General features: G+C 67.4%; 194 protein-coding genes and 6 pseudogenes (2 of these 200 cut by a window edge). 109 read left to right on the top strand and 91 right to left on the bottom strand.

Annotated elements, in window-relative coordinates; all coding sequences use genetic code 11:
• The 12 genes from fusA to C1925_RS10645 all read right to left on the bottom strand — a co-directional run.
• Nucleotides 1-1,786, bottom strand: partial view of an elongation factor G gene (gene fusA, locus C1925_RS10700; protein ID WP_108768848.1) — the 5' portion only. 251 nt of this gene lie to the left of the window's left edge; 1,786 of the gene's 2,037 nt are visible here — the first part of the coding sequence; it begins with the start codon at nt 1,784-1,786; the stop codon falls past the left edge of the window.
• Nucleotides 1,787-2,261: 475 nt separating this feature from the next.
• Nucleotides 2,262-3,011, bottom strand: coding sequence for a hypothetical protein (locus C1925_RS10695; protein WP_108768847.1), 750 nt, complete (start codon nt 3,009-3,011; stop codon nt 2,262-2,264).
• 69 nt (nt 3,012-3,080) lie between these two features.
• Entirely contained in the window at nt 3,081-3,842 is a 762-nt protein-coding gene (locus tag C1925_RS10690) for a heme ABC transporter ATP-binding protein (protein WP_108768846.1), read from the bottom strand.
• Nucleotides 3,839-4,882 (bottom strand): iron ABC transporter permease, encoded by a 1,044-nt coding sequence (locus C1925_RS10685; protein ID WP_108768845.1) that lies wholly within the window; start codon nt 4,880-4,882, stop codon nt 3,839-3,841. Before C1925_RS10685 ends, C1925_RS10690 begins: the two co-directional genes overlap by 4 nt.
• Nucleotides 4,879-5,925, bottom strand: a complete 1,047-nt coding sequence (locus C1925_RS10680) for an ABC transporter substrate-binding protein (protein WP_108768844.1) — start codon at nt 5,923-5,925, stop codon at nt 4,879-4,881. Before C1925_RS10680 ends, C1925_RS10685 begins: the two co-directional genes overlap by 4 nt.
• A 53-nt stretch (nt 5,926-5,978) precedes the next feature.
• On the bottom strand, nt 5,979-7,358 hold the full coding sequence (locus C1925_RS10675) for a YncE family protein (protein WP_108768843.1): 1,380 nt from the start codon (nt 7,356-7,358) through the stop codon (nt 5,979-5,981).
• A gap of 121 nt (nt 7,359-7,479) precedes the next feature.
• The gene (locus tag C1925_RS10670; protein ID WP_325167174.1) at nt 7,480-8,487 is read right to left on the bottom strand and encodes an alpha/beta hydrolase-fold protein; all 1,008 of its coding nucleotides are present in this window, start codon (nt 8,485-8,487) and stop codon (nt 7,480-7,482) included.
• A 177-nt stretch (nt 8,488-8,664) separates the two neighbouring features.
• Nucleotides 8,665-9,039: a DUF805 domain-containing protein gene (locus tag C1925_RS10665; protein ID WP_108768841.1), complete on the bottom strand. Its 375-nt coding sequence runs from the start codon at nt 9,037-9,039 to the stop codon at nt 8,665-8,667.
• Between the two features lie 69 nt (nt 9,040-9,108).
• Nucleotides 9,109-10,386, bottom strand: a complete 1,278-nt coding sequence (locus C1925_RS10660; RefSeq protein WP_254051421.1) for a replication-associated recombination protein A — start codon at nt 10,384-10,386, stop codon at nt 9,109-9,111.
• A 248-nt stretch (nt 10,387-10,634) separates the two neighbouring features.
• A complete protein-coding gene (gene lolA, locus C1925_RS10655; protein ID WP_079221872.1) occupies nt 10,635-11,273 on the bottom strand; it encodes an outer membrane lipoprotein chaperone LolA in 639 nt (212 codons plus the stop codon).
• A gap of 111 nt (nt 11,274-11,384) precedes the next feature.
• Complete coding sequence (locus tag C1925_RS10650; RefSeq protein WP_108768840.1) at nt 11,385-13,322, bottom strand: DUF3857 domain-containing protein; 1,938 nt, start codon at nt 13,320-13,322, stop codon at nt 11,385-11,387.
• 36 nt (nt 13,323-13,358) lie between these two features.
• Entirely contained in the window at nt 13,359-15,719 is a 2,361-nt protein-coding gene (locus C1925_RS10645) for a DNA translocase FtsK (RefSeq protein ID WP_108768839.1), read from the bottom strand.
• Nucleotides 15,720-15,952: 233 nt separating this feature from the next.
• Here C1925_RS10645 and trxB point away from each other — a divergent pair, with 233 nt between their 5' ends.
• Complete coding sequence (trxB, locus tag C1925_RS10640; RefSeq protein ID WP_108768838.1) at nt 15,953-16,924, top strand: thioredoxin-disulfide reductase; 972 nt, start codon at nt 15,953-15,955, stop codon at nt 16,922-16,924.
• 71 nt (nt 16,925-16,995) lie between these two features.
• Here trxB and C1925_RS10635 read toward each other — a convergent pair whose 3' ends face one another.
• The gene (locus C1925_RS10635; RefSeq protein WP_108768837.1) at nt 16,996-17,559 is read right to left on the bottom strand and encodes a hypothetical protein; all 564 of its coding nucleotides are present in this window, start codon (nt 17,557-17,559) and stop codon (nt 16,996-16,998) included.
• A 123-nt stretch (nt 17,560-17,682) separates the two neighbouring features.
• The gene (locus tag C1925_RS10630) at nt 17,683-18,228 is read right to left on the bottom strand and encodes a hypothetical protein (RefSeq protein ID WP_108768836.1); all 546 of its coding nucleotides are present in this window, start codon (nt 18,226-18,228) and stop codon (nt 17,683-17,685) included.
• A 189-nt stretch (nt 18,229-18,417) separates the two neighbouring features.
• Between C1925_RS10630 and C1925_RS10625 the strand changes: the two are divergent.
• Nucleotides 18,418-18,678 (top strand): annotated as a pseudogene (locus tag C1925_RS10625) (peptidogalycan biosysnthesis protein); the annotation flags it as partial.
• A pseudogene (locus C1925_RS10620) lies at nt 18,675-18,806 on the top strand (thioredoxin-disulfide reductase); the annotation flags it as partial. The pseudogenes C1925_RS10625 and C1925_RS10620, both read left to right, overlap by 4 nt.
• A gap of 477 nt (nt 18,807-19,283) precedes the next feature.
• Here C1925_RS10620 and C1925_RS21315 read toward each other — a convergent pair.
• Nucleotides 19,284-19,625: pseudogene (locus C1925_RS21315) on the bottom strand (N-acetylmuramoyl-L-alanine amidase); the annotation flags it as partial.
• Between the two features lie 925 nt (nt 19,626-20,550).
• Between C1925_RS21315 and C1925_RS10610 the strand changes: the two are divergent.
• The 4 genes from C1925_RS10610 to C1925_RS10595 all read left to right on the top strand — a co-directional run bounded on the left by C1925_RS10610 (nt 20,551) and on the right by C1925_RS10595 (nt 23,365).
• The gene (locus C1925_RS10610) at nt 20,551-21,675 is read left to right on the top strand and encodes a GNAT family N-acetyltransferase (RefSeq protein WP_108768835.1); all 1,125 of its coding nucleotides are present in this window, start codon (nt 20,551-20,553) and stop codon (nt 21,673-21,675) included.
• A gap of 49 nt (nt 21,676-21,724) precedes the next feature.
• Nucleotides 21,725-22,465, top strand: a complete 741-nt coding sequence (aat, locus tag C1925_RS10605; RefSeq protein WP_108768834.1) for a leucyl/phenylalanyl-tRNA--protein transferase — start codon at nt 21,725-21,727, stop codon at nt 22,463-22,465.
• 86 nt (nt 22,466-22,551) lie between these two features.
• Nucleotides 22,552-22,770: a translation initiation factor IF-1 gene (gene infA, locus C1925_RS10600; protein WP_005409596.1), complete on the top strand. Its 219-nt coding sequence runs from the start codon at nt 22,552-22,554 to the stop codon at nt 22,768-22,770.
• A 202-nt stretch (nt 22,771-22,972) separates the two neighbouring features.
• The gene (locus C1925_RS10595; protein ID WP_108768833.1) at nt 22,973-23,365 is read left to right on the top strand and encodes a hypothetical protein; all 393 of its coding nucleotides are present in this window, start codon (nt 22,973-22,975) and stop codon (nt 23,363-23,365) included.
• 57 nt (nt 23,366-23,422) lie between these two features.
• Here the strand turns inward: C1925_RS10595 and C1925_RS10590 are convergent, their stop codons facing one another.
• From C1925_RS10590 to clpS, 3 genes are all read right to left on the bottom strand, one after another.
• Nucleotides 23,423-23,713, bottom strand: a complete 291-nt coding sequence (locus C1925_RS10590) for a HigA family addiction module antitoxin (RefSeq protein WP_108770679.1) — start codon at nt 23,711-23,713, stop codon at nt 23,423-23,425.
• 189 nt (nt 23,714-23,902) lie between these two features.
• On the bottom strand, nt 23,903-26,185 hold the full coding sequence (clpA, locus tag C1925_RS10585; RefSeq protein WP_108768832.1) for an ATP-dependent Clp protease ATP-binding subunit ClpA: 2,283 nt from the start codon (nt 26,183-26,185) through the stop codon (nt 23,903-23,905).
• A gap of 305 nt (nt 26,186-26,490) precedes the next feature.
• Entirely contained in the window at nt 26,491-26,817 is a 327-nt protein-coding gene (gene clpS / locus C1925_RS10580) for an ATP-dependent Clp protease adapter ClpS (protein WP_079221861.1), read from the bottom strand.
• Between the two features lie 110 nt (nt 26,818-26,927).
• Here clpS and C1925_RS10575 point away from each other — a divergent pair, with 110 nt between their 5' ends.
• The 8 genes from C1925_RS10575 (at nt 26,928) to C1925_RS10540 (ending at nt 32,507) form a co-directional block, all read left to right on the top strand.
• Complete coding sequence (locus tag C1925_RS10575) at nt 26,928-27,416, top strand: hypothetical protein (RefSeq protein ID WP_108768831.1); 489 nt, start codon at nt 26,928-26,930, stop codon at nt 27,414-27,416.
• A gap of 1 nt (nt 27,417) precedes the next feature.
• Complete coding sequence (locus tag C1925_RS10570; protein ID WP_108768830.1) at nt 27,418-27,879, top strand: NUDIX hydrolase; 462 nt, start codon at nt 27,418-27,420, stop codon at nt 27,877-27,879.
• On the top strand, nt 27,876-29,018 hold the full coding sequence (mnmA, locus tag C1925_RS10565; protein ID WP_108768829.1) for a tRNA 2-thiouridine(34) synthase MnmA: 1,143 nt from the start codon (nt 27,876-27,878) through the stop codon (nt 29,016-29,018). Before C1925_RS10570 ends, mnmA begins: the two co-directional genes overlap by 4 nt.
• The gene (gene hflD / locus C1925_RS10560) at nt 29,015-29,629 is read left to right on the top strand and encodes a high frequency lysogenization protein HflD (RefSeq protein WP_108768828.1); all 615 of its coding nucleotides are present in this window, start codon (nt 29,015-29,017) and stop codon (nt 29,627-29,629) included. Before mnmA ends, hflD begins: the two co-directional genes overlap by 4 nt.
• Nucleotides 29,630-29,795: 166 nt before the next feature.
• Nucleotides 29,796-30,986 (top strand): methyl-accepting chemotaxis protein, encoded by a 1,191-nt coding sequence (locus C1925_RS10555; protein WP_108768827.1) that lies wholly within the window; start codon nt 29,796-29,798, stop codon nt 30,984-30,986.
• Nucleotides 30,987-31,084: 98 nt separating this feature from the next.
• Entirely contained in the window at nt 31,085-31,306 is a 222-nt protein-coding gene (locus tag C1925_RS10550) for a hypothetical protein (RefSeq protein WP_108770678.1), read from the top strand.
• Between the two features lie 104 nt (nt 31,307-31,410).
• Nucleotides 31,411-31,803, top strand: a complete 393-nt coding sequence (locus C1925_RS10545) for a hypothetical protein (RefSeq protein WP_254051420.1) — start codon at nt 31,411-31,413, stop codon at nt 31,801-31,803.
• 182 nt (nt 31,804-31,985) lie between these two features.
• Nucleotides 31,986-32,507, top strand: coding sequence for a hypothetical protein (locus tag C1925_RS10540; protein WP_108768826.1), 522 nt, complete (start codon nt 31,986-31,988; stop codon nt 32,505-32,507).
• 238 nt (nt 32,508-32,745) lie between these two features.
• Here C1925_RS10540 and C1925_RS10535 read toward each other — a convergent pair whose 3' ends face one another.
• Nucleotides 32,746-35,484, bottom strand: a complete 2,739-nt coding sequence (locus tag C1925_RS10535; RefSeq protein WP_108768825.1) for a GGDEF domain-containing phosphodiesterase — start codon at nt 35,482-35,484, stop codon at nt 32,746-32,748.
• Between the two features lie 131 nt (nt 35,485-35,615).
• Here C1925_RS10535 and C1925_RS10530 point away from each other — a divergent pair, with 131 nt between their 5' ends.
• Both C1925_RS10530 and C1925_RS10525 read left to right on the top strand, forming a co-directional pair.
• The gene (locus C1925_RS10530) at nt 35,616-37,718 is read left to right on the top strand and encodes a PAS domain-containing sensor histidine kinase (protein ID WP_108768824.1); all 2,103 of its coding nucleotides are present in this window, start codon (nt 35,616-35,618) and stop codon (nt 37,716-37,718) included.
• Nucleotides 37,719-37,721: 3 nt separating this feature from the next.
• Nucleotides 37,722-39,497 carry an EAL domain-containing protein gene (locus C1925_RS10525; RefSeq protein ID WP_108768823.1) on the top strand — a complete coding sequence of 592 codons (1,776 nt, stop codon included), beginning with the start codon at nt 37,722-37,724 and terminating at the stop codon, nt 39,495-39,497.
• Between the two features lie 198 nt (nt 39,498-39,695).
• On the opposite strand, the gene C1925_RS20960 is transcribed toward C1925_RS10525, so the two are convergent.
• The 5 genes from C1925_RS20960 to flgA all read right to left on the bottom strand — a co-directional run bounded on the left by C1925_RS20960 (nt 39,696) and on the right by flgA (nt 43,316).
• Nucleotides 39,696-40,502, bottom strand: a complete 807-nt coding sequence (locus C1925_RS20960; RefSeq protein ID WP_159097511.1) for a hypothetical protein — start codon at nt 40,500-40,502, stop codon at nt 39,696-39,698.
• A 130-nt stretch (nt 40,503-40,632) separates the two neighbouring features.
• Nucleotides 40,633-41,850 (bottom strand): ATP-binding protein, encoded by a 1,218-nt coding sequence (locus C1925_RS10520; RefSeq protein WP_108768822.1) that lies wholly within the window; start codon nt 41,848-41,850, stop codon nt 40,633-40,635.
• Between the two features lie 93 nt (nt 41,851-41,943).
• Nucleotides 41,944-42,282 carry a flagellar protein FlgN gene (locus tag C1925_RS10515; RefSeq protein WP_108768821.1) on the bottom strand — a complete coding sequence of 113 codons (339 nt, stop codon included), beginning with the start codon at nt 42,280-42,282 and terminating at the stop codon, nt 41,944-41,946.
• A complete protein-coding gene (flgM, locus tag C1925_RS10510; RefSeq protein ID WP_079221847.1) occupies nt 42,279-42,584 on the bottom strand; it encodes a flagellar biosynthesis anti-sigma factor FlgM in 306 nt (101 codons plus the stop codon). Before flgM ends, C1925_RS10515 begins: the two co-directional genes overlap by 4 nt.
• Nucleotides 42,585-42,659: 75 nt before the next feature.
• A complete protein-coding gene (flgA, locus tag C1925_RS10505; protein ID WP_108768820.1) occupies nt 42,660-43,316 on the bottom strand; it encodes a flagellar basal body P-ring formation chaperone FlgA in 657 nt (218 codons plus the stop codon).
• Between the two features lie 109 nt (nt 43,317-43,425).
• Between flgA and C1925_RS10500 the strand changes: the two genes are divergently transcribed.
• The 23 genes and pseudogenes from C1925_RS10500 (at nt 43,426) to C1925_RS10395 (ending at nt 65,810) form a co-directional block, all read left to right on the top strand.
• Nucleotides 43,426-44,370, top strand: a complete 945-nt coding sequence (locus tag C1925_RS10500) for a chemotaxis protein (protein WP_079221845.1) — start codon at nt 43,426-43,428, stop codon at nt 44,368-44,370.
• A gap of 168 nt (nt 44,371-44,538) precedes the next feature.
• The gene (gene flgB / locus C1925_RS10495; protein WP_108765130.1) at nt 44,539-44,934 is read left to right on the top strand and encodes a flagellar basal body rod protein FlgB; all 396 of its coding nucleotides are present in this window, start codon (nt 44,539-44,541) and stop codon (nt 44,932-44,934) included.
• A 3-nt stretch (nt 44,935-44,937) separates the two neighbouring features.
• Nucleotides 44,938-45,345 (top strand): flagellar basal body rod protein FlgC, encoded by a 408-nt coding sequence (gene flgC / locus C1925_RS10490; protein WP_079221843.1) that lies wholly within the window; start codon nt 44,938-44,940, stop codon nt 45,343-45,345.
• Between the two features lie 23 nt (nt 45,346-45,368).
• Complete coding sequence (locus C1925_RS10485; protein WP_108768819.1) at nt 45,369-46,049, top strand: flagellar hook capping FlgD N-terminal domain-containing protein; 681 nt, start codon at nt 45,369-45,371, stop codon at nt 46,047-46,049.
• Between the two features lie 32 nt (nt 46,050-46,081).
• Nucleotides 46,082-47,305, top strand: a complete 1,224-nt coding sequence (gene flgE / locus C1925_RS10480; protein WP_108768818.1) for a flagellar hook protein FlgE — start codon at nt 46,082-46,084, stop codon at nt 47,303-47,305.
• Nucleotides 47,306-47,337: 32 nt separating this feature from the next.
• Nucleotides 47,338-48,087 carry a flagellar basal body rod protein FlgF gene (locus C1925_RS10475; protein ID WP_108768817.1) on the top strand — a complete coding sequence of 250 codons (750 nt, stop codon included), beginning with the start codon at nt 47,338-47,340 and terminating at the stop codon, nt 48,085-48,087.
• A 103-nt stretch (nt 48,088-48,190) separates the two neighbouring features.
• Nucleotides 48,191-48,976: a flagellar basal-body rod protein FlgG gene (gene flgG / locus C1925_RS10470; RefSeq protein ID WP_108768816.1), complete on the top strand. Its 786-nt coding sequence runs from the start codon at nt 48,191-48,193 to the stop codon at nt 48,974-48,976.
• 22 nt (nt 48,977-48,998) lie between these two features.
• The gene (gene flgH, locus C1925_RS10465; protein ID WP_108770677.1) at nt 48,999-49,691 is read left to right on the top strand and encodes a flagellar basal body L-ring protein FlgH; all 693 of its coding nucleotides are present in this window, start codon (nt 48,999-49,001) and stop codon (nt 49,689-49,691) included.
• 2 nt (nt 49,692-49,693) lie between these two features.
• Nucleotides 49,694-50,836 (top strand): flagellar basal body P-ring protein FlgI, encoded by a 1,143-nt coding sequence (locus C1925_RS10460; RefSeq protein ID WP_108768815.1) that lies wholly within the window; start codon nt 49,694-49,696, stop codon nt 50,834-50,836.
• A gap of 1 nt (nt 50,837) precedes the next feature.
• Entirely contained in the window at nt 50,838-52,049 is a 1,212-nt protein-coding gene (gene flgJ / locus C1925_RS10455) for a flagellar assembly peptidoglycan hydrolase FlgJ (RefSeq protein WP_108768814.1), read from the top strand.
• 8 nt (nt 52,050-52,057) lie between these two features.
• Nucleotides 52,058-53,938 (top strand): flagellar hook-associated protein FlgK, encoded by a 1,881-nt coding sequence (flgK, locus tag C1925_RS10450; RefSeq protein WP_108768813.1) that lies wholly within the window; start codon nt 52,058-52,060, stop codon nt 53,936-53,938.
• Nucleotides 53,935-55,143, top strand: coding sequence for a flagellar hook-associated protein FlgL (flgL, locus tag C1925_RS10445; RefSeq protein WP_108768812.1), 1,209 nt, complete (start codon nt 53,935-53,937; stop codon nt 55,141-55,143). Before flgK ends, flgL begins: the two co-directional genes overlap by 4 nt.
• An 86-nt stretch (nt 55,144-55,229) precedes the next feature.
• Nucleotides 55,230-55,844: pseudogene (locus C1925_RS21310) on the top strand (flagellin); the annotation flags it as partial.
• A gap of 153 nt (nt 55,845-55,997) precedes the next feature.
• Nucleotides 55,998-56,780, top strand: a complete 783-nt coding sequence (locus C1925_RS21505) for a flagellin (protein WP_343125663.1) — start codon at nt 55,998-56,000, stop codon at nt 56,778-56,780.
• A 222-nt stretch (nt 56,781-57,002) separates the two neighbouring features.
• Nucleotides 57,003-58,529 (top strand): flagellin, encoded by a 1,527-nt coding sequence (locus C1925_RS10435; protein WP_108768810.1) that lies wholly within the window; start codon nt 57,003-57,005, stop codon nt 58,527-58,529.
• 183 nt (nt 58,530-58,712) lie between these two features.
• Entirely contained in the window at nt 58,713-60,050 is a 1,338-nt protein-coding gene (gene fliD / locus C1925_RS10430; RefSeq protein WP_108768809.1) for a flagellar filament capping protein FliD, read from the top strand.
• 128 nt (nt 60,051-60,178) lie between these two features.
• Nucleotides 60,179-60,595: a flagellar export chaperone FliS gene (gene fliS / locus C1925_RS10425; protein ID WP_079221831.1), complete on the top strand. Its 417-nt coding sequence runs from the start codon at nt 60,179-60,181 to the stop codon at nt 60,593-60,595.
• Nucleotides 60,592-60,882 carry a hypothetical protein gene (locus tag C1925_RS10420; RefSeq protein WP_108768808.1) on the top strand — a complete coding sequence of 97 codons (291 nt, stop codon included), beginning with the start codon at nt 60,592-60,594 and terminating at the stop codon, nt 60,880-60,882. The genes fliS and C1925_RS10420 overlap by 4 nt, the downstream gene beginning before the upstream one ends.
• The gene (locus C1925_RS10415) at nt 60,879-61,457 is read left to right on the top strand and encodes a PilZ domain-containing protein (protein ID WP_108768807.1); all 579 of its coding nucleotides are present in this window, start codon (nt 60,879-60,881) and stop codon (nt 61,455-61,457) included. The genes C1925_RS10420 and C1925_RS10415 overlap by 4 nt, the downstream gene beginning before the upstream one ends.
• Before the next feature lie 91 nt (nt 61,458-61,548).
• On the top strand, nt 61,549-62,181 hold the full coding sequence (locus C1925_RS10410; RefSeq protein ID WP_108768806.1) for a response regulator transcription factor: 633 nt from the start codon (nt 61,549-61,551) through the stop codon (nt 62,179-62,181).
• A gap of 343 nt (nt 62,182-62,524) precedes the next feature.
• A complete protein-coding gene (gene rpoN / locus C1925_RS10405; protein ID WP_108768805.1) occupies nt 62,525-63,934 on the top strand; it encodes an RNA polymerase factor sigma-54 in 1,410 nt (469 codons plus the stop codon).
• A 14-nt stretch (nt 63,935-63,948) separates the two neighbouring features.
• Nucleotides 63,949-64,326 carry a response regulator transcription factor gene (locus C1925_RS10400; RefSeq protein WP_049460600.1) on the top strand — a complete coding sequence of 126 codons (378 nt, stop codon included), beginning with the start codon at nt 63,949-63,951 and terminating at the stop codon, nt 64,324-64,326.
• The gene (locus C1925_RS10395) at nt 64,323-65,810 is read left to right on the top strand and encodes a sigma-54 dependent transcriptional regulator (RefSeq protein ID WP_108768804.1); all 1,488 of its coding nucleotides are present in this window, start codon (nt 64,323-64,325) and stop codon (nt 65,808-65,810) included. The genes C1925_RS10400 and C1925_RS10395 overlap by 4 nt, the downstream gene beginning before the upstream one ends.
• A 16-nt stretch (nt 65,811-65,826) precedes the next feature.
• Here the strand turns inward: C1925_RS10395 and C1925_RS10390 are convergent, their stop codons facing one another.
• Nucleotides 65,827-66,168 (bottom strand): hypothetical protein, encoded by a 342-nt coding sequence (locus tag C1925_RS10390; protein ID WP_159097510.1) that lies wholly within the window; start codon nt 66,166-66,168, stop codon nt 65,827-65,829.
• Nucleotides 66,169-66,506: 338 nt separating this feature from the next.
• Here C1925_RS10390 and fliE point away from each other — a divergent pair, with 338 nt between their 5' ends.
• The 40 genes and pseudogenes from fliE to C1925_RS10190 all read left to right on the top strand — a co-directional run bounded on the left by fliE (nt 66,507) and on the right by C1925_RS10190 (nt 111,659).
• On the top strand, nt 66,507-66,875 hold the full coding sequence (fliE, locus tag C1925_RS10385) for a flagellar hook-basal body complex protein FliE (protein ID WP_108768802.1): 369 nt from the start codon (nt 66,507-66,509) through the stop codon (nt 66,873-66,875).
• Nucleotides 66,876-66,888: 13 nt separating this feature from the next.
• Nucleotides 66,889-68,535: a flagellar basal-body MS-ring/collar protein FliF gene (fliF, locus tag C1925_RS10380; protein ID WP_108768801.1), complete on the top strand. Its 1,647-nt coding sequence runs from the start codon at nt 66,889-66,891 to the stop codon at nt 68,533-68,535.
• 7 nt (nt 68,536-68,542) lie between these two features.
• A complete protein-coding gene (gene fliG, locus C1925_RS10375; RefSeq protein WP_108770676.1) occupies nt 68,543-69,529 on the top strand; it encodes a flagellar motor switch protein FliG in 987 nt (328 codons plus the stop codon).
• Between the two features lie 29 nt (nt 69,530-69,558).
• On the top strand, nt 69,559-70,167 hold the full coding sequence (locus tag C1925_RS10370) for a FliH/SctL family protein (protein ID WP_174213542.1): 609 nt from the start codon (nt 69,559-69,561) through the stop codon (nt 70,165-70,167).
• Nucleotides 70,164-71,540: a FliI/YscN family ATPase gene (locus C1925_RS10365; RefSeq protein WP_108768799.1), complete on the top strand. Its 1,377-nt coding sequence runs from the start codon at nt 70,164-70,166 to the stop codon at nt 71,538-71,540. Before C1925_RS10370 ends, C1925_RS10365 begins: the two co-directional genes overlap by 4 nt.
• A gap of 12 nt (nt 71,541-71,552) precedes the next feature.
• On the top strand, nt 71,553-72,020 hold the full coding sequence (gene fliJ / locus C1925_RS10360; protein WP_108768798.1) for a flagellar export protein FliJ: 468 nt from the start codon (nt 71,553-71,555) through the stop codon (nt 72,018-72,020).
• The gene (locus tag C1925_RS10355; RefSeq protein WP_108768797.1) at nt 72,020-73,168 is read left to right on the top strand and encodes a flagellar hook-length control protein FliK; all 1,149 of its coding nucleotides are present in this window, start codon (nt 72,020-72,022) and stop codon (nt 73,166-73,168) included. Before fliJ ends, C1925_RS10355 begins: the two co-directional genes overlap by 1 nt.
• A gap of 123 nt (nt 73,169-73,291) precedes the next feature.
• Entirely contained in the window at nt 73,292-73,807 is a 516-nt protein-coding gene (locus tag C1925_RS10350; RefSeq protein WP_108768796.1) for a flagellar basal body-associated FliL family protein, read from the top strand.
• 12 nt (nt 73,808-73,819) lie between these two features.
• Nucleotides 73,820-74,824: a flagellar motor switch protein FliM gene (fliM, locus tag C1925_RS10345; RefSeq protein ID WP_108759997.1), complete on the top strand. Its 1,005-nt coding sequence runs from the start codon at nt 73,820-73,822 to the stop codon at nt 74,822-74,824.
• Nucleotides 74,821-75,156 (top strand): flagellar motor switch protein FliN, encoded by a 336-nt coding sequence (fliN, locus tag C1925_RS10340; protein ID WP_108768795.1) that lies wholly within the window; start codon nt 74,821-74,823, stop codon nt 75,154-75,156. The genes fliM and fliN overlap by 4 nt, the downstream gene beginning before the upstream one ends.
• Nucleotides 75,153-75,560 carry a flagellar biosynthetic protein FliO gene (gene fliO, locus C1925_RS10335; RefSeq protein ID WP_108768794.1) on the top strand — a complete coding sequence of 136 codons (408 nt, stop codon included), beginning with the start codon at nt 75,153-75,155 and terminating at the stop codon, nt 75,558-75,560. The genes fliN and fliO overlap by 4 nt, the downstream gene beginning before the upstream one ends.
• Nucleotide 75,561: 1 nt before the next feature.
• Nucleotides 75,562-76,338: a flagellar type III secretion system pore protein FliP gene (fliP, locus tag C1925_RS10330; RefSeq protein WP_108768793.1), complete on the top strand. Its 777-nt coding sequence runs from the start codon at nt 75,562-75,564 to the stop codon at nt 76,336-76,338.
• A gap of 79 nt (nt 76,339-76,417) precedes the next feature.
• Entirely contained in the window at nt 76,418-76,687 is a 270-nt protein-coding gene (locus C1925_RS10325) for a flagellar biosynthetic protein FliQ (RefSeq protein ID WP_005413254.1), read from the top strand.
• 13 nt (nt 76,688-76,700) lie between these two features.
• The gene (fliR, locus tag C1925_RS10320; protein WP_108768792.1) at nt 76,701-77,492 is read left to right on the top strand and encodes a flagellar biosynthetic protein FliR; all 792 of its coding nucleotides are present in this window, start codon (nt 76,701-76,703) and stop codon (nt 77,490-77,492) included.
• Between the two features lie 178 nt (nt 77,493-77,670).
• Complete coding sequence (locus tag C1925_RS10315; RefSeq protein ID WP_108768791.1) at nt 77,671-79,800, top strand: bifunctional diguanylate cyclase/phosphodiesterase; 2,130 nt, start codon at nt 77,671-77,673, stop codon at nt 79,798-79,800.
• A gap of 78 nt (nt 79,801-79,878) precedes the next feature.
• The gene (locus C1925_RS10310) at nt 79,879-82,125 is read left to right on the top strand and encodes a CocE/NonD family hydrolase (protein WP_108768790.1); all 2,247 of its coding nucleotides are present in this window, start codon (nt 79,879-79,881) and stop codon (nt 82,123-82,125) included.
• 90 nt (nt 82,126-82,215) lie between these two features.
• Nucleotides 82,216-83,346, top strand: a complete 1,131-nt coding sequence (gene flhB, locus C1925_RS10305) for a flagellar biosynthesis protein FlhB (protein ID WP_108768789.1) — start codon at nt 82,216-82,218, stop codon at nt 83,344-83,346.
• 41 nt (nt 83,347-83,387) lie between these two features.
• On the top strand, nt 83,388-85,445 hold the full coding sequence (gene flhA / locus C1925_RS10300; RefSeq protein ID WP_174213541.1) for a flagellar biosynthesis protein FlhA: 2,058 nt from the start codon (nt 83,388-83,390) through the stop codon (nt 85,443-85,445).
• A gap of 145 nt (nt 85,446-85,590) precedes the next feature.
• The gene (gene flhF, locus C1925_RS10295; RefSeq protein ID WP_108768787.1) at nt 85,591-87,273 is read left to right on the top strand and encodes a flagellar biosynthesis protein FlhF; all 1,683 of its coding nucleotides are present in this window, start codon (nt 85,591-85,593) and stop codon (nt 87,271-87,273) included.
• Nucleotides 87,260-88,147: a MinD/ParA family protein gene (locus C1925_RS10290; RefSeq protein WP_108768786.1), complete on the top strand. Its 888-nt coding sequence runs from the start codon at nt 87,260-87,262 to the stop codon at nt 88,145-88,147. The genes flhF and C1925_RS10290 overlap by 14 nt, the downstream gene beginning before the upstream one ends.
• Nucleotides 88,144-88,887 (top strand): RNA polymerase sigma factor FliA, encoded by a 744-nt coding sequence (locus C1925_RS10285; protein ID WP_108768785.1) that lies wholly within the window; start codon nt 88,144-88,146, stop codon nt 88,885-88,887. The genes C1925_RS10290 and C1925_RS10285 overlap by 4 nt, the downstream gene beginning before the upstream one ends.
• 57 nt (nt 88,888-88,944) lie before the next feature.
• The gene (gene cheY, locus C1925_RS10280; protein ID WP_006365466.1) at nt 88,945-89,337 is read left to right on the top strand and encodes a chemotaxis response regulator CheY; all 393 of its coding nucleotides are present in this window, start codon (nt 88,945-88,947) and stop codon (nt 89,335-89,337) included.
• Nucleotides 89,337-89,942: a protein phosphatase CheZ gene (locus C1925_RS10275; RefSeq protein WP_108768784.1), complete on the top strand. Its 606-nt coding sequence runs from the start codon at nt 89,337-89,339 to the stop codon at nt 89,940-89,942. Before cheY ends, C1925_RS10275 begins: the two co-directional genes overlap by 1 nt.
• Before the next feature lie 2 nt (nt 89,943-89,944).
• Nucleotides 89,945-91,780: a chemotaxis protein CheA gene (locus tag C1925_RS10270; RefSeq protein WP_108768783.1), complete on the top strand. Its 1,836-nt coding sequence runs from the start codon at nt 89,945-89,947 to the stop codon at nt 91,778-91,780.
• Between the two features lie 147 nt (nt 91,781-91,927).
• Complete coding sequence (locus tag C1925_RS10265; RefSeq protein WP_108768782.1) at nt 91,928-92,668, top strand: flagellar motor protein; 741 nt, start codon at nt 91,928-91,930, stop codon at nt 92,666-92,668.
• Between the two features lies 1 nt (nt 92,669).
• Nucleotides 92,670-93,548, top strand: a pseudogene (motD, locus tag C1925_RS10260) (flagellar motor protein MotD); the annotation flags it as partial.
• Between the two features lie 148 nt (nt 93,549-93,696).
• Nucleotides 93,697-94,479 (top strand): ParA family protein, encoded by a 783-nt coding sequence (locus C1925_RS10255; protein WP_108768780.1) that lies wholly within the window; start codon nt 93,697-93,699, stop codon nt 94,477-94,479.
• Nucleotides 94,476-95,726 (top strand): chemotaxis protein CheW, encoded by a 1,251-nt coding sequence (locus C1925_RS10250; protein ID WP_108768779.1) that lies wholly within the window; start codon nt 94,476-94,478, stop codon nt 95,724-95,726. The genes C1925_RS10255 and C1925_RS10250 overlap by 4 nt, the downstream gene beginning before the upstream one ends.
• Nucleotides 95,727-95,852: 126 nt before the next feature.
• Nucleotides 95,853-96,161 carry an STAS domain-containing protein gene (locus C1925_RS10245; RefSeq protein ID WP_079221799.1) on the top strand — a complete coding sequence of 103 codons (309 nt, stop codon included), beginning with the start codon at nt 95,853-95,855 and terminating at the stop codon, nt 96,159-96,161.
• Nucleotides 96,158-96,523, top strand: a complete 366-nt coding sequence (locus C1925_RS10240; RefSeq protein WP_070207889.1) for a response regulator — start codon at nt 96,158-96,160, stop codon at nt 96,521-96,523. The genes C1925_RS10245 and C1925_RS10240 overlap by 4 nt, the downstream gene beginning before the upstream one ends.
• A 53-nt stretch (nt 96,524-96,576) precedes the next feature.
• Entirely contained in the window at nt 96,577-98,577 is a 2,001-nt protein-coding gene (locus C1925_RS10235) for a chemotaxis protein CheA (protein WP_108768778.1), read from the top strand.
• 379 nt (nt 98,578-98,956) lie between these two features.
• Nucleotides 98,957-101,197, top strand: coding sequence for a methyl-accepting chemotaxis protein (locus tag C1925_RS10230; RefSeq protein WP_108768777.1), 2,241 nt, complete (start codon nt 98,957-98,959; stop codon nt 101,195-101,197).
• Between the two features lie 163 nt (nt 101,198-101,360).
• On the top strand, nt 101,361-102,134 hold the full coding sequence (locus C1925_RS10225; protein ID WP_108768776.1) for a flagellar brake protein: 774 nt from the start codon (nt 101,361-101,363) through the stop codon (nt 102,132-102,134).
• 174 nt (nt 102,135-102,308) lie between these two features.
• Nucleotides 102,309-102,800: a chemotaxis protein CheW gene (locus C1925_RS10220; protein ID WP_108768775.1), complete on the top strand. Its 492-nt coding sequence runs from the start codon at nt 102,309-102,311 to the stop codon at nt 102,798-102,800.
• A gap of 137 nt (nt 102,801-102,937) precedes the next feature.
• Nucleotides 102,938-103,321 (top strand): hypothetical protein, encoded by a 384-nt coding sequence (locus C1925_RS10215; RefSeq protein ID WP_108768774.1) that lies wholly within the window; start codon nt 102,938-102,940, stop codon nt 103,319-103,321.
• A 95-nt stretch (nt 103,322-103,416) separates the two neighbouring features.
• Nucleotides 103,417-105,792: a methyl-accepting chemotaxis protein gene (locus C1925_RS10210; protein ID WP_108768773.1), complete on the top strand. Its 2,376-nt coding sequence runs from the start codon at nt 103,417-103,419 to the stop codon at nt 105,790-105,792.
• Nucleotides 105,793-106,807: 1,015 nt separating this feature from the next.
• Nucleotides 106,808-109,093 carry a methyl-accepting chemotaxis protein gene (locus C1925_RS10205; RefSeq protein ID WP_108768772.1) on the top strand — a complete coding sequence of 762 codons (2,286 nt, stop codon included), beginning with the start codon at nt 106,808-106,810 and terminating at the stop codon, nt 109,091-109,093.
• A 33-nt stretch (nt 109,094-109,126) separates the two neighbouring features.
• Nucleotides 109,127-109,996 carry a CheR family methyltransferase gene (locus tag C1925_RS10200; protein WP_108768771.1) on the top strand — a complete coding sequence of 290 codons (870 nt, stop codon included), beginning with the start codon at nt 109,127-109,129 and terminating at the stop codon, nt 109,994-109,996.
• A complete protein-coding gene (gene cheD / locus C1925_RS10195; protein WP_079221788.1) occupies nt 109,993-110,589 on the top strand; it encodes a chemoreceptor glutamine deamidase CheD in 597 nt (198 codons plus the stop codon). Before C1925_RS10200 ends, cheD begins: the two co-directional genes overlap by 4 nt.
• Entirely contained in the window at nt 110,586-111,659 is a 1,074-nt protein-coding gene (locus C1925_RS10190; RefSeq protein WP_108768770.1) for a chemotaxis response regulator protein-glutamate methylesterase, read from the top strand. Before cheD ends, C1925_RS10190 begins: the two co-directional genes overlap by 4 nt.
• A gap of 91 nt (nt 111,660-111,750) precedes the next feature.
• On the opposite strand, the gene C1925_RS10185 is transcribed toward C1925_RS10190, so the two are convergent.
• The 6 genes from C1925_RS10185 to C1925_RS10160 all read right to left on the bottom strand — a co-directional run bounded on the left by C1925_RS10185 (nt 111,751) and on the right by C1925_RS10160 (nt 118,134).
• The gene (locus C1925_RS10185; protein WP_108768769.1) at nt 111,751-112,641 is read right to left on the bottom strand and encodes an amidohydrolase family protein; all 891 of its coding nucleotides are present in this window, start codon (nt 112,639-112,641) and stop codon (nt 111,751-111,753) included.
• A complete protein-coding gene (locus C1925_RS10180) occupies nt 112,641-113,663 on the bottom strand; it encodes an amidohydrolase family protein (protein ID WP_108768768.1) in 1,023 nt (340 codons plus the stop codon). Before C1925_RS10180 ends, C1925_RS10185 begins: the two co-directional genes overlap by 1 nt.
• A gap of 23 nt (nt 113,664-113,686) precedes the next feature.
• Entirely contained in the window at nt 113,687-114,970 is a 1,284-nt protein-coding gene (locus C1925_RS10175; protein ID WP_159097509.1) for a carbohydrate porin, read from the bottom strand.
• Nucleotides 114,971-115,057: 87 nt separating this feature from the next.
• Nucleotides 115,058-116,371, bottom strand: coding sequence for a C4-dicarboxylate transporter DctA (gene dctA, locus C1925_RS10170; protein WP_108746629.1), 1,314 nt, complete (start codon nt 116,369-116,371; stop codon nt 115,058-115,060).
• 43 nt (nt 116,372-116,414) lie between these two features.
• Nucleotides 116,415-117,470 carry a 4-oxalomesaconate tautomerase gene (locus C1925_RS10165; RefSeq protein WP_108768766.1) on the bottom strand — a complete coding sequence of 352 codons (1,056 nt, stop codon included), beginning with the start codon at nt 117,468-117,470 and terminating at the stop codon, nt 116,415-116,417.
• On the bottom strand, nt 117,463-118,134 hold the full coding sequence (locus C1925_RS10160; RefSeq protein WP_108768765.1) for a 4-carboxy-4-hydroxy-2-oxoadipate aldolase/oxaloacetate decarboxylase: 672 nt from the start codon (nt 118,132-118,134) through the stop codon (nt 117,463-117,465). The genes C1925_RS10165 and C1925_RS10160 overlap by 8 nt, the downstream gene beginning before the upstream one ends.
• Before the next feature lie 101 nt (nt 118,135-118,235).
• Between C1925_RS10160 and C1925_RS10155 the strand changes: the two genes are divergently transcribed.
• A complete protein-coding gene (locus tag C1925_RS10155) occupies nt 118,236-119,483 on the top strand; it encodes a LysR family transcriptional regulator (RefSeq protein ID WP_108768764.1) in 1,248 nt (415 codons plus the stop codon).
• A gap of 162 nt (nt 119,484-119,645) precedes the next feature.
• Here C1925_RS10155 and acnB read toward each other — a convergent pair whose 3' ends face one another.
• Genes acnB through C1925_RS10140 form a run of 3 tightly spaced genes read right to left on the bottom strand, consistent with a single transcriptional unit; the run spans nt 119,646 to nt 122,908 of the window.
• Nucleotides 119,646-122,237 (bottom strand): bifunctional aconitate hydratase 2/2-methylisocitrate dehydratase, encoded by a 2,592-nt coding sequence (gene acnB / locus C1925_RS10150; protein ID WP_108768763.1) that lies wholly within the window; start codon nt 122,235-122,237, stop codon nt 119,646-119,648.
• A 41-nt stretch (nt 122,238-122,278) separates the two neighbouring features.
• Nucleotides 122,279-122,677 carry a type II toxin-antitoxin system VapC family toxin gene (locus C1925_RS10145; protein WP_049458027.1) on the bottom strand — a complete coding sequence of 133 codons (399 nt, stop codon included), beginning with the start codon at nt 122,675-122,677 and terminating at the stop codon, nt 122,279-122,281.
• 6 nt (nt 122,678-122,683) lie between these two features.
• Entirely contained in the window at nt 122,684-122,908 is a 225-nt protein-coding gene (locus tag C1925_RS10140) for an AbrB/MazE/SpoVT family DNA-binding domain-containing protein (protein ID WP_108768762.1), read from the bottom strand.
• 288 nt (nt 122,909-123,196) lie between these two features.
• On the opposite strand from C1925_RS10140, the gene acnA reads away from it, so the two are divergent.
• Entirely contained in the window at nt 123,197-125,950 is a 2,754-nt protein-coding gene (gene acnA / locus C1925_RS10135) for an aconitate hydratase AcnA (RefSeq protein WP_108768761.1), read from the top strand.
• A gap of 194 nt (nt 125,951-126,144) precedes the next feature.
• On the opposite strand, the gene C1925_RS20955 is transcribed toward acnA, so the two are convergent.
• The gene (locus C1925_RS20955; protein WP_159097508.1) at nt 126,145-126,597 is read right to left on the bottom strand and encodes a hypothetical protein; all 453 of its coding nucleotides are present in this window, start codon (nt 126,595-126,597) and stop codon (nt 126,145-126,147) included.
• A gap of 178 nt (nt 126,598-126,775) precedes the next feature.
• Between C1925_RS20955 and C1925_RS10125 the strand changes: the two genes are divergently transcribed.
• From C1925_RS10125 to C1925_RS10095, 7 genes are all read left to right on the top strand, one after another.
• Nucleotides 126,776-127,150, top strand: coding sequence for a type II toxin-antitoxin system Phd/YefM family antitoxin (locus tag C1925_RS10125; protein WP_108752998.1), 375 nt, complete (start codon nt 126,776-126,778; stop codon nt 127,148-127,150).
• The gene (locus tag C1925_RS10120; RefSeq protein WP_108768760.1) at nt 127,150-127,782 is read left to right on the top strand and encodes an AAA family ATPase; all 633 of its coding nucleotides are present in this window, start codon (nt 127,150-127,152) and stop codon (nt 127,780-127,782) included. The genes C1925_RS10125 and C1925_RS10120 overlap by 1 nt, the downstream gene beginning before the upstream one ends.
• Before the next feature lie 161 nt (nt 127,783-127,943).
• Nucleotides 127,944-128,534: a transcriptional regulator BetI gene (betI, locus tag C1925_RS10115; protein WP_108768759.1), complete on the top strand. Its 591-nt coding sequence runs from the start codon at nt 127,944-127,946 to the stop codon at nt 128,532-128,534.
• 42 nt (nt 128,535-128,576) lie between these two features.
• Nucleotides 128,577-130,049 (top strand): betaine-aldehyde dehydrogenase, encoded by a 1,473-nt coding sequence (gene betB / locus C1925_RS10110; protein ID WP_108768758.1) that lies wholly within the window; start codon nt 128,577-128,579, stop codon nt 130,047-130,049.
• A 111-nt stretch (nt 130,050-130,160) separates the two neighbouring features.
• The gene (betA, locus tag C1925_RS10105) at nt 130,161-131,843 is read left to right on the top strand and encodes a choline dehydrogenase (protein WP_108768757.1); all 1,683 of its coding nucleotides are present in this window, start codon (nt 130,161-130,163) and stop codon (nt 131,841-131,843) included.
• Between the two features lie 190 nt (nt 131,844-132,033).
• Entirely contained in the window at nt 132,034-133,710 is a 1,677-nt protein-coding gene (locus C1925_RS10100) for a long-chain fatty acid--CoA ligase (protein ID WP_108768756.1), read from the top strand.
• A 161-nt stretch (nt 133,711-133,871) separates the two neighbouring features.
• A complete protein-coding gene (locus C1925_RS10095) occupies nt 133,872-134,744 on the top strand; it encodes a crotonase/enoyl-CoA hydratase family protein (protein WP_108768755.1) in 873 nt (290 codons plus the stop codon).
• Between the two features lie 365 nt (nt 134,745-135,109).
• Here the strand turns inward: C1925_RS10095 and C1925_RS10090 are convergent, their stop codons facing one another.
• The 7 genes from C1925_RS10090 to prfB form a co-directional block, all read right to left on the bottom strand.
• Nucleotides 135,110-137,281 (bottom strand): response regulator, encoded by a 2,172-nt coding sequence (locus tag C1925_RS10090; RefSeq protein ID WP_108768754.1) that lies wholly within the window; start codon nt 137,279-137,281, stop codon nt 135,110-135,112.
• Nucleotides 137,278-138,423 carry a two-component system response regulator gene (locus C1925_RS10085; protein ID WP_108768753.1) on the bottom strand — a complete coding sequence of 382 codons (1,146 nt, stop codon included), beginning with the start codon at nt 138,421-138,423 and terminating at the stop codon, nt 137,278-137,280. Before C1925_RS10085 ends, C1925_RS10090 begins: the two co-directional genes overlap by 4 nt.
• Before the next feature lie 215 nt (nt 138,424-138,638).
• Nucleotides 138,639-140,150, bottom strand: a complete 1,512-nt coding sequence (gene lysS, locus C1925_RS10080; protein WP_108768752.1) for a lysine--tRNA ligase — start codon at nt 140,148-140,150, stop codon at nt 138,639-138,641.
• A 164-nt stretch (nt 140,151-140,314) separates the two neighbouring features.
• Nucleotides 140,315-141,955 (bottom strand): acetolactate synthase large subunit, encoded by a 1,641-nt coding sequence (locus C1925_RS10075; RefSeq protein ID WP_108768751.1) that lies wholly within the window; start codon nt 141,953-141,955, stop codon nt 140,315-140,317.
• A 63-nt stretch (nt 141,956-142,018) separates the two neighbouring features.
• Nucleotides 142,019-143,404, bottom strand: a complete 1,386-nt coding sequence (locus C1925_RS10070) for an NAD-dependent succinate-semialdehyde dehydrogenase (protein WP_108768750.1) — start codon at nt 143,402-143,404, stop codon at nt 142,019-142,021.
• A gap of 923 nt (nt 143,405-144,327) precedes the next feature.
• Complete coding sequence (locus C1925_RS10060; protein WP_108768748.1) at nt 144,328-145,110, bottom strand: helix-turn-helix transcriptional regulator; 783 nt, start codon at nt 145,108-145,110, stop codon at nt 144,328-144,330.
• Nucleotides 145,111-145,154: 44 nt separating this feature from the next.
• Nucleotides 145,155-146,280 (bottom strand): peptide chain release factor 2 gene (gene prfB, locus C1925_RS10055; RefSeq protein ID WP_108768747.1). Its coding sequence is split into 2 segments (ribosomal slippage): nt 145,155-146,204 and nt 146,206-146,280, totalling 1,125 coding nucleotides; the frame shifts between segments, so codons are not numbered across the junction.
• Between the two features lie 185 nt (nt 146,281-146,465).
• On the opposite strand from prfB, the gene C1925_RS10050 reads away from it, so the two are divergent.
• The gene (locus tag C1925_RS10050) at nt 146,466-147,206 is read left to right on the top strand and encodes a M48 family metallopeptidase (protein ID WP_108768746.1); all 741 of its coding nucleotides are present in this window, start codon (nt 146,466-146,468) and stop codon (nt 147,204-147,206) included.
• A 33-nt stretch (nt 147,207-147,239) separates the two neighbouring features.
• On the opposite strand, the gene C1925_RS10045 is transcribed toward C1925_RS10050, so the two are convergent.
• A complete protein-coding gene (locus C1925_RS10045; RefSeq protein WP_254051419.1) occupies nt 147,240-148,061 on the bottom strand; it encodes a LytTR family DNA-binding domain-containing protein in 822 nt (273 codons plus the stop codon).
• 216 nt (nt 148,062-148,277) lie between these two features.
• Between C1925_RS10045 and C1925_RS10040 the strand changes: the two genes are divergently transcribed.
• From C1925_RS10040 to imm45, 3 genes are all read left to right on the top strand, one after another.
• Nucleotides 148,278-149,483 carry an acyltransferase family protein gene (locus C1925_RS10040; RefSeq protein ID WP_108768744.1) on the top strand — a complete coding sequence of 402 codons (1,206 nt, stop codon included), beginning with the start codon at nt 148,278-148,280 and terminating at the stop codon, nt 149,481-149,483.
• A gap of 133 nt (nt 149,484-149,616) precedes the next feature.
• On the top strand, nt 149,617-150,588 hold the full coding sequence (locus C1925_RS10035; RefSeq protein ID WP_108768743.1) for a phosphatase PAP2 family protein: 972 nt from the start codon (nt 149,617-149,619) through the stop codon (nt 150,586-150,588).
• A 141-nt stretch (nt 150,589-150,729) separates the two neighbouring features.
• The gene (gene imm45 / locus C1925_RS10030) at nt 150,730-151,071 is read left to right on the top strand and encodes an Imm45 family immunity protein (RefSeq protein WP_108768742.1); all 342 of its coding nucleotides are present in this window, start codon (nt 150,730-150,732) and stop codon (nt 151,069-151,071) included.
• Nucleotides 151,072-151,248: 177 nt separating this feature from the next.
• Here imm45 and C1925_RS10025 read toward each other — a convergent pair whose 3' ends face one another.
• Together C1925_RS10025 and recJ are read right to left on the bottom strand one after the other, a co-directional pair.
• Nucleotides 151,249-154,062 (bottom strand): VIT domain-containing protein, encoded by a 2,814-nt coding sequence (locus C1925_RS10025; protein ID WP_108768741.1) that lies wholly within the window; start codon nt 154,060-154,062, stop codon nt 151,249-151,251.
• Between the two features lie 170 nt (nt 154,063-154,232).
• Nucleotides 154,233-155,990: a single-stranded-DNA-specific exonuclease RecJ gene (gene recJ / locus C1925_RS10020; RefSeq protein ID WP_108770675.1), complete on the bottom strand. Its 1,758-nt coding sequence runs from the start codon at nt 155,988-155,990 to the stop codon at nt 154,233-154,235.
• Between the two features lie 215 nt (nt 155,991-156,205).
• On the opposite strand from recJ, the gene C1925_RS10015 reads away from it, so the two are divergent.
• Nucleotides 156,206-157,237: a DUF1176 domain-containing protein gene (locus C1925_RS10015; protein WP_108768740.1), complete on the top strand. Its 1,032-nt coding sequence runs from the start codon at nt 156,206-156,208 to the stop codon at nt 157,235-157,237.
• Nucleotides 157,238-157,551: 314 nt separating this feature from the next.
• Here the strand turns inward: C1925_RS10015 and C1925_RS10010 are convergent, their stop codons facing one another.
• From C1925_RS10010 to dapB, 5 genes are all read right to left on the bottom strand, one after another.
• On the bottom strand, nt 157,552-158,469 hold the full coding sequence (locus C1925_RS10010; protein ID WP_108768739.1) for a phosphoglycerate mutase: 918 nt from the start codon (nt 158,467-158,469) through the stop codon (nt 157,552-157,554).
• Between the two features lie 4 nt (nt 158,470-158,473).
• A complete protein-coding gene (greA, locus tag C1925_RS10005) occupies nt 158,474-158,950 on the bottom strand; it encodes a transcription elongation factor GreA (RefSeq protein ID WP_079221743.1) in 477 nt (158 codons plus the stop codon).
• Nucleotides 158,947-162,189 carry a carbamoyl-phosphate synthase large subunit gene (gene carB / locus C1925_RS10000; protein ID WP_108768738.1) on the bottom strand — a complete coding sequence of 1,081 codons (3,243 nt, stop codon included), beginning with the start codon at nt 162,187-162,189 and terminating at the stop codon, nt 158,947-158,949. Before carB ends, greA begins: the two co-directional genes overlap by 4 nt.
• Before the next feature lie 149 nt (nt 162,190-162,338).
• Complete coding sequence (gene carA, locus C1925_RS09995; RefSeq protein ID WP_108768737.1) at nt 162,339-163,466, bottom strand: glutamine-hydrolyzing carbamoyl-phosphate synthase small subunit; 1,128 nt, start codon at nt 163,464-163,466, stop codon at nt 162,339-162,341.
• Between the two features lie 326 nt (nt 163,467-163,792).
• Nucleotides 163,793-164,524: a 4-hydroxy-tetrahydrodipicolinate reductase gene (gene dapB, locus C1925_RS09990; protein WP_108768736.1), complete on the bottom strand. Its 732-nt coding sequence runs from the start codon at nt 164,522-164,524 to the stop codon at nt 163,793-163,795.
• A gap of 72 nt (nt 164,525-164,596) precedes the next feature.
• Here dapB and C1925_RS09985 point away from each other — a divergent pair, with 72 nt between their 5' ends.
• The gene (locus C1925_RS09985; protein ID WP_174213540.1) at nt 164,597-165,376 is read left to right on the top strand and encodes a 3-oxoacyl-ACP reductase; all 780 of its coding nucleotides are present in this window, start codon (nt 164,597-164,599) and stop codon (nt 165,374-165,376) included.
• 56 nt (nt 165,377-165,432) lie between these two features.
• Here the strand turns inward: C1925_RS09985 and C1925_RS09980 are convergent, their stop codons facing one another.
• Genes C1925_RS09980 through C1925_RS09970 form a run of 3 tightly spaced genes read right to left on the bottom strand, consistent with a single transcriptional unit; the run spans nt 165,433 to nt 167,791 of the window.
• Nucleotides 165,433-165,678 carry a DUF6587 family protein gene (locus tag C1925_RS09980; protein WP_108768735.1) on the bottom strand — a complete coding sequence of 82 codons (246 nt, stop codon included), beginning with the start codon at nt 165,676-165,678 and terminating at the stop codon, nt 165,433-165,435.
• Nucleotides 165,678-167,540 carry a ferrous iron transport protein B gene (gene feoB / locus C1925_RS09975; protein WP_108768734.1) on the bottom strand — a complete coding sequence of 621 codons (1,863 nt, stop codon included), beginning with the start codon at nt 167,538-167,540 and terminating at the stop codon, nt 165,678-165,680. Before feoB ends, C1925_RS09980 begins: the two co-directional genes overlap by 1 nt.
• Nucleotides 167,537-167,791, bottom strand: a complete 255-nt coding sequence (locus C1925_RS09970; protein ID WP_108768733.1) for a FeoA family protein — start codon at nt 167,789-167,791, stop codon at nt 167,537-167,539. The genes feoB and C1925_RS09970 overlap by 4 nt, the downstream gene beginning before the upstream one ends.
• Before the next feature lie 119 nt (nt 167,792-167,910).
• Here C1925_RS09970 and C1925_RS09965 point away from each other — a divergent pair, with 119 nt between their 5' ends.
• The 5 genes from C1925_RS09965 (at nt 167,911) to yeiP (ending at nt 173,898) form a co-directional block, all read left to right on the top strand.
• Nucleotides 167,911-168,699 (top strand): enoyl-CoA hydratase/isomerase family protein, encoded by a 789-nt coding sequence (locus tag C1925_RS09965; RefSeq protein WP_108768732.1) that lies wholly within the window; start codon nt 167,911-167,913, stop codon nt 168,697-168,699.
• 210 nt (nt 168,700-168,909) lie between these two features.
• The gene (locus C1925_RS09960; protein WP_108768731.1) at nt 168,910-169,803 is read left to right on the top strand and encodes a hydroxymethylglutaryl-CoA lyase; all 894 of its coding nucleotides are present in this window, start codon (nt 168,910-168,912) and stop codon (nt 169,801-169,803) included.
• Nucleotides 169,800-172,394, top strand: coding sequence for an EAL domain-containing protein (locus tag C1925_RS09955; RefSeq protein ID WP_108768730.1), 2,595 nt, complete (start codon nt 169,800-169,802; stop codon nt 172,392-172,394). The genes C1925_RS09960 and C1925_RS09955 overlap by 4 nt, the downstream gene beginning before the upstream one ends.
• A 118-nt stretch (nt 172,395-172,512) precedes the next feature.
• A complete protein-coding gene (locus tag C1925_RS09950; RefSeq protein ID WP_108768729.1) occupies nt 172,513-173,283 on the top strand; it encodes an SDR family NAD(P)-dependent oxidoreductase in 771 nt (256 codons plus the stop codon).
• A 48-nt stretch (nt 173,284-173,331) separates the two neighbouring features.
• Nucleotides 173,332-173,898 carry an elongation factor P-like protein YeiP gene (gene yeiP, locus C1925_RS09945; RefSeq protein ID WP_079221730.1) on the top strand — a complete coding sequence of 189 codons (567 nt, stop codon included), beginning with the start codon at nt 173,332-173,334 and terminating at the stop codon, nt 173,896-173,898.
• A gap of 61 nt (nt 173,899-173,959) precedes the next feature.
• Here the strand turns inward: yeiP and C1925_RS09940 are convergent.
• The 5 genes and pseudogenes from C1925_RS09940 to C1925_RS09920 form a co-directional block, all read right to left on the bottom strand.
• A pseudogene (locus C1925_RS09940) lies at nt 173,960-174,067 on the bottom strand (IS110 family transposase); the annotation flags it as partial.
• A 182-nt stretch (nt 174,068-174,249) separates the two neighbouring features.
• Nucleotides 174,250-174,714, bottom strand: a complete 465-nt coding sequence (locus C1925_RS09935) for a hypothetical protein (protein ID WP_108768728.1) — start codon at nt 174,712-174,714, stop codon at nt 174,250-174,252.
• 101 nt (nt 174,715-174,815) lie between these two features.
• Entirely contained in the window at nt 174,816-176,612 is a 1,797-nt protein-coding gene (locus C1925_RS09930; RefSeq protein WP_108768727.1) for a DUF4105 domain-containing protein, read from the bottom strand.
• A 40-nt stretch (nt 176,613-176,652) separates the two neighbouring features.
• Nucleotides 176,653-176,964 (bottom strand): DUF2388 domain-containing protein, encoded by a 312-nt coding sequence (locus tag C1925_RS09925; protein ID WP_108768726.1) that lies wholly within the window; start codon nt 176,962-176,964, stop codon nt 176,653-176,655.
• A gap of 62 nt (nt 176,965-177,026) precedes the next feature.
• Nucleotides 177,027-178,415: an FAD-binding oxidoreductase gene (locus C1925_RS09920; protein WP_108768725.1), complete on the bottom strand. Its 1,389-nt coding sequence runs from the start codon at nt 178,413-178,415 to the stop codon at nt 177,027-177,029.
• A 172-nt stretch (nt 178,416-178,587) separates the two neighbouring features.
• Between C1925_RS09920 and serA the strand changes: the two genes are divergently transcribed.
• A complete protein-coding gene (serA, locus tag C1925_RS09915; RefSeq protein ID WP_108768724.1) occupies nt 178,588-179,829 on the top strand; it encodes a phosphoglycerate dehydrogenase in 1,242 nt (413 codons plus the stop codon).
• Between the two features lie 210 nt (nt 179,830-180,039).
• Here the strand turns inward: serA and C1925_RS09910 are convergent, their stop codons facing one another.
• Entirely contained in the window at nt 180,040-180,654 is a 615-nt protein-coding gene (locus C1925_RS09910) for an NUDIX hydrolase (RefSeq protein ID WP_108768723.1), read from the bottom strand.
• A 130-nt stretch (nt 180,655-180,784) separates the two neighbouring features.
• Here C1925_RS09910 and C1925_RS09905 point away from each other — a divergent pair, with 130 nt between their 5' ends.
• From C1925_RS09905 to mtnC, 5 genes are all read left to right on the top strand, one after another.
• A complete protein-coding gene (locus C1925_RS09905; RefSeq protein ID WP_108768722.1) occupies nt 180,785-182,257 on the top strand; it encodes an amino acid permease in 1,473 nt (490 codons plus the stop codon).
• A gap of 84 nt (nt 182,258-182,341) precedes the next feature.
• Complete coding sequence (locus C1925_RS09900; RefSeq protein ID WP_108768721.1) at nt 182,342-183,769, top strand: amino acid permease; 1,428 nt, start codon at nt 182,342-182,344, stop codon at nt 183,767-183,769.
• Between the two features lie 546 nt (nt 183,770-184,315).
• Nucleotides 184,316-184,957 carry a methylthioribulose 1-phosphate dehydratase gene (locus tag C1925_RS09895; RefSeq protein ID WP_108770673.1) on the top strand — a complete coding sequence of 214 codons (642 nt, stop codon included), beginning with the start codon at nt 184,316-184,318 and terminating at the stop codon, nt 184,955-184,957.
• A gap of 92 nt (nt 184,958-185,049) precedes the next feature.
• On the top strand, nt 185,050-185,607 hold the full coding sequence (locus C1925_RS09890) for an acireductone dioxygenase (protein WP_108768720.1): 558 nt from the start codon (nt 185,050-185,052) through the stop codon (nt 185,605-185,607).
• Nucleotides 185,608-185,610: 3 nt separating this feature from the next.
• The gene (gene mtnC / locus C1925_RS09885) at nt 185,611-186,306 is read left to right on the top strand and encodes an acireductone synthase (RefSeq protein ID WP_108768719.1); all 696 of its coding nucleotides are present in this window, start codon (nt 185,611-185,613) and stop codon (nt 186,304-186,306) included.
• Between the two features lie 70 nt (nt 186,307-186,376).
• Here mtnC and C1925_RS09880 read toward each other — a convergent pair whose 3' ends face one another.
• The 6 genes from C1925_RS09880 to C1925_RS09855 form a co-directional block, all read right to left on the bottom strand.
• Nucleotides 186,377-188,995, bottom strand: coding sequence for a glycoside hydrolase family 2 protein (locus C1925_RS09880; protein WP_108768718.1), 2,619 nt, complete (start codon nt 188,993-188,995; stop codon nt 186,377-186,379).
• A gap of 77 nt (nt 188,996-189,072) precedes the next feature.
• Nucleotides 189,073-190,299, bottom strand: coding sequence for an AGE family epimerase/isomerase (locus C1925_RS09875; RefSeq protein ID WP_108768717.1), 1,227 nt, complete (start codon nt 190,297-190,299; stop codon nt 189,073-189,075).
• The gene (locus C1925_RS09870) at nt 190,296-191,291 is read right to left on the bottom strand and encodes a carbohydrate kinase (RefSeq protein WP_108768716.1); all 996 of its coding nucleotides are present in this window, start codon (nt 191,289-191,291) and stop codon (nt 190,296-190,298) included. Before C1925_RS09870 ends, C1925_RS09875 begins: the two co-directional genes overlap by 4 nt.
• A gap of 7 nt (nt 191,292-191,298) precedes the next feature.
• Nucleotides 191,299-192,612, bottom strand: coding sequence for an L-fucose:H+ symporter permease (gene fucP, locus C1925_RS09865; protein ID WP_108768715.1), 1,314 nt, complete (start codon nt 192,610-192,612; stop codon nt 191,299-191,301).
• A gap of 63 nt (nt 192,613-192,675) precedes the next feature.
• Nucleotides 192,676-193,725 carry a LacI family DNA-binding transcriptional regulator gene (locus tag C1925_RS09860; RefSeq protein WP_108768714.1) on the bottom strand — a complete coding sequence of 350 codons (1,050 nt, stop codon included), beginning with the start codon at nt 193,723-193,725 and terminating at the stop codon, nt 192,676-192,678.
• Nucleotides 193,726-193,821: 96 nt separating this feature from the next.
• Nucleotides 193,822-196,275 (bottom strand): GH92 family glycosyl hydrolase, encoded by a 2,454-nt coding sequence (locus tag C1925_RS09855; RefSeq protein WP_108770672.1) that lies wholly within the window; start codon nt 196,273-196,275, stop codon nt 193,822-193,824.
• 1,103 nt (nt 196,276-197,378) lie between these two features.
• On the opposite strand from C1925_RS09855, the gene C1925_RS09845 reads away from it, so the two are divergent.
• Nucleotides 197,379-200,465 (top strand): TonB-dependent receptor, encoded by a 3,087-nt coding sequence (locus C1925_RS09845; protein ID WP_108768712.1) that lies wholly within the window; start codon nt 197,379-197,381, stop codon nt 200,463-200,465.
• A gap of 119 nt (nt 200,466-200,584) precedes the next feature.
• On the opposite strand, the gene C1925_RS09840 is transcribed toward C1925_RS09845, so the two are convergent.
• The 15 genes from C1925_RS09840 to hisS all read right to left on the bottom strand — a co-directional run bounded on the left by C1925_RS09840 (nt 200,585) and on the right by hisS (nt 217,887).
• Complete coding sequence (locus C1925_RS09840; protein ID WP_108768711.1) at nt 200,585-203,545, bottom strand: TonB-dependent receptor; 2,961 nt, start codon at nt 203,543-203,545, stop codon at nt 200,585-200,587.
• A 367-nt stretch (nt 203,546-203,912) separates the two neighbouring features.
• Nucleotides 203,913-204,644, bottom strand: coding sequence for a copper homeostasis protein CutC (locus tag C1925_RS09835; protein ID WP_108768710.1), 732 nt, complete (start codon nt 204,642-204,644; stop codon nt 203,913-203,915).
• The gene (locus C1925_RS09830) at nt 204,641-205,639 is read right to left on the bottom strand and encodes a N(4)-(beta-N-acetylglucosaminyl)-L-asparaginase (protein ID WP_108768709.1); all 999 of its coding nucleotides are present in this window, start codon (nt 205,637-205,639) and stop codon (nt 204,641-204,643) included. Before C1925_RS09830 ends, C1925_RS09835 begins: the two co-directional genes overlap by 4 nt.
• Nucleotides 205,640-205,697: 58 nt before the next feature.
• Nucleotides 205,698-206,741, bottom strand: coding sequence for a glucokinase (locus C1925_RS09825; RefSeq protein ID WP_108768708.1), 1,044 nt, complete (start codon nt 206,739-206,741; stop codon nt 205,698-205,700).
• Between the two features lie 108 nt (nt 206,742-206,849).
• A complete protein-coding gene (locus C1925_RS09820) occupies nt 206,850-208,439 on the bottom strand; it encodes a calcineurin-like phosphoesterase family protein (RefSeq protein WP_108768707.1) in 1,590 nt (529 codons plus the stop codon).
• A 173-nt stretch (nt 208,440-208,612) separates the two neighbouring features.
• Nucleotides 208,613-209,233: a bifunctional phosphoribosyl-AMP cyclohydrolase/phosphoribosyl-ATP diphosphatase HisIE gene (gene hisIE / locus C1925_RS09815; protein WP_108768706.1), complete on the bottom strand. Its 621-nt coding sequence runs from the start codon at nt 209,231-209,233 to the stop codon at nt 208,613-208,615.
• Nucleotides 209,223-209,999, bottom strand: coding sequence for an imidazole glycerol phosphate synthase subunit HisF (gene hisF, locus C1925_RS09810; RefSeq protein ID WP_108768705.1), 777 nt, complete (start codon nt 209,997-209,999; stop codon nt 209,223-209,225). Before hisF ends, hisIE begins: the two co-directional genes overlap by 11 nt.
• Nucleotides 209,993-210,727 (bottom strand): 1-(5-phosphoribosyl)-5-[(5-phosphoribosylamino)methylideneamino]imidazole-4-carboxamide isomerase, encoded by a 735-nt coding sequence (gene hisA / locus C1925_RS09805; protein ID WP_108768704.1) that lies wholly within the window; start codon nt 210,725-210,727, stop codon nt 209,993-209,995. Before hisA ends, hisF begins: the two co-directional genes overlap by 7 nt.
• Nucleotides 210,724-211,326 carry an imidazole glycerol phosphate synthase subunit HisH gene (gene hisH, locus C1925_RS09800; RefSeq protein WP_108768703.1) on the bottom strand — a complete coding sequence of 201 codons (603 nt, stop codon included), beginning with the start codon at nt 211,324-211,326 and terminating at the stop codon, nt 210,724-210,726. Before hisH ends, hisA begins: the two co-directional genes overlap by 4 nt.
• Nucleotides 211,323-212,396: a bifunctional histidinol-phosphatase/imidazoleglycerol-phosphate dehydratase HisB gene (gene hisB / locus C1925_RS09795; protein WP_108768702.1), complete on the bottom strand. Its 1,074-nt coding sequence runs from the start codon at nt 212,394-212,396 to the stop codon at nt 211,323-211,325. The genes hisH and hisB overlap by 4 nt, the downstream gene beginning before the upstream one ends.
• Nucleotides 212,393-213,487 carry a histidinol-phosphate transaminase gene (hisC, locus tag C1925_RS09790; protein ID WP_108768701.1) on the bottom strand — a complete coding sequence of 365 codons (1,095 nt, stop codon included), beginning with the start codon at nt 213,485-213,487 and terminating at the stop codon, nt 212,393-212,395. The genes hisB and hisC overlap by 4 nt, the downstream gene beginning before the upstream one ends.
• On the bottom strand, nt 213,484-214,779 hold the full coding sequence (gene hisD / locus C1925_RS09785; protein WP_108768700.1) for a histidinol dehydrogenase: 1,296 nt from the start codon (nt 214,777-214,779) through the stop codon (nt 213,484-213,486). The genes hisC and hisD overlap by 4 nt, the downstream gene beginning before the upstream one ends.
• On the bottom strand, nt 214,776-215,687 hold the full coding sequence (gene hisG / locus C1925_RS09780) for an ATP phosphoribosyltransferase (RefSeq protein WP_079221702.1): 912 nt from the start codon (nt 215,685-215,687) through the stop codon (nt 214,776-214,778). The genes hisD and hisG overlap by 4 nt, the downstream gene beginning before the upstream one ends.
• Nucleotides 215,688-215,721: 34 nt before the next feature.
• Nucleotides 215,722-216,030, bottom strand: coding sequence for a YerC/YecD family TrpR-related protein (locus tag C1925_RS09775; RefSeq protein WP_108768699.1), 309 nt, complete (start codon nt 216,028-216,030; stop codon nt 215,722-215,724).
• Between the two features lie 462 nt (nt 216,031-216,492).
• A complete protein-coding gene (gene hisS, locus C1925_RS09770; RefSeq protein ID WP_108768698.1) occupies nt 216,493-217,887 on the bottom strand; it encodes a histidine--tRNA ligase in 1,395 nt (464 codons plus the stop codon).
• 139 nt (nt 217,888-218,026) lie between these two features.
• Here hisS and C1925_RS09765 point away from each other — a divergent pair, with 139 nt between their 5' ends.
• Nucleotides 218,027-218,779 carry a helix-turn-helix domain-containing protein gene (locus C1925_RS09765; RefSeq protein WP_108770671.1) on the top strand — a complete coding sequence of 251 codons (753 nt, stop codon included), beginning with the start codon at nt 218,027-218,029 and terminating at the stop codon, nt 218,777-218,779.
• A 64-nt stretch (nt 218,780-218,843) separates the two neighbouring features.
• Here the strand turns inward: C1925_RS09765 and thrC are convergent, their stop codons facing one another.
• The 6 genes from thrC to C1925_RS09740 all read right to left on the bottom strand — a co-directional run bounded on the left by thrC (nt 218,844) and on the right by C1925_RS09740 (nt 225,734).
• Nucleotides 218,844-220,136: a threonine synthase gene (gene thrC, locus C1925_RS09760; protein ID WP_108770670.1), complete on the bottom strand. Its 1,293-nt coding sequence runs from the start codon at nt 220,134-220,136 to the stop codon at nt 218,844-218,846.
• A gap of 29 nt (nt 220,137-220,165) precedes the next feature.
• Nucleotides 220,166-221,080, bottom strand: a complete 915-nt coding sequence (locus C1925_RS09755; RefSeq protein WP_108768697.1) for a homoserine kinase — start codon at nt 221,078-221,080, stop codon at nt 220,166-220,168.
• Nucleotides 221,077-223,581, bottom strand: a complete 2,505-nt coding sequence (gene thrA, locus C1925_RS09750) for a bifunctional aspartate kinase/homoserine dehydrogenase I (RefSeq protein WP_108768696.1) — start codon at nt 223,579-223,581, stop codon at nt 221,077-221,079. The genes C1925_RS09755 and thrA overlap by 4 nt, the downstream gene beginning before the upstream one ends.
• 84 nt (nt 223,582-223,665) lie before the next feature.
• Complete coding sequence (locus tag C1925_RS21450) at nt 223,666-223,800, bottom strand: hypothetical protein (RefSeq protein ID WP_301553963.1); 135 nt, start codon at nt 223,798-223,800, stop codon at nt 223,666-223,668.
• Between the two features lie 138 nt (nt 223,801-223,938).
• The gene (locus C1925_RS09745; protein ID WP_108768695.1) at nt 223,939-224,889 is read right to left on the bottom strand and encodes a DMT family transporter; all 951 of its coding nucleotides are present in this window, start codon (nt 224,887-224,889) and stop codon (nt 223,939-223,941) included.
• Nucleotides 224,890-225,032: 143 nt separating this feature from the next.
• The gene (locus C1925_RS09740) at nt 225,033-225,734 is read right to left on the bottom strand and encodes an AraC family transcriptional regulator (protein ID WP_108768694.1); all 702 of its coding nucleotides are present in this window, start codon (nt 225,732-225,734) and stop codon (nt 225,033-225,035) included.
• Between the two features lie 103 nt (nt 225,735-225,837).
• On the opposite strand from C1925_RS09740, the gene C1925_RS09735 reads away from it, so the two are divergent.
• The gene (locus tag C1925_RS09735) at nt 225,838-226,623 is read left to right on the top strand and encodes a DUF6491 family protein (RefSeq protein WP_108768693.1); all 786 of its coding nucleotides are present in this window, start codon (nt 225,838-225,840) and stop codon (nt 226,621-226,623) included.
• Here C1925_RS09735 and C1925_RS09730 read toward each other — a convergent pair.
• From C1925_RS09730 to C1925_RS09710, 5 genes are all read right to left on the bottom strand, one after another.
• The gene (locus tag C1925_RS09730; RefSeq protein WP_108768692.1) at nt 226,620-227,672 is read right to left on the bottom strand and encodes a linear amide C-N hydrolase; all 1,053 of its coding nucleotides are present in this window, start codon (nt 227,670-227,672) and stop codon (nt 226,620-226,622) included. The two genes, C1925_RS09735 and C1925_RS09730, sit on opposite strands and share 4 nt — an antisense overlap.
• Nucleotides 227,673-227,740: 68 nt before the next feature.
• Entirely contained in the window at nt 227,741-228,169 is a 429-nt protein-coding gene (locus C1925_RS09725) for a BLUF domain-containing protein (protein WP_108768691.1), read from the bottom strand.
• An 87-nt stretch (nt 228,170-228,256) separates the two neighbouring features.
• Entirely contained in the window at nt 228,257-229,390 is a 1,134-nt protein-coding gene (locus C1925_RS09720; RefSeq protein ID WP_108768690.1) for a hybrid sensor histidine kinase/response regulator, read from the bottom strand.
• Nucleotides 229,387-229,959: a chemotaxis protein CheB gene (locus C1925_RS09715; RefSeq protein ID WP_108768689.1), complete on the bottom strand. Its 573-nt coding sequence runs from the start codon at nt 229,957-229,959 to the stop codon at nt 229,387-229,389. Before C1925_RS09715 ends, C1925_RS09720 begins: the two co-directional genes overlap by 4 nt.
• Nucleotides 229,959-230,686, bottom strand: partial view of a CheR family methyltransferase gene (locus C1925_RS09710; RefSeq protein WP_108759365.1) — the 3' portion only. 97 nt of this gene lie beyond the right edge of the window; 728 of the gene's 825 nt are visible here — the last part of the coding sequence; its start codon lies beyond the right edge, outside the window — the gene reads right to left on this strand; its stop codon occupies nt 229,959-229,961. Before C1925_RS09710 ends, C1925_RS09715 begins: the two co-directional genes overlap by 1 nt.

Below are 230,686 nucleotides of genomic sequence, written 5' to 3'. Positions count from 1 at the left end.
GCGTACCACCTGCGGCCAGCGCGGCCTTGATCGCCTCGCCGCCGGCGCGGTGGAAGGCCATCTCCGAGGAGTCCTTGGCATGGGTTTCCCCATCGACCAGGCTGATCTCGATGCCCACCACCGGATGCCCCTGCGGCCCGGACGTCAGCGCCGCACGCACACCCTTTTCCACCGCAGCGATGAAGCCGCGCGGGACCACGCCACCGACGATGCGGTCGTTGAACACGACCTGGTCGTCCTCGCGCGGCACCACGTCAAGCACCACATGGGCGAACTGGCCCTGGCCGCCGTTCTGCTTGGAGACCCGGCCAACCACGCCGGACACCGCGCGCAACGGCGTTTCCTGGTAGGCCACGCGCGGCGCGCCAACGCCGACATCGACCTTCCACTCGCTGCGCAGGCGCTCGACCATCACCTCCAGGTGCAGCTCACCCATGCCCCAGACCAGGGTTTCACCACTGTCGCGCTCGGTTTCCACCTTGAACGACGGGTCTTCCTGGGCCAGGCTGGCCAAGCCCTGCGCCATGCGGATGAGGTCGGCCGCGCGTGCCGGCTCCAGCCGCCAGGCCAGCACCGGCGCCTGCGACTGGATGCTCTCCAGGCGCAACGGCTGCCCTCGCCCGCTCAGCGTTTCACCGCTGACGGCATCCTTCCAACCCAGCACCGCGACGATGTCGCCGGCCACGGCCTGCTCGATGTCGTGGGTCTGGTCGGCCTGCACGCGCACCAGCCGGCTGACGCGGCGCCCTTGCGGGTGCTGCGAACTGGCAATGGCATCGCCCACCTTCAAGGTGCCCGAGTACAACCGCACGAAGCTCAGCGCGCCGTGCTGCTGGTGGGTGATCTTGAACAGCAGGCCCGCCAGCGGACCGTCCGGATCCGGCGGCAGCGACACTTCGCCGTGTTCCGCTTCGGCAGTAACGGCCGGGCGATCCAGTGGCGACGGCAGGTAATCGACCACCGCATCCAGCAGCGTTTCGATGCCCTTGTCCTTGAAGGCCGCGCCCGCCAGTACCGGCACGCCCGCACCGGCCAGCGTGGCCCGGCGGATCGCTGCGCGCAGCATCGCCGCATCGATCGCCGCACCTTCCAGCCACGCCGTGGCCAGCACGTCGTCATGGTCGGCCACGGCCTCGATCAGCGCCTGCCGCTGCGCCTGCCACTGCACGCGCTCGTCCTCGCCCCAGGGGGTGATGGACGCCGCAGCGCCGTCCTGCCAACGCAGCACGCGCTCGTCGACCAGGTCGACCCAGCCATGGAAGTCGCTCTCGCTGCCCAGCGGCACACCCAGCGCCCAAGGCCGCGCCTGCAGCTTGTCCTGCAGCTGCTCCAGCACGCGCTCGAACGATGCGCCGACGCGGTCCATCTTGTTGACGAAGGCAATGAGCGGCACGCGATGCCGGCGCGCCTGGCGCCACACGGTTTCCGACTGCGGCTGCACGCCATCGACGGCCGAGAAGACGGCCACGGCACCGTCGAGCACGCGCAGCGAGCGCTCGACTTCAATGGCGAAGTCGATGTGGCCGGGGGTGTCGATCAGGGTCAGCCGATGCGGCGGCAGGTCGCGCGGCGCCCACTGCGCCTGCACGGCGGCCGCGCCGATGGTGATGCCGCGTTCGCGCTCGATCGCCGAGAAATCGGTGGTCGCATTGCCGTCGTGCACTTCGCCGACGCGATGGATCTCACCGCTTTTCCACAGCAGGCGTTCGGTCAGCGTGGTTTTGCCGGCGTCGATGTGGGCAATGATGCCGAGGTTGCGACGACGGGAAAGGACGTGGGTGTTCATGAGATAGGTTCCTGCAAAGCCAACTTCAGGGGCCGCGCACCCCGGTTGGCGACAGGGCGCGCGGCTAGCGTTCGGTCTCGGCGATCTGGTGCATGGCACGTTCTCCTTGCGGTACTGAAAAAGGCGACCGGGTAGAGTCGACCGTTGGTCGACTGCTGGAACAATCAGTCGACCAACGGTCGACTCTACAAAATCTCAAACAAAAAGAGCGCCCCGAAGGGCGCTCTGTGGATGGTCCATCGATGGCCGGATCAACGGCCCCGTGGCACTCCAGGCAGACACGCCCGTTCCGCGCTTGCGCGGGTCAGGGTGAAAAACTTCAGGAGCGGCATCCGGTTCATGGGGCGCATTCTAGACCTGTGATTCCCGCGCGCAAGTGGCTATTGCACGCATGGGTGGAACGATGAGGCTTGATGGGCAAGGACGGGGTCGGATCCCTTGGCAAAGCCAAGGGCTCTGACCCCTCCAACGAGCCTCACTCGCAGCCGTTGATCCGGCGCGCCTCAGCCACGGTCGCGGCATGGTCACCGGTCACCGACACCCAGTCCTTCAACGGGTACTGAGGATCGACCTCGCCACGCTTGGGCGAGTCGTACAGGGTGATCTCGGTCCAGCTACCTACCGCACCCAGCTCAGCCAAACGTGCAGCCTGGTCCTCATCGCTGCTGAAGGTAGCGCCTGGCTTGGACGGCTTCGCAGTGTTCACCGTTGCGGTCTTCAGAGCGCGTACCCGCAGCGCGCCACCCGGCATGCGCTGGCTGATCACATCGTAGCGTTCAGTGCCGTAGGCCCACGAGCGCTCGGCATGGCGACGCACTTCACTGCCATCGTCAGCCACTTCAACCGAACCATCTGCCAGCCCGACAATGGCAGCGATGCCGCCGTAGCCGGCCATCATGGCCTCGTAGCCGACCATCTGGCGCTTCTCCAGCGGCAACTCGCTGGCCGCAGGCTTCATGCCCGGCAGCTTGAGATACGCCGACTTCTTGCAGAGCAGCAGTACGCGCTGATCGCCCCAGGCCATCATCATCGCGCCACCGCTGAAGTAGTGCGTGGTGAACAGATCAGGCGCGGCGCCTGCGCGGCTTGCATGCCGCGTTTCGATCGACGTGGCCTGGTCGGCCGTCTTCTCGATCGACACCGTTTGGGTGGAGGCGGCATGCGCGGCGCACGCTGTTGCAGCCAACGAAACCAGCAGTGCGGCGCGGGGGAAATGATGCTTCATGAGGGTCAGTCCGTTGAGAAAAACGAACCGCCAATAATACGTCGCGATGCAACACGACGCTTTACCGCATCAGGTCACCACCACCAGCGGCACCCCGCGCCGAGGATGCTGCAGCACCACCACATCCTGCTGGTACACGCGCTGCAGGTTCGCTTCGGTCAGCACCTGTGCAGGCGTGCCGTCGGCCGCCACCCTGCCCTGTTCCAGCAGCACGATGCGATCGGCATAACCGGCTGCAAGATTCAGATCATGCAGCACCACGATCACACAGGCGCCCGCTTCGGCACACGCGCGCACGCTGCGCAGCGTGCGTTCCTGGTGGCGAAGATCCAGCGCGGCGGTCGGCTCATCCAACAGCAGCAGCGGCGTGTCCTGCGCCAGCACGCGCGCAAACGTGGTGCGTGCCGATTCACCGCCGGACAACTGTTGTACTTCGCGCAGGCGCAGCGCCTGCAGCTCGGCGGCGTCGATGGCAGCTTCCACCCGCGCATCATCCACCGCGGGATCCGGCGGATGCGGCAGCCGCCCCATCGCCACCACTTCTTCAACGCTGAAGGCGAAGCGCACGCCATGTTCCTGCGGCATCACTGCGCGTTCGCGTGCCAACGGGCCGGACTTGTAGCTGCGCAGCGGCGCGCCATGCAGCTGCACTTCGCCAACGTCAGGCCGCAGATCGCCGGCCGCCACCGCCAGCAGGGTCGATTTGCCGGCACCGTTCGGGCCCACCAGCGCGGTCACCGTGCCCGGCGCGAACGCCAGGTTGATGCCATGCAGGATCTCGCGTTGCTGGCGGCGCACCACCACATCGCGCAACTGCAGGAAGTCGCTCATGGCGTGTCCTTGCGGCGCTGCTGCAGCACCAGCCACAGGAAGAACGGCGCGCCCAGCGCGGCCGAGAACAGGCCCAGCGGGATCTCTGCCGGTGGATCCAGCGTACGCGCGGCGGTATCGGCAATGACGATCAACAGCGCACCCAGCACGCCCGACACCGGCAGCAGCCAGCGATGGCCCGGGCCGACCAGCAGCCGCGCCACGTGCGGCACCACCAGGCCGACGAAACTGATCGAGCCGGCAAACGCCACCGCCGCACCCACCAGCAATGCACTGAAGGCCACCAGCATCCGCCGCGTCCGCGCGACATCCAGGCCCAGGTGCTGTGCCTGGCGCTCACCCAGCGCCAGCATGTCCAGCGGCGTGGCCAAACGCAGCAACGCGAACACGCCAATGGCGAACAGCGGCACCACGGCAGCGACGTCCGCCCAGTTGGCCTGCGCCAACGAGCCCATCTGCCAGAACACCAGCGACTGAAGCTGGCTCTCGCTGGCGATGTAGGTGAGGAAGCCGATCAGCGCCGAGCAGAACGCCGCCATCGCTATGCCCACCAGCAGCAAGGTCGCATTGCCGCTGCCCTTCCCCGGGCGCGCCAATGCGTAGGTCAGGCCGATGGCCAGTGCGCCACCGCCAAATGCAGCCACCGGCACCAGCCAGCCCGCTGCGCCTGCCGCCCCCAGGACGATCGCCGCCACGGCGCCCAGCGCCGCGCCCTGGCTGACGCCGACGATGCCGGGGTCGGCCAGCGGATTGCCGAACAATCCCTGCAGGCTCGCACCGGCCATCGCCAACGCCGCCCCCACCATGGCCCCCAGCAGGGCGCGCGGAATGCGCAGCTGCCACACCACGGCGAGGTCGCGGCGGCTGACCGCCTGCGGATCGACCAGGCCCAGCTTCACCCCCAGGGCCTGCAGAACGTCCAATGGCGGCAGGCGCAGCGGCCCCATCGCGAATGACGCCAGCACCGCGCCCACCAGGGCCAGCAGTGCCACCAACAGCATCACCCGCCCGCGACGGCGGCGCCGATCAGCCGGACTCATGCCGGCGGCAGCGCCGCCAGAGCCTTGGCCAAGGCCAGAGCGCCCGCGCCGGTGCCGACGCTGGTGTACTTCAGCTGCACATCGGGCATCACCCAGACCCGGTTGGCCGCGCCAGCCGGCGTCTGCTTCAGGGTCGGGTAGGCCTTCCACAGGCCGTCGGCGCCCCCGAACTGCTGCAGGTCGTGCTCGGTCACCAGGATGACCTCCGGCGCTGCGGCGATCACGCCTTCATTGCTCAGCTGCGAGTAGTTCTTGACCCCTGCCTCGCTGCCGATGTTGACGCCGCCCGCCAGGGCGATCATCTCGGCCGACGCACTGTCTGCGCCGGCCACGGTCGGGGCGCCACCGCCACCGGTGGCCGACACGTGGATCACGCGCGGCGCATGCGCCAGGCCCTTGCCCAGTGCCGCCGCCTCATCCAGCTGACGCTGCACCTGCGTGGCCAGCGTCTGCCCGGCATCTGCCAGGCCGACGGCGGCCGCCACCTTGCGCACCTTGTCCGGCGCCGGCTGCAGGTCATCGATCACCACGGCCGATTCGCCCACCTCGCGCAGCTTGCCAGCCAGCACGGTGTGGCGGCGCAGGCTGTTGCCGAGGAACAGCGAGCCATGCAGGCTCACTACACCCTCGACGCCGGTGGTGCGGTTGAACAGGAACTGGTGCGGCGCGGCCTGGCCGGCCTGCGTGGTGGTGTTGGTCGGCGCGGCAAACACCTGCTTGCCCAGGCCGAGCGCCTCCAGCACGGCAATCACATCGTCACCGCCGGCGATGATGCGACTGGTGTCGGTCACTTCGGCGTCGGCGCCGTCGTCAGAACGCACCTTGGCCGGCAGCACCGGCACCTGGCCGGTCAGGGCCGGCAGATCGGTGCCCGCCACGCGCTGCCAACCGGCCGGCAGTTCGGTGGCCGCCGTGGCGCCTTCTGCGGCAGGCGCAGCGGCGTCGTTGGCCGCAGGCGGCGCAGACGTGCCGCCACAGGCGGCCAGTGCCAGCGAAACGGCCAGCGGAAGCGCACACAGGCGCAGGCGGGAAGCGATGTTCATGCGGAATCTCCTTGCTGGCCGGGCGAAGGCACTACCCTCGCCCGGCACGTGGGTTACGGCTGACGCAGGGTGATGCGGGTGATGCGGTCGCCCTTGGCGTCTTCGGCGCCGCGCGACTTGTTCACCGCGAACACGCTGCCCTTGCCATCGGCGCGCACATGGTTGGGGAAGGTGCCACCATCGAGGTTGCCGACCACCTTGCCATCGCGATCAACGACGGTGACGGTACCGGCGCCGCGGTTGGTGACATAGGCCAGCCCGCTCTTGTCATCGAAGGCGACGTTCAGCGCACCAGCACCGACCGGCACATCGTGCACGACCTTGCCGCTGGCGACGTCGACGATCAGCAGGTTGTCGGTGCCCTGCGAGGCCACGTACAGGCGGTTCTGCTGCGCATCGAAGGCCACGCCCGAGGCGCTGATCGAGTTGCCCAGGTCGATGACCTTGTCGACTTCACCGGTGGCGACGTCGATCACCGCAGCTTCGGGCGTGCCGATGCTGACGGTGAACAGCTTGCCGGCCTTTTCGTCCAGCACCAGGCTCATCGGGGTGAACTTGCCTTCGTCGACGCCCGACTCCAGGGTGATCGACGGCAGTTCCTTCAGCGTCTTCGCATCGAACACCGACAGGTGGTCTTCGCCGGTGGCCGAGGCAAACACCTTGCCGTGCGTTCCATCCACCACGACGTCGCGCGCATGCGGCACGGTGTCGACCGGGAACTGGTGGACCAGCGACAGATCCTTCTGGCGATAGACCGCGATCGAGTTCTGGCGGGTGTTGGTCACCCAGACATTGCCGTTGGTGTCATCGACGCCCACGCCATAGACCGCGTACACCGCGCCATTGGTGGTGCCGGCGACCTGCGCCGGGGTGATCGCCTTGGTCACCTTCAGGGTCTTCGGGTCCAGCTTCAGCAGCTGCGACTGGGTGACCGGCGGACGGCCGACCGACGAGGTGACGAACACCGCGTTGCTGGCAGCGCTGTAGGCCGACTGGTACAGACCCGGCACCAGCTTGTTGGACTGGGTGGCGAACTGCTGCTGGCCCGACAGCGGCAGCTGCGGCGAGACGCGCAGCTTCAGCACGGTGGCCGCCGAAGGCTGGCTGGCGCGGACGACCACCGGATGCGTGCCCGGCACGGCATCGGCGGGGATCGCCAGCTGGGTCTTGAAGTTGCCATCGGCGTCGACTACCAGCGGCTGCGCGTTGAGCACGCTGTCACCGCGCACCAGGCTGACCTGCTGGCCCGGCACGAAGCCGCGGCCGAAGACCTCGGCCGTGCTGCCGGGGACGACGTTCTCGCCGCGCGAGATCACGGTGCCCTTGAACGTGGCGCTGGCGGGCTGGTCGAACACCGGCTGCGCGGTGGCGGTGACTGCCAGCAGCAGGCCGGCGGCCAGGGAGGTCAGGCGGAGGGACGGACGAAACGACATGAAAGGCTCCTTGCACACGTAGGCCGCGCCTCGTGGCGCGGGATTCATCGGTTGCCTGGGCCGCTGCACATCGGCAGTCACGCTTGGGTAGTGGGGTCGCACGGCCACGCCGTGCGGGGATTCATTCGGCAGCGTTGGCGGACGGCGGCGCCTTGCCGTCATCCACGCTGCGGTCAGTCACACCGTAAAGCTCATGCAGGGCCGCGTGGAACGACGCGGGCAGCATCGGGCCGTGGCCGAGGCCGGGGAATTCGCGGTACTGCACGCTCAGGCCGGGCACCTTGGCCAGGCGCGTGGACAGCTGCATGGCGGCATCCGGGGTGGCACCCCCAATGCGGCGCAGATGCGCGACCACGCGCGGGTTGCTCATGTCACGCTTGCCGCGGTCGCCAACACGCTCGGCACCGCCCAGCATCAACCAGACCTTGGCAGGCTGGCCATGCACGTTCTGCAGGAACTGCTGTTCCGGGTCGCCCAGCGCGGCGCCCTGGCTCCACCACAGCGACGGGCTGGCCGACAGATAGGCCTGGAACGCGGCGGGTCGGGTGTACAGCGCATTGAGCACGAACAGGCCGCCCAGCGAGTGACCCCACAGCGACTGCTGGTGGGTGTCGATGTTGGCGCGGCGCTCCACTTCGGGCTTGATGCGGCGCTCGATCAGGTCGAGAAAGACGTCGGCACCACCGCCGACGGCCTGGGTGGTACCGCCCTCGTCATCGGCGCGGTCGATCCAGGCGGTGTAATCCAGGGTGCGGGCCGGCGAGTCGATGCGCAGCTCGTTGTCGTAGCCGATCAGCACCAGCACCGGCGGCGCCTTGGTGGCGGCCAGTTCGGCCAGCAGCGGCTGGTCCAGCACCATGGCGACGGCGTTGCCATCCAGTGCGTACAGCACCGGCGACGGGGTCTTGGAGGCCTTCGCCGGGATCGCCACGTTCACCCGCCAGCGGCGCTGCTGATCAGGGCTGTCGATCACGAAACGTTCGAAGCGATAGCTGGACGCCGGCTCGTCGAGCACGGTGCGGCCCATCAGCTGCTGCGGATTGCGCTGTTGCGCATGGGCGTAGGGCGTGGCCATCAGGACCCCCATCATCAGGGCGGCCAGGCAGCCGAAGGAGCGTGCGGAAAACATCATGGGTGACGGATGCGGCGGGCACTGCCGCCTCTTCATCAAGGGACCGCAGTCTACCTTAAACGCGAATGATTATCACATCGATCACACGTCACGCTGTGTATCGCGCGCGCGACCCTGGGGCCGCGCGCCGGTGGCGGCGCCGGGCATTGCCCGGCAACCACGCCACGCAGGAACTCAGCCGAATTCCGGCGGCACCGGGCCGTACTGGTTTGCTTCCGGTGTGCCCGGCAGCAGGGTGAACACGAAGATCACCAGGCCGCCAAACGGGATGAGGGCCAGCAGGTACAGCCAGCCCGATTGGTTGCAGTCATGCAGGCGGCGCACGGTGACGGCGATGACCGGCAGCAGGGTGGCCAGCCAGAACAGGACAAACAGGATGATCGACGCGATGCCCAGGCCATCGGACTGCATCACCAGCGCGGTGATCATCGGCACCATCAGCACCACCGAGACGATCAGCATGAACAGCTGGAACATCCAGTATTCGCGACGATTGGCACGGCCCTCAAACTGGGCGTAACGCTTCAACGGCAGGATGAGCTGGTCCATGGCAGGAAAGTCCTTGGGAAAAGAAGGCGCGCAGTGTGCCAAAAGCCGGCAGGCGCGACAAACCCCCGATCAACGCCCCTTCGCCGCCCTCGCCGCCTCGCGCTCTGCGCGCAGCCGGTCCAGCTTTTCCTTCAACTTGATCTCCAGCCCGCGCGGCACCGGGTTGTAGTAGACCCGCTCGCCCATTGCGTCCGGGAAACCCGTCTGGTCCAGCGCGATACCGCCTTCGGCATCATGGTCGTACTGGTACTCGGCACCGTAGCCGAGCTCCTTCATCAGCTTGGTCGGGGCGTTGCGCAGGTGCAGCGGCACTTCTGCGGTACCGCTTTCGCGCACGTCGGCCTTGGCCTGGTTGAAGGCCGCGTAGCCGGCGTTCGACTTGGCGGTACTGGCCAGATACAGCACCAGCTGCGCGAAGGCGAGCTCGCCCTCCGGGCTGCCCAGGCGCTCGTAGATATCCCACGCTTCCAGCGCCATGCTCTGCGCGCGCGGGTCGGCCAGGCCGATGTCCTCGATGGCCATGCGGGTCAGCCGGCGCGCCAGATAGGACGGATCGCAGCCACCATCGAGCATGCGGGTCAGCCAGTACAGCGCGGCATCCGGATTGGAACTGCGCACGGATTTGTGCAGCGCCGAGATCTGGTCGTAGAACTGCTCGCCGCCCTTGTCGAAGCGGCGGGTGCGGTCAGCCAGCACCTGGGTCAGGGTCTGCGGAGTGATGCGACCACCCTCCCCGCCCGCCAGCTCGGCGGCGATTTCCAGCAGGGTGAGCGCTCGGCGCACGTCGCCGTCGGCAGCCGTGGCGATTTCCAGCAGCAGCTCGGGCGCCACTTCGATGCGCTCTTCGCCAAGGCCGCGCTCGCGATCACCCAGCGCACGCTCCAGCGCCTCGACGATGTCGGTGGGCGAGACGCCTTCCAGCACGTGCACGCGGCAGCGCGACAGCAGCGCCGAGTTCAGCTCGAACGACGGGTTCTCCGTGGTGGCACCGACGAACAGGATGGTGCCGCGCTCGATATGCGGCAGGAACGCATCCTGCTGCGCCTTGTTGAAGCGATGCACTTCGTCCACGAACAACACGGTGCGTCGGCCTTCAGCGAATCGCTGCGCCGCCTCGGCCAGCACCTGGCGCACTTCCGGCAGGCCGGACAGCACGGCGGAGATGGCGCGGAATTCGGCGTCGGAGTATTCGGCCAGCAGCAGCGCCAGCGTGGTCTTGCCGCAGCCCGGCGGACCCCACAGGATCATCGAGTGCACGCGGCCGGATTCGACCGCACGGCGCAGCGCGCTCTCAGGCGCCAGCAGGCGCTTCTGCCCGACCATTTCGTCGAGGGTGCGCGGGCGCATGCGCTCGGCCAGCGGGCGCAGATGATCCCGATCGACGCTCAGCAGATCGGGGCCGGGGAATGAAGTGGAACGATGTCTTGGCACCGGATCATTGTACCGCGCCACCCGTTGGTAGCGCCGGGCCATGCCCGGCGGATCAACGGCGTGTCAACCAAGGTTGACACCTACCAAAGCAGAGCAAAAGCGTGCCAACCAACGGTTGGCACCCACCAAAGCGGGTAGCGCCGGGCCATGCCCGGCGACCCTTATCAATTGCCGATGACGTCGGTGCCCTTCGGCGGGGTGAAGCTGAAGGTGCCGGCGGCGAAGCCCGGGTTGCGCTTCCAGCCACTGAAGGTGATGACGGTGCGCTGGCCGACGGCGTCGGTGATTTCCATCTTGGCCAGGCCCTGTGCGTTGAAGCCCAGCGCGGCGTACTGGAAGCTGGCTTCGGTGTCGCGCTTCGGCGACAGCGACAGCCACTGCAGGCCGTCACGCTTGGCGGCCTCTTCGCTCAGGTCGTACTGCTGCTCCAGCAGTGCCGGGTTGATCAGCGCGGTCAGCGGGCTGTTCTGCTCTTCCTTGCCCTGCTCGCGCACGGTGGCCTGCTCCAGGTCCGGCTCGTACATCCAGACTTTCTTGCCGTCGGCCACGATCAGCTGTTCATGCGGGCGCACGTATTCCCAGCGGAACAGGCGCGGCGCCGACAGGGCCACGCGGCCGCTGGTCGATTCCTTCACCTTGCCGCGGCTGTCGAAGACCTGCTGGCTGAACTGACCATCCAGGCCCTTCAGGCCACTGGTAAAGGTTTTCAGGTCATCGCGGGCGCCAGCCCAGGCGCTGCCGGCAGCAGCGCAGGCCACGGCCAGGGTGGTGGTGGCAAGGAAACGACGGAAGCGGATGTTCATGCAGGAATCCTGTGGGCGCATGCGCCAGGAAAGTTGGGAGCCAGTGTGCGCGGGCAAAGATGAATGGGCGATCAGGGCGACATTATGCCGCCCCGCACGTGCATCGGCGATTCAGCCAGCCGCACCTGGCAATCTGCCGTAGAGCACCTGCCCGCGGAAGCCACGCCGCACTTCGCGGTACAGCGCCCGGAAGGCCGGGTAATCCTGCGGCTGGCACAGTGCATCGGCACCGCGCACGGCGTTCTGCTGCAGGCGGTGGTGGACGATCACCTCCTGCCCTTCCCGCGCCCAGTCCACCCGGTAGTCACCAGCGGCATTGCTGAAATGCTGGCTCTGCGGGATGGCGATGATCGGCACGCTGCCCGGGAACTGCAGTCGGTAGGTCTCTTCGCGCAGGCTGGCATTGCAGTAGAACGGCGCTTCATTGGCAGGCGCCGACGCCGTGGCGTACAGGCCACGCACCGACTCGCCGCCCGGCGGGTCGGGCACAGCCATGCCGCCGGCCACGCTGAAGTCCACGTAGTCCTCGGCCTGGAAGGTCATGCGGTAGCCGAACGGATGGGTCAAATCGACCGGCACGCCCTGCAGCTGCAGCTGGCCGCGCCCGTCGAAGCCGGAGGCGGCCATGATCGACTCCTCGGCACGCGCGCGGTTCTGCGCGTTGAGCTGGGCGAACTGCGCACGCATGCCGATCTCGGTGTTGTCGCTCAGCTGCGGCACGGTCTCGCCGCTCAGGTTGCCCTGCGCATCGAAGGTGAAGCGCACGTCCATCGCCGCGGCGTTGCGCTGAGGATCGTTGGCCGGCGTACGCGCCAACGACGCGTCACGGGTGCGCAGTACCGGCGCGCCGAGGTCGCCGTCGGGCAGCTGGCCGAAGCGCGCCCAGGCGCTGGTCGAATCCAGGTAGAGATCGAACTCGGGCACGTAGGTGATGGCGTGGTTGAAGCGACCCAGCACCGGAATCTTCGGCAGCGTCGGGCCACCACCCGCGCCGATCAGCACCGGGGAGCTGGCAATGCCCTTCGCCGCCAGCAGCGCCTCCAGGATCACCACGTGGTCCTTGCAGTCGCCATAGTGGTTGTCGAGGATGCTCTGCGCGCTGTTCGGCTCCAGCCCGCCATTGCCCAGGTACACCGCCACGTAGCGGATGTTCTGCGCCACCCAGCGGTACAGCGCATCGGCCTGCGCCTTGCGGTCGCTGATGCCGGCAGTCACCTCATCGGCCAGCGCCTGGATCTGCGGTGTCACCTGGGCCGCCTCGCTGGCCTTGACCTGGTACGCGTGCCCGACCTGGGCCCAGTCACGGAACGTGCTGGCCATGATGTTCGGGCCGAACTCCCAGACGGCCGCCGCCCAGTTCTGCGCCTGCATCGGATCGCGGCGCTGGTAGCGCCAGCGCCACTGCGCCTGGCCGTTCTTCACCGTCGGCGTGTCACTGCCCTGCACGCCACGACTGTCCACATACATGGGCAGGCTGGCCGGCGCACTCAGGGTCACCTCGGCATCGTCGTACTGGGTGAACACATTGAAGGTCTCCCACAGGCCGAAATAACCGGGGAAATACGGGGTCTGCTGGGTGCGGCGCACCTGGTAGACCAGGCGCGTGCCCGGCGCCAGGTTCGGGAACACGATCACCCGCACCTTGCGGTCGGCGTACATCGCCGCCGCCGCGCTGGAATAGCTTTCCTGGGTGTAGATGCGGTCGGCCGGCACATCACGGCGCTGGCCATCGGCGGTCAGGGTGTAGGCGCTGACCACGTCCAGGGTTTCCATCTTCTCGCTATAGCTCAGCCGCACCTGGCTGAACTGCTCCACCGCCGCCTTGGTCTTGAGCAGGATCTCGTAGGTCTCGGTCTGCACGTTGCCGGCATCCGGCCGCACCACGTAATCGGCGCGGTAACGGACGAAGCTGAAGTTGTTGCTGGCCTCGGCATCGCTGCTGACCGAGGGCGGCGCCGGGTTCGGCGCCGAGGCGGACGCCCCGGCCAGGGCCGGGCTGGCGGCAAGCAGACAGGCCAGCACCAGCGCGCAGGGAGCGGGTCGGAACATGCGTCGGATCCTTGGACGTCGTAGGCGTGGCGGGACTTACTTCGGCGGCGGCGGTGCCAGCACCGTACGGTCGCCGTTGTGTTCGGGAGCACTGACCACGCCAGCCGCTTCCATGGCCTCGATCAGTCGTGCCGCACGGTTGTAGCCGATCTTCAGGCGGCGCTGCACGCCGGAAATGGACGCGCGACGGGTCTCGGTGACCACGCGCAGCGCCTCGTCGTACAGCGGGTCGGACTCGTCGCCTGCCGCACTGGTTTCCGGCAGGCCGGTCGCACCGACCACCACGCCATCGCCCATCGTCTGCACTTCGTCCAGCACGCCGTCGACATAGTCGGCCGGGCCCATCGCCTTCAGGTGCTCGACCACGCGATGCACTTCATCGTCGGAGACGAAGGCGCCGTGCACGCGCTCGGGCATGGCGGTGCCGGGCGGCAGGTACAGCATGTCGCCGTGGCCCAGCAGGGTTTCCGCGCCGGACTGGTCGAGGATGGTGCGCGAATCGATCTTCGAGCTGACCTGGAAGGCGATGCGGGTCGGGATGTTGGCCTTGATCAGGCCGGTGATGACGTCCACCGACGGGCGCTGGGTCGCTAGGATCAGGTGGATGCCGGCCGCACGTGCCTTCTGTGCCAGGCGCGCGATCAGCTCTTCCACCTTCTTGCCGACGATCATCATCATGTCGGCGAATTCGTCGATGAAGATGACGATGAACGGCAGCGTCTCCAGCGGGCGCGGGGCTTCGCCCAGCTCCGGGTTCGGCTTGAACAGCGGGTCCATCAGCGGCTGGCCGGCGTCCTGGGCGTCCTTCACCTTCTTGTTGAAGCCGGCCAGGTTGCGCACGCCCACCGCGCTCATCAGCTTGTAGCGGCGCTCCATCTCGGCCACGCACCAGCGCAGGCCGTTGGCGGCCTCCTTCATGTCGGTGACCACCGGCGCCAGCAGGTGCGGGATGCCCTGGTAGACGCTCAGTTCGAGCATCTTCGGGTCGATCATCAGCATGCGCAGGTCTTTCGGCGAGGCCTTGAACAGCAGGCTGAGCACCATGGCGTTGACCGCCACCGACTTGCCCGAACCGGTGGTACCGGCCACCAGCAGGTGCGGCATGCGCGCCAGGTCGGCCACGGTGGACCGGCCGGCGATGTCCTTGCCCAGCGCCAGGGTCAGCACGCTGGCCGACTTGTCGTACTCCTTCGAACGCAGCAGTTCGGAGAGGTAGATCATCTCGCGGGTGACGTTGGGGATTTCCAGGCCGATCACCGACTTGCCCGGAATGACGTCGACCACACGCACCGACTTCACCGACAGGCCGCGGGCGATGTCCTTGTCCAGCGAGCTGATCTGGCTGACCTTGATGCCTGGTGCCGGCTCGATCTCGAAGCGGGTGATGACCGGGCCGGGATTGGCGCCGACCACCTGCGCGTCAATGCGGAAATCCTTGAGCTTGAACTCGATCTGCCGAGACAGCGCATCCAGGGTGTCCTTGTCGTAGCCAACAGGCTGCGGCTTCGGATCATCCAGCAGGGCCAGCGGCGGCAGGTCCGAGCCATCGCCGTTGACGCCACGGAACATCGGAATCTGCGTGTCGCGCTTGGCCCGGTCGCTCTTCTCGATCACCGGCTCCGGGCGCGGCTCGATCTTCACCGGCTCGCGCTTGGCGCGCACCTCGGCATCGGCCTTGCGCACTTCCTGGCGCTCCTCGCGCATGGCGCGGGTCTGCTGCCACTCGGTGGCCTGCTCCTTCTTGCGTTCCAGCAACGGCGCCAGCGACATCACGCCACGGCCGATCTTCTCCATCACCGCGAACCACGACAGGCCGGTGGCCAGGGTGATCGAGGCCAGCAGCAGCACCAGCACGAACAGGTTCGCACCCAGCGCACCGAAGCCGACAGTGAGCGAGCTGCCGACCAGTTTGCCGAGGATGCCGCCCGCGCTGGACACGTCGCCACTGAACAGTCGAACGTGCAGGAAGCCGGTACCGGCGATCAGGAAGCCGACCAGACCGACCAGGCGCAGGGCCGGATCGAGATCGTTCTCGCCCTTGCTCTCACGCTTCAGGCCGAACATGGCGATCCACGCCAGCGCGCCGAGCACGACCGGCAGCAGGAAGGCGATGTAGCCGAACAGCTGCAGCAGCACGTCGGCGATCCACGCACCGGCGCGGCCGCCCATGTTGTGCACGGGCGCGACCACGCTGCCGGTGTGAGACCAGCCCGGATCACTGGCTGAATAGGTGAACAGGCTGGCGGCCAGATACAGCAGCGCCGGCGCGATGGCGATCAGGCCCAGGTCGCGCCAGAGGCGCTGACGGCGGGGATTGTCGGTCGTGGCCGCTGCCGCCGAGCGACGCGACGCCTTTTTGTCGTCGGACTTGGAGCGTTCGGGCACCTGCTTCGCCACCTTAGACCATACCTTTGGAATGCGCTGTTAGTGTTTGATAATAAACGACACGGCGTCAGTTTTCAGTCACGGGGGCCATCCAGGGTGCCGACAGGCGCCAAAACCACCCGTGGGTGACGGCGTTCTGTTCATCGGCTTGAATCACCCCGCCCCAGCCGCCACTCTATGACCTGCCGAGGATGCTGCGCAAACATCGCCAGCGCCTTGTCCCATCTACCTTTTCGCGAGTTTACATGAGCACCAGCCTGCCCTCCCGCCACCAGCGCCTCGTCATCCTCGGTTCCGGCCCGGCCGGTTGGACCGCCGCCGTCTACGCCGCCCGCGCCAACCTGAAGCCGGTTGTCATCACCGGCCTGCAGCAGGGTGGCCAGCTGATGACCACCACCGAGGTGGACAACTGGCCGGGTGACGCCCACGGCCTGATGGGCCCGGACCTGATGGCGCGCATGCAGGCCCACGCCGAGCGCTTCGAGACCGAGGTCATCTTCGACCACATCCATACGGCCGACCTGTCCCAGCGTCCGTTCAAGCTGATCGGCGACAGCCACGAGTACACCTGCGATGCGCTGATCGTCTCCACCGGCGCCACCGCCAAGTACCTTGGCATCCCGACCGAAGAGACCTTCAAGGGCCGTGGCGTCTCCGCCTGCGCCACCTGCGACGGCTTCTTCTACCGTGACCAGGATGTGGTCGTGGTCGGCGGCGGCAACACCGCTGTCGAAGAAGCCCTGTACCTGTCCAACATCGCCCGCAAGGTCTACCTGGTCCACCGCCGCGACACCCTGAAGGCGGAAAAGATCATGCAGGACAAGCTGTTCGCCAAGGTGGCGGCCGGCAAGATCGAGACCGTCTGGCACCACCAGGTGGAAGAAGTGCTGGGCAACGACGCCGGCGTGACCGGTGTGCGCGTGAAGTCGACCCTGGACGGCAGCACCCGCGACATCGAGGCCCACGGCTTCTTCGTGGCGATCGGCCACCACCCGAATACCCAGCTGTTCGACGGCCAGCTGGCCATGAACAACGGCTACCTGGAAATCCGCTCGGGCCTGGGCGGCAACGCCACCCAGACTTCGGTCGAAGGCGTGTTCGCCGCCGGCGACGTAGCCGACCAGCACTACCGCCAGGCGATCACCTCGGCCGGCTTCGGCTGCATGGCCGCGCTGGACGCAGAGCGTTACCTGGATGCGCAGGGCAAGGCCAGCTGAGGCTTTGACCCAACGGTTGTAGCGTCGACCATGCTCGACTGAGGAAAACGGGCGCGCAAGCGCCCGTTTTTTCATCCTGCTGTCGCAGCCTCGACTCCGGCGGGGACATCGGGTGTGGCGACCGCGCCTCCTGGCCCGCGGATGCGCTCCGCATCGGGAGTGCCCAAGCCCCGCGACCTCCTTTCGCGCGCCCTCTGAGCATCCTCCGCCTCCTGCCTGACTTCCGGGAAGTACGCTTCGATCTCGCGACCGTCATAGCGGAATGTAATTTTCTTTACTGGCGCAGCCTTTTGCGCAATGCGCGTCAAGCTATGACGAAATTCGTCATGCTGATCTTCAAAGCTGGCGCCGTAGTCATTCGGCAGGATCCCAGGACCAAAATGAACTTGAATCGCCGCCTCATTGAAGTCGAATGAGGCCTGCACACGGATATCGGTCGACTGCCCCTCAAGCCGCTCCATTCGATCCAGGATTTCCTGCGCCTTGAGGGTCAGCATCGCGTCAAGCTGTGTGTCGCTGTGCGGGGCGCTCGTCGCTAGCGATCCAGGATCCGCCATTGATGGCGGAGAGGCGAGAAGCAACGCAATTGCAAGGAGAGTGTATGGCGTGCAGCGAAACAGCCAGGACAGTGTCATGTGCCTGTCCTTCAATTTGGGTCCTCGCAGCCCATGCGCTGCCCCCTCAACGTCACACCTGCCCGAGATGAAGAACGAAACGAAGTTCACGCACTCACGAAATTGCAAGAATCCTTAAGGCGTTCACGACGCTCGGGGACTTGCACGTTGAGGAATGTCGGTCCTATTCCTCACGCTCTCCGCCCCCTCCTCAAATCTCTGCAGGCCGCCCCCGCCGTCGCTCCTCCCCTGCTTCTCTTGCCGCATCGTCTGGGCCTTGATCTCAGGAAAGTAGTACTCAGCGGGCTTCCCGTCGTAAAGGTGGATGACACTACTAAAGGGCGCCACCTGCTCGGCCCAGTGCAGTAGCCCGAAGTTGATTTCGCTGGTCTGGTCCTCATACGACGGCCCATGGTTGTCAGGAAGGAATGATCGATCCAGCGAGATCGTTACGACGCCCTTGTCGATATCAGCAACGACATCGACCCGACGGCTTCGCGCCTGACCATCCACCAGCTTGACACGCTCAAAGATATCGCGCGCCTTCTGGGTCAGCAGGTTGTCAAGCTCGGCATCGCGCTGGGCGATGCCAGGGGAATCGGCAGCTTGAACAAGGAAGGGGACGACTGCGCTTCCAAGAACTGCCAACAGAAGAGGAAGGGCGATTCGCTGAGAATTCCGGGTCATCATGACTACTCCTCGCATGAAGTGGATGCGCCGCTTCTGCGGCACCCCACACCCTGCGCAGAACCACACTTTAATTCCTCTACCGGGCACGCACAAACGAAGATTTACAAGTTTGCTTACGGCAGCCTCCCAAACAGACCAGCCGATTCCGCCAGCCCCGTTCGCATCCAACCTACCCCATCCTTTCCCCCCATGCCTTCCGCCCGCTTCCTCGATCCCTGCAGGCCATTCCCGCCACCGACTGGAATGCGCTGCACGACGGCCGCAACCCTTTCGTCAGCCACGCCTACCTGTCCGGACTGGCAGCCGGGGCACCTCACCTTGTGGGATGACAACACCCTGGTCGGCGCCATCCCCGGCTACCTGAAGACCAACTCCCATGGCGAGTTCGTGTTCGACCATGCCTGGGCCAACGCGTACGCGCGGCGTGGTCGCGACTACTACCCGAAGTGGAAGTCGTGTTCGCTGCTGGCGACGTGATCCACCAGTACTACCGCCAGGCCATCGTCTCGGTCGGCCTCGGCTGCATGACCGCACTGGACGCCGAGCGCTACCTGGACGCACAGGACAAAGCCAGTTGACGCCTGCACCGGTCTTTGTTGAGTCGAGCCATGTTCGACTGCGGAGAACGGGCGCCCACGCGCCCGATCTTCTTCTCGGCCCGGCACGCAACGCACCGAGAACGGCACCGGCTTCGAAGCCACCCCGTCAGCGTCCAGCACATGCGTTTCCCACCCGAGCGTGCCAGAACTTCCCACACCACAACTGACACCAATTCTGGTTGGCTCATCGGGGGAATTGATAACCTGCTTGCCTTTGCCGCAGGTCCAGTTCGGCGGACACTGTGTATTGGTCGTGATGATCTGTATCGGATACTGCGGATTCCCGACGAGCGGAATGTCCACTTCCACCCGCTTGCCAGAGTGCACTTCGACGTCGGAGATGGCTTTTCCCGCAAGAGGTACACAGGCTTTTTCAGACGCCCACAGGCGGTAGCCTTTCTCAACCCCCTTCATCGCAGCGGAGCGGAATACAGGATCTTGCAATGCGGCCACATCGTCAGGGTTTGAGTGATAGGCGGTTTCGACGATGACAGACGGCATTTTGCCAATACGGTTCTCGCCATGCCCGTCAGCGACCGACCCAGTTCTCACGGGAAATTCCTCATACCCCGGCTGGGCTCGAATTACTTCTTTCATTCCGCACAGAATGCTGTCACCCAGCGCCTTGTCCTCTGGCTTGTCGCGATGGTGATAAACCTCTGTGCCGCGGACACCCGTGTTCACACTACCGTTCGTATGTAGGCTGAACATCACATCGACACCAAGGTGATTGGCGTAGTTGGGACGGGCGCGAATATCCTCGCTCACCTCACGATCCCTGTCAGGACTATTTGGCATCTCATTCCAGATGTCCTTACGGTCAGGAAGTAGCGCCTTGAGGTGATAGCGCGCTGACATTTCCTCCCAGGGATGGGCAGACTCCGGATGAGGATCCGTCGAGCGGCTTCGAGCACGAGACACGGTCAAGCCACTGCGCTGCTCCAGCAGACTCTCCAGCTCATCGCCATACAGTGGGCTCAGCACATCCTCCTGCAGCCCGAGCGGGGCCGGCCGCTGAAATTCCCATTGCCCGCCGGGATGCAAGGCAACGTATCCATGACTCGATGAAACCAGGGCTTTGCTGTGGACCGCTTGGCGTTTCACCAGTGCAGGTTGAGGGTGGTCGTCAGGGAAGTGCTCTTTCATCGGCCTGCCTTGGAAAAAGAACTCCACGTCCAGGAGTTCCAGTCCAGACTTCTCTGCGTAGCGCCGAAGATCAGCGGCCAAAGGTATAAGAAAGAGCTCGCCGTAACTTTGCTCCTTTCCCGGCAGGTAGCCGGGACCAAAGTCGACGACCATCCTGCGCTTTCGCGGCTCAATCACGATTCCGACCGTCACCTGCCTCAGAATTCCTCGTTGCTTCAGATAACTCGTCAACCGGGTACCAACCTCCTTTTCAAGCATTGCCACGAGTTCGGCATAGATGCCTGGATCTTCCATGCCACGCGAGATCGGAGCCTCAGACGCCAACACCTGCTGTGGGGAAGCCAGGCCACAAGCAATTGCCAGCACAGCCAGACGTATTCCTTTCATCTTTGATTTCTCCTTAGGAGTGGATGCGCCGCTCCTGCAACGCCCCCACACCCTGCGCGGCACCGCTCTTCCGAACCTCCACCAGCTGCGCACAACCAGAGATTTCCAACTTTCCTCACGGCAGCCCCGAAACAGACCAACCCGAATCCGCCAGCCCCGTTCGCACCCGACCTGCCCTATCCTTTCCCCCATGCCTTCCGCCCGCTTCCTCGACTCCCTGCAGGTCATTCCCGCCACCGACTGGGATGCGCTGCACGACGGCCGCAACCCTTTCGTCAGCCACGCCTTCCTGTCCGGACTGGAAGCCCACGGCTGCCTGCGCGACGACTGGGGCTGGCAGCCGCAGCACTTCACCCTGTGGGACGGCGACACCCTGGTCGGCGCCATCCCCGGCTACCTGAAGACCAACTCCCATGGCGAGTTCGTGTTCGACCATGCCTGGGCCAATGCCTACGCGCGGCATGGTCGCGACTACTACCCGAAGTGGCTGGGCGCAGTGCCGTATTCGCCGGTGACCGGACCTCGCCTGCTCACCCGTCACGATTCAGATCGACCCGCCCTGCTTTCAGCGCTCCGGGAGCAGCTACCAGGGCTCGATGTGTCGTCGGCGCACATCAATTTCCACACCTCCGACGACGATCAGGCCTTCAGCGATGATTGGCTGTTGCGCGAGGACGTGCAGTTCCAATGGCAGAACCCGGGCGACTGGACCACGTTCGAGCAGTTCCTCGGCGCGATGGATCACAAGCGCCGCAAGAACATCCGCCAGGAGCGGGCAAAGGTCGTCCGCCAGGGCATCAGCTTCCGGGTGGTGCATGGCGATGAGGCCAGCCGCGCCGACCTGCAGGCGATGTACCGCTTCTACCTGCAGACCTTCCTCGAGTACGGCAACGCACCGGCGCTGACCGAGGCGTTCCTGCGCCACCTTGCGATTTCGCTGGGGCGCGGGCTGGTGCTGTTCCTGGCCGAGTACGAGGGCGAACCCATTGCCGGTGCGCTGTGCCTGCGCGGTGGCGACACGCTGTACGGCCGCTACTGGGGCGGCGCCACCCTGCCTGGCCTGCACTTCGAGGCCTGCTACTACCAGGGCATCGAGTACTGCCTGCGCGAGGGACTGGCGCGTTTCGAGCCGGGCGCACAAGGCGAACACAAACTGGCGCGGGGATTCCTGCCTACGCTGGTGCGCAGCCGGCATTGGGTGGCCGACGCGGATTTTGCCGAGGCACTGCTGGAGTGGTGCCGGCAGGAACGGCGCGACGTGCGTCGGTACCGGCAGGAATTGATGGGGCACAGCCCGTTTCGCGCGGACGGATGACGCGCCAACCCAGGCATTCGCGCGGGGCCGCGACGAATACAATGCCCGCATGACCCGCCCGCTGCCCTGGCGCCTGGCCGATGCGCCGGATTCGCCCTTCCCGCCAGCCGAAACCGCGCTGCGCAAACCCGACGGGCTGCTGGCGGTGGGGGGCGACCTGCATCCGTTGCGGCTGCTCAACGCCTATGCCGGCGGCATCTTTCCGTGGTTCAGCGAGGGCGAGCCGATCCTGTGGTGGTCGCCCGATCCGCGCATGGTCTTCCGCACCGATGGCGTGCACCTGTCCAGCCGCTTCCGCCGCCAGTTGCGCGCCAGCACCTGGGAAGTGACCGCCGATACCGCTTTCAATCGGGTGATGCGGGCCTGCGCCGCCGCACCTCGCCCGGGCCAGGACGGCACCTGGATCAGTCCGGAGATGGTGGACGCGTACAGCCACCTGCACGATCTCGGCTTCGCCCACTCGTTCGAGGTCTGGGACCAGCAGACCTTGGTCGGCGGCATCTACGGGGTGGCCATCGGCCGGATGTTCTTCGGCGAAAGCATGTTCAGCGGCGCCAGCGGCGGTTCCAAGATCGCCCTGGCGGCGCTGGCCGCGACCCTGCACCGCTGGGGCTGGCCGCTGGTCGATGCCCAGGTGGAGAACCCGCACCTGCTGCGGATGGGGGCGGTTCACCTGCCGCGCGAGGAATTCCTGCAGCATGTCCGCCAGGCGGTGCGCGAAGAGGGCCGTGAAGGCCCCTGGACCCAGGCCGTCGGACGCCTGCCTGCCCGGGATCTTGCGGGCAATTAACCAGATCTTTGCAAGCTGAGCGAAGGGCGCGTAAAATACCGCGCCTTAGGCCCAGCGTGGCCGTTTTCTGAACCGCACAGGACTACATGTCGAAAGACGATTCCATCGAGTTCGAGGGCACCGTCAGCGAGACGCTGCCGAACACCACTTTCCGCGTTCGTCTGGAAAATGGGCACGAAATCATCGCCCACATCTCCGGCCGCATGCGCAAGAACTACATCCGCATCCTCACCGGTGACCGGGTCAAGGTTGAAATGACCCCGTACGACCTGACCAAGGGTCGTATCACCTACCGCATGAAGTAAGCGGTCGGCGCTCTGCGCCATCCTGACAAGGCCAGCGTCGCTTGCTGGCCTTTTGTCATGCCTGCAATCCGACCCTGCCGGAGGTCACCCTGACCGAACACACCGTGGCATCGGTCAGGCCGCCTTGAGGCAGATTCGCATTCGCATCGGTGGCGGCAAAGTGGTACCCGATCCAGTCCGGATCGCCATCCCCTGCCCCGCCATGAACATGCACTCCCTGCCCGCCCTGTTCGCCGCGCTGGCGCTGTCTGCCAGCACCCTCCTGGCGACGCCCGCCCATGCCGCGGATACTCCGCCGGCCGGAACCGATGCCTGCATCCAGCTGGACAGCGACCTGCAGCTGGTGCGCGCCGGCGCATCGCGCAACATCCTGCTGCGCAATGGCCAGGACCATTATGTGGTGCACTTCAAGGATGACTGCAGCAAGGCCGGCTACTCGCGCAAGCTGACGTTCGTGACTGATGGCGAGCAGGGCCAGGTCTGCGGCGCCGGGCGCACCGAACTGCGCACCGACGGCGGTTACTGCGCCGTTGCCAGCGTCGAGCCGATCGATGCGACGGCCTTCAAGCAGAAGGCACGCCAACGCAGCCGTTGATGGCAGATATAACAAGGGCGGCCGAAGCCGCCCTTGTTGAAACCGGTGGTGCAGATGTCAGCCTTCGCGCGCGGCGAGAAGCGACTGCACTGTCGGCTGCCCGCGCTGCCGCGCAAGCCAGAGATCGTAATTCGACTGCAACCCCATCCAGAACACAGCCGTACTCACGCCCGCCATTTCCAGGCGGATGGCGAGGTCCGGACTTATGCCCGCCTTACCGTTGATGACGCGGGAAAGCGCCACGCGCGACATCGCCAAGCGGTCGGCAGCCTCAGTGACGGATAGCGAGGCCGGGTCAAACACCATGGCCTTCAGCGTTTCGCCGGGATGGGGATGGTGATGGATCATGCGGCTCTCAGTGATAGTCCTGATCACGACTGTATTCCGTATCGTTGCGCGATACACTGCGGTTCCCGTATCGCTGTACGGCAGACGTCTGCCTTGATTCCCTGCACATGCAAGGCCGTGCGCGACAAGCAGATACAACAAGGGCGGCCGAAGCCGCCCTTGTCCTGCAACATCCATCAAACCCAGCCCTTACTCCACCGTTGCCGGCAGCAAACGCTCCGGTTCGGCGTGGCTCTCGACCACCAGCTCGTCGTCGCGCACGTCGATGCTGACGCGACCGCCATCGACCAGCTTGCCGAACAGCAGTTCGTCGGCCAGCGGACGCTTGATCTTGTCCTGGATCATGCGCGCCATCGGGCGGGCACCCATCAGCGGGTCGAAGCCGTGGTGGGCGAGCCAGTCGCGCGCGGTCGGGGTGGCCGACAGGCTGACGTGCTTTTCCTGCAGCAGCATTTCCAGCTCGATCAGGAACTTGTCGACCACGCGCAGGATGTGCTCGAAGCCCAGCGGCTGGAACTGCACCACCGCGTCGAGGCGGTTGCGGAACTCGGGCGTGAAGCTGCGGCGGATGGTTTCCATCGCGTCGGTGGCATGGTCCTGCTTGGTGAAGCCGATCGAGCGCCGCGAGGCCTGGGCCGCGCCGGCATTGGTGGTCATCACCAGCACCACGTTCTTGAAGTTGGCTTCGCGGCCGTTGGTATCGGTCAGCACGCCGCGGTCCATTACCTGCAACAGGATGTTGAAGATGTCCGGGTGGGCCTTCTCGATTTCATCCAGCAGCAGCACGCAGTGCGGCGTCTTGACGATCTTCTCGGTCAGCAGGCCGCCCTGGTCGAAGCCGACGTAGCCCGGGGGCGCACCGATCAGGCGGCTGATCGAATGCGCTTCCATGTACTCGGACATGTCGAAGCGGACCAGCTCGATGCCCAGCTGCAGCGCCAGCTGCTTGGTCACCTCGGTCTTGCCCACGCCGGTGGGGCCGGCGAACAGGAAGTTGCCGATCGGCTTCTCCGGATTGCCCAGGCCCGAGCGGGCCAGCTTGATGGCCGAGGCCAGGGTGCCGATGGCCGGATCCTGCCCGAAGATCACCATCTTCAGGTTGCGCTCCAGGTGCTGCAGCACGTCCTTGTCGGTGGCGCTGACCTGCTTGGCCGGGATGCGGGCCATCTTGGCGATGATCGCCTCGACTTCCTCGACGTCGATCAGCTCCTTGCGCTGGCCTTCCGGCAGCAGGCGCTGGCGGGCGCCGGCCTCGTCGATGACGTCAATGGCCTTGTCGGGCAGCAGGCGGTCGGCGATGTGCTTCACCGACAGGTCCACTGCGGCCTGCAGCGCCTCGTCCGAATAGGTCACGCCGTGGTGGGCCTCGTACTTGCTCTTCAGGCCCTGCAGGATCTCGTAGGTTTCACCCACGGTCGGCTCGACGATGTCGATCTTCTGGAAGCGCCGCGCCAGGGCACGGTCCTTCTCGAAGATGCCCCGGTATTCCTGGAAGGTGGTCGAGCCGATGCAGCGCAGCTCGCCCGAGGCCAGGGCCGGCTTGATCAGGTTGGAGGCGTCCATGGTGCCGCCCGACGCCGAACCGGCACCGATGATGGTGTGGATCTCGTCGATGAACAGCACCGCGTTGGGCACCTTCTTCAGCGCGGTCAGCACGCCCTTCAGGCGCTTCTCGAAATCGCCGCGGTACTTGGTGCCCGCCACCAGCGCGCCCAGGTCGAGCGAATAGATGACGGCATCGGCCAGCACGTCCGGCACGGAGCCTTCGACGATACGACGGGCCAGACCCTCGGCAATGGCGGTCTTGCCCACGCCGGCCTCACCCACGTACAGCGGGTTGTTCTTGCGGCGGCGGCACAGGACCTGGATGGTGCGCTCGATCTCGTCGGCGCGACCGACCAGCGGGTCGATGCGACCGGCCCGGGCCTGTTCGTTGAGGTTGCTGGCGAATTCGGTCAGGGCATCGCCCTTGGGCTCACCGTCCCCACCGTCCATGCGGCCCTCGCCCTCGGGGGAAGACGGCTGCTCGCCCTCCTCGCCCAGCTTGGCGATGCCATGGGACAGGTAATTGACCACGTCCAGCCGGGTGACGTCCTGCTGGTTGAGGTAATAGACGGCGTGGGAGTCCTTTTCGCCGAAGATGGCGACCAGCACGTTGGCGCCGGTGACCTCCTTCTTGCCCGAGGACTGCACGTGGTACACGGCCCGCTGCAGCACGCGCTGGAAGCCCAGGGTCGGCTGGGTATCGCGGCCGTCGTCTTCGGCCAGGCGGGACACGGAGGCCTCGATGGCCTGCTCCAGCTCCTGGCGCAGGCGTTCGGCGTCGGCACCGCAGGCCTTGAGCACGGCCTGGGCAGACGGGTTGTCGAGCAGTGCCAGCAGCAGGTGTTCGACCGTCATGAATTCATGCCGGGCCTCACGGGCACGCTTGTAGCACTGGCCGATGGTGTGTTCGAGGTCTTTGCTGAACATGGATTACTCCGGCGGCAGATGGGGACAATATGCGGCCTGACTACGCGATTTCCATCACCCTAGCGGATTGCTGCGTTCAGATGGCGTTAGCAGTGCGGATTGCTTGATCATCGTTCACGCCCGGGGCGCCCGCCGGAGCTTCGGCGAACCCTACCCGAGCCACCAGCGATTGCCACGTGATGACCCGCAACGCGCCCCGCCCGGGTTCTTTGCGGGCAAGGCAGGCGGATTGAACGTGAGCACGCAGACGGGGCCAGAGAACGGCCATGGCTGGAACAGTGCGGATTACCGGCGATGCGCCGGGGTCAGGCCTTTTCCATCGTGCACAGCAGCGGATGCTGGTTCATGCGCGAGTACTCGTTGACCTGGGCGACCTTGGTCTCGGCCACTTCGCGGGTGAACACCCCGCAGACACCGCGGCCGCGGGTATGGACGTGCAGCATCACCTGCGTGGCCTTGTCCAGGTCCATGCTGAAGAACTGCTGCAGGACGTCCACCACGAAATCCATCGGGGTGTAGTCGTCGTTGAGGATCATGACCTGGTAGAACGGCGGCGGCGCCACTTCCGGGCGCGCGGGCTCCACGGCAATACCGTGATCGTGATGGGATTCGGGGGAAGACTCGCGGGGCATCTGGACATTATAGAGGGTGCGACGGTCCTGCGTCGGCCCGCCGCGGAATGGACGGCACGCACGGCCGCCGTCACAATCAACGCCTGTCCCCCACGTTTCACAGGATTTTCATGAAAAGGACCCTTCTGCCTGCTCTGCTGTTCGCCCTGGCCGCCGCCGGCAGTGCCGGTGCCGCGACCGCCGCAGAGAGCAGCAAGGCCGACGCCGCCATCGCACGCCACCTGGAAAAGCTGGGCTACACCTTCGAGGTGGACGAGGACGGCGATTACCAGATGGTGTTCGACGTGGAAGGCGATCGCACCCAGATCGTCTACGTGCGTTCGGCCGTGGAGGACTTCGGCAGCCACAACATCCGTGAGATCTGGTCGCCGGGCTATGTGTCCAAGACCGCGCAGTTCCCCGAAGCCGTGGCCAACCGCATGCTGGAAGACTCCCAGGACGCCAAGATGGGCGGCTGGGTGAAGCAGGACAAGACCGCCATGTTCGTGGTGAAAATCGACGCCGATGCCACCACCGACCAGCTCAGCGACGCCATCGATGCGGCCATCCGTACCGCCGATGCGATGGAGCTGGAGCTGACCAAGAAGGACGACCTCTGAGTTGAACGCTGTGCAGGACCCGCGCTGGGCACCGCATGCCACCGTGGCCACCTTGGTGGTCGACGGCGGCCGCGTGCTGCTGGTGGAAGAAACCATCGAGGGGCGGCAGGTGCTGAACCAGCCCGCCGGCCACCTGGAACCGGGCGAGAGCCTGGCCGCCGCCGCCCTGCGCGAGACGCGCGAGGAAACCGGCTGGACGGTGGAACTGACCGCCTTCATCGGCTGCTACCAGTGGACCGCGCCTGACGGCACGGCGTTCCTGCGCTTCTGCTACGCCGCCCGCCCGCTCTCGCACGACCCCGAGCAGCCGCTGGATACCGGCATCGACCGCGCCCTGTGGCTGGACCCGGCCGAGCTGCAGGCCGCCGGGTCGCGCCTGCGCAGCCCGCTGGTCTGGCAGGTGGTGGCCGACTACCTGGCCGGCCAGCGCCATCCGCTTTCCCTGGTCCAGGAGGTCGCATGAGCAGCCCACGGGTGATGGTCGGCGTGTCCGGCGGCGTGGATTCGTCCGTGGCCGCCTGGCGCCTGGTGCAGCAGGGCGAGGCCGTGGCCGGCCTGTTCATGCAGAACTGGGCCGACGATGGCAGCGGCGACTGCCGTGCCGAGGATGACCGCCGCGACGCGGTGGCCGTCTGCGGTCTGCTCGGCATCCCGTTCCACTTCCGCGATTTTTCCAGCGAGTACTGGCAGGGCGTATTCGAGCACTTCCTGGCCGAGTACGCCGCCGGCCGCACGCCCAACCCGGACGTGCTGTGCAACCGCGAAGTGAAGTTCAAGCATTTCCTGGACGCCGCCCGCGAGCTGGGGGCCGAGCGCATCGCGACCGGCCACTACGCGCGGGTCGCCCAGCGCGGCCAGCAGTGGCTGCTGCTGCGCGGCGCCGACCGTTCCAAGGACCAGAGCTACTTCCTGCACCAGCTGGGGCAGGAACAGCTGGCCGCCACCCTGTTCCCGATTGGTGACCTGGAAAAGAGCGACCTGCGCCGGATCGCCCGCGACGTCAGCCTGCCGACCCATGCCAAGAAGGATTCCACCGGCATCTGCTTCATCGGCGAGCGTGACTTCCGCGAGTTCCTCGGCCGCTACCTGCCGGCGAAGACCGGCCAGATACTCGACCCGGCCGACGGCAGCGTCATCGCCGAGCACCCGGGCGTGTTCTATTTCACCCTGGGCCAGCGCGAGGGCCTGAACATCGGCGGCGTGCGCGGCCGCCCCGCGGCGCCGTGGTACGTGGTCGGCAAGGACGTGGCCAGTAACGTGCTGTACGTGGACCAGGACCGGGACAGCAAGTGGATGCTGTCCGACCGCCTGCGCTCGGAAACCGCGCACTGGATTGCCGGGGCCCCGCCGGCCCGCCGCTTCGAGTGCACGGCACAGACCCGCTACCGGCAGCCGGACGAGCCGTGTACGGTCGAGGTGCTGGACGATGGCAGCGTGCAGGTGACCTTCGCCCGCCCGCAGCGGGCCGTGACCCCGGGGCAGTCGCTGGTGCTGTATGACGGCGACGTCTGCCTGGGCGGCGCGGTCATCGCCGCCACCGATGCGCCGCTGGAACAGCGCCTGCGCACCACCCCTTCTCCTTTTGAGGTAATCGCTGCATGAGTTTCACTGTCGACGACCGCGTCCTGGCCCTGGCCGGCATTGCCCAGGCCCTGCAGCAGGTACGCCGTATCGCCGATACCGGCCATTCCGACGCCGCGGCGGTACGTACCGCGGTGGACAGCGTGTTCCGCATCGATGCCGCCTCCCCGCAGGAGGTCTTCGGTGACCGCGACGCGCTGAAATCCGGCCTGCGCCTGCTGCACAACTACTTCCGCAACCAGGGCCAGGACCCGATCCTGCCCAAGCTGGCCCTGTCGGTGCTGCAGCTGGAGCGGCGGTTCGTGCAGGACGGCGCCACCGTGAACAAGGTCGCCTCGGGCATCGAGCGTGCCCAGCGCCAGGCCGCCGAGCTGGGCGACAGCGGCCACCCGGACGTGCTGGCCAGCCTGGGCGGCCTCTACGCCGACACCATCAGCCACCTCAAGCCGCGCGTCATGGTGCAGGGCAACCCGCACTACCTGGGCCAGGCCGGGGTGGTGGCCGAGATCCGCGCGCTGCTGCTGGCCGCCGTGCGTGCGGCCGTGCTCTGGCGGCAGCTGGGCGGCAGCTACTGGGACTTCCTGCTCAGCCGCAAGGCGATGACCGAAGCCGTGGACCGGCAGCTGGCCTGAGGGGCCTTGGGGTCAGAGCCCTTTTCCGTGGAAAAGGGATCCGACCCCGCGGCTGACCCCTGACGCACCGGGGCGTCGGAAATCCGGCGCATCCAGAAGCCACATCGACGTTAAAGAGAAAGGGGGTACGGCCGATACATCCTCCGTGCACCTCCCGAGAACGTCCATGTACTCACGCATTTTCATCCGTCTGGCCGCCCCCCTGGCCTTGACCCTGCTGCTCCCCTTCGCCATCGGTTTCGAATGGCCGGCCGCCCTGCGTTGGGCGATCCTGACCACGATGACGCTGAGCTGGCTGGGCTTTGCGTGGTGGACCACCCGCGCCCAGGCGCAGCGTTCCCCGGAACATGCCCGTGTCCTGCGTGAGCAGGACCAGCTGCTGACCGAACTGCGCAGCTTCGTCGGCAACGAGATCGACGGCTCGCGTGGCGAAGTCGAACGCGCCCGTGACCTGATCCGCCAGGCCGTCTCCAGCCTGGGTGGCAGCTTCGATGCGATGAACCGCAAGTCGCGCCAGCAGAGCCAGGCCCTGTCGCGCATCGTCGACCGCGCCGGTGACGAAGGCAATGCCGGCCTCGACGTCGCCCGCTTCGCCCAGCACGCCAACCACCGCATGGAACAGCTGGTGGAAGCGCTGGAACAGGTGAGCGGCCAGAGCAGCACCACCGTGCAGCACATCGACCAGATGGCCCAGCACCTGGACGGCATCTTCGCCCTGCTTGAAGACGTCAAGTCGATTGCCGACCAGACCAACCTGCTGGCGCTGAACGCGGCCATCGAAGCGGCCCGTGCCGGTGAAGCCGGTCGTGGCTTCGCGGTGGTGGCCGACGAAGTGCGCAACCTGTCCGAGCGCTCGACCACCTTCAACGAACAGATCCGCAAGCTGGCCCACAGCTCCAAGGACGCCATCGCCAAGGTGCGCGAGACCGTCTCGCACATGGCCTCGCGTGACATGGACCGTTCCCGCGAAGCACGCCAGGAAGCGGCGGCGATGCTGGACAACGTGGCGCAGATCAATGCCTCGCTGGGCGATGGCATGCGCGAAGTGTCCGAGTGCGCCCGTTCGATCGACGGCAGCGTGGCCGAAGCCGTGCGCGCCCTGCAGTTCGAAGACATCGCCACCCAGGCCCTGGGCGGCGTGCACACCCATCTGGACCGCCTGACCGCGATCAACCGCGAAGCCGTGGCCCTGCAGGAACTGCTGCACCGTAACGGCGGCGTGTTCGACGAAGAGATCGCCACCGCCCTGCAGCGCACCGGCAGCCGCCTGCGCGAACTGCGCAGCGAGTGGGAGCGCCCGCCGCACAAGCCGGTGGCCCAGCAGAACATGGGCGCCGGCACGGTCGAGCTGTTCTGATCCTGATGTCCGCTGCCTGCTCCGGCAGCCCGCAAGGCCCCGGTCATTCCGGGGCCTTTGCCTGTAACCTGCCGTTGGATGCCCCCGACCCGCGCACCATGACCCTGATCCGCGCCCTGCCCCCGATCGACCCCACCGAACCCCCGCGCAACCCGAGCGTGCGCGAACAGCTGCAGCAGCTGGAGGCGGTCGCACGCGAGGAGATCGAGGAGCTGAGGCAGCTGGCCGATGCCCGCCCTGCCCCACACGCACCCGCGGGTGAACTGCTGGGGATGGCCTGGGATCTTGGGCTGGATGGGGATTCATTGAAACATCCCTGACGGGTGCCCCGATCCTGCACCACTGATGCAAATTTAGGATCTATTGCATGGCGTGCGCTTCATGGACGGGACACACTGCCCGCTTCATCTGACACGACATCAGCATGACGCTTGACCTGGATGAGGCCCGCGAAGCCTTTGATCAATTCCTGATGCTGATGGACGGCCAGATCGAATGGCTGGTCGCGCAGGCACGAATCCATGGCATTGCGCTCGATGGAAGCCCCGAAAGCCTCGACAGGCTGGAACGCCTGCATGACTTGATGGCAGCTACGCTCTCCGACGATGAGCGGGACTCCCTGAGGGTCGTACTTGCCCGATACCTGGGAGAGACCGTCAGGCTGTTACACGGTGGGAAGTGGGTGCTGCCACTGGATGATCCCAGGGAGGTCAACTTCAACAGGCCCGTGATCGTGGGCACTCTCGCTACCACCTGTGTGAATTCAGCCCCATCCATGCGATACGCGCCTACTCGCTTCGACGCCGACCGGGGCTGATCAGAAGCATCGTTGCAAGCAGCGTCAATCCGCAGATCCTGGACCTGAGCGACCTCGTTGAAGATGACTGAGCTGTAGGAGCAGGGCCATCCTGACACCATCCACGCATGGCGTGGATCTACTGGTTTCGGGCAGCCGAAGCCGCTGTGGCATGATGCGCCGGTCCCGTTCATGGAAGACCGATGGCCATCGCCCTGATCGCTTTGTTGCTGATCGAAGTCCTGCTGCTGTTGTTCTGGGCGCCGTTTTTCTTTCGCACCGGCATCATCCTGTTCAACCAGCGGGTCGCGGCTTCGCCGGCTGAACTCAGCCAGTTGTCGCTGGCCGGACTGGACCACGATCTTCCCATCGAAAAATGGCTGCGCCTGGCGTTCCATGCCCTGCCCGACGGCAGCGTGGCCTTCCGCGAGAGCTTCGAGCCGTCCTTCCAGGGACGCTATTTCGGGTTGATGCGGGGCCTGATCGTGGTCGACATGCGGCGGCGCGAGGTGCGCGTGATCGGTCGATGCAGCTGGTTCGCGCTGATCCTGACCCTGCTGGTGGTACCTATCATGCTGGTGCGCCCGATGGCATGGCCGATGCTGGTGTGCCCGCTGATTTTCTACATGGGCTATCGCATCCAGCGACGGCGCTATGCCAACGTGGTTGAGGCCGTAAGGGCACGGCTGCGCTCGGAATTCCCACGGCGGTTCGCTGGCCAGTAGATCCGCGCCATGCGTGGATGAGCATCCGCGCCGACCAACGGTCGGCACCCACCAGTACTGAGGCAGTAGATCCACGCCATGCGTGGATGGTCGCGAGTGCAGGCATCAGTGCCGACCAACGGTCGGCACCCACCAGGGCACAGACCAGTGCCGCCGGGCATGGCCCGGCGCTACCGTTACAAGGTCGGCACTCACCCATGCAAAGATCCGTGCCGCCGGGTATTGCCCGGCGCGACCGCTACCGGGCCAGGGCGACTTCCGGGGTGGCGTGCTGCTGGCGAAGCCACAGCGCGAGGTCGCGCGGGCTGAGCGGACGCGAGTACAGGTAGCCCTGGATCTCGTCGCAGCCCTGCCGGCGCAGCATGTCTTCTTCCTGGTGCGTTTCCACGCCTTCGGCCACCACCTTCATGCCCAGCGCGTGACCGAGGTGGACGATGGCCTGGGTGACTTCGGCCGTGCCGGTGTCGTGCAGCATGCCCTGCACGAAACTGCGGTCGATCTTCAGGCGCCCCACCGGGAAGCGGTTGAGGTAATGCAGGTTGGAGAAGCCGGTGCCGAAGTCGTCCACCGCCAGCGGCACGCCGTGCCGTTCCAGCACGTCGAAACAGTGGCGCAGGATGTCGGTGTCACGGATCAGCGCCGATTCGGTCAGTTCCAGCTCCAGCCGCTGCGGCGGCCAGCCATGGGCGTGGCAGATTTCGATCACACGCTCGGCGAACCCGCGGTCACGCAGCTGCACGGCCGAGACGTTCACCGCGATGCGCTCGAAACGCAGACCGGCACGATCCCACGCCGCCGCCTGGCGGCAGGCTTCGGACAGCACCCAGTCGCCGATGCGGACGATCTCGCCGCACTTCTCGGCAATGGGAATGAACTCGGCCGGGCTGCAGTAGCCCACGCCGGGACGATGCCAGCGCAGCAGCGCTTCGATGGCCGGCGGTTCACCGTGATGGGCATGCAGCAGCGGCTGGTAGGCCAGGCTGAACTCCTCGCGCTCGATGGCACCGTGCAGGCCATGCTCGATCTCCAGCCGGCGCTGGATGCGCGCCAGGGCGTCCTGGCTGTAGTACTGATACGTGTTGCGCCCGGCTTCCTTGGCCGCGTACATCGCCGCGTCGGCGGCACGCAGCAGGGAGTCGAAATCGGTCTGGCTGTCGCCGAGCATGGCGATGCCCACGCTGGCGCCGACCTTCAGGGTGGTATCGCCACGGCGCAGCGGCTCGGCCAGCGAGCCGATCAGCTTGCGCGCCACGTGGCCGGCATCCTCCGGCTCGGCCAGGTCGCGCAGCACCACGATGAATTCGTCGCCGCTGAAGCGGCCGAACAGATCGTTGTTGCGCAGGTTCTGGTGCAGGCGGGTGGCTGCGGCCTTCAGCAGCGCATCGCCGGTGGCGTGGCCGAAGCTGTCGTTGATGTTCTTGAAGCCATCGAGATCGATGAACAGCATCGCCAGCGAGGTGCCACGGTCGCGGGCCTCCTCGATGGCCTCGGCGGTCTGCTCGCCCAGCAGCACGCGGTTGGGCAGGCCGGTCAGCAGGTCGTAGTGGGCCAGCAGCTCGATGCGCTCATTGGCTTCGCGCTCGCGGGTGATGTCACGGAACAGGACCACGAAGCGCGGCGGCAGGCCGTCGCGGCGATCCAGTTCAATCAACACCTGCACCCACACGCGCAGGCCGGACTGGCGGTAGAAGCACAGGTCCAGCTGTTCGGGCAGGCCACCACCGGCAATACGCAGCAGCGCCGCCTCGAAGTGCGCGCGCGAATCCTCGGTGTACAGCGCCAGTGCCTGGTCCAGGGTGATCGGCTCCTTGCGCAGGCCGTGGATGCGGTAGCACTCCTCGGTCCACTGCATGTGCCTGGTGCTGACTTCGATCTCGCAGCCACCGATGCGACCCAGCGCGGAGACGCGGTTCAGCAGCTCGGTGCGCCAACGGATGAGCGCATCGGTCTGGTGCTGTTCGGTGATGTTCTGCACCTGGCCCAGCAGGCGCTTGGGATGGCCATCCATGTCCAGCAGCGGCTGCATCCACAGGCGCAGGTGCTGGGACGGCTCGCTGCCGCGGGTCAGTTCCAGTTCCAGGTTGGCGGCACGGCCGTCGCGCCACAGCCGGCGCCAGGCCGCACGCAGCGCGCCGCGCGAACGCGGGTGCAGCTGCTTGAGCCAGCGCCGCTGGCCGGGCACTTCGCCAGGTGCCAGGGCCAGCAGCGAGCGCAGCTCGGGCGACCACCAGAACCGGTGGTTGGTGGGGTCGAACGACCAGCTGCCCATGCTGGCGATGCGCTGGGCCTCGCTCAGGTGCAGCTGCTGTTCCTGCAGCAGCGCTTCCAGCTGTTTCTGCTGCTCGATGTCGGTATGGGTGCCGACCATGCGCAGCGGCTGCCCATCGGCGGTACGCGCAACCACGCGACCGCGGTCGAGCACCCAGCGCCACTGGCCATCCTCCTGGCGGAAGCGGAACTGGGCGCTGTACTGCTCGCTGTGGCCGCGCAGGTGCTCGTCCAGCGCCGCACGCATGTCGGCCAGGTCATCGCCGTGGACGCGGGACATGATGTTGTTGGCGGTCTCCTCCACCAGCGAAGGCGTCCGTACCACCCGGTCGCTGGGAATGTCCCAGTCCCACAGGCTGTGGCCGGCGCTTTCCAGCGCCAGCTCCCAACGGCCACCGGCATCGACCGGCACCGGCTCCGGCACGCTGAGGGTGAAGGCCAGCAGGTTGCCGCTGCCATCATGCACGGCGCGCAGGTAGCCGTCGTAGTGGCCGCGCGGGCCGCCCGGCAGGGTGCAGGCGACGATGCCACCGTCGGCCGCCAGCAGGCGCAGGTCCTCCAGCATCGGCGCGTAGGCGGCCACCGTCGCCGGCAGGCCGTGTTCGCGCGCGGCCGGGTTGGCTGCAAGCGGACGGCCGCCACGGTCGACGATGACCAGCGCCGAGGCAAGCGGGTGCTGCAGCAGGCTGGCGATGATCCCTTGGTCCACGCGATGTTGCTCCGGAATGGCGCGCCCGACAGCGGGGCACGCAGTGGTTAACGGCGCCTGCGGCGGATAATTGAGTGCCTGGACGCGGTCGCGCGTTAATATGGCTGGCGCCCCCTCCCCTTGCCCTGTCCATGCCCGCAGAACCGACCGGCACCGCCCCCGCTCCCGACCCGCAGATGGCGAAGGCGCTGGGTCGTGACCGCCGTCGGGTGGTGCTGACCTATCTGATGCTGGCGCTGGCCTGGATGATCGCCACCGATGGCGCCATAGCGGCACTGATATCGGACCCGCGGCAGCTGGCGTTCTGGCAGACCGTGAAGGACGCCTTCTTCGCCTTTGCCAGCGCCGGCCTGCTGTACCTGCTGCTGCGCCCGTTGGCCGAGCATGTGCTGCGCACCCATGCGCGCCTGCAGGGCTCGGAGCTGCGCCTGCGGCAGATGTTCGAGGGCAACCCCGGACCGATCCTGGTCTACGACCTGGACAGCCTGGCCATCCTCGACGCCAACCCGGCCGCCTGCCTGGCCTTCGGCTGGGAGCGCGACGCGCTGCTGGAGCAGACCATCGACGTGCTGTGGCCGCCCGGCGACAGGCTGATCCTGCAGAACAAGCTGGAGGCGATCCGCGAGGCGCCCGAGCAGATCTGCGTGCTGCGCACCCCGCTGCAGCTGCGCGATGGCAGCCGCCGGCAGATGGAACTGCGCTCGAACGCGATCGGCTACGACGGCCACAACGCCCGCCTGCTGATCGCCATCGACCGCACCGCCGAGGACCTGGCCCAGCTGCGCCGCGACCAGGCCCTGGCCCGCGTGGAAGAGGCACACGAACTGGCCCGCATCGGCGCCTGGGAGCTGGACCCAGCCAGTGGCCTCGGCCGCTACTCCAACCAGGTTTACCGCCTGCTGGGCCGCCGCCCGCCCGAGGCGCGGCGCTGGCATCGCTTCGATGAACTGCTGGTGCCGGCCGACCCGACCACGGCCGCGCAGACCGAGCAGCTGTTGGCCGAACTGTGCACCGACCCCAAGCTGCAGGTGGATGTGCTGCTGCCCGTGCTGTCGATGGATGGCCGTACCCTGATGGTGCACCTGCGCGCGGCCTGTGGCACGGACGAGGCCGGCCGCGAGCGGGTGCTGGGCACCCTGCAGGACGTGACCGAGCGCGAGCAGTCGCGACGCCTGCTGCGTGAGCGCGAGGAGCAGTTCCGCGAGCTGGTGCGGGTGCTCCCCGACGGCGTGGTGATCCTGTCCGACGAGCACGTGCTGTACGCCAACGCCTGGGCCGCGGCCCTGTTCGGCTATGGCAGCCAGACCCTGCTGGGCGAGCCGCTGGATGCACTGGTGGACCCGGCGGAACTGGACCGGGTGCGCCTGCAGCTGCGTGCCGGCCAGCCGCAGCACAGCCCCGGGCATAACAGCGTGGTGGTGATGCAGCGCGCCGATGGCCGCCGCTTCCACGCCGGCCTGGCGGTGGGCGAAGTGCGCTACGGCGGCCGCGACTGCAAGCTGCTGATCGTGCGTGACCTGAGCGAATCCGAACGCACGCGCACCGCGCTGGAAACCAGCAACCGCGAACTGCAGGCCATGGCCGGCCGCCTGTTCTCGCTTCAGGAGGACGAGCGCCGCGCCATCTCGCGCGACCTGCACGATGACATCGGCCAGGCCATCACCGCCATCAAGCTTTCCGCCTACGCCGCGCAGGATGAAGCAGACGCACGACGCCGCAGCGAGGACCTGGCGCAGATCGTCAGCCTGGCCGATACCACCGTGGCCAAGCTGCGCGACATCTCCACCCTGCTGCGCCCGCCGCAGCTGGACGCCCTGGGCCTGGAGGCGGCACTGAGCTGGCAGGCACGGGTGCTGTTCCGATCCTCGCCGGTGGAGCTGCTGGCCGAGATCGACACCCTGCCCTCGCGCCCGGACAACAGCATCGAACAGGCCTGTTTCCGCATCGCCCAGGAAAGCCTGACCAATGTGCTGCGCCACGCCCGTGCCAGCCAGGTGCAGCTGCAGCTGCGCGATGTCGACCAGCGTGGCCTGCACCTGCTGATCCGCGATGACGGCGAGGGTTTCGACCCGGACGGCCCGCGCGGCCTGGGCCTGATCGTGATGCGCGAACGTGCGCAGAGCGTCGGCGGCAACGTCCGCATCGAGTCGGCGCATGGCGCCGGTACGCTCGTCGACGTCCATCTTCCTTACCAGGTGGTCACTGCGACCGCCGCCGATTCCCCGGAACACTGAGCCATGTGGAACCCCAACATGCCCCCTGTCAGCATCGACGACGCCCCCGATCGGTTGGGCGCCGGCAACCCCGAGCTGCAGGCCATGGTCACCGAAGCCGCCTCCGGCGGCACCCCGCTGATGCTGATGCACGTGGATATCGACCACTTCGCATCGGTCAACGAAAACATGAGTGCCGAGGTCGGCGACCAGGCGCTGGTGCTGGTCGCGCAGCGCCTGCAGTCCTACCTGCGCGGCCGCGGCAAGCTGTGGCGCCACGGCAGCGATGAATTCCTGCTGGCCGTGCCGCGCACCGCCGACCTGCCGCTGCCGGAAGACTTCGCCGAAGAAATCCGCCAGCAGATGGAGCTGCCGCTGTCGGTGCTGCCGTACACGCTGTTCATGACCGGCAAGCTGGGCGTGAGCCTGTGCCCGGAGCACGCCAGCAACGCCTCGCGCCTGCTCGACCATGCCGAGGATGCGCTGTACCAGGCGGCCCGCGAAGGCGGCAATGCGGTGCGCATCCACGCGGTGGACACCCCGCCGAGCGCGCACAGCGAGAGCATCATCGCCCGCCAGATCGTCGATGCGATCCCCAATGGCGAACTGAAGCTGCGCTACCAGCCGCTGGTCAGCGCCCGCGATGGCCACGTGGTGGGCATGGAAGCGCTGCTGCGCTGGCAGTCGCCGACCCTGGGCATGCTGGTGCCGGAGCGCTTCATGCGCACCGCCGAACGCCTGGGCATCATCGTGCAGATCGGCACCTGGGTGCTGGAAGGCGCGTTGAAGCAGGCGCGGCTGTGGCGCGACCAGGGCTTCGATGACTTCACCATCGCGGTGAACGTGTCGACCCTGCAGCTGCTGCGCCCGAACTTCTTCGCCGAGGTGATGGGGCTGATCCAGGCGGCGGGCGTGCCGGCACAGATGCTGACGCTGGAGATCAACGAAAGCGCGCTGACCAACAACGTCAACTTCGTCCACGAGACCCTGGCCAACCTGCGCAACGAAGGCATCAGCCTGAGCCTGGACAACTTCGGTACCGGCGATTCCAGCCTCAGCGCGCTGGTGCGCTACCCGGTGGACAAGCTGAAGATCGACCGCAGCTTCATCAAGAGCGCGCCGGCCGGCAATCGCGAGGCCGCCATCGCCCGCGCGATCATCGCCATGGGCCACCAGCTGGGCATGACGGTGATTGCCAACGGGGTGGAATCGCAGGCACAGCTGGGCTTCCTGCGTCGCAACGACTGCGACGTGTTCCAAGGCTACCTGTTCGGCGAGCCGATGTCGGCCGATGCCGCCGGCATGACCCTGCGCCGCCGCTACCTGCGCCCGGAAGCGTTCGCCGAGACCCGTCCGGACCGCACCCTGCTGCTGCTGGACGACGAGGAGAACGTGCTGCGTTCGCTGGTGCGCCTGTTCCGTCGCGATGGCTACCGCATCCTGGCTGCAGGCAACGTGCGCGATGCCTTCGACCTGCTGGCGATCAACGACGTGCAGGTGATCCTGTCCGACCAGCGCATGAGCGACATGAGCGGCACCGAGTTCCTGGGCCGGGTGAAGATGCTGTACCCGGATACGATCCGCCTGGTGCTGTCCGGCTACACCGATCTGAACACGGTGACCGATGCAATCAACCGCGGCGCGATCTACCGCTTCCTGACCAAGCCCTGGAACGACGACGAGCTGCGCAAGCACATCCACCAGGCGTTCCGCACGTACGAGGAACAGCGGCGCAGCAATGCCGGGCCGACGGCGGTGGAAGCGGCGGATGCAGGCGAGGATCGCTCGCCGCTGCGGTGACCCACCTGTAGAATCGAGCCATGCTCGACTCTGCTCCAACTAAATTTCAACCCAAAGAACCGCCTCCCAGTGAGCTGGCAGCAGAATCAGATCGACCCAGTGTCATTATGATTTACCAACTCGTCAGAATAAACGCCATCTCTTGATAGCAAGCAATATTTTGGCTGCCCGCATATAAATCTTCACAGGCCAGTAGAGTCAGAACCCATCCGGCGTCCAGAACCGACGCACACTGAACTCTCCTCCACGCGCGGTGGAAATATCAAAACTGTAGAGCGGCATTCTCGGGTCGTCGTGAGCGGCAAACTCAATAAAGCGACCACTGCCGCCAAGTTGTCCCACCTTAACTGGATTCCCATGAGAATCCAGGCCTTCATCATAAAGCGCATTCAATATCCTATCTCGCTCTCTTGGGACCCTGCGATCAATCGCCACCAGCTTGTCATAAACAGGTCGAGAGACCATCAATCCTACGCGAACGAAAAACACCTTTGCCTCACCGGGTGCAAGAACTATGGGGAGCGCGACAACGCTGCCATCCTTCCCCCTTAGCCCCCCATTGAGCCCGACGAAAAATCCGTAAGCCTTGCCCACGGACTTACTCGCCGCCACATTACCGAGATCGCGGAGATCATTTCCCAGATCACTACTGTCAACGCTATCAGAGGGCAAAGTCTTGATATCAAATCCAGTAATCGCAACTGCTATGCCACCATTATTAGCTACAGTAAGCGCCCCTTCGGTTTCTAAAAGCCCTCCGCCAGCACCAAAATCAGATAACCTAATAAACTGACTTTCGGATCTTGGCTTCACCCAAAGATTAACCACCTCGCGCCGTTGAGCAACGTCCGCACGCCACTGGAGAAAGACGCCGGCGAGCGAAACAAGCAATGCGAAGCTAGACAAGAGAAGCGGCGCAATAGAAGATTTCCTCTCCGAAACTTGATTGGCGCCTCCAGTGGAGCGTGCCACCACGCCAGAATTTCTTACTCGCTTCTTCTTCATGACCGCAACCTGATACTGAAACGCCAAACGAACACATCACTGTCTATCGGCAGGCCACTTGCGCAGTGACCACGCCCCAATACACTAAATTAATATCCGGCGGATCATTCGCAGCGCGTAGCGCAATACCCTATCTGGGCTGCTTGATCGGCAGCACCACGCGGAAGCGCGAGCCGACGCCGGGCGTGCTGTCCAGGTCGATGCGGCCGTGGTGCTTGTTGATGATGCTGTAGGAGATCGACAGGCCCAGGCCGGTGCCGCTGCCCACCGGCTTGGTGGTGAAGAACGGATCGAAGATGCGCTGGCGCAGTTCCGGCGAAATACCGCCACCGGTGTCCTCGAACTCCACCCAGACCGTGTCGCCGTCCACCCCGGTGCGCACGGTGATGGTGCCGCGCTCGGCAATGGCATGGCCTGCGTTGAGCAGCAGGTTCATGTAGACCTGGTTGAGTTCCGAAGGCAGGCATTCCACCAGCGGCAGCTGGCCGAACTCGCGGTGCAGGGTCACCTTGTACTTGAGCTCGTTCCAGATGATGTTGATGGTCGATTCCAGGCCGGAATGCAGGTCCACCAGCTTCCACGACTCGTCGCGGCCGGAATACGAGAAGTCCTTCAGGTCGCGCACGATGCGTGTCACCCGCTCGATGCCCTCACGCGATTCGGCCATCAGCTGCGGCAGGTCGCGGCTGATGAAATCGATGTCCAGGCGGTCACGGATATCGTCGATTTCCGGGATCAGCGCCTTCGGATCCGGCGCGCGCAGGGCCCGCTCGTACGCTTCGATGACGGTGAACAGGCTGCGCAGGTATTCCTGCAGGCTGCCCAGGTTGGAGTGCACGTAGCCGATCGGGTTGTTGATCTCGTGCGCCACGCCGGCGGCGAGCTGGCCGATGGAGGCCATCTTTTCCGACTGCAGCAGCTTTTCCTGGGTGCCGTTCAGGCGGAGGTAGGCCTGGCGAAGCTCGGCGTGGCGCTGCTGCAGCTCGCGCTCGTAGTCTTCCTGCCCCTCGATGGGGCGGAACAGGGCCAGGTAGTGGCCGCTGCCCGGCTGGCCGTGGTGGTAGAGGTGGGCGATGACCACGCCCTCGCCTACCGGCAGGCTGCCGTTCCACTGACCGTGCAGGCGGGCCTGCTCCAGCGCATCCGGCGGCAGCAGCTCACGCAGGCGCTGCGGCGCGGGGCCGGTGGTCTCGTTGCTGCCCAGCAGGTTCTGTGCGGCCGGATTGGCCAGGGCGACCTGCCCGTCTTCGGTGAACAGCAGCATGCCTTCGCGCACGCGCTCCAGCAGGGCCTGCAGCACCGGCTGCGGCGGAAGGGGGGCGGTAACCAGGGCGTTGGCGGCGGACACGGCGACTCGGGGGCTTGCGAACAGGCGCCCAATATACGCGCTGCCGCGCCATCGCAGCAGCCCACCGGCTGCTGCCGGCGGCCGGTGGGTCGATCAGGCGACGGCCAGCGGCCGGCGTGCGTTGACCGTGTGGGCCTGGCCCTTGGCGTCGTACGACGAGGATGCCTCGGTGCGGCCGAGCTGGCGCAGCGCCCAGTCCACCTCGCGGCGGCGGCGCGACAGCAGCACGCCGTTGGCGCGGTTGCGCTCGGCCAGCGCCTGCAGCTGCTCGCCCTCACCCACCGGCGGGGTGGAATCCAGGGCGCGCAGTGCTTCCAGCTTGGCGCCGGTCGCGCGGATCAGCGCGTGCACATCGTGCTCGACCAGGGCCTGATGCTCGACATCCAGGGCCTGGGCAAGTCGCTGAAGATGTTCACTCATCGCCGCGGTCATCCCTGCAGCTGCTGGTCCAGTTCGAGCATGCGCGATGCGATCGCGTCCGGATTGATCTTGTAGCTGCCGTTCTGCAGCGACTCGCGCACGGCGGCGACACGCTGGGTGTCGATGGCCGGGGCGGTGCTCAGCTCACGCTCGAGCGCCTGCAGGTTGGTGGCCTCGCCGGTCAGGCGCAGGCTGTCGGCAGCCTCCACCGGGCGCGCCGGCGCATCGCCGCTGACGCCGGGCTTGGTGGCCGGGGTCGTCACGCTGCGCAGTGCCTGGGGGACCTGCAGGTTGCCGTCGATTTTCTGGCTCATGGGGTGTCCTGGAGTTGCCGTTCACAAGGGATAACGACCGCTGGGCCGTGATCTTTAGGGAAATTTCTTACTTTTTCAACGCGCCACGATTACGTCACCATGGGCGTCCACGGTCCCCTGCACGATGCGGCGGGAGGACAGGTTCTCTACCGAAACTCGGTCGTTCTCGCCCGCATCGCCCATCGCCCGGCCGGCAATGCGCACTTCGACCGAACCGCGCCGCGACACCAGGGCCACGTTGTCTCCTCGCTTGATGAGACGCTCGGTGACCAGGTCGTTGGCCGACAGCAGGCTTCCGGCCTGCAGGGGCCGACGGGCAATGCGACCGACCGCCGCTGCGGGATCGGACAGCACGGCACCGGCGATCCGTGCGGCGTCACGCTGGACAGTGCTGATATCGGCCGCGGCCAGGGTTTCTCCAGTGGCAATGCCACGGGTGAGCACCAGCGCGGCCTGGTTGTGGCGCACCTTCACCGGCACGAACAGGCGCCAACCGCCTGGATCGGGGCAGCTGACCTCCACCGTGGTGTTGGCGGTGGGCTGCACCTGCAGGGCCGACCCGCAGCGCGGCAGGCGCATTGCATCGGCCACCACGGCCTCGCCCTCGGCGCCGGCTGGCAGGGTCGACAGCGCCGCTGTACGGATGCTGGCGACCGGCTGCCAGTCGGTGGCGGCCGCCCATGGCGAGACAAACGCCAGGGCGATGGCCAATAGAGATGTGATCCGGCGCATGGCGCCTCCTGTTCGGTAAGACCTGGCCGGGTGCGTGCAAGTGGCGTGCCAGAGGCTCGACTCTACAAAAGCGCTCAAGTTCGGCCGCCCCCACGCCGATACAGCAGCCATGTCCCATGACCTGCTCAACCGGATCGACCAGCGGACCCGACTGGCCGGCCACAATCGCCTGGCGCTGCTGCTGTTCCGTCTCGGCGGACGTCAGCTTTTTGGCGTCAACGTCTTCAAGGTGCAGGAAGTCCTGCGCCGCCCGGAGCTGTTCCAGGTGCCCGGCCTGCCCGGCCAGTTCGCCGGCGTGGCCGACGTGCGGGGCCGCTCGGTGCCGGTGCTGGACCTGGGCCTGGCCATCGGCCACCCCGAGCGTGAGCCGGACGCGGACACTGCCCCCGGCTACCTGGTGGTGACCGAGTTCAACCGCTCCATCCAGGGCTTCCTGGTGAGCGGGGTCGAGCGCATCGTCAACATCGCGGTGGAGGACATCCACCCGCCGCCGGAACTGGGCGCCGAATCGAGCTACCTGACCGCGGTGACCCGCTTCCAGGGCGAGCTGATCCAGGTGATCGACGTCGAAAGCGTGCTGGCCGACATCGCCCAGATACGCGGCGAGGCGGTGCTGGACCCGACCATGGCCATGCCCGCCGACGCCCCCCAGCTGCAGGTGCTGGTGGTGGACGACTCGCGCGTGGCCCGCCAGCAGATCCGCAGCGTGCTGGACCAGCTGGGGGTGGGCGCCACCCTGCTGTCCGATGGCAAGCAGGCGCTGGACCACCTGCTGCAGATCCACGCCTCGGGCGAAAACCCGGCCGACCGCTACGCCATGGTGATCTCGGACATCGAGATGCCCGCCATGGACGGGTATACGTTGACGACGGAAATCCGGCGCCACGCCGGCCTGTCCGGGCTGTATGTGCTGCTGCACACCTCCCTGTCCGGCGTATTCAACAATGCGATGGTGGAACGCGTAGGCGCCAACGCCTTCGTGGCCAAGTACTCGCCGCACGAGCTGGCCGACTTCGTGCTGGACCGCCTGCGCAAGGTGGCGATGGCGGCGTAAGGCCGCCTGATCCGGCCATGGCGGCCTGACGCCGCCTGATCCGGTAGTGCCGGCCGCTGGCCGGCTGTCGTGGATCCAACGGGGAGCCGGCCAGCGGCCGGCACTACCCTCCTCTGCTTTGGCACACCCCTTGCAGCTTCCCGGGCATCGTTCCCGTGGGAGTGCACCGTGCGCAACCTGATTACCGATTACCTGGGCGTGCATGCCCAGGCCATGCCGTTGCGCGAACAGCGGATGAAGCTGATCGCCAGCAACCTCGGCAATGCCGACACTCCCGGCTACAAGGCCCAGGACCTGGACTTCGACGCCGCCCTGCGCAATGCCCAGGGGCTGGACGCCAACGGCCTGATGACCACCACGAACGAGCAGCACTACGAGATCAGTAGTGGCCTGAACCCGTTCCAGGTGGCCCGCGAGGGCGTGCAGCCCAGCCTGGACGGCAACACCGTCGACCCCGATGCCGAGCGTGCCGCCTATGGCCGCGCCGCGCTGGAATACCGTGCCTCGCTCAGCTTCGTCGAGAGCAAGGTCCGTTCCATGCTCACCGCGATCACGGGGCAGTAAGCCATGAGCAACCTGCCGATCTTCGATATCGCCGGCTCCGCACTGCAGGCGCAGTCGGTGCGCATGAGCACCATCGCCTCCAACCTTTCCAACGCCGACAGCATCGCCGGCTCGGCCGATGCGGTCTACAAGCCGCTGGAGCCGATTTTCCAGGCCGTGACCAGCAAGACCGATCCGAACATCACCTCGGTGAAGGTCAAGGAAATCACCCAGAGCGATGCGGCGCCGATCAAGCGCTACGAGCCCGGCCATCCGCTGGCCGATGCCGATGGCTACATCTACCAGCCCGACGTCGATCCGGTGGCGCAGATGGTCAACCTGATCTCGACCTCGCGCAATTACCAGGCGGGCGTGGAGATGTTGACCACCGCCAAGGAACTGGCCCTGGCCACCCTGACCATGGGCCGCTGAGGCGCGCCCGCGAGGACCACCGCATGACCACCGTCACCACCCAGACCAACCAGGACGTCTACGCCGCACTCGGCCTGAACGCCCCCAACAGCAACAGCACCAAGAAGAAGAACACACTCGACCAGGCCGACTTCCTGCGCCTGATGACCGAGCAGCTGCAGCACCAGGATCCGCTGAAGCCGATGGACAACACGCAGATGGTCGCGCAGATGGCGCAGATGTCCACCGTGCAGGGTATCACCGACCTCAACACCTCGGTGAAGGGCTTCCAGGAATCGATGGCCAGCGACCAGGTACTGCGTGGCGCGGCGCTGGTCGGCCATGAAGTGCTGGTGCCGTCCGAGAAGCTGGTACTCGAAGCCGAAGGCGATGTCAGTGGCACCGTCGCTGCACCGGCCGCCGGCATCGTCACCGTCGATGTCACCGATGCCAACGGCAGCAAGGTCACCTCGATCAGTGTCGAGGCCATCGCCGCCGGTGAGGTCGCATTCAAGTGGGATGGCAAGGACGCCAATGGCAAGCGCATGGAACCGGGCAAGTACTCCATCGTCGCCAACCACGTCGACACCGCGGGCACCAGCACCAAGCTCTCCACGTACGTGCAGGCACCGGTGGAAAGCGTGACCGTTGGTTCCGATGGCCTGTACCTGAACCTCAAGGGCCTGGGCACGGCCCCGATCGATTACGTGCTCCGCGTCAGCTGAGCCGCACCCCCGCATCTACCAGGAGCAATCCCATGGGCTTCAATGTCTCGCTGTCCGGCATCAACGCCGCCAATACCGACCTGAGCGTCACTGCCAACAACGTCGCCAACGTCAACACGGTCGGCTTCAAGCAGTCGCGTGCCGAGTTCGCCGATCTGTTTGCCGCCACCAGCTACGGCCTGTCCAACAACCAGACCGGCTCCGGCGCGCGGGTCACCAACGTGGCCCAGCAGTTCATCCAGGGCAACAACGACCAGACGGGCCGCAGCCTGGACATGGCCATTTCCGGTGAGGGCTTCTTCACCATGAACATGAACGGCGCACGCGTCTATTCGCGCGCCGGCAACTTCCAGACCGACTCCGCCGGCTACGTGGTCAACCCGCAGGGTGCACGCCTGCAGGTGTTCGCGCCCAACGCCGATGGCACCAGCTTCGACGCCGGCCGCCTGGTCGACCTGCAGCTGCTGACCACCGACAGCCCGCCGAAGCAGACCAGCGAAGTAAAGGTGGGCTTCACCCTGCCCGCCAACGCCAAGGAGCCGACGGTCGCCGATTTCGACCCGACCGATTCCAACAGCTACAACCAGTCCAGCGGCGGCATCACCGTCTATGACTCGCTGGGCGTCAGCCACATCCAGGTGTCGTACTTCGTCAAGGAAGCCGCGACCAACGCCTGGACCGTGCACAACTACGTCGATGGCGAGCCGGCCGGCACGCCGACCGCGATCACGTTCGACAACAGCGGCAAGCTCACCAACCCGACCAATGGCAAGGTCAGCCTTGGAACGTTCACGCCGACCACGGGCGCGGGCGAACTGAACATGACCCTGGACATCAGCGGTTCGACCCAGTACGGCGAGAAGTTCGCCCTGCGCAACACGCAGCAGGACGGCTATGCGGCCGGCAAGCTCAACGAGATCACCGTCTCCGACAGCGGCGTGGTGTATGCACGCTATTCCAACGGTGATGACAAGCCGCTGGGCCAGGTCGCCCTGACCAGCTTCAACAACACCCAGGGCCTGGCACAGAAGGGCAACAACCTGTGGGTGGAGACCTTCGAATCGGGCACCCCGCGCACCGCGGCGCCGGACAGCTCCAACCTCGGCAAGATCCAGGCTGGCGCGCTGGAAGCATCGACCGTGGACCTGACCGAGCAGCTGGTGAACATGATCACCGCGCAGCGCAACTTCCAGGCCAACGCGCAGATGATCACCACGCAGGACCAGATCACCCAGACCGTCATCAACATCCGTTGATGACCTGCTGACCCTGTCACGGAACGCCCCCCATGGATAAAGCCCTTTACGTTGCGATGACCGGCGCCCGCGCCTCCCTGCAGGCGCAGGGAACGCTCAGCCACAACCTCGCCAACTCGGACACCCCCGGCTTCAAGGAAGCGCTGGCCAATACCGAAGCCTTCCCGATCCGTGGCCAGGGCTTTGCCTCGCGGGTGGATGCGCTGCACGTCGACGCCGGCTTCAACCGCACCGCCGGCGCGCAGCACATCACCGGCAAGCCGCTGGACCTGTCGCTGCAGACCGGTACCTGGCTGGCCGTGCAGGCTACCGACGGCAGCGAAGCGTACACCCGTGGCGCCGCGCTGTCGGTCACGCCGAACGGCCAGCTGGTGACCTCCAGCGGCCGTCCGGTGCTGGACGACAACAACAACCCGATTGCCATCCCGCCGTACCAGGCAATGGAGGTGGGCAACGACGGCACGATCTCGATCATCCCGCAGGGCGAAGGCCCGCAGACGATGGCGATGATCGGCCGCATCAAGATCGTGCAGGCCGCCGACGATCGCCTTGAGCGCCGTCTCGATGGCCTGTTCGCCAACACCGATCCGCAGCAGCCGTTCGCCCAGGCACAGGGCCCGACGGTGCACAGCGGCCAGCTGGAAGGCAGCAACGTCGATGCCGCCGGTGCGCTGGTGCAGATGATCCAGCTGCAGCGCCAGTACGAAATGCAGGTGCAGGTGATCAAGCACGGCGACGAGAACGCGCGCAGCGCCAACAGTCTGCTGCGACTGGGCGGCTGACGGAATTCCGGCACCGGCACGCGCCATTGCTGGCACACCGCTTGCACTGCTTTACACAAGGGCCGCACCGCGCGGCCGGCTTCACCCAGACAGGACTTCGAAGATGAACCAGGCACTGTGGATCGCGAAAACCGGACTGGATGCGCAGCAGATGCGCATGTCGGTGGTTTCCAACAACCTCGCCAACACCAACACCACCGGCTTCAAGCAGGACCGCGCCAGTTTCGAGGACCTGTTGTACCAGCAGGTGCGCCAGCCCGGCGGTTCGTCCTCGGCGCAGACCCAGCTGCCGACCGGCCTGCAGATCGGTACCGGCGTGCGCGTGGTGGCCACCGCCAAGAACTTCGAACAGGGCAGCCAGCAGCAGACCGGCCGCGCACTGGACGTGATGGTCAACGGCCGCGGCTTCTTCGAAGTGCAGATGGCCGATGGCAGCTCGGCCTACACCCGTGATGGTTCGTTCAAGATCAACCAAGACGGCGAGCTGGTCACCAACAGCGGTTACCCGGTGCAGCCGGGCATCCAGATTCCGGAAGGCGCGCAGTCGCTGACCATCGGCAGCGACGGCACCATCAGCGTGAAGATGGCTGACAACGCCGCCTCGGTCGAAGTCGGTGCGTTGACGCTGACCGACTTCGTCAATCCGGCAGGCCTGCAGGCCCGCGGCGAAAACCTGTACCTGGAAACCACGGCCTCCGGCCCGGCCCAGAACGGCAACCCCGGCCTCAACGGACTGGGCAACGTGGTCCAGGGCGCACTGGAAGGCAGCAACGTCAACGTGGTGGAAGAGCTGGTCTCGATGATCGAAACCCAGCGCGCCTACGAAATGAACGCCAAGGCCATTTCGACGACCGACTCGATGCTCGGTTACCTGAACCAGAACGTCTGACCGTCGCAAACGGATGATCGCCATGTCGCCCCTTTCCAAAATTGCCCGCATCGCCCTGCCCTGCGCCGTGGCTGCCCTGCTTGGCGGCTGCGTGATCGCCGGCGACGTGCGGCCGTATCCGGCCATGGCGCCGATCCAGCCGATCATGCCGCCGCAGGCCGCACCGACCGCCGGTGCGATCTACGCCGCCGGCCCCACGCTGCAGCTGTATTCGGACCGTCGCGCCCGCGATGTCGGCGACCTGCTGACCATCACCCTGCTGGAAAACACCACCGCCACGACCAGCGCGAACACCGCCACCGCCAAGGAATCGGACCTGAGCATCGGCACGCCGTCGATCTTCGGCGCACCGGTCACCCTGGGCGGCAAGGACATTCTCAGCGCGACCGCCAATGGCAAGCGTGACTTCACCGGCAAGGGCAACAGCGCGCAGAGCAACCGCCTGCAGGGCAGCGTGACGGTAACCGTGGTGCAGCGCCTGCCCAACGGCAACCTGGTGGTACAGGGGCAGAAGAACCTGCGTCTGAACCAGGGCGATGAGCTGGTGCAGGTGCAGGGCATCGTGCGCCCGGCCGACATCGCGCAGGACAACAGCATTCCCTCCAGCCGCGTGGCCGAAGCCCGCATCGTCTACGGCGGCCGCGGCCCGGTCGCGCAGTCCAACGCGATGGGCTGGCTGAGCCGCTTCTTCAACTCCGCGCTGGCGCCGTTCTGAGCATGGCCATGAACTCTCTCTTCTCTCCCGCCTGGCAGCGTCGCATCGCCGCATGCGTCGGCGTGCTTGTCCTGTCAGTCGCCGTGGCAGCCCCGGCCAGCGCCGAGCGCATCAAGGATCTGGCACAGGTCGGCGGCGTGCGTGGCAATGCCCTGGTGGGCTACGGCCTGGTGGTCGGCCTGGATGGCAGCGGTGACCGCACCAGCCAGGCGCCCTTCACCGTGCAGAGCCTGAAGAACCTGCTGGGCGAGCTGGGCGTGAACGTGCCGGCCAACGTCAATCCGCAGCTGAAGAACGTGGCCGCCGTGGCGATCCACGCCGAGCTGCCGGCGTTCGCCAAGCCGGGCCAGCCGATCGACATCACCGTGTCCTCCATCGGCAACGCCGTGTCGCTGCGCGGCGGCTCGCTGCTGATGGCCCCGCTGCGCGGCGCCGACGGGCAGATCTACGCGATCGCCCAGGGCAACCTGATCGTCGGTGGCTTCGGCGCACAGGGCAAGGATGGTTCGCGCGTCTCGGTGAACGTGCCCAGCGTTGGCCGCATCCCCAACGGCGCGACCGTTGAACGTGCCCTGCCCGATCCGCTGGCCAACGGCGGCGACATCACCCTGAACCTGCACAACGGCGACTTCACCACCGTCTCGCGCATGGTGGCCGCACTCAACAATGCGTTCGGCGAAGGCGCTGCACGTGCCGTCGATGGCGTGACCGTGGCCGTGGCCGCACCGACCGATCCCGGCGCGCGCATCGGCCTGCTGGCCCGCATCGAGAACCTGGAACTGACCCCCGGCAGCGCACCGGCCAAGGTGGTGGTGAACTCGCGTACCGGCACCGTGGTCATCGGCCAGCAGGTGCGTGTCGGCCCGGCCGCCATCTCGCACGGCTCGCTGACGGTCACCATCCAGGAGAACGCCAACGTCAGCCAGCCCAACGCCTTCGGCGGCGGGCAGACCGTGGTCACCCCGCAGTCGACCGTCACCGCCACCAACGATGGCAGCCGCATGTTCAAGTTCAACGGCGGCACCACGCTGGATGAAATCGTGCATGCCGTGAACGCCGTGGGCGCTGCCCCGGGCGACCTGATCGCGATCCTGGAAGCACTGAAGCAGGCCGGCGCCCTGAGTGCCGAGCTCGAGGTGATCTGACATGCGCATCAATCCCGCCTTTGACCTCAATCCTGTACAGCAGAACGACCCGGCCAAGATCGACAAGGTCGCTCGCCAGCTGGAAGGCCAGTTCGCACAGATGCTGGTCAAGAGCATGCGTGATGCCAGCTTTGGTGATTCGCTGTTCCCCGGTGAAAACAAGATGTTCCGGGAGATGTACGACCAGAAGATCGCCGAGGCGATGACCCGCGGCAAGGGCCTGGGCCTGTCGTCGATGATCAGCCGCCAGCTGTCCGGCCAGCAGGCCGATGGCCCGGCGCTGGACACCCGCGTGGACCCGGCCAAGGCCAGCCGCGCGTACCAGTTGAATGCACCGGCCACGACAGCCCCGTCGATGTCGCTGGACGATGCCAGCCAGGCCGTGCGCATGCTGCAGCAGATGGCCGCCGGCACCCAGGACGGCGCACAGGCTGCGGTCAACCCGGCACTGGCCCCGATGGAACAGGCGCTGGACCTGATCGCCGGCCGCGACAGCAGCAGCATGCACCGTTCGCTGGGCACCCACGACCCGTACGCCAGCAGCATCGACGGCGACGACTGGGCCGCCAGCAACGACCAGTGGGCGGCCACCGCCAGCAACCGCGGCAGCGTCGGCACCCAGGCCGATGCGCTGGCAACGCGCACCGCCGTGGCCCAGTTGGGCGCGAACACCCCTGAGGGCTTCGTGGCCAGCATCTGGGAACACGCACAGAGCGCGGCCAAGGAACTGGGCGTGGACGCCCGCGCCCTGGTCGCCCAGGCCGCGCTGGAAACCGGCTGGGGCAAGCGCCAGATCAAGCACGCCGACGGCAGCACCTCGCACAACCTGTTCGGCATCAAGGCCACCGGCTGGAAGGGCCAGAGCGCCGTTGCCGGTACCCACGAGTATGTCGATGGCGTGCGCCGTAACGAAACCGCCAGCTTCCGCGCCTACAGCACCCCGGCCGAGAGCTTTGCCGACTACGTGCGCCTGCTGAAGAGCAGCCCGCGCTACCAGCAGGCCCTGCAGGCAGGTACCGACGTGCAGGGCTTCGCCCGCGGCCTGCAGCGCGCCGGCTACGCCACTGATCCGCGCTACGCGGCCAAGATCGCCGCGATCGCCGGCGGCCCGACCATCGAGCGCGCCGTGGCCGCCGTGGCCGACGCCGGCACGCGCCTTGGCCAGACCTTCGCCAGCACCGCGACTGCGGCGCTGGGTATCACCCGTCGTTGAGGAACCCCATGTCCAGCGTCCTTTCCACCGGTACCAGTGCCCTGCTCGCCTTCCAGCGTGCGTTGGCGACCACCAGCCATAACGTCGCCAACATCAATACGCCCGGCTACAGCCGGCAGAAGGTCGACTTCGCTACCGCCGATCCGCAGAACTATGGTTTTGGCGAGGTGGGCAGCGGCACCCGGATCACCGACATCCGCCGGGCTGCAGACCAGCTGGCGATCTCGCGCCTGCTCGACAGCAGCGGCGAACTCGCGCGCCTGAAGCAGCTGTCGACCATGGCCGACCGGGTCAACGCCCTGTTCTCCGACTCGGCTACGAACGTTGCCGGCTCCTGGTCGAACTTCTTCGATGCGGTCAGCGGCCTGTCGTCCAATGCCGCAGGCACGGCTGACCGGCAGAGCCTGCTGGATGGTGGCAAGGCGCTTGCCAGCCGCTTCGGGCAGCTCAACACGCAGATGAACAACCTCAACAGCGAGGTCAACAACGGGCTCATCGCTGGCGCCACCGAGATCAATCGGCTGGCCCAGGAAATCGCACAGATCAACGGTGCCATCGGCAGCAACGTGACCGACGCCGCGCCTGACCTGCTGGACCGCCGCGACCAGCTGATTTCGCAGCTGGTCGGCTACACCGGCGGCACCGCGGTCGTGCAGGATGGCGGCGTGATGAACGTCTATACCGCCGGCGGCAATGCGCTGGTGGTGGGCACGACGGCCTCCAAGGTCACCACGGTGACCGACCCCTACCAGCCCGAGCGCCTGCAGCTCGCCCTGCAGACCCAGGGCGGCACGATCACCCTGGACCCGAAGGCCGTGGGCGGGAAGATCGGCGGCATGCTCGAGTTCCGCGACACCGTGCTGACCCCGGCCCAGGCCGAACTGGGCAAGCTGGCGGTCGGCCTGGCCGAGAGCTTCAACCAGGCCCATCGCCAGGGCGTGGACCTGTATGGCCAGATGGGCGGTGACTTTTTCAACATCGGCAACCCGCGCGTCACCCCCAATACCAGCAATGCCGGCACCGGCAGCATCACGGCGACCTATGGCGACCTGTCCAAGCTGGATGCACAGAACATCGTGCTCAAGTTCGACGGCACGCAGTGGCAGGCCAGCCGCGCCGACACCGGCGCAAGCGTTGCGCTGACCGGCACCGGCAGCGCCACCGATCCGCTGGTGATCAACGGCGTCGAGCTGGTGGTGAGCGGCACGCCGGCCACCAACGACCGGTTCCTGCTGCAGCCGACCGCCGGCGTGGCCGGCAGCCTGGAAACGGCCATCACCGATCCCTCGCGCATCGCGGCCGCCGCCGCCGTGAAGGGCACGGCAGCACTGGCCAACACCGGTACCGGCAAGCTGACCGGCGTTGCGGTGACCGACGTCGGCAACGCCAACCTCCGCGACCCCGCCGCGATCGTGTTCACCTCCGCCACGACCTACACCATCAATGGTGGCGCACCCCATACCTATACGCCTGGCCAGACCATCAGCGCCAACGGCTGGAGCTTCGTGCTGGATGGTGCGCCCAAGACCGGCGACACGTTCAACATCACCCCCACCCCGGCAGGCTCGTCGGACAACAGCAATGCCGCGCTGCTGGCCAAGGTCGAGGATGCCAAGGCCTTCAATGCCGGCACGGTCACCCTCAACGGCGCGCTCGGCGGCCTGACCACCCAGGTCGGTGCCGCCGCACGCTCGGCCGAGTATTCACTCGATGCGCAGCAGGTCATCTCGGACAAGGCGCAGGCCTCGCGCGATGAGATCTCCGGCGTGAACCTGGACGAAGAAGCCGCCGACATGTTGCGCCTGCAACAGGCCTATCAGGCCGCCTCGCAGCTGATCTCCACCGCCGACAACATGTTCCAGACCATCCTGGGAGCAATCCGCCGATGAGCAGCCGCATTTCCACCGGGATGATGTTCAACCAGTCGGTATCGCTGATGCTGGCCAAGCAGTCCAAGATCAGCCATCTGGAGCAGCAGATCGCCACGGGCAGCAAGATCAGCTCGGCCAAGGACGATCCGGTCGGTGCCGGCACCGCCGTTGGACTGGACCGCGTCGTGGCCGGTCTCGAACAGCTGGGCAAGAACGCCAACAGCGTGCAGAACCGTCTTGGCCTGCAGGAAAACGCGCTGGCCCAGGTCAATGAACTGATGTCGCGCGCCGTGGAACTGAGCATCCAGGCCAACAGCCCGGTGCCCAAGTCCAGTGACCTCAAGGCCATCGTCAGCGAACTGAAGACCATCCAGGACAGCCTGCTTTCGCTGGCCAATTCCCGCGATGGCAGCGGCCGCTACCTGTTTGGTGGCAGCAACGACGCTGATGCGCCGTTCAAGCTGTCCGGCGGCACGGTCACCTACAACGGCGACCAGAACCAGCGCCAGGTCGAGGTTGCGCCCGGCCAGCTGGTGTCCGATGCCCTGCCCGGCAGCGAGATCTTCATGCGCATCCCTACCGGCGATGGCCGCGTGGATGCCAGTGCCGCCGCCGGCAACAGTGGCAGCGGCCTGCTCACCTCCATCAGCCGCGATGGCAGCGGCAGCTGGGCCGGCGGAACGCTCAACGTGCGCTTCACCGGCACTGCCGAGGGCGCCTACGAGGTCGTGGACGGCAGCGGTGCGATCGTCGGCAGCGGCACACACAAGCCGGGCGAAGACATCGTCGTGGCCGGCGTCAGCATGCGCATCGAGGGTGCGCCGGCGGCCGGGGACCAATTCAACATCAGCGACGCGGGTACCCGCGACATCTTCTCCACCCTGGACAGCCTGGTCGCGGCATTGGAAACCGACCCGTCCACTGAAAGCCAGCGCACGGCATTGCAGAACACCCTGCAGTCGAGTATCCGCGACCTCAACCGGGCCTCGGAAACGATGATCGACGCCCGCGCCAAGGGCGGTGCGCAGCTGGCCGCCATCGATACCGCGGCCAGCGCCCGCGAAGCCACTGCCGTCACCGTCAAGAGCACGCTCTCGACGATGCGCGATCTCGATTACGCCGATGCGATCGGCCAATACAAGTTGGAGAACGCTGCCCTTCAAGCCGCCCAGACCATCTTCAGCCAGATGCAGGCGATGTCCCTGTTCAACAGGATCGGCTGACCCCTTCCCGTTCCACCTGACTTCCAGCACGGCGCGCCCCGCGCCTTTCCACACCGAAACGAACCGAGCAACCACGGAGAAGCACCATGGCACAGATCATCAACACCAACACCATGTCGCTGAATGCTCAGCGCAACCTGACCACCAGCAGCAGCTCGCTGGCCACCTCGATCCAGCGCCTGTCTTCGGGCCTGCGCATCAACAGCGCCAAGGACGATGCCGCCGGCCTGGCCATTTCCGAGCGCTTCACCACGCAGATCCGTGGCATCAACCAGGCCGCGCGCAACGCCAACGACGGCATCTCGCTGGCCCAGACCGCCGAAGGCGCGCTGGGTGAAGTGGGCAACAACCTGCAGCGCATCCGCGAACTGGCCGTGCAGGCCCGCAGCGCCACCAACTCCGCGTCCGACCGCCAGGCGCTGAACGCCGAAGTGCAGCTGCTGAAGCAGGAAATCCAGCGCGTCGCCGAGCAGACCAACTTCAACGGCACCAGCCTGCTGGATGGCAGCTTCACCAACCAGGCCTTCCAGATCGGCGCCGACCAGGGCCAGACCATCAACATTTCGCAGATCGCCAATGCGAATGTGCACAAGCTGGGCGACTGGACCAGCGCCTCGACGCCGGCCAGCGTGACTGGTCAGGCCGCGACGGGTGGTGCGGCGGCGGCTACGCCGACGACCTCGGGTACTTCGGGCACCTTCACTCCGGTTGCCTCTGCCACCGCAGGCGGGTTCGCCTTCTCGGTGGGCGGCGTTGAAATCCATACCGCTGCTGCGGGTGCTGCGGTCACCGTGGCCGACCTCACCACGGCCCTGGCCAACAAGTCCGACGCACTTGCCGCCGCCGGCATCACCATGACCGGCACCGTGGGTGCAGGCACGCTGGCGTTCTCGCGTGCCGATGGCAATGACATGGCGATCACCGTTACCGGTACCGGTACCGGCGAAGGCTTCGCAACTGGAACTTTCGTCGCAAACCATCAGGACGGCACGCCTGCCGTGGCCGCTGACTTCCCGGCCGTCACCGCCGGCCAGCTGACGCTGACCAAGGCCGACGGCAGCGGCGTGGTCGACATCACCGTCGGCGCAGCCAAGACCGCCTCGGAGCGCAACACCCTGCTGGTGAACGCGATCAACGCCAAGACCCACGAAACCGGCGTGACCGCATCGCTGATCGATGGCAAGGTGCAGCTGGAGAACAAGGAAGGCAACTTCACCATCGGCGGCAGCCTGAGCGCGACCGAGCTGGCCAACGCAACCGGCCTGACCTCCGGCAGCAGCGCCACCACTGGTACCTCGTTCGCCGCAGGCACCACGCAGACCGGCTTTGCCGAGCTGGACATCTCCAACCAGGCCAACGCTGACAACGCCATCCTGGCCATGGATGCCGCGCTGCAGTCGATCAACTCGGCGCGTGCCGACCTGGGCGCGATCCAGAACCGCTTCACCTCGACCATCGCCAACCTGAACACCAACTCGGAAAACCTGTCCGCCGCCCGCAGCCGCATCCGCGATGTGGATTACGCGCAGGAAACCGCCGAGCTGACCCGTGGCCAGATCCTGCAGCAGGCCGGCACGGCCATGCTGGCCCAGGCCAACCAGGTGCCGCAGAACGTGCTGCGCCTGCTGCAGTCGTAACAGCCGCCGCAACCTGAGCTTCAGGAGGGCCCCGCCATGCAGATGGCGGGGCCTTTTCATTTGCCCCGGAAAAAAGCACCGAAACTTTCCTAAAGGCCGGAGGGGTAGTGCCGTTATTGATTTCAGCAGCGGTAGCACACCCCTTGGGGGGAAGCCAGCCACTGCCCCCCGAAACCGGTCAGGCTGCTCTGCCGGACACACTGCCAACAAGGAAACCGCACCATGGCACAAGTCATCAACACCAACACCATGTCGCTGAACGCCCAGCGCAACCTGAGCACCAGCGGCACCAACCTGGCCACCACCATTCAGCGCCTGTCCTCGGGCCTGCGCATCAACAGCGCCAAGGACGATGCCGCCGGCCTGGCCATCTCCGAGCGTTTCAGCACCCAGATCCGCGGCGCCAACCAGGCTGCCCGTAACGCCAACGACGGTATCTCGCTGGCCCAGACCGCTGAAGGCGCCCTGGGTGAAATCGGCAACAACCTGCAGCGCGTCCGTGAACTGGCCGTGCAGTCGCGCAGCGCCACCAACTCGGATTCGGACCGCCAGGCGCTGAACGCCGAAGTCCAGCTGCTGAAGCAGGAAATCCAGCGCGTCGCCGAGCAGACCAACTTCAACGGCACCAACCTGCTGGACGGCACCTTCACCAACCAGGCCTTCCAGATCGGCGCCAACCAGGGCCAGACGATCAACATCTCGCAGGTCGCCAACGCCAACATCAGCAAGCTGGGCAACTGGACGAGCGCCTCTCACGACGCATCCGTCACCGGCACCGTCCCGAATGGCGATGCAGCCCCGGCTGTTGCCACCACGACCGGCTCGTTCGGCGCCTTCACCCCCCTGGCTGTTGCCGATAATACGGGCGGCTTCTCCATCAGCGTCGCAGGCGTCGAAGTAGTCAATATCGCTGCGGGTACGGCCGTTACGGCACAGAACATCACCGACGGCCTGGCCGCCAAGAGCAGTGAACTGGCAGCAGCAGGTGTGAGTTTCACTGGCACCGTAGCCACCAACCTGACCTTCACCAAGGCAGATGGCAGCGCGCTTGAAGTGGACATGTCTGCTGATGCTGAGGACGCCTTCGCCAACGGTGCTGCTGTCAACGACACCGCCAACGGTACTCCGGCTGTCGCCGCATCTTTCGGCGCCGTGAGCTTCACCGTCGCAGGCAGCAAGGGCTCCGCCCAGATCGACCTGACCGCCGTCAGCAGTGCTGGCGACCGTGCCACCCAGATGGTCAACGCTGTCAACGCCAAAACCCACGAGACCGGCGTCAGCGCCGCTCTGGTTGAAGGCAAGCTGCAGCTGACCGGCAAGGAAGGCAACTTCACCATCGGCGTGGTAGCCGGCGGTGACGATGCGGCAACCGTGAAGGAGCAGACCGGCCTGACCGCTGCAGCCACCAACAACTACGCCGCTGGCGGTGCCAAGTCGGGCTTTGCCGACCTCGACATCTCCTCGGTCGACGGTGCCGACAACGCCATCCTGGCCATGGACGCTGCCCTGAACTCGATCAACTCCTCGCGAGCTGACCTGGGCGCCATCCAGAACCGCTTCACCTCGGTGGTTGCCAACCTGAACACCTCGTCGGAGAACATGTCCGCAGCCCGCAGCCGCATCCGCGACGTGGACTACGCTTCGGAAACCGCCGAGCTGACCCGCAACCAGATCCTGCAGCAGGCCGGTACCGCCATGCTGGCCCAGGCCAACCAGTCCAGCCAGAACGTGCTGAGCCTGCTGCGCTGATCCAGCGGTAGTACCTTGCAGTAACGGGAAGGGGGCGAAAGCCCCCTTCTTCGTGCCCGGCGGCCGGTTGGCACGCGGCTTGCACTGGGTGGGGAAGCGTTTCAACGCTCAAGCTCGCCCATCCCCGGCCGATAGCAGGTGCAGGACACCTGAACGGCCCGTCCAAGAACAAGGATTCCCCGCATGGCCATCGGCACGATTGGTACAGGTCTCGACATTCCCTCGCTGGTTGCCCAGCTGACCGCCAAGGAACGCGAGCCCCGCGAAAACCAGATCAACTCGGCCGGTGTTGCGGCCAGCGCCAAACTGTCGGCGCTGGGCACCATCAAGAGCGGCATGACCACCCTGCAGACGGCGCTGAAGACGCTGGTGACAGGCATGGCCAAGCCTGGTGTGAAGCTGACCACGCCCACCGAGTCGAACTTCACCGCCGCGCTGGATACCAGCACCACGGCCGGCAAGGCCGCGGCGGGTACCCACCAGGTGGAAGTCAAATCGCTGGCGCAGAACCAGAAGCTGAGCTCGCAGGCCTACACCAAGGATGCCGTCGTGGGTGACGGTACGCTGTCGATTGCCTACGGCGACAAGACCCTCAACGTGGAGATCGAAGCCGGCGCGACGCTGGAGAAGATCGCTGCGGAAATCAACTCGGCCGCGCAGAGCAAGGGCGTCACCGCTGCGGTGGTCACCGCCGACGATGGCCAGCACCTGGTGCTCACCGCCGTCGATTCGGGCACCAAGGGCGCGCTGAAGGTCAGCGCCAGCGGCGGCAATGGCGGGCTCTCCAGCCTGGTCTACGACGGCACCGATGCCTCGAAGATGAGCGAGATGGTGCCGGCCAAGGATGCCGTGGTCGTGGTTGATGGCTTCACCCGTACCAGCAGCTCCAACACCATCACCGACCTGGTGCCCGGTGTCAGCCTGACCTTGACCAAGGCCAAGGAAGGCGAGCCGCAGACGCTGACCATCGCCCCCGACAACAGCACGCTGAAAACCAACCTCAACGCGTTCATCACCGCCTACAACTCGATCCAGTCGACGCTGAAGAGCTCCAGCGCCTACAACGCCGAAACCAACACCGCCTCGACGATGACCGGCGATGCCATGGTGCGCGGCCTGCAGCAGCAGCTGCGCACGCAGCTGAGCAGCAACGTCAACGATCTGAAGGACCTGGGCCTGACCATCGCCGCCGATGGCACCCTGAGCCTGGATGCGGCCAAGCTGGACACCGCGCTGTCGAAGAACCCGGAAGCGGCCAACAAGCTGTTCGGTGCCGAAGGTGCGCTGGCCAAGCCGATGACCGAGCTGATGAAGAGCACCCTGGATACCACCAGCGGCACGATCACCCAGCGCCAAGCCACCTTGAACAAGCAGATCAAGGCGCTGGAAAAGCAGCTGGACGATCTCGACAAGAGCATGGAAAAAGTGTCCGACCGCTACACCAAGCAGTTCACCGCGATGGAGAAGATGGTCTCGCAGATGCAGTCCGCCAGCGGCTCCCTCATCGACCAGCTCGGCTGATCCACGCGCTTTTCCCGTGCAGGTGGCACTCAAGTAGCACGCCATCTGCGCCGATAACACGATAGACCCCGTGCCGAACCCATGCCCCTACCCGCGCGGATGGGCAGGCATTCCAGGAGATTCCATATATGTACGGTTCCAATCGGCAGTTCGCCGAGCAGTACCGCAAGGTCGGTGTGACCACCTCGGTCGTGGACGCAGATCCGCACAAGCTGGTGGCCCTGCTGCTGGCCGGTGCATGCGAGCGCATCCGCACCGCTGAAGCCTCGCTGCAACAGAATGACCAGGCGCGCAAGGGCAAGGCCATCGGCGAAGCCTGTGCGATCGTCGGCCACCTGCATGGCTCGCTCGACCATGAAGCCGGTGGCGAGATCGCCGGCAACCTGTCGGCGCTGTACGACTTCGTCATCATGCGCCTGACCGAAGGCAACCTGCACAACGATTCCACCGCGCTGCAGGAAGCCCTGGGCCTGATGGTCGAAATCGATTCGGCCTGGAACGCCATTCCGGCCGACCAGCGCCACGTCAAGGCGGTGGCACCGTGAACCTGCAGTCGCTGCACGATTCGCTGGACACGCTCGACGCCAGCCTGCCCAACGACGACTACGACACCAGCGAACGTCTGATGGCCGAGCACCTGCAGGCCGTGGCTGCGCTGTCGATGGTTGTCGAGCGCCCCAGCAACGAGGCGATCCTTGCACTGCGCGACCACCAGCAGCGTGTGCTGGCCCGCATGATCGGCCTGCGCGACGAAGCCGCCGCGCACCTCAAGCACACGGGCCGGTCCCTTCGCGCCGCCCATGCGTACCTGAAGGCAGAATCTCTGGCATGACCCTGCTGCCGACCACGTCGCTGCACCACCCTGCCGAGAGCGAGCTGTTCGATGAAACGCTCAGCTGCGAGCTGGCCCTGCCGGCCGAGTTCCAGGCGGGCAGCGCGGCTGGTCGCACCAGCAGTGCCGAAGGCCTGCTGCGCAGCCTGGCGCTGGTCGAAGACAGCCGCGGGGACGAGCACGACGAACGCAGCGAAACCAGCCTGCAGATCCAGCGGCTGGAAGCCAAGCTGGACCTGACCATGGTGCTGCTGGGCCGCCTGGTGCGCCAGCAGGGCCAGGACCTGCCGCTGCGCCCGGTGCGCTGGTCGCGCCGCGGCATCCGCCTGCAGCTGGGCCCGCGCAGTGGCGCCCTGCCCGGCCAGTCCGGCGTGGTACGCCTGCAGCCCAGCGACTGGCTGCCCGACAACATCGACCTGCCGGTCGACGTCATCGCCGAAGCGGCCGATGGCAGCGGCGGCCACTTCCTGTGGCTGCGCTTCAATCGCCTCGGCGATGGCCTGGAGATGGCCATGGAACGGCACTTGTTCCGTTTGCATCGGCGTCAGGTTGCCGAAGCGCGGCGAGCGCGCTGAAACCTGCCACCCGGAAGCGGGACGGAGTGCTCTTGGCGCGCCCGTTCAGCTAAGTTAAGGTGGTCTCCCCTCACGGACCTGCAACGTGCCTGTGCGAGTTCTCATCGTCGACGATCACACCCTGGTTCGCGCCGGCCTGGCGCGACTGCTGCAGGGGTTTGCCGACGTGCAACTGGTAGCCGAGGCGAGCAACGCCGAGCAGGCGCTGCAGATGGCCCTGCTGCATGCCCCCGACGTGGTCCTGATGGACCTGTCCCTGCCTGGCCGGACCGGCCTGGAAGCCCTCAGCGACATCCGCCTGCGCTCGCCCGGCACCCGCATCGTGATGATGACCATGCACGACGACGCCGCCCATGTGCGTGATGCACTGGACCGTGGCGCCGTGGGTTTCGTGGTGAAGGATGCCGCCCCGCAGGAGCTGGAACTGGCACTGCGCGCCGCGCACGCCGGCCAGGTGTTCCTGAGCCCGCAGATCTCGGCCAAGATGCTGGCGCCGATGCTGGGCCGCGAGAAGCCCACCGGCATCGCCGCCCTGTCGCCGCGCCAGCGCGAGATCCTGCGCCGCATCGGCAAGGGCGAGAGCAACAAGGAAATCGCCGCAGACCTCGGCATCAGCGTGAAGACGGTGGAGACCCACCGCGCCCGCATGATGGAATCGCTGGGCTGCCGCCGCGCCAATGATCTGCTGCTGCTGGCGGCCCGCCACCAGCACGAGCTGGAATAGCGTCGACCGTTGGTCGACTGCTGTTGCGTTGGATCCCGCGCTTCGCGCAATAGTCGACTGACAGTCGACTCTACCCCCCCCGCCACAGGCGACGGAATGCCGTCACCCTGACACGAACTGTCGGGTTTCCGTACACCGGCACCCCGGACGACTGCCCGGCGCCCACGAAAAATCAACAACTTGCCACGGGGCACCGTCAACTTCCCGCGACGTTGTAGGGAATACCCCTACACCCTGTCGGGAACATCACCAGTGCATTCAGGAACCCCCCGATTCCGCCTGCCCGGGATCAAAAGCAAGATGTGTTCCACAAGGCGTCGGGGAGCGGCGCCGGGGAACTGAAATGAAGGCTGCACTTTCGACCCAGCTGGGCCAGACGCTTCACCTCACGCCGCAATTGCTGCAGTCCATCCGACTGCTGCAGCTGGACGGGCTGCACCTGGAACAGGAAATCCAGCGCCTGCTGGATTCCAACCCGCTGCTGGAAATCGAGGACGCCGAAGCACCGGCGGCCGACGCCACCGACGCCAGCGCCACCACCCTGGAAACGGCTGCCTTCGATGAGCTGCCCGAGTCCTCGATGTGGGACGTAGCCGGCAGCAGCTGGCAGGACGGCGACGACGACCGCATGGCGCGCATCGCCGCCGGCGAGTCCACCGACCCTCAGCTGCGTGTGCTGCAGCGCCTGGCGCTGGATCTGGATGAGCGCGAACTGGCCGTGGCCGCCTTCTGGCTGGAACACTGCGACGAGGCAGGCTACCTGCAGGCGCCGCTGGACCAGCTGCAGCTGCTGGCCAGCGCCCAGTTCGACATCGACGCCGCGGGCGTGGAAGCCATCCGCCAGCAGCTGCTGCACGGCGAACCGGCCGGCATGGCCGCACAGGACCTGCGCGAAGGCCTGCTGGCCCAGCTCTACAGCCTGCACGGCGTGGTGCCGGCCCGGCACCTGGCCGCGCGCATCCTGGAAGGCGCGCTGGACGCCCTGGCCGCACATGACTACCCCGCGCTGGCCCGCCAGCACGATGCCGAAGTGGATGACGTGCGCGAGGCCGTGCGCCTGATCCTGTCGCTGCAGCCGCGCCCGGGCGACAGCCTGCTGCCCGAGCGCAACGCCGTTGTGGTGCCGGACGTGGTCGCCTGGCACGCCGACAAGCAGTGGAAGGTGGCGCTGAATCCGGCCACCAGCCGCCGCGTCTCGATCAACAGCCAGTACGAGCAGGCCCTGGCCGAAACCAGCGACGCCGCCCCGGCACTGCGCGAGATGCTGCAGGAAGCGCGCTGGTTCAGCCGCGGCCTGTCCATGCGCTACGACACCCTGCTGCGCACCGCACGGGTGATCGTCGAGCGCCAGGCCGCGTTCCTGGTGCGTGGCGAGGAAGCCATGGCGCCGCTGACCCTGAAGGAAGTGGCCGAAGAGATCGGCATGCACGAATCCACGGTGTCACGCATCACCACCGGCAAGTTCCTGCAGACCCCGCGCGGCACCTTCGAACTGAAGCATTTCTTCGCGGTGCGCCTGGAAGGTGCCAGCGTGTCCGGCCAGGCCGTCAAGGCCATGGTCCGCCGCCTGATCGACGCCGAACCGGCCGGTCGCCCGCTGGCCGACGAGGCCATTGCGGGACTTCTGTCACGCCAGGGGGTGAACATTGCCCGCCGAACCGTCGCAAAATACCGCGAACAACTGGATATCGCCCCGGCCCGTGAACGGCGCCGGCTCAGCGCCAGGCAACCACAGCTGGCCCGAGTGGGCTGAAAAGGATGTTGCACATGAACAAGCTCACAGTGCTGCTGGTCGACGACCATGAGGGTTTCATCAACGCAGCGATGCGCCACTTCCGCAAGATCGACTGGCTGCAGATCGTCGGCAGCGCCGGCAACGGCCTGGAAGCCATCGAGCGCTCCGAGTCGCTGCGTCCGCAGGTGGTGCTGATGGACCTGGCCATGCCGGAAATGGGCGGCCTGCAGGCCACCCGCCTGATCAAGTCGCAGGATGATGCCCCGTACATCGTGATCGCCAGCCACTTCGACGACGTCGAGCACCGCGAGCATGCGCTGCGCGCCGGCGCCGACAATTTCGTCAGCAAGTTGTCGTACATCCAGGAAGTCATGCCGATCCTGGAAGGCCTCAGGGAGGATCGATCGTGAGTGAATCGCGCATCCTTGTACTGGACAACGACGCCGTGCGTGCCGAGCGCACCGTTGCCCTGCTGGAATTCATGGACTTCAACCCGCGCTGGGTGTCCGACGCGGCCGATTTCGACCTGGGCCGCCAGCGCCAGAACGACTGGATGGCCGTGATCGTCGGCAGCCTGGACGACAGCGCCGCCAGCACCGCGCTGTACGCCTGGCTGGGCGGCAGCAGCCTGCCGCCGCCGGTGCTGCTGGCCGACGGTGAAGCTGCAGCGTTTGCCCAGCAGCACGGCCTGCACGAGGCCAACATCTGGCCGCTGGAAGCCCCGCTGCGCCACACCCAGATGGAAGCGCTGCTGCGCCGCGCCAGCCTCAAGCGCCTGGACGCCGAGCACCAGGCCGGCGCCGCACAGGACCACGGCCCGACCGGCAACGGCCCGGCGGTGACCGGGCTGCGCACGATGATCGAGCAGGTGGCGGCCTTCGACACCACCGTACTGGTGCTGGGCGAATCGGGCACCGGCAAGGAAGTGGTCTCGCGTTCGATCCACCAGCGCTCGCCGCGCCGTGATGGCCCGTTCGTTGCGATCAACTGCGGCGCCATCCCCGCCGACCTGCTGGAAAGCGAGCTGTTCGGCCACGAAAAGGGCGCCTTCACCGGTGCACTGACCGCGCGCAAGGGCCGTTTCGAAATGGCCGAGGGCGGCACCCTGCTGCTGGATGAAATCGGCGACATGAGCCTGCCGATGCAGGTGAAGCTGCTGCGCGTGCTGCAGGAGCGCAGCTTCGAACGCGTCGGTGGCAACCAGACCATCCGCTGCAACGTGCGCGTGGTCGCAGCTACCCACCGCGACCTGGAAACCCGCATCGCCGAAGGCAAGTTCCGCGAGGATCTGTTCTACCGCCTCAACGTCTTCCCGATCGAAGTGCCGGCCCTGCGCGAACGTCGCGAAGACCTGCCCGCCCTGGTCGAAACCATCGCCATGCAGCTCGGCCGCACCGGCCGTGGCGAAGTGCGCTTCACCCCGGAAGCCCTGCAGGCACTGGCCAGCTACGAGTGGCCCGGCAACGTGCGCGAGCTGACCAACCTGGTCGAGCGTCTGGCCGTGCTGCACCCGGGTGGTTCGGTGCGCGTACAGGACCTGCCGGCCCGCTATCGTGGCGACGCCGCGCTGGCCGTGGTGGCACCGCCCGCCGCGGCGCCGGTGGCCGCCAGCGAGGAACGCCTGGACCTGCGCAGCTTCTCCTTCCACACCCCGGGCAGCGGCAGCCAGGCCGCGGCGGAGAACGCGGGCGCCCAGGCGGCCCTGCCCAATGACGGCCTGGACCTGCGCAACCACATGGCCACGATCGAACTGGGCCTGATCAACGAAGCACTGGAACGCACCCAGGGCGTCGTCGCCCATGCCGCCCAGCTGCTCGGCCTGCGCCGCACCACCCTGGTGGAAAAGCTGCGCAAGTACGGCATCGAGCGCGAGCAGGCCGAACTGGCCAGCTGAGCCGATGACGCCGGGGTCAGATCCCTCCCGCAGGGAGGGCTCTGACCCCACGCGATCCCAAAGGGGTCGGAGCCCTTTCCGCTGGAAAGGGATCCGACCCCTTTGCATTTGCACGTAGCTGCTGACCTGTCTCAGCGACCACCAGGGCCGCTTCATCTACACACAGCACGATGGCCCACTGCTGCCGCGCCAGCGCCAGAATTCCGGTCACTGGACCCTGCAGCCATTGGCCGGAAAACCGACGCCGGTTAAATGACGCCTTCACTGGGGTCAGAGCCAGTGCCGACCAACGGTCGGCACCCACCATCAGCAGCAGCACCATCAGCAGCAGCATCAGCATCAGCAGCAGCATCAGCATCAGCAGCAGCAGCAGCTTCCAACAGGTCGCGGTCAACTGTCGAAGGCGGGGTGGGTCCGGTTGAGGGGGTGTGAGCGGCATGGATGCCGCGACCAAGCCCCCATGGACGGGTTTACGGCGTCCCCCTCAACCGGACCCACCCCGCCATCCCACGGAATGCAGGCTTTTGCTTCTGAAGGTGCCGGCCAGCGGCCGGCACTACCGCTTCTGCGGGTGCAGGGCGCAGCCCTGCCAGCACCCCCACAATCCTCACGACACTGAATCGAAAACCGGTTTCGGCACGCCACTTGCACCTGTTCCAGCGAACACCCCCATCCCTGTTTCTGGAACCGTTGCAGATGTCCCACTCCGTCACTTCGATCCTTTCCCAGATCCGCTCCTATCAGACCCAGATGGGACAGCCGGCGACGCTCAACCCGCTGGCCGAAGCGCCGCGCAGCAATGCCCTGCCCGGCGCGGTCCTGGATGCATCGCAGGTCCAGCCCGCCAGCTTCACCGACACCCTGCGCGGCGCCATCGCCGGCGTCAACGACGCCCAGCAGAAGTCCGGCGCCCTGGCCAAGGCTTTCGAACTGGGCGAACCCGGCGCCGACCTGGCCAAGGTGATGGTCGCCTCGCAGCAGTCCCAGATCGCCTTCCGCGCCACCGTGGAAGTCCGCAACCGTCTCGTCCAGGCTTACCAGGACGTGATGAACATGCCGCTGTAAGGAACATTGACGCATGGCACTGACGCTCTCCAAGGAAACCCTGAACGCCGAAAAGGCCGGGCAGTGGTTCGACCGCCTGCAGAGTCTGCAGATCACCCGCCGCCTCGGCCTGATGGCGATGATCTCGGTGGCGGTGGCGGCAGGCCTGTTCGTGTTCTTCTGGTCGCAGAAGCCCGGCATGGTCCCGCTGTACACCGGCCTGGACCAGAAGGCGACCGCCGAAGCCACCGACCTGCTGCGCGCGGCACAGATTCCGTTCGAGCTGGACCCGGCCACCGGTGGCATCACCGTGCCGGAAAAGAACCTGCACGATGCGCGCCTGAAGCTGGCCGGCTCCGGCCTGACCGACAGCGGCAAGCTCGGCTTCGAGCTGATGGAACGTGACCCCGGCTTCGGCGTCAGCCAGTTCGTCGAAAGCGCGCGCTACCAGCACGCGCTGGAAACCGAACTGTCGCGCACCATCAACACCCTGCGCCCGGTGCGCGATTCGCGCGTACACCTGGCCATTCCCAAGCCCAGCGCCTTCACCCGCCAGCGTGACGTGGCCAGCGCCTCGGTCACCCTGGAACTGCGTGGTGGCCAGCAGCTGGAACGCAGCCAGGTCGATGCCATCGTGCACATGGTGGCTGCCGCCATTCCTGATCTTGCGCCGGAACGGGTGACCATCGTCGACCAGAGCGGGCGCATGCTCAGCGTCAGCGATCCGAACAGCGAAGCCGCGGTCAACGCCGCCCAGTTCGAGCAGGTGCGCCGCCAGGAAACCTCGTTCAACCAGCGCATCCGCGAGTTGCTGGAACCGATGACCGGCCCCGGCCGCGTCAACCCGGAAGTGAGCGTGGACATGGACTTCTCGGTGACCGAGGAAGCCCGCGAACTCTACAACGGTGAACCGCAGAAGCTGCGCAGCGAGCAGATGAGCGAGAACACCAGCAGCACCCCGGGCCCGCAGGGCGTGCCGGGCGCGACCAGCAACAGCCCGCCGGGCCAGCAGGCCGCACCACCGATCGCGCAGACCCCGACCGAAAGCAGCAAGAACGCGACCCGCAACTACGAGCTGGACCGCACCCTGCAGCACACCCGCCAGCCGGCCGGCCGCATCAAGCGCGTCTCGGTGGCGGTGCTGGTGGACAACGTGCCGCGCGCCGGCGCCAACGGCAAGCTCACCCCGCAGCCGCTGGCGGCCGCTGAACTGACCCGCGTCGAGGCGCTGGTGAAGCAGGCGGTGGGCTTCAACGCCGAGCGTGGCGACACCGTGTCGGTGATGAACGCGCCGTTCGTGCGCGACACCACCCCGGTGGAAGGCCCGGCCTGGTGGGAGCTGCCGTGGGTGTTCGACGCCGGCCGCATGGTGCTGGGCGCGGTGGTCGTGCTGGCGCTGCTGTTCGGCGTGCTGCGCCCTGCCCTGCGCGGCATCACCGGGCAGAACAAGAAGGACGAGAACACCGAGCTGGAACCGCACACCGCGGACGTACAGCTGGTGGATGACGATGGCACGCCGCTGCCGGCGCTGGGCGCTGACCGCGTCAGCCTGGCCGGCGCGGACCCCCTGGCCCTGCCGGTGGATTCTTATGAGGAACGACTGCGGATGGCCCGTGAAGCCGTGAAGACCGATTCCAAGCGCGTGGCCCAGGTGGTCAAGGGCTGGGTGGCCAATGACTGACGTGCAACTGACCGGCGTGCAGCGCGCTGCCGTGCTGCTGCTGTCGCTGGGTGAACTGGACGCAGCCGAAGTGCTGCGCCACATGGAACCCAAGGAAGTGCAGAAGATCGGCATCGCCATGGCAACCATGACCGACATCACCCGCGAGCAGGTGGGCCGGGTCATGGACCAGTTCAACCAGGAACTGGGTTCGAAGACCTCGCTGGGCGTGGGCTCGGACGACTACATCCGCAACATGCTGATCCAGGCGCTGGGCACCGAGAAGGCCAGCGGCCTGATCGACCGCATCCTGCTGGGTCGCAACACCACCGGCCTGGACGCGCTGAAGTGGATGGACCCGCGCGCCGTGGCCGACCTGGTGCGCAACGAGCACCCGCAGATCATCGCCATCGTGATGGCCCATCTGGAAACCGACCAGGCCGCCGACGCGCTGAAGCTGCTACCCGACCGCACCCGCGTCGACGTGCTGCTGCGCATCGCCACCCTGGACGGCATTCCGCCGAACGCGCTGAATGAACTGAACGAGATCATGGAGCGCCAGTTCGCTGGCAACCAGAACCTGAAGTCGTCCAACATCGGCGGCGTGCAGTGCGCGGCCAACATCCTCAACTTCATGGAGAGCGGCCAGGACCAGGCGATCCTGGGCGAGATCGCGCGCATCGACGCGCCGCTCAGCGGCCGCATCCAGGACCTGATGTTCGTGTTCGACGACCTGGTGGACCTGGACGACCGCGAGATGCAGCTGGTGCTGCGCGAAGTCAGCGGCGAACGCCTGGGCCTGGCCCTGCGCGGCGCCGACATCAAGGTGCGCGACAAGATCACCCGCAACATGTCGCAGCGTGCGGCCGAGATCCTGCTGGAAGACATGGAAGCCCGCGGCCCGGTGCGCCTGTCCGACGTGGAAGGCGCGCAGCGCGAGATCCTGGCCATCGTCAAGCGCATGGCCGATGAGGGCACCGTCACCATCGGTGGCAGCGCGGAGGCCATGCTGTGAGCAACGTCGTGCGCTGGCTTGCCCCCGACCTGCTGGCCCAGCCGCAAGCGCAGCTGGAGCAGGAGGATGTCTTCGAACTCACCGAGCCGGACCCCGAGCACGAGCCGGAACCGGTGCTGCAGCTGCCGACCCTGGAGGAAATCCAGGCGATCCAGGACAGCGCCGAGAAGGAAGGCTTCCAGCACGGCCACGCCGATGGCTACGGCCAGGGCCAGGCCGAGGTACGCCGCCTGGTCGCGCAGATGGAAGGCATCCTCGACAACTTCAGCCGGCCGCTGGCACGGCTGGAGAACGAAGTGGTCGGCGCGCTGGGCGAACTGGCGGTGCGCATCGCTGGCGCACTGGTCGGCCGCGCCTACGAGGCCGACCCGGCCCTGCTGGCGCAGCTGGTGGGCGAAGCGGTGGATGCGGTCGGCGGCAGCACGCGTGAAGTGGAAGTGCGCCTGCACCCGGACGACATCGCCGCGCTCGCGCCGTTGATGACCCTCACCCCGACCCAGCGCCTGGTGCCCGATACCAGCCTGAGCCGCGGCGATCTGCGCGTGCACGCCGAAGCGGTGCGCATCGACGGCACCCTGGAAGCGCGCCTGCGTGGTGCACTCGATGCGGTGATCCGCCAGACCGGAGCCACGCCATGACCCCTGAGCCGAACCTGCCCCCGCCGTCGACCGACTGGGCCGTGGCCCGCAACCTGCGCCTGGCCCGCCGCCTGGATGGCCTGCGCGTGGATACCGCGCACGGCCGCGGGCTGATCCGTGAGGGCGTGCTGCGCCGCGCGGTCGGCCTGACCCTGGAAGCGGTGGGCTGCGAGGCGCCGCTGGGTGCCAGCTGCAAGGTCGAAGTGGTCGATGGCGGCTGGGTCGACGCCGAAGTGGTCGGCTTCGCCGGCGAGCGCACCTACCTGATGCCCAGCGCCGAACTGCATGGCCTGCTGCCCAACGCACGCGTGGTGCCGTCTGCGCGCCGTGGCGGCGTGGAAGTGGGCGAAGGCCTGCTCGGCCGCGTGATCGACAGCGATGGCGTGCCGCTGGATGGCAAGGGCCCGATCCGTGCGGAAGGCCACGTCGGCATGGCTGGCATTTCGATCAATCCACTCGCGCGCGAGCCGATCACCCAGCCCCTGGACGTGGGCGTGCGCGCCATCAACGCCCTGCTGCCGATCGGCCGAGGGCAGCGCGTGGGCCTGTTCGCAGGTTCCGGTGTCGGTAAATCGACGCTGCTGGGCATGATGACCCGCTACACCGCCGCCGACGTGATCGTCGTCGGCCTGATCGGTGAACGTGGCCGCGAAGTCCGCGACTTCGTCGAGACCACGCTTGGCGAGGAAGGCCTGCGCCGCGCGGTGGTGGTGGCCAGCCCGGCCGACCGCCCGCCGCTGGCGCGCCTGCATGGCGCCTACCGGGCCACGGCCATTGCCGAATGGTTCCGCGACCAGGGCCTGAATGTACTGCTGCTGATGGATTCGCTGACCCGCTTCGCCCAAGCGCAGCGCGAGATCGGTCTGTCGGTGGGCGAACCGCCGACCACCCGTGGCTATCCGCCGTCGGTGTTCGCCAAGCTGCCGGCGCTGGTCGAACGCGCCGGCAACGGCGCCAAGGGCCGTGGCTCGATCACCGCCTTCTACACCGTGCTGACCGAGGGTGATGACCCGCAGGATCCGATCGCCGACGCGGCGCGCGCCATCCTCGACGGCCACATCCTGCTCTCGCGCCGGGTGGCCGACAGTGGCCTGTACCCGGCCATCGACGTTGAATCGTCGGTCAGCCGCGTGGTCACGGAAATCGCCGACGAGCCGTGGCGCCTGCGCATCCGCAAGCTCAAGCGCCTGGTCTCGGCCTATTCCTCCAACCGCGACCTCATCGCGATCGGTGCGTACCAGCGCGGCAACGATGCCGCCACCGACGAAGCCCTGGAACGCTGGCCGGAAATCATGGAGTTTCTCGGCCAGGACGTGGCCAAGGCCGCTGATCTTCCGCACAGCCAGGCGGCGCTGCAGCGCCTGGTGGATTAAGAGAGCCTAACCATGACACAGTCCAAGCGCATCGATCCCCTGCTGAAGCGCGCCCAGGAGCACGAAGACGCCGTAGCCCGCGACCTGGCCGAGCGCCAGCGCGTGCTCGACACCCACCTGTCACGCCTGGATGAGCTCCGCCGCTACGCCGAGGAGTACGCCAACGCGCAGATGGCCGCCACCAGCCCGGCGCAGCTGCTGAACCGCCGCGCCTTCCTCGACCGCCTCGACAGCGCGGTGGAACAGCAGCAGGCCACGGTGAACGGCAACCGCGAGAAGGTGGAAGCCGAACGCGCGCGCCTGATCCTGGCCAGCCGTGACAAGGCCGTGCTGGAACAGCTGGCCGCCAGCTACCGCGCCCAGGAAAAGGTGGTGACCGACCGCCGCGACCAGCGCGAGATGGATGACATCGGCGCCCGCCGTGCACGCCTGGCGCAGACGGCGGAGCCGGACGGCGGCGAGCAGGGAGGCCGCACGTGATGCCCTCCGCACTGTCCAGCAGCATCGGCACCGGCGGCACCGCCAGCAGCACTTCCAGCAGCACCGCCAGCCCGACGCGCAGCACCGGCAGTGGCAAGGATTTCGGGCAGATGCTGCAGGGCTCGCCCGCGGCCGACACCCAGGTGAAGCCTGCCAGCAAGGCCCCGCCGTCCAACAGCGCGCCAGCCAACCCGGACGGCGGCGCGGACACGCCGACCGGCAGCGCCGCTGACAGCGACGGCACGACGACCGAAACGACGACTGCCGCCCCGCCGCCCACCCAGGCCACGACGGACGACCAGGACACGGCGACGGAGGGCGATGATGCGCCGTGGCCGCCGCTCGGCCTGGCCAGCCTGGTGCTGGCGGTGCCGGTGCCCGCCGACGCCGTCGCCGCGACACCGGTGGCAACGGCCGAGGGCGGCGATGCGGGCCTGGCTGCCGCGGCACCGGCACTGCCGGCCACCGGCCTGCCCGCGGCAACGCCACTGGCTGCCGGCGCAGCGGCTGCCACTGCAGCGACCGACAGCGACGGCGACATTGCCACCCAGCCGCTGCCGGACATGGTCCTCGGCCAGCAGGCGCTGGATGGCGTCGATGACAGCGACGGCCTGCTGATCGGCGATCGCAGCCCGACAGTCCCGTTGCAGGGCGCATTTCCCGCCGCGCTGCAGGACCTGAAGGCGGCGCTGGCCAGCACGCCGGTCTTCGACGGCGAACCGACACCCACCCCGACCCTCGGTGACGACGGCTTCGACCAGGCGATCGGCGCACGCCTCAGCTGGCTGGCCGACCAGAAGATCGGCCACGCCCACATCCGCCTGAACCCGGAAGACCTGGGCCCGGTGGACGTGCGCCTGCAGATGAATGGCGACAAGGTCCACGCCAGCTTCAGCAGCCCGCACGTGGACGTGCGCCATGCACTGGAAAGCAGCCTGCCGCGCCTGCGTGAACTGCTGGGCGAACAAGGCTTCCAGCTCGCCCATGCCGATGTCGGCCACCAGAACGGCAGCGACGGCAGTCCGTCGGCGCAGCCCGGCGGCACGGGCGACCTGGCCGGCGGCGACGGAGAACCGTCGCGGGGCGACACCACGGTGTCGGCCGCACAGCTGATGCGCCAGCGCGGGCTGTTGGACGCCTACGCGTAAGCGGTAGCGCCGGGCCCTGCCCGGCGGTTTTACGCACCGACGGAATTCCGTCGCACCCCTCCCCTCGCGCTGCGGCACGCCCCTTGCATATCCCGGTGAAGCAACCCTCAGGAGCTTCACCTCGTGGCCGCAGCCGCTGACAAAACCAAGAAGACCGCCGACAAGGACAAGGCCGCCAAGCCGCGCAGTCCGCTGTTGATCACAGCCCTGGTGGCCGTGCTGGCCGCAGCTGCCGCCGGTGGCGGCGTCTGGTTCTTCAACCAGTCCAAGCACGAAGACAAGACCGCCGAAGCCCCGAAGAAGGGAGCCGTGCCGGCCCCGGCGCAGTACTTCGCGCTGGACCCGGCCTTCGTGGTCAACCTCAGCGGTTCGATGGATGGCCCGCGCTACCTGCAGGTGGAAGTGCAGCTGATGACCCGCGATCCGGCCGCACTGGAAGCGATCAAGACCCACGCCCCGGCCATCCGCGCACGCCTGCTGATGCTGTTCTCGCAGGTTACCCCCGACCAGATCGCCGACATCGCCGGCAAGCAGAAGCTGCAGGCCGACTCGCTGGCCGAAGTGCAGAAGGTGCTCAAGGCCGAGACCGGCAGCAACGGTGCCGACGATCTGCTGTTCACCAGCTTCGTGACCCAGTAAGGGCTGCCCGCGATGAATGACCTGCTGTCCCAGGATGAGATCGATGCCCTGCTCCATGGCGTGGACAGTGGTGCGGTCGAAACCGAACCGGAGGCGCCCAGTGGCGAGGCCCGTTCGTACGATTTCGCCAGCCAGGACCGGATCATCCGCGGTCGCATGCCGACCCTGGAAATGGTCCACGAGCGTTTCGCGCGCCTGTGGCGGATCGGCCTGTTCAACCTGATCCGCCGCTCGGCCGAACTCTCGGTGCGCGGCATCGAGCTGATCAAGTTCAACGATTACATGCACTCGCTGTATGTGCCGACCAACCTGAACCTGATCCGCTTCAAGCCGCTGCGTGGCACCGGCCTGATCGTGTTCGAGCCGACCCTGGTGTTCGCCATCGTCGACAACTTCTTCGGCGGTGACGGGCGCTACCCGACCCGCATCGAAGGCCGCGAGTTCACCGCTACCGAAATGCGGGTGATCCAGCTGCTGCTGAAGCAGACCTTCGCCGACCTGCGCGAGGCCTGGGCACCGGTGATGGAAGTGGATTTCGAATACATCAATTCGGAAATCAACCCGCACTTCGCCAACATCGTGACGCCGCGCGAGTACGTGGTGGTGTGCCGCCTGCATGTCGAACTCGACGGCGGTGGCGGCGACATCCACGTCACCCTGCCTTACTCGATGCTCGAGCCGATCCGCGAACTGCTCGACGCCGGCATCCAGAGCGACCGCAATGATCGCGATGCCAGCTGGGGCGTGATGCTGCGCGAGCAGCTCAACATCGCCGAAGTGACCCTGTCCAGCGTGCTGGCCAGCAAGCGCATGACCCTGCGCGACCTGACCCGGCTGAAGGTCGGCGACATCCTGCCGATCGAGCTGAATCCGCAGGTGCCGCTGTGCGTGGAGAACATCCCCGTGTTCACCGGCGAATTCGGCGTCGCCAACGGCATGAACGCCGTGAAGATCACCGCTACCCATCCGCCGGGCACCCGCCCGCGCGTACCCGTCATCCAGGAAGACCCGCAATGAACGATATCGACGCCCTCGAACCGACCCCGGCCCAGTTCGGCAACCTGCAGGCCGACGAGTCGATCGGCCCGGACCTGAACCTGGACGTGATCCTCGACGTGCCGGTGACCCTGTCGCTGGAAGTCGGCCGTGCCCGCCTGCCGATCCGCAACCTGCTGCAGCTCAACCAGGGCTCGGTGGTGGAGCTGGAACGCGGCGCCGGCGAATCGCTGGATGTGTTCGTCAACGGCACCCTGATCGCCCATGGCGAAGTGGTGGTCATCAACGATCGCTTCGGCGTGCGCCTGACCGACGTGGTCAGCCCGAGCGAGCGGATCCGGAGACTGCGTTGAGCCTGCTGCTCGCCACCGCCCAGGCTGCTGCGAAGACCGCCCCGCAGATCGGCCAGCATGCGGCCAGTGCACCGAGCCTGTTCGGCGCGGTGCTGGCGCTGCTGGCGGTGCTGGCGCTGGTGGTCGGCCTCGGCTGGCTGCTCAAGCGCATGCCGGGCAGCGGCTTCCGCCCGCCGGAGGGCATGAAGCTGGTGGCCAGCCTGAATGTTGGCGCCAAGGAGCGCGTGGTGGTGGTCGAGGTCAATGGCCAGCAGCTGCTGCTGGGCGTGACCGCCGGCAGCATCAACACGCTGCACACCCTCTCCGAACCGCTGCCGCCGCCCGCGCCGGCGCGCGTGCCGGACTTCAAGAACCTGCCGAATTTCGCCCAGCTGCTGCAACAGCGGCTGCGCAAGGACCCCTGACATGCGTGTCGCCCGTACCCGCCCCGCCACCGTTCTGTCGTGGCTGCTGTTGATCGCCCTGTGCCTGCTGCCCGTGCTGGCGTTTGCCGCGCCCGGTGCGCCGGCCGCGCTGCCGGACGTCAACGTCGGCAAGATCGGCGGCCAGCCGGTCAGCCTGCCGTTGCAGACCCTGCTGCTGATGACGGCGATCACCCTGATCCCGTCGATGCTGCTGGTGCTGACCTCGTTCACCCGCATCATCATCGTGCTGGGCCTGCTGCGGCAGGCGCTGGGCACCGGGCAGACGCCGTCCAACCAGGTGCTGCTGGGCCTGGCCCTGTTCCTGACCGCGATGATCATGATGCCGACCTGGGACAAGGCGTGGAGCACGGGCATGGCGCCCTACCTCAACGGCGACATCGACTTCCAGACCGCGTGGACCCTGACCACGCAGCCGCTGCGCGGTTTCATGCTGGCGCAGATCCGCGAGACCGACCTGATGACCTTCGCCGGCATCGCCGGGCACGGCACCTACGCCAGCCCCGACGCGATCCCGTTCCCGGTGCTGGTGGCCTCGTTCGTCACCAGTGAACTGAAGACCGCCTTCGAGATCGGCTTCCTGATCTTCATCCCGTTCGTGATCATCGATCTGGTCGTGGCCAGCGTGCTGATGTCGATGGGCATGATGATGCTGTCGCCGATGCTGGTGTCGGCCCCGTTCAAGATTCTGCTGTTCGTGCTGGTCGATGGCTGGGTGCTGACGGTGGGTACGTTGGCGGCCAGCTTCAACCCAGCGTGAATCAATCCGGCTTGAATCAATCCGGCGTGAATGAAACACGCTCCGCCGGGCATGGCCCGGCGCTACCGATGGAACAACGATGTCTCCCGAACTTGCCTTGACCGAACTGCGTGGCGGCCTGATCACCGTGTTGTGGGTGGCCGGCCCGCTGCTGCTCACCGTGCTGGTGGTGGGCGTGGTGGTGGGCGTGGTGCAGGCTGCGACCCAGCTCAACGAGCCGACCATCGCCTTCGTCGCCAAAGCCGCCGCATTGACGGCCGTGCTGTTTGCCCTGGGCAGCCTGCTGATCGGCCACCTGGTCGAATTCACCACGCTGCTGTTCCAGCGCATTCCACACCTGATCGGCTAGGAAACACGCGCTGATGGATGCCGCCACCCAGATGGCTGCCGACGGCCTGCAGGCCTTCAGCATGATCGCCACGGTGCTGTGGACGATGCTGCGCATCGGCGCGGTTGCGATGGCCATGCCCATGATCGGCACCCGCGCGGTGCCGCAGCGGATCCGCGTGATCCTGGCCGGCACCCTGTCCATCGCCCTCGCCCCGCTGCTGCCGCCGGTACCGGAATGGACCGGCTTCGACGCCGCCACCGTGCTGACCATCGCCCGTGAACTCGCCATCGGCGTGTCCATCGGCTTCATGCTGCGGCTGATCTTCGAGGCCGGCGCCATGGCCGGCGAACTGGTCGCGCAGGGCACCGGCCTGGCCTTCGCGCAGATGAGCGATCCGCTGCGCGGCGGCACCTCCGGCGTCATCGGCCAGTGGTTCTACCTGCTGTTCGGCCTGCTGTTCTTCACCGCCAACGGCCACCTGGCGTTGATCTCGCTGGTGGTGGACAGCTACCGCGCGCTGCCGATCGGTGCGCCCCTGCCCGACCCGAACGCCTTCTTCAGCATCGCCCCGACCCTGTTGCTGACTGCCCTGCGCGGCGCCCTCACCCTGGCCATCCCGTTGACGGTGGCGATGCTGGCGGTGAACCTCGCCTTCGGCGTGCTGGCGCGTGCAGCGCCCGCAATGAACCCGATCCAGCTGGGCCTGCCGGTCTCGCTGCTGCTGGGCCTGTTCCTGCTGGCCCTGCTGGTGGGTGAGATGGGCCCGCCGGTGCAGCGCCTGTTCGACGCGGCCTTCGAAGCGGCGGGTGCCGTTACCCGGTGACGCGCACTTGTAGAGCCGAGCCCATTCTCGGCTCTACCCCTCCGCCCCTGCTTCGCGCTAGAGTGAATGGGCGGTGCCCAGGGGGACGCCGCACCTGGCAGCCGCCGTGCGGGCTGCCTGCCTCATCCATGCCCCAACGTAGTTTTTCCGTCGACAGGATGGTCCGGGAGAAAGACGAATGCTGGTAGGCACGTACAACCCGTGGCTGGTAGCCGTTTCGCTGCTGGTCGCCGTGATGGCGTCGTACACCGCGCTGGCCATGGCCGGCCGCACGGTCACCGCGCCCGGCAAAGGCGCCACCTGGTGGTGGCGGCTCGGCGGCGGTTTTGCCATGGGCCTGGGCATCTGGTCCATGCACTTCATCGGCATGCTCGCCTTCGACCTGCCCATCCCGCTGGGCTACGACCTGCCGATCACCCTGCTCTCGCTGGGCATGGCCATCGCCGCCTCGGTGTTCGCGCTGTGGCTGGTTTCGCTGCGCACTCTGCCGCACCCGCGCCTGGCCGGTGGCGCGGTGCTGATGGGCACGGGCATCGCCGGCATGCACTACGTCGGCATGGCCGCGATGCGCATGAGCCCGCGCATCGATTACGACCCGGTCTGGCTGGCGCTGTCGCTGCTGGTCGCCGTGGCCGCCTCATGGGTGGCGCTGTACATCGCCTTCCGGCTGCGCGCGCAGCACACCCGCAGCGTCGATCGACTGGCGGCCGCCGGCCTGCTCGGCCTGGCCATCGTCGGCATGCACTACACCGGCATGGCCGCCGCCCGCTTTCCGGAAGGCAGCGTCTGCGGTGCTGCCGTGGGCGATGGCCTGCAGAGCACCTGGCTGGCGATGCTGGTGGTGGTGCTTACCGTGGCGATCCTGGCGGTGGTGCTGGTGGTGTCCTGGATGGACCAGCGGGTGGAGGCGCAGTTGCTGCGCCTGCGCAACTCGATGCTGAGCACCTCGCTGACCGATGCCCAGCAGGAACTCACCCAGGCGGCGCTCCACGATCCGCTCACCCGCCTGCCGAACCGGCTGCTGCTGCAGCGGGGCATCGTGCAGGCGCTGGCCGAGGCCGAACAGGGCGGCAGCCGCTTCGCGGTCATGTTCATGGACCTGGATGGCTTCAAGCAGGTCAATGATGCCTATGGCCACCAGGCCGGTGATGCGCTGCTGGTGGCGGTGGCCGAACGCACGCGCCAGCTGCTGCGGCCCAACGACCTGCTGGCCCGGCTGGGCGGCGATGAGTTCGTGCTCGTGGTGCGCATCGAACACGACGAGGATCTGCCGACCCTGGCCCGGCGCATCCTGCAGGCGGTGGGCAGCGCGCCGCTGCTGCCCGACAGCGAACTGCAGGTGACCGCCAGCATCGGCGTGGCGATCTGCCCCGACCACGCCGCCAGCGAACGGCAGCTGATGGCCTTCGCCGATGCGGCGATGTATCAGGCCAAGGAATCGGGCCGCAACGCCTTCGTGATGTTCGCCGACTGGATGAACGACAGCGCCGAGCAGCAGTTCCGCCTGCTGGCCGACCTGCGCAAAGCGATCAGCAGCGACCAGCTGTTCCTGCATTTCCAGCCGAAGATCCAGGTGGCCACGCAGAAGGTGGCCGGTGCCGAGGCGCTGATCCGCTGGCGCCATCCCGAGCACGGGTTGATCCCGCCGGACCGCTTCATCCGCCTGGCCGAGCGCAGTGGCGCCATCAACGAGATCGGCCGCTGGGCGCTGGACCAGGCCTGCGCGCAGCTGCGCCGCTGGCACGACGCCGGCCATGAGGGCTGGTCGATGTCGGTCAACCTGTCGCCGGTGCAGTTCGGCTCGCCGCACCTGCTGCAGGACGTGACCGAGGTGCTCGAGCGGCACCGCATCACCCCACGCCAGCTGGTGCTGGAAATCACCGAAAGCACGGTGATGCGCGATACCGACACCAGCCTGCGCCTGCTGCAGGCGCTGTCGGCGCTGGGCGTGGGCATTTCCATCGATGATTTCGGCACCGGCTATTCCAGCCTGCTGTACCTGAAGCGTCTGCCGGCCACCGAGATCAAGATCGACCACGCCTTCGTGCGCGACCTGGAACACAGTGCCGAGGACGTGGTGATCGTCTCGGCCATCGTGGCCCTGGGCCACGCGCTGGACATGGACATCGTGGCCGAGGGCGTGGAGACGGCTGCCCAGCGGGCGTACCTGGAGCGCCTGGGCTGCGATTACCTGCAGGGCTTCCTGCTGGGTCGGCCGGTGGATGCCGCCCGCTTCATGCAGCTGCACGACCTGCCGCGGCCACGGGTGGAACTGGCGCAGAGCCCGCCGCCACCGGACCCGACCTGACGCCGGGGCCAGCCCGGCGCTACCGCCCATCACTTGTCCGTATGATGGGCCGCGCGCCCGTCACCCAAGGAAGAATCCGTGGCCCTACGCACCACCCTCGCCGGCCTGCTGCTGGCTTTGGTCTGTTGTACCCACGCCGGCGCCAACGAACTTCCGTGGTCCCTGCAGGCCGACGCGCCCCCGGAACAGGTCGACGCCGCACTGCAGCGCCTGGGCAGCGAACTTCTGCAATCCTCCACGCTGACCGATGCACAGCGCAGCCACGCGCTGCTGGCCAGTGGCCGCTTTGCCCAGGCGCAGGCATCCATCCAGCAGGTGCGCGCCGGGCTGATCACTGCCGGCGACCCCGCGGCGGCGCAGCGCTGGACCTCGATGCTGCTGATGGCCACGACCGCGGGCACCGAGGGGCCGGCTTACGCGGGCGCGTTCCATGCACTGTTCAACGGACTGGATGATGTCGCCGCGGTACAGGCTGACGCCACACTGCGCGTGGACCCGACCGTCGCGCGCGCGCAGCTGGCGCGGATGCTGGCCGCGCAGGCGGGCGGCTCCCTGCCCGAGGCGACAGCGCTGGAACTGGTGCGCCTGCACGCCGTACTGCGTGCGCAGACCCTGGCGGCTGCCGCGGCACTGCCATTGCTGGCCGACGAGGAACGGCGCCGCTTCGTCATCGACGATGGGGTGCGCATCCCTGCTGGCGGCGGCGTGGTGCTGTCGGCCCAGTTGGCCCTGCCTCGCGCCGCAACGGCACCTTTGCCGGCGGCCATGCTGTTCACCATCTACACCGACCCGCCAAAGAACCGGCTGAAGATGCTGCTGGCCGCCGCCCATGGCTACGCCGGCATCATCGTCGACGCACGCGGCAAGGGCCAGGGCACCGGCACCATCGCCCCGTACGAACATGACGGCGAGGACGCCAACGCTGCCATCGACTGGGTAAGCCACCAATCCTGGAACGATGGCCGGGTGGCGATGTACGGCGGCAGCTACGAGGGCTTCACCGCCTGGGCGGCAGCGCGCCACCACCATCCCGCACTGAAGACCATCGTACCCTACGTTGCCGCCATCCCCGGCCAGGGCCTGCCGATGGAGAACAACGTATTCCTCAGCGCCAACTACGGCTGGGCGTTCTACGTGGCCAACGGGCCGATGCTGGACGACGCCACCTATGACCAGAACGCACGCTGGCAGCAGCTGGGCCCGCGCTGGTATGCCTCCGGCCGCCCATACCGGCAGATCGACCAGGTGGACGGCACACCCAACCCGTGGCTGCAGCGCTGGCTCGAGCATCCCAGCTATGACGCGTATTGGCAGGCGATGGTCCCCTATGGCGACCAGTTCGATGACATCCGCATCCCGGTGCTGACCATCACCGGCTATTACGACGATGGCCAGATTTCGGCGCTGCAGTACTTCAAGGAGCATCTGCGGCACCGCCCCGATGCCGACCACGCCCTGTTGATCGGGCCCTACGACCATGGCGGCGCGCAGTCGGCACTCAAGCCCATGCAGCTGCGCGACTACACGCTGGACCCGGTCGCCCAGTTCGACACCCCGGCGGTCACGTTCCAGTGGCTAGACCATGTACTGCGCGGCGCCCCGCGCCCAGCGCTGGTGCCCGACCGGGTCAACTACCAGCTGATGGGGGCGAACCGCTGGGGCCATGCCCCGAGCCTGCAGGCTGCGGCCGGCGGCCAGCGCCGCTACCACCTGTCCACCGCGCCCGCCTCGGCCGAGGGGTACCACCGCCTGCAGGAACAGGTGCCTGCGCCCGGCCAGCTGCGGCAGACCGTCGACATGGCCGACCGCAACGAAATGCGCCACGGCTACTACCCGTTCCCGATCGTCGAAGCGCAGGACTCGGCAGACACCGCGTTGTCCTTCGTCTCCGCCCCCTTCAGCGCACCGATGGACCTGGTGGGCAGCTTCTCCGGCGACCTGAAGGTGCGCATCAACAAGCGCGACCTGGATTTCACGGTCACCCTGTACGAGCTGCTTGCCGATGGCCGCCGCATGCAGCTGTCCTACTACATGGGCCGGGCCAGCCATGTGCGCGACCCGACCACGCGCCAGCTGCTGCAGCCCGGGCAATGGACTCATCTGCCCTTCGACCGCACCCGCATGGTTGCGCGCCGCCTGGCCCCCGGCAGCCGCCTGCTGGTGAAGGTGGACGTATTGAAGGACGCGATGCACCAGGTGAACCACGGCACCGGCGGCGATGTCAGCGATGAGTCGGCCGCCGATGCGGGCGCCCCGCTGCAGGTGGACTGGCACAGCGACAGCGTGCTGACGATCCCCCTGCAGGCGGTGACGCCGGCCGGGTGACACCGCCGGGCATGGCCCGGCGCTACCGCCCCCCGCCGTCACGGAACGGATCTTGCACGCACCCCGGCAACCCCAGCCGCAGTGCCCGTGATGTCCGAGAACGAAGACGCAGGCGAAAAAACCGAACAGCCAACAGAAAAACGCCTGCGTGAAGCCCGTGAACAGGGCAACATTCCGCGTTCGAAGGAGCTGGCGACCGTGGCCGTGTTCGGCGCCGGCATCATCGCTATCATGGCCAGCAGCGCCTCGCTGGGCGCTGGTGGCCGGGCGTGGATGCGCGCCGCACTCAGCCCCGAGCCAGCCCTGTGGCAGAACCCGCAGCTGCTGTTCGGGCATTTCGGCATGTTGTTCCTGCGCCTGATGATGGCCTGTTGGCCGTTGTTGCTGGTCTGCATCCTCGCCAGCTTCCTGGCGCCCGTGGTGATGGGCGGCCTGCGCTGGTCGAACAAGTCGCTGATGCCCGACCCCAGTCGCCTCAGTCCGCTGTCCGGGCTGAAGCGCATGTGGGGCGCCGAAGCCGTGGCCGAGCTCATCAAATCACTGCTGCGCATGGGGTTTGTCGGGGCCTCGGCCACCCTGGTGTTCGCCGCCAGCTTCGACAGCCTGCGCGGCCTGCTGAACCAGCCACTGGAATCGGCCGTCGCCCATGGCCTGGGCTTCACCCTGAAGCTGCTGCTGGCTGCCGCCGGGGCGATGCTGGTGCTGGCCGCCATCGATGCCCCGTACCAGCGCTGGAACTGGACGCGCAAGCTGAAGATGACCCGCGAGGAACTGCGCCGGGAAATGAAGGAAAGCGAGGGTAGCCCGGAAGTGAAGGGCCGCATCCGCCACATGCAGCAGCAGCTGGCCAACCGCCGGATGATGGAAGCGGTGCCCACCGCCGACGTGGTGGTGGTCAACCCGACCCACTACGCGGTCGCCCTGAAGTACGAGGGCAGCAGCATGGGAGCCCCCACGGTGGTCGCCCTGGGCGTGGACGAAACCGCCCTGCGCATCCGAGAAGTGGCCGACGGCAACAAGGTCGCGATCGTCTCTGCCCCGCCTTTGGCACGCGCCTTGTATCGGGAGGGGCAACTCGGAAAGGAAATTCCCGTGAGACTGTACTCCGCCGTCGCCCAGGTGCTGTCCTACGTCTACCAGCTGCGCAGCTGGCGGACCGGCCCGATGCCGTCCGTCCCGCAGGTGGACGTGGATGAATTCGGCAAGGGAGGCCGCCCGTGAACGCCCAGGCTTCCGGCTTCAATACCCGCCGCGCCCTCGAGATGATCCGCCAGGGTCTTGGCGCACCCCTGATCGTGCTGGCCCTGCTGGCCATGGTCGTGGTGCCGCTGGCCGCGCCGGTGCTCGATGCACTGTTCACCTTCAACATCGCCATCTCGCTGATGGTGCTGCTGGCGGTCGTCTACGTGAAGCGCCCGCTGGATTTCACGATCTTCCCGATCGTGCTGCTGGTCACCACCATGCTGCGGCTGGCGCTGAACGTGGCCTCCACCCGCGTCATCCTGCTGCACGGCCAGAACGGCCACGAGGCGGCCGGCAAGGTCATCGCCGCCTTCGGTGAATTCGTCATTGGCGGCAACTACGCCGTCGGCATCGTGGTCTTCGCGATCCTGACCATCATCAACTTCGTGGTCATCACCAAGGGCGCCGGGCGCGTCTCGGAAGTGACCGCGCGTTTCATCCTCGACGCCATGCCCGGCAAGCAGATGGCCATCGACGCCGATCTGAACGCCGGTTTGCTGACGCGTGAAGAAGCCAAGGCCCGTCGTGAAGAAGTCCGCGAGGAAGCCGACTTCTACGGTGCGATGGACGGTGCCAGCAAGTTCATCCGCGGCGACGCCATCGCCGGCATCCTGATCCTGTTCATCAACATGCTCGGCGGCCTGGCCGTGGGCGTGCTGCAGCATGGCATGCCGTTCGGCGATGCCGCCGCCACCTACACCCTGCTGTCCATCGGTGACGGCCTGGTGGCGCAGCTGCCGGCGCTGCTGATCTCCAGCGCCGTGGCGATGCTGGTCACCCGCGCCTCGCGCTCGCAGGACATGGCCCAGGCCATGACCGGCCAGGTGTTCGGCCAGTACCGCGCCCTGGCCATCACCGCCGGCATCATCGGCCTGGTCGGCCTGGTGCCGGGCATGCCCAACGTCGCTTTCCTGACGCTGGCCGCGATCCTCGGCTTCATCGCCTGGAAGCTGTACCGCAAGAGCCAGGCGCCGGCTGTCGATCCGGCCGCGGCCGCCGCTGAAGCCGGCCCGTTGAATGCCCTCGGCCGCCCGGCCGCCGCCCCCACCGCCGAACTGAGCTGGGACGAACTGCGCCCGGTCGATCCGCTGGGCCTGGAAGTGGGCTACCGGCTGATCCCGCTGGTGGATGCCAACCAGGGCGGCGAGCTGATGGCGCGCATCAAGGGCGTGCGCCGCAAGCTGACCCAGGACGTGGGCTTCCTGATCCCGTCCGTGCACATCCGCGACAACCTGGAACTGCCGGCCAACGGCTACCGCGTGCTGGTGCATGGCGTGCCGGTGGCCACCGCCGACATCCACCCCGACCGCGAACTGGCGCTGGACCCGGGCAGCGCGCTGGGCCCGCTGGAAGGCATCGCCGGCAAGGACCCCGCGTTCGGCCTGGATGCCACCTGGATCCAGCCGCACCAGCGTGCCCAGGCCGAGACCATGGGCTACACCGTGGTCGACCCGGCCACCGTGGTCGCCACCCATCTTTCGCACCTGATCCGCGAGCACGCGCCGGAACTGCTGGGCCACGAAGAAGTGCAGCACCTGCTGGCCAACCTGGGCAAGAGCGCGCCCAAGCTCGTCGAAGATCTGACGCCGAAGGCGCTGCCGCTGTCGGCAGTGGTGCGCGTGCTGCAGAACCTGCTGGTCGAGCGCATTCCGATCCGCCAGCTGCGCAAGATCGCCGAAGCGCTGGTCGAGCACGCCCCCATGAGCCAGGACCCGGCCACGCTGACCGCTGCCGTGCGCACCGCGCTGGGCCGCTTCATCGTGCAGGAGATCGCCGGAATGTCGGCGGAGCTGCCGGTGTTCACCCTCAACCCGCAATTGGAACGTGTCTTGCAGGAGTCCACGCAGGGCAACGGCGCCGCGCTGGAACCCGGACTCGCAGAGCGACTGCACCAGAGCCTGGCCGAATGTGTCAGCAAGCAGGAAGCGCGAAACGAGCCGGCGGTCGTGCTGGTACCGGGCCCGGTGCGTGCCGCGCTGGCCCGCCTGGTCCGCCACAGCGTTCCGTCGCTGTCGGTCCTGGCCTACAGCGAGGTGCCGGAAGACAAGCGCCTGAAACTGGTCGGAACGATCAGCTGACGCCCGCCTTCCACGCGCCAGAAAACAGACACCACTTTCAAACCGCAATACACGACAGATTCCAAGGGGAACCCGAACCGTGCAGACCACCGACCACCCGCGTTCCTCGACCGCCACTCCGCCGACTTCGTCCCGTGACCACAGCATGAAAATCAAACGATTCGTCGCCGCCGACATGCGCTCGGCCATGAACCTGGTGCGCAAGGAACATGGCCCCGACGCCGTGATCCTGTCCAACCGCCGGATCGAGGAAGGCGTGGAGATCGTCGCCGCCGCCCATTACGACGAGAGCGCCGTGCAGCGAGCACTGGAAGCCTCGCGCCGCGAGATCGCCCCGCCGCCGCCGAAGCCGCGCACCGCCGCCGATGCAGTGATCGCCGCGGTGACCCGCCGCCGCACCGCGACCCCGGCCGCCGAGCCGGTGGCCGCCACCACCTCGGCCGTCGCCGCCCTCGCCCGCGCCGCCGTCGGCGCCACCGGCCGCACCCTGGACAGCGCCGACGAGATCGTGCCGACCCGCGGCAGCACCGGCTTCGCCGCCACCCTGGCCCGCGCCAGCGTCAACGAATCGGCACTGCCGGAGCAGATCTTCGCCCCGTACGCCGACGCCATCGTGGCACCGCCGGCCAGCGCCGCCGTGGTCGCCGCCGCGCCGATCAACCGCGCCCGCTTCCTGATCGACCCGCCGCTGGAAGACGACGCCGCAGTCCTGCCGCCGCCGCTGCCGCTGCCGGCCCCGGCCGTCGCCGCCCTCCCGGTCGAAGCCGCAGTCGCATCGGCCACCGCCGTGGTCGCCGCCATCGAAGCGCCGGCCGCCGAAATGCCCGCCAACGATATGGCACCGCTGGCCGACGCCCTGCCGACCCCGGCACCCGCGCCGCAGCTGGCTCCGGCCCCGGCGCTGACCATGGTCGCCGCCGATGACGGCGAGATCCGCCAGCTGCGCCACGAAGTGGCGGGCATGCGCCAGGTCATCGAGCGCGAGATGAACCGATTCACCGATGAGCGCCTGCGCGGCAGCGCGGTGCGTGCCACCGCCCTGGACCTGATGGACGAGTACGGCTTCGATGCCGGCCTGTCGCGCGACGTGGCCATGCAGATCCCGCTGGAGACCGAGGCCCACCGCGGCCGTGGCCTGATGCTGGGGCTGATCTCGCGCAAGCTGCCGATCGCCCCGGTCGACCCGCTGGAAGAAGGCGGCGTGATCGCCCTGGTCGGCCCGACCGGTGCCGGCAAGACCACCACCATCGCCAAGTTGGCCTCGCGCTTCGCTGAAAAGCATGCCCCGCGTGACGTCGCCCTGGTGACCACCGACACGATGCGCGTCGGCGCCCGCGAGCAGCTGTACGGCTACGGCCGCCAGCTCGGCATCGCCGTCCACGAGGCCAACAGCGGCACCGACCTCGACCAGCTGCTGGAGCGCCTGCAGGACTACAAGCTGGTGCTGATCGACACCGCCGGCCTCGGCCCGCGCGATCGTGCCCTGGCCGCCCAGCTGCAGTGGCTGCGCGCCGCACGCCAGGTGCGCACCCTGCTGGTGCTGCCGGCCAACACCAGCTTCGGCGACATGGACGAGGTCGTCCGCCGCTTCGGCGCGGCGAACCTGCAGGGCCTGGTGCTGAGCAAGCTGGACGAGACCGGCCGCTTCGGCAACGCCCTGTCGGTGGCCGTCGACCACGCCCTGCCGATCACCTGGGTGACCGATGGCCAGGACGTCCCGGAGGACCTGCACCGGGCCAGTGCAGCCAATCTCGTACTTCGCCTTGAAGATTTGCGCCGAGCGGCCGATATGCCCTGCAACCCGGAGTTGAACCATGCCGTCGCGTGAGTACGCCAAGCTGACCAATACCTTCCCGCTGTCGGCCACCCGCAGCGAGCCGCTTGGCCCTGTCCGCACCATCGCGGTGACCGGCGGGAAGGGCGGCGTGGGCAAGACCAACGTGTCGGCCAACCTGGCCGTGGCGCTGGCGGGCATGGGCAAACGCACCCTGCTGCTGGACGCCGACCTGGGCCTGGCCAACATCGACGTCATCCTCGGCCTGAACCCGAAGTTCACCCTGGCCGACCTGGTGGCCGGCCGCTGCAGCCTGGAGGACGTGATCATCGAGGGCCCCAACGGGGTGCTGGTGGTCCCGGCCGCCTCGGGCCGCCGGCACATGGCCGAACTGGCCCCGGCCGAGCATGTCGGCCTGGTCAACGTGTTCTCCGAGCTGGAACGCGAGCTGGACATCATGGTGGTGGACACCGCCGCCGGCATCACCGATGGCGTGCTGACCTTCTGCCAAGCCGCGCAGGACACCGTGGTGGTGGTCTGCGATGAGCCCGCCTCGATCACCGACGCCTACGCGCTGATCAAGGTGCTCTCGCGCGAACGTGGCGTGGACCGCATCCAGGTGGTGGCCAACATGGTGCGCGACCCCAACGAGGGCCGCGTGCTGTACGAAAAGCTGACCCGCGTCTGCGAAAAGTTCCTCGCCGATGTCTCGCTGAACTACCTGGGCTGCGTGCCGCAGGATGACTGGCTGCGCCTGTCGGTGCAGCGCCAGCAGCCGGTGGTCAAGGCCTACCCGTCCAGCCCGGCCGCGCTGGCGATCACCGAGATCGCCCGCCGCACCGCCCGCTGGCAGGCGCCGACCGAACCGCGTGGCGGCGTCGAGTTCTTCCTCGAACGCATCCTCAAGCAGCGTGGGGTGACCGTATGAAAGGTGCAGCCCAGTACAAGGAAGTCCAGCGCGCCAGCGCGACCGATGTCATCGCCCAGCATTCCGATCTGGTGCGGCGCATCGCCCACCACCTGGCGGCGCGCCTGCCGGCCAGCGTCGAGGTGGACGACCTGATCCAGGCCGGCATGATGGGCCTGATCGAAGCCTCGCGCAGCTATGACGCCGACCAGGGAGCCTCGTTCGAGACCTATGCCTCGATCCGCATCCGTGGCTCGATGATCGACGAGATCCGCCGTGGCGACTGGGTGCCGCGCTCGGTGCACCGCCGTGCCCGCGACGCCGCCGCCACCATCCGCCGGCTGGAGCAGAGCAGCGGCCGCGCCGCCAGCGCCACCGAGGTGGCCGCGGCGATGGACATGCCCCTGCCCGAATATCTGCGCCTGATGGAAGACGCCTCGCGTGGCCAGGTGCTGAGCCTGGAATCGCGCATCGAGGACCAGGGCGAGCTGGACACCGTCGCCCAAGGCGGACCGACCCCGCAGCAGGTACTGGAACGCGGTGAATTCGGCCGCGAACTGGGCAAGGCGATCGGCCACCTGCCCGAACGCGAGCAGCTGGTGCTCTCGCTCTACTACGAGCAGGAGCTGAACCTGAAGGAGATCGGCGCGGTGCTCGGCGTGAGCGAATCGCGGGTCTGCCAGATCCACGGCCAGGCCGTGCTGCGCCTGCGCGGCCGGTTGAAGGTTTTCGAGGCGGCCGACGCCGGCCTCGAGCAATGAACATGCGCGAGGCGGCTGCCCCCGGCCGCCCGCAGTGAACAACAAAGGAACTCTGCTTTGAACAAGAACATGCGCATCCTGATCGTTGACGACTTCTCGACCATGCGTCGTATCGTCAAGAACCTGCTGGGCGACCTGGGCTTCACCAACACCGCCGAAGCCGAGGACGGGCATGCCGCGCTGTCGTTGCTGCAGAGCCAGCCGTTCGATTTCGTGGTCACCGACTGGAACATGCCGGTGATGACCGGCATCGAGCTGCTCAAGGCGATCCGCGCCGATGCAAAGCTGAAGACCTTGCCGGTGCTGATGGTGACCGCCGAAGCCAAGCGCGAGCAGATCATCGAAGCGGCCCAGAGCGGCGTCAACGGCTACATCATCAAGCCGTTCACCGCGCAGACCCTGGAAGAGAAGCTCGGCAAGATCTTCGAACGCCTGGCAGCGAGCGCCTGATGGACGCCCAGGTCGACAGAAGCGCCCTCGCCCTGCGCCTGCAGGAGGCCCTGGATGCACTGGAGTCGGGTGACGAGACCGCCTGGCGCCAGCGCATCGACAGCCTGGTGGCCGCGCGCACCCAGCCGATGATGAGCGGCCTTTCGCGGCTGGCCCGCGAGCTGGGCCAGGCCCTGGGCGAACTGCCGACCGTGCCGGACGAGGCCGGCGAGCTGGACGATGCCTGCGCACGCCTGGACCACGTGGTGGCGATGACCGAACAGGCCACCCACCGCACCCTGGACCTGGCCGAGGAATGCCGCGCCCTGACCGAACAGCTGCGTGCCGATGGCCTGCAGCCGGGCCAGGGCGAACAGCTTGAGCGCATCCGCCACAACCTGACCGAGATCGCCCTGACCCAGAGCTACCAGGACCTGACCGGGCAGATCATCCGTCGCGTGGTCGGCATCGTCCGCCGCGTGCACGAAGGCTTCGGCGCGCTCGGCCTGCCGCCGGAACAGCATCGCACCGACCCGGAACTTGCCGGGCCGGCACTGAAGGGACTGGACCGCCACGCGGTCTCGCAGAACGACGCCGACGACCTGCTGTCGGACCTGGGGCTGTAAGCATGAGCGCGGTTGCCGACGACATCACTGCCGATTTCATCATCGAGGCCCAGGAAATCCTGGATCGCCTGGGCGAACAGCTGGTGTCGCTGGAACAGGCACCGCAGGACAACGACCAGCTCAACGCGGTCTTCCGTGGTTACCACACGCTGAAGGGTGGCGCCGGCTTCCTCGGCATCACCGCCATGGTCGAGCTGTGCCATGCGGCGGAAGAAGCGCTGGGCGCCGCGCGTGCCGGCCAGGCCGTGCTGCAGGCCCATCACTTCGATGCCGCCCAGCAGTCGCTGGACTACCTGCAGTCGATGCTCGACGCGGTGTCGTCCGGCACTGAGCCCGGCTATGCGCCGCCGGAGCTGATCGCCCAGTTCGACGTGCACGGTGGCGCCAGCCCCGCCGTGGGCGCCGCCACGGCGGCCGCACCGGCTGCTGCCGGCGGCGACCTGATCACCGACGACGAGTTCGAGGCGCTGCTCGACCAGCTGCACGGCGGCAATGCCCCGACCGCGGTCGCACCGCCGAAGAAGGCCGACGACGGCCTGATCAGCGAAGACGAATTCGAAGCCCTGCTCGACCAGCTGCATGGCGGTGCCGTGCCCGGCGCCAAGCCGGTGGCTGCGGTACCGGTCGCGGCCCCGCCGGCACCGGCACCTGCGCCGCGCGCGGCGGCCAAGCCGGCGGCGAACAAGCCGGTGGCCGAAGCCGAACACACCGTGCGCGTGGATACCAAGCGCCTGGACGCCATCGTCAACCTGATCGGCGAACTGGTGCTGTCACGGAACCGGCTCAAGACCCTGCGCACCCGCCTGCGCGACGAAGAGCTGGACCGCGCCGTGTCGACGCTGGACATCGCCACCGCGCGCCTGCAGTCGGCGGTCATGCGCACCCGCATGCAGCCGGTCGGCAAGGTGTTCTCGCGCTTCCCGAAGGTGGCCCGCGACGTCGCCCGTTCGCTGCAGAAGGAAGTGGACCTGGAGCTGATCGGCGCCGAGACCGAACTGGACCGCAACCTGGTCGAAGCGCTGGCCGACCCGCTGGTGCACCTGGTGCGCAACGCCATCGACCACGGCGTGGAAATGCCTGACCTGCGTGAAGCCCAGGGCAAGCCGCGGATGGGCCATGTGCGCCTGTCGGCGCAGCAGGAAGGCGACTACGTCAGCATCGAAGTGCAGGATGACGGTGCCGGCATCGATCCGGAAAAGCTGCGCGCCAAGGCACGCGAGAAGGGCCTGATCGATCCGGAAGCCGCCGCCCGCCTGAGCAGCGAGGAATGCCTGCACCTGGTGTTCCTTCCCGGCTTCTCGACCAAGCAGCAGGTCACCGATATTTCCGGCCGCGGCGTCGGCATGGACGTGGTGCAGTCGCGCATCCGCGAACTGAGCGGGCAGATCCAGATCCAGTCCGAACTGGGCCGTGGCAGCCGCTTCCTGATCCGCGTGCCGCTCACCCTGGCCATCCTGCCGACCCTGCTGGTGCAGGCCGGCGAGGATGTCTACGCCCTGCCGCTGGCCCGCGTGATGGAAGTGCTGCACGCGCCGCGCACCTCGCTGGGCTGGTTCGATGGCCGTGCGGTGCTGGACCGCCGCTCGCACACCCTGCCGCTGGTCGACCTGCGCCAGTGGCTGGATGTGACGCCGGCCGCCTCCACCCTGCTGACCATCGTGGTGCTGCAGGCCGGCGAAGCCCGCTTCGGCCTGGTCGTGGACCAGGTCCGCGGCCGCGAGGAAGTGGTGATCAAGCCGCTACCCAAGGCCCTGCGCGGCCTGCGCGGTTACGCCGGTGCAACCTTGATCGGCGATGGTCGCATGGCCCTGATCCTGGACGTGGACGGCCTGCGCTGAAACCCCGCCGGGCATGGCCCGGCGCTACCGGATCTGGCCCCGCGCGGTAGCGCCGGGCCATGCCCGGCGACCCGAAAACTGTGACTACCGTCTGTACACGATCTACCGGTGTCTCAAGTCCCATTCACACAAGCCGATACCGGACCCATGGATAGACTCAGCCTCATTGGACTCTTTCTCGCCCTGGCCTCGCTCGTCGGCGGCAGCATCCTGAAAGGCGCCGGCCTGGCTTCGCTGTGGTCGCCTGCCGCCTTCGTGATCGTGATCGTCGGCACCGTGGCGTCGATCCTGCTGCACACCGCCCCGGCGGTGTTCAAGCACGCCTTCAAGATCGTGCGCTGGGTCGTGCGCCCGCCGCACAGTGACCGCCACGAACTGATCAAGCAGATCGTCGAGTGGAGCAACATCGCCCGCCGCCAGGGCCTGCTGGGCCTGGAATCGCAGGTGGAAGCACAGCGCGACCCGTTCCTGCGCAAGGGCCTGCAGCTGCTGGTCGATGGCGTGGAGCCCGAATCGATCCGGCACATGCTGGAAATCGAACTGAGCGGCCAGGAACACCAGGACCAGGCCGCGGCCAAGGTCTTCGAGGCCATGGGCATCTATGCACCGACCCTGGGCATCATCGGCGCCGTGCTGGGCCTGATCGCGGTGATGAAGAACCTGGCCGACCCCAGCAAGCTGGGCCACGGCATCGCCGCCGCGTTCACCGCCACCATCTATGGCATCGCCTCGGCGAACCTGCTGTTCCTGCCCATCGCCGCCAAGCTGAAGGGCGTGATCGCGCACAACACCCGCGACCGCGAAATGGTCATCGAAGGCCTGATCTCGATCGCCCAGGGCGAGAACCCGCGCAACATCGAAACCAACCTCACCGGCTTCCTGCACTGACATGGCCCGCCGCAAGCAGCACGAAGAGCACGCCAACCACGAGGCATGGGCCATCCCCTATGCCGACCTGATGACGTTGCTGCTCGCCTTCTTCGTGGTCATGTACGCCATTTCCTCGGTCAACGAGGGCAAGTACCGGATCATGGCCGATGCCCTGACCGATGCCTTCGGTGGTGCGCCGCGCACCATCAACCCGGTGCAGTTGGGCAACAAGCAGGTGCAGGGCGGCGGCTGGGACAGCCCCTCTGTGATCAAGTCGGGCACGAAGATCGGTCCGTCGGCGCCCGCGCCCACCCACGATCCCACCCTGCTGCCGGCGATGGCCTCGCAGATGCGCATGCCGGTCTCGGTGCACAACCAGGAACAGATCGCGCGCGCCGAGCGCCAGCTCAACAGCATCGCCGACCGCCTGACCGCCGCGCTGTCGCCGCTGATCGACCGCGGCATGATCAGCGTGCGCCGCACCGAGCTGTGGATCGAAGTCGAGATCAACAGCGACATCCTGTTCCCGACCGGCTCGGCCGCGCTGGACGTGCACGCACGACAGACCCTGGCCAGCCTGGCCGAGGTGCTGCGGGACGTGCCCAACAGCGTGCGCGTGGAAGGCCACACCGACGACGTGCCGATCGCCACCGCGACCTTCCCGTCCAACTGGGAATTGTCGGCCGGTCGCGCCGCCAGCGTGGTGCACCTGTTCGCCGACCAGGGCGTGCAGCCCTCGCGGCTGGCCATGGTCGGCTACGGCCAGTTCCGCCCGCGCGACGCCAATGACAGCGCACAGGGCCGCAACCGCAACCGGCGGGTGATGGTCATCATCCTGGCCGACACCAGCCATGCCGTCGATCCGCTGGGCGATCGCCTGAATGCCGCTGCAGGTGGCGGCAATGCCGCCGCCGGCACGACCACCGAAGCCGCTGCCGCACCGCGCAGCGCCCCCGTTTCCCCCATCGCACCGGTGCAGTTGCCGCCGGTGCCGGCTGGCAGCCGCGTCGGCGCCGCCGTTCCCCCGGCAATGAAGGAGTAACCCGATGCGCATCTGGGCAGTCGCCAACCAGAAGGGTGGAGTCGGCAAGACCACCACCACCCTCGCCCTCGGTCGCGGCCTGGCCGCACAGGGCCACCGCGTGCTGTTGATCGACCTGGACCCGCACGCCTCGCTCACCCGCGCCTTCGGCGTGCCGCTCGAGCCGGCGCCGGCCGGCGTGCTGGAACTGTTCGGCGCGCCGCCGGCCGAGCTGTCCACGCTGAGCCACCCCAGCAGCATCGGCGGCCTGGACTACGTCTGCGCGCAGGCCTCGCTGGCCACCCTGGAACGGCGCAGCGCCAACCAGCCCGGGCTTGGCCTCGCGCTGCAGAACGCGCTGGCCCGCCACCAGGGCCAGCACGACTACATCCTGCTGGACTGCGCGCCGACCCTCGGCCTGCTGATGATCAACGCGCTGGCCGCAGCCGACCGCCTGATCATTCCGACCCAGGCCGAGCCGCTGGCCCTGCACGGACTGGACGGCATGGTGCGCACTGGCGAGATGGTCGAGCGCTCGCGCCGCCGTCCGCTGCCGATCTCGATCCTGCCGACCCTGTTCGACCGCCGCACCCGCGCCGGCAACGAATCGCTGCGCACCATGCAGGACCGCCACGGCACCCGTGTGTGGGAAGACGCGATCCCGATCGACACCCGCATCAGCAATGCCGCCGGCCTGACCCTGCCCAGCGTGGGCGAGGACTACCCGGGCCGCGGCCTGGCGGCCTATCGCCGTGCGCTGAACTGGATCCTCGGCGAAGACGCGCGTGCCCTGGAGCAGGCAGCATGAACACCCCCGGCGTGCTGGACGACTATCTGGACGAGCTGCTGGGCGAGGCCATCGCCGTCGCCGCGCCGCCGGCGCCGGTCGCCGCCGCGCCTGCGCCCGAGCGCGAACCGACCTGGGACGACCTGCCAGCCGAAGTCATCTACGAAACCGGCGACACGGCCGTTGCAACCGCCGTGGACGACGCCCTGCTGGAAGCCGCCTTCGAAGCCGCCGTGGTCGCGGCGCCCGAACGCGAACCCACCTGGGACGACCTGCCGGCCGAGGTCATCTACGAGACCGGCGACACCCCCGGTAGCGCCGGGCCACGCCCGGCGAGCGCAGCGGCACCCGAAACCGCCGCCGTCGTTGCGGCGCCCGAACGCGAACCGACCTGGGATGACCTGCCCGCCGAAGTGGTCTACGAGACCGGCGACACCACCGGTAGCGCCGGGGCACTTCCGGCGAGCGCAGCGGCACCCGAACCCACCACCGAGCCGGACGCCCCCAAGCCGACCTGGGACGACCTGCCGGACGAAGTAATCTACGAAACCGACAGCGCCGACAGCCATCGCCTGGCGCACACCGACAGCCCTGCCCTGCAGGCCGCCTTCGAGGCCGCCGCCGTAGGCGAGGCTGTGCCGCCGCCTGCGCCGGTCGCGCCCGCAGCGCCCATCCCGGTAGCGCCGCGCCCGGCCCCTGCGCCGGTCGCACGCGCCGCCGTCGCACCGCCGCCGCGCGTTGCCCTCGATGCGCCGCCCGGCATCCGCCCCGGCAGCTGGCAGGAACTGCAGGCGCAGGCCCACCAGCCGCCGCATGGCGCCAACCCGCACAACCGCCGCGCCGCCGAACGCACCTCGCGCTGGCTGCGCCTGCGCTGTGGCACCCAGGCCTATGCACTGGAACTGCTGAAGGTGCAGGAAGTGGTGCTGCCCGTACCGCTGCTGCCGCTGCGCGGCACGGCCCCGGCCATGCTCGGCATCATGAACCTGCGTGGCCAGGTGGTGCCGGTGATGGACCTGGGCATCCACCTGGGCGCGGCCACCGCCGAAGACGATGCGCAGACCCGCATCGTGGTGCTGGAAGAGAACGGTGAAACCCTCGGCCTGCGCGTGTCGGCGGTCGAGGACGTGGCCAGCCTCACCGATTCGCAGATCGAGCCGCCCGATACCGCCCGCATCTGCCAGATCTCCAACGAGCTGTTCCGTGGCGTGGCCCGCATCAGCCAGCGGCCGATGATCCTGCTCGATGCGACCCGGTTGTTGGCCTGAGTCCCATCCACGCATGGCGTGGACCTACTGGACGCGCCCGCGTGGATATGCGGCCAATCGATTCAACCCTAAAGAACCCCTGCCGGGTGCCGTTATGGATCTCGGAACCGTTTGTCCGGAGCAACGATGAGCACTGTCGAACTGGGTGACGATCTCGGCATCGAGAACAGCACCGAGCTCAAGAACCGCCTTTCGCCCCTTGTGGCGGAAGCAGGCGAACTGACCCTGGACGCAAGCCAGGTCGGTCGCATCCACACGGCCAGCGTGCAGGTGCTGTGTGCGTTCGTGCAGGCGCGCCGCGAGGCGGGCCTGGGCACCGGCTTCCACGGTTGCACTGCAACCTTCCGTGACGCCGCCCGCCTGTTGGGCGTCACCCAGGCCCTGGGCCTGGACGTACCCCATGACAACCTGAAATCTGTGGAGAACGCTGCATGAGCGCACGTATCTTGGTGGTGGACGATTCGGCGTCGATGCGCCAGATGGTTTCCTTCGCCCTCACCTCGGCCGGTTTTGCCGTCGAAGAAGCCGAAGACGGCGCGGTCGCGCTCGGTCGCGCCAAGGGCCAGCGTTTCAACGCGGTGGTCACCGACGTCAACATGCCGAACATGGATGGCATCAGCCTGATCCGCGAGCTGCGCCAGCTGCCGGACTACAAGTTCACCCCGATGCTGATGCTGACCACCGAGTCGGCTGCGGACAAGAAGTCCGAAGGCAAGGCCGCCGGTGCCACCGGCTGGCTGGTCAAGCCGTTCAACCCCGAACAGCTGGTCGCCACCGTGCAGAAGGTGCTGGGCTGATCGCCCGGCACCCCTGAACCGCCCCTACCCCACGTTTCCGGATTGCCTCTGCCATGAGCATGGACCTGCAACGCTTCCACGCCACCTTCTTCGAGGAGAGCCGCGAAGGCCTCGACGCGATGGAGGCCGGCCTGCTGGCCCTGGAATCGGGGCAACAGGACGCGGAGATCATCAATTCGGTGTTCCGCGCCGCCCACTCCATCAAGGGTGGTGCCGGCACCTTCGGCTTCGATGCGATCGCCGGCCTGACCCACGTGCTGGAAACGCTGCTGGATGAGCTGCGTGCCGGCAAGCGTGCGCTGGAACCGGCCGCAGTGGACGCAATGCTGTCCTCGGTGGACGTGCTGCGCGCCCTGCTGCGCGAAGCCGAGCACGGCCAGGCCGCTGACCCGGCCGCCGTCGCCGCAGTGAAGGCGCGCCTGGAAGCGGTGCTGTCCGGCCAGGTCGCCGCCAGCGCTCCGGCCGCTGCCGAAGCCAAGGTCGACGATACGCCCGAAGCCTGGCAGATCGGCTTCACCCCGGCGCCGTCGCTGTTCATGAGCGGCAACGACCCGCTGCGCATCATCCGCGAACTGGAACACCTGGGTTCGCTGCAGGTCGCCGCGCGCATGGAGCGCCTGCCCGGCTTCGCCCAGCTCGACCCGCTCGAGGCCCACCTGGCGTGGGACCTGGGCCTGGTCGGCAAGGTGCCGCGCAGCAAGATCGAAGACACCTTTGCCTGGGTGCTGGACGACTGCGAACTGGACATCCGTCCGGCCGCGCCGCCGAGCCTGGCCACCCAGGCCCCCGCTGCACCCGTTGTTGCCCCTTCCACCCCCGTTGCACCGGTGGCTGCAGCCGCCCCCGCCGCGCCGGCCGCCAGTGGTGGTGGCGCACAGGAAGCCGAAACCTCGATCCGCGTCAGCGTGGACAAGGTCGACGCACTGATCAACCTGGTCGGCGAACTGGTCATCACCCAGGCCATGCTCAAGCAGGTCTCGCACGCACTGGACCCGGTGCATGCCGAAAGCCTGTTCGCCGGCCTGGACCAGCTTGAACGTAACACCCGCGACCTGCAGGAAGCGGTGATCGGCGTGCGCATGCTGCCGGTCGATGCGGTGTTCCGCCGCTTCCCGCGCCTGGTCCGCGACCTCTCGACCCGCCTCGGCAAGCAGGTGCGCCTGCGCACCGTGGGCGAAGGCACCGAACTGGACAAGGGCCTCATCGAGAAGATCGCCGACCCGCTGGTCCACCTGGTCCGCAACTCGATCGACCATGGCCTGGAAATGCCGGACGTGCGTCGTGACGCAGGCAAGGACGAGACCGGTACGATCACCCTGGCCGCTTCGCATCAGGGCGGCCACATCGTCATCGAAGTCAGCGACGACGGCCGCGGCCTGAACCGCGACAAGATCCTGGCCAAGGCACACGAACGCGGCCTGGCCGTACCGGACAACCCGACCGATTCGCAGGTCTGGGACCTGATCTTCCAGCCCGGCTTCTCCACCGCCGATGCAGTGACCGATCTGTCCGGGCGTGGCGTGGGCATGGACGTGGTCCGCCGCAACATCCAGGCACTGGGTGGCGAAGTGCAGATCGAAAGCAGCCTGGGCAGCGGTACGCGCACGCTGATCCGCCTGCCGCTGACCCTCGCCATCCTCGACGGCATGACCGTGGCGGTGGCCGGTGAAACCCTGATCCTGCCGCTGGCGTATGTGCTGGAAGCCCTGCAGCCGCAGCCCGACGACATCCGCAGCATGGCCGGCGAAGGCCGCGTGCTGCGCGTGCGTGGCGAGTACCTGCCGATCCTGTCGCTGAGCGAGTACTACGGCTATGGCGCCCGCAGCGCCAACAGCGAATCGCTGGTGGTGGTGGTCGAGGGCGATGGGCAGAAGATCGCCCTGGAAGTGGACGAACTGGTCGGCCAGCAGCAGGTGGTGGTGAAGAACATCGAGAACAACTACCGCCGCATCGGCGGGGTGTCCGGTGCCACCATCCTTGGCGACGGCCGTGTCGCCCTGATCGTCGACATCGGTGGCCTGGTGCGTTCGCTGCGCGTGCCGCAGGCCGCCTGAGCCACTGCACCGCGCTGTACCCGAACCGCCGCCCGCAGGGGCGGCGGTTTTTGTTTGCGCGCAGCCGAGTCCAGCAGGGGTCAGATCCCTTTGCGCAGCAAAGGGCTCTGACCCCACACGAGCATCACGCACTGTGATCTCCGTCATGAAGGCAGTTTCCACTGCAACCATGCAAGCAAGCGAACGCGCCCGCCCCACAAGGCTTTCGTGCCAATGCACCCTACGCACACGAATGTGACATCCGTCCATAAAGTCCGCGCGGAGCACGCCGCTATCTGGCTTTGACGGCAATCACCGAACCCCACCGGCGCCACCGTTTCCCTCTGCACCCCCGGCCCGCGCCCGTGCGCCGGCCACCTGCCCACCCGGAGCACCCTGCATGAAGTGGTTCCATGATCTGCCCATCGCCCGCAAGCTGGCCGTGGGGTTCACCCTGACGACGCTGATGACCCTGGTCCTGGGCCTGTTCGCCCTGGTCCGCCTCAGCGAGGCCAACGCCCAGCTGGGCTCGATGGCCTCCAATGACATCCCGTCGGTGCAGCATCTGGGCGAGGCACGCTCGCTGCTGGGCGAGTTCCGCACGTATGAAATGGCCCTGCTGACCATGCTGGACCAGCCGGACAAGGTGGCCGAATACAACAAGCGCATGGATGACACCGCCAGAACGGTCCGTGAGCAGCTCGACGCGTATGCCGTCATCCCGGCAGGCGACAAGGAACGCGCACTGTTCGCGCCGGTCAAGGCCAACGTCGATGCCTACTTCGCAGCGAATGCGAAGTTGCGTGCAGCGGTCGATGCCGGCGATGGCGCACTGGCCCAGCAGATTTCCGACGAGCAGTCGCGCACCGCGCGCCGCAAGGCATTCGATGACCTCAAAGCGCTGAGCGCCTTCCTCGGCACGCAGATGCAGGCCAAGATCGACGCCGCCAACGCCACCCACCGCAACAGCATGATCGCCATCGTCGGCACCATCGTGCTGCTGTCGCTGGTCGCCGCTGCACTGGCCGTGGTCATCTCGCGCGCCGTCACCGTTCCGCTCGGCAAGGCACTGACCGCCATCCAGGCCGTCGCCCGCGGCGACCTCAGCGTCACCACCCAGGCCACCAGCAAGGACGAAGCCGGCCGCATGCTGACCGCCACCAGCGACATGACCGCCATGCTGCGCCGCTTCTCCGAGCAGACGCAGCTGATGGCGGAGATGCATGCCGGCCCGGACATCAGCCATCGCATCCCAGAGGATTTCCCCGGCGTGTACGGCCAGCTGGCCGGCGGCATCAACACCGTCATCTTCGAGCACCTCGATTCGATCCGCGCCGCCTTCGACGTGCTGAACCAGTACGCCGCCGGCAACCTGACCCAGGATGCGCAGCGCCTGCCTGGCACCCGCGCGTTCCTGCACGAAGCCATGGATGCGGCGAAAGCCAGCCTGCTGGCCATCAACACCCAGATCCAGCAGCTGGCCAACGCGGCGGCCGCCGGTGACTTCAGCCAGCGCGGCGATGCCGATCGCTTCGACCATGACTTCAAGGTGATGATCGAGCAGCTGAACTCGATGATGCAGGTGGCCGACGGCAACCTCGGCCAGCTCTCGCAGCTGCTGCAGGCCATCGCCGAAGGCGACCTGACCGCACGCATGGACGGCCAGTTCCATGGCGTGTTCGCCCGCATGCGTGACGACGCCAACACCACCGTCGCCCAGCTGACCCAGATCGTTGGCCAGATCCAGGCCAGCGCCGGCAGCATCACCCTGGCCGCCGGCGAGATCGCCTCGGGCAACAGCGACCTGTCGCGCCGTACCGAACAGCAGGCCGCCAACCTGGAAGAGACCGCGGCATCGATGGAGGAACTCACCTCCACCGTGAAGCAGAACGCCGAGCACGCGCGCCAGGCCAACCAGCTGGCCATCGGTGCACACGGCGTCGCCTCGCAGGGCGGCGAAGTGGTCGGCCAGGTGGTCGTCACCATGTCGGCTATCGAGGCCTCGTCGAAGAAGATCGCCGAGATCATCTCGGTCATCGACGGCATCGCCTTCCAGACCAACATCCTGGCGCTGAATGCCGCGGTGGAAGCGGCGCGTGCCGGTGAACAGGGTCGCGGCTTCGCCGTGGTCGCCAGCGAAGTGCGTACCCTCGCCCAGCGCTCGGCCGCCGCCGCCAAGGAGATCAAGGGCCTGATCGATGATTCGGTCGGCAAGGTTGCCGAAGGCTCCAGCCTGGTCCACCAGGCCGGCAGCACGATGGGCGAGATCGTCGCCTCGGTGCAGCGCGTCACCGACATCATGGCCGAGATCTCCGCTGCCTCGCAGGAGCAGTCGGCCGGCATCGAGCAGGTCAACCAGACCGTGGTGCAGATGGACGAAACCACCCAGCAGAATGCCGCGCTGGTGGAAGAAGCAACCGCCGCTGCACGCGCGATGGAAGACCAGGCCGCGCAGCTGGGTGAAGCCGTGGCCCGCTTCCGCCTCGCCACTCCCGGCCTGAGCGCGCCCGCACCGCGCGCCATTGCCGCAGCCCCGGTGGCGCGCAAGCCCACTTCGGTTGCCACACCGGCCCCGTCGCGGGCCCGCAAGCCGGTGGCGCAGCCTGCGCTGGCCGGTGACGGCGACTGGCAGGAGTTCTGAGCCACAGCGGGTCCGGTCGCGGCATGACCGGACCCGCATCAAGGCGGCGGCACCGTCTATGGAAAGTGATGCATTTCACACTTCATAATTGCCGACCCCGGCCGATACCTCTTTCAAGCCACGCGCCAGCGCGTGTCGGCCCCCGCCCCAGAACCAAGATTCCATGTCCGACGGCCACGACAACGACCAGCACGATGCCCACGCGGCCGACGCCGCCGACGAACGCTTCCTGGTGCGCAATCCCCGCCAGCTGCGCCAGCTGCTGCGTTCGCTGATCGACCAGCGTTCGCTGATCAACGCCCACATCGACGGTCGTGATCGTTCCTTCCCGACCGCCCTGCTCGACCTGGACGAGGACGACGATTTCCTGCTGCTCGATGGCAGCCCGCAGGAAGCCTCCAACCGCGCCGCCGAAGAGGCCGATCACCTGCTCTGCTTCGCCCAGCTGGAACGGGTACTGGTGCGCTTCCGCCTGCAGGACCTGCAGCGGGTGGACAACGAAGGCCACGTCGCCTTCCGCGCGCCCCTGCCGGAAGAACTGGTGCACCTGCAGCGGCGCGAGCTGTACCGCCTGGAGACCCCCATCACCGACTCGCCGCAGCTGACCCTGCCCGCCGGTGAAGTCGGCAGCGAAGCGCTGTCGATGCGCGTGGTCGACATCAGCGGCGGCGGCCTGGCCGTCACCGTGCCCAGCGACTGCGCGGTGTTCAGTCTGCAGAAGCGCTACAACGCCGTGCTGTCGATGCCCGATGGGCCGGATCTGCAGATTCCCCTGGTGGTCTGCAACATGCTGCCGCAGCGGCAGCCCAACGGCATCGAGGTCAAGCGCATCGGCATGCGCTTCGACGACCTGCCGCGCGGTGGCGACAGCGCCATCCAACGCTACATCTTCCGCATCGACCGCCAGCGCAAGGCGCGCCAGAACGGCGAGATGTAAGGCCGTCCGGTAGTGCCGGCCGCTGGCCGGCAACGGGCCGCCATTGCCGGCCAGCCGCCGGCGCTACCAAGCCGTGCACGCCATGCGTGGATGACGCACCTGCCCACCTAAAGTCCCCACCCACGGGGCCGATATCGAGCCTGACACCGGAATTCCGGCAGACCAGGACCCTCGATGAACGACAAGACCAGCTCCACCGCCAGCGCCGGTGGCGAATTCCTCAGCTTCACCCTCGGCGCCGAGCACTACGGCGTGGACATCCTCAAGGTGCAGGAAATCCGTGGCTACGACGCGGTCACCCGCGTGCCGGACGCACCGGACTACATCAAGGGCGTCATCAACCTGCGCGGCACCATCGTTCCGGTCATCGACCTGCGCCTGAAGCTGCGCCTGGAAAACGCGACCTACGACGCCTTCACCGTGATGATCGTGCTGAACGTGGATGACCGCGTGGTCGGCATCGTCGTCGACAGCGTTTCCGACGTGATCCCGCTGTCGGGCGATCAGATCCGCCCCACCCCGGAATTCGGCGCCGCCGTCGATACCCGCTTCATTTCCGGCATCGGCACGCAGGACGACCGCATGCTGATCCTGCTGGACATCGAAACCCTGCTGGACAGCGCCGACATGGGCCAGGCCAGCCTGGTCGAAGACGCCGCGGCCTGAGCAGGCGGACTTCCCTCACGTTTCTGTAACCGAGCCCTTCAGTTCCCCGCGGCAGTGCCGATAGGGGGACAGGAACCCGGTCGCGCAGGAGCGCGCAGAACCGGATCGACCATCACAATCCCCGGAGAATCACCCCGATGAAGTCCCTGCTTGCGTTCGTTTCGGCTGCCGTCCTGGCCACCACTGCTTCTTCCGCTTTCGCACAGTCGGCCGACATGATCCCGCCGGAAATGGCCCCGCGCTCGGTCGGCAAGGACGGCATGGTCTGCGGCAAGGTCGAGAAGGCACGCTTCGCGGAAGGTTCCGAAGGCCAGCCGACCTTCCTGTACATGGGCGGCGCCTTCCCGCGCCACACCTTCTCGGCCCGCATCGCCGGCGAGAACCGCGGCAAGTTCAACTTCCCGCTGGAAAGCCTGGAAGGCAAGACCGTCTGCGTGCTGGGCAAGATCCAGCGCGATGCCTCGCGCGCTGAAATCGAAGTCAGCTCGCCGGCAAGCCTGAAGCTGGCCAACATCAAGTAATCCGCTGTCCATCACCACGCCGGCCCCTCGCCGGCGTGGTCTGCTGCAACCGGGCAGACGCCCGGACGCGTCTGCCTTAGGAGATCGCAACGCCCATGCCGTGGATCAACAACCTCAAACTGATGCCGAAGCTGCTGTTGACGTTCGGCGTCATCCTGCTGGTGATGCTGCTGCAGGGCATCGTCGCCTATCGTGGCCTGCATTCGCTGAACAACGTCACCACCGAGCTGGCGGGCTCGCGGATGGAAAGCATCCGCATGGCCGGCGAAATGCGCGGCATGATCGGTGAGATCCGCAACTCCGAGTACCAGCAGCTGGTCCGCGCCAGCGCCGAGGTCAAGGCCGACGCCCACGCACGCGTGGCTGAGCTGCGCACCAACCTGGACAAGGCGATCAAGGAATACCCGACCCTGATCGACAACCCGCAGCAGAAGAAGCTGTTCGACGCCTTCGCCAAGGACTGGAAGGATGCCGTCGCCTCCTACGACAGCGTCAACGAGATGCTGGAGCTGGAGCTGCCCGACGACGCCATCGATACCTTCGTCGGCGAGACCCGCACCAAGCACCGCAAGGCCACTGCCTCGCTCGAATCGCTGATCGCCGAAGACAACCGCCTGTCCCGCGCCGCGCGCGAGGAGGCCTCCTCCACCTATTCCGCATCGGCCACGCTGATGGTGATCGCCCTGTTCGGCGGCGCCGCGCTGGGCCTGGTGCTGGTGTGGCTGTTCGCCCGTGCCCTGGTCGGCAGCGTGCGTGGCGCCGTTTCGGTCGCCAACGACGTCGCCGGCGGCAAGCTCGACGGCCATATCGATGTCAGCCGCCAGGACGAAGTGGGCGAACTGATGCAGGCCATGCAGCGCATGCAGCGCGACCTGCGCGAGCGCATCGAGACCGATGCCGCCGTCGCCCGCGAGAACCTGCGCATCCGTACCGCCCTGGATTACAGCTCCACCGGCGTGTACCTGACCGACCCGAACAACACCATCGTCTACAGCAACCGCGCCCTGCAGCAGACCCTGGTCCAGTACCAGGACGACGTGCGCCGCGACCTGCCGGACTTCGACGCGCAGGCGTCGCTGGTCGGCAAGCCGGTGACCGTGCTGGAACACCGTGGCGAGATGGACACCACCCTGGTGGCCAACCTGAAGGCCCACGGCGTCGCCCGCCGCCCGATGCAGTATGGCGATGCGCAGTTCGCCCAGGTCGCCTCGACCATCCGCAACGAAGCCGGTGACACCGTCGGCTACGTGGTGGAATGGCGCGACCGCACCCAGGAAGCGCAGGTCGAAGCCGAAGTGGCCCGCGTCATCGCCCAGGCTGCCGCCGGCGACCTGTCCGGCCGCATCGATGCCAACGGCAAGGAAGGCTTCTTCCTGCAGCTGGCCCAGCAGATCAACGGCCTGCTGGACGCCAACGCCGGCAGCATCGAGCAGATCTCCGGCCTGCTGGCTGCGCTGTCGCAGGGTGACCTGACCGTGCGCATGCACGGCGATTACCAGGGCGTGTTCGCCCGCATGCGTGACGATGCCAATGCCACCGCCGCGCAGCTGAGCGAGATCGTCACCCGCATCAAGCAGTCCAGCCGCGCGATCAACTCGGCCGCCGGTGAGATCGCCTCGGGCAACAGCGATCTGTCGCGCCGCACCGAGCAGCAGGCTGCCAACCTGGAAGAAACCGCCGCCTCGATGGAAGAGCTGACCTCGACCGTTCGCCAGAACGCCGAGCACGCCCGCCAGGCCAACCAGCTGGCCATCGGTGCACACGGTGTCGCATCGCAGGGCGGCGACGTGGTCGGCCAGGTGGTCACCACCATGTCGGCCATCCAGGCGTCCTCGAAGAAGATCGCCGAGATCATCTCGGTCATCGACGGCATCGCCTTCCAGACCAACATCCTGGCGCTGAACGCCGCGGTGGAAGCCGCGCGTGCCGGTGAGCAGGGCCGCGGTTTCGCCGTGGTCGCCAGCGAAGTGCGCACCCTGGCACAGCGCTCGGCCGCTGCAGCGAAGGAGATCAAGGGTCTGATCGACGATTCGGTCGGCAAGGTCAACGATGGCTCGGCACTGGTGCACAAGGCCGGCGCGACCATGGGCGAGATCGTCGCCTCGGTGCAGCGCGTGACCGACATCATGGCCGAGATCTCCGCCGCCTCGCAGGAACAGTCGGCCGGCATCGAGCAGGTCAACCAGACCGTGGTGCAGATGGACGAAACCACCCAGCAGAATGCTGCGCTGGTGGAAGAAGCCACCGCTGCCGCCCGTGCGATGGAAGAGCAGGCCGGCCACCTGAGCGAGGCCGTGTCGATCTTCGTGGTGGACGAAGCCGAGATCGTGGTCGCCCCGCGCGCCCCGGCCCCGCGCGCCTCCGCCCCGGCGCCGGCACCGGCTGCACCGGCTGCACCGCCGGCACGTCGCAGCACCGGCGGTCGCCCGATGGCTGCCGAGCTGGCGGACGGAGACTGGCAGGAGTTCTGATTCCTGCTGCCGCAGGCTTCGAAGACGCCCTGGCCCCGTGCCGGGGCGTTTTCGTTTCCGGGGTTCCTGGGTTCCCGGGTCAACAGCCAACGGCGAAGCCCCTCGGGGTGGGCGCTCTTTGTACTGGGATTTTGTGGGTTGGCCGGGCGGGTGGATTGCGCGGGGGACGCTGCAAGTACGTCCATGTAAGCTCGGTCGCCGCCTGCTCGTGTGCGCTGTCCTGCGCACACGGCAAGACCGGGGTTGGGCGTCCTGCCCAACCCGCCCGAGGCATGCCTCGGGCCCATGCGGCTCACGCCCCCGCGCAACCCGCCCGCCCGGCCACGGACAGTTTCCCGCGCGTCCACCCCGGATTGAAGAAAGAAGAGCAAGAGCAAGAGCAACAGCTGCAGCTCGTCCGGGGTCAGAGCCGTTTTCCCTTGGAAAACGGATCCGACCCTCTTTCTCCCTCTCCTTGGGGTCAGATCCGTTTTCCGCAGGAAAACGGATCTGACCCCCAATTCCGTCCCGATGACAACACCGCTCTTGCCGTCCGCCGACGCGATGCACGAAGAGGCGGGCCGGGGTGGGCAGGCGGGACCGTAGGCGCCAAGGACGGCGCCTACGATCTACATGGACGTATTCACCGCGTTGCCCAGAACGGAAGGGCGGCGGGTAGGTAAAGAGTGTGAACGTCGGTGGCTGCCGGACGCTGAAAAAGGGTGGGAAGCCGGACCCTTAGGCGCCAGGGACCGCCCCTACAATTTACTTGACCGTAGTCACCGCGTGCCCCGCCTGCCCCCCCCGGCCCGCCTCCCTCGACATAACGAAACGCCGACAGACCGCTGTTGCCGTTGCCCTGGCTTCAAAGATGCCTGCCGCAGGCAGCGCCGCAGCCGCCGCTGCAAGGAACCCTGAATACGCAAAGTGCGTAACCCTCAAATCTCCCCGCCCCCGGCCGATAACCGTTCTGTCACGGCCTGTCGCGCCCTGACCGGTACTGGCGCCGCCCGCCCGTCTCGACCTGGTCTGCTTCATGAACCTCCTGCATCGCTGGCAACACTACTTCAGCAACCTCTCCGTCCGGCGCAAGCTCAACCTGCTGACGCTGCTCATCGCGATCGGCGTGATCGCGCTGTCGGTGATCGCCGCCCGCATGCAGTACCTGGATCTCAACGAAACCCGCAAGGCATCCCTCAAGACCCAGGTCGAACTTACCTACGGCATCCTCGACCACTACCACGGCCTGGCCGTCAGCGGCGAGCTGACCGACGAAGCCGCACGCCAGGCCGCGCTCGATGCGCTGGCGCGCATGCGCGCCGACCATGACACCTACTACTACAGCGTCTACGACACGCATTACCGTGTCCTGATGCATCCGTTCCGCAAGGATCTCATCGGCAAGGACATGGAAGCCTTCCGGTCCGAAGACGGTGTGCAGCTCTTCCACGACCTCGTCCAGGTCGCGCGCGCCGGCGGTGGCGTGGTTACCTACAAGTGGGCCAAGGCCAATGCGGAAGGTCTTTATGACAAGGCGTCCTACGCCGGCCTGTACAAGCCCTGGCAATGGGTCATCAGCAGCGGCGTCTATATGGAAGACGTCCAGCGCCAGGCGCTGGTGTTCACCGCCATCATGGCCGCCAGCGGCGGCGTGCTGGTGCTGATCGTGCTCGCCCTCAGCTGGATCATCGGCAACCGCATCGCCGGCCCGCTGAAGCAGGCCACCGCCGTTGCCGAAGGCATCGCCCGCGGCAGGCTCGACAGCCACATCGGCCCGCAGCCGCACGACGAAACCGGTCGCCTGCTGGAGGCCATGTCCGGCATGCAGCAGCAGCTGCACGCGGTCATCAGCGGCCAGCGCGAGATGGCGCGCCGCCACGACGCCGGTGAACTGAGCTACCGCATGGACGCCAGCGCCTTCCCCGGCGAGTACGGCCTGATGGTGCAGGAAACCAACACCCTGGTGGGCAGCCACGTGCAGACCCTGCACGACGTGCTGGACGTGGTGAAGCAGTACGCCGTCGGCGACCTCAGCCGCGACGTCGCCCGCTACCCGGGCGAGAAGGCCGCCATGACTACCACCGTGGACACGGTCAAGGCCAACCTCGGCCGCATCAACGCCGAGATCAAGCAGCTGGCTGCCGCGGCCGCCGCCGGTGATTTCAGCCGCCGTGGCGATGCGCAGCGCTTCGATCACGATTTCCGCCTGATGCTGGAAAACCTCAACGCGATGATGGCGGTCAGCGATGACAACCTCGGCAAGCTCTCGCAGCTGCTGTCGGCCATCGCCGAAGGCGACCTGACCACGCGCATGCAGGGTGACTACCAGGGCGTGTTCGCCCGCATGCGTGACGATGCCAACAGCACCGTCAGCCAGCTGACCCAGATCGTCGGCCAGATCCAGGCCAGCGCCTCCAGCATCACCCTCGCCGCCGGCGAGATCGCCTCGGGCAACAGCGACCTGTCGCGCCGCACCGAGCAGCAGGCGGCCAACCTGGAAGAAACCGCAGCGTCGATGGAGGAACTGACCTCCACCGTTCGCCAGAACGCCGAGCACGCCCGCCAGGCCAACCAGCTCGCCATCGGCGCGCAGGGCGTGGCGTCGCAGGGCGGCAGCGTGGTCAACCAGGTGGTCACCACCATGTCGGCCATCGAAGCCTCCTCGAAGAAGATCGCTGAAATCATCAGCGTCATCGACGGCATCGCGTTCCAGACCAACATCCTGGCACTGAATGCCGCGGTGGAAGCGGCGCGTGCCGGTGAACAGGGCCGCGGTTTCGCCGTGGTCGCCAGCGAAGTGCGTACCCTCGCCCAGCGCTCGGCCGCAGCGGCCAAGGAGATCAAGGGCCTGATCGACGACTCGGTCGGCAAGGTCGCCGAAGGCTCGACCCTGGTCCACCAGGCGGGCAGCACCATGGGCGAGATCGTCGCCTCGGTGCAGCGCGTGACCGACATCATGGCCGAGATCTCCGCGGCTTCGCAGGAACAGTCCGCCGGCATCGAGCAGGTCAACCAGACCGTGGTGCAGATGGACGAAACCACCCAGCAGAACGCCGCACTTGTCGAAGAAGCCACCGCCGCCGCACGCGCGATGGAAGACCAGGCCGCGCAGCTGGCCGACGCCGTGGCGATCTTCCGCCTCGACAACCAGGTAGCGGCTGCCGTGAAGGCGGTCACCGCCCGCGTCGCGCCGGCACCTGCCGCGGTGGCACGTCGCCCGCAGCCGGCCGCCGCGCCGACGCCGGCCCGACGTTCCAGCGCCAGCCCGTCCTCCAGCTCCAGCTTCGTCGCCCCCAGCGACGGCGACTGGCAGGAATTCTGATCCCGGTGGCGGCTTCGGCCGCCGCCCCCGCCGATGGACACGTCCCCCGTGAACAGTCCCACTCCCATCGTCACCGGCCCCCGCGAATTCGAATTCGCCGACCGTGATTTCCGCCGTGTCTGCGACCTGATCTACCAGCGCGTGGGCATCGCCCTGGCGCCGGCAAAGCGCGATATGGTGTACGGCCGCCTGTCGCGCCGCCTGCGTACCCTGGGCATGCGCAGCTTCCAGCAGTACCTGGACCATCTGGAACAGGACGACGGCGATGAGTGGCAGGCGTTCACCAACGCCCTGACCACCAACCTCACCTCGTTCTTCCGCGAGCCGCACCACTTCGAGAAGCTGCGCGAGGAACTGCAGCAGCGCTCCAGCCGCAGCCCGCTGCTGCTGTGGTCGTGCGCCGCCTCCACCGGTGAGGAGCCCTACTCCATGGCGATCACCGCCTGCGAGGCCTTCGGTACGTTGAAGCCGCCGGTGCGGATCGTCGCCACCGACGTCGACACCCAGGTACTGGCCACCGCCAGCCGCGGTGTCTACAACATCGACCGCGTCACCAATCTCGACCCGGACCTGCGCCGTCGCTACTTCCAGCGCGGCAGCGGCCCCAACGAGGGCCAATGCCGGGTGCTGCCCGCCCTGCGCGAGCTGATCGACTTCCGCCCGCTGAACCTGCTGGCCCCGCGCTACGACGTCGGTGGTCCGTTCGACGCGCTGTTCTGCCGCAACGTCATGATCTACTTCGACAAGCCGACCCAGCGCGCCATCCTCGGCCGCCTGGTGCATCACCTCAACGATGACGGCCTGCTCTACACCGGCCATTCGGAGAACTATCTGCACGCCGCCGACCTGATCCAGCCCTGCGGCCGCACGCTGTACCGCCGCGCACAGGGGGCCGGTGCATGAATGCCTCGCTGCGCACCGACGACGTGATGCGATACCAGGACGCGCGGTTCAAGACCGTCGCGGCCAAACTGCTGCCGACCCAGTACCTGGTGGTCGATGACACCACCGCGCTGACCACCACGCTGGGCTCCTGCGTGGCCGCCTGCCTGCGCGACCCGGTGCTGAAGATCGGCGGCATGAACCACTTCCTGCTGCCCGAAGGCAACGCCGGCGACGGCGCGCCCGCGCGCTACGGCAGCTACGCGATGGAACTGCTCATCAACGACATGCTCAAGCGCGGCGCGCACCGCAAGCGCATCGAGGCCAAGGTGTTCGGCGGCGCCAACGTGCTGAAGGGCTTCACCAGTAATCCGGTCGGCACGCGCAACGCAGAGTTCGTGCGCCAGTACCTGCAGGCCGAGCACATCCCGATCATCGCCGAGGACCTGTGCGGCATCCATCCGCGCAAGATCTGGTTCTTCGCCGATACCGGCCGCGTGGTGGTGCAGCGCCTGCCGCACGCCCATGAAGCCGAAGTGGCCGCGACCGAATCGGCCGTGCGTGCGCGCCTGTCCAAGGCCCCGGTCACCGGCGGCGTGGAGCTGTTCGAATGAGCCTGCCCGGCAACGCCCCCTGCCGGGTCCTGATCGTCGACGACTCCGCCGTCGTACGGCAGATGCTCACCGAGATCCTCTCCAGCGATCCGGGCATCGACGTGGTCGGCACCGCCGCCGATCCGCTGCTCGCACGCGAGAAGATCAAGCGCCTGGCACCGGACGTGATCACCCTGGACGTGGAAATGCCGCGCATGGACGGCCTGGCGTTCCTGGAAAATCTGATGCGCCTGCATCCGCTGCCGGTGGTGATGATCTCCTCGCTGACCGAGCGCGGCGCCGACACCACGCTGCAGGCGCTGGCCCTGGGTGCGGTCGATTTCGTTTCCAAGCCCAAGCTCGATGTGTCGCGCGGCCTGCAGGCCTACGCCGATGAGATCATCGCCAAGGTCAAGATGGCCGCCCGCTCACGCGTGCGCCCACTGGTGCGCACCGCCGCACCCAAGCTCATCCTGGATGCCGCGCCGTCCGTGCGTCCGGCCGCGCCGCAGTTCCGCACGACCGACCGGCTGATTGCGATCGGCTCGTCGGCCGGCGGCACCGAAGCACTGCGTGTGGTGCTGGAAGGCCTGCCGGCGGATGCCCCGGCCGTGGTGATGACCCAGCACCTGCCGGCCAGCTTCAGCACCGCCTTCGCCGAACGCCTGGACCGCCACTCGGCGATGGCCGTGCGCGAGGCCACCGACGGCGAAGCCGTGCTGCCCGGCCATGCCTACCTGCCGCCCGGCGGCAAGCACCTGCGTATCATCCGTGACGGTGCGCGCTGGCGTTGCCGCGTGGATGACGGCCCTGCGGTGAACCGGCACAAGCCGGCGGTAGACGTGCTGTTCCGCTCGGTGGCGCAGGCCGCCGCTGGCAATGCCATCGGCGCCATCCTCACCGGCATGGGCGACGACGGCGCACGCGGCCTGCTGGAAATGCGCCAGGCCGGCGCCCCGACCCTGGTGCAGGACGAAGCCACCAGCGTGGTCTGGGGCATGCCCGGTTCCGCGTTCAAGCTGGGTGCGGCCGAAGAGCAGGTGCCACTGGAGCGGATCGCCGAGCGGCTGCTGGCGCTCGCCCGCGGCTGATTGCATCGTGGTTTGCCGGCCAGCGGCCGGCACTACCACTTGGTCTGGAACAATGGGTAGTGCCGGCCGCTGGCCGGCACCCACAGCGCCTCTACGCGCCCCAATACAACCGCATCGGGTTGTCCACCAGCAGCTTCTTCTGCAGCTCCAGCGTCGGCGCGATGTGGGGAATCACATCCACCAGATGCCCATCATCAGGCATGTGGTCCTTCATGTTCGGGTGCGGCCAGTCCGTGCCCCACAGCACGCGATCCGGGAAGCGCTCCACCAGGTGCCGCGCGAACGGCACCACGTCGGCGTACCCCGCCGGCCCCACCCGCGACAGCCGCTCCGGGCAGCTGACCTTGCTCCACACATTTCCGTGCTCGGCCATCAGCTGCACGAAACGCTGGAATTCCGGCCCGTCCACCGGCTGGCTCACGTCCGGCCGGCCCATATGGTCGACCACCACCGTGGTCGGCAGCGAGGTGAAGAAGTTCCAGCGCTCGGCCAGGTCGGCCGCTTCGAAGTACACCACCACGTGCCAGCCCAGCGGCGCAATGCGGTCGATGATGGCGTGGTAGTAGGCATCCGGCTTGGGGTCGACCAGCCGGCGCACGAAGTTGAAGCGCACGCCGCGTACGCCCGCGGCATGCAGCTGCTGCAGCTCCTCGTCGCTGACCGTATCGCGCACCGTGGCCACGCCACGGGCCAGGCCGCCGCTGGCCTGCAGCGCATCGACCAGGGCGCGGTTGTCTGCACCATGGCAGGTTGCCTGCACGATCACGTTGCGGCTGAACCCGAGGAAGTCGCGCAGCGCAAACAGCTGCGCCTTTCCGGCGTCGCAGGGCGTGTACTTGCGCTCGGGTGCATACGGGAACACATCGCCCGGACCGAACACATGGCAGTGCGCGTCCACCGCACCCGTCGGCGGTACGAATGCCGGGCGGCTGGGGTTGGCGCAGTAGTCCAGCCAGTCGGCATCCTTCTGGAACGCGGCCATCACAGCCCCCTCGCCTTCAGCTGCGCATCCAGCCGCGGGTAGACCCGCCGCGCATTGCCTTCGAATACCTTGTAGCGATCGCCTTCGGACAACGCCAGCGCGTCCACGTAGCGACGGGTGTCATCGAAGAAGTGGCCGGTCTGCGGGTCGATGCCACGCACCGCGCCCACCATTTCCGAACCGAACAGGATGTTGTCGATGTCGATTACCTCGAACAGCAGGTCGATGCCGGGCTGGTGGTACACGCAGGTATCGAAGTAGACGTTCTTCATCACATGCTCGGCCAGCGGCGGCTTGCCCAGCATGTCCGCCAGGCCCCGGAAGCGCCCCCAATGGTAAGGCACCGCGCCACCGCCATGCGGGATGATGAAGCGCAGCTCGGGGAAGTCACGGAACAGATCGCCCTGCAGGAACTGCATGAAAGCGGTGGTATCGGCGTTCAGGTAGTGCGCGCCGGTCGCATGGAAGTTGGCATTGCAGCTGCCCGACACGTGCACCATGGCCGGCACGTCCAGTTCCACCATCTTCTCGAAGAACGGGTACCAGGAACGATCGGTCAATGGCAGGCCATCCCAGTGGCCGCCGGACGGATCGGGATTGAGGTTGCAGCCGACGAAGCCAAGCTCGTTCACGCAGCGCTCCAGCTCAGCCACCGAGTGCGCGATCGGCACGCCCGGCGACTGCGGCAGCTGGCAGACGCCGATGAACTGATCCGGGTACAGCTGAACCACCCGCGCGATCAGGTCGTTGCAGCGGCGCGTCCATTCAGCGCTGACCTGCTCATCGCCGATGTGGTGGGCCATGGTGCTGGCGCGCGGCGAGAAGATGGTCATGTCCGCACCGCGCTCGCGCAGCAGGCGCAGCTGGTTGGCCTCCACGCTGTCGCGAAGTTCATCGTCGCTGATCGTGGGATAGACCGCCGCCGGCAGCGAGCGGTCGTTGAAGTGGGCCACCTGCGCCTTGCGGAACGCATCGTGGCCGGCGGGGGCCGTGGTGTAGTGACCGTGGCAGTCGATGATCATGGGGGATCTCCTCGGGCGATGGATCACCAGCCGAACAGCTGGGCGAAGTGCACATCCACGCGCAGGCCGACAATCAGCGCGTCGGGGATGTTGGTGGTGCGCGTGGGTGCGTAAATCGGGTCGGGGTTGATGACGTACTGCAGGTTCGGCATCAGGCGGATGCCCTTCTTCACCGCCCAGCCGTAGCTGAGCTCGGTGATGATTTCGTCGGCATGCGGTGCACCGGTGCCGCCGTAGCGGCTGCGGCGATCACGCAGGAAGCCGATCTGTTCGTCGCTGAAATGCGTGTTGGAGACGAACATCGCCAGGGTGTCCTGGTCGCGGCCGGCGAAGGTGCCGGTCTTGACGAAGCCCGCCGACACAAAATGATCGACCGGCGCCTCGTTGCCGGTGTTGACGTAGACCCGGCCGAACACGGCGAGGTTGCGCTTGCCTTGGCCGCGCCAGACGGTCTGGTCGCCCATCGCGTACACGCCCATGCGCGCACCGTCCTGCACGGCCGTCGGCTTGCCGGTCAGCGCTGCCGAATTGCCGTTGGCATCGAAGTACGAGCTCTTGCCGCCATCGCTGTTGCGGTACATGCCGACGCGGTAGGTGCGCGGCAGGCGGTCGTTGGCGAAGGACGTCTGGTAGCCCACTTCGTAGGCGCTGATGGTGCCGGTGCCCTCGCCCACCGAGAAGTCCAGGCCGTTCTTGCCGGCCTTGTTCAGCTCGTTGTTGTAGTCGAACACACCCGCCTGCGCATACCAGCGATCATTCACGTCGTAGCGCACGAGGCCGGCCCAGGACGAATTCGGGTAGGCGGTGATGCCCAGGTCGGTGATCGCACCATAGGGCGTCAGGCACATCGCGTTGCTCATGAACACGCAGTTGAGCGGCGAGTTGTTGAAGTAGCTGTTCACCGGTGCACGGCCGGCGATGATGCTAAGGCCATTGTCGAAGCGGTGACGAAGGGTCAGCCGGGTCAGGCGGCCGCCAGCTACCGGTCGCCAGGTCTGCTGTGCGCTGATCGAATTGCCGATCTTCTCGCGCGCCAGGTTGCGCCCGGCGAACCAGGCCCACTGCGCATCCACCTCGGTGCCGTGCACGCCGAACAGTTTGTCCAGGTCAAATTTCGACTGGGCCATCACCCAGTACGAACCTTCGGTGCCCTGTTCAACACCGCCCACCGGGTTGTGGGCCACATTGCCAACCAGGTCCAGGGTCAGGTCGATGCCCTCGGGGATGCTGCGGTCAGCGGCGAAAGCCGGTGTTGCCAGTGCGCTGGCCAGCAGCAGGTACAGCGGGGTACGCAGGAACTGCGACATGTTCTCTCCCTTCCCGGCGCCGTCGGCGCCAGGGTGATGCATTCAGTGGAGGCCACCGCGGTGGCCGTCAGGGCTCAGGCCATTGCCTCAGGCGGGCTGCACGCCGAGCAGGCGTTGCCGGGTTCGGCGAGTGCCGATCTGCGCGGCCATGGTCTTTTCATCCAGCTTGCCTTCCCACTTGGCGATCACCAGCACGGCGATGGCATTGCCGATCAGGTTCACGAAGGTCAGGCCTTCAGCCAAAATGCGGTGGATACCAAGGATCAGCGCGATGCTGGCCACCGGAATGGTGCCGGTGGTGCCAAGGGTCGCCGCCAGCACCACGAACGCCGCACCGGCCACGCCCGCAGCACCCTTGGAGGTCAGCAGCAGCACGGCGATCAGGCCCAGCTGGTGCCACACGGTCAGTTCGGTATTGGTGGCCTGGGCCAGGAAGATCGCCACCGTGGTCAGGTACAGGCAGGTGCCATCCAGGTTGAACGAGTAGCCGGCGGGAATCACGAAGCCGACGACGCCCTCTTCGCAGCCCAGCTTCTTCATCTTCTCGATCAGGCGCGGCAGCACCGTTTCAGTGGAGGTGGTGGCCGCAACGATGATGATCTCGTCGCGCAGGTAACCCAGCAGGCGCCACAGGCTGGCACCGGTCCACCAGCACACTGTGCCCAGCACCAGCACGGTGAACAGCCCGCAGACCACGAAGAACTCGATGATCAGCTCGCCCAGCGACAGCAGCGAGGCAGCCCCGAACTGGCCGACGGTGAAGGCGATGGCACCAAACGCACCGATCGGCGCCACGTACATGATGTAGCCGATGATCTTGAACAGCGCACCGGAGGCGCTCTCGATCACATCCATCACCGGCTTGCCGCGCTCGCCGACGGCGGCCAGGGCCACGCCGAACAGCACGGCCACGAACAGCACCTGCAGCACGTGCGCCTCGGTGAAGGCACTGACCAGGGTGTTGGGGATGATGGCCATGATGTAGGCCACGATCGACTGGTCATGGGCGGTGTGCACATAGCCCTGGATGCTGGCCATGTCGATCGTCGCCGCGTCGATGTTCATGCCGGCGCCGGGCTTCCACAGGTCCACCGCCACCAGGCCGACGATCAACGCGAGGATGGTGATCACCTCGAAGTAGATCAGCGATTTCAGCGCCAGCCGACCCACGCTGCGCATGTCACGCATGCCGGCGATGCCGTGCACCACGGTGACGAAGATGATCGGTCCGATCATCATCCGGATCAGCTTGATGAAGCCATCACCCAGCGGCTTCATCGCCGAACCCAGGTCCGGCTGCAGCCAGCCCAGCAATACGCCGATCACGGTGCCGGCCAGCACCTGGAACCACAACTGGCCAAAGATTCCAAAGCGGCCCGGCCGCTTCCCTACCACGGTCATAACAACCCTCCCAGGTCGCAGAGAATAGAAAGGCGCTGCCTGTTCAGTCGAACAGTGCGCCGTCGAACAGCTTCCGTGCGGTGCGCAGCATGGCCGCGCGGGCCACCTGGCCGTCCTCGTCCAGTTCAATCACGCAGGTCGTGGCCCCGCTGGGGTGCTCCACCGCCAGGGTCTGTACCTGCCCGCCCGGCAACCGGGCCAGTGCATGGGCCGGCGAGCCCGGCAGCAGGCAGGCCGTGGCCACCGTCACCGCACCCAGCACGCCGATGGAGGCATGGCAGCGGTGCGGGATGAACGAGCGCACGCAGATCGCGCCGCCGTCGGCAGGTGCGGCCACCAGCATCATCTTGGGCACCGACTTCTCCGCCACATCGCCCAGGTTCATCTTCGGCCCCGCCTGCAGGCGGATCGCCTCCAGGCGGACCTTCAAGGTCTCGTCCGCGTCCAGCGTGGCGCGGTCCTCGTAGCCGCTGATGCCCAGGTCGGACGCGCGCAGCACCACGCAGGGCATGCCGTTGTCGATCAGGGTGGCCTGCACGCCGTCAATCACGTCCACCACGTTGCCGGTCGGCAGCAGCGCGCCGCAGCTGGAACCCGCGGTGTCCTCGAAGGCCAGTGGCAGCGGTGCGGCGGTACCCGGTACGCCGTCGATGCGCGCGTCACCGGCATAGCTCACCACACCGTCTGGTGTCTGCACGCTGGCCGTTGCCAGGGTGCCGGTGTTGGCCATGAAGATGCGCACCTCGGTCACCCCATCGCGCGCCGCCACCAGGCCGCGCTCGATCGCGAACGGACCCACGCCGGCCAGCATGTTGCCGCAGTTCTGCGCGTCACTCACCAGCGCCTGGTCGACGAAGACCTGCAGGAACAGGTAATCCACGTCGGCATCCTCGCGCTGCGAGGGCGAAACCACGGCGACCTTGGAGGTCAGCGGGTCGCCGCCGCCCATGCCGTCAATCTGGCGCACGTCCGGCGAACCATAGGCACGCAGCAGGAAGGCATCACGCGCGGCGGCATCGGCCGGCAGGTCCTGGGCGAGGAAGAACCCGCCCTTGGACGTGCCTCCGCGCATCCACATCGCGCGCACGCCCTTATTCATAGCGCAGGCCCTTGGCGGCCAGGCGCTCACGCATGGCGTAGATGTCCAGGCCGAGTTCGCCACGGGCCAGACGCTCGCGCTTGTCGGCCTCGCGTGCTTCACGTGCCTGGGCTTCGGCGGCCACCCGCGCCGCATCGGCGCGCGGCACGATGCACACGCCGTCATCGTCGGCGATCACCACGTCACCCGCATTCACCAGAGCGCCACCGCAGACCAGCGGCACGTTCACCGAACCCAGGGTTTCCTTCACCGTGCCCTGCGCGTGCACCGCCCGGCTCCACACCGGGAAGCCCATCGCGGTCAGCTCGCGCACATCGCGCACGCCCGCATCGATGACCAGGCCACGGCAGCCACGGGCCTGCGCCGAAGTCGCCAGCAGGTCGCCGAAGTAGCCATCGGTGCAGTCGCTGGTCGGTGCCACCACCAGGATGTCGCCCTCGCCGAGCTGCTCGATGGCCACATGCATCATCCAGTTGTCGCCCGGCGGCACCGATACGGTGACCGCACTGCCGGCGATGCGCGCGCCGCTGTAGATCGGCCGCAGCCGCGGATGCAGCAAGCCACTGCGACCCTGTGCCTCATGCACGGTGGCCACGCCGGCCTCGGCCAGTGACTGGATCAGCGCCAGTTCGGCGCGCTCGATACGGGTGATGACGCGGGACATCCATCCATCCTTCGTTGGCGATGGCGCAGTCTGTTCCGCGTCATGCAGACCCCTCAAGATCGTTTTTCGTCCGGCCCATTCAATCTGGTTATAGTTGTGCCATGAATGGACTGCCCGAGCTGAACCTGAAACACCTGCACGCGATGGTGGCGGTACACGCGCACGGCGGCATCAGCGCGGCCGCGCCGCACCTCAATCTGTCCCAGCCCGCGCTCACCCAGGCCATCGCGCGGCTGGAACGGCAGCTGGATGCGCCGCTGTTCGACCGCCAGCCCGGCGGCATGGTCGCAACCGAAGCGACGCGCCTGCTCGCACCGCGCATCGAACGCGCCCTCGCCTACCTCGCCCGTGGCGTACGCGCGGCCCGGCGTGCGGCGCGCCTGCCTGCACTGGCAACCATCGAACGGCGACTGACACTCAGCCAGCTGCGCGCCCTCAACGCGGTGGACAGCGCGGGCAGCTTCACGCTCGCGGCAGCGCGCGCCGGGGTTTCGCAGCCGGCCATGCACCGCGCGGTGCGCGAACTGGAAGCGGTGATCGAGGTTCCCCTGCTGCAGCGGCGTGGCAAGGCCCTGCTGGCCACGCCCGCCGCCACCCGTCTGCTGCGCTGGGTCCGCCTGGCACTGTCCGAGCTGGCCACCGGCCTGGACGAACTGGCCGCCACCCGCGACCAGCACGGCGGCCGCCTGGCCATCGGGGTGATGCCGCTGGCGCGCGCATTGCTGCTGCCACAGGCACTGGCCCGATTCGCGCGCGCCTGGCCGGGCGCCACGGTGAACGTGGTGGAAGGTCCGTTTTCGGAGCTGCTGTCCGACCTGCGCGAAGGCAGCCTGGACCTGCTGGTCGGCGCCATGCGCGACCTCAGCGCGGTGCCCGACGTGGTGCAGGAAGGCCTGTTCGACGATGACCCGGTCATCGTCGGCCGCGCCGACCACCCTCTCGCCGCGCAGCTGCCATGGCGTTTCGAGCAACTGCTGGACTATCCGTGGGTGATCCCGGCCACCGGCGCGCCGGTGCGTGCACGCTGGGAGCGGATGTTCCGCGACAACGGCCACGAGCCACCGGTGCTGCGCATCGAATGCGGCTCGCTGGTGATCACCCGCGGCCTGCTGCTGGAGGATGACTGGCTGACCCTGATGTCACGCGACCAGTTCCTGATCGAACGCCAGGCCGGCCTGCTGGCCGAACTGGGCCTGGCCGGCCGCGCCCTGCGCCGCCGCATCGGCCTGACCACCCGCGCCGACTGGCACCCGACGCGGCCACAGCAGGCCTTCCTGCAGACCTTCCGCGACGTCTGCGCCGAACGCAGCAATGACGGCCCGGACGCCTGGCCGTTCCGCTATCGCTGAAGCCCGGTAGTGCCGGCCGCTGGCCGGCATGCCTGCGCCCATCACACGGCTGCCGGCCAGCGGCCGGCACTACCGGGCATCGTCCGCCCACAAAAAACCCCCGGCTCTCACCGGGGGTTCTGCGTTTCAACGGGATGCCGACCAGCGGCCGGCACTACCGCATCAGGCAGCGACCGTCTTGGCCACGTCCTGATACTCCTCGATCTGGTCGAAGTTCATGTAGCGGTAGATCTCCGCGCCGCTCTGGGCGATCACGCCCACATCGGCCATGTACTCTTCCTTGGTCGGGATGCGGCCCAGACGCGAGCAGATCGCGGCCAGCTCGGCCGAACCCAGGTACACGTTGGTGTTGCGGCCCAGACGGTTCGGGAAGTTGCGGGTCGAGGTCGACATCGCAGTGGAGCCTTCGCGGATCTGCGCCTGGTTGCCCATGCACAGCGAGCAGCCCGGCATTTCCATGCGTGCGCCGGTGGCGCCGAAGGTGCCGTACACGCCTTCCTTGGTCAGCTCCGAGGCATCCATCTTGGTCGGCGGGGCCACCCACAGGCGGGTCGGCAGGTCGCGCTTGCCTTCCAGCAGCTTCGCAGCGGCACGGAAGTGACCGATGTTGGTCATGCACGAACCGATGAACACTTCGTCGATCTTGGCGCCAGCGACTTCAGACAGCGTCTTCACGTCGTCCGGGTCGTTCGGGCAGGCCACGATCGGCTCGTGGATGTCGGCCAGGTCGATCTCGATGACGGCGGCGTACTCGGCGTCGGCATCCGGCTCCAGCAGCTCCGGGTTGGCCAGCCAGGCTTCCATCTTCTCGATACGGCGCTGCAGCGAACGCGGATCCTGGTAACCCTCGGCAATCATCCACTTCAGCAGGGTGATGTTGCTGGTCAGGTACTCGATGATCGGTTCCTTGTTCAGGCGCACCGAGCAACCGGCGGCCGAACGCTCGGCCGAGGCGTCGGACAGTTCGAACGCCTGTTCGACCTTCAGCTCCGGCAGGCCTTCGATTTCCAGGATGCGACCGGAGAAGATGTTCTTCTTGCCGGCCTTGGCCACGGTCAGCAGGCCCGACTTGATGGCGTACAGCGGGATCGCGTTGACCAGGTCACGCAGGGTCACGCCCGGCTGCATCTGGCCCTTGAAGCGCACCAGCACCGATTCCGGCATGTCCAGCGGCATCACGCCGGTGGCAGCAGCGAAGGCGACCAAGCCCGAACCGGCCGGGAACGAAATGCCCACCGGGAAACGGGTGTGCGAGTCACCACCGGTACCGACGGTGTCCGGCAGCAGCATGCGGTTGAGCCAGCTGTGGATCACGCCGTCGCCCGGACGCAGCGAGACGCCGCCACGGGTGGAGATGAACTCCGGCAGGGTGTGGTGGGTCTTGACGTCCACCGGCTTCGGGTACGCAGCGGTGTGGCAGAACGACTGCATCACCAGGTCGGCCGAGAAGCCCAGGCAGGCCAGGTCCTTCAGCTCGTCACGGGTCATCGGGCCGGTGGTGTCCTGCGAGCCGACCGAGGTCATCTTCGGTTCGCAGTAGGTGCCCGGGCGCATGCCCTGGCCTTCGGCCAGGCCACAGGCGCGGCCGACCATCTTCTGCGCCAGCGAGAAGCCCTTGCCGTTGTCGGCCGGCTGCACCGGCAGGCGGAACAGGTCGGTCGGGGCCAGGCCCAGCGCTTCACGCGCCTTGCCGGTCAGGCCACGGCCAATGATCAGCGGAATGCGGCCACCGGCGCGCACTTCGTCGAACAGCACGTCGCTCTTCACTTCGAACTCGGCGATCACTTCGCCGTTCTTCAGTGCCTTGCCGTCGTACGGACGCAGCTCGACCACGTCGCCGTGCTCCATCTGCGAAACGTCCAGCTCGATCGGCAGGGCGCCGGCATCTTCCATGGTGTTGTAGAAGATCGGAGCGATCTTGCCGCCCAGGCAGACGCCGCCGGCGCGCTTGTTCGGGATGAACGGAATGTCATCGCCGGTCCACCACAGCACGCTGTTGGTGGCCGACTTGCGCGAGGAACCGGTACCGACCACGTCGCCCACGTAGGCCACCAGGTGCCCCTTGTCCTTGAGATCGAGGATCTGCTGGATCGGGCCGCGCTTGCCGTCTTCTTCCGGGGTGAACGCCGCGTCGTCGCGCTTGTTCTTCAGCATCGCCAGGGCGTGCATCGGAATGTCAGGGCGGGTGGTCGCGTCCGGGGCCGGCGACAGGTCGTCGGTGTTGGTTTCGCCCGGCACCTTGAACACGGTGACGGTCAGGCTCTGCGGCACTTCCGGGTTGCTGGTGAACCATTCGGCATCGGCCCAGCTCTGCAGCACGGACTGGGCGTTGGCGTTGCCCGCCTTGGCCTTTTCCTGCACGTCATGGAAGGCATCGAAGACCAGCAGGGTCTTCTTCAGGCCGGCCGCGGCGATGGTGCCGATGGCCGCATCGTCCAGCAGCTGCACCAGCGGGGCGACGTTGTAACCGCCGAGCATGGTGCCCAGCAGTTCGGTGGCGCGCTCGCGGCTGATCAGCGGGTTCTGCTCGCTGCCCAGGGCAATGGCTGCCAGGTACGAGGCTTTGACTTTGGCAGCATCGTCGACGCCGGCCGGCACGCGGTGGGTCAGCAGGTCGAGCAGGAACTCGGCCTCGCCCTGCGGCGGGTTCTTCAGCAGTTCGATGACATCGGCCGTCTGCTGCGCGCTCAGCGGCAGCGGCGGGATGCCAAGCGCAGCGCGCTCGGCGACGTGGTGGCGGTAGGCTTCCAACATGACAACTCCCGGGTAATGCGTAGGTTGAAAAAAAGATGGGCTCAGGCTTGCGGCACGATCAGCTTCAGGCCCTTGAAGTAGTCGCGGTAAAACGTGTCGTTCCAGGTGATCAGGCCATCGCACTGCAGCAGTGCGTGGGCGCCGACCATGAATTCGTCCAGGCTGCGGCGGCTGCCGCTGCGCTGGCGGTGGCGGCGGTGCATCTCGCCGGCGCGCAGGGCCGACTTGGCCTCCAGCGCATTGAAGTGCACGCCCATTTCTTCCAGTGCTTCCAGCACCTCGGCGCCGCCGCGCAGCGAGGCGCAGACTTCGGCCAGGGTCGCGCCGCAGACCACCACGCGGCCGCCGACCAGGCTCTGCCGCAGGATGGCTTCCACCGCATCGGCCTGCGGGCCGTTGCTGAGCAGTTCGACCAGGACCGGGGAATCAACGGCGATCATCACGGCTTATTCCTCGTCGCGCACCGAGCGCACGGCCGCTTCGGACGACTCGAAGCCGTCCAGCGCGAACTTGCCGCGGGCGCGCGAGATCGCGTCGTCCACGCTTTTGCGCAGGATGATCCGGCTGCCCTCCAGCTCGACCTTCAGCTGGGTGCCCTTGGTCAGACCCAGCGCGTCACGCACTGCCTTGGGCAGGGTGATCTGTCCGCGCTCTGCAACAGTGGCTTCCATGGGTAGGCCCTCTTCGGTATGCACAAATTATACATACTTTGCCGGGCATACTTCCACCCTGAACCCGGCCAAGGGTACTCCAGCCCTTGCACCGCAAAGGATCCGCCACATCCATGACATACGCCATACACCTGCCCCTGTAATCTGGACCCGATGCCGCAGGCTGGCCCCGCCCCACGTGAATGCATTCATACTGGGACGACCGGGGCCACCAGGCCCGCGGCGACCGCAAGCAGGCCCGCTTCCGAACGGGCCAGAGCAAGCCATCCGCAAGAGGAGTCATCCCGCATGAGCGATTCGTTCTCCACCCGCAGCCAGCTGGACGTCGGCGGCAAGACCTACGACTACTTCAGCCTTCCCACGCTCGGCAAGCGCTTCGACATCTCCCACCTGCCCTACTCGATGAAGATCCTGCTGGAGAACCTGCTCCGGCACGAGGACGGCGGCGCCACCGTCGGCCCCGACCACATCGAAGCGGTGGCGCGTTGGCAGCCCAGCGCCGAGCCGGATACCGAAATCGCCTTCATGCCCGCGCGCGTGGTCCTGCAGGACTTCACCGGTGTGCCCTGCGTGGTCGACCTGGCCGCCATGCGCGATGCGGTGGTCAAGCTGGGCGGCAAGCCCGAGCAGATCAACCCGCAGATCCCCTCCGAACTGGTCATCGACCACTCGGTGCAGGTCGATGTGTTCGGCAAGCCCGACGCGCTGGACCTCAACGGCAAGATCGAATTCCAGCGCAACCAGGAACGCTACGGCTTCCTGCGCTGGGGCCAGAAGGCCTTCGACAACTTCAAGGTGGTGCCGCCCAACACCGGCATCGTCCACCAGGTGAACCTGGAAAACCTGGCCCGCGTGGTAATGGCCGCCGACAAGGACGGCCGCGCCGTCGCCTACCCCGATACCGTGTTCGGTACCGACAGCCACACCACGATGATCAACGGCATCGGCGTGCTCGGCTGGGGCGTGGGCGGCATCGAGGCCGAGGCGGCCATGCTCGGCCAGCCCTCCTCGATGCTCATCCCGCAGGTGGTCGGCTTCAAGCTGACCGGCAAGCTGCCCGAGGGCGCCACCGCCACCGACCTGGTGCTGACCGTCACCCAGATGCTGCGCAAGCTCGGCGTGGTCGGCAAGTTCGTCGAGTTCTACGGCGACGGCCTGCAGCACCTGCCGCTGGCCGACCGCGCCACGATCGGCAACATGGCGCCCGAATACGGCGCCACCTGCGGCATCTTCCCGATCGATCACGAATCGCTGAACTACCTGCGCCTGTCCGGCCGCAGCGACGAGCAGATCAACCTGGTCGAGGCCTACGCCAAGGCCCAGGGCCTGTGGCACGAACCCGGCAGCGCGCCGGCCCAGTACAGCACCACGCTGGAACTGGACATGGGCACCGTGAAGCCTTCGCTGGCCGGCCCCAAGCGCCCGCAGGACCGCGTGCTGCTGGAAGACGTGCAGAAGAACTACCGCGAAGCGCTGGTCGGCCTCACCGCCAACCGTGACAAGCGCAGCGCCGATGTCTCCACCTTCGTCAACGAAGGCGGCGGTGCGGCGGTCGGCAACGAGCAGCTGGCCAAGGGCTACGCCGACATCGAGACCGTGGGCCGCAAGGTGCGCCTGAAAGATGGCGCGGTGGTCATCGCCGCCATCACCTCCTGCACCAACACCTCCAACCCGGCGGTGATGATCGGCGCCGGCCTGCTGGCCCGCAACGCCGCGGCCAAGGGCCTGAACCGCCAGCCGTGGGTGAAGACCTCGCTCGGCCCGGGCTCGCGCGTGGTCACCGATTACCTGGAAAAGGCCGGCGTCCTGAAGGAGCTGGAGAAGATCGGCTTCTACGTGGTCGGCTACGGCTGCACCACCTGCATCGGCAACTCCGGCCCGCTGCCGGCCGAAGTCAGCGCCGGTATCGCCACGGGCGATCTGGTGGTCACCTCGGTGCTGTCGGGCAACCGCAACTTCGAGGGCCGCGTGCACCCCGAAGTGAAGATGAACTACCTGGCCAGCCCGCCGCTGGTGGTGGCCTATGCCATCGCCGGCACCACCGATATCGACCTGACCACCCAGCCGCTGGGCACCGGCAGCGATGGCCAGCCGGTGTTCCTGCGCGACATCTGGCCGAGCAACAAGGAAATCGGCGATGTCATCGCCGCCACCATCGGGCCGGAGATGTTCAAGCAGAACTACGCCGACGTGTTCAAGGGCGATACCCGCTGGAACACCATCGCCTCGCCGGACGGCAACCTGTACGAGTGGAGCGATGCCTCCACCTACATCAAGAACCCGCCGTACTTCGACGGCATGACCATGCAGACCGGCAGCATCGATGATGTGCACGGCGCGCGGGTGATGGGCCTGTTCGGCGATTCGATCACCACCGACCACATCTCCCCGGCCGGCAACATCAAGAAGGATTCGCCGGCAGGCCGGTTCCTGCAGGAACACGGCGTGCAGCCGGCCGACTTCAACAGCTACGGCAGCCGCCGCGGCAACGATGACGTAATGGTGCGCGGCACCTTCGCCAACATCCGCATCAAGAACCTGATGTTCGGTGGCGAAGAGGGCGGCAACACGCTGTATTACCCGGCCAACGGTGGCCAGCCGGAAAAGCTGGCGATCTACGACGCGGCCATGAAGTACAAGGCCGACAACGTGCCGCTGGTGGTGCTGGCCGGCAAGGAATACGGCACCGGCTCGTCGCGCGACTGGGCGGCCAAGGGCACCCTGCTGCTGGGCGTGAAGGCGGTCGTGGCCGAGAGCTTCGAGCGCATCCACCGTTCCAACCTGGTCGGCATGGGCGTGCTGCCGCTGCAGTTCCGCAACGGTGAGAACGCACAGTCGCTGGGCCTGGACGGCTCGGAGACGATCGACATCACCGGCCTGGAAGACGGCGCCAGCAAGCGCGCCACGGTGACCGCGACCAAGGCCGATGGCACGAAGAAGACCTTCGAGGTCTCGGTGATGCTGCTGACCCCGAAGGAAGTCGAGTACTTCCGCCACGGCGGCCTGCTGCAGTACGTGCTGCGCCAGCTCGCCGGCCGGTAATGTCCGGACTTCTGTAGAGTCGAGCTTGCTCGACTGATCCCAACGTGCCAACCAAGGTTGGCACCTACCAGGGCAATGGGCCGCCCTCTGTAGAGTCGAGACATGCTAGACTGATCCCAACGTGCCAACCAAGGTTGGCACCTACCAAGGCATGGAGTGCCAACCAAGGTTGGCACCCACCAGGGCGTCAGCCGCTACGGCCGCACGCCATAGATCCGCCACGGGGCCGCCGTCGGCCCCACGTCGTACACCAGCCCGCGCAGCCCCTCTTCCATCACGGTCTCGCCCTCAGCGGCGCCGGTATTGACCACCGTCACCACCATCTCGAACGCCGGGTGCTCCGCCTGGCCAATACGCGAACACACCACCCCACGATTCTCGTAGTGCACGACCGGGGTGAACCCGGGATCCTCGCAGTGCACGGCCACGAACCGGTAGCCCCGGTCCTCACTGCTGCCCGGCATCAGCGCATGCGCCGCGTACGACACCCGGCCCTGGCCGCCGGCGTAGGCCGGCACCTGCACCCGGAACTGGCCGGTGTCGCCGATCGCCAGCACCGGGTAATCCAACTGCTGCATCGGTGGCGGCGTCTGCGCCAAGGCCACGGCGGAACTACAGAACAGCAGGCAACTCACGGCAATGCGCATCGCACTCTCCCTCACGGAACGGCCTGTGATGGTGCAATACGGCGGCGTATGGCGTCTTTAGGAATGGGATGAAATAGCTGCCTCTAATTTTCATAGTCATGATGTTTTTCATCATTCATGAAATTCGTCCACATCCGGTGTAGGCTAGCGCCACAGGTCACCCCTTCTGGAGCCAGCCATGCTTCACCTGCCCGTCCGCTTCGACCCCATCAACGAGCTGACCCACACCACCGCCTCGTCGGTGAAGGAACACTGGCGCAAGGTCATGCAGGAGGTCCGCGACCAGCGCATGGTGGTGGTCACCAACCATAACGAACCGCAGGCGGTCATCGTCTCCATCGAGCAGTACCGCGCCCTGCAGGCGCGCGTGGAGGCGCTGGAAGCCTCGCTTGAGGAGCTGCGCGACCAAGCCCCGGGCCTGGCTGAACTGCGCGCCGGCTTCGACCAGCGCCTGGCGGTACTGCAGCAGGCCCAGGCCGGCAGCAGCGCACGCGACCTGCTGCGCCGCCCTGCCCGCCTTGGCGGGCAGGTCAAGGCCGGCACCGGCCACTGATGGCGCGGCCTTTCCTGTACGTCCTTGCCGGCGTCAATGGCGCCGGCAAGAGTTCAGTGGGCGGCCATGTGCTGCGCGAGGCCGGGCTGAACTGGTTCAACCCCGACACCTTCGCCCGCGAACTGCGCGGCATCACCGGGCTGTCGCAGGCCGAGGCCAACGCCCAGGCCTGGCAGGAAGGCGTCAACCGCATCCGCGATGCGCTGGACCGGCGCCGCAACCACGCCTTTGAAACCACCCTGGGCGGCAATTCAATCGCCGCCCTGCTGCATGAAGCCAGCCACAGCCACGATGTGCTGATGTGGTTCTGCGGCCTGTCCAGCCCGGAACAGCACATCGCCCGGGTCCAGGCCCGCGTGCGCTCGGGCGGGCACCCGATCAACGAAGCCGACATCCGACGCCGCTGGCCACTGGCGCAGCAGAACCTGATCCGGCTGATGCCGGTACTGGCCCAGCTGCAGGTCTACGACAACAGCGCCGAAGCCGCCCCCGGCGAAGCCGTGCCCGACCCCCGGCTGCTGCTGCAGATGGAAGATGGCCAGGTGCTGTACCCCGAGCCCGACAACCTCGCCCAGCTGGCGGCCACGCCCGCCTGGGCCACCCCGCTGCTGGAAGCCGCCCTCCGCCTGTAAGCCAAGGGGTCGGATCCCGGGGTCGGATCCCTTTCCAAAGGAAAGGGCTCTGACCCCGAACCCCCATTCAAACGCCACCTTCACTTTTTGTTGATTGAACGTTCAATCAACAAACGCGATACTGTCCACCTCGGGCCAACGCCTATGCCCCAGGTGAGACCGTGCCGAAGAAAGGCATCGAACCGATCCGCCGCGAGCAGCTGATCCAGGCCACCTTCCAGGTGATCCACGATATCGGCCTGGCCGACGCCACCGTGGCGACCATCGCCCGCCAGGCTGGCCTGTCCACCGGCATCGTCGCCCACTACTTCGGCGACAAGGCCGGCCTGCTCAACGCCGCGATGCGGCAGATCCTCAACGAACTGAAAGACGCCTTCGCCCAGTACCGCGCCAAGGCCGATGCAGATCCGCGGGCCCAGCTGCGCGCGCTGGTCGATGGCAACTTCGACCAGACCCAGACCAGCGGCCCGGCCATGCGCGTCTGGCTGACCTTCTGGGCGGCGAGCATGCACCAGCCGGAACTGGCCCGCCTGCAGCGCATCAACGACCAACGGCTGTATTCCAACCTGGCCCATCAGTTCCACCGCGCGCTGCCGGCCGAACGCGCCCGCGATGCCGCCCGCGGCCTGGCCGCGATGATCGACGGCCTGTGGCTGCGCGGCAGCCTGGTCGGTGGCCCGTTCGACACCGCCGCCGCCCGCGCGCTGGCCTACGCCTACATCGACTTCCAGCTGCAGCCCGAGGGCGTATAAGCAGCCTCAAGCCCTTCCCCCTTTGTTTCCAGGAGTACCCCCATGCCCACCCTGCCCGTCCAACAGCTCTACATCCACGGCCGACGCGTCGACGCCACCAGCGGCAAGACCTTCCAGACCATCAACCCGGCCAACGGCCAGGTCCTGGCCGAAGTGCAGATCGCCAGCCAGGCCGACGTCGAGCGCGCGGTGCAGAGCGCGGCCGAAGGCCAGAAGGTCTGGGCGGCGATGACCGCGATGGAGCGCTCGCGCATCCTGCGCCGCGCGGTCGATCTGCTGCGCGAACGCAATGATGCGCTGGCCCAGCTGGAAACCCTGGACACCGGCAAGGCGCTGGCCGAGACCACCACGGTGGATATCGTCACCGGCGCCGACGTGCTGGAGTACTACGCCGGCCTGGCCACCGCCATCGAAGGCATCCAGCTGCCGCTGCGTGAATCGAGCTTCTTCTATACCCGCCGCGAACCGCTGGGCGTGGTCGCCGGCATCGGTGCCTGGAACTACCCGATCCAGATCGCGCTGTGGAAGTCGGCGCCCGCACTGGCCGCCGGCAACGCCATGGTGTTCAAGCCCTCCGAAGTGACCCCGCTGACCGCGCTGAAGCTGGCCGAGATCTACAGCGAAGCCGGCGTGCCGGACGGCGTGTTCAACGTGGTGCAGGGTCCGGGCGGCGAGATCGGCAACTGGCTCACCGAACACCCGGTGATCGAGAAGATCTCCTTCACCGGCGGCGTGGCCACCGGCAAGAAGGTCATGGCCGCCGCCGCGTCGTCGTCCCTGAAGGAAGTGACCATGGAGCTGGGCGGCAAGTCGCCGCTGGTCATCTGCGATGACGCCGATCTGGACCGCGCCGCCGACATCGCGGTGATGGCCAACTTCTTCAGCTCCGGCCAGGTCTGCACCAACGGCACCCGCGTGTTCGTGCCGCGCAGCATGCTGGCCGCGTTCGAGGCCGCCGTGGTCGAGCGGGTCAAACGCATCCGCATCGGCGATCCGCAGGCCGCCGACACCAACTTCGGGCCGATGGTCAGCTTCCCGCACATGCACAACGTGCTGCGCTACATCGACAGCGGCAAGGCCGAAGGCGCACGCCTGCTGACCGGCGGCGGCCGTGCGGAGGAAGGCGCGCTGGCCGAGGGCGCCTACGTGCTGCCCACCGTGTTCTCCGACTGCCGCGATGACATGACCATCGTCCGCGAGGAGATCTTCGGGCCGGTCATGAGCATCCTCGCCTACGACGACGAGGACGAAGCCGTGCGCCGCGCCAACGACACCACCTTCGGCCTGGCCGCCGGCGTGGTCAGCCGTGACATCAGCCGCGCCCACCGCATCATCCACCGCCTCGAAGCCGGCATCTGCTGGATCAACACCTGGGGCGAATCGCCCGCGGAAATGCCGGTCGGCGGCTACAAGCAGTCCGGCGTCGGCCGCGAGAACGGCCTGTCCACGCTGGGCCACTACACCCGCATCAAGTCGGTGCAGGTCGAACTGGGCGACTACGCCAGCGTGTTCTGATCAGCGTGGTCTGATCAGCGCGCCCTGAACCAGCCGCCCGGTGCGAACGCCGGATCGACATTCCGCCGGGAGAGCTGCGCAACGCGCGTCCCGGCCCGCAGGAGAACAACCATGAGTACCCCCAACGAGTACGACTACATCATCATCGGCGCCGGTTCGGCCGGCAACGTGCTGGCCACCCGCCTCACCGAGGATGCCGATGTCAGCGTGCTGCTGCTGGAAGCCGGTGGCCCGGACTACCGCCTCGACTTCCGCACCCAGATGCCGGCTGCACTGGCCTACCCGCTGCAGGGCAAGCGCTACAACTGGGCGTACAAGACCGACCCGGAGCCCTTCATGAACAACCGCCGCATGGATTGCGGGCGCGGCAAGGGCCTGGGCGGTTCCTCGCTGATCAACGGCATGTGCTACATCCGCGGCAACGCCATGGACTACGACCACTGGGCCAGCATGCCGGGCCTGGAAGACTGGACCTACCTGGACTGCCTGCCCTACTTCCGCAAGGCCGAAACCCGCGACATCGGCGCCAACGACTACCACGGCGGCGACGGCCCGCTGCGGGTGACCACGCCCAAGGCCGGCAACAACGAACTGTTCGCCGCGATGGTCGAAGCCGGCGTGCAGGCCGGCTACCCGCGCACCGATGACCTCAACGGCTACCAGCAGGAAGGCTTCGGCCCGATGGACCGCACGGTCACGCCGAAGGGCCGCCGCTCCAGCACCGCCCGAGGCTACCTGGACCTGGCCAGGCCGCGCCCGAACCTGACCATCGTCACCCACGCCCTCACCGACCGCATCCTGTTCTCGGGCAAGCGCGCGGTGGGCGTGCAGTGGCTGCACAACGACCAGCCGCAGCGCGCCACCGCCCGCCGCGAAGTGCTGCTGTGTGGCGGCGCCATCGCCTCGCCGCAGATCCTGCAGCGCTCCGGCGTCGGCCCGGCCGATCTGCTGCGCAGCCTGGACATCGACCTGGTGCACCACCTGCCCGGCGTCGGCGCCAACCTGCAGGATCACCTGGAGATGTACCTGCAGTACGAATGCAAGAAGCCGGTGTCGCTGGCCCCGGCACTGAAGCTGCACAACCAGCCGGCCATCGGTGCCGAATGGCTGTTCCTGGGCACCGGCATCGGCGCCAGCAACCAGTTCGAGGCCGGTGGCTTCATCCGCAGCGACGAGGCCTTCGACTGGCCGAACCTGCAGTACCACTTCCTGCCGGTGGCCATCAATTACAACGGCTCCAACCCGATCAAGGCGCACAGCTTCCAGATGCACGTCGGCTCGATGCGCTCGCCCAGCCGTGGCCGCGTCCAGGTCGTTTCCAAGGATCCGCGCGTGCACCCCAGCATCCTGTTCAACTACATGTCCCACGAGCAGGACTGGCGCGAGTTCCGCGCGGCCATCCGCATCACCCGCGAGATCTTCGCGCAGCCGGCGCTGGCACCCTACAGCGGCCGCGAGATCTCGCCCGGCCGCGAGCTGCAGACCGATGCGCAGATTGATGGCTTCGTGCGCGAGCACGCCGAGACCGCCTACCACCCCTCGTGCACCAACAAGATGGGCCACGCCGATGACCCGATGGCGGTGGTCGATGGCCAGGGCCGCGTACACGGGCTGGACGGCCTGCGCATCGTCGATGCCTCGATCATGCCGCAGGTGGTCACCGGCAACCTCAACGCGCCGACCATCATGATCGCCGAGAAGCTGGCCGACGTGATCCGCGGCCGCACCCCGCTGGCCCGCAGCACCGCGCCCTACTACAAGGCCAACGGTGCCCCGGCGCGCAGCCGCGGCTGACGTATACGGCCCTCAATCCGTCGGGTAGTGCCGGCCGCTGGCCGGCACCCTCGATGCCGGCCAGCGGCCGGCACTATCGGACACAGACGCCCCCTTCGCGTTTTCCCTACGGAACGGTATGCTGCTGCGAGCGGTTCTGGCGGATACTGTCCGCGCCGCACCCATCAAAAACGATTCCTGGAGGGGGAATATGAGTCTGGATCGTCCCTGGCTGCAGAGCTATCCGAAAGGCGTTCCCGCCGAGATCGACATCAACGAGTTCCATTCGGTAGCTTCGGTCTTCGACGCTTCCGTCGCGAAATTCCGCGACCGTCCCGCCTACTCCAGTTTCGGCAAGGTCCTCACCTACGGCGAAACCGACGCTCTGGTCGAGCAGTTCGCCGCCTACCTGCTGGGTGAGCTGAAGCTCAAGAAGGGTGACCGCGTCGCCCTGATGATGCCCAACTGCCTGCAGTACCCGATCGCCACCTTCGGCGTGCTGCGCGCCGGCCTGACCGTGGTCAACGTCAACCCGCTGTACACCGCGCGCGAGCTGAAGCACCAGCTGGTCGATGCCGGCGTCAGCGCGCTGGTGGTGGTCGATAACTTCGGTGACACCGTCCAGCAGGTAATCGCCGACACCCCGGTCAAGCACGTCATCACCACCGGCCTGGGCGACCTGCTCGGCCTGAAGGGCACGATCGTCAATTTCGTGCTCAAGTACGTCAAGAAGATGGTGCCCAACTACCATCTGAAGGGCGCGGTGCGCTTCCGCCAGGCGCTCAAGCTCGGCAGCCGCCACACCCTGCCCAAGGTCGAGATCGACCACGACGACGTCGCCTTCCTGCAGTACACCGGTGGCACCACCGGCGTGGCCAAGGGCGCGATGCTGACCAACCGCAACCTGATCGCCAACATGCAGCAGGCCTCGGCCTGGATCGGCGCATCGGGCATCGAGCCGGGCAAGGAGTGGATCATCACCGCCCTGCCGCTGTACCACATCTTCGCGTTGACGGCGAACGGCCTGGTCTTCATGAAGTTCGGTGGCTGCAACCACCTGATCACCAATCCGCGTGACATGAAGGGCTTCGTCAAGGAGCTCAAGTCGGTGCGCTTCACCGCCATCACCGGCGTCAACACCCTGTTCAACGGCCTGCTCAACACCCCCGGCTTCGACACCGTCGACTTCTCCTCACTGAAGGTGACCCTGGGTGGCGGCATGGCCGTGCAGCGTGCGGTGGCCGAGCGCTGGAAGAAGGTGACCGGGGTGACCCTGGTCGAGGCCTACGGCCTGACCGAGACCTCGCCGGCGGCCTGCATCAACCCGCTGGACCTGAAGGAATACAACGGCGCCATCGGCCTGCCGATCCCGTCCACCGATGCCTGCATCAAGGACGACAACGGCAACACCCTGGCCATGGGCGAAGTGGGCGAGCTGTGCATCCGCGGCCCGCAGGTGATGAAGGGTTACTGGCAGCGCCCCGACGAAACCGCCACCGCCATCGATGCCGACCAGTGGCTGCACACCGGCGACATGGCGAAGATGGACGAGCAGGGATTCTTCTACATCGTCGACCGCAAGAAGGACATGATCCTGGTGTCCGGCTTCAACGTGTACCCGAACGAGGTCGAGGACGTCATCGCGATGATGCCGGGCGTGCTGGAAGTGGCCGCTGTCGGCGTGCCGGACGAGAAGTCCGGTGAAGTGGTGAAGGTGGTCATCGTGAAGAAGGACCCGAACCTGACCGCCGAAATGGTCAAGGAACACGCGCGGGCCAACCTCACCGGCTACAAGCACCCCAGAATCGTAGAATTCCGAAAGGAGCTGCCGAAGACCAACGTGGGCAAGATCCTCCGTCGCGAGCTCCGCGATACGCCCGCCACGTAAGGCTTTCGGCGAATTTGAACACCTTCGGGGCCCGGGTTGGAAACAACCCGGGCCTTTTCGCGTGCGCGGTGCCGCGCCCGGTGTAGCATCGCCGCGTGTGTGGACCGTTCGGCCCGCCGGCCACCACTTCTCTCTGCGGGCCGCATGCCGAGGACCCTTCCATGAGTACCATTGAAAAGCTGTCTGCCAGCGGTTCGCCGTTCGCCACCATCCGTACCGAAGACAACGACGACGACTCCGCCCACTGGTTGTTCATGCACGCCGACGCGGCCACGGGCATCCGTCCCTGCTGCCGCAAGGACATGCTGGACGAGATGTGGAGCTACATGAGCGCCATCACCCGCGGCCCGGCCCAGCGCCACAGCGGGCGGCTGCGCCATTTCGTGCTGGCCTCCGATGCCGCTGCCTACAACCTGGGCGGCGACCTGGACCTGTTCACCCGCCTGATCCGCGAAGGCAACCGCGACCTGCTGCTGACCTATGCGCAGCGCTGCGTGGAAGGCGTGCACCACCTGCACACCGGCTTTGGCGGTGACGTGCGTTCGATTGCGCTGATCCAGGGCGATGCACTGGGCGGCGGCCTGGAAATGGCTCTGGCCTGCCACACCATCGTGGCCGAGGAAGGCTGCGGCATGGGCCTGCCCGAAGTGCTGTTCGGCCTGTTCCCGGGCATGGGCGCGTACTCGTTCCTGTGCCGCCGGGTGTCGCCGCAGCTGGCCGAGAAGATCATCCTCGACGGCCGCATCTATTCGTCCGAGGAAATGCACGCCCTGGGCGTGGTCGACGTGCTGGTGAAGAAGGGGGAAGGCCGCGCCGCCGTCGATGACATGATCCGCCACCAGCAGCGCTTGCCGCAGTCGTACCTGGCCATGAACGCGGCGCGCAACCTGGCGCAGTCGGTCAGCTACGACGAGCTGCTGGAAATCACCAAGGTCTGGGTCGACTCCGCCCTGGCCCTGGGTGATCGTTCGCTGCGCACGATGGATCGCCTGATCAAGGCACAGACCCGTCGCGCCGGCCTCGACGCCGCCTGATTGCTCTCCTCCCCCTCTGGGTTCAAGCCCGGCTGGCCCCCGGGCTTTTTTTCGCGCTCGCGCGACCAAGACAGTAGATCCACGCCATGCGTGGATGCCTTGCTGCGTGGATGCCTTGCATCGCAGACCGCGCGGAATGCAGCCGAGCATGGCTCGGCACTACATGAAACGAAGGCAGTCGAGCAAGCTCGACGCTACCGTTCCATGTCGTCGGCCGCGCCGCGTGCCTTGCGTCGCAGACCCAGTAGATCCACGCCATGCGTGGATGCCTTGCTGCGTGGATGCCTTGCATCGCGGACCGCGCCGAATGCAGCCGAGCATGGCTCGGCACTACATGGAACGAAGGCAGTCGAGCAAGCTCGACGCTACCGTTCCATGTCGTCGGCCGCGCCGCGTGCCTTGCGCTCGGCGCGTGCATCCAGGGCCTGCCGCCCTTCCTTGATCGCGCCCTGCAGCACGGCCAGGCGCGGACGCCATTCGGCCTTGAGCTGCCAGTCGGCCATCCGCATCAGTTCGCCGGCGCGGTTGGCGGCACGCACCAGGCCCAGGTTGCCGGCCACGCCCTTGATCGCGTGGGATTGTTCGCGGAAGGCGCCCCAGCGGCCTGCCTCGCCGTCGACCTCGGCCTTGCGCAGGCAGTTCTCTGCATCCTCCAGGCACTGGCGGATGAACTCACGCTCGAAACCGTCGCCCATGCCCAGCGAGGCCAGCTCATCCAGCACGCCGGTGTCGAGCACGCCATCGAGGTTGGTGGCGGCGCGCACGATCGGCGGCGCCGACGCCTTCAGCTGGGCGTTGTTGGCGATCTCGGCCAGCGTATCGAGCAGGCGCACGGCCACGACGGGCTTGGCCAGGAACGCATGCGCGCCGGCCTGGGTGCAGCGCTGGATCGCTTCGGGGGTGACATCGGCACTGAGCACCAGCACCGGCGTGCGCGGGCCGCCGCCAGACTGCATCACGCGTAGTTCTTTCAGCATGTCCAGGCCGCTCATGCCCGGCATGTGCAGATCGACGATGGCGGCGTCGAACTCGCTCTCGGCCAGCGCATCGAGCACGGCCTCGCCGCCATCAACGCACATCACCTTGTGCCCGGCCTTCTGCAGCAGGCGCTGCAGCACCATGCGGTTGGCCTCGTGGTCGTCGGCCACCAGGATCTGCATGCTGCGCACGCGGGCGCGGTGGCGCAGGAACGGGTCGGTGAAGGCGATGACGTTGCCGCCCGGGCCGACGTCCTCGCCGGCGGCCACGCTGGGTACCGCACCCGGCACCACCGGCTCCGGCGGCGCGAACGGCAGCTCCACCCAGAAGTGGCTGCCCTGCGGCGGGCTGTCCAGGTAGCCGATCTCACCGTGCATGGCCTCGACCAGGCCTTTGGCGATGGTCGTGCCCAGGCCGGTGCCCTCATGGCGACGGGCCATGCTGACGTCGGCCTGCTCGAAGGCTTCGAACAGCCGCGGCCGCATGGCCACCGGCACGCCGATACCGGTATCGATGATGTCGAAGCGCAGGCGCACCGAGCCATTGGTGTCCGCGTGGACGAGGCCCACGCGCACTTCCACCTTGCCGTGGTCGGTGAACTTCACCGCGTTGCCGGCCAGGTTGAGCAGGATCTGCCGCAGGTGGCCGACGTCGCCGCGCAGCGTGGCGGGCACGTTCGCGGCCACCTTGACCTTGTACTCCAGGTGCTTGGCCTTGGCCTGCGGCAGCAGGATCAGGCCGATGGCCTGGACTACGTCGGCCAGCACGAAATCCTCGGCCACCACGCGCAGCTTGCCCGCTTCGATCGCGGAGATGTCCAACACCTCCTCGACCAGCGCCAGCAGGCTGCGGGAAGAGGCCTGGATGGTGTTCAGGCACTCGCGTTGCTCATCGTCCAGGCGAGTCGTCGCCAATACTTCTGTCATGCCATTCAATCCATTGAGTGGGGTTCGGAATTCGTGGCTCATGTTGGCCAGGAAGCGACTCTTCGCTTCACTGGCGCGCCGCGCCTCGGCCATGGCCTTGGTCAACTGCTTGAGCAGGGTCGAAAAATACAACGGTACCGCAGCCAGGCCCAGCCAGAGCCCGATCGCCAGTCGCAGGTTCTGCTCCCAGTAAGGTGTCAGCAGCACGGTGCTGCCGAAGCTGACCATCGCCATCGCCACGGCGACGTAGAGGTAGTTGTTGCCGAAGCGCATGCCGTTGCCGACGGTCACCCACATCACCACGATGTAGACCCACGACAGCGGTTCACCCATCTGCACCATGCCCGCGGCGATCAGGCCGTAGTCGGCCAGCATGCCGAGCACGCGGCGTGGATCGGAGCGCCCCGGCTTCCACAGCAGCCAGCCGAACAGCAGCAGCGACAGCGACAGGCCGGTCAGGACGATCGCCAGCACGCCCACATACTGGTCGTGCGGCAGGTCGTGGCGCGGCGCCGGCAGCAGCACGTAGGCCAGGATGAAGCTGATCAGCACGATACGGACGATCTGCTGCCCGTGTTCGCTGTCGTGGCGCTGGGACAACCGCTGGCGGATCCGCGACAGCAGGGATGTCACGCGCCCATCCCCGGCCGCGCCGAGGCGGTGGAATGCTCGGCGCAGATCTGTTCCAGCTGCTCGCGGCCCCGCAGCAGCGCATCCACGCAGCGCGGGTCGAACAGGCGGCCGCGCTGGGCGTACAGGTACGCCAGGGTCGCTTCCATCGTCCATGCTTCCTTGTACGGGCGCGGTGAGATCAGCGCGTCGAAGACATCGGCGACGGCGACGATGCGCGCTTCCAGCGGAATCGCGTCGCCGACCAGGCCATCGGGATAGCCGCTGCCGTCATAGCGTTCGTGGTGGCGCAGCGCGATCAACGCGCCGACCTGGATGAAGCGGTTCTGGCTGCCACTCAGCAGTTCGTGGCCAATGCGCGGATGCCGGCGCATGATCGCCAGTTCCTCGTCATTGAGCTTGCCCTGCTTGAGCAGCACCGCATCGGGAATGGCGATCTTGCCCATGTCGTGCAGCGGGGCGGCCATCTCGATCAGCTTGACCTCCTCTTCGGGCAGGCCCAGCTGCTCGGCGATCAGCCCGGCCACGCGCGCCATGCGCTCGAGGTAGGCACTGGTGCCGGCATCACGGAACTCGATGGCGCGCGCCAGCCGCGAAAGGGTCTCGCGTTCGCGCTCCTCCACCTCGTGCATGCTGGCCAGCAGCCGCTGTTCCAGCGACAGCGCACGTTGCTTCACGTTCTCGGCCTGCTGGCGCAGCTGCAGCAGGTTGTAGCAGCGCGCACGCAGTTCGCGCGGCCGGATCGGCTTGACCAGGAAATCGATCACGCCCGCTTCCAAGGCGGCCTGCCGGATCGGCTCGTCGCCGACCACGGTGATCAGGATCACCGGGATGTCGCGGTGCTTGGGCAACCGGCGGAAACGGCGGGCGAACTCCAGCCCGTCCATCTCCGGCATGCGGTAATCCAGCAGCAGCAGATCGACCGGGTACGACTCGCACCACGCAAGCGCGGTGAGCGGATCACCGAAGTCGTGCACGCTCAATTCGGGCGCGATGTCTTCAATGACATGGCGCAGCATCGTCCTTGCGGACGTCTGGTCGTCGACGATGACGATGTTCAAGGCGTTCTCTGCCTGCCTTCTCGACCACGCTGGAAGATCAGCCAGCGAGGATACCCCGCCGCTGTGCACACTGGCACCCTGCATCGGTACGACTCCCGTCACGAGCTCCCCGGTTCATGATCGTCGTCACAATGTGAAGCGGGTTCTCCACATCGACGCTTCTCCACATCGGCCCTCGCTACCCCATCAAGCCATAGCGGGTGTCAAGGCCGTGCAACAACCATACGCCGAGTGCGGATCGCGTCAATGGCGCCGCCCGGATCCGGGACGGCGCGCACAGTCGGGAGCGGAACTGCGTCTTACTGCTCGGGACGCATGTAGGGGAACAGCAGGACGTCGCGGATCGAGCTGCTGCCCGTCAGCAGCATCACCAGGCGGTCCACGCCGATGCCCAGGCCGCCGGTCGGTGCCATGCCGTACTCCAGCGCACGGATGTAGTCGGCGTCGTAATGCATGGCCTCGTCGTCGCCGCCTTCCTTCGCGGCCACCTGGGCCTGGAAGCGCTGCGCCTGGTCTTCCGGGTCGTTCAGCTCGGAGAAGCCGTTGGCCAGCTCCTTGCCGTTGACGAACAGCTCGAAGCGGTCGGTATAGCCCGGATCGTTGTCGTTGGCACGGGCCAGCGGCGAGACCTCCACCGGGTGGTCGGTGATGAAGGTGGGCTGGATCAGGGTGTGTTCGACGGTCGCTTCGAAGATCTCCAGCAGCAGCTTGCCCCAGCCGTAGGACGGCTTGACGCGGATCTTCAGGCGCTCGCAATGGCGCAGCAGCGCCTCGCGGTCGGTGCAGTCGGCGGCCGAGATTTCCGGGTTGTGGTGACGCACCGCCTCGTCCATGCGCCAGCGGCGGAAGGCCGGGCCCAGGTCGATCTTCGCGCCGTCCCACTCCACTTCGGTGCCACCGTTGACGGTGGTGGCCACGTCACGGATCACGCCCTCGGTCAGGTCCATGATCTCGGTGTACGTGGCATAGGCCTCGTACAGCTCCATCATGGTGAATTCCGGGTTGTGGCGGGTGCTGACGCCTTCGTTGCGGAAGTTGCGGTTGATCTCGTAGACGCGCTCCAGGCCACCCACGGTCAGGCGCTTGAGGTACAGCTCCGGCGCCACGCGCAGGTACAGGTCCAGGTCCAGCGCGTTGTGGTGGGTGGTGAACGGCTTGGCCGCCGCGCCGCCGGGGATGTAATGCATCATCGGCGTCTCGACTTCGAGGAAGTCGCGGTTGTCCAGCCACGCGCGCATGGCGCGGATGATCTTGGAGCGCTTGATGAAGACCGCGCGCGATTCCGGGGTCACGATCAGGTCGACGTAACGCTGGCGGTAGCGCTGCTCGACGTCGGCCAGGCCGTGCCACTTGTCCGGCAGCGGGCGCAGCGACTTGGTCAGCAGGCGGATCGATTCGGCCTTGACCGACAGCTCGCCGGTCTTGGTACGGGTCAGGGCGCCTTCGACGGCGATGATGTCGCCCACGTCCCAGCCCTTGAAGGCGGTGTAGGCGTCGCCCAGGGCGCCGCCCTGCAGGAACAGCTGGATGCGGCCGGATTCGTCCTGGATCTGGGCGAAGCTGGCCTTGCCCATGATGCGCTTGGCCATCAGGCGGCCGGCCATCTTCACCTGGCGGCCGTTGCCTTCCAGGGCCTCGGCGGTCCAGGTCCCGGCATCGGCGAAGTCTGCCTGCAGCTGCCCGGCGAAGTCCTCGCGACGGAAGTCGTTCGGGTACGCGATGCCCTGCCCACGCAGCGCTTTGAGTTTCTCACGGCGCTCGGCGATCAACTTGTTTTCGTCGACGGGGGGGGTATCGGTAGCTTCGCTCATGGATCTGCGGGAATCGTGTAGTGGGAGGGGGGGTACAGCGCCCGGCGCAGCCGGTTGGACAGCATACCAAAACCGCCCTCCCCGGGCCCCGCCGGAGCCGGTAACGCCGGGCCATGCCCGGCGGTCAGTCGGCAGGAATCCGCCGGGCGCGGCCCGGCGCCACTTCACCCGTTCCCGGGGAACGCCTGCCGCAGTTCCTCCACCAGCACCCGCTGGTTCTCCGCGTAGTCCACCGGCACCGAGACCAGGTGCACCCCGCCCTCGTTGAAGGCCGCCTCCAGGGTCAGGATGAACTGTTCGATGGCGGTCACCTCATGGCCCTTGCAGCCATAGGCCTCGGCGTACTTCACGAAATCCGGGTTGCTGAAGGTCATGCCGTAATCGGTGAAGCCATCCACCGCCTGCTTCCAGCGGATCATCCCGTAGGCGCCGTCGTTGAGGATCAGCACCACCAGGTTCAGCCCCAGCCGCCGCGCCGTCTCCAGCTCCTGGCTGTTCATCATGAAGCCGCCATCGCCACAGACCGCCAGCACGCGCCGCTCGGGATACAGGATCGAAGCCATGATCGCCGACGGCAGGCCCGCGCCCATCGTCGCCAGGGCATTGTCCAGCAGCAGCGTATTGGCCACCTGGGTGCGGTAATTGCGCGCAAACCAGATCTTGTACATGCCGTTGTCCAGCGCCACGATGCCGTCCGGCGGCATCACGTGGCGCACGTCATGTACCAGTCGCTGCGGGGTGAAGCCCGCTTCCTCGGCACGGTCGGCAAGGTGCTCGAGGATGGTCGCGCGCAGCGGCAGCAGCGCATCGGCATGCGCCACGGCGCCCTCGATGCGGTCGGCCAGCTGGGTCAGCGAGCGGCCGATATCGCCGATCACCTCCACCTGCGGGAAATACACCTGCTCCACCGCAGCCTGCGAGTAGCCGATGTGGATGACGGTCGGGCCACCCGGGCGCATCACAAAGGGCGGCTTCTCGGTCACTTCGTGGCCGATGGTCACGATCACGTCGGCCTGGTCGATGGCCATGTGCACGTAGTCGCGCTCGGTCAGCGCCGCAGTACCCATGTACAGGCCCGAGCCACCCGCCACCGCGCCCTTTCCCATCTGCGTGGTGAAGAACGGGATGCCGGCGCGCTGCACGAAGGCCGAGAGCACTTCGCTGGACTGCGGGCGCGATGCCGCCGAGGCGATCATCAGCAGCGGCCGCTTGGCACCGCGGATGATCTCCGCCGCGCGGTCCAGCGCCTCCGGGCTGGCAATCGGCCGGTCCACCGCGTGGGTGGGAATGAGGGAAACGCCCTCCACCTCGGTGGCGGCGATGTCCTCGGGCAGCTCCAGCAGCACCGGGCCCGGGCGCTCCTCCTGGGCCACGCGGAAGGCCTCGCGGACGATGGTCGGAATGGTGCGCGCCGAGACGATCTGCCGGGCCAGCTTGGTCAGCGGCTTCATCGTGCTGACGATGTCCACGATCTGGAAGCGCGCCTGCTTGCTGGCAACGATGCCCTTCTGGCCGGTGATCATGATGACCGGCCATGCCCCCAGCAGCGCATAGGCCGCGCCGGTGGTGAAGTTCAGCGCGCCCGGGCCGAGGGTGGCCAGGCACACGCCCGGCTTGCCGGTCAGGCGGCCGTAGGTGGCGGCCATGAACACCGCCGCCTGCTCGTGGCGGGTGATGACCAGCTCGATGCTGGAATGGCGCAGCGACTCGACCACGTCGAGGTTTTCTTCGCCGGGAATACCGAAAATGCGCTCGACGCCTTCGTTCTCAAGTGCGGCGACAAGCAGATCTGAACCCTTGGACATTGGAATGCCGTCCTTATCGCTGGACTGATGGTGGATCGTTGCAGGAAGGGTGGAAACCGCGCGTCAACGCTTGTCGAACCAGACCGTCTGCGCGTTGACGAACTCACGGATGCCGAAGTGCGAGAGCTCGCGGCCAAAGCCGCTCTTCTTCACGCCGCCGATCGGCACGCGCGGGTCGGAGGCCGAGAAACCGTTGACGAACACGCCGCCGGTCTGCAGGCGGCGCGCCAGCTGCATGGCCCGTTCATGGTTGCCGGTCCACAGGTTGCCGCTGAGGCCGAATTCGCTCTGGTTGGCCAGCTCCACTGCGTGGTCGGCGTCGCGGGCGCGGCTGATCGAGGCCACCGGCCCGAAGGTCTCGGTATCGAAGGCCTGCATCCCCGGCTCCACCCCGGCCAGCACGGTGGGTGCGTAGAAGCTGCCCGGGCGATCCAGCTGATGGCCGCCGACCAGCAGCTGCGCGCCGGCGTCGACCGAGGCGCGCACCTGTGCGTCGAGCTGCTCGAGCAGGTCCTGGCGAGCCATCGGGCCGATGCGGTTGCCGGCTTCGCGGCCGTCACCGATGGTCAGCGCCTGCACCTTCTGGCAGAACTGCGCCACGAAACGCTCGTAGACAGCCTCTTCGACGATGATCCGCTTGCCGGCGATGCAGACCTGCCCGGTGTTCTGGAAGCGCGAGGCCACGGCCGCATCGACCGCGGCATCAAGGTCAGCATCGGCGAGCACGATGAAGGGGTCGGAGCCGCCCAGTTCCAGCACCACCTTCTTCAGCGCCTGCCCGGCCTGGGCGGCGATGCTGCGGCCGGCGGCGACGCTGCCGGTGAGGGTGACGGCGGCGATGCGGTCATCGGCGATGGCGGCACTGGTGCCCTCGCGGCTGATGTTGGCGGCGATGAAGGTGCCGTCCGGCAGGCCGGCTTCGCGCCAGGCGGCATCGAGCAGCTGCGCGGTGCCGACGATGTTCTCGGCCGGCTTCAGCAGGAAACCGTTGCCGCCCATCAGGATCGGCACCGCCGCGCGCATCACCTGCCAGTATGGGAAGTTCCACGGCATGATGCCCAGCACCACGCCCAGCGGCAGGTAGGACACGTAGGCCTTGTCATCAGGCACCTGGGTGGGCTCGTCGCACAGGTACTGCGCACCGTTATCGGCATACCAATCGCACAGCAGCGCGCACTTCTCGATCTCGGCCAGCGATTCGGCATGGACCTTGCCCATCTCGGCGGTGGCCATCGCGGCCAGCGGCTCGCGGTCACGGCGCAGGACGGTGGCCATGGCACGCAGCACGTCAGCGCGCGCGTCCAGCGGCTGCGCGCTCCAGGCGACGAAGCCGGCCTGGCCGCGCTGCAGGAGGTCTTCCAACTCAGCGGCGGTGGCGAAGGGGTGGCTGGCGATCTGCTGGCCGGTGGCCGGATCGCGGGAGATGGCGGTGGTGGGGGCAGCGGACATGCAGGTCTCCTCTTGTCTCGACAACGGGCCGGCGGCCCGTGTCCTGGACAGGAATGTGGACCTGTTCGATGGCAGCAACAAGGCGTCTGCTTATCCTGTGACCTGCACTTACCTGTATAGGGAGGGGGTGTTATGGCAGGGCTTGCAGCCCTGCACCTGCTTCAAGCCACGGCAACGTCAACGTCAAAAGCTGGCTTTCCGTGGGATGGCGGGGTGGGTCCGGTTGAGGGGGACGCCGTAAACCCCCAGACCGGCCCAGCCGCTGGCGGCTGGGCGTTCGGGCGCTTGCGAAGCAGTGCTTCGCAAGCAAAGCGCCCTCACCCATGGGGGCTTGGTCGCGGCATCCATGCCGCTCACACCCCCTCAACCGGACCCACCCCGCCTTCGACAAACCTCCGCGATCTGTCGGAGCACGGCGTTCTGCTTTGGTGGGTGCCGACCGTTGGTCGGCACGGGGTCGGATCCCGTTGCTGCGCAACGGGCTCTGACCCCATTTGAATATCGATATCCGACAGATGTGCCGACCAACGGTCGGCACCCACCACCAGCAGGTTCCAACAGCCGCGTGAACCTGTCGAAGGCGGGGCACTGTGGGTTTGCGGGGTGTGAGCCGCATGGGCCCGAGACATGCCTCGGGCGGGTTGGGCAGGACGCCCAACCCCGGTCTTGCCGTGTGCGCAGGACAGCGCACACGAGCAAGCGGCGACCAAGCCCCCATGGGTGAGGGCGCTTTGCTTGCGAAGCACTGCTTCGCGAGCGCCCGAACGCACAGCCGCCAGCGGCTGGGCCGGACCCCGGAGGGGGGTTTACGGCGTCCCCGCAAACCCACAGTGCCCCGCCATCCCACGGAATGCCGCTCTGGCTTTTGACGTGGACGTGGCTTGAAGCAGGTGCAGGGCTGCAAGCCCTGCCGGACAAACCCCCTACTTCCGCGGCAGGTAGGTCACCAGCGAAAGGTCGTGCCGGCTTTCCGGCACCAGCGCCACGTACTGCAGGTCCAGCAACCCACGCGTGGGATGCATCAGCTTCTTCGCCCCCTCGTCGAAACGACGGACGTCATGCTCCGGCCACCACAGGCGGAACTGCTCGCTCTGCGCCGAAATGTCCTCGGCCAGCGCCAGGAACGGTGCCTTGTCCGGCGCCTGCGCCATCGCCGCCCGGAACCCGGCCAGCAGGCCACGGCTCATCTCTTCCCAGTTGAGGATGCGTTCGCGGTAAGGCGCGTACAGAAACATCAGCCACAGTGTGTTGCGCTGGTTCTGCGGGAACTGGCTGTAATCCACGAACAGGTCGGCAATGGCCGCGTTCCAGGCCAGAATGTCGAAGCGCGTGTTGCGTACGTACGCCGGGATCGGCTGCATCGCCTCCACCAGCTGGCGCAGGCCGTCGGTCACGCTTTCGTCCGGCGATTCCAGCGGCACGCCGTAACCGGACAGCGCGAAGGCATACGCGCGCTCGTCATCGCTCAGGCGCAGCACGTTCGCCAGGCGCTCGAGCACCTCGGGCGAGGCACGTACTTCGCGGCCCTGCTCGATCCAGGTGTACCAGCTGACACTGACCCCGATGGCCAGCGCTACTTCCTCACGCTTCAGGCCTGGGGTGCGCCGACGCCCAGCCGGCAGGCCAAGCGTGACGGGGTCGACACGGGCGCGGCAGGCTTTCAGGAAGCCGCCCAGTTCCCGGCGTTCACTCTCGCTGCGCAACATCGCCCCCCTGTGCGGAGGCGATGATAACTGCGCAGGCGCGTGGATCAGGCATCGATGCGCTTGGAACCCACGGCCAGGCCGGCCTTCAGGCTGGCCTCGACGAACTCGTCCAGGTCGCCGTCGAGCACCTTCTGCGTGTCCGAACGCTCGATGCCGGTGCGCAGGTCCTTGATACGGCTCTGGTCGAGCACGTAGTTGCGGATCTGGCTGCCCCAGCCGATGTCGGACTTGGTGGCTTCCACTGCGTCCTTCTCGGCGTTGCGCTTCTGGATCTCCAGTTCGTACAGCTTGGCGGCCAGCATCTTCATCGCGTTGTCGCGGTTCTGGTGCTGGCTGCGGCCGGTCTGGCAGGCCACGACGATGTTGGTCGGGATGTGGGTGATACGCACCGCCGACTCGGTCTTGTTCACGTGCTGGCCACCGGCACCGGACGAGCGGTACACGTCGGTACGCAGGTCGGCCGGGTTGATGGTGATGTCGATGTTGTCATCGATTTCCGGCGACACGAACACCGAGGTGAAGCTGGTGTGGCGGCGGTTGTCCGAGTCGAACGGCGACTTGCGCACCAGACGGTGCACGCCGGTCTCGGTCTTCAGCCAGCCATAGGCGTAATCGCCTTCCACGCGCAGCGTCGCCGACTTGATGCCGGCCACGTCGCCACCGGACACTTCCATCAGCTCGGTCTTCCAGCCGCGCGATTCGCACCAGCGCAGGTACATGCGCAGCAGGATTTCCGCCCAGTCCTGGGCTTCGGTACCACCGGCACCGGCCTGGATGTCGACGAACGCGGCGGCATTGTCCATCTCGCCTGAGAACATGCGCTGGAATTCCAGCTTCTCCACGTGGGCCTGGTGCTTGTCCAGATCGGCGACCACGGCCAGGGCGGTGTCTTCGTCCTGTTCGGATTCAGCCAGTTCCAGCAGCTCGGTCGCATCGGTCAGGCCGTCGAGCACCGCGGCAATGCCGCCCACGGTCTTCTCCAGGCTGGAGCGTTCACGGCCCAGGTTCTGCGCGTATTCGGCATTGTTCCAGACGTCGGGGCTCTCCAGCTCCCGCGTTACTTCTTCAAGACGCTCTTTCTTGGCGTCGTAGTCAAAGATACCCCCTGAGCGACACCACACGATCGGTCAGATCGGTGATGCGCTGGCGGACAGGATTCAGTTCGATCATGTCGGCGGTCATGCACTAGATAGATGACTGCCGATGATACCGCAGGCGCCCTCCCCCGGGCGAGGCAGGACGGGTCCTGTGGCCTCCGCTTCACATCCTTCCACATCATCCCGGTAGACTTCCCGACCGCCGCGGGAGGAACAGGGGCCACGCGGACCATCCCAACCTCAAGGAGCACCAATTCAATGACGATCATTCGTTCCACCCTGTGCCTGGCCGCCTGCCTGCTCGCCGCCAACGCCTCGGCCATCGACCTGAAGAGCCTGAGCAGCACCGGTCTGAAGGCAGGCAAGGCGCTGACCCTGTCCGACGCCGAGGTCTCCCAGGCGGCCGACCAGGCGTGCGCCTACATGGACAAGGAAAACCAGGTGGTGACCGGCAACGATCCCTATGCCCAGCGCCTGGCCAAGATCACCCAGGGCCTGGCCAACGAAGACGGGCTGAACCTGAACTTCAAGGTCTACCGCACCGCCGACGTCAACGCCTGGGCCATGGCCAACGGCTGCGTGCGCGTCTACACCGGCCTGATGGACATGGCCAGCGACGACGAGATCCGAGGAGTGATCGGCCATGAGATCGGCCATGTGAAGCTGGGCCACAGCAAGTCCAAGATGCGCACCGCCCTGCTCGCCTCGGCGGGCCGCGACGGCCTGGCCGCGTCCGGCAACGGCAACCTGACCCAGCTCAGCCAGGGCCAGCTCGGTGAACTGGGCGAGAGCTTCATCAACGCCCAGTTCTCGCAGAAGGAAGAGAGCGCTGCCGACGAGTACGGCTACCAGTTCATGAAGCGCCACAGCTACGACCCGGCTGCCCTGGCGAGCATGTTCCGCAAGCTGTCCAGCAAGGGTGGCCTGATGTCCTCGCACCCCGGCTCGGATGCCCGCGCCGCGCGTATCGATGCGATGATCAAGAAGGACAAGAAGTAATCCGCAGGCGGGCGGGCCATCAGGTCCGCCCGCTCAGAACCCGCCCAGTGTCTGCCGCAGCAGCGGCAGCTGGCGCCGGCTGCACGGCACCTTCGCCCCGTCAGCCATGTGCAGCAGGGCCTCACCACCGTCCAGCGGCTCGATCGAGCGCAGCTGCCCGCGGTGGATCAGCCAGCTGCGGTGCGGGCGCAGGAACACGGCCGGGTCCAGCCGCTGCTCCAGCACCGCCATGGTGATGCGCAGCGGGTAATCGTGGCCGCGCACCCGCAGGTTCACGTAGTTGCCAGCGGCCTGGGCGTACTCCACATCGCCGGTGGCCACCAGGAATTCCTTGCCCAGCTTGCGCACCAGGAAGTGCTGCGGGCGTTCGACCGGTTCCACCGGCGGGCCGTCGTCAGGCGGCGCCAGCAGGTGGGCCTCACCCTGGCGCTGGCGGCCGAACCAAGCCACGGCATGCACGGCAATCACCAGCAGGCTGTAGGTCTGCACGTCCTTGAAGAACTCGTAGAACCACTGCGCCGGCCAGTCGCCATAGGTGTAGTGCTGGCCGATCACGGCAAAGGCCAACTTGCGCAGCAGGACCATGGCGCTGACGTGCAGCAGCCACCAGGCGATGGCACCCAGCACATAGAAGCCGATCCGGCGGCGCCAGGTATCGGCATGCAGCGGCCAGCGCCGGGCGGCGGCATGCAGCAGGGCCAGCAGACCGAGGCTGGCCAGCGCGCTGCTGAACTCCTCGATCGAGGCTGCCCCTGTCAGGAAGGCCTCCCCGTCACGCAACGCCCGCATCCACTTTACCAGCACATTGGCGACCGCGGTGCCCAGGAACAGCACCGCCCAGAACACGGCGGTCATCCCTGGGCGATGCGGACGCTCTGCAGCTTGGACGGACAACGCCGCCGGATCTCCATTTTCCATGCCGCCATTGTTGCCCATCCGGCCCCGCGCGCATCCGCCATTGGTCCCTGCCACCCCACCATTGGCCCCAGCGCCACCTCCATTGCGCCCCTCCCGCTGGAGGACAAGGCCCGGCAGGCGGACGCTGCAGCTTCTTTCCGATGCCCGCCGCCCATGCACCGTCGACACGATCTGGACACCCTTCGCATTGCCGCTTTCGCGCTGCTGATCCTCTACCACGCCGCAATGGCCTATGTGGCCGGCTGGGATTTCCACCTCAAGAGCGCTTACACCGCCGAATGGCTGCAATGGCCGATGATCGCGATGAACCGCTGGCGGATGCCGCTGCTGTTCGCCATCAGCGGCATCGCCCTGGGCCTGTCGCTCCCCGAGCACGGGCGAATGCGCAACACGCTGCGCCGCTGCTGGCGACTCTTGCTGCCACTGCTGTTTGGCATCGTCGCGGTGGTGTCCCTGCAGGCCTACTACGAGGCGCTGGACAAGGGTGACGTGGCGCCGGGGCTGGCCCAGTTCCTGTGGCGCTACTGGCAGTTCAAACCATGGCCTGGCGCACATTTCACCGGCGCCGAGTTCGGCTTTACCTGGAACCATCTGTGGTACCTGGCCTATCTGCTGCCCTACACCGTGCTGGCGGTGGTGCTGGCCAGCCTGCTGCGGCCGGTGCGCACGGTGCTGCCCACGTGGCAGCTGAGTGACCGCCTGCTGGGCGGGATGCTGCTGGTACTGCCGGTGACCTGGCTGTCTTGGGCAGTGCTGGTCGTGCTGCCGCGCTGGCCGCCGACCCATGCACTGGTGAACGACGCCTATGTCCATGCCGAGTCGCTGCCGCTGTTCCTGGGCGGCTTCCTGGCGGCACGCTGGCAGCGTGGCTGGGAGCTGCTGGTGCGCGGGCGCCGGCTGACCCTGGCGCTGGCCGTGCTGGGGCTGTGCCTGGAACTGGGCATCCGCGCACTGGCCCGGCTGCCGCATGTGGGCGATGTCGACGCCTGGGTACTGGCACTGCCGTGGGGCCAGACCGAACGCGTCGGCCGGGCGCTCTATACCTGGTGCATGCTGCTGGCGCTGTTCGGCTGGGCCCGGGTGCTGCTGTCCCGCCCGTGGCCAGGCCTGGGCTATTGCCGGGAAGCGGTGTTCAGCTGGTACATCCTGCACCAGACCGTGCTGATCGCGCTGCTGTATGCACTGCGCCCGCTGCAGCTTGGCTCATGGCTGGAACCCGCCCTGCTGGTGGCCGGCACCGTTGGCGGCTGCCTGCTGATCCACGAGCTGCTGATCCGTCGCGTGCGCTGGCTGCGCCCGCTGTTCGGCCTGCGCGCCGCATCGCCATCACTGCCCGTGGCACGTGTTGCGGCGGTGTAGAGCCGGGTCCACACTCGGCTGCTTTGGCCCGGTCCTGTAGAGCCGAGCCCATGCTCGGCTGCTCCGGTCGTGAGCCGAGCATGGGCTCGGCTCTACCTGGGTCTGGTCAGCAACCCGAAAATGAGGACAACGGATGTTCCAGACGCAGTGGCACCTGTGGTTGCAGCACACCTTCGACGCCGGCTGGTTCCTGTCGGTGATGCAGTTCATCAGCCTGCTCGGTTACGAGATGGCCTATACCGCGCTGATCCTGGTGTGCGCGTTCGGTGCACGGCTGCGCGCCGGCCTCTGCGTGATGCTGGCCGTGCTGCTGATGGCCTGCGCCACCCATGCGATCAAACAGAGCGCCGCCCTGCCCCGCCCCTCCGATGTGGATGCGGCGGTGCTGGACAAAGGCGAGCCTTCGCACCCGTTCGTGGTGGATGGCGGCGGCCATACCTTCTGGGCACTGCCCGATGCGCAGGCCACCGCGATGCTGCGGGCGCAGCCGCACGCCGACTATGGCTTCAACAGTGGTCACGTGGGCATCACTACCGCGGCGGGCGTCGCCCTGCTGCTGGCATTCGGCATCCGCCGCCGCTGGCTGCGCTGGACGCTGGTGCTGGGCTGGCCCCTGCTGATGGCGATCTCGCGCATGTATCTGGGCCGGCACTTCCTGGCCGATGTGCTGGCCGGTTGGTTGATAGGTGTCGGCGTCGCTCTGCTGGCGTGGCAGTTGATGCCGGGGCTGCGTGGAGAACGGCGCTGGCAGCTGCCGGTACTGCTGGGCCTGGGCGTGGCGTTGTCGTGGGCCTCGTTGTGGACGCCCCTGGTACCGCTGGGTGAAGCCTCGCGCCTGCTCGCACTTGCCCTGCTGGTGGCGTGGCTGCAGTGGCGCGGCTGGCCGGCCGATCCGCAGGGTGTCGTGCAGCGGGTGCTGCGCGTGTTGGCCGTGGTGGTGGTCTACCTGTTGGCGCGGCCGGTCGTTGGCTGGCTCGCAGACATCATTTCGCTGCCGGATGCACCGGTTACGGCATTGTTGTGGCACACCGTAGGCACGCTGCTGATCCTCGGTGGAGGCATTGCGCTGGCACGGTGGATTCCGCGCAGGGCCGCCGGCACCTGATACCCAACCTCACGGCGATTGCAATTATTCGCATTGAATGTGCCACCGCACCTTGCGACTCTCCCCGTTCGACTTCCACACAGGAACGTGTTCTATGCGTCGAGGCCCGCAATCGCGCCAGATCCGGCCACAGGCGTCACGATGACATCCAACCTGCAACCGCTACTTGAACTCACCGACGATGAGCTGAGCCATGGGACCATCTTCCGCTTCCCTGGAGTGTGGCCCCACGAAGAAATGGTCGATCTCATGCTGTTCGATAATCCTGATGAGCAGCGTCCTCATGGACTCATCGTCTGCACAGGGCATAAGGCTGGACTGATCCTGGTGCTTCTTCCACGAGAATCCGCGAGTCCGAATGGGCGCAGCGTGCGCACTGAATGGCTCGTCTCGGAATGGACACAATGGGTCTACGCGGATTGTCCGGTCGAGAAGGTCCAAGTCCTTCGCCGCTATCCCGCACCGATCCCGGGAGAAACGTAGAGTCGAGCCAGCTCGACTTTACGCGGGCGAATGGCAGCCACGCATGGCGTGGCTCTACTCCAAGGCAGCCCGCCGCGCATCGTAGATACACGCCATGCGTGGATGAATCGGGCGAGGTAGCGCCGGGCCATGCCCGGCGGACGCGGTGGATTCCACGCGGCCACGCATGGCGTGGCTCTACCGCACCTCGAACTCACCCACCAGCACGGTCTCCGCGCGATCCTTCAATCGCATGGTGACCATCTGGTCCTTCTGCTGCGGCGTGCCCCAATGGGTGGTCAGCCGCAACATCAGGGTGGTCGCGCCGGTCACCAGCTGCTGGCGGCTGCCGAAGTAGTTGGCCTCCACCTTGTACCTGCCGGGCTTGGCATCGCGCAGCGAGAACTGCTCGGGGCCGTAGCCGCCGGTGAAGTCCTGCGACATCTGTCCGCCCTGGTAGGTCAGCCGGTTGCCGTAGTACGCGCGCTCGCCGTTGGGGTCGGTCACCCACAGGTCCATGTCGCTGTTGTCGGCGTCCCAGGCCAGCACCACGCGCAGGTCCAGCGGCATGGCCTGCAGCAGGCGTGGATCGATGCCGCGGGTATCGAGCTGCGGCCGGCTGCGTGACACCAGGTTGGTCAGCTCATCAAGCGCGATCAGGGCGATGCCATCAAAGCGGCCATCCCACGGACGCACCACCACCTGGTACAGCGGTTCCAGCGCCTGCTGCGGCTTGCCGGCTGCGGCCAGCGCCAGGCCGAGATCGCGGAAGCTCTGCGGCTCTTCCTGGCCCATCGCCAGCACCTGTTCGAACACCGGCACGGCCAGCGCGGGCGCGTCGGCCTGCAGCAAGCGGTAGCCGAGTACGCGCAACAGGTGGCGGTTGTCCAGGTCCATCTCGGCCAGGTTGGACAGCACGCGCAGCGCCAGCTCGCGCTGGTTCTGCTGCAGCAGCAGATCGGCGACGTCGAGGAAGAACGCGCTGCTGTCGGTATGCGCGGCACGCTCGGCCAGGTAGCGGTCGTACAGCTGGGCCGGCGGCCCCTGGCGCAGACGACGGGCCACCGGTGAGTCCGGCTGCCAGGCGGCCAGCTGGATGCCGAGTTGGCCGTTGTTCGCGGGCCCTGCCTCATCCTCGATCGCCGACCCGGTCACCGCGATGGCATCCAGGGATGTGGCGGCCGGTGCGGGCGCGGCGAGCAGTGCCATCGGTGCACTGGCTGCCGATGGGTCGTGGAGGATCTCCTTCGCCGCAGACGGCGGCGCCTGCTTCGGCCAGCTGCGGTTCCACCACTGCTGGCGCTCCTTCCACTGTGCGGCCACCTTGTCGAGCCTGCGGCGGTCCTCGGCTGCACGGTCAGCGACCTGGCGCGCATAGCCGCGGTCATAGTCGGCGCGCAGCGCACCGGCCGGGCGGATCGCGTAGCGCAGGTAGTCCTGCAGGGTTTCCAGCACGATCAGCGAGGTATCCGGGCCCACCAGCCCGAACTGCTGCGACAGGCGCTGCATCGCTTCGCGGTTGCTGCGCCGGTCCACCGCCAGCTGCTGCAGGCGCGCCTGCGCCCACAGGCCAGCCAGCAGGTCGCCATCGTCGCTGCGGGTGGTCGACGGTAGCGCCTGCCATTCGCCCCCATCGACGCGCACGCGCATCGGCACGCCCTCGGCCGCGAGGCGAGCATGCAGCCAGAGCCAGCCCTGCGCTTCGCTGCGGCGATCGATCACCACATCCTGCACGCCACGCCCGGCGTCGATCTGGATATCCAGCGGCGCGGACAGCAGTTCGCGCGTGGCAGCCTGCAGGTCATTGCCCAGCGCCACGAAACGGCCGCCGTGGGCCTCGCTCCAGCCACGCAGACGGGTGACATCCGTGCGTGCGCCGGCACTGCTGATCGCGAACAGGCGCTGGCCAGCGGCAAGCGTCGGCAGTGCTTCCGGGCCGTAGGTCAGCAGGCCATCACTGACCAGCAGGTATTCCTTTACGCCGGGCTGCGGCTGCCAGTTGGCCAGCGCGCTGGCGCCGTCCGGCCGTACCTGCTGCAGCGCCTGGCGCAGCGCGCTCCAGTCGCCCTTGCGGATGCGGAACCGCCGCTCGGCCTCGGGGCGGTCGCGCAGCACGGTCAGCACGACATTGCCCTCGCCCATCGCCGCGAAGTAGCGGTCCAGCAGCGCGAACTCGCGGGTGCGGTCGCGCTGGCCGGCGGAACCGGAGCCATCCCAGAGCAGGCCGACCTCGCTCGGCACCGTGCGCGGCGCACGGTCAGCGGGCACCGGCAGCTGGGCCAGCAGGTAGTGACCGTCCTGCCACTTCGCCACCTGCACCTGCGACTGGCGCACCGCAGGCAGGGTCCACTGCAGCTGTGCCGGCAGTTGTGCGCCACGCCCCTGCCAGTGCAGCTGACCGCCCTGCAGGGCGAATGGCGCCTTGCCGGTAGTCGCAGCGCCTGCTGCCTGCAGATCCAGCTTCACCGAGCCCGCGCCTGCAGCGAACTGCAGCGGCAATGCCCATTGCCAGCCGTTACCGGCGTAGGCCAGCGGCTCACGCACCACCAGCTGCACGCGGCGACTGCCGCCGGCCGGCAGCGGATACACGCGCAGGCGGAACTGGTTGCCCGCCGTCTGTTCCAGCAGGCCCGGGTCGACACCGCGGCGCGCGATCTCCTCGAAGACCTGGCGGCCGCGATCCTTCGGCACCGGCACCGCCTCGCGCAGCTCACCATTGATGTCCAGCGCGAAGCCGCTGATCTGCTGGCCATCCCCCAACGGGAACTGCAGCTCGCCTTCCAGCACGCGGCTGTTGGGATTATGGAACTCCAGGGTGATGCGGGTCTGCGCGATGCCCGCCTGGACCTCGCCCTCGATGCGCGCCTCGCGCAGCTGGATCGGCTGTTCGGCGGCCGGGGCGATCAGCAGCGGCGTGCTGGGCTGAGGCCGCGCGTGGCGGGGCGACTGCGCGTCAACGGGCCAGGCCGCCAGCACCAGCAGGATCAGGGGGGCACAGCGGGCAAAGACCATGGCACGGCTCCAGTGGGATCGTGGACGGTTTAACGCACCAACACGGCAGGTGGGGTTACGGGTCGAACGTGGATGCAGTCCGCCGGGCATGGCCCGGCGCTACCGCAGCGTGCGGGGCCTCTGGTAGCGCCGGGCCATGCCCGGCGAACGCGAAGCGCGGCACTCCGCCGTCACGCAGGTAGGCAGTGCTCGACGATCAGCTGGATCGCGGTGCCGCCGCGGTAATCATCGCAGGCCAGGCGGTAGGCCAGGTGCACGTGGCGGCTCGGTGCATTGCCGTGCCAGCCGCCGAAGTGGATGGCGTTGACCGTGCCCGGCAGGCCGGGCAGGCGCAGTTCCAGCTTCAGGTGGCGCTCCTTCAGCACGCGCCAGTTGGCCACTTCGAAATGGCCGTCGAACAGCGGCTCGGGGAAGCCCTGGCCCCAGGGGCCGGCCAGGCGCAGGGCGTCGGCGTGACGGTGGTCGAGTTCGTGCACACCCAGTTCGCCATCGCTGAGCACGTGCTGCTGCAACGCAGCCGGGTCCAGCACTTCCTGCACGATGGCGACGAAGGCGGCCTTGAACGCGGGCAGATGCTCCAGGCGCATGCTCAGGCCGGCGGCCATCGCGTGGCCGCCAAAGCGCTCGACCAGGCCGGGATGGCGCGCATCGACCAGCGCCAGTGCGTCACGGATATGCAGGCCCGGGATCGAACGGGCCGATCCGCGCAGGGTATCCGCACCTGGCTCGGCGGGTGCAAAGGCGATCACCGGGCGGTGCAGGCGGTCCTTCATCTTCGATGCGACCAGGCCGACCACGCCGGGGTGCCAGTCGGCATCGAACAGGCAGGCCGCCACCGGGCGCTCGCCCTCGGACTGCAGCACCACGCGCGACAGCGCCTGCTCGGCGGCGTCTGTCATCGACTGCTGCACGGCGCGGCGCTCGGCGTTGATCTGCTCCAGGGTCTGGGCGATGTCGCGGGCCTGGCGCGGATCTTCGGCCAGCAGCAGGGCAATGCCGAGCGCCATGTCCTCGAGGCGGCCGGCCGCATTGAGGCGTGGGCCGAGCGCGAAACCAATGTCGGTGGCCGTCAGCCGTGCGGCATCACGACCGCTGGCTTCGATCAGCGCTTTCAGGCCGACGCAGGCATGGCCGGCACGCAGCCGACGCAGGCCAGCGCTGACCAGGGCGCGGTTGTTGGCGTCCAGCACCACCAGATCGGCAACGGTACCGACTGCCACCAGATCCAGCAGCGTGGTCAGGTCCGGGCCCTTGCCATCGGCGAAGACACCGGCCTCGCGCATCTGCCGGCGCAGGGCCATCAGCACGTAGAAGATGACGCCGACACCGGCCAGCGACTTGCTGGGGAAGCCGTCGCCTTCCAGGTTCGGGTCGACGATGACATCGGCCGGTGGCAGCAGCGGTCCCGGCAGATGGTGGTCGGTGACCAGCACCTGCCACCCGCGCGCCTTGGCGGCGTTGACGCCGGCATGGCAGGCAATGCCGTGGTCGACGGTGACCAGCAGGTCTGGCTGCAGCTCGGCCAGCTCCTCCACCAGCGAGGGCGACAGGCCGTAGCCATGCACCATGCGGTTGGGCACGGCATGGAACACGTGCTGCGCGCCGAGCATGCGCAGGCCGCGCACGCCGACCGCGCAGGCGGTGGCGCCATCGCAATCAAAATCGCCCACCACCAGGATGCGCTTGTCGTTGGCGATGGCCTCGACCAGCAGCGCGACCGCCGCGTCGATGCCGGTCAGCAGCTCAGGCGCATGCAGGTTGCCCAGCCGCGGCAGCGCAAGGTCCGGCGTGGTCGCGCCGCGGCTGGCGTACAGGCGGGCCAGCAGCGGCAGCGTGTCGTCGGGCCATGCACCAGGCTGCACCGGCTCGCGGCGCAGGATCATCGGGGTATCGGACACAGGCAGCGCAGCATCGGCGGCAAGGGACATCGGCATCGCCGGGTTGCGGAAGACGTCACCATGATAACGCGGGGCTGGAGACAGGGTCAGAGCCCTCTGCGGGCAGAGAGATCTGACCCCATTCCAGGCATTTGGAGTCCGGGGTCAGACCCCTCTGCCCGCAGAGGGGTCTGACCCCGTCTGAAGCATTTGGAATCCCCCGCCGTTTCTTCCATGCTTGCCGGCCCCGAAACGGATTTCTGTCCATGCGCCACATTCTTTTTCTGGCCCTCACCCTGGCCCCGGCCGCCCACGCCGCTACGCCCGAACCAAAGGCCGGCGTGGAGTTCGAGCACAACGACTGGTCGCTGGCCTGTGACAACACCCGCACCTGCCGCGCCGTGGGTTACAGCGCTGAAGAGCCCGGCAACCTACTCAGCCTGATGCTGGAACGTGCAGGTGGCCCCAATGCGCCGGTGATCGCGCGCCTGCGCAATGGCGAGGATGGTGAAAGCCCGATGCCGACCGGCGCGCTGCGCCTGCGCCTGAATGGCAAGGACCTGGGTCCCGTGCAGGACACCGGCAATGCCGAGAAGGTGTTGCTGAAGCAGGCGCAGACCGATGCCCTGGTCGCCGCCCTGCCCCGCAAGGCGCGCATCGAGATCGTCGATGGCAAGGGCAAGCTGTGGCCGATCTCCGACAGCGGCGCCACGGCCGTGCTGTTGAAGATGGATGAGGCGCAGGGTCGGCTGGGAACGCCTGGTGCGCTGGTGCGCCGTGGCGACAAGGCGGAAGCGAGCGTGCCGGCAGCACTGCCGGTGCCGGTGATCGTGCGTGGTGCGCTGTTGGTACCGCGCAGCACGGATGCGGCATTGGCCAAGGTGCCGGCGCTGCGCAAGGCGATGATCGCTGCGCTTCCGGATGCCGACGAATGCATGCGCGTAAGCGAGGGCGAGCAGGATGAGATCGAGATCCAGCGGCTTGATGCCGGGCATGTGCTGGCCAGCACCAGCTGCTTCAGGGGGGCATACAACTTCAGCAGCGGCTACTGGGTGGTGCAGGACAAGGCGCCGTACCAGGCGCAGTTCGTGACCTCCGATGCGGAGGACTTTGATCGGGAGTCGCGCCTGCTGCAGGGGCGCTTCCGTGGCCGCGGCATCGGCGACTGCATTTCCGGCCATGACTGGGCGTGGGATGGCGCGCGCTTCGTGAAGAGCAGTGAGTTCACGACCGGCCAGTGCCGCGGCATGCCGGGCGGGCATTGGCAGCTGCCTACGGTGGTCAGTACGGTGAAGTGAGGTTGGCAGGGCTGCGCCCTGCACCTGCAGAGGCAACAGCCAAAGCAACAGCAACAGCGGGCTATCCGTGGAATGGCAGGTTCACGCGGCTGTTGGTGGGTGCCGACCGTTGGTCGGCACGGCTTCTGGTAGGTGTCGACCTTGGTCGACACATCTGTCAGATACCGATATTCGAGATGGGGTCAGAGCCGTTTTCCCAAGGAAAACGGATCCGACCCCGTGCCGCTGTTGGTAGGTGTCGACCTTGGTCGGCACATCTGGGGTCAGAGCCCGTTGCGCAGCAACGGGATCCGACCCCGCTCCTCCGACACCGCTCAGTCGTGCAGCTGGCGGGGCTTTTTCCAGAACTGCCAGCGCTGGCGCTTGTCCAGCTGGAACTGCAGGCCGTCTTCGAAATCCAGCACCAAGCGCTGCAGCTCACCGCGTTGCAAGGCCACCAGCAGCGGGCGGATGGCATCGTTGCCCAGCTGCTGCAGCGAACGCAGCTGGCGCAGGTCGACCAGGGCATCGACGGACTGCTCGCCATCGACCGATACGCCGGCAGCCTGGGCCAGGCCCTGCAGCAGGGCGTCGCGGCTGCGTACCTGCACGTGCTGCGTGGTCACCGAGACCGGCATCACGCCGCCGCCCCAGAACCACAGGGAATTGATCGGCTGCTGGCCCTGTGCGGCACGCTGCTGGTTCCACGAATGGTTGTGCAGCAGCACCTGGGCCTCGGTCATCAGGGCACGCCAGCGACGGCCGGCCTCGCCTTCGGGCAGGTGCGAGAACAGGTCATCGCCCAGCACGTCGTCGGGGCTGTCGAAGGTCGGCAGGTCGATGTCGATCGGCAGGCGCAGGTACCAGCGCGCCGGGTCCGGCGCATCCAGCACGAAGCCGGCATCGGCGAACAACGGCTGCAGCACCGGCAGCAGCGCAAGGCTGTCGGCCAGGGTCGGCCGCAGCGTCTCGCCGTGGCCCATCATCCGCGCACCGTGCATGTCCGGCACCATGCAGGCCGGATCGGCGCGCAGCCAGCACGCGCCAGCGGCATCGCCGACATCGCGCTGGCGGGTCAGTGCGGCGACCGGCCAGTGCGGCGCGGCCACGGTGAAGTGGCGCTGCAGCTGGGCGCGTTCACCCGCATCCCGCTGCACGGCGGTGGCGCGGCCCAGGGCGCGCGCCACCTCGTCTGGCAGTGCAGCCGCTGCAAAGCGGCTGCGTGCCGGCAACAACAGGGTCGCCGTTGCCACCCGGTCAGGCCACGTAGCTGACGCTGACGATCTCGTACTCGCGCTGGCCGGCCGGGGCGTCGATCACGATCGAATCGCCTTCCAGCTTGCCGATCATCGCGCGCGCCACCGGCGAGGAAATGGCGATCAGCCCCAGCTTGATGTCCGCTTCCAGGTCACCGACGATCTGGTACTTCTTCTCTTCGTCGGTTTCCACGTCGGCCAGGGTCACGCTGGCGCCGAACACCACCTTGGAGCCAGCATTGAGCTTGCTCACGTCGATGATCTCGGCGTGCGAGAGCTCGCCTTCCAGCTGCTTGATGCGGCCTTCGATGAAGCCCTGCTCCTCGCGCGCGGCGTGGTACTCGGCGTTTTCCTTCAGGTCGCCGTGCTCACGCGCTTCAGCGATCGCGGCGATCACCTTCGGGCGCTTGACCGACTTCAGGTGATCCAGTTCATCGCGCAGCTTCTGCGCGCCCTTCATCGTGATGGGGGCTCTCATGCATTCAACTCCTTGTGCAGCTCCTGCAGCGACCAGACGGGGCCGGTGCCGCGGAATTCCAGTGAATCCACCAGCGCCTTGGCGCCGGCAATGGTGGTCGAGTAGGTGACGCGGTGCTGCAGCGCCTCGCGACGGATCGAGAACGAATCGTTGATCGCGGCACGGCCTTCGGTCGTGTTGACGATGTAGACGATCTCGCCGTTCTTGATCGAGTCGACGACGTGCGGACGACCTTCGACCACCTTGTTGATGATCTCGCAGTCCATGCCGTGCTGCTGCAGCCACGCGGCGGTGCCACGGGTGGCGACCAGCGTGTAGCCACGCGCCAGCAGGGCCTTGGCCACCGGCAGCACGCGCTTCTTGTCCGGGTCACGCACCGAGACGAAGGCCTTGCCGACCGGCGGGGCCTTGATGCCGCCCGCTTCCTGCGCACGCGCGAAGGCGGCGTTGAAGGTGCGGCCGACGCCCATCACTTCGCCGGTGGAACGCATTTCCGGCCCGAGGATCGGGTCGACGCCCTGGAACTTGGCGAACGGGAAGATCGCTTCCTTCACCGAGTAGTAGTCCGGCACGATCTCTTCGGTCGCGCCCTGCTCGGCCAGGGTCTTGCCGGCCATGCAGCGCGCGGCGATCTTGGCCAGCGCCATGCCGGTGGCCTTGGACACGAACGGCACGGTACGCGAGGCACGCGGGTTCACTTCCAGCAGGTAGATGGTGTCATCGCCATCGTCGTTGGTCTGGATCGCGAACTGGGTGTTCATCAGGCCGACCACGTTCAGGGCCTTGGCCAGCTCCACCACCTGGCGGCGCAGCTCGGCCTGGGTCTTGGCCGACAGCGAGTACGGCGGCAGCGAGCACGACGAGTCACCGGAGTGCACGCCGGCTTCTTCGATGTGCTCCATCACGCCACCGATCAGGACGTTGCCGTCCTTGTCGGCGATGATGTCCACGTCCACTTCCACGGCGTTGTCCAGGAAGCGGTCCAGCAGCACCGGCGAATCGTTGGACACCTTCACCGCGTCGCGCACGTAGCGGGCCAGGTCGGATTCGCCGTAGACGATCTCCATCGCACGGCCGCCCAGCACGTAGCTCGGGCGCACCACCAGCGGGTAGCCGATCTCACGGGCCAGCAGCAGGGCTTCCTGGTCGTTGCGTGCAATGCGGTTCGGCGGCTGCTTCAGCTTCAGCGAATCCACCAGCTGCTGGAAGCGCTCGCGGTCTTCGGCCAGATCAATCGAATCCGGGCTGGTGCCGATCACCGGCACGCCGTTGGCTTCCAGCGCGCGCGCCAGCTTCAGCGGCGTCTGGCCGCCGTACTGCACGATCACGCCCTTCGGCTGTTCCAGTTCGACGATTTCCAGCACGTCTTCCAGGGTCAGCGGTTCGAAGTACAGGCGGTCGGAGGTGTCGTAGTCGGTCGACACGGTTTCCGGGTTGCAGTTGACCATGATGGTTTCAAAGCCATCCTCGCGCAGCGCCAGTGCCGCGTGCACGCAGCAGTAGTCGAACTCGATGCCCTGGCCGATGCGGTTCGGGCCACCGCCGAGGATCATGATCTTGTCGCGGTTGGTCGGCGCGGCCTCGCACTCGTCCTCGTAGGTCGAGTACAGGTAGGCGGTACCGGTGGAGAACTCACCGGCACAGGAATCGACGCGCTTGTAGACCGGGCGCACCTTGTGGGCACGACGCAGCGCACGGATGGCCGCTTCGTTGGTGCCGGTCAGCTGGGCCAGGCGGGCGTCGGAGAAACCGGCGCGCTTCAGCTTGCGCAGGCGCGCGGCATCCAGTGCGTCGATGCCACCGGCAGCAACTTCAGCTTCGGCCCCGATGATTTCCTCGATCTGGTCCAGGAACCAATGGTCGATGAAGGACAGCGCGTAGATTTCTTCCACGCTCATGCCGGCGCGGAACGCATCGGCCACGTAGAACAGACGCTCCGGGCCCGGGGCCTTCAGCTCGCGACGCAGGGTCTGCAGGTCGTCTTCATTGGTCAGGTCCAGGCCGGTCGGGTCGAAGCCGACCTTGCCGGTTTCCAGGCCACGCAGGGCCTTCTGCATCGACTCCTGGAAGGTACGGCCCATCGCCATCACCTCGCCCACCGACTTCATCTGGGTGGTCAGGCGGGCATCGGCGGCCGGGAACTTCTCGAAGGCGAAGCGCGGAATCTTGGTGACGACGTAGTCGATGGACGGCTCGAACGAGGCCGGGGTCAGGCCGCCGGTGATTTCGTTCTTCAGTTCGTCCAGGGTGTAGCCCACGGCCAGCTTGGCGGCGACCTTGGCGATCGGGAAGCCGGTGGCCTTGGAGGCCAGCGCCGAGGAGCGCGACACGCGCGGGTTCATTTCGATGACGACGACGCGGCCGGTGTTCGGATTGATGCCGAACTGCACGTTCGAACCACCGGTGTCGACGCCGATCTTGCGCAGCACGGCGATGGAGGCATCGCGCAGGCGCTGGTATTCCTTGTCGGTCAGGGTCTGCGCCGGGGCCACGGTGATCGAGTCACCGGTGTGCACGCCCATCGGGTCCAGGTTCTCGATCGAGCAGACGATGATGCAGTTGTCCGCGGTATCGCGGACCACTTCCATCTCGAACTCCTTCCATCCCAGCACCGACTCTTCGACCAGAACTTCGGTGGTCGGCGACAGTTCCAGGCCGCGGCTGACGATCTCGACCAGCTCTTCGCGGTTGTAGGCGATGCCGCCACCGCTGCCGCCCAGGGTGAAGCTTGGGCGGATGATGGTCGGGTAGCCGACGCGGGTCTGGATCTCCAGCGCCTCGTCCAGGGTGTGGGCGACGGCCGCGGTCGGGCATTCCAGGCCGATCTCACCCATGGCGACGCGGAACAGCTCGCGGTCTTCAGCCATGCGGATCGCTTCGCGCTTGGCGCCGATCAGTTCGACGTTGTACTTCTCCAGCACGCCGTTGTCGGCCAGGTCCAGCGCGCAGTTCAGCGCGGTCTGGCCACCCATGGTCGGCAGCAGTGCATCGGGCTTTTCCTTGGCGATGATCTTCTCGACCGTCTGCCAGTTGATCGGCTCGATGTAGACGGCGTCGGCCATCTCCGGGTCGGTCATGATGGTGGCCGGGTTGCTGTTGACCAGCACCACGCGGTAGCCCTCGTCACGCAGGGCCTTGCAGGCCTGGGCGCCGGAGTAGTCGAACTCGCAGGCCTGGCCGATGACGATCGGGCCAGCACCGATGATGAGGATGGTCTTGAGGTCAGTGCGCTTGGGCATTTTCTTCTCTAAGTCAGTACAGCGTGACAAGGGGGGTGATCGCACGCTGTCGATCAGGAATCTTGATCCGCAGCGCCGCGCCAGGGGCAGCAGCGATGCGGGGGCTTACGGTCCATCGCGACGCCACCGGCAAGCCGGCGGCGAACTGATCACGCCTTGCTCTGTTCCATCAGGGCCACGAAGCGGTCGAACAGCGGACCCACGTCGGTCGGGCCAGGCGACGCTTCCGGGTGACCCTGGAACGAGAACGCCGGCACGTCGGTGCGGGCGATGCCCTGGTTGGTGCCGTCGAACAGCGAACGGTGGGTCACGCGCAGGGTCGCCGGCAGGGTCGATTCGTCGACCGCGAAGCCGTGGTTCTGCGAGGTGATCATCACCCGGCCGTCGTCCAGGTCCTGCACCGGGTGGTTGGCACCATGGTGGCCGTGGCCCATCTTCATGGTCTTGGCGCCCGAGGCCAGGCCCAGCAGCTGGTGGCCCAGGCAGATGCCGAAGGTCGGGATCTTCACGTCGATGAAGGTCTTGATCGCTTCGATGGCGTAGTCGCACGGTTCCGGGTCACCCGGGCCGTTGGACAGGAACACGCCGTCCGGCTTCAGCGCCAGCACCTCGGCAGCCGGGGTCTGCGCCGGCACCACGGTCACTTCGCAGCCGCGCTCGGCGAGCATGCGCAGGATGTTGGTCTTCACGCCGAAGTCGTAGGCCACGACCTTGAACCTGGCCGGCACGCTGACGAACGCGTTGGCGTCCAGGTCCAGCTGGCCTTCGGTCCAGGTGTAGGTCTTCTCGGTAGTGACGACCTTGGCCAGATCCATGCCCTTCAGCCCCGGGAACTTGCGGGCGGCTTCCAATGCCTTTTCCACGTCGATGTCGCCGGCCATCAGCGCACCGTTCTGCGCGCCCTTCTCGCGCAGGATGCGGGTCAGTTTGCGGGTGTCGATGCCGGCGATGGCGACCACGCCACGCTGGATCAGCCAGTCCTGCAGCGACACCTGGCTGCGCCAGTTGCTGGGACGGCGCGGCACGTCGCGCACGATCAGGCCAGCCGACCACACCTTGGACGCTTCATTGTCCTGGTCGGTCATGCCGGTGTTGCCGATATGCGGATAGGTCAGCGTGACCATCTGCCGGGCGTAGGACGGGTCGGTCAACACTTCCTGGTAACCGGTCATGGCGGTGTTGAACACCACCTCACCGACGGACAGGCCGGGCGCGCCTACGGATTCGCCCTCGAATACGGTGCCGTCTTCGAGGACGAGGATTGCGGCTTGGGTCACGGAAATCTCACTTTGGCTACCGAGGGGGCTGCCGAAGTCACGCCTGCGCTTCACGGAAATCCGGTTGCAAAAAAGCGCGGACGTACGGTCTGGGACCGGTCCGGCTTTCGTGATTCGGCGAGTGCGAATTGTAGCGCTGCCGGGGCGCTCGCGCCAGCGGTTATATCGCTTTATGAACAGGCGATTGCGTATTCATTTCAATCCGGCAGCGTATGCGGGCCATTGGCAGGGGTCGGATCCTTTCCCGAACGGGAAAGGCTCTGAGCCCTGGTGCCCCCAAATGGGGTCAGAGCCCTTTCCGTTGGAAAGGGATCCGACCCCTCGGATCAACGCGCCGGTCCGTCCAGCAGGTCCCGCACCCGGTAGCTGCCCGGCGCCCGCCCCTGCAGTTGGCGGGCGGCAAACAGCGCGCCGCGGGCGAAGATGTCGCGGTTGGTGGCGCGGTGCACCAGCTCGATGCGCTCGCCCAGCCCGGTGAACTGCACCAGGTGCTCGCCGACGATGTCGCCGGCCCGCAGGCTGGCGTAGTGCGGCTCCGCCCCGCCCCGCTGCGCGGCCGCGCCCAGGGTCAGCGCGGTACCCGACGGTGCATCCTTCTTCTGCGTGTGGTGCGACTCGACCACATCGCAGTCCCAGCCGGCCAGCGCCTGCGCGGCGCGCTCGACCAGTTCATCCAGCACCGCCACGCCCAGGCTGAAGTTCGACGCCCAGACCAGCGGGATCGCGCCCGCGGCGGCTTCCAGCGCCTGCCGCTGCGCGCTGGAAATGCCGGTAGTGCCGGACACCAGGCCCGCACCGCGCTCCACGCACAGTGCCAGCATCGGGTCGAAGCCTTCAGGCAGGCTGAAATCGATGGCCACGTCGAACGCCGGCGCGCCTGCCACCTCGCTGGCGGCGAAGTACGGCACGCCCTCGATCACGCGCTGGGCCGGTGCGCGGCCGGTCACGGCGGCCACGACCTGCAGGGTTTCGGGGTGTTCGGCAGCCAGGCGCAGCAGGGCCTGGCCCATGCGCCCGGAAGCGCCATGGATGAGCAATCGCAGGGGAGTCTGGTTCATGCACGCAGGCTAGCGGCAGCGCGGTCGATCCGGCAAGCACCATCACTGTTACGCTGCATGCCCTTTCAGGCAATGGAACGCATTCCCATCATGCAGATCAGCGAACAACTGGTCCTGGTCACCGGCGCAGGACGCGGCCTGGGCACGCATATCGCCCGCGCATTCGCCGCACAGGGCGCACGCGTGGTCGTCAACTACCAGCGCAGCGAGGCGCCGGCCCGGGCGTTGGCCAGGGAACTGGGCGGACAGGCCCTGGCCGTGCAGGCCGATGTCACCGACCGCGACCAGGTCGCCGCGATGCTGCAGCAGGCGCAGGCGCATTTCGGCCAGGGCGTGACCACGGTGGTGAACAATGCCCTGGCGGCGTTTTCGTTCAACGGCGATGCGCGCGACCAGGCCGGTGACATCGGCTGGCCCGCGTTCCAGGCACAGTTCGAAGGCAGCGTGCGCGGCGCGCTCAACACCGTCCAGGCCGCCCTGCCCGGCATGCAGGCGCAGCGCTTCGGCCGGATCATCAACATCGGCACCAACCTGTTCCAGAACCCGGTGGTGCCCTACCACGACTACACCGCCGCCAAGGCCGCCCTGCTCTCGCTGACCCGCACCCTGGCCGGCGACCTCGGCCCGCACGGCATCACGGTGAACATGCTGTCCGGCGGCCTGCTGCGCAGCACCGATGCCAGCGCGGCCACGCCCGAGGCGGTGTTCGACTACATCGCCGCCAATACACCGCTGCGCAGCGTCACCACGCCGGTCGAGTTCGCCGATGCCGTGCTGTTCTTCGCCAGCCCGTGGGCGCGCGCGGTCACCGGCCAGAACCTGGTCGTCGACGGCGGGCTGGTCAGGGACTAGTAGATCCACGCCACGCGTGGATGGGGTCAAGGCGATTCAGTCGAGCAAGCTCGACTCTACTTCTTGGTCGGCCCGCAGCTGTCGCAGCCACCGCAGGCGCCGCCACCGCCGCTGGCCGGGGGCGCGATCTTCCGCCCCAGGCCCTGCATCCAGGCCGCGCGGCCCGGCTTCAGCAGGGCCAGTGCCAGCGTGCTGCGCAGCCTGCGCGTGGTACCCGGAAACTGCTTCTTCATCACCACCCACACGCTGGCCAGCACGGCCACCGCGACGATGAGGTATTGGATCAGCAGGCCGGCGTCCATCAGCCGCCTCCCAGCGCCACGGTCACCTGGTAGGTGATCAGTGCCGCCACGTAAGCCGCCGCGAACAGGTACAGCGCCGAGAAGCCCATCGTCTTCCACGAATTGGTTTCGCGTTTGATGGTGGCCAGCGTCGAAATGCACATCGGTGCGTAGATGAACCACACCATCAGTGCCAGGCCGGTGGCCAGCGACCAGCCATCGGCCACCACCGGCGACAGCGCCGAGATGGCCGCATCGTCATCGGCCGCCGACAGCGCGTAGACCGTGGCCAGCGAGGACACCGCCACTTCGCGCGCGGCCAGGCCCGGGATCAGCGCGATGCAGATCTGCCAGTTGAAGCCCAGCGGCGCGAAGATCGCGGTCATCGCATGGCCGATCTGGCCGGCGTAGCTGTAATCGATGGCCGGCATGGTGGCGTCGGCTGGGGCGCCCGGGAAGGTCAGCAGCACCCATAGCAGGATGGTCAGGGCCAGGATGATGCCGCCCACCCGGCGCAGAAAGATCATGCCGCGCTCATACAGGCCCACGGCCAGGTCGCGCACGTGCGGCAGGCGGTAGGACGGCAGCTCCAGCATCAGCGGATGCTCGCTCTTGTCGCGGCGCCACTTCTTCATCACCCACGACATCACCAGCGCGCTGAGGATGCCGGCCACGTACAGCCCGAACAGGACCAGGCCCTGCCGGTTGAAGATGCCGACCTTGCCGGCCGGGATGAACGCACCGATCAGCAGCGCGTACACCGGCAGTCGTGCCGAGCAGGTCATCAGCGGCGCGACCAGGATGGTCGCCAGGCGATCGCGCGGGTCCTGGATGCTGCGGGTGGCCATGATGCCCGGCACCGCGCAGGCAAAGCTGGACAGCAGCGGGATGAAGGAACGGCCCGACAGGCCGGCGCCCGCCATCATGCGATCGAGCAGGAAGGCCGCGCGCGGCAGATAGCCGGACTCCTCCAGCGCCAGGATGAAGGCGAACAGGATCAGGATCTGCGGCAGGAAGACCACCACCCCGCCGAGGCCGGCGATGATGCCGTCGGTCAGCAGGCTGGTCAGCGGGCCTTCGGGCAGCACGCCGCCGACGAATTCGCCCAGCCAGCCGAAGCCGGCTTCGATGCCATCCATCAGCGGCGTGGCCCAGGCGAACACCGCCTGGAAGATCAGGAACATGACCACCACCAGGGTGATCAGGCCGAACACCGGGTGCAGCAGCCAGCGGTCCAGGGTGTCGTCGATCTTCGCGGTGCGCGCCGGCATGCTGACGGCCGCCGCAAGGATGCTGCGCACCTTGGCGTGGTAATCGATGCTGCCCTCGACGCCGGCCAGCGGCGCATCCAGGTGCGGCACCATCGCATCGAGGCGGTCGACCAGGGCCTTGGCGCCCTGCTTGCGCACGGCCACGGTTTCCACCACCGGCACGCCGATCTCGCGCTCCAGTGCGGCCACGTCGATGCGGATGCCACGGCGCTGGGCCGCGTCCACCATGTTCAGCGCGATGACCATCGGCTTGCCCAGCTCACGCAGTTCCAGCGCAAAGCGCAGGTGCAGGCGCAGGTTGGTGGCGTCGATCACGCACAGCAGGACGTCCGGTGCGGCCTCGCCCGGGTAGAAGCCCCGGCACAGGTCGCGGGTGATCGCCTCATCCAGGCTGGCCGGCTGCAGGCTGTAGGCGCCCGGCAGGTCGAGCACAGCGAACTCGCGGTCGGACGGCGCACGCAGGCGGCCTTCCTTGCGCTCGACGGTGACGCCGGTGTAGTTGGCGACCTTCTGCCGGCTGCCGGTCAGCTGGTTGAACAGCGCGGTCTTGCCGCTGTTGGGATTGCCGACCAGCGCGATGCGCAGGGGAGCGGCGTTGACGGCAGCATTCATGCACGGGACTCCACACGGGCGGTGTCGATGACGATCCGCTTGGCTTCACTGATACGCAGTGCGAAACGGGTGAACCCGACCTGCACCAGCAGCGGCTCGCCACCGACCGGCCCCTTGGCCACCAGGCGCACTTCCTCGCCCTTGACGAAACCCAGCTCTCGCAGGCGCCGGGCGATGGCATCGTTGGCGTGCAGATCCTGCACGGAATCGACCACGGCCGGGGTATGCAGGGGCAGTTCGGACAGCGTCATCTAGCGCGATCTCAGCTGGATGTAAATGGTTCTCGATTCTAACATTCCCGCGTCGCGTCATGGCCCATGACCAATGGCCCGCTATGATCCATACAGGTATGGAGTAACCCCGGAATCCCATGAACGATGCTTTGCTGATCGAGCGCGATGGCGCCGTCCTGACCCTCTGGCTGAACCGGCCGGAGCTGCACAATGCCTTCGACGCGAGCCTGATCGCCCGACTGACCGCTGCCCTGGAAGCCGCCGGCCGCGACCCGGCGGTGCGGGTGGTGGTGCTGGCCGGCCACGGCGCGTCCTTCTCCGCCGGTGCCGACCTGCAGTGGATGCGAGGCATGGCCGCCGCCAGCGAGGCCGAGAACCGCGAGGATTCCCTGGCTCTGGCGCGCCTGATGCGCACCCTGGACGAGCTGCCCAAGCCGACCCTGGCCCGGGTCCATGGCGCAGCCTTCGGTGGCGGCGTCGGCCTGGTCGCCTGCTGCGACATCGCCATCGCCACCAGCGCGGCCCGTTTCGGCCTGACCGAGAGCCGCCTGGGCCTGCTGCCGGCGGTGATCTCGCCCTACGTGATCGAGGCCATCGGCCCACGCCAGGCCCGCCGATGGTTCGCCACCGGCGAGCACTTCGATGCGGAAACCGCCCTGCGCATCGGCCTGGTCCACCAGCTGGTCGAGCCCGAGCGCCTGGACGACGCCGTGCAGCGCCAGCTGGCCCTGCTGGACAAGGCCGGCCCGATCGCCTCGTCCTCGGCCAAGGAACTGGTCCGCCAGGTCCGCGACAGCCACGACCGTGACACCCTGGACCGCGACAATGCCGCCCTGATCGCGCGCCTGCGGGTGTCGGCCGAGGGCCAGGAAGGGCTGGGCGCCTTCCTCGACAAGCGCGCCCCGCACTGGGTGACGGAGGCCTGATCTGCCCCGACGGCAACGAACATCGCGGCCGTCTGCCACCACTTCAACTGATTCCCGCACAGGAATGTGGCCGCTTTCGCGGCCGACCTGCGTATCCCTGTTGGCAGCCCGGTGGAGACCGGGCCGCCCCCGTTCTCCAGGAACCCCCGTGATCGCACCCGCTTCCGCACCTGCCGCCCGCCCCACCCTGCCCGCCATGGAGGTGCGCCGATGAGCGATTTCGTCCGCATCGTGGAAGTGGGCCCGCGTGACGGTCTGCAGAACGAAAAGCAGGCGGTAGCCACCGCCGACAAGATCGCCCTGATCGACCGCCTGTCCGCCACCGGCCTGCGCACCATCGAAGCGACCAGTTTCGTCAGCCCGCGCTGGGTTCCGCAGCTTGCCGATGCGGCCGAGGTCTATGCCGGCATCGACCGCCGTCCCGGCATCGCCTACCCGGTGCTGGTTCCCAATGAGCAGGGCTATGACCGTGCGCGCGCCGTGGGCGTACAGGAAGTGGCGGTGTTCACCGCCGCCTCCGAGGCCTTCAACCGCACCAACACGAATGCCGGCATCGACGAGTCCCTGGCCCGCTTCGCGCCGATCCTGCGCCGTGCAGCCGAGGACGGCGTGCGCGTGCGCGGCTACGTCTCCACCGTGCTGGGCTGCCCCTACCAGGGGGAGGTGCCGCTGGCCGACGTGGTGCGCGTGGCCCGTGCCCTGCATGAGATGGGCTGCTACGAAATCTCGCTGGGCGACACCATCGGCGTCGGCACCCCGCACAGGGCGCGGGCCATGCTGAAGGCGGTCGCCGCCGAGATCCCGATGAGCGCCCTGGCCGTGCACTTCCACGATACCTACGGCCAGGCCATCGCCAACATCGCCAGCTGCCTGGAGGAAGGCGTGCGCGTGGTCGACAGTGCGGTATCCGGCGCCGGCGGCTGCCCCTATGCCAAGGGCGCCAGCGGCAACGTGGCCAGCGAGGACGTGGTCTACCTGCTGCAGGGGCTGGGCCTGGATTGCGGCGTGGACCTGTCGGCGCTGGCGGAGACCGGGCACTGGCTGGCCGGCCTGCTCGGTCGCGCCACTGCAAGCCGGGTCGGGCAGGCCCTGGCGGCGACATGAACGACAGCGGCCCGCGCGACGTCCCGGCCTACGGCGAAGCATCCGCCGTGACCGACGACGCGCTGGCCGCACTGCAGGCCGCGCTGGCGGGCGCCCCGCCCGCCGCGCAGGCCCGCCTGCTGCGGCAGGCGATGGAGGCACTGATCGACGCCCGCCTGCGGATGGGCGAGGCACAGGAACGCTACGCCGCCCTGTTCGATGCGGTGCCCGACCCGGTCAGCATCCTCAGCGCCGACGGCGTGGTGCTGGACGTCAACCGCGCCGGCGTCCACGCCTACGACCGCCCACGCGAGGCCATCGTCGGCCAGCCGATCGAACTGCTCAATCCCGACCTGCCCAGCGACCACCTGCAGCCGGTCTGGGAAGCGCTGAACCGCGGTGACACCTATGTCATCGAAGTGACCAACATGCGCGGCGATGGCAGCCGCTTCCCGGTGGAGGTGCATTCGGCCGGCTTCCAGGACCATGGCCAGCCCTGCATCGTGGCCGTGGCGCGCGACCTGAGCGGCCGCTGGCGTGCCGAATCGCGCTACCGCCTGCTGATGGAATCGATCGACAAGGGCGTGATCCTGTTCGACCGCAACCTGCGGGTGATCTCGGCCAACCCGGCCGCGCACCGCGTCCTCGGCATCACCAGCAACGGCAATGCCTTCGACGCCCTGCTCGACCCCGAGGCCTGGCTGATCGTCGACGAGCACGGCAACACCCTCACCCAGGCACAGTGGCCGACCATCCGCTGCTTCCAGGCCGGGCGGGTCATCCGCAGCACGATCATCGGCCTGTACCACCGCCCGCGCGGGCGCATGCTGTGGCTGTCGACCACCAACGTGCCGGTGTTCGGCACCGGCTGCGACCAGGCCGACCATGTCTATTCGATGTTCAGCGACATCACCGAGCTCAAACGCAACAACCTGCTGTTCGCGCGGGCGCAGTCGCTGGCGCACATCGGCGGTTGGGAATGGGACCGCAGCCTGCAGCGCCTGTACCTGACCGATGAGGCCCGGCGCATTGTCGGCCAGCCCGACGACCTGCAGGACATGACGGACCTGCTCGACTGCCTGCGCAGCGATGACCGCGCCTCCCTGCAGCAGGCCCTGGCCGACACCATCGAACACCGCAGCAGCTTCGGCCTGGAGCTGCAGGGCCAGCGCCGCGACGGCCACTCGTTCTGGATCCGGATGATCGGCGAGGTCTCCACCGGTGATGTCGATGCCGCGCGCATCACCGGCACCGTGCAGGACATCACCGAACGCAAGCAGGCCGAAGAGACCCTGCGCGTGCAGGCGCGCACCGACCCGCTGACCGGCATCATGAACCGCGATGCGGTGCTCACCGATCTCGGCGTGCGCATGGGCAGCCCGGGCCACGACCGGGTGGCGGTGCTGTACATCGATCTGGACCGCTTCAAGGTGGTCAACGACCTGCTCGGCCACAACGCCGGCGACGAGCTGCTGATCGAAGCGACCCGGCGCATCGCCACGGCCATCGGCACCGAAGGCCTGCTCGCCCGCTTCGGTGGCGACGAGTTCCTGGTGATCTGTGACCTGCGCGACCAGCCCGACCAGGCCGAGCAGCTGGCCGAGCGCATCACCGCCGCGTTCTCTTCGCCTTTCCAGCTGGGCAGCGACGAATTCCAGGTCACCGCCAGCATCGGCATCGCCAAGGCCCCGGGCGACGGCGACCGGCCGCAGCAGCTGATCCAGAACGCCGACACCGCCATGTACGAGTGCAAGCGCCGCACCCGCAACGGCTGGCATGTGTTCTCGCAGGAACTGGCCGAGCGCCAGAACGATCGCCTGCAGATCGAGAGCCGGCTGCACAAGGCGCTGGACGGCGATGAGTTCCGCCTGGTCTACCAGCCGCAGATCAACCTGCGCACCGGCGCCATCACCGGCTGCGAGGCGCTGATGCGCTGGCACAACGGCCAGCTGGGTCAGATGCGCCCGGACCTGTTCATCGGCCACGCCGAGCACACCGGCGACATCGTGCAGATCGGCCAGTGGGCGCTGCGCGAGGCCTGCCGGCAGGTGCGGCAATGGCAGGATGATGGCCTGGAGACGATGCGGGTGGCGGTCAACGTGTCCTGGCGGCAGTTCGTCGGCGAGGACCTCGCCCGCTGGGTGCGCCAGGTGCTGGACGAGTTCGAGCTGCCCGGTACGGTGCTGGAACTGGAGTTCACCGAGCGGGTGCTGATCGAGGACGCGCCGGACACCCTGCGCACCTTCGCCCGCCTGCGCGAGATGGGCGTGATGCTGACCATCGACGATTTCGGCGAGGGCTACAGCGCGCTGAACTACCTGCGCCGGCTGCCGATCCACGGCCTGAAGCTGAGCCAGCTGTTCGTCGAGGGCATCCCGCGCAACCGCTCGGACGTGGCGGTGTGCGAGGCGGTCTGCGCGATCGCCCGCAGCCTGGGCCTGGGCGTGGTGGCCGAGGGTGTGGAAACCGAAGCGCAGCGCCAGTGCCTGCTGGGCCTGGGGGTGACCATCGGCCAGGGCTTCCTGTTCGCCCCGGGCCTGCCCGCCGGCGAGTTCGAGCGGCGGCTGCGCGGGCGCGACCCACCCGGCATGTCCCGGGGCGTCGCCGAGTAGAGCCAGGCCATGCCTGGCTGCGGTGCATCGAGGCGCATGACGCTTTGCAGCAGCGCACAACGGCGCGCGCCGTGGCTTCCGTTAGAATCGGCAGTTCTCGAACCTGCAGGACCGTTCAATGCAGCTGTCTTCCGTACGTGCCGTGATCACCGGCGGCGTTTCCGGCCTCGGCCTGGCCGTGGCCCAGCACCTGGTCGCCAACGGCGGCAAGGTCGCCCTGTTCGATCTCAACGACGACAAGGGCGCGGCCGCCGTGGTCGAGCTGGGTGCTGACAAGGCCCGCTATTTCAACGTCAACGTCAGCGATGAGGCGGCGGTGGCCGCGGCCATCGACCAGGCCCACGACTTCCTTGGTGGCCTGAACGTGGCGATGAACTGCGCCGGCATCCTTGGCGCCGGCCGCGTACTGGGCAAGGAGGGTCCGATGCCGCTGGCCGGCTTCCAGGGCACGGTGATGGTCAACCTGGTCGGCAGCTTCAACGTGGCCAAGGCCGCGGCCAACCGCATGCAGCACAACGAGGCCGGCGAAGACGGCGAGCGCGGCGTGATCATCAACACCGCCAGCATCGCCGCCTACGAAGGCCAGATCGGCCAGGCCGCCTATGCCGCCAGCAAGGGCGGCGTGGTCTCGATGACCCTGCCGATGGCCCGCGAGCTCTCGCGCTTCGGCATCCGCGTCAATACCATCGCCCCGGGCGTGTTCTGGACGCCGATGGTGGATGGCATGCCCGAGGCCGTGCAGCAGTCGCTGGCCGCCTCCATCCCGTTCCCGTCGCGCCTGGGCAAGCCGGATGATTTCGCCAGCCTGGTCGGCTTCATCCTCGGCAACACCTACCTCAACGGCGAGACCATCCGCCTGGACGGCGCTACCCGCCTCGCTCCGAAGTGATTCCCCCGGGCGCCGGGACGGCGCCCACCCCCAACGACCAACAACATCATGAAAGCCAACGACATCAAGAAGGGCAACGTCGTCGAGTACAACAACGGCGTGTACCAGATCCGCGACATCGAGCGCAGCTCGCCGCAGGGCCGCGGCGGCAACGTCCGCTTCCGCTTCATCATGTACAGCGTGCCGGGCGGCAACAAGCTCGATGCCAGCTTCGATGCCGACGACAACCTGGTCGAAGTCGAACTGCTGCGCCGCCAGTCCACCTATTCGTACAAGGACGGCGATGCGTTCGTGTTCCTCGATGATGAGGACTACACCCCCTACACCCTCGACGCCGACGTGATCGGTGACGACGCCGGCTACATCACCGACGGCCTGACCGGCATCTACGTGCAGGTGATCGACGAGCAGCCGGTGGCGATCCAGCTGCCCGCCTCGGTCGTGCTGGAAGTGATCGAGACCCCGCCGGAACTGAAGGGCGGCACCGCCACCAAGCGCCCGAAGCCGGCCAAGCTGAACACCGGCATCGAAATCATGGTGCCGGAGTACATTGCCAACGGTGAACGCGTGCTGGTGAACACCGCCACCGGCGAATTCGCCGGCCGCGCCGACTAAGTGTCCCGCGCCGGGCGTGGCCCGGCGCGACCGCCTCCTGTAGATACCGTGTCGTCCTTGCCTAGGCAAGGACGACTTCAGGCTCAAACGGTCGGCCGCTCTTCAGTACTCCCCAGACCAGGTGTATGAGCTTGCGCATCAGCGCACACATGATGACCTTGAATACTTTGCAAGCTCGAAGGCTTAAGAGCCGAGGCAGCGTCATCGGAGCCTCCCGGGGTCACCGGGGGAATTGTGCCTGATCAGGGCGCCATTCCAAGACACAAGAGCCGAGCCCATGCTCGGCTGCTTCTGCTGATGCATCGCGGGCGAAGTGCAGCCGAGCATGGGCTCGGCTCTACAGAATTACGATTATTTGCTGCCGAAGTTGCCGCAGCCGTGGTACTGGTGCGCGCCGATGGTCAGCATCGCCTTGGCCTCGAATGCTTCGCCGCTCATGCCGTCCTGGCAGGTGGTGCGCTGGAAGCTCAGCTTGACGGGCGTGCCATCGGCGGCGTTGCCAGCCCAGCCATCGGCGCCCGCGGTGGGTGTGGCAACCTGGAAACGGCGCTCGCCATAGTCCACCTCGACCTGCAGGCCTGGCGCGTCGCCGTCGACCACGGCCAGCCAGCCGGGTTCATTGCCGCTGGCACGGAACGCTGCGGTGCCTGCGCTGCCGTTGCCTTCGGTTTCGCTCGCGGCGGCACTGTCCGTCGCCGGCTCAGGCACGGGGGCTGGCAGGTCGGCGCCTGCCGCTGCGGCGGGGGCTGGTGCCGGCTGGCACGCGGTGAGGATGATGCCCAGGGAGGCCGCCAACAGGCTGGGAGCTGTACGCATGGCTCGACTCCTTGTCGATACTGCTGAGGACACCTGACCGTACCACTTCGGCGCAGGCAGGGCCTGAAAGCCGCCTGACCGCAGCCCCGCGCACCGGGCAATCAACGAACGGCCACGCCCGCTGCCGGCGCCGCTGCCTGCTCCCGCAGCCGGTTGCCGAGTGCGGCCAGGTTGGCATCGATGTCATCCAGCTCCTGCCGTTGTCCGGCAGGCAGCTCTGCGCGCAGTTGCTGGCGCAGCGACTGCCAGGCAGGCACGGCCGCGGCACTGGCGGCGGTCACGGCCTCGGCGACCACGGCCTGCTCCTCGGCCAGCGGCAACCCGTAACCGGCATCGGCCAGCAACCGGCCCGGCCGCAACCACTGCCCGCTCTGTTCCAGCAGGCCACGCAGCTGCGCGGTTGCCGGGCCGTCCGGCGACGCCAGCAGGCGACGCTTCAAGGTATCGCGCGCACGCAGCTCGGCACGGCGCTGCGCGGCCTGCTCCAGCAGCAGCAATCCGGCGCTGGCGCGCACATCGCCCTGCTGCAGCCACGGCGCGCGCTGCCGTGCGGGCAGCTTCAGCCAGCCACGCACGTCCGCCGCTGGCAAAGCGTTCTGTGCCGCCGCGACCGCAAACAGCTGCTGGTAATGATCGCGTGCGGATGCGAAGTAGTAGCCCTGCGCCTGCGCAGTGGCAGGATCATCCAGCACCCGCGCATCCAGTACCTCCAGCCGCGCCAGACGCCGGCGCAGGCCACGCGGGCTCAGCTGGGCCAGGCCCGCCTCGCCCAGCCGCGGCACGCCGGCCTGCAGCAGCTTGGCCGTTTCCACCGCACAGTTGTTGCTGACGAAGTAATAGCGCCCGTCATAACTCCAGTGCACCTGCGCAGTCCGCTCGAGCAGGCTGGCAATCTCGCTGCGGTCGAGCTTCAACGGCAACGACTGCAGGCCGCGCAGCTCGACCTTGGTGTATTCGTCCACCACCTGCTGCAGCGGCAGCACGAACAGGCGCGACGGATAGCCGCCAGTCAGGCCGCGCCAGTTGGAAATCTGCACGTCGCCAACGAATGCACGGAACGACAGGACGCGGTGGTACTGCAGATCCAGCCGGCACTCGGGCCCCGGCACGCGGCCCGGGCGGCAGATCACCAGCCGCAGCATGCTGTGGCCCCAGCGGCTCATCGGCTGCGCACTGCCTTCGGCCAGCAGGTAGTCCACGGCATAGACGCGCGAAGGGTCCAGCTGCAGCAGCGACGCGGCGCCCTCCTCCTCCTCGGCCTGCAGCAGCGGCACGGTACGCCCGCACTGCGGCGCCGGCAGCGACGGCGGCGTACCGAAATGCTGCTGGTACCACTGCGCCATGGCCGGCCGGCGACAGGCGAATTCGGCATCGAGGACGAAGCGCTCGGCGTTCACCGCCAGGTATTCGGCGGGGTCCTGCAGCTCGTAGGGATCCGGGCTGCGGTCGCTGAAATGATTGGCGCCACGCCCCAGGTGCCACGGCCTGCGCTGCCAGCCGGCCAGATCGCGCCAGCGCGCGCTGCGCGACCAGTTCGCGCCGCTGCGGTCGGCAACGTGGGTCAGTTCATGGATCAGTGCGCTGCGGCGCGCACGGCGCGCACCGGCCTGGCTGTCATCCAGCAGATCCAGGCGCAGGGCGATGCGCCCGGCGAATGCGCGGCCGTGTACCTGTGCCGGCAGATCATCGCGCCACGACACCCGTACCTGCGCGGGCAAGGCACGCAGCAGGCCATCGGGCAGCAGCGCCTGCACGTCGTCCAGCGTCTGCCGGGCGAGCTGCTGTTGCGGCTCGCTCAGTCCGGCCGGATCGAGCTGCAGGCGATCGGCGGCGTGCGCAGCATGCGCGATCAGCAGTAGAGCCACGCCATGCGTGGCTGCGTTCCGTGCAGATGTCATGGAATTGCCGGCCAGCGGCCGGCACTACCGGAAGGCCGGATCAGCGCGCCAGCAGCGCGCGGGCCAGCTGCAGGTCACTCTGCTGCTGGGCAGCGGCATCCTGCTCGCGCAGGTGCGCCAGTGCCGCCTGCAGGCGTGCGCCACGGATCTGGCCATCGCTGGCAACGAAGGCAGCCGCGTCATCGCGCGCCGCCAGCACGACCTTGTCATCACCCGAACTGCTGCCCGAGGTGCCTGCCGAAGAAGCGGAGGCCGAACCGGCCGACGTACCGGCAGACGAGCCGGCGAAGCTGGAAGCAAAGCCGGCCAGCGGCAGGGACAGCAGGGCGAGCAGCAGAAGCGGACGGGTCATCGTGGTCAGGCCATCAGTGGGTATGCATGGAGCGTAATGGTTGCGTGAAGTCTTTGCCTGCATCAGACGTCGAACAGCTTGCCTGGATTCAGCCGCGCGTCGGGATCGAACGCGCGCTTGACCGCCTTCATCAGCGTGATTTCCGCCGGGCCGCGCGTGCTGTCCAGGTAGCCCTTCTTGACCAGGCCGATGCCGTGCTCGGCCGAAATGCTGCCATCGAAGCGCGCCAGCACCTGCGCCAGCAGCTTGGTCACGTGCTCGCACTGCGTTACGAAATCGGCGTCGCTGGTGTCATCGGGCTTGAGCACGTTGATGTGCAGGTTGCCGTCACCGATGTGGCCGAACCAGACCACGTCGAAATGCGGATACGCCTCGCCGATCAGCGCCTGGGTCTCGGCCAGGAACGCCGGCATCGCCGAGATCCGCACCGAGACGTCGTTCTTGTACGGCTTGTAGCGCGCGACTGCCTCGGTGATGCCCTCGCGCAGGCGCCACAGCTGGGCGGCCTGGGCATCACTGGCACTGATCACGCCATCGCTGACCCAGCCATTGCCCATGCAGTCCTCGAAGGCCGCCATGGCCGCTGCTTCCTGCGCCTCGTCATTGGCGGCGAATTCGGTGACCACGTAATACGGGTGCACCTCATCGAACGGCGCCTGCGCACCGTGCGCCAGCACGTGTTCGAGCGCGCGCTCGGTGAAGAATTCGAAGGCCTGCAGCTGCAGGCGCGCACGGAAGGCGGCGAATACCTGCATCAGCACGTCGAAACTGGGCACCGCCAGCAGCATCACATTGCTGGCCGGCGGCGGGTCGGTCAGCTTCACCGTGGCTTCGACGATCACGCCCAGCGTGCCTTCCGAACCGATCATCAGCTGGCGGAAGTCGTAGCCGCTGGAGTTCTTGATCAGGCCCTTGTTGAGTTCCAGCAGCTCACCGCTGGCGGTGACCACCTTCAGCCCGGCGATCCATTCGCGGGTGTTGCCGTAGCGGATCACGCGGATGCCGCCGGCATTGGTCGCGATGTTGCCGCCGATCGAGCACGAGCCGCGCGCCGCGAAATCCACCGGATAGATCAGGCCGTGGTCCAGCGCGGCGTTGTGCAGCGCCTCCAGCGGCATGCCCGCCTGCACCACCAGGGTGCGGTCGACGGCGTCGTAGGCCAGCACCTTGTTCATCCGCTCCAGGCTCAGCACCAGCTCGCCATTGGCCGCCACCGCGCCGCCGGACAGGCCGGTGCGGCCGCCCGAGGGCACCACTGACACAGCCTCGGCCGCGCTCCAGCGCATCACCGCCTGCACCTCCTCCACCGTTGCCGGCAAGGCAATCGCCAGCGGCGCTGGGGTCCAGCGCCGGGTCCAGTCGCGGCCGTAATGCTCCAGGTCGGCAGGGTCGGTCTTCAGCTTCAGGCCGGGACAGGCCTGCTGCAGCGAGGCGATGCGGGAATCGGTCATGACAGTCCAGCGCGGTGCGTGAAGAACGGGCAAGCGTGCCAGCGGCGCGGGCCAGCGTCCAGCCCCGTCAATGGCCAGCAGATGGCTACGAATGCAACTATTTCCGCACTGCACCATGGCCCCGGCGATCTGGCATAGTGGTCAGCCCCTGTCCCACTGGCCGTGCCGCACCATGTCGCCGAAGAAGACCTCGTTCCCCAAGCAGGATATCCGCGTGCTGTTGCTGGAGGGGGTCAGCCAGACCGCCGTGGAGGTGTTCACCTCCGCCGGCTACAGCCAGATCGAAGCGCATAGCAAGGCGCTGCCGGAAGACGAACTGAAGGCGCGCATCGCCGAGGCGCACATCGTCGGCATCCGCTCGCGCACGCAACTCAGCGCCGAGGTGCTGGCCGAGGCCAAGCGCCTGATCGCGGTGGGCTGCTTCTGCATCGGCACCAACCAGGTCGACCTGGACGCGGCCGAGCTGGCCGGCATCCCGGTGTTCAACGCCCCCTATTCCAACACCCGCAGCGTGGCCGAGCTGGTCATCGCCGAAGCGATCATGCTGACCCGCGGCATTCCGCAGAAGAATGCCGAATGCCATCGCGGCGGCTGGTCGAAGTCGGCCAGCGGCAGCCATGAAGTGCGTGGCAAGACCCTGGGCATCATCGGCTACGGCCACATCGGCACCCAGGTCGGCGTACTGGCTGAATCGCTGGGCATGCAGGTGATCTTCCACGACGTGGAAACCAAGCTGTCGCTGGGCAACGCCCGCGCTGCCGCCAGCCTGGACGACCTGCTGGCGCGCGCCGACATCGTCACCCTGCACGTGCCGGAAACCCCGTCCACGCAGTGGATGATCGGCGCCACCGAGCTGGCGAAGATGCGCCCCGGCGCGCACGTGATCAATGCCGCGCGCGGCACCGTGGTCGACATTGATGCCCTGGATGCAGCGCTGGCCAGCGGCCATATCGGCGGCGCCGCGCTGGACGTGTTCCCGGTCGAGCCGAAGGGCAACGGCGATGTCTTCGAATCGCCGCTGACCCGCCACGACAACGTGATCCTGACCCCGCACGTGGGCGGCAGCACGCTGGAAGCACAGGACAACATCGGCATCGAGGTGGCGGCCAAGCTGGTGCGCTACAGCGACAACGGCAGCACCCTGTCGGCGGTCAACTTCCCGGAAGTGACCCTGCCCGAGCACGCCGACAGCCTGCGCCTGCTGCACATCCACCAGAACGTGCCGGGCGTGCTGTCCAAGGTCAACGAGATCTTCTCGCGCCACAACGTCAACATCGACGGCCAGTTCCTGCGCACCGACCCGAAGGTGGGCTACGTGGTGATCGACATCACCGCCAGCGAGGAACAGGCCGGCGGCGTGCGTGACGAGCTGGCCGCGATCCCGGGCACCCTGCGCACCCGCATTCTGTACTGATGAAGGCGTCGCCGGGCATGGCCCGGCCCGCACGACGGTAGCGCCGGGCCATGCCCGGCGGAAATGCATCCGGCACCGCGCCAGCCACGCATGGCGTGGCTCTACTGGGTTGTACCGCGCCATCCACGCATGGCGTGGCTCTACCGGGTTGCAGACGCGTGGCATGGCTCTACCGGGTTGCAGTAGAGCCACGCCATGCGTGGATGCCTGTCAGCGGGCCAGCCAGCGGCGGGCCATGCGCTGCATCGATTCGTCCGAGGCCGGATCCGCGGCGACCTCGGCTACCGGGCGCCAGGCCAGGTCCAGCGATTCTTCGCTCAGCACGAAGGCTTCGCCACCCACGGCACGGATCACGAAACGCACGTCGTAGTGCCAGTGCCCGGGCACGTCCTTGCGCTCGGGAATCCAGTGCTTGTCCAGGTCGAAGATCGCCGGGTCATCCAGCACCAGGCCGGTCAGGCCGGATTCCTCTTCCCCTTCCTTCAGCGCCACCCGGGCCAGGTCGCGGTCGCCATCGGCGTGGCCGCCCAGCTGCAGCCAGCGCTGCAGTTTGCGGTGGTGGGTCAGCAGCAGGCGCTGGCCATCGGCACTGACCAGCCAGCAGCTGGCCGTGAAGTGCCCGGCCAGACGTTCACGACAGAAAGGATCTTCGGCATCGTCGATCAATGTGCCGAATTCGGCAGCCAGCGCGTCGTGGGATGGCTCCCATCGGGCGTAGTCCTGCAGCAGCCCACGTAGATGATCGTCAAGCGCGGCAAGGGATTCGGCGGGTTGGTCCATGAATGCGGGGAGATCGGAAAAATACTGCTCATTATCGCCGTTCATTGTTGCGATTGCGCTTGTGCGGTGGCTTCAGCTTTGGCTAAGGTACAGCGGGCCGTTCGCACGGCCTTCACCATTCCAGGCCGCCGGCAACGCATCGGCGGCCCCAATCCGATCATCAGGAAAGTTCTGCATGCTGAAAGCACTGTTGAGGGTCAAGCCGGTCCAGCCGGCCGGGCACGTCGATGCTGGCGAACCCATCGAAGGCAGCCTGGACGGCGAAGCCACGTTGAAACGGACCCTCACGGCGAAACACCTCATCATGCTCGGCATTGGTGCGGTGATCGGCGCAGGCATCTTCGTGCTGACCGGCCAGGCCGCGGCCAACCATGCCGGCCCGGCGGTCATGCTCTCGTTCGTCATCGCCGGCTTCGCCTGCGCGCTGGCGGGCCTGTGCTACGCCGAGTTCGCGGCGATGATGCCGGTCTCCGGCAGCGCCTACTCCTACTCCTACGCCACCCTCGGCGAAGGCATGGCCTGGTTCATCGGCTGGTGCCTGGTGCTGGAATACCTGTTCGCCTCGGCCTCGGTCGCGGTGGGCTGGTCGGCATACCTGATCAGCTTCGTCACCAGCACGCTGAACATGCCCTTCCCGGACGCGCTCAGCGCAGCGCCGATCGCCTGGACCGGCAGCGAGTTCGTGGCCTCCGGCAAGCTGTTCAACCTGCCGGCGGTGCTGATCATCGCGGCGGTGTCGGGCCTGCTGTATGTCGGCGTCACCCAGTCGGCCTTCGTCAACGCGATCATCGTGGCCATCAAGGTCACCGTCATCTGCCTGTTCATCGGCATCGGCGCGGCGCACATCGATCCGGGCAACTGGCACCCCTTCATCCCTGAAAACACCGGCCCGGGCGAGTTCGGCTGGAGCGGCATCTTCCGCGCCGCCACCATCGTGTTCTTCGCCTACATCGGCTTCGATGCGGTCTCCACCGCCGCCGGCGAGACCAAGGACCCCCAGCGCAACATGCCGATCGGCCTGCTCGGCTCGCTGGCCGTGTGCACCATCGTCTACATCATCGTCTGTGCGGTGCTGACCGGCATGATGCCGTACCACCTGCTGGGCACCGACAAGCCGGTGGCCACCGCGCTGGAAGGCTACCCGCAGCTGGCCTGGCTGAAGACCGCGGTCGAGATCGGCGCCATCGCCGGTCTGTCCTCGGTGATCCTGGTGATGATGATGGGCCAGACCCGCATCGCCTACACGATCTCGCGCGACGGCCTGCTGCCGAAGTTCTTCGGCAAGGTCCACGCCCGGTTCCGCACCCCGTACTGGGCCACGATCGTGGTCGGCGTGATCGCCGCGGCGCTGGCCGGCCTGGTGCCGCTGAACGTGCTGGGTGAGCTGGTCTCGATGGGCACCCTGCTGGCCTTCGCCACCGTCTGCATCGGCGTGCTGGTCCTGCGCTACAGCAAGCCGGACCTGCACCGCCCGTTCCGCGTGCCGGCCGTCTGGATCATCTGCCCGCTGGGCGCAGCCACCTGTCTGTTCCTGTTCTGGCAGGCGTTCGTGGTGCATTGGCACCTGTTCGTGGGCTGGACCGTGCTGGGCCTGCTGATCTACCTCGGCTACGGCATTCGCAACAGCAAGCTGGCCAAGTCCTCCTGATGTGCCTACGGGCCGGCCCCTGCGCCGGCCCGTCCGTTTCTCCCCGCGCGCCGGCAGCGGCGCGCTTCGAAAAGATCGACATCCATGTTCAAGCAACTGTGGGCCACCAAGCACCCGCATGCCGCCCATGAAGACGCCAACGGCCTGAGCCTGCGCCGCCACCTCGGCCCGTGGGGCCTGACCGCCCTGGGCATCGGCGCGGTGATCGGCGGCGGCATCTTCGTCATCACCGGCCAGGCTGCGGCCAACCACGCCGGCCCGGCCATCATGCTGTCCTTCGTGCTGGCGGCCATCTGCTGCGCCTTCTGCGCGCTGGCCTACGCCGAGTTCGCCTCGATGGTGCCGGTCTCCGGCAGTGCCTACACCTACACCTACGCCACCTTCGGCGAGCTCTCCGCCTGGTTCATCGGCTGGATGCTGGTGCTGGAGTACGGCGTGTCGGCCTCGGCGGTGGCGGTCAGCTGGACCGGCTACTTCCTCAGCCTGCTCAGCCAGTTCGACATCCATCTACCGGCGTCACTGGTCAGCGCGCCACTGGATGCGCAGCTGCGCCCGACCGGCGCCATCGCCAACCTGCCCGCGGCCGGCCTGGTGCTGCTGCTGACCTGGCTGTGCTACGTCGGCATCAGCAAGTCCTCGGCGATGAACATGGCGATGGTCGTGCTGAAGACCGGCCTGATCATTCTGGTCATCGTGGTCGGCTGGAAGTACGTGGACACCAGCAACTGGACCCCGTTCATCCCCGCCAACGAAGGCCCCGGCAAGTACGGCATGGAAGGCGTGCTGCGCGGCGCGGCGATGGTGTTCTTCGCCTACATCGGCTTCGAGGCGGTGTCGGTGGCGGCGCAGGAATCGAAGAACCCGCAGCGCGACATGCCCTTCGGCATGATGGTGTCGCTGGTGATCTGCACGGTGCTGTACATCGCCATGGCGGCGGTGATGACCGGCCTGGTGCCCTACCCGCTGCTGGGCACCGACGAGCCGGTGGTGACCGCCGTCGCCGCGCACCCGCAGCTCGGTTGGCTGCGCTGGGTGGTCGAAGTCGGCGCCCTGATCGGCCTGTCCTCGGTGGTGCTGGTGATGATCATCGGCCAGCCGCGCATCTTCATGATCATGGGCCGCGACGGCCTGCTGCCGCCGGTGTTCACCAGGATCCACCCGAAGTACCGCACCCCGCACATCAATACGGTCATCACCGGCATCGGCATCGCCCTGCTGGCGGCGCTGTTCCCGCTGGACATCCTGGGCGAACTGACCTCGATGGGCACGTTGATCGCGTTCACGGCGGTGTGCGCGGGCGTGCTGATCCTGCGCCGCACGCAGCCGGACCTGCCGCGTCCGTTCCGCATGCCGATGGCGTGGCTGATCTGCACCCTGGGCGTGCTGAGCTGCCTGGCGCTGCTGTCGGCGATGACGCTGCACAACTGGATGCTGATGGGCGTGTGGACGGTGGTCGGATTCGTGATCTATTTCGGTTACGGGTTCAGGCACAGCCGCCTGCGGGGTCAGTAAGGGGTTTTTGTAGTGCAGGGCCTGCGGCCCTGCACCCGCTGGAGCTGGAGCAACTTCCAGAGCAACGGCTGGGTTGAGGGTTTGGCGGGGAGGCATGGGTTCGCGGGGGACGCCGTGAATCCATCCCTGGAGGCTTGGCCGCGGCATCCATGCCGCGGACACCCCCGCGAACCCATGCCTCCCCACCCCTGACACTCTCCCGGCGCGTCCGGTAGATCCACGCCATGCGTGGATGAATTCGTCCGGGAAAGGAAATTCTCCGGTCGATGAATTCCCTGTAGAGCCGAGCCATGCTCGGCTCCGAGCGAAGCGACCCGCTTCTGCCCTTCCTTCTTCACTCCGTGGCTGGCGCGCACGGAACCTGTCCGTGGACGGGCGGGTGGGTTGTGCAGGGGTGTCCGCGGCATGGATGCCGCGGCCAAGCCCCCAAGGACGGGTTTACGGCGTCCCCTGCACAGCCCACCCGGCCGGCCAACCCAAGGAATCAACCCGAACAACCCGCCACGAGGGGCTCAGCCGTTGGCCGAATCCAGTAAAATCGACCGCATGAACGCCCCCACCTTCCCCTACGACACCGCGCGCCTGAGCGAACTGGCCCAGCTGCTGATCGACAACGTCCGCGAACTGGCCCACGCCGGCTGGACCCCGGCCACCAGCAGCAACTTCTCCCACCGCCTGGACGACCGCCACGCCGCGATCACCGTCTCGGGCAAGGACAAGGGCCGCCTGATCGAGGACGACATCATGGTGGTGGACTTCGACGGCCTGGCCGTCGGCCGCCCGCTGCGTCCGTCCGCCGAGACCCTGCTGCACACCCAGCTGTACCGCCGCTTCCCGGAGATCGGCTGCGTGCTGCACACCCATTCGCCGGTGCAGACCATCGCCTCGCGCCTGTACGCGCCGCAGGGCCACATCCGCATCGAAGGCTACGAGCTGCTGAAGGCCTTCGCCGGCAACAGCACCCACGAAATGGCCATCGACGTGCCGGTGTTCGCCAACACCCAGGACATGAACGTGCTCTCGGCGCAGGTCGATGCCCTGCTCGATACCCAGCCGCTGTGGGGCTACCTGATCGACGGCCACGGCCTGTACGCCTGGGGCCGCGACATGGCCGAAGCGCGCCGCCACATGGAAGCCTTCGAGTTCCTGTTCCACTGCGAACTGGAACTGCGCAAGCTGCGCGGCTGAGCCTGCGCCGGGGTGCAGATTCCAAACCGGAATCTGCCGCCCTTCACCACCCTGTTACCCTGTCTTCCCCCCGAGACGTTCAAGCTGCCGCCATGAGCCGACTGCGCATCTACGACGACACCCGCCCTGAATCGCCGCTGCTGGATACCCAGGACGGCGCGATCATCGCCGCCGAACTGAAGAAGATCGACGTCACTTTCGAACGCTGGCAGGCCACTGCGCCGGTCGCGCCGGGCGCCAGCCAGGACGAAGTGTTTGCCGCCTACCGTGCGGACATCGACCGCCTCGTTGCCGAACACGGCTTCAAGAGCGTGGACGTGGCGTCGATCGCCCCGGACAACCCGAACCGTGCCGAGCTGCGGAAGAAGTTCCTCGACGAGCACTTCCACAAGGAAGACGAGGTGCGCTTCTTCGTCGCAGGCTCGGGCCTGTTCACCCTGCACGTGGATGACAAGGTCTATGAGATCGAGTGCGTGAAGGACGACCTGATCGCCGTGCCCGATGGCACCACCCACTGGTTCGACATGGGTGATGAGCCGAGCTTCGTGGCCATCCGCTTCTTCACCGAGCCGGACGGCTGGGTCGGTCATTTCACCGGCACCGACATCGCGCAGAAATTCCCCCGTTACGTTCCCACCCAGGCGTCCTGATCCATGCAGCCCCGCGTCATCCTGACCGACATCGAAGGCACCACCAGCAGCATCTCGTTCGTCAAGAACGTGCTGTTCCCCTATGCCCGCCAGGCGCTGCCGGCGTTCGTCGCCGAGCACGGCCAGCAGCCCGACGTCCGCCGCTGGCTGGATGCGGTGGCCACCGAGATCGGCGGCGCCTGCCAGGACAGCCTGGTGGCCGAGACGCTGCAGGGCTGGATCGACCAGGATCGCAAGCACACCGCGCTGAAGGCCCTGCAGGGCCTGATCTGGGATGCCGGTTACCGCCGTGGCGACTACACCGCGCACTTCTACCCGGAAGTGGCGCCGGTGCTGAAGGGCTGGCATGCCTCGGGCCTGCCGCTGTATGTGTATTCGTCCGGTTCGGTGCCGGCGCAGAAGCTGTTCTTCGGCTTCAGCGATGCCGGTGACCTGAGCCCGCTGGTGTCGGGCTGGTTCGATACCGAGATCGGCGGCAAGCGCGAGGCGGACAGCTACCGCCGCATCGTGCAGGCGATCGGCGTGCCGGCCGGCGAGATCCTGTTCCTGTCCGACGTGGTGGAAGAACTGGATGCCGCCCGCGAGGCCGGCCTGCAGACGCGCCTGATCGACCGCCTGGACGACTACCCGATGCCGCGCACCGGCCAGGCCGCCAACGGCCACGACCGCGTCGAGAATTTCCAGCAGATCCAGCTGTAACAAGGCAGGAAGGTGTGCGGACCAACGGTCCGCACCCACCGCCAACGGTCCGCACCTACCCGACGGCCCCTCAACGGTCGTTGAGGGTCTTTACCTTCAGGGCTTCTCGCAGCGTCGCCAGGTCCACCGGGCCGCGCACGGCGATGTCGCGCGTCTCGCCGGGCAGCAGGTCCAGCAGGTTGTCTTCCACCTGCACGTCCAGCGCGCCGAAGTCGATCCACGCCGAACGCACGTAGGCAGAACTCTGCAGCCGCAGCCGGTAGTGGTCGCCGTCGATGGCCAGCACCGCCTTCAAAGCCTGCCGCGGCAGCTCCTGGTCCTTCGCTTCGACGAAGCCGACCACCTGGCGTGCGCTCACCCTGCCAGCCTGCACCAGCTCGAACACCGCCACGGTGCGCTTCGGGTCGGCCCCCGCCAGCAGTTCGGCATCGGCGAAGTCGCCGACAGCGGTCACACCGGCAGCGGCCAACGTCACCGGCACCTCGCGACGGCGCAGCACCTTGCCCTCCACGTCCATCACCCGCAGCCGCCAGCGTGCATCCACGGCGGCACCGTCGTTGATCAGGCGCACCTGCGTGCGGCCCTCATCGCGCAGCGCCGCCAGAGTCACCGGCGCGAAGAAGCGGCGCGCGGCGAAGTGCAACGCCTTCCAGCGCCCGTAGTAATCGACGCTGGACCATGAGGCGCCCGGCCACACATCGTTGAGCTGCCAGTACAGCGAGCCCATCGTGTACGGCCGCGAGGCGCGGTGATGAAGCGCCGCCAGCGCGATGCCATCGGCCTGCATCACCTGGCTGAGGTAGACGAAATCCTCGAAATCCTTCGGCGTGCCGTAGCCCAGTGCGATGTAATGCAGCAGCCGGCTGTTGCCCTCGCCCGCCATGAACTTCTGGTGGGCACGGATCACCGGGCTGTCGATGCCCTGCTCGTCGCGGCTGGCGATCTGGTCCACCGTCGCCAGCGACGGCCAGGCCTGCAGGCCATATTCGGACATGAAGCGCGGCGTCTCGCGCAGGTAGGCCTGCACCGGCAGCGCCGGATTGCCCCAGACCTGCCAATAGTGCTTGTCGCCGCGGGTGGAATCGTTGGCCTTTTCGTCCAGGTCGTTGCTGGGCGAACTGGACCAGTACGGCACGCCCAACCCCTCCTCACCCACCACCTGGCGCAGGTCCTTGCCGAACAGATCCACATAGCCCTGCCAGACCCGGGCGGCGAAGGCGGGATCGGCGGCCTTCAGGTCGCGGCCGTGGCCCCAATCCTTCCAGGCCGTCTCTTCTTCGTTGTTGCCACACCACAGCACGATGCTGGGGTGGTGGCGCAACCGGCGCACGTTGTCGCGCGCCTCGGCCACCACGCTGGCGCGGAACGCGGGATCGTAGCCCGGCTGCATGCCGCCACCGAACATGAAGTCCTGCCAGACCAGCAGGCCCAGCTCGTCGGCGATGTCGAAGAACGCATCGTCCTCGTAGTAGCCGCCGCCCCAGTTGCGCAGCATGTTCATGTTGGCGTCGCGCGCGGCGGTCAGCACCTGGCGCAGGCGCGCGGGATCGACACGTGCTGGGAAGGCATCGAACGGTATCACGTTCGCGCCCTTGGCGAAGACCTCCACGCCGTTGATGACGAAGGCGAAGCCCTGCCCGCCCTTGCCATCCTCCTCGCGCCGCAGCTCGACGGTGCGCAGGCCGATGCGCTGCTCGCGCGCCAGCTCGGCGGAACGGCCGCCATCCAGGCGTGCCTGCACGGTGTAACGGTCCTGCGCGCCGTGGCCAACCGGCCACCAGCGCCGCGGATCCGCCAGTTCAACGGGAATCTCGACAGTGTTCGCGCCCGGCTTCAGCAGCACCGTGCGCTGCAGCTGGGCCACGTTGCGGCCCTCCGGGTCGCGCACGTCCACAGCCACTACAGCCGAACCAGCGGCGCTGCCCTGCTCCACCTGCAGCAGCACGGCAAGCTTCGCCTGGCCCGCATCCAGCGCATCGGTGCGCACGGCCAGGTCAGTCAGCCGATGCGCATCCCAGGCCTGCAGGTCGACGCCACGCCAGACGCCAGCAGTGACATAGCGCGGGCCCCAGTCCCAGCCGAAGTGGTAGGCCGGCTTGCGTGCGAAGTTGCCGACCATCGCGTCCTTCGGCTCGTCACCATAGGGCGAGGGATAGTTGCCGGCGATCTTGTGCGGCATCGCCTGCACGCCGGGCAGCAGCGTGCGGATCGGCGAGCGGAACACGACCAGCAGTTCGTTGTCCTTGGCGCGCAGCTGCCCCTCGACACGCGCGTGCCAGGTGCGGTGCGCATTATCCGCACGCAGCAGCGGCCAGCCGTTGAGGGAGACCTCGGCATAGGTATCCAGCCCATCGAAGCGCAGTTCGGCATTGGGCTTGGCCAGGGTGGCCGCATCCACATCGAAGCGCGCGCGGTACTCCCAGTCGGCCAGGCCGATCCATTGCAGATCACCTTCGGACGCGCCCACGTAGGGATCGCGGATCAGGTCGTGGGCCAGCAGGTCGGTGTGCACGCTGCCGGGCACCGTGGCCGTGCGCCACTGCTGCAGGCCCGGATGGCTGGCGCCCTGGGCATCGCCGGGCAACAGGCGGAACTCCCACTGCGCCTGCAGCGGCGCGGCGGCGGCAGGGAATGCAACCGCCACGACCAGCAGCAGGAGCAGACGGACAACGAGGGAAAGACGATGCACGTGATGCTCCTGGTGTTCCGCCGGGCGTGGCCCGGCGCTACCCATTTCCATGCGTCATGCGTTCGGCGAAACGTGCCTCAACGAACGACGTTCAACACTTCGTAGCACGCGCCCATGGTGTGGTAATCCACCTTGCCGGCCGGGCTCTTCTCGTCGCTGTACTTGCGGTTGTCGGCATCGAGGATGCGGAACCACGCGCCGTACTGGTGGTCGACGAAGTGCTCCCACGAGTACGCCCAGATGCGCTCGTACCACTGCCAGTAGCGGTCATCGCCGGTGCGCTTGGCCATCAGCGCGGCGGTGGCCAGCGTCTCGGCCTGCACCCAGAAGTACTTGTCGTCGTCGCAGACGAAGCTGTCGCCACCAATCGGCGCGCCGTCCATGCCCGGCTGGCGGCGCGATTCCGGCGCGAAGCCGTAATACAGGCCACCGCGTGCCTCGTCCCAGCTGCGCTCCACGGCCACATCGAACAGGTGCTGCGCGGTCGGCACCAGCCAGTCGGCCTGCACGTGACGATCCAGGATCAGCAGCAGCTTGGCCCACTCGGTCTGGTGGCCAGGCTGGAAGCCCCACGGGCGGAACAGGTGCTTGGGATTGTCCAGGTTGTAATCCCAGTCAATCTCCCAGTTCACGTCGTAGTGTTCCCAGACCAGGCCACCGGCCTTGGCGGCCTGGCGGCGGGTCATGTTGTCGGCCAGCTGCAGCGCGCGCTCCACATAGCGCTGCTCGCCACTGGCCTCGAACGCAGCCAGCATCGCCTCGCACATATGCATGTTGGCGTTCTGGCCGCGATAGCCGGTGAAGTTCCACTGGCCATCGGCTTCGTCCTTGTAAAGGCCGTGCTGCGGTTCCCAGAAGCGCGCTTCCAGCAGCTGCCAGGTCTCGTCCATCCACGTGCGGGCCTGCTCGACGCCGGCCTTCAGCGCGCAGCTGTAGGCCAGCAGCACGAAGGCCACGCCGTAGCAGTGGTTCATGTCGTCCTCGACCTTGCCATCGCGCAGGGTCCAGGCATAGCCACCGGTGGCCGGGTTGCGGTGCACCTCGCGCAGGTAGCGCACGCCGTGCTCCACCGCCTCGCGGTACTCGGCATTGCCGAATTCGCGGTAGGCCATCGCATAGTTGAAAACGAAGCGCGTGCTGCTCACCAGGTGGCGGTGGCCGGCATCGTAGATGCTGCCGTCATCGCGGAAGTAGTGGAAGAAGCCGCCGTTGGGATCGATGCAGCGCGGGTGGTAGAACGCCATGGTGTCGGCGATGTGCGCACGCAGGAAGGCGGGCGAACGGAAATCGGGCGAGGTGCTCATGCGGAAAGGTCCTGTGCCTGCAGCAGCTGCTGCACTTCAGCGAGCGAGGGCATCGCGGCGAACGCGCCCTTGCGGGTAACGGCCAGCGCGCCGACCGCGGCGCCGAAGCGCAGCGTGGCGGCGATGGCCTGCGGGTCCTGGCAGAACGCGGCGAAACCCGTACCTGCGCCACCGCGCTCCAGCAGGCCGACCAGCACGCCACCGACGAAGGCATCGCCGGCGGCGGTGGTGTCGACCGTGGCGACGTTGAAGCTGGTGACCTGGCCCTGCTGCTCACGGGTGTACCAGTGCAGCGTGGCGGCGCCATCGGTGACGATGACCCAGCGCGCCTGCGCGGCCAGCAGCCGCTGCAGGACCACCTGGTCGCCCTCGGCGCCGTGCGGCGCGGCCAGGTAATCCAGTTCCTCGCGCGACAGCTTGACCAGGTCGGCGCGTTCCAGCGCCTGCCACAGCCACGGCGTCGGATCGACGTCGGCCGGCCACAGCGCCGGGCGCAGGTTGAGGTCCAGGCTGACCACCGCACCGGCGGCGCGGGCGCGGTCCATGCCGGCGAAGGTCGCCTCGGCGATGGCCGGCTCGGTCAGGCTGTTGGAGCAGACGTGGAAGCACTGCGCGTTGTCCAGGCAGGCCGCCTGGAAATCGCTGTCACGGAACAGCAGGTCGGCCGCCGGCGGGCGGTAGAAGCTGAAGCTGCGCTCGCCCGCGGCATCCAGCGCGACGAAGGCCAGCGCGGTCTTGGCCGCGTCGGTACGCACGATGTAGTCCGTGCCGACGCCGTGCTCGACCAGGCTCTCGGCCAGGAAGTCACCGAACATGTCGCGGCCGAGCATGCCGACGAACTGGGTCTTCGCCCCCAGCCGCGCAGCGGCCACGGCGACGTTGGCCGGCGCACCGCCGGCGTACTGCAGGAACGCGCGCGGGGTGTCGGCCGAGGCCGGCGGCTGCGCTAGTAGATCGATCAAAATTTCGCCGAAGCAGACAATGGCACCCATTTCCGACTCAGCCTCCCTGCGTTGCGGAAGCCGGCGTACGTGCGCCGACCAGACCGTAGAAGATGATGTAGCCGTAGCACAGCAGCGGCAGGATGAAGCTGGCCTGCACACCGATGTGGTCCGCCAGCACGCCCTGCAGGTACGGCACCACGGCGCCACCGACGATGGCCATGATCAGCAGGCTGGAACCCTTGTTGGTCAGCGGGCCCAGGCGCTCGATGCTGAGCGCGAAGATGGTCGGGAACATGATCGAGTTGAACAGGCCGATCGCCACCACCGAGTACAGCGCGACGCTGCCGGAGGTCATCATCGTGGTGGCCAGCAGGGCCACGTTGACCAGTGCGAAGATCGCCAGCAGGCGGCTGGGCGAGAAGCGCGCCAGCAGGGCCGAACCGGCGAAACGACCGATCATCGCCATCGTCCAGTAAGCCGACACGTAGTGCGTCGCCTGCTGTTCGCTGAAGCCGCCGATGCTCGGCATCGACAGATAGTTGACCAGGAAGCTGCCGATCGACACTTCCGCGCCGACGTAGAAGAAGATGCCCAGCACGCCCAGCAGCAGGTGGCGCTTGCGCAGTGCATCGAAGTAGCTGTGGTGATGGCCCTGGTCGGCCTGTTCGGTCGCATCGCTCAGCGCCGGCAGGCGGAACAGGAACACGAACAGCGCCAGCAGCACCAGCGCTACCGCAAGGCCCACGTACGGACCCTGCACGGCCTGCGCCTCGGCGACGCGGTAAGCCAGCTGCTCGGCGGCCGGCAGCGCGTTCAGTTCATCGGCGCTCTTGACCGTGTTGGACAGGATCAGCATGCCACCGAAGATCGGCGCGATGGCTGTGCCCAGCGAGTTCAGCGCCTGCGCCAGGGTCAGGCGGCTGGAGCTGGTCTGTTCCGGGCCCAGCAGCGCCACGTAGGGGTTGGCAGCGACCTGCAGCACGGTGATGCCGGTGGCCAGCACGAACAGCGCGCCGAGGAAGGCGCCATACACGCGCAGCTCGGCCGCCGGCCAGAAGCCCAGCGCGCCGATGCCGGCAATGACCAGACCGGCAACGATGCCCTTCTTGTAACCCAGCGCGGCGACCAGGCGGCCCGCCGGCAGCGACATCAGGAAGTAGGTGCCGAAGAAGGTGAACTGCACCAGCATCGCCTTGGCGTAGTTCAGTTCGAACACCGCCTTCAGGTGCGGGATCAGGATGTCATTGAGGCAGGTCAGGAAGCCCCACATGAAGAAGATGGTGGTAACCACGGCCAGTGCCTTGCCGTTGGTGACGGCCGGTGCGTTGCCGGGGGAACCCGATGGGCGGGGCGTTGCGGAGATCGGCATGCGGTTCGCGCCTCGATGCGCGGAAGGTCGTTGTTGCGTGGAAGGAGTGTGCGTTGAAAAGGATCAGTTCGGGCGGGCGGCGCTGCTTTCGCGGATGCGCAGCTGCACCGGGGCGACCGTGCGCTGCGGCGGCGCATCCGGGTCATCCAGGCGCTGCAGCAGCAGTGCGGCGGCCTGCCGGCCACGCTCGCGCGGGTCGGCGGTCAGGGTGGTCAGCGGCGGCACCGCCACCGACGCTTCGGAAATGTCATCGAACCCGGTAACCGCGAAATCGCCGCCGGGGCGGATGCCGCGCGAGTTCAGGCCCAGCATCAGGCCCAGCGCGACCGTGTCGTTGTAGCAGACCGCCGCGCTCGGCCGGTGGCCATCGACGAACAGCTCGTCGGTGCGGGCGGCTGCCTCCAGGCGGTTCGGCGCCGATTCGATCATCCAGCCCGGCGGCAGCGTCAGCCCGGCCTCGGCCAGCGCCTGCTGGAAACCGGCGCGGCGCTGGTGGCACGAGCTGGAATCGGCATGGCCGCCGAAGAAGGCGATCTGGCGGTGGCCGCGTTCGATCAGGTGGCGGGTGGCGAGGTAGGCACCGTGCTGGTTGTCCAGGGTCAGGAAGTCCCAGTCGGCGCCGTCAAGCTCACGGTTGAACAGCAGCACGTTGGCGTTGGCGCCCAGCGCCTGCCGCACCAGGGAGGCGTCGCTGCCTTCGGCTGGCGACAGGATCAGGCCGGCCGGGGTGTGCTCCATCAGCGTGGACAGCACCGCCTGCTGGCGCTCGGGCGATTCGCCGGTGCTGCCCAGCAGGGTCACGTAGCCGCGCCCACCCAGTGCCTCGTCCACGCCGGACGCGAATTCGGCGAAGAACGGGTTGGACAGATCGTTGATGACCAGCGCGATGCTTGACGAGGTGCGACGGCGCAGGTTGGCCGCCGCACGGTTGTAGACATAACGCTGGCGGCGCAGTTCGGCCTCGACCTTGGCCCGGGTATCGACGTTGACCAGCGGGCTGCCGCGCAGCACCAGCGACACGGTCGCGCGCGAAACGCCGATGGCACGGGCGATGTCGGTGACCGTCACTGCCTTGCCGGAACGCTTGCTGGAACTGCCGCCGTTGTCGTTCATCGTCTTCCCGGACTCCGCTGGAGCCTCAAGCCTAATGGATCGTGACCACATCGTGCCGTGCCGTTCGCTGGGTTGCCTCGAACGGCACAGCACACATCATCGCAGCTGGCTGCCTGGTGCAGCGCACCAGGAGACCGGCAGATCGGCCACGGCGGTGCCCCAGCCCTGGGTCGGCGCCTTGCCATCCAGGGCGAAACGCAGGCGCGGGCCCTGCTGCAGGCGGCTCCAGTCCAGCCACACCGGCGCATGCGCCTGGCCATCGACCTGCACGCCCTGCACGTACTGCAGGCGGCGGCCGTCGGCGCCCGGCGCGTCGATGCGCAGGGTGCGGCCATTGCCCATGTCCACTTCCACCTTGGCAAAGCGCGGAGTGTGCAGCAGGAACTCGCCGCTGCCCGGCACCGCCGGGTACATGCCGATCGCGCTGAACAGGTACCAGGCCGACATCGTGCCCAGGTCGTCATTGCCGGTCACGCCGTTGGGCGCGTTGGTGAACAGCTGCTGCGCGGCACGCAGCACGTTGGCGGTCTTCCACGGCTGGCCGATCAGGGTGTACAGCCAGGGCGAATGCAGGTCCGGCTCGTTGTTCGGGTTGTAGCGGAACTGGTTGTAGTAGCTGTACGGCCCCACCACCCACTCCTTGCGGGCGGCATTGAGCGGATCGGCCTCCAGCGCATCCATCGCGAAGAAGGCATCGAGGCGGCGGCCGGCCTGTTCGCGGCCATCCATCGCTTCGACCAGGCCCGGCACGTCCTGCTGCGCCAGCCACTGGTACTGCCATGCGGTGCCTTCATGGAAACCATGCTGCGAACGCGGGCTGTAATGGCCGTCGGCCGGGGTGTACCACTGGCCGTCCTCGGTGCGCGGGCGCGGGAAGCCGGTGAAGCCGGTCTCGGCGTCACGCACCTGCGGGTCCCACACCTTGTGCCAGTTGCGGCCGCGTTCGCGCAGCGTCGCCGCATCCTGGGCGTGGCCGAGGCCATCGGCCATCTGCGAAAGCGCGCAGTCGGCCACCGCATATTCCAGCGTGGCCGAACCACCGTGATGCGGGTCGACGTCCATGCCCTTGGAGGGGAAGGCACGGTCGTAGGCCACGTAACCCTTGTCCAGGTAGGTCGGGTTGCCCGAACGGCCGGCCATGCGCGAGTTCAGCGGCGGCGTACCGAAGGCATTGCGGCGCAGCGCATCCCAGGCCTGCGATTCACGGCCCTTGAGCGCACCGAAGCGCCACAGGTCGACCATGAAGGGCGTGACCGGGTCGCCGGTCATGATGTTGGTTTCGAAGTTGGCGTAGCCCCAGCGCGGCAGCCAGCCGCCCTGCTCGTCGATGGCCAGCAGGGTGCGGCCGATGTCGCGTGCCACGTCCGGGCGGGTCAGCGCCAGCCACTGGTTCTGCGCGCGGTAGGTATCCCACAGCGAGAAGTACTCGTAGTAGGTCCAGCCATCGGCGCGGTGGATGCCATCGTCGTAGCCGCGGTAGCGGCCGTCGGCATCGCTGCCGGTGAGCGGCTGCAGCAGCGCGTGGTACATCGCGCTGTAGAAGACGGTGCGGTCATCGCCGCTGCCGCCCTGCACGCGCACGCGCGCCAGCTGCTCGCGCCAGGCCTGCTGGGACAGCGAACGCATTCTGTCGAAACCGATCAGCGCCCCACCCTGCATGCCCTCGGCGCGCAGGTTGGTACGTGCGCCTTCTGCATCGACGTGCGAGATCGCACTCACCGCAGTGACCGACTGGCCCTTGGCCAGGTCGAAGGTGAGCCAGGCGCCGTTCGGCTTCTGCTCGCCTTCCATGCTGTGCCGCGCGTTGGGCAGGCCACCGGTTTCGCCCCAGGTGCCATGCGCCTTGAACGGACGGTCGAACTCGACGCGGAACCAGGTGGTGTACTGGTGGCCACCGCAGAAGCTCTTGGTGACCAGCTTGCCTTCCACCACGCGGTCGCCGACCACATCGACCACGCTGCCGATGACCGAGTGGCGCTCGTTGGCCTGGCCGACGTTGATCATCACGTGGCCGTCGCCACTGCGCTGGCTGAAGGTATAGCGCTCGGCCGCGGCACGCGTGCGCGCGGTGGCTTCGGCATCGATGCCGCCGTAGCTGGTCAGGCGCACCTTGTAATAGCCGGCCTGGCCGACCTCGCCATCATGCGTGTAGGTGGAGGCGTAGGCCTTGTGGTCGAACTGCTTGGGGTTGCCGGTATCGAAATCGCCGCCCGGGCCGATGCTGCCGGTGACCGGCAGGATCGAGACCTGGCCGCCCTGCTCCCAGCAACCGGCGCCGGACAGGAACGAGTGGCCGAAGCCGCGGATCTTGTCGTCGTCGTAGCGCCAGCCCGAGTAGTGGCTGCCGATCGGGCTGACCTGGATCAGGCCGAAGGGTGCCGAGGCACCCGGGAAGGTGTTGCCGTCATCCTTGCTGCCGATGAAGGTGTTGACCTCGCGCTCCAGCGCGGCCGGTGCGGCCTGCAGCCAGGGCGTGACGGCCAGTGCCAGCAGGCAGGCGACGCGGGCCAGCGGGCGGTGGGACAGGGCCGGCGAGCGGCGGGCAGACAGACGGCGGGACAACCTGGTCACGGACAGGACTCCTTGGCGGCAGGGCGGCAGCGAAGCGCCGGCCGCGGTGGTCGAACGCCTCGTTTCCATCGGTACAAATCCGCACCCCGGCGGATTTAGATCGATTGAAGTAAAGCAGGGAGCGCCCATCCATGCATTCTGCGCCGCAGCAAAAAAGGTTTTTTTTCTTGCAGGGCTTGCAGTCCTGCACCTGCTCAATGCAACGGCAACAGCCAGAGCCGGAGCAACGGCAGAAGCTGGTTTCCTGTGGGTAGGCGGGGTGGGTCCGGTTGAGGGGGACGCCGTAAACCCCCCTCCGGGGTCCGGCCCAGCCGCTGGCGGCTGTGCGTTCGGGCGCTTGCGAAGCAGTGCTTCGCAAGCAAAGCGCCCTCACCCATGGGGGCTTGGTCGCCGCATCCATGCGGCTCACACCCCTGCCACCGGACCCACCCCGCCTTCGACAGTTTCCTGCGATCTGCCGGAGCTCGGGGTCGGATCCCGTTGCTACGCAACGGGCTCTGACCCCAGATGAATTTCGTTATCTGACAGATTTCGTCGACGGTCGACGAATGAAGTGATGTACCAACCGTCACCAGGAAACTGTCGGGGGCGGGGCGGTGTGGGCTGGCAGGACCGCAGGCGCCATGGATGGCGCCTACGAGCCCCCAGGGATGGGTTTACGGCGTGTCCTGCCAGCCCACACCGCCCCGCCCAACTCACAGCAAGCCAGAGCCGCCTTTGATCTTGCTTCGGCTTCGGCTTGAAGCAGGTGCAGGGCTGCAAGCCCTGCCGAACCACCCTCCCCCTTTGCGCATGTAAACGATTCCAGCGCATTTCAGCGAATCATCATTCGGCAGACACGTCACTGCAATATTGCGCAGCAGCATGCGCAACCCCTCCAGCCATGCTAAAAATCGCCCCGCCATCGCTTAGATCGATCCAAGCGAATTCAGGGATGGCCCGGAGTTGGGGACCGGAACAGCACGTACCCGAGCACCAGCGCGCCGCCCCAGGCAGCCGCGCGGCTTAGCAAAAATCGGCATCACAGATTAGATCGATTCAAGTTCCGCGTCAGTCACCGGATCAATCCAAGAGAGGGAGAGATGGCAATGAAGCATTCAACTCGTAAGCACGGTCGCGACACCTTGTCGCTCGCCGTCGCGCTGGCCCTGGCCGCAGCCGTCGCGCCGACCGGCGCCGCTGCCCAGCAGGCCACCGCACAGCCGACCACCGGCGGTACCGATGCCACCACCCTGGACAGCGTCCAGGTCACCGGCTACCGCTACGCGATCGAAAAGAGCCTGCAGCAGAAGCGCGACGCCAACGCCGTGGTCGAAGTGATCACCGCCGAGGACGTCGGCAAGTTCCCCGACAAGAACGTCGCCGATTCGCTGCAGCGCGTGCCCGGCGTGGTCATCACCCGCGATGGCGGCGAAGGCAAGAGCGTCAGCGTGCGCGGCCTCGATCCGGACCTGACCCTGACCCAGTTGAACGGCAACTACATCGCCACCTCCGAAACCAACGATGAGGCCAGCCGTTCGTTCAACTACACCCTGCTGCCGTCGAACATGCTGTCCAGCGCCGAGCTGTTCAAGTCGCCGGAAGCACGCATCGACGAGGGCGGCATCGGCGGCACGGTCATCCTGCACACCCGCCGTCCGCTGGAGATGGAATCCAACTCCGGCTACGTGACCCTGGAAGGCGTGTCTTCCGATACCCACCAGGACGTTGATCCGCAGGCGTCGGCGCTGTACTCCTGGCACAGCAAGGACGAGCGCTTCGGCGTGCTGGTCGGCGTGACCCAGCAGAAGCGCACCAGCCGCACCATGGAAGTGAGCACCGAGAACTACCAGTGGTACGGCACCGACGTCGACGCGCGTGATGTCAACGGCAACGCCCTCACCCAGGGCGGCATCAACTACTGGTGGGGCAACTCCGGCTTCAACGACCAGTTCGGGCACAACTACAGCGACTTCTTCATGCCCACCTCGGTGAACTTTGCCGTGAAGGAAGAGGAGCGCGAGCGCAAGGGCGGCCAGCTGACGTTCCAGTTCAAGCCGGTCGACAACCTGACCCTGACCGCCAACTACTTCCGCTTCGAGCTGGACGGCAACTATGTGCAGAACATGCTCAAGGTGCCCGAGTGGAACATGGCGCGCTACAACGGCGATGGCAACTGGGCCGGCGGCCGCCTGCTCAACGGCCTGACCTTCGACCCCAGCGGCACCGTGGTCACCGGCGCGCAGTTCGAGAAGCTGCCGGGCAAGGCCTATTACTGCAGTGAAGACGAAGCCGCGGCCGCCGGCCTGGCCCCGGGTGGCTGGGGTCCGGATGACTGCACCATTCCGACCCCGCAGCTGACCGGCAGCTACAGCCGTGAAAAGGCGCTGTCGCAGACTGCCGACCTGACCATCGACTGGGACATCAGCCCGCTGTGGAAGGCCTCCTTCAGCGGCGGTCGCACGTGGTCCGAAGGTGGCCCGTCGATGAACTTCCGCATGTCGGCCAAGCCGCGTCGCCGCGTCAATGGCGTGTGGGAATCCGGCAACCAGTACACCGCATGGGACCTGACCGGCACCCCGACGCTGACCGTCTCGCCGAACCTGCAGGAGGTGCTGATGAACGGCATCGCCGAGGTCGACACCGGCTCCACTGATTCGTCGTGGATGCAGACCGAGGTCAAGCAGAACCACTTCCAGGCCGACGTCACCAAGATGTTCGAAAGCGGCTGGCTGGACTCGATCCAGTTCGGCGCCAAGTACCGTGACGGCAAGGTCCACCGCAACACCGGCAACACCTACTGGGTGTGCCAGGGCGCCGATCCGGCTGACTACGACAGCCGTTACCAGGCAGGCTGCGACAGCACGGCCGGCATCGCCCAGCCGGGCTTCTTCCTGTCCAACCCGATCACCGGCATCGCCGGCGGCCTCAATGCCAATGTGTTCCCGGGCATCAACTACCCGGCCTACATCGATTACCTGAACACCACCTACGGCCAGTCGCACAACCGCGTCGAAGACGACTTCGTCTACAACGTCAACGAGAAGATCTACTCGGGCTACTTCCAGGCCAACTTCCGTACCGAGCGCCTGCGCGGCAACGTCGGCGTGCGCGTGGTGCGTACCGAGCAGTTCGCCCAGTCCAGCGATTCGATCGAGCGCTTCAACGACTACTTCCTGGACAACGCCTCCGGCGCACCGATGTCCTGCGATGATCCGGCAGCAGCGGCCTACCCGACCTACGGCTGCGAAAGCGGCTTCGTGCGCCTGCCCGACAACCTGGCCCGCGAGAAGACCTACGAGCTGATAGGTTCGGACCGCACCTACACCGACGTGCTGCCCAGCTTCAACATCGCCTGGGACATCACCGACACGCTGGTCCTGCGTGGCGCGGCATCGAAGGTGGTGGCTCGCCCGAGCTACACCAGCATCGCCGCACCCGGCAGCCTGAGCTACTACAGCCCCGAGTACGTCAATGACCGTCGCGTCGCCGGCGGCGCACCGACCGAAGGCTGGGCCGGCAGCGGCAGCAACAAGAACCTCGAAGCCTTCAAGGCCACCCAGTACGACCTCGGCGTGGAGTGGTACTTCATGCCGGGCGCCGTCGCCGGTGTCGGCCTGTTCCGCAAGGACATCAGCAACTTCACCGTGCCGATCGTGCGTGACGTGCAGATGGAAGTCGGCGGCGACATGGTGACGGTGCAGAACTACAGCACCCAGGCCAACGGTCGTGACGCGGTGTCGCAGGGCGTGGAAGTCTACGGCCAGTACACCTTCGACTTCGGCCTGGGCGTGCAGGCCAACTACACCTACAACGACACCAACCTGGCCTCGATCGAGCTCAACGGCGAGAACCTCGGCGCCTCGCCGCTGGTGGGCAGCGCCAAGAACCAGGCCAACCTGACGGTGTTCTACGAAACCGACCGGTTCCTGGCCCGTGCTTCGTACAACCGTCGTGGTGAAGTGGTCGGCGGCCTGGTCAATGGCATGACCCAGTACAGCGAACCGTACGACCAGCTGGATCTGAACGTGGCGTACAACTTCACCGAAGCGCTGACCTTCACCGCCTCGGTGCTCAACGCCACCAAGTCCGAGCAGCGCATCTACCTGGGCAGCGACACCCAGTCCCGCCTGATCTCCAACCTGTACTCGGGCCGCCAGATCTACTTCGGCGCGACCTACAAGTTCTAAGCCGGCACCTGGGGTCGGAGCCCTTCTGCGAAGGGATCCGACCCCGCACAACGGTCCTCCACGGCAGCCACGCTTTTACAGGTGGCTGCCGTTTTTTGTAGAGGCGCAGGTTTCTGCACTCAGAACGTGAACACATACTCCAGCGCGAACTCGCGCCCCACGGCACCCAGCAGTCGGGTCGGCGCGAAGTCGTAGTCCGCCTTGTAGGGATCCTTGTGGTTCCAGCTGGCCGCATTGAATGCGTTGTTGACGTACGCGTTGATCTTCATGTGCTCGGTCACCTGGTAACCCACGTTGAAGTTCCAGGTGATGAACGGCCCTACCCGCCCGTAGTAGCGCGAGGTCTGCTGGCCTGCGTTGGGATTGGGGTTGGCCGAGCCGTCAGGCCGGGTCAACGGCTCCAGGCAGTTCAACGACGGGCTGTCGCTGGGCACATAGCCATCGGCGAACGGCAGGCACCCCCCGGGGTTGTCCAGGCGGTCGGTGCCCCAGTGGTAACGCACGCCCGGCACCGAACCCACGCGGTCTGCGTAGACATTGGCGTTCCAGTTGCCATGCTGCCAACCCAGGCTGGCGCGCAGCTTGCTGCGCAGGTCGCGGTCACGACGCTCGGGATTGGGATCGTTGGCGTAACGCTGCTCCTTGGTCGAGAGCTGGTTGGTGTAGTTCACCCCAAGCTGGAAGCTCCCCCAAGCGGCGGTTTCCAGGCGGTAGCGCGCGGTCAGGTCAATGCCTCGGACCTCACGGCTGGCCAGGTTGAAGGGCCCGCGCTCGATGGAAACCAGGCGCCCATTGCTGTCGCGGTTCACGCGCGCAAGGATGCCCGCGCAGTATTCTCCACCGGCCGGGTTCGACCAGGGCGTGCCGTCGATGTTCCTGCCGGTCAGGCAGCCGGCCTCACTGGCCAGCACTTCGTCGGCGCCCACGTCGACGATCATGTCCTGAAGCTTGATCGCCCAGTAGTCGGCACTGACCGACAGATTCGGCAGCACATCCCAGACAAAGCCCACGGTCCAGGAATCACCGGTTTCAGAACGCAACAGCGGCGTGCCGCGGCGGTTCACATCGAACGCGTACCAGACATCGGGATTGCCCGCGCCGCACTCGTTGACCAGGTAGGCGCCACTTTCAATGCAGCGCAGCCGATCATAGGTCAGCACCTGCGAACTGCTGGGCTGGCCCAGCAGGTAGTGCATGTCCGGGGCGTGGAAGCTGGTGGCATAGGAACCTCGCACCAGCAGCGACTCGAACGGCCGCCACTCCAGGCCCGCATTCCAGGTGGTTTCCTTCTGGCTGCCGATGCTCACTGCGTCGGCGCTGTCATCGGCCTTGTAGCTGCCATAGCGGTCGTAGCGCGCCGCAGCGGTAGCGATCAGGCTGTCGGCCAGTGGAATCTTGAACTCCACGCCTGCCGAATAGCGCGTGCGCTCGCCACCGCCACGATCGACGTTCTGCAGGTCGAAGTCGATGCCGGCGCGTGGGTCGGGGCTGAGGTGATAGCCCTGCCGCGCAACTTCCGCCACCGCCGCGAACGATACCGGTCCGGCCCAGCCCTGGAACAGTTCGCCGGTGATATCCGCCGAAGCCTGGCTGACCCACGACGAGGCATGATTACGCGCCACCGTACCCATCTGCCAATACTCGTCGGGGGTGATCGGGTTCCACCAGCGCGATTCGTTCAAGGCATAGATCGCTTCCCCGTCGGCGGTTGTACCCAGCCGCGGGCCCAGGAAGAAGTCATACGACTTCTGCTCATCCACCACGTTCTGCCGCTCTTCCACGCGGTAGTAGGAACGCCCCACCGACGCGCTCCAGTCGAAACGGTCAGCCAATCGACCGCGCAGGCCGGCGCTGACATCCCAGGACAATTCGCGGTTGGTATTGCGCAGGGTGTCCAGGCCGCCGACCTCGTTGGGGGTGAACTGGCGCACGCCCAGAATCGGGCGATCGCGGTTGGCATCCCAGTAGTAGCCGTTGGCATCGTCGACGAGGGTGACGCTGGGCGGATTGGTGCCCCACAACGCTTCGGAACGGTAGACGGCCAGATTGCTCCAGGCCTGCAGATCGTTGCCGAAGTCGAACGTGGCATACAGGTTGCCGGAGAGGTTCTCCGAGCCACCGGTCAGCAGCCAGTTGGCGTAGTCGGCGCTCATGCCGCACAGGCGCCCCGTGTTCGTCACGGTATTGGCGTTGTAGTTGTAGACCAGGCGATCAGCGGTGTAGTACTCGCCGTCGAACTTCTCGCAGGTTCCAGTGGGGGGTGCCAGGCGCTCTCCGGTGCCGGGGTCGATGAGCGCCAGGCCGGCCGTGGGTCGGAACCCGACCTTGCGCTGCTCCATGTTCCAGGACGGATACGGCGCATCGTCGGCATCGTCCATCTGCGGCCGGTCCCGGCCGAACAGCGGATCGCGCTTGGTGTACTGCAGCGCATAGGTCACGCTCCAGTGGTCGCCAGTCTTGCCGCCGGCCCAGGAAAGATCCCAGGTGTCCCGGCCGCCTTCGGTGGACGTGCCGCCACGCACGCGCACTTCATCACCGTCGTAGTTGGTCTTGAGGATGACGTTGACCACGCCGGCGATCGCATCCGAACCGTAGATGGCCGAGGCGCCACCGGTCAGCACTTCGATGCGCTCCACTGCGGCGGCGGGAATGTTGCTGTAGTTGGAGAAGTTGGTCTCGCCGCCATAGGGCAGCGGGTAGTCGGCCACGCGCCGACCGTTGACCAGCAGCAGGGTCCGGTTCGGGCCCATGCCACGCAGGTTCAGGCCGCTGGCATTGGGCGTGTGCGAGCCCCACTGCGACGCTGCTTCTACGGTGCCGGTTGCTTCGGTCAGCGTCTTCAACGCGTCGTAGACGGTGACGAAGCCTTCCTTCTGGATCTGCTGTGCGGAGATCACGTTGACCGGGGCCGGGCCTTCGACACTGGCGCGCTTGATGCGCGAGCCGGTGACGGTGACCGCGTCCAGATCCTTGGTGGCGGACGCACTGTCGGCGTCCTGTGCACTGGCCGCCAGCGGCAGCAGGGCCAGCAACAGGGCCTGGGACAACAGATGACGACGGTTACGGACGGACTGAGCCATGGGCGGTTGCTCTTCGTTGGTGTGGGCGCGCGGATGCGAGGAACAGCGGCACTGCAGAGACGTCGACCCAGGGCACTTGCATCGATCCATACCGGATCCGCGCCCTCCCCTGTGGATCGATCCAAACTAAAGCATGGCTGAACGAGGCTTGGCATCCCGCGGCGCAGCAATGCACACCGCGCAGTCGTAAACGACCGTACGTCTATCGAAGAATCAATGATTTGCGATGCACGGGTGTGCGGCGACGGCACAACGAGGTGACACGATCACGACATATACGCGCGGAACGCATTTGTCCGCGTCCAGCGCATCCGGCCATCCGGGGTCAGAGCCCTTCTGCGAAGGGATCCGACCCCGTCCTTGGCGCTCAGCCGTCCAGTGCCTTGCGCAATGCCGCCACGGTGGCGGTGCTGGTCTGGCTCCAGTCCGGGTCCAGGCCGCGCAGCACCGGGTTCTGGAACTGCATGTCCGAGCGCCGCAGGCCCTTGGCAGAGGCGTGCAGTTCTGTGCAGCCCGTGTGTCGGGCAATCGCGGCGATGTTGGCCGGGCCCAGGCCGGCACCGGCCATCACACTGATGCGCCCCGCCGCCTGGGTGACCAGCCCGGCCAGCACCTTGCTGCCGGCCTCCGCGCTGACCTGCCCGCCCGACGTCAGCACGCGCTGGCAGCCGAGGCCGATCACCTGCTCCAGCGCCGCGCACAGATCGCGGGTGGCATCGAAAGCGCGATGGAACGTGACCTGCAGCGGCCCAGCGGCCTGCACCAGCTCGCGGCACAGCGGCAGGTCGATGTCACCCTGCGCATCCAGCGCACCCACCACCACGCCATCGCAGCCCAGTGCGCGGCACTGCGCGATGTCACGCAGCATCAGCTCGGTTTCCAGTGCGTCGTAGTGGAAATCGCCGGCACGCGGACGCACCAGCACGAACAGCGGAATGGTCAGCCGCTCGCGGGCAATGGCGATGCTGGCAAAGGACGGCGTGGTGCCGCCCTCGGCGAGGTTGTCGAACAGTTCGATGCGGTCGGCACCACCGGCCTGCGCGGCAAGTGCCGAGGCCACCGAGTTGCTGGCGATCTCCAACCCCAGGCGCACGCTCATGCCTGGGTGCTCGTGTAGATCGACGGCGAATCGCGCAGGTCGTCCTGGCGCTGCGCATCGCACACCGCGTAGACGAAGCCGCGATGCAACGCGTACGCGCCGACTTCGCCCTGCTTGTTCATCGCCAGGAAGCAGACCTGCAGCGTCTTGCTCGCCTCGGGGCGCTTGCGCACCACCCGGTCGATGGCCTCGCGGCAGGCCTGGGCCGGCGTGCGCCCCTGGCGCATCAGCTCGACCACCAGGAACGAGGCCGCGTTGCGGATCATTTCCTCGCCCACGCCCGAGGCCGTCGCCGCGCCAACCTCGTTGTCCACGTACAGGCCGGCACCGATGATCGGGCTGTCGCCGACGCGGCCGTGCAGCTTCCAGGCCATGCCACTGGTGGTGCAGGCGCCGGCGAGGTTGCCCTTGGCGTCCAGCGCCAGCATGCCGATGGTGTCGTGGTTGTCGCTGTTGCCGGGGATGCCGCGGCGCTCGGCGTTGATCTGCGGCTGGTACTTCTCGGTCTTCAGCCACGCGCGCCAGGCCGCCTCGGCCTGCGGCGTCAGCAGGTGCTGGCGCTCGAAGCCCTGCTGCACCGCGAACTGCTGCGCGCCCTCGCCCACCAGCAGCACGTGCGGGCTGTTCTCCATCACTTTGCGGGCCACCGACACCGGGTGCAGGATGTCCACCAGCGCGGCGACCGCACCGCAGCGACCATCGCCGTCCATGATGCTCGCGTCCAGGCTCAGCACGCCGTCACGATCCGGGTTGCCGCAATGGCCGACGGTGGGATTGCACAGCTCGCTCTCGGCCCAGCGCGCACCGGCTTCAACCGCATCCAGCGCGCTGCCCCCGTTGGCCAGGACCTTCCATGCCGCCTGGTTGGCCGGCACGCCGAAATCCCAGGTTGAAACGACCTTCGCTCCGCCCTGCGCGCGCGCCTGCACGCTCGGCAATGCCGCCATGCCCGCGGCCAGTGCTCCGGCCTGAAGGAACTGCCTGCGATCCACCATGTCCGCCTCCGTCGTCCGTTCGGCCGTCGGCAGGCTGCCGGCAGCCTTGCTGTTGTTCTTATGCCGGCGTGCGCGCCGCGTGCCAGACCGCCGCGCCGAGTACGCCCAGCTGGCCGTGTTCGACGCGCCACACCGGCACCTGGCGCAGCACGTCGGTCAGCACGCCCTTGTTGAGGAAGCGCTCGCGGAAGCGGCCATCGGCGAGGAAATCCTGCACGTGCGCGGAGATGCCACCGGCCAGATAGACCGAGCGCGCGCCCACGGCGATCGCCGCATCACCGGCCAGGCTGCCCAGCCACGCGCAGAACACCTGCAGGGTTTCCACCGCCAGCGGATCCTCGCCACTGCGCGCCGCGCCGATCAGCGCCTCGGTGCTGTGCCACTGCGGGGTCGCGCCGCGCAGTTCGCACAGGCACGGGTAAAGATTCATCAGGCCACTGCCGGACAGCACGCGTTCGTTGTCCACGTGCGGCCAACGCTGCAGCAGCTGACCCAGCACCTGCAGCTCCAGCGCGTTGCCGGCGCCCAGCGCCGCGTGGCCGAGTTCGCTGGCCAGCACCGGGCGGTCGCCATCGGCAAAGCGCAACGCCGCGCCCAGGCCGGTCCCCGCACCCAGCACCAGCGCCGGGAACGCCTGCGCCGGATCGGCATCGCCGTTCAACGGCACCAGGGTGTCGGCCTGCAGGTAGGGAATGGCCAGCGCCACCGCTTCAAAATCGTTGATCAGCTGCAGTTCCTGCAGCCCGGACTGCGCGCGGGTGGTCGACAGCGAGACCGTCCACGGCAGGTTGGCGTTGATCAGCACATCGCCATCGAGCAGGCCGGCAATCGCCACCACGGCCGTGCTGACCGGCTGGCCGAGGCTGGCAGTGAAATCGGCGAGAATCGCGGCCAGGCTCGGATGATCGGCGCAGGCGTAGGTGCGGTAGCTGCCCAGTCGCGGGGTCTGCCCCGGCGTGGTCTCGGCCAGGGCCAGGCGGGCGAAGGTGCCGCCGACGTCGGCCACCACCAGGCTGCGCGGATCATTGCCGTGGGGGGTACCGCTGCCAGCGGAAGGGCTGGCCAGATCGGAAAGTACCGGGGACGCTGCTGCAACGTTCACACTGGCCTGCTTGAATCGATTGAATCGTGTCGATTCTCAGGCATTGAACGCGCTTTGCCAACGCTGCGGGACCCGGGTGCAGCGAACCTGCACCCGGACCGGCCTGGATCAGGGCTGGGCCGTCTGCAGGCTGTAGCGGGTGGTGGCAGTGAACACCGCGCCATCGGGCTGGGTCGAGCGCACCTCGACCTTGTGGCTGCCCACCTCGAGGTTGGTCGGCAGCGCGCCACGCCACAGGTGCGGCGATGCGGTGGCTTCCGGCGAACGATCATAGCCGCGCAGGACGTCGGCCGTGTCATCGGCCACGTTCTCTACCAGCAGGCGCGGGTCAGGCTGGCTGACCTGCTTCATCGCCTGCCAGGCACCGCCGTCAACGCGGAACTCGACCACGCTGGTGTCCTCGCCCATGTACACGTTGGCGTACACGCCCCATGCCGGGTAAGCCCCCTGGCGCAGCACCTTCGGCGCATGCAGGCCGATCTGGTCGCTGGCCGGGGCACCGGCCACGCGGTACTGCAGGCGGTAGCTGCCGTTGCCGGCCACGTCCAGCAGCGCGTAGCCCTTCGGGGTGCCATCGCTCATGGTGCTGTCGGGTACGCCCGCAGCATTCTTCACGCCCGACCAGAACGCGCCGCAGTTGGCACCGACGTTGTACTCGTGCAGCGGCTTCTCACCCTGCCAGCCCTCGGCCTTGCCGTGGTAGACGTGCTGCTGGGTGTGGCTGTGGCCGCTCAGCACCAGCACGTTGCGGAAGTCCTTGAGCAGGTCGAACAGGCGCTGGCGGTCGGCGTGGCGGAAGGTCTCGCGACCCGGCGCGGCGTCGAACAGCGGGATGTGCATGCCCAGCACCAGCAGGCGGTCCTTGCGCAGGCCCTTCAGGTAGCCGGCCAGGAAGGCGAACTGGTCCTCGCGCAGGCCACCGACGTACTTCGGCTTGGCGTTGGGGTCGTAGACCACGTCATCGAGGAACACGAAGCTGGCACCGCCCTCTTCCACCGCGTAGGTGTCCGGGCCGTAGATGTTGCGCCAGCTGTCCAGCGAGTGGTCGTCGTTGGCGGCATCGAAATCCAGGTCGTGGTTGCCCGGCACATGGAACCACGGCACGCCCAGTTCGGTGGTGACCTTGTTGATGGCCGGGTACAGGCTCAGGTCGTCGTTGACGATGTCGCCCAGGGTGGTGCCCAGGCGTGCCTTGGTCTGGCCCACCAGCGGCGCCACGATGGACTGCTGGTAGTAGCCGATGTCCTTCAGGCTGGCCGTCTGCGAATCGGTGAAGACCAGCATCTGGAAGCCGCGACGGCTGTCATGGCGATCGGACTGCAGGGCGAAATCCCAGCCACGGTCGGCCGCGCCGGTGGCGGCGATGCCGCCGTACTTCAGGGCCGGCGAACCGTTCGGGCGGTAGTGGCGCCAGAACGTCGGCAGGCCGTCGGCCGCCTTCGGGAAGCTGTAGGCATCGGGCTTGATGACGAACACGGTCTGCCCGTCGCGCACCGGCAGGCTGTAGCTGCCGTCGGCCGCGGTCTTGACGATGGTCTCGCCGTTGGAGACCTGCACCCCGGCCAGGCCCGGATCGGTCGCGCCGCGCCCGGGCCTGCCGTCGCGTTCGAGATAGACCTTGCCACTGACCACCGTGTCGGCGGCCCAGGCCGGCGAAGTCAGCAACAGGCAGCACAGCCAGGCGGCGGGCAGTTTCATGGGGGCGGTCCGGGAAAGAAAGACCGCCCATTGTAGAGTCGAGCTTGCTCGACTGTCTTGCAAAGGGCAGTCGAGCAAGCTCGACTCTACAGGTAGGTGCGGACCGTTGGTCCGCACGGCCCCATCATCGCCCGCGTGTCCGGTAGGTGCGGACCGTTGGTCCGCACGCCCCATCAACGGTGGCGCATTTCCAGCACATCGCGGGCGTCCTGCAGCGACAGCCCGCGCGCGCGCAGCAGCACCAGCAGGTGGTACAGCAGGTCGGCCGATTCGCCCAGCAGGGCCTCGTCGTCCTGCGCCACCGCAGCCAGCGCGGTTTCCACGCCCTCCTCGCCCACCTTCTGCGCGATGCGGCGGATGCCACCTTCGAACAGCGAGGTGGTGTAGCTGCCCGGCGGACGCTGCGCTTCGCGCACGGCCACCAGCTGGCCCAGGCCGCCCAGGAAGTCCTTCGGCGCGCCATCGAAGCAGCTTTCAGCACCGGTATGGCAGGTCGGGCCGGCCGGACGTGCCAGCACCAGCACGGTGTCGGCATCGCAGTCCACGCTGATCGACTGCACCGCCAGCACGTGGCCGGACTGCTCGCCCTTGGTCCACAGGCGCTGCTTGCTGCGGCTGTAGAAGGTCATGTGCCCGGTCACCTGGGTGATGTGCAGCGACTCGGCGTTGACATAGCCCAGCATCAGCACCTGCAGGGTGTCGGCATCCTGGACCACTGCCGGCAGCAGGCCATCGCCCTTTGCCCAGTCCAGCGATTCCAGCGCCTGCGGCGACGGGCGTACTTCAATAGACATCTCGAACCTCGATCTGCTGTTCGCGCAGGTAGCGCTTCAAATCTGCAATGGCGATGGCGCCGCTGTGGAACACGCTGGCAGCCAGCGCGCCGTCCACGTCGGCCTGGTCGAAGGCCTGGGCGAAATGCTCCATCGCACCGGCGCCGCCAGAGGCGATGAGAGGAACGTTGCACAGCGCACGGGCCTGGCGCAGCTGCTCCACATCGTAGCCACGGCGCACACCGTCGCTGTCCATGCAGTTCAGCACGATCTCACCGGCACCGAGGCGCTGCGCCTCGACGATCCAGTCCAGCGTGCGCAGCGGCACGGCCTGGGTCTTGTTCGGGTCACCGGTGAAGCGACGCACGCGCCACTGGCCATCGTCCTCGCGCACCGAATCGACGCCGACCACCACGCACTGCACGCCGAACTCTTCGGCCAGTTCAGTGATCAGTTCCGGGCGGCCCAGCGCGGGCGAGTTGATCGACACCTTGTCAGCACCGGCAAACAGGACCCGGCGCGCGGTATCCACGCTGTCGATGCCACCGGCCACGCAGAACGGGATGTCGATCAGTCGCGCGATGCGCTCGATCCAGGCCACGTCCACCGAGCGTGCTTCGGGGCTGGCGCCGATGTCATAGAACACCAGCTCGTCGGCGCCCTGGTCGCGGTAGCGCTGGGCCAGCTCGGCGATGTCGCCCATGTCGACGTGGTCGCGGAAGCGCACGCCCTTGACCACGCGGCCATCGCGCACGTCCAGGCAGGGAATGATGCGACGGCTCAACATGCCAGTGCCTCGCCCAGGTCCATGCGCTGTTCCAGCAGCGCCTTGCCGAGGATGGCACCGCCGCAGCCGGCAGCGCGTGCTTCGGCCACGTCGGCCACGTCGCGGATGCCACCGGACGCCTGCACCGCCACGCCCGGCAGCAAGGCCGACAGGTGCGTGTACAGGCTGATGTTGGGGCCGGCCAGCATGCCGTCGCGTGCGATGTCGGTGCACAGCAGGTGGCGCATGCCGGCGCGCGCGTAGCGCTGGGCCAGATCGTCCAGGGTCACCCCGGCATTCTCGGTCCAGCCGTGCACCGGCAGCTGCCACTGGCCCCGCGCGTCCTGTCGGGCGTCGAGGGCAATGGTGATGCGTTCGGCGCCGAACTCATCCAGCCAGCCCAGTACTTCGTCCGGGCGGCGCACGGCCAGCGAGCCGACCACCACGCGGTTGGCGCCAGCATCGAGAATGCGCGCTACGTCATCGCGACCGCGCACGCCGCCACCGGTCTGTACGTGCAGCGGCGTGTGCTGACGGATCGCCGCCAGAAGCGGGGCCAGGGTGTAGCCGCCGGCGCGAGCAGCGTCCAGGTCGACCAGGTGCATCCACTGCGCGCCCTGTGCGGCAAACGCCTGCGCGCGCGGCAGCGGATCGTCGCCGTAGGAGGTTTCCTGCGCGTAGTCGCCCTGGCGCAGGCGCACCACGCGGCCTTCGCGGATATCCAGTGCGGGGTAGACGGTGAAACTCATGCAGCAGTGCCCTCGAGGAAATTGCGCAGCATCAGCGAACCGGTATCGCCGGAACGCTCGGGGTGGAACTGGGCGCCGAAATAGCGGCCCTGCTCGATCACGGCGGTGAACAGGCCGCCGTGGTCGCAGGCGGCCACGGTATGCGCGTTCAGCGGCGCGGCGTAGCTGTGCACGAAGTACGCGCTGGAACGGTCCGGCACGCCCTGCAGCAGCAGCGACGGACGCAGCGCCAGCAGCCGGTTCCAGCCCATGTGCGGCACGCGGATGCCACAGGCCGGCACCAGCTTGCGCACCGTGCCTGGAATCAGGCCCAGCGCATCCACGCCGGTTTCTTCAGAACGCTCGAACAGCAGCTGCATGCCCAGGCAGATGCCCATCAGCGGCACCTCCAGGCGGCGCAGCGGTTCAACCAGGCCCTGCGCATGCAGGCGCTGCATGCCCGGTGCGGCCGCACCGACGCCGGGCAGGATCACCCGCTGTGCGCCGACCAGGCCCTCGGCATCGCGTACCAGGCGCACATTCGCGCCCAGTCGCTCCAGCGCATAGCGCACCGAACCGAGGTTGGCACCGCCGGCATCGATCAGTGCAACCTCGCTCACAGCGCCCCCTTGGTGGTCGGCAGCGCGGTGCCCTGTCGGGCCAGCGCCGGGCGCAGTGCACGTGCCAGCGCCTTGAAGCAGGCTTCGACCTTGTGGTGGTCGTTGTCGCCGCGCACCTGCAGGTTGAGGTTCAGGCCGCTGGCATCGCACAGCGAACGGAAGAAGTGCGGCACCAGCTCGGTCGGCATGTCGCCTACGCGCTCGCGCTTGAACTCGCCTTCGAACACGAAATACGGGCGGCCGCTGAAATCCAGCGCGGCGCTGGCCAGGGTCTCGTCCATCGGCAGGGTGAAGCCGTAGCGGCCGATGCCGCGCTTGTCACCCAGCGCCTCGCGCAGCGCCTGGCCCAAGGCCAGCCCGGTGTCTTCGATGGTGTGGTGCTCGTCGATGTGCAGGTCGCCCTCGGCCCGGATGTCCAGGGCGAAGCCGCCGTGCTTGCCGATCTGCTCCAGCATGTGGTCGAAGAACGGCAGGCCGGTCGAGATGTGCGCGTCGCCGACGCGATCCAGGTCCAGTTCGACGCGGATCTTGGTTTCCTTGGTATTGCGCTGGACCACGGCGGTGCGCGGTGCATCGGCCAGGGCGTGGGCGATACCCGCCCAGTCCCATTCACCACCGAACTGTTCGGTGCGCAGCTGGAAGCCACGGATGTTGAGGTTGTCGGCGAACTGCAGGTCGGTGATGCGGTCGCCGACCATGCCCGATCGCGCCCAGTCGATGCTGCGGTCCTGCAGGTAGGCGGTCATCAGGCCGATGCCCGGCTTGCGGGTGGGTGCGTTGTCCTGCGGCCAGCTGCAGTCCACCAGCACGTCACGGAAGCTGATGCCCTGGCTTTCGAAGATCTGCAGCATCAGGTCGTTGGGGCCATCGAAGCTGGCGCGCGGGTAGCTTTCGCTGCCCAGGCCGTCCTGGTTGGTGACGATGACGAACTGGTAGCCGGCGTCGCGCAGCTTCAGCAGCGCCGGGATCACCTGCGGCACGAAGCGCAGCTTTTCGTAGGCGTCAATCTGGAAGTCGGCCGGCTCCTCGATGAGGGTGCCGTCGCGGTCGATGAACAGGATGGGGGTCATGCAGCAGCCCTCCGGGCCGACAGGGCCGCGAGCACGCGGTCGTTTTCTTCTGGACTGCCGATGCTGATGCGCAGGGCATCGCCCAGCTGCGGCGCGGCGCGCTGGTCACGCACCACCACGCCGGCGGCCAGCAGCGTATCGAACGCGGCCTGCGCATCGGCGAAGCGGACCAGCACGTAGTTGCCGGACGAGCGGTACACGCGACGCACGCCGGGCAGGCCCGGCAACGCGGCAAACAGACGGTCGCGCTCGGCGATGACCGTGGCCACGCGCTCGGCGGTACGCGCCAGCGCGGCCGGCTGCAGGGCCTGCACGGCCAGCTCGGCGCACGGTGTCGGCACCGGGTACGGCGCCTGGCAGCGACGCAGCACGGCAATCAGTTCCGGCGCAGCAATCAGGGTGCCGATGCGCGCCGCAGCCAGTGCGTGCGCCTTCGACAGCGTGCGCAGCACGGCGACGTTGGCGTGCGCGGCCAGCAGCGTGGTCGCCGACGCGCGCTGCGCGTATTCGACGTAGGCCTCGTCGACCACCACCAGGGCCTGCCCGCGCAGCGCGGTGGCCACGCGTTCGATTTCGGCCAGGCCGATATCGCTGCCGGCCGGGTTGGACGGCGCGCACAGGAACACCAGCTTGGCGCCCTGCGCCTGTGCCGTGCCGATGACCGCGTCGAGGTCGGCACGCAGGCCGTCTTCGCCATCGACCAGCGGCACGTCGATCAACGGCGCACCCTGCAGGCGCGCACAGACCGCATACATGCCGAACACCGGCGATGTCACCAGCACACCGTCGCGGCCGGGCACGCACAGGGCGCGCACCAGCAGGTCGATGGCCTCGTCGCTGCCCCGCCCGACCAGCAGCTGCTGCGGCTGCACGCCATACAGCGCCGCCAGGCCTTCGCGCAGCGCCAGCGGCTGTGGCTCAGGGTAGCGTCGGCTGCTGCCGGCGCTGTCGGCTGGATTGGCCCAGGCCGATTCGTTGGCGTTCAACCAGACCTCGCCCTGCACGGCCGCGCTGCGCGCCGAGCTGTAGCCGGCAAAGGCCTGCAGGTCCGGGCGCACCAGCGCCAGCACGTCATCGATGACGGCGCTCATGCGGCAGCCTCCATGCGCAGGGCCACCGCACGTTCGTGCGCGTCCAGGCCTTCGGCGCTGGCGATGATGCGCGCGCAGCCGCCGATCGCGGCGAGGCCGGCGGCGCTGGCGCTCTGCACGCTGATCAGGTTCTGGAAGCTGGCGACGCTGACGCCGCTGTAGGCACGCGCGGCACCGGCGGTGGGCAGCACGTGGTTGGTGCCGCTGCAGTAGTCGCCCAGTGCCTCGGGGGTGTAATCGCCGAGGAACACCGAGCCGGCGGCCTGCACCTGGTCCAGCCAGTCACGCGGTTCGCGCAGGGCGAGGATCAGGTGCTCGGGTGCGTAGCGGTTGCTGATCGCGAAGGCCTCCGCCAGCGTATCGACCTGGATCAGGCGTGAGGCCGACAGGGCCTGGCGTGCGATCTCCTGGCGCGGCAGCAGCGCGACCTGGCGCTCCACTTCTGCCTCGACCGCAGCGAGCATCGCCGCATCGTCGGTCAGCAGCAGCACCTGCGAATCCGGGCCGTGCTCGGCCTGCGACAGCAGGTCAGCGGCCACGAACGCCGGACTGGCACCGGCATCGGCGATGACCAGCACTTCCGAAGGACCGGCCGGCATGTCGATGGCGGCGGCGCCGTCCTGTGCGACCTGCTGCTTGGCTTCGGTGACGAAACTGTTGCCCGGCCCGAACAGCTTGTCGCAGGCCGGAATGCTGGCCGTGCCGTAGGCCATTGCGGCGATGGCCTGGGCACCGCCCAGCTTGAACACGCGCTGCACGCCGGTCAGGCGCGCGGCCACCAGCACCGCCGGATCGGCCGTGCCATCGGCGCGCGGCGGGGTGCACAGCACCACCTGCGGGCAACCGGCCAGCTGCGCCGGCACACCCAGCATCAGCGCGGTGGACGGCAACGGCGCACTGCCGGCCGGCACGTACAGGCCGACGCGGCCGATCGGACGCAACATGCGTTCGCAGACCACGCCGGGGGCGGTTTCCACCGCATAGCCCTTGCCCATGCCCGCTTCGTGGAAGCGCGTGATGCGCTCGGCGGCTTCGACCATGGCCTGGCGCAGTTCGGCCGGCACGGCGCCTTCGGCCGCAGCGAACTCGGCCTCGCTGACTTCAAACGACGTCAGTTCGACGCGATCGAAACGGGCGGTGATGGCGCGCAGCGCCTCGTCGCCCTGCGTCCGTACCTGCGCGATCAGCGCGGCGACGGCATCACGGGTCTGCTGCGCCACGGTCTGCACCGGGCGGGTCAGCGCCGCGCTGCGGGCGGCTTCGTCGAGTTGTGACCAGATCAGACGATTCATGCCAGCGACCGCTCCACGCTCAGTACCATCAGGCCCTGTGCGCCGGCGCGCTCCAGTTCTTCCATGCGCTGCCAGGTCAGCGGACCCGGGCACATGGTCTGCAGGCGCAGTGCACCGCCATCTGCAGGCAAACGCACCAGCGGTTCGGCATCGGCCAGCAGCTGCGCCAGCGCATCCACGCGGTCCTCGCTGGCGCGGAACATCAGCAGCTTGCGATCCTGCTTCTGCACCACGCCGTCGAGGCGCCGCAGCAGCATGCTGCGCAGCCCGGCGCGGGCGTCGTCCGGCACGCGCACCGCACCGGCCAGCACGGCTTCGCTGTCCAGCAGGTTGTGCACCGGGGTGAGCTGGTTGGCGCGCAGGGTGGCGCCGCTGGAGACCAGGTCGCAGATCAGTTCGGCGGTGCCCAGGCGCGGGGCGATTTCCACCGAGCCGGAGAGTTCGACCACCTGTGCGTCCACGCCCTGCTCGGCCAGCCACTGCTTGAGGATGGCCGGGTAGCTGGTGGCGATGCGGGTGCCGGCCAGCTGCGCCGGGCCTTCCCACTGCCATTCCTCGGGCACGGCCAGCATCAGACGGCACTGGCCGAAGCCGAGCCCGCGCAGGGCCTGGTAGGCGTCGGGCAGGCCGATCTGGCGGCGCGCGGCGGCCTGCTCGTCCAGCTCGTTGCGGCCGACGATGCCGAGGTCGCAGACGCCGTCGGCGATCAGGCCGGGGATGTCGTCGTCGCGTACCAGCAGCAGGTCCACCGGCAGCGATTCGCCGTAGCAGAACAGCTTGTCGCGGCTTTCGCGCCAGCTCAGGCCGCAGGCGCTGAGCAGGTTGCGGGCGGGTTCGGCCAGACGGCCACTCTTCTGGATGGCGATACGCAGCCGGTCACGTGCCGGCGCTGCCTGGGTTGCACTCATGGGGGAGGTCTCTAAGTTCGGAACGGGGCGCGGATCAGCGCGAAGCAAGGCGGTCGACGGCGGCGGCATAGCCTCGATGGCCATGCTCGAGGGTGCGTGCCACCCGTCCGGTGGTGGTCACGCTGACGCCGGTGCGTTCGTGGATCTCGCGGTAGGGCACGCCCTGCTGCAGCAGGGGGACGACTTTCCAGCGGTCGGCCATGGCTTCGAGCTCGGCCGGGGTGCAGAGGTCGCGCAGGAAGGCGAGCACCTGGTCGGGTTCGCGCAGGGCGGCAAAGGCCTGGGCCAGGGAGTCGAGGTCGGCCTGGGGGTCTTTCGCGGCGATGTCGGGGCGGGCTTTCACGGGGTGGAGTTCTTGCATCAATGTAATAGCGCGCTAGTACATTAGCGCATTCTTGCGCAGTGCGTCAAATCCTGGGTTGGTCTTGGCAGGGCTGCGCCCTGCACCTGCCGAAGCCAAAGCCGAAGCAACGGCAAAAGCGCGGGGATCCGTGGGTTGGCGGGGCGGGTCCGGTGGCAGGGGACGCCGTAAACCCATCCATGGGGGCTTGGTCGCCGCATCCATGCGGCTCACACCCCTGCCACCGGACCCACCCCGCCTTCGACAGTTTCCAGCGATCTGTCGGCACGGCATGACGCTGCTGTTGGAGGCTACCTGCTGTTGGTGGGTGCCGACCGTTGGTCGGCACAGGGTCGGATCCGTTTTCCTGGGAAAACGGCTCTGACCCCGGAGCGCGAGCCGGAAACGAAAACGCCCACCGGGTGGTGGGCGTTTCGTTCAACTTCTGGGTGCTGCCTTGGGCAGTTACATCACCTTCGACTGTTCCAGCTCGACCTGCAGGGTGCTGGCCAGTTCGTCGCGGGAGACTTCGAACTGTTGTTCGCGCACCAGGTCCTTCACTGCGACGACGCCGCGGGCGAGCTCGTCTTCGCCGGCCAGGACCACGAAGCGAATGCCGGCCTTGGCCGCGTACTGGAACTGCTTGCCGATCTTCTTCGGCTCCATCTGCACTTCGGTGTTGATGCCACCGCTGCGCAGGCGGCGGGCGATGTCCAGCGACTGCGCCATGCCCTGCTCGTCCATCAGTGCCACCAGCGCCTGCACGCTGCTGGCTTCGATGCCGTCGATCAGGCCGGCTTCGCGCAGCTGCCAGAACAGGCGCGACAGGCCGATGGAGATGCCCACGCCCGGCAGCTTGGACTTGCTGTAGTGGCTGGCCAGGTCTTCGTAACGGCCGCCCGAGCAGATCGAGCCGATCTGCGGGTGGTCGGTCAGCGTGGTCTCGTAGACGGTGCCGGTGTAGTAATCTAGGCCGCGGGCGATGGAGAAGTTCAGGCAGTACGCGGTTTCCGGCACGCCCAGCGCCTGCACCAGCTGCAGCACTTCGCGCAGCTCGGCCACGCCGTTGCGCAGGGTTTCCGACGAGGCGCCACCGGCTTCCAGGGCGGCCAGCTGGGCCAGCGCGTCTTCATGACCCTTCGAGCGCACGGCGACGAAGGCCAGGATCTTCTCGACCTGCTCGGCCGGAATCTCGAAGCCCTCGCCCACCAGCGTTTCGCGCACGTAATCTGCGCCGCGCTTGTCCAGCTTGTCCACTTCGCGCAGCACGGCCAGCTGGCGCTCGCCTTCGGCCACGCCCAGGCTTTCGAAGAAACCGCGCATCAGCTTGCGGTTGTTCAGCTGGATGCTGAAATCACCGATGCGCAGCTCGGAGAACACGGCGTGGATGACGGCCAGCACTTCAGCGTCGTAGCGGACGCTCAGGCTGTCCTTGCCGATCACGTCGATGTCGCACTGGTAGAACTCGCGGAAGCGGCCACGCTGGGCACGCTCGCCGCGGTACACGCGCTGCATCTGGTAGCGGCGGAACGGGAAGGTCAGCTCGTGCTCGTGCTCGGCCACGTAGCGGGCCAGCGGCACGGTCAGGTCGAAACGCAGCGCCATCTCCGGCAGCGAGCGGTCGCCCGATTCGGCGGCGTTGGCCAGCGCACCGGTGGACTGCACGAAGTACACCTGGCGCTCGGTCTCGCCACCGGACTTGGTCAGCAGGACGTCGGACAGCTCGAACACCGGCGTTTCCACCGGCAGGAACCCGAAGCGCTCGTAGTTGCGGCGGATGACGTCCAGCATGCGCTGAAACGCAATCTGCTCGCGCGGCAACAGTTCAAGGGTGCCGGGCGGGGTACGGGGCTTGATCACGGGCGGAACTCCTGCAGGAACGGGAACGTGGGAGGGGGCGACATTCTACCGCCCCGCATGGCTCAGCCGCCGATCAGGGGCCATAAGGCCGCATGAAGTATCATAAAGCCCTCCCCCGCCCGTGATACGCCTCCGCACCATGTCCCGGCCTTTTGGCGCTCCGACCGCCGCCCACGACGACGCTGCGCCGTCCTGCACCACGCTGGACTGCCTGCACTGCTCGGTCCGCCACCTGGCGGTCTGCTCGGCGCTGTCGCCCGACGAAGTGCAGGCACTGGAACAGGTGACCGTGTCGCAGCAGGTGGGCCTGGGCAGCACCCTGGCCCGCACCGGCGAAGAACGCCAGCATGTCTATACATTGACCGCGGGCGCACTGCGCCTGGTGCGCACGCTGGCCGACGGCCGTCGCCAGATCAACGGGTTCGTGCTGCCCGGTGATTACCTCGGCCTGAGTGGCAGCGACCACCATCGCCACGATATCGAAGCCATCGCTGACAGCCGCGTCTGCCGCGTGGCCCTGCCGCAGATGAAGGCGCTGCGCGGCCGCTTCCCGCACCTGGAACGCAAGCTGCTGCAGCGCGCCTGCCAGGAACTGGACGCCGCCCAGGACGCCGCGCTGGCACTGGCCCGCCTGCAACCGGCCGAAAAGCTGGCCGACTTCCTGCTGCGCCTGGCCGCACGCGAAGCCAGGCTGGGCGGCGATGGCCTGCGCGTGTCGCTGCCGATGGGCCGCGGCGATATCGCCGACCATCTTGGCCTGACCATGGAAACGGTCAGCCGCACCTTCACCAAGCTGCGCCAGCAGGGCCTGATCGCCCTGCCCCATCTGAACGTGGTGGAGATCCTCGACGAGGATGGGCTGCGTACGCTGGCGGGCGAAGGGCTGGCCTGACCGTCGCGCGGTTCACGGTGTTGCCGGCCAGAGGCCGGCAATACCCGCCGGGCATGGCCCGGCGCTACCGGCGCAGCAACACCTCGCGCAGCGCCGCGTAATCTGCGGCCAGCGGCTCGGCATGTGCCGGCCGCTGTAGCAGCGCTTCCAGTGCCGGCGGCACCGCCACGCTTTCGCCGATCAACGGCTCCACGACCGCCTCGAACTTGGCCGGATGCGCCGTCGACACCACCGCCCAGTCACCCTTGGCGCCGCGCGCACGCAGGTCCTGCAGCACTTTCACCGCAGTGGCGGTGTGCGGGCAGAACAGCTCGCCGCTGCTGGCATGCGCACTGGCGATGGTCGCGCGGATGGTCACGTCATCCACCGCGAACGCGCGGAACGCAGCACGCAGTTCCGCATCGTCATCGGCATACAGCCAGCGCAGGCGCTCGAAGTTGCTCGGCGCGCCCACATCCATCGCATTGGCCACGGTAGCCACGCTGGCCTGCGGCTGGTAGTCGCCGCCGTTGAAGTAGGCCGGGAGCACCGCATTGGCATTGGTGGCCAGCACGATCTGGCCGATCGGCACGCCCAGCGCACGTGCCAGCACGGCGGCCATCGCATTGCCCAGGTTGCCGGTCGGCACCACCAGGTTGAGGCGACGCCGCGTGCGCGCGTGGTGGGTCAGCGCCGCATGCGCGTAGTAGCTCATCTGCGGCAGCAGCCGGCCCAGGCTGATGCTGTTGGCCGAACTCAGCGGCACCTGCGCCTGCAGGTCGGTGTCGGCCAGCGCCTGCTTGACCTTCGCCTGGCAGTCATCGAACGAGCCGCCCACGCGCAGCGCCTGGATGTTGTCGCCGAAGCAGCCCAGCTGGTGTGCCTGGCGCGGCGAAACACGGCCATCGGGATACAGCACCACCACGCGCACGCCGGGCTGGCGATGGAAGGCCGCTGCCACCGCGGCACCGGTATCGCCGGAGGTGGCCACGACAATCGTCAGGTCACGGTCCTTGCCCGCCTGCAGGCGCGACAACGTGCCGGCGAGGAAGCGCGCGCCGATGTCCTTGAACGCGGCGGTCGGGCCATGGAACAGCTCCAGCACATGGTCGCCGTCACGGCCCAGCGCACGCAGCGGTACCGGGAAATCGAAGGCCTCGCGGCAGATCTCCGGCAGTGCGTCCTGCAGCGGATCACCTTCGAAAAAAGGCGCCAGCAGATCGGCAGCGGTCTCGGCGAGGGTGGCACCGGCGTGCAGTTCGCGCGGCGCAGGCAACACGTCGGGCACGTACAGGCCGCCATCCGGGGCCAGGCCGGCGGCGATGGCGGCACTCAGGCCAACGGCGGGCGCATGCCCTCGGGTCGAAACGAATTGCATGAGCTCGGTATCCAGCAAGGGGGAAGGATTCAGCACAGTCGCGCTCCAGCAGCGTCCAGCGGCGAGACCCAGGCTTCGCTGTCGAAGCCTGCGGCGGCAAACGCCGCACGCACGGGCGCCGCAGCGGCATGGGCTTGGTCGGCATCTTCAAACCAGGCAAACACACTCGGGCCGGCACCGGAAATGCCCGCGCCCATCGCGTTGGCTGCCAACGCGGCATCGCGTGCAGCGTCGAAGCCGGCGATCAGCGCGGCGCGACGCGGTTCCACCAGCACGTCGCGCAGGCCGGCACGCACCAGGGCCGCATCGCTGCGATGGCAACCACTGAGCACCAGGGCAAGGTTGGCGCTCTGCGCGACGAACTCGCCCAGCGCATAGCTGCCCTGCAGTGCCGCACGCGCGCGCCGGGTCTCCAGCACTGCGTGCGGATGCACCAGCAGGCTGTGCCAGCTGGCCGGCACCGGGATCGGCACCAGGCGATCAGCGGTGCACAGCGCCAGTCCGCCCAGCAGCAGCGGACCGACGTTGTCGCCGTGGCGCCCGCCGCTGGCCACTGCCTCGCCATCCAGTGCATGCGGGTAAAGCGCTTCGCGCGGCAGCGGTGCATCGAGCAGCGCGTTGGCGGCGACCAGCGCGGCCACGCACGAGGCGGCCGAACCACCCATGCCCGAGCCGAACGGAATGCCCTTGTCGATCTCGACGGCGAAGCCATACGGAAGACCCAGGCCCTCGCGCAGCGAGATCAGCGCGGCCCCGGCCGTGTTGCCTGGCGCACCCCGTGGCAGCTCGACGGCGCTGCCGCGGATGGCCTCGATGCGTACGGTCGGCTCGTCGATGCGCCGCACCGTCACTGTATCGCCGATGCCGGCAATGGCATGGCCGAGAATGTCGAAGCCCACCGCCACGTTGGCCACGGACGCGGGCGCGAATGCGCGTGCAATCACAGCCGCGCTCCTTCGCCGGCGGCCACGCGCAGCAGGTCGGCGAACACGCCGGCAGCGGTGACTTCCGGCCCGGCACCCGGGCCCTGCACCACCAGCGGGTTGTCGCAGTAACGACGGGTGCGGAACTGCACCACGTTGTCGGTCAGGCGCAGATTGGCGAAGGTGTGGTCGGCCGGCAGTTCCTGCAGGCCCACCGATGCACCCTCCGCATCGAGCCGGGCGACATAGCGCAGCACCGCACCACGCGACCGGGCCTCGTCGAGACGCTGCAGCAGGCTGGCATCGGATTCGCCCAGGCGGGCCATGAAGTCGTCCACGTTGCCATCGCGCAGCAGCGCCGGTACCAGGCTTTCCACCTGTACCTGTTCCAGGCTGAGCGCGTGGCCGGCCTCACGGGCGAGGATCACCAGCTTGCGCGCCACGTCCACGCCGGACAGATCATCGCGCGGGTCCGGCTCGGTGTAGCCCATCGAACGCGCCTGCGCCACCAGCTCGGAGAACGGCTGGCTGCCATCGAATCGATTGAACAGCCAGGCCAGCGTGCCGGAGAAGATGCCCTCCACCGCCAGCACTTCATCGCCGGTATCGACCAGGTCGCGCAGCGTGGTGATCACCGGCAGGCCGGCGCCCACCGTGGCTTCGTAACGGAAGCGCGCTCCACTGGCTGCGGCAGCGGCATGGATGCGCTGGTAGCGCGACAGCGGACCCGAACCCGCCTGTTTGTTCGGGGTGACCACATGGATGCCGGCCGCCAGCCAGCCCTCGTAGCGCTCGGCCACTTCGGCGCTGCCACTGCAGTCGATCACCACCGCGTGCGGCAGGTGTGCGGCCAGCAGATGTTCGGTGAAGGCGTCCAGGTTGCTGGCCTGGCCATCGTCGTGCAGCGCCTGCCGCCAGTCGGCGTGCAGGACATCGGCTTCCAGGCGCATGCGCGAGCGCGAGGCCAGCGCACGCAGGCGCAGGTCGACGTTGGCCTTGGCCAGCAGCTGCGGGCGCGCGGCCAGCAGCTGGTCCAGCAGCGCCGCGCCGACATTGCCCGGCCCGATCACGCCCACCGCGAAGGTCTGCGGCGAGAGCCAGAAGCCGGCGTGCGCGGCACGCAGGGCGCGTGTTGCGTCGGCGCTGGCCACGGCCACGGAGATGTTGCGCTCGGACGAGCCCTGCGCGATCGCCAGGATGTTCACCTGTGCTCGGCCCAGCGCCTCGAACAGGCGTGCGGCCACACCGGGCTGGCCGGCCATGCCGTCACCCACGGCGGCCAGCACGCTGACGCCCTCGCCGACCTGCACACGCTGCACCTGGCCCACCGCCAGTTCGTGGGCGAATGCATGCAGCAGGGCCTCACGTCCACGCGCGGCCTCGCCGGCCTTCACCACGCAGCAGATCGAGTGTTCGGAAGACCCCTGCGAGATCATCACCACCGACACCTGCGCCTGGCGCAGTGCCGAGAACACGCGTTCGGCGGTGCCCGGCACGCCCATCAGGCCGGTGCCCTCCAGGTTCAGCAGGGCCAGGTCGGGGCTCAGGGTCAGGCCCTTCACCGGCCCGCGCGGCGAGCGTTCTGCGCTGATGCGCGTGCCCGGGTGCGCCGGATGGAAGGTGTTGCGGATGAAGATCGGCAGGCCCAGGCGGATGGCCGGCGACATGGTCTGCGGATGCACGACCTTGGCACCGAAATAGGCCAGCTCACAGGCTTCGTCGTAGCTGAGCGCCTCCAGCTGCACGGCCTCCGGCACCAGCCGCGGATCCGCCGACAGCACGCCATCGACGTCGGTCCAGATGTGCAGCTCATCGGCGTTGAACAGCGCAGCGAAGATCGCGCCGGAGTAGTCGCTGCCGTTGCGGCCCAGCGTGGTGATGCGGTCCGCGCGGTCGCGGGCGACAAAACCGGTGGCGACCACGCGCGGCTGCGGATGCTGCAGGCGCCATTTCGCCAGGCGGTCAGCACTGGCCTCCCAGTCCACGTCCACGCCCAGCTCGCCATGGCCGACGACCAGCACATCACGCGCGTCCAGCACCGCGCACTCCTCGCCGAGTGCCTGCAGGTGCATGCCCAGCAGCTGCGCGGAGAACACTTCGCCCAGCCCCTGCACGCGGTCCAGCACCTCGCGCGGCAGCTCACCGATCACTGCCAGCGCGCCGAGCACCTCGGCCAGGTGGTCGAAGCGCACGTCGATCCACTCCACGGTCTCGCCCACCTGCTCGCCGAGCAGGGCCACCGCCGCGCCGCGATGGCGTGCACGCAGGGCATGCCAGGCCTCGCGCCAGCCTGCATCGCCGCGTGCCGCCAGCTGGGCCAGTTCGATCAGCGCATCGGTGACGCCCTTCATCGCCGACACGACGGTGACCTGCAGCGGCTCGGGACGGGCCAGCAGCAGGCCGGCCACATGGCGGTAGCGTTCGGCGTTGGCCACCGAGGTGCCGCCGAACTTGTGCACGACGGTGGACGGTGCGGCCAGGTCGGCCGGTGCAGCGGGATGGGCGGGGGCGTGGGAAGACATGCAGACCTCGGTAGGAGGCCCCGTCACATGCAGGTGGTGGGTTTCCCCGTCACCTGGATGGTGCGGGGCCGTTGTTTTCGGGAGTTACACGAAGACGACGGGCCGCACCAGGGCAGTGGTGGCGGTGGTGGTAATAATGGTGGTGATGGCGACCGGCGCAGTCGACCCGCCCGCGGAAGCGGGGGCAATCAGGCTGGCGAGGGCGGCATCGAAGACCATGGCGCACAGAAAACACCGTGCGCCGGGGGCCTGTCAAGTGCTGCGATGCAAAAATCGTTTGTTTCGATCATCGCCCAACGTGCAGCCATTTGGTTGCAATTGAGACGAAGCAGGCATCAGCGCGCTTGAGGCGGGCAATCAGCCGGCATGTTCGGCGATCGCACGCGGGGCGCGGTGCGCGTGGGCACACAGCAGCACGCCCGCCACCAGGAACACGATCGCCAGCGCTTCCAGCAGGGTCGGCCAGCGCCACTGCCAGGCAAACGCGTAGAGCAGCGCGAACAGGGTTTCGAACACGATCATCTGCCCGGTCAGGGTCAACGGCAGCAGGCGGCTGGCACGGTTCCAGAACGCGTTGCCGATGATCGAGGCGATGACCGCGACGCCGGCGCTGATCACCCAGAACAGGCTCCACTGCGCGGGGGTGTGGCCGGCGGTCTGGCCGATGAAGGCCATCGGCACCAGCAGCAGCGACAGGCCGCCAGTGGTGACGCCGGTCAGCAGCGACCAGTCATGGCTGGACAGATCGGCGCGCCGGGCCAGCCAACGACTGTTGCCCACCGAGTACAGCGCCCAGGAAAAAAGCGCACCAAAGGCGCAGACCAGGCCGATCAGGCGCTGCCGCCACGGCGTGCCCAGGTGCTCGGACATCAGCGATTCCCAGCCGACCAGGGCCACGCCCAGCACGCACAGGCCCAGCGCGGGCAGCAGCTGCTTCAGCGGCACCGCACCCTTCTCGCGCACGCCCACCAGGGTCACCACCACCGGAATCAGGCCGACGATGAGCGAGGCCGCCGCGCCACCGGCCCACTGCACGGCCGCGGCCAGCAGCAGGAAATACACCAGGTTGCCGGCCAGGCTGAGCCACAGCAGACCCAGCCACTCCGCACGGCCCAACTGCGGCGCCAAGCGCTTCCAGCGCGGCAGCAGCAGGATCACCGCGATCAGGCCGTAGACCAGGTAGCGGCCGGCGGACAGCTGCAATGCGTTGAAGGAATGCAGCACGGCAGGCGCGAGGAAGACCACGCCCCACAGCGCGCCAGCGGCAACGCCATTGGCGATGCCCAGGGCCATCGGGTTGTTGCGCATATCAGGTTCTTCGGGGGAGAGAACAGGCCGCGCAGTGTAGGCGGCGATGGGCGCGGCGTCTTGACCGAGGCTACTGCCCAATCTCTTCGTAGAGTCGAGCTTGCTCGACTGCGTTCAGGAAAGCCAGTCGAGCAAGCTCGACTCTACGGAGACGCTTCACCGCGCCGCCAGCCGCTCGGGGTCAGGCCCGTCTCGCGGCGCAGCGCACGGGTCAGTGCGCTCTGTTCGGAATAGCCCGCCGCCAGCGCGATATCGCTGATCGGCGCTGCACTGGTCAGCAACGCATGCTTGGCCCAGCGCAGCCGGCTGGCGCTGAGCCACGCCTGCGGACTGACCCCGAATTCGCGCTGGAACAAGGCATGCAGCCGGCTTTCGCTGACGCCCACATGGGCCGCCATGCGCGCCACCGGCCATGCCTGCCCGGGTTCGGCCTGCACGGCCGCACACAGGGCCTGCAGCCGCGCACCACTGCCTGCAGGGGCAAACACCCGCAGCAGGTCGGGCAGCAGCTCCGGCATGCAGCCGCCCACCCGCACCTGGGCCAGGCGCTGGCGCAGTGAAAGCGGGAGGTGCAGCCAGCGCTGGCGGCTGAGGTGCTCCTGGGTCAGGTCATCCAGCACGCCCGGGCCGCAATCGACGATCACGAAACCGTTCGGCCCGTGCGCCATCTGGTCATGCGCCTCGCCGGCGGCAACGAAGGCCCCCTGCAGCAGGTCCAGGCGGCCGCCGCGACCTTCCAGCTCGAACTGCAGCTCGCCCTGCAGCGGCAGCACCCACTGTGCGTAGTCGTGACGGTCCAGGCCCGTTGACTGGCCGTAGTGCCGCAGGTGGAAGATGGCGCCCATCGCGGCAGTGTGCGCGTGCGCAGTGCGGCCTGCAATGTGGTCATCAAGGCGGACAGGACCGCATGCTATGTTCGGGCGATGTTCACCCCGCAAGGATTGCATGATGAATATCCGACCTTTGCTTCTCTCACTGGCCCTTGCCAGCCCTGTCGTGACGCCGCTGCACGCACAGGAACTGCGTACTCCGCCGGCACCTGGCTGCCTCGACGCGCGCGACGTGCAGCAGGTGGAGCAGGACACGCCCAGCGCCATCGCCGTCGCCGATGGCCAGGGCCGCGCCTTCCGCCTTGATTTCGCCGCCGACTGCCCGGGCGTCAACGAAGCCGACGCGCTCAGGCTGGAAGCCCCGCAGGGCTGGGCCTGCGGCCAGCCGGGCGAACGGGTGGTGGTTGACGGTCGGAGCTGCGCGGTCAGCGCGGTCACGCCGATCGACGGCCGCAGTTTCGCCACCATCGCCCGCGAAAGCAGCCGCCAGTACGCGGCCACCCTGCCCGGCGTGACCGTCAGCGCGAAGGGGCGCGGGGGCCGCAGCGGCGACACCCCGCATACCTTCCAGACCTCGTCTGCGGTGTGCTTCGCCACCCGCAACGTGCGCGGCTGGAGCGAAAGCCCGGAAGGCGTGGTGGTGGAAACCAACCCACGCCGCAATGGTGGCCATCGCTATTACCACGTGGAGCTGGCCAGCAGCTGTTCGATTCTTGCCGGCGCCACCGACGTGGACTTCCAGTCCGGCCTGCAGAACGGCCTGATCTGCGGCAACCCCCGCGACCGCATCGTGCTGATGCCCTCGGGCATCGAGAATGACGGCCGCACCTACACTCCCAGCATGGCCCGCCCAGGCTGCGACATCCTCGCGGTCTATCCGAAGGACGACAGCCGCGCGCCCTAGCCGTCGGTGCCGAGGAAGGTGAACGGCTTGCTCGGCACGAACTGCGACAGCGCATCACCGGAGAAGGTGTTGCGCTGGTCCCGGCCCAGGTCGAGCTTGAGTACCTGCCCGCCGAAATCGACCTTGTTCAGATCGACCCAGAACGTATTGGGCGTCAGCGCCGATTCGAAGAAGTACAGCCGGCGCTTGTGGTCGGCCACCGTGCGCCAGCGCGTGGAAGAGATGTTCGGCTCGCCCGGCGTGGTGATGCCAAACGGCACCGATACGTTGCGGATGACGCTGAACACACTGGCCAGCGCCTCCACCGGATCCTCGGCCTTGGGAATGGCATTGATGTAGAACGAGGCGCGTGCGAAACGATCGGCCGAGCGGTTGGTACCCGGCAGCATCACCGTGCCGCCGATGCTCTTCCAGTAAGCATTGAGCGCCAGCTGCTGATCGAAGATCGGCGAGTTCGTCATCACCTGGTAGCGGCGGTCGTGATGGATAACCTGGCGCCCGCCGATGTATTCGATGATGGCGCTGTCGCCGGTGGCATCAGACAGCGAAAGATGCAGGGTCGCCTGGCGGTCCTCACCGGGCACCTTGTCGGTGACGATGGCAAACGGCTCGCGCTCCAGTGCAGCCACGGCCTCGGCCACGCTGTCGAAATTGTCCAGCACGTACTGCGCCCACAGCGAAATGGCCAGCCCCGGCTTGTTGCCACGCTGCTGCGGATACTCCGATTCAACCAGCCACAGCAGGTTGGCGACCAGGCCCTTCTCGTTCATGCCGTCAGTGGTGGACACGTCGTAGCCGGTCGCCACCACGCTGCCGTAGCGCGCGGTCCACTTCGCCGACTTCGGTCCGGCCTGGCCGGTACGTTCGATGCCGCGCGGCAGGACATACAGGTTGGTGGCAACGTCCACCTTCCAGTCCATCGACCGGGCGGTGATCACATCGCCGTTGTCACCCAGATAGACCGCGCGCGTGCACGCCCATGCAGGAACCATCGCCGCCGCCAGCGCCATGGCCATCGCCGCCCTGCCCTGCCACTTCATCCGCTTCATGCCGTGCTCCCTTCCCCAGGAAGCCCGATAGGAACCCGGCAACGGTGACAGCGGGGTGAAGCTCGACGCTACCCGGCGCTGAGCATCGGGCGCACGAGGGCGCTCAGAAGATCCACCGCCGTGGGAGCAGCTTGCTCGCCCTCCACCGTGCGCGAGAAACCGGACCAGTCACTGCTGGCCAGCTGGCGCAGCTTCAGCGCATCGACCGGCAACGCGCGCATCGACCAGTACGGAAACTGGCGCTGGCCCAACCGCCCGCGCGCCAGTTCGACGATGTCCACGTGGCTGCCCGCCTGCAGGATGCGCTCGTACACCGAATCGATGCCATCGGGCGGCCCTTCGATGTACTGCAGGAAACGCTGCCCATCGTGCAACAACACGCCCGTCACCCCGGCCATCCGGTTGAACCGGGTGGCATCGTTCACCAACGTCTGCAGGCGTTCGGCGGAAAGGTCCGGCCGGGCCTGGCTGACGTAGGCAATGGCGCGTAGTGGCATGAATCTTCCTTGGCAACGTGAGCGGCCACGGTAGCAGCTACGGACGAGCCCGTCTCAGTTCTCCCCCGCGCTCCCTGAAGAATTCAGTTAACGGCTGATGCGCGCGTCGGCACGCCGCGGCAGCACCGCTTCGAACACCACCTGCCCCTGCTCGTTGCGTGCACTCAGGCGTCCACCGTGTGCGGCCACGAACTGATCGACGATGTACAGGCCAAGGCCCAGCCCCTTGCTCTGGTGGAAGCTGGCCTTGAACGGCTCGAACAGGCGCGGCAGCAGTGCTTCCTCGATGTGCCCGACATTGCGCACGCGCAGGGTCACCACACGCGAATCGCTGCCATCGACGGCAACCCGCACCACATCGTTGCCCCCATGGGTGATCGCATTGCCGACCAGGTTGGCCACCACCTGCCCCAGGCGATCCATGTCGCCGTGCAGGGTGGCATCACCAGTGGCTTCGAAGGCGATGCGATCGCTGCCGTGCGCGCTGCCGGCTTCGGCGATCACCGCACGCGCCAGTTCTTCCATGTCGCAGGCATTGGCCTCCAGGCGCAGTCCGCCGCTGCGGATGCGCGAGAAATCCAGCAGCTGCTCGACCATGCGCGCCATGCGCACGGTGCTGGCTTCCAGGTGCTGCAGGGTCTGCTGCGCACTGGTGTTGCCCGGCGGCAGTTCCAGCGACAGCTTGTCGGCGCAAAGCAGGATGGCCGACAGCGGCGTGCGCAGATCGTGGGTCAGCACGGCGGCCATCGTCTCGTTCAACTTCAACGCGCGCTCCAGCGCCTCGTTGCGCGCCTTCAGCAGCTGGCGCTGCTGGTAAAGCTCGATGAACACATTGACCTTGCTCAGGATCACCTGCGGCGCCACCGGCTTGTGCAGGAAATCGACCGCACCGCTTTCGTAGCCCTTGAACGCACGCACTGGATCATCCGGCGAGGCGGTCAGGAAGATGATCGGCACATCGCGGCTGCGCTGCGAGCCGCGCATCAGCTCGGCCAGGGTGAAGCCATCGATCTCCGGCATGTGCACGTCCAGCAGCGCCAGCGCCACTTCATGCTCCAGCAGCAGCTCCAGCGCCTGTGCGCCCGAGCCGGCCAGCAGCAGGTTGACGCCCTCGCGGCGCAGCAGCGCCTGCATGGCTACCAGGTTCTGCGGCACGTCATCGACGATCAGCAGGTTGACCGGGGTCTGCGACTGCGCAGGGTCCGGTGGCAGCAGGTTCATGCGAACAACTCCTTCAAGCGACGGCACATCAATTCAAGAGGCAGCACGGCATCTGCGCCGGCGTGCTGCAGGGCGGAGGCCGGCATCATCGATGCCTCGGCCTCCTCGGGGCATTGCAACCAGGCACGGCCACCGGCGGATCGCACCGCGGCCACCCCTTCACTGCCATCGCTGCTGGCACCGGTCAGCAGCACCGCCAGCAGCTGCGGCCCGAACACGGCCGCGGCGGATTCAAACAACGGGTCGATGGCCGGGCGCGAGAACAGCACCGGCTCATCCATCGACAGCGCGATGGTCTGCGCGTCCTCGACCAGCAGATGGTAATCGGGTGCCGCGAAGGTCACCGTCGCTGCCTGCAGCGGCTGCTTGTCCTCCGCCTCGCGCACCTGCAGCGCGCAGTACGGCGCCAGCACTTCGGCGATGCGGCTGCTGCGGTCACGCGGCAGATGCAGCACCACCAGCACGGGTATCGGCAGACCGGCCGGCAGCGCGCCCAGCAGCGCCTGCAGCGCAGCCACGCCACCGGCAGAGGCGCCGACGACCAGCAGTTGCGGACGCGGGGCGGCCATCAAACGACCTTCCGGTACAGCCGATGCTCGCGCGAGCAGGCTTCGAACGCATCATGGTGGCGGCCGAACTGTAGCGATTCCTTGCTGCCCAGGCCGAGGAAACCACGATGCACAAGCGCCTCGCGGAACAGCCCCACGGCGCGATCCTGCAGGTCGCGGTTGAAATAGATCAGCACGTTGCGGCACGAGACCAGGTGCACTTCGGAGAACACCGTGTCGGTGGCCAGGCTGTGGTCGGCAAACACCACGTTGCGGCGCAGCTGGCGATCGAACACCGCACCGTCGTAGGCGGTGGCGTAGTAATCGGACAGCGAACCGGTACCGCCGGCAGCCAGGTAATTGCGGCTGAACTGGGCCAGGCGGTCGATGCTGTAGGCACCAGCTTCCGCGGTGGCCAGCGCTGCCGGGTTGATGTCGGTGGCGTAGACGATGCTGCGCTCCAGCAGCCCTTCCTCGTGCAGCAGGATGGCCAGCGACCACACTTCTTCACCGGTACTGCAGCCGGCCACCCACAGCTTTACCGACGGGTAGGTGCGCAGCACCGGCACCACCTGCTCGCGCAGCTGCTTGAAATAGGCCGGGTCACGGAACATTTCCGAGACCTGCACGGTGAAGAACTGCATCGCCTGGGCGAACAGATCCGGCTCGTGCAGCAGCCGGTGCTGGAGGTCGACCAGGCGTTCGCAGTCATAGCGCTGCATGGCCTGGCGGATGCGCCGCCGCAGCG

It is taken from the genome of Stenotrophomonas sp. SAU14A_NAIMI4_5 (assembly GCF_003086795.1).
Taxonomy (GTDB): domain Bacteria; phylum Pseudomonadota; class Gammaproteobacteria; order Xanthomonadales; family Xanthomonadaceae; genus Stenotrophomonas.
Note: the sequence above shows the minus strand (reverse complement) of the source record. Positions and strands in the feature narration are given on the sequence as shown.

What these genes read in the sequence shown, in the direction of transcription:
- C1925_RS10500 (WP_079221845.1), top strand. Translation starts at nt 43,426, where the DNA reads ATGTCCCATGACCTGCTCAACCGGATCGACCAGCGGACCCGACTGGCC.
- C1925_RS10180 (WP_108768768.1), bottom strand. Translation starts at nt 113,663, where the DNA reads ATGATCATCGACTGCCACGGTCACTACACCACGGCCCCCGCCGGCCAC.
- aat (WP_108768834.1), top strand. Translation starts at nt 21,725, where the DNA reads ATGACCCGCCCGCTGCCCTGGCGCCTGGCCGATGCGCCGGATTCGCCC.
- C1925_RS09920 (WP_108768725.1), bottom strand. Translation starts at nt 178,415, where the DNA reads ATGACCGATTCCCGCATCGCCTCGCTGCAGCAGGCCTGTCCCGGCCTG.
- C1925_RS10365 (WP_108768799.1), top strand. Translation starts at nt 70,164, where the DNA reads ATGACCCCTGAGCCGAACCTGCCCCCGCCGTCGACCGACTGGGCCGTG.
- C1925_RS10610 (WP_108768835.1), top strand. Translation starts at nt 20,551, where the DNA reads ATGCCTTCCGCCCGCTTCCTCGACTCCCTGCAGGTCATTCCCGCCACC.
- C1925_RS09875 (WP_108768717.1), bottom strand. Translation starts at nt 190,299, where the DNA reads ATGAGCACCTCGCCCGATTTCCGTTCGCCCGCCTTCCTGCGTGCGCAC.
- C1925_RS10160 (WP_108768765.1), bottom strand. Translation starts at nt 118,134, where the DNA reads ATGTCCCGCGTCATCACCCGTATCGAGCGCGCCGAACTGGCGCTGATC.
- C1925_RS10125 (WP_108752998.1), top strand. Translation starts at nt 126,776, where the DNA reads ATGCTTCACCTGCCCGTCCGCTTCGACCCCATCAACGAGCTGACCCAC.
- C1925_RS10290 (WP_108768786.1), top strand. Translation starts at nt 87,260, where the DNA reads ATGCCGTCGCGTGAGTACGCCAAGCTGACCAATACCTTCCCGCTGTCG.
- lysS (WP_108768752.1), bottom strand. Translation starts at nt 140,150, where the DNA reads ATGAGCGAAGCTACCGATACCCCCCCCGTCGACGAAAACAAGTTGATC.
- C1925_RS10255 (WP_108768780.1), top strand. Translation starts at nt 93,697, where the DNA reads ATGCGCATCTGGGCAGTCGCCAACCAGAAGGGTGGAGTCGGCAAGACC.
- flhA (WP_174213541.1), top strand. Translation starts at nt 83,388, where the DNA reads ATGATCCGCCAGGGTCTTGGCGCACCCCTGATCGTGCTGGCCCTGCTG.
- C1925_RS09935 (WP_108768728.1), bottom strand. Translation starts at nt 174,714, where the DNA reads ATGCGTACAGCTCCCAGCCTGTTGGCGGCCTCCCTGGGCATCATCCTC.
- C1925_RS10265 (WP_108768782.1), top strand. Translation starts at nt 91,928, where the DNA reads ATGGATAGACTCAGCCTCATTGGACTCTTTCTCGCCCTGGCCTCGCTC.
- C1925_RS09745 (WP_108768695.1), bottom strand. Translation starts at nt 224,889, where the DNA reads ATGCGCAACAACCCGATGGCCCTGGGCATCGCCAATGGCGTTGCCGCT.
- cheD (WP_079221788.1), top strand. Translation starts at nt 109,993, where the DNA reads ATGAATGCCTCGCTGCGCACCGACGACGTGATGCGATACCAGGACGCG.
- C1925_RS10630 (WP_108768836.1), bottom strand. Translation starts at nt 18,228, where the DNA reads ATGATGACCCGGAATTCTCAGCGAATCGCCCTTCCTCTTCTGTTGGCA.
- C1925_RS09870 (WP_108768716.1), bottom strand. Translation starts at nt 191,291, where the DNA reads ATGGGTGCCATTGTCTGCTTCGGCGAAATTTTGATCGATCTACTAGCG.
- thrA (WP_108768696.1), bottom strand. Translation starts at nt 223,581, where the DNA reads ATGTCTTCCCACGCCCCCGCCCATCCCGCTGCACCGGCCGACCTGGCC.
- C1925_RS10390 (WP_159097510.1), bottom strand. Translation starts at nt 66,168, where the DNA reads ATGCTGATGCTGCTGCTGATGCTGATGCTGCTGCTGATGGTGCTGCTG.
- C1925_RS20955 (WP_159097508.1), bottom strand. Translation starts at nt 126,597, where the DNA reads ATGCGCATTGCCGTGAGTTGCCTGCTGTTCTGTAGTTCCGCCGTGGCC.
- flgG (WP_108768816.1), top strand. Translation starts at nt 48,191, where the DNA reads ATGAACCAGGCACTGTGGATCGCGAAAACCGGACTGGATGCGCAGCAG.
- fliM (WP_108759997.1), top strand. Translation starts at nt 73,820, where the DNA reads ATGAATGACCTGCTGTCCCAGGATGAGATCGATGCCCTGCTCCATGGC.
- C1925_RS10035 (WP_108768743.1), top strand. Translation starts at nt 149,617, where the DNA reads ATGTTCCAGACGCAGTGGCACCTGTGGTTGCAGCACACCTTCGACGCC.
- greA (WP_079221743.1), bottom strand. Translation starts at nt 158,950, where the DNA reads ATGAGAGCCCCCATCACGATGAAGGGCGCGCAGAAGCTGCGCGATGAA.
- mtnC (WP_108768719.1), top strand. Translation starts at nt 185,611, where the DNA reads ATGCAGCCCCGCGTCATCCTGACCGACATCGAAGGCACCACCAGCAGC.
- lolA (WP_079221872.1), bottom strand. Translation starts at nt 11,273, where the DNA reads ATGAACATCCGCTTCCGTCGTTTCCTTGCCACCACCACCCTGGCCGTG.
- fliF (WP_108768801.1), top strand. Translation starts at nt 66,889, where the DNA reads ATGGCACTGACGCTCTCCAAGGAAACCCTGAACGCCGAAAAGGCCGGG.
- C1925_RS10435 (WP_108768810.1), top strand. Translation starts at nt 57,003, where the DNA reads ATGGCACAAGTCATCAACACCAACACCATGTCGCTGAACGCCCAGCGC.
- C1925_RS10665 (WP_108768841.1), bottom strand. Translation starts at nt 9,039, where the DNA reads ATGGACCAGCTCATCCTGCCGTTGAAGCGTTACGCCCAGTTTGAGGGC.
- hisG (WP_079221702.1), bottom strand. Translation starts at nt 215,687, where the DNA reads ATGAGTGCAACCCAGGCAGCGCCGGCACGTGACCGGCTGCGTATCGCC.
- C1925_RS10235 (WP_108768778.1), top strand. Translation starts at nt 96,577, where the DNA reads ATGAGCATGGACCTGCAACGCTTCCACGCCACCTTCTTCGAGGAGAGC.
- C1925_RS10555 (WP_108768827.1), top strand. Translation starts at nt 29,796, where the DNA reads ATGTACTCACGCATTTTCATCCGTCTGGCCGCCCCCCTGGCCTTGACC.
- C1925_RS10075 (WP_108768751.1), bottom strand. Translation starts at nt 141,955, where the DNA reads ATGTCCAAGGGTTCAGATCTGCTTGTCGCCGCACTTGAGAACGAAGGC.
- C1925_RS09845 (WP_108768712.1), top strand. Translation starts at nt 197,379, where the DNA reads ATGGCAATGAAGCATTCAACTCGTAAGCACGGTCGCGACACCTTGTCG.
- C1925_RS10575 (WP_108768831.1), top strand. Translation starts at nt 26,928, where the DNA reads ATGAAAAGGACCCTTCTGCCTGCTCTGCTGTTCGCCCTGGCCGCCGCC.
- C1925_RS09900 (WP_108768721.1), top strand. Translation starts at nt 182,342, where the DNA reads ATGTTCAAGCAACTGTGGGCCACCAAGCACCCGCATGCCGCCCATGAA.
- C1925_RS09890 (WP_108768720.1), top strand. Translation starts at nt 185,050, where the DNA reads ATGAGCCGACTGCGCATCTACGACGACACCCGCCCTGAATCGCCGCTG.
- C1925_RS10660 (WP_254051421.1), bottom strand. Translation starts at nt 10,386, where the DNA reads ATGCGCCCGCGCACCCTCGACGAAATGGTCGGGCAGAAGCGCCTGCTG.
- fliN (WP_108768795.1), top strand. Translation starts at nt 74,821, where the DNA reads ATGAACGATATCGACGCCCTCGAACCGACCCCGGCCCAGTTCGGCAAC.
- C1925_RS10545 (WP_254051420.1), top strand. Translation starts at nt 31,411, where the DNA reads ATGACGCTTGACCTGGATGAGGCCCGCGAAGCCTTTGATCAATTCCTG.
- C1925_RS09820 (WP_108768707.1), bottom strand. Translation starts at nt 208,439, where the DNA reads ATGAAACTGCCCGCCGCCTGGCTGTGCTGCCTGTTGCTGACTTCGCCG.
- dctA (WP_108746629.1), bottom strand. Translation starts at nt 116,371, where the DNA reads ATGACCGTGGTAGGGAAGCGGCCGGGCCGCTTTGGAATCTTTGGCCAG.
- fliS (WP_079221831.1), top strand. Translation starts at nt 60,179, where the DNA reads ATGTACGGTTCCAATCGGCAGTTCGCCGAGCAGTACCGCAAGGTCGGT.
- C1925_RS10525 (WP_108768823.1), top strand. Translation starts at nt 37,722, where the DNA reads ATGTGGAACCCCAACATGCCCCCTGTCAGCATCGACGACGCCCCCGAT.
- C1925_RS10485 (WP_108768819.1), top strand. Translation starts at nt 45,369, where the DNA reads ATGACCACCGTCACCACCCAGACCAACCAGGACGTCTACGCCGCACTC.
- betA (WP_108768757.1), top strand. Translation starts at nt 130,161, where the DNA reads ATGAGTACCCCCAACGAGTACGACTACATCATCATCGGCGCCGGTTCG.
- C1925_RS10650 (WP_108768840.1), bottom strand. Translation starts at nt 13,322, where the DNA reads ATGTTCCGACCCGCTCCCTGCGCGCTGGTGCTGGCCTGTCTGCTTGCC.
- C1925_RS10685 (WP_108768845.1), bottom strand. Translation starts at nt 4,882, where the DNA reads ATGAGTCCGGCTGATCGGCGCCGCCGTCGCGGGCGGGTGATGCTGTTG.
- C1925_RS09950 (WP_108768729.1), top strand. Translation starts at nt 172,513, where the DNA reads ATGCAGCTGTCTTCCGTACGTGCCGTGATCACCGGCGGCGTTTCCGGC.
- fliP (WP_108768793.1), top strand. Translation starts at nt 75,562, where the DNA reads ATGCGTGTCGCCCGTACCCGCCCCGCCACCGTTCTGTCGTGGCTGCTG.
- C1925_RS09830 (WP_108768709.1), bottom strand. Translation starts at nt 205,639, where the DNA reads ATGGTGGATCGCAGGCAGTTCCTTCAGGCCGGAGCACTGGCCGCGGGC.
- C1925_RS10285 (WP_108768785.1), top strand. Translation starts at nt 88,144, where the DNA reads ATGAAAGGTGCAGCCCAGTACAAGGAAGTCCAGCGCGCCAGCGCGACC.
- C1925_RS10550 (WP_108770678.1), top strand. Translation starts at nt 31,085, where the DNA reads ATGACCCTGATCCGCGCCCTGCCCCCGATCGACCCCACCGAACCCCCG.
- C1925_RS10690 (WP_108768846.1), bottom strand. Translation starts at nt 3,842, where the DNA reads ATGAGCGACTTCCTGCAGTTGCGCGATGTGGTGGTGCGCCGCCAGCAA.
- fliR (WP_108768792.1), top strand. Translation starts at nt 76,701, where the DNA reads ATGGATGCCGCCACCCAGATGGCTGCCGACGGCCTGCAGGCCTTCAGC.
- C1925_RS10325 (WP_005413254.1), top strand. Translation starts at nt 76,418, where the DNA reads ATGTCTCCCGAACTTGCCTTGACCGAACTGCGTGGCGGCCTGATCACC.
- flgE (WP_108768818.1), top strand. Translation starts at nt 46,082, where the DNA reads ATGGGCTTCAATGTCTCGCTGTCCGGCATCAACGCCGCCAATACCGAC.
- C1925_RS10205 (WP_108768772.1), top strand. Translation starts at nt 106,808, where the DNA reads ATGAACCTCCTGCATCGCTGGCAACACTACTTCAGCAACCTCTCCGTC.
- flgM (WP_079221847.1), bottom strand. Translation starts at nt 42,584, where the DNA reads ATGAGCCAGAAAATCGACGGCAACCTGCAGGTCCCCCAGGCACTGCGC.
- C1925_RS10045 (WP_254051419.1), bottom strand. Translation starts at nt 148,061, where the DNA reads ATGACCGCCGTGTTCTGGGCGGTGCTGTTCCTGGGCACCGCGGTCGCC.
- C1925_RS10085 (WP_108768753.1), bottom strand. Translation starts at nt 138,423, where the DNA reads ATGCAGGGTGCCAGTGTGCACAGCGGCGGGGTATCCTCGCTGGCTGAT.
- dapB (WP_108768736.1), bottom strand. Translation starts at nt 164,524, where the DNA reads ATGAACCAGACTCCCCTGCGATTGCTCATCCATGGCGCTTCCGGGCGC.
- fliJ (WP_108768798.1), top strand. Translation starts at nt 71,553, where the DNA reads ATGACACAGTCCAAGCGCATCGATCCCCTGCTGAAGCGCGCCCAGGAG.
- C1925_RS10415 (WP_108768807.1), top strand. Translation starts at nt 60,879, where the DNA reads ATGACCCTGCTGCCGACCACGTCGCTGCACCACCCTGCCGAGAGCGAG.
- mnmA (WP_108768829.1), top strand. Translation starts at nt 27,876, where the DNA reads ATGAGCAGCCCACGGGTGATGGTCGGCGTGTCCGGCGGCGTGGATTCG.
- C1925_RS10245 (WP_079221799.1), top strand. Translation starts at nt 95,853, where the DNA reads ATGAGCACTGTCGAACTGGGTGACGATCTCGGCATCGAGAACAGCACC.
- C1925_RS10015 (WP_108768740.1), top strand. Translation starts at nt 156,206, where the DNA reads ATGCGCCACATTCTTTTTCTGGCCCTCACCCTGGCCCCGGCCGCCCAC.
- flhB (WP_108768789.1), top strand. Translation starts at nt 82,216, where the DNA reads ATGTCCGAGAACGAAGACGCAGGCGAAAAAACCGAACAGCCAACAGAA.
- C1925_RS09960 (WP_108768731.1), top strand. Translation starts at nt 168,910, where the DNA reads ATGAGCGATTTCGTCCGCATCGTGGAAGTGGGCCCGCGTGACGGTCTG.
- C1925_RS20960 (WP_159097511.1), bottom strand. Translation starts at nt 40,502, where the DNA reads ATGAAGAAGAAGCGAGTAAGAAATTCTGGCGTGGTGGCACGCTCCACT.
- C1925_RS10070 (WP_108768750.1), bottom strand. Translation starts at nt 143,404, where the DNA reads ATGTCCGCTGCCCCCACCACCGCCATCTCCCGCGATCCGGCCACCGGC.
- C1925_RS10095 (WP_108768755.1), top strand. Translation starts at nt 133,872, where the DNA reads ATGAGTACCATTGAAAAGCTGTCTGCCAGCGGTTCGCCGTTCGCCACC.
- C1925_RS09765 (WP_108770671.1), top strand. Translation starts at nt 218,027, where the DNA reads ATGTCCCGGCCTTTTGGCGCTCCGACCGCCGCCCACGACGACGCTGCG.
- C1925_RS10190 (WP_108768770.1), top strand. Translation starts at nt 110,586, where the DNA reads ATGAGCCTGCCCGGCAACGCCCCCTGCCGGGTCCTGATCGTCGACGAC.
- C1925_RS09910 (WP_108768723.1), bottom strand. Translation starts at nt 180,654, where the DNA reads ATGAACGGCGATAATGAGCAGTATTTTTCCGATCTCCCCGCATTCATG.
- C1925_RS09730 (WP_108768692.1), bottom strand. Translation starts at nt 227,672, where the DNA reads ATGAAGCGGATGAAGTGGCAGGGCAGGGCGGCGATGGCCATGGCGCTG.
- C1925_RS09925 (WP_108768726.1), bottom strand. Translation starts at nt 176,964, where the DNA reads ATGACCCGTCCGCTTCTGCTGCTCGCCCTGCTGTCCCTGCCGCTGGCC.
- infA (WP_005409596.1), top strand. Translation starts at nt 22,552, where the DNA reads ATGTCGAAAGACGATTCCATCGAGTTCGAGGGCACCGTCAGCGAGACG.
- C1925_RS09735 (WP_108768693.1), top strand. Translation starts at nt 225,838, where the DNA reads ATGAATATCCGACCTTTGCTTCTCTCACTGGCCCTTGCCAGCCCTGTC.
- flgL (WP_108768812.1), top strand. Translation starts at nt 53,935, where the DNA reads ATGAGCAGCCGCATTTCCACCGGGATGATGTTCAACCAGTCGGTATCG.
- recJ (WP_108770675.1), bottom strand. Translation starts at nt 155,990, where the DNA reads ATGTCCCTTGCCGCCGATGCTGCGCTGCCTGTGTCCGATACCCCGATG.
- C1925_RS10060 (WP_108768748.1), bottom strand. Translation starts at nt 145,110, where the DNA reads ATGTTGCGCAGCGAGAGTGAACGCCGGGAACTGGGCGGCTTCCTGAAA.
- C1925_RS21450 (WP_301553963.1), bottom strand. Translation starts at nt 223,800, where the DNA reads ATGGTCTTCGATGCCGCCCTCGCCAGCCTGATTGCCCCCGCTTCCGCG.
- fliE (WP_108768802.1), top strand. Translation starts at nt 66,507, where the DNA reads ATGTCCCACTCCGTCACTTCGATCCTTTCCCAGATCCGCTCCTATCAG.
- C1925_RS09835 (WP_108768710.1), bottom strand. Translation starts at nt 204,644, where the DNA reads ATGAGCGTGCGCCTGGGGTTGGAGATCGCCAGCAACTCGGTGGCCTCG.
- C1925_RS09725 (WP_108768691.1), bottom strand. Translation starts at nt 228,169, where the DNA reads ATGCCACTACGCGCCATTGCCTACGTCAGCCAGGCCCGGCCGGACCTT.
- C1925_RS10475 (WP_108768817.1), top strand. Translation starts at nt 47,338, where the DNA reads ATGGATAAAGCCCTTTACGTTGCGATGACCGGCGCCCGCGCCTCCCTG.
- acnA (WP_108768761.1), top strand. Translation starts at nt 123,197, where the DNA reads ATGAGCGATTCGTTCTCCACCCGCAGCCAGCTGGACGTCGGCGGCAAG.
- C1925_RS10540 (WP_108768826.1), top strand. Translation starts at nt 31,986, where the DNA reads ATGGCCATCGCCCTGATCGCTTTGTTGCTGATCGAAGTCCTGCTGCTG.
- C1925_RS09720 (WP_108768690.1), bottom strand. Translation starts at nt 229,390, where the DNA reads ATGAACCTGCTGCCACCGGACCCTGCGCAGTCGCAGACCCCGGTCAAC.
- hisC (WP_108768701.1), bottom strand. Translation starts at nt 213,487, where the DNA reads ATGAGCGCCGTCATCGATGACGTGCTGGCGCTGGTGCGCCCGGACCTG.
- C1925_RS10695 (WP_108768847.1), bottom strand. Translation starts at nt 3,011, where the DNA reads ATGAAGCATCATTTCCCCCGCGCCGCACTGCTGGTTTCGTTGGCTGCA.
- C1925_RS10025 (WP_108768741.1), bottom strand. Translation starts at nt 154,062, where the DNA reads ATGGTCTTTGCCCGCTGTGCCCCCCTGATCCTGCTGGTGCTGGCGGCC.
- hisB (WP_108768702.1), bottom strand. Translation starts at nt 212,396, where the DNA reads ATGACCCCCATCCTGTTCATCGACCGCGACGGCACCCTCATCGAGGAG.
- betB (WP_108768758.1), top strand. Translation starts at nt 128,577, where the DNA reads ATGCCCACCCTGCCCGTCCAACAGCTCTACATCCACGGCCGACGCGTC.
- C1925_RS10315 (WP_108768791.1), top strand. Translation starts at nt 77,671, where the DNA reads ATGCTGGTAGGCACGTACAACCCGTGGCTGGTAGCCGTTTCGCTGCTG.
- C1925_RS09955 (WP_108768730.1), top strand. Translation starts at nt 169,800, where the DNA reads ATGAACGACAGCGGCCCGCGCGACGTCCCGGCCTACGGCGAAGCATCC.
- C1925_RS10240 (WP_070207889.1), top strand. Translation starts at nt 96,158, where the DNA reads ATGAGCGCACGTATCTTGGTGGTGGACGATTCGGCGTCGATGCGCCAG.
- C1925_RS09840 (WP_108768711.1), bottom strand. Translation starts at nt 203,545, where the DNA reads ATGGCTCAGTCCGTCCGTAACCGTCGTCATCTGTTGTCCCAGGCCCTG.
- flhF (WP_108768787.1), top strand. Translation starts at nt 85,591, where the DNA reads ATGAAAATCAAACGATTCGTCGCCGCCGACATGCGCTCGGCCATGAAC.
- C1925_RS10515 (WP_108768821.1), bottom strand. Translation starts at nt 42,282, where the DNA reads ATGACCGCGGCGATGAGTGAACATCTTCAGCGACTTGCCCAGGCCCTG.
- C1925_RS10675 (WP_108768843.1), bottom strand. Translation starts at nt 7,358, where the DNA reads ATGTCGTTTCGTCCGTCCCTCCGCCTGACCTCCCTGGCCGCCGGCCTG.
- C1925_RS10400 (WP_049460600.1), top strand. Translation starts at nt 63,949, where the DNA reads ATGAACAAGCTCACAGTGCTGCTGGTCGACGACCATGAGGGTTTCATC.
- hisD (WP_108768700.1), bottom strand. Translation starts at nt 214,779, where the DNA reads ATGAATCGTCTGATCTGGTCACAACTCGACGAAGCCGCCCGCAGCGCG.
- C1925_RS10225 (WP_108768776.1), top strand. Translation starts at nt 101,361, where the DNA reads ATGTCCGACGGCCACGACAACGACCAGCACGATGCCCACGCGGCCGAC.
- C1925_RS10155 (WP_108768764.1), top strand. Translation starts at nt 118,236, where the DNA reads ATGAATGGACTGCCCGAGCTGAACCTGAAACACCTGCACGCGATGGTG.
- flgA (WP_108768820.1), bottom strand. Translation starts at nt 43,316, where the DNA reads ATGCGCCGGATCACATCTCTATTGGCCATCGCCCTGGCGTTTGTCTCG.
- carB (WP_108768738.1), bottom strand. Translation starts at nt 162,189, where the DNA reads ATGCCCAAGCGCACTGACCTCAAGACCATCCTCATCATCGGTGCTGGC.
- C1925_RS09970 (WP_108768733.1), bottom strand. Translation starts at nt 167,791, where the DNA reads ATGACGCTGTCCGAACTGCCCCTGCATACCCCGGCCGTGGTCGATTCC.
- fucP (WP_108768715.1), bottom strand. Translation starts at nt 192,612, where the DNA reads ATGCCGATCTCCGCAACGCCCCGCCCATCGGGTTCCCCCGGCAACGCA.
- clpS (WP_079221861.1), bottom strand. Translation starts at nt 26,817, where the DNA reads ATGCCCCGCGAGTCTTCCCCCGAATCCCATCACGATCACGGTATTGCC.
- C1925_RS09980 (WP_108768735.1), bottom strand. Translation starts at nt 165,678, where the DNA reads ATGGACGCCGGCCTGCTGATCCAATACCTCATCGTCGCGGTGGCCGTG.
- C1925_RS10050 (WP_108768746.1), top strand. Translation starts at nt 146,466, where the DNA reads ATGACGATCATTCGTTCCACCCTGTGCCTGGCCGCCTGCCTGCTCGCC.
- C1925_RS10165 (WP_108768766.1), bottom strand. Translation starts at nt 117,470, where the DNA reads ATGAATAAGGGCGTGCGCGCGATGTGGATGCGCGGAGGCACGTCCAAG.
- C1925_RS10200 (WP_108768771.1), top strand. Translation starts at nt 109,127, where the DNA reads ATGGACACGTCCCCCGTGAACAGTCCCACTCCCATCGTCACCGGCCCC.
- C1925_RS10175 (WP_159097509.1), bottom strand. Translation starts at nt 114,970, where the DNA reads ATGTCGCAGTTCCTGCGTACCCCGCTGTACCTGCTGCTGGCCAGCGCA.
- C1925_RS21505 (WP_343125663.1), top strand. Translation starts at nt 55,998, where the DNA reads ATGACCGGCACCGTGGGTGCAGGCACGCTGGCGTTCTCGCGTGCCGAT.
- acnB (WP_108768763.1), bottom strand. Translation starts at nt 122,237, where the DNA reads ATGTTGGAAGCCTACCGCCACCACGTCGCCGAGCGCGCTGCGCTTGGC.
- C1925_RS10040 (WP_108768744.1), top strand. Translation starts at nt 148,278, where the DNA reads ATGCACCGTCGACACGATCTGGACACCCTTCGCATTGCCGCTTTCGCG.
- C1925_RS10680 (WP_108768844.1), bottom strand. Translation starts at nt 5,925, where the DNA reads ATGAACATCGCTTCCCGCCTGCGCCTGTGTGCGCTTCCGCTGGCCGTT.
- serA (WP_108768724.1), top strand. Translation starts at nt 178,588, where the DNA reads ATGTCGCCGAAGAAGACCTCGTTCCCCAAGCAGGATATCCGCGTGCTG.
- C1925_RS10185 (WP_108768769.1), bottom strand. Translation starts at nt 112,641, where the DNA reads ATGGCCGCGTTCCAGAAGGATGCCGACTGGCTGGACTACTGCGCCAAC.
- C1925_RS10530 (WP_108768824.1), top strand. Translation starts at nt 35,616, where the DNA reads ATGCCCGCAGAACCGACCGGCACCGCCCCCGCTCCCGACCCGCAGATG.
- hisIE (WP_108768706.1), bottom strand. Translation starts at nt 209,233, where the DNA reads ATGTCTATTGAAGTACGCCCGTCGCCGCAGGCGCTGGAATCGCTGGAC.
- thrC (WP_108770670.1), bottom strand. Translation starts at nt 220,136, where the DNA reads ATGCAATTCGTTTCGACCCGAGGGCATGCGCCCGCCGTTGGCCTGAGT.
- yeiP (WP_079221730.1), top strand. Translation starts at nt 173,332, where the DNA reads ATGAAAGCCAACGACATCAAGAAGGGCAACGTCGTCGAGTACAACAAC.
- C1925_RS10140 (WP_108768762.1), bottom strand. Translation starts at nt 122,908, where the DNA reads ATGGAAGCCACTGTTGCAGAGCGCGGACAGATCACCCTGCCCAAGGCA.
- C1925_RS10100 (WP_108768756.1), top strand. Translation starts at nt 132,034, where the DNA reads ATGAGTCTGGATCGTCCCTGGCTGCAGAGCTATCCGAAAGGCGTTCCC.
- rpoN (WP_108768805.1), top strand. Translation starts at nt 62,525, where the DNA reads ATGAAGGCTGCACTTTCGACCCAGCTGGGCCAGACGCTTCACCTCACG.
- C1925_RS10270 (WP_108768783.1), top strand. Translation starts at nt 89,945, where the DNA reads ATGAGCGCGGTTGCCGACGACATCACTGCCGATTTCATCATCGAGGCC.
- C1925_RS10220 (WP_108768775.1), top strand. Translation starts at nt 102,309, where the DNA reads ATGAACGACAAGACCAGCTCCACCGCCAGCGCCGGTGGCGAATTCCTC.
- C1925_RS10120 (WP_108768760.1), top strand. Translation starts at nt 127,150, where the DNA reads ATGGCGCGGCCTTTCCTGTACGTCCTTGCCGGCGTCAATGGCGCCGGC.
- C1925_RS09965 (WP_108768732.1), top strand. Translation starts at nt 167,911, where the DNA reads ATGAACGATGCTTTGCTGATCGAGCGCGATGGCGCCGTCCTGACCCTC.
- C1925_RS10460 (WP_108768815.1), top strand. Translation starts at nt 49,694, where the DNA reads ATGGCCATGAACTCTCTCTTCTCTCCCGCCTGGCAGCGTCGCATCGCC.
- imm45 (WP_108768742.1), top strand. Translation starts at nt 150,730, where the DNA reads ATGACATCCAACCTGCAACCGCTACTTGAACTCACCGACGATGAGCTG.
- C1925_RS10670 (WP_325167174.1), bottom strand. Translation starts at nt 8,487, where the DNA reads ATGTTTTCCGCACGCTCCTTCGGCTGCCTGGCCGCCCTGATGATGGGG.
- C1925_RS10595 (WP_108768833.1), top strand. Translation starts at nt 22,973, where the DNA reads ATGAACATGCACTCCCTGCCCGCCCTGTTCGCCGCGCTGGCGCTGTCT.
- C1925_RS10590 (WP_108770679.1), bottom strand. Translation starts at nt 23,713, where the DNA reads ATGATCCATCACCATCCCCATCCCGGCGAAACGCTGAAGGCCATGGTG.
- C1925_RS09930 (WP_108768727.1), bottom strand. Translation starts at nt 176,612, where the DNA reads ATGACATCTGCACGGAACGCAGCCACGCATGGCGTGGCTCTACTGCTG.
- C1925_RS09715 (WP_108768689.1), bottom strand. Translation starts at nt 229,959, where the DNA reads ATGGCCGCCCCGCGTCCGCAACTGCTGGTCGTCGGCGCCTCTGCCGGT.
- C1925_RS10275 (WP_108768784.1), top strand. Translation starts at nt 89,337, where the DNA reads ATGGACGCCCAGGTCGACAGAAGCGCCCTCGCCCTGCGCCTGCAGGAG.
- C1925_RS10215 (WP_108768774.1), top strand. Translation starts at nt 102,938, where the DNA reads ATGAAGTCCCTGCTTGCGTTCGTTTCGGCTGCCGTCCTGGCCACCACT.
- hflD (WP_108768828.1), top strand. Translation starts at nt 29,015, where the DNA reads ATGAGTTTCACTGTCGACGACCGCGTCCTGGCCCTGGCCGGCATTGCC.
- flgH (WP_108770677.1), top strand. Translation starts at nt 48,999, where the DNA reads ATGTCGCCCCTTTCCAAAATTGCCCGCATCGCCCTGCCCTGCGCCGTG.
- flgK (WP_108768813.1), top strand. Translation starts at nt 52,058, where the DNA reads ATGTCCAGCGTCCTTTCCACCGGTACCAGTGCCCTGCTCGCCTTCCAG.
- C1925_RS10230 (WP_108768777.1), top strand. Translation starts at nt 98,957, where the DNA reads ATGAAGTGGTTCCATGATCTGCCCATCGCCCGCAAGCTGGCCGTGGGG.
- C1925_RS10145 (WP_049458027.1), bottom strand. Translation starts at nt 122,677, where the DNA reads ATGATCGCCGTTGATTCCCCGGTCCTGGTCGAACTGCTCAGCAACGGC.
- C1925_RS10635 (WP_108768837.1), bottom strand. Translation starts at nt 17,559, where the DNA reads ATGACACTGTCCTGGCTGTTTCGCTGCACGCCATACACTCTCCTTGCA.
- C1925_RS09985 (WP_174213540.1), top strand. Translation starts at nt 164,597, where the DNA reads ATGGAACGCATTCCCATCATGCAGATCAGCGAACAACTGGTCCTGGTC.
- C1925_RS10250 (WP_108768779.1), top strand. Translation starts at nt 94,476, where the DNA reads ATGAACACCCCCGGCGTGCTGGACGACTATCTGGACGAGCTGCTGGGC.
- flgJ (WP_108768814.1), top strand. Translation starts at nt 50,838, where the DNA reads ATGCGCATCAATCCCGCCTTTGACCTCAATCCTGTACAGCAGAACGAC.
- C1925_RS09740 (WP_108768694.1), bottom strand. Translation starts at nt 225,734, where the DNA reads ATGGGCGCCATCTTCCACCTGCGGCACTACGGCCAGTCAACGGGCCTG.
- fliD (WP_108768809.1), top strand. Translation starts at nt 58,713, where the DNA reads ATGGCCATCGGCACGATTGGTACAGGTCTCGACATTCCCTCGCTGGTT.
- C1925_RS10355 (WP_108768797.1), top strand. Translation starts at nt 72,020, where the DNA reads ATGCCCTCCGCACTGTCCAGCAGCATCGGCACCGGCGGCACCGCCAGC.
- C1925_RS09905 (WP_108768722.1), top strand. Translation starts at nt 180,785, where the DNA reads ATGCTGAAAGCACTGTTGAGGGTCAAGCCGGTCCAGCCGGCCGGGCAC.
- flgC (WP_079221843.1), top strand. Translation starts at nt 44,938, where the DNA reads ATGAGCAACCTGCCGATCTTCGATATCGCCGGCTCCGCACTGCAGGCG.
- C1925_RS09895 (WP_108770673.1), top strand. Translation starts at nt 184,316, where the DNA reads ATGAACGCCCCCACCTTCCCCTACGACACCGCGCGCCTGAGCGAACTG.
- C1925_RS10210 (WP_108768773.1), top strand. Translation starts at nt 103,417, where the DNA reads ATGCCGTGGATCAACAACCTCAAACTGATGCCGAAGCTGCTGTTGACG.
- trxB (WP_108768838.1), top strand. Translation starts at nt 15,953, where the DNA reads ATGAGCACCAGCCTGCCCTCCCGCCACCAGCGCCTCGTCATCCTCGGT.
- hisF (WP_108768705.1), bottom strand. Translation starts at nt 209,999, where the DNA reads ATGTTGAGCCGTCGCATCATTCCCTGCCTGGACGTGCGCGATGGCCGC.
- clpA (WP_108768832.1), bottom strand. Translation starts at nt 26,185, where the DNA reads ATGTTCAGCAAAGACCTCGAACACACCATCGGCCAGTGCTACAAGCGT.
- C1925_RS09860 (WP_108768714.1), bottom strand. Translation starts at nt 193,725, where the DNA reads ATGAACGACAACGGCGGCAGTTCCAGCAAGCGTTCCGGCAAGGCAGTG.
- hisA (WP_108768704.1), bottom strand. Translation starts at nt 210,727, where the DNA reads ATGAGTTTCACCGTCTACCCCGCACTGGATATCCGCGAAGGCCGCGTG.
- feoB (WP_108768734.1), bottom strand. Translation starts at nt 167,540, where the DNA reads ATGAATGCTGCCGTCAACGCCGCTCCCCTGCGCATCGCGCTGGTCGGC.